207 protein-coding genes, 6 tRNA genes, 3 rRNA genes, 1 pseudogene and 3 riboswitches (2 of these 220 cut by a window edge) are annotated in these 230,686 nt (G+C 40.1%); of the genes and pseudogenes, 151 read left to right on the top strand and 66 right to left on the bottom strand.

Annotated features, from left to right (window positions below; all coding sequences use genetic code 11):
* Positions 1–925, bottom strand: the 5' portion of a protein-coding gene (locus tag MKX97_RS15860) for an MFS transporter (protein ID WP_342536458.1). 254 nt of this gene lie to the left of the window's left edge; 925 of the gene's 1,179 nt are visible here — the first part of the coding sequence; it begins with the start codon at positions 923–925; the stop codon falls past the left edge of the window.
* Positions 926–1,236: 311 nt separating this feature from the next.
* Here MKX97_RS15860 and MKX97_RS15855 point away from each other — a divergent pair, with 311 nt between their 5' ends.
* Positions 1,237–1,377, top strand: a complete 141-nt coding sequence (locus MKX97_RS15855) for an Lmo0850 family protein (RefSeq protein WP_009498880.1) — start codon at positions 1,237–1,239, stop codon at positions 1,375–1,377.
* A gap of 64 nt (positions 1,378–1,441) precedes the next feature.
* On the opposite strand, the gene MKX97_RS15850 is transcribed toward MKX97_RS15855, so the two are convergent.
* Together MKX97_RS15850 and MKX97_RS15845 are read right to left on the bottom strand one after the other, a co-directional pair.
* Positions 1,442–1,783: a zinc ribbon domain-containing protein YjdM gene (locus MKX97_RS15850; protein WP_009498879.1), complete on the bottom strand. Its 342-nt coding sequence runs from the start codon at positions 1,781–1,783 to the stop codon at positions 1,442–1,444.
* A gap of 75 nt (positions 1,784–1,858) precedes the next feature.
* A complete protein-coding gene (locus tag MKX97_RS15845; RefSeq protein WP_340760617.1) occupies positions 1,859–3,043 on the bottom strand; it encodes an FtsW/RodA/SpoVE family cell cycle protein in 1,185 nt (394 codons plus the stop codon).
* Between the two features lie 234 nt (positions 3,044–3,277).
* Between MKX97_RS15845 and MKX97_RS15840 the strand changes: the two genes are divergently transcribed.
* The 6 genes from MKX97_RS15840 (at position 3,278) to MKX97_RS15815 (ending at position 10,467) form a co-directional block, all read left to right on the top strand.
* Positions 3,278–4,342 (top strand): D-alanine--D-alanine ligase, encoded by a 1,065-nt coding sequence (locus MKX97_RS15840; RefSeq protein ID WP_040759897.1) that lies wholly within the window; start codon positions 3,278–3,280, stop codon positions 4,340–4,342.
* Positions 4,343–4,356: 14 nt separating this feature from the next.
* Entirely contained in the window at positions 4,357–5,727 is a 1,371-nt protein-coding gene (gene murF / locus MKX97_RS15835; RefSeq protein ID WP_078818257.1) for a UDP-N-acetylmuramoyl-tripeptide--D-alanyl-D-alanine ligase, read from the top strand.
* On the top strand, positions 5,724–6,416 hold the full coding sequence (locus MKX97_RS15830; protein ID WP_009498874.1) for an alpha/beta fold hydrolase: 693 nt from the start codon (positions 5,724–5,726) through the stop codon (positions 6,414–6,416). Before murF ends, MKX97_RS15830 begins: the two co-directional genes overlap by 4 nt.
* 423 nt (positions 6,417–6,839) lie before the next feature.
* Positions 6,840–8,345, top strand: coding sequence for a DEAD/DEAH box helicase (locus MKX97_RS15825; protein ID WP_040759893.1), 1,506 nt, complete (start codon positions 6,840–6,842; stop codon positions 8,343–8,345).
* Between the two features lie 138 nt (positions 8,346–8,483).
* Positions 8,484–8,963 (top strand): PH domain-containing protein, encoded by a 480-nt coding sequence (locus tag MKX97_RS15820; RefSeq protein ID WP_078818256.1) that lies wholly within the window; start codon positions 8,484–8,486, stop codon positions 8,961–8,963.
* Positions 8,953–10,467, top strand: a complete 1,515-nt coding sequence (locus MKX97_RS15815) for a PH domain-containing protein (RefSeq protein ID WP_342536456.1) — start codon at positions 8,953–8,955, stop codon at positions 10,465–10,467. The genes MKX97_RS15820 and MKX97_RS15815 overlap by 11 nt, the downstream gene beginning before the upstream one ends.
* A 39-nt stretch (positions 10,468–10,506) precedes the next feature.
* Here the strand turns inward: MKX97_RS15815 and MKX97_RS15810 are convergent, their stop codons facing one another.
* Positions 10,507–11,115 (bottom strand): rhomboid family intramembrane serine protease, encoded by a 609-nt coding sequence (locus tag MKX97_RS15810; protein WP_342536455.1) that lies wholly within the window; start codon positions 11,113–11,115, stop codon positions 10,507–10,509.
* Positions 11,116–11,183: 68 nt separating this feature from the next.
* Here MKX97_RS15810 and acpS point away from each other — a divergent pair, with 68 nt between their 5' ends.
* The 28 genes from acpS to tsaD all read left to right on the top strand — a co-directional run bounded on the left by acpS (position 11,184) and on the right by tsaD (position 31,432).
* Entirely contained in the window at positions 11,184–11,540 is a 357-nt protein-coding gene (gene acpS / locus MKX97_RS15805) for a holo-ACP synthase (RefSeq protein ID WP_040759891.1), read from the top strand.
* 95 nt (positions 11,541–11,635) lie between these two features.
* Positions 11,636–12,679 carry an outer membrane lipoprotein carrier protein LolA gene (locus tag MKX97_RS15800; protein ID WP_078818253.1) on the top strand — a complete coding sequence of 348 codons (1,044 nt, stop codon included), beginning with the start codon at positions 11,636–11,638 and terminating at the stop codon, positions 12,677–12,679.
* Between the two features lie 87 nt (positions 12,680–12,766).
* Positions 12,767–13,882 carry an alanine racemase gene (gene alr, locus MKX97_RS15795; protein ID WP_342536454.1) on the top strand — a complete coding sequence of 372 codons (1,116 nt, stop codon included), beginning with the start codon at positions 12,767–12,769 and terminating at the stop codon, positions 13,880–13,882.
* A 180-nt stretch (positions 13,883–14,062) separates the two neighbouring features.
* Positions 14,063–14,344, top strand: coding sequence for a transcriptional regulator (locus MKX97_RS15790; protein ID WP_245799529.1), 282 nt, complete (start codon positions 14,063–14,065; stop codon positions 14,342–14,344).
* Positions 14,345–14,348: 4 nt separating this feature from the next.
* The gene (locus MKX97_RS15785) at positions 14,349–14,699 is read left to right on the top strand and encodes a type II toxin-antitoxin system PemK/MazF family toxin (protein ID WP_009498865.1); all 351 of its coding nucleotides are present in this window, start codon (positions 14,349–14,351) and stop codon (positions 14,697–14,699) included.
* Positions 14,700–14,888: 189 nt separating this feature from the next.
* Entirely contained in the window at positions 14,889–15,713 is an 825-nt protein-coding gene (locus MKX97_RS15780; RefSeq protein WP_078818251.1) for an RsbT co-antagonist protein RsbRA, read from the top strand.
* A gap of 1 nt (position 15,714) precedes the next feature.
* Positions 15,715–16,077 carry an STAS domain-containing protein gene (locus tag MKX97_RS15775; protein WP_009498863.1) on the top strand — a complete coding sequence of 121 codons (363 nt, stop codon included), beginning with the start codon at positions 15,715–15,717 and terminating at the stop codon, positions 16,075–16,077.
* 2 nt (positions 16,078–16,079) lie between these two features.
* A complete protein-coding gene (locus MKX97_RS15770; protein ID WP_078818250.1) occupies positions 16,080–16,481 on the top strand; it encodes an anti-sigma regulatory factor in 402 nt (133 codons plus the stop codon).
* 13 nt (positions 16,482–16,494) lie between these two features.
* Complete coding sequence (locus MKX97_RS15765) at positions 16,495–17,499, top strand: PP2C family protein-serine/threonine phosphatase (RefSeq protein WP_342536453.1); 1,005 nt, start codon at positions 16,495–16,497, stop codon at positions 17,497–17,499.
* Positions 17,500–17,603: 104 nt separating this feature from the next.
* Positions 17,604–17,945, top strand: a complete 342-nt coding sequence (locus MKX97_RS15760) for an STAS domain-containing protein (protein ID WP_040759890.1) — start codon at positions 17,604–17,606, stop codon at positions 17,943–17,945.
* Positions 17,932–18,405, top strand: coding sequence for an anti-sigma B factor RsbW (gene rsbW, locus MKX97_RS15755; protein WP_040759889.1), 474 nt, complete (start codon positions 17,932–17,934; stop codon positions 18,403–18,405). Before MKX97_RS15760 ends, rsbW begins: the two co-directional genes overlap by 14 nt.
* Positions 18,380–19,165, top strand: a complete 786-nt coding sequence (gene sigB / locus MKX97_RS15750; protein WP_009498857.1) for an RNA polymerase sigma factor SigB — start codon at positions 18,380–18,382, stop codon at positions 19,163–19,165. Before rsbW ends, sigB begins: the two co-directional genes overlap by 26 nt.
* Positions 19,165–19,761 carry a PP2C family serine/threonine-protein phosphatase gene (locus MKX97_RS15745; RefSeq protein ID WP_340760610.1) on the top strand — a complete coding sequence of 199 codons (597 nt, stop codon included), beginning with the start codon at positions 19,165–19,167 and terminating at the stop codon, positions 19,759–19,761. The genes sigB and MKX97_RS15745 overlap by 1 nt, the downstream gene beginning before the upstream one ends.
* 113 nt (positions 19,762–19,874) lie before the next feature.
* On the top strand, positions 19,875–22,016 hold the full coding sequence (locus MKX97_RS15740; RefSeq protein WP_342537525.1) for a Tex family protein: 2,142 nt from the start codon (positions 19,875–19,877) through the stop codon (positions 22,014–22,016).
* Between the two features lie 14 nt (positions 22,017–22,030).
* A complete protein-coding gene (locus tag MKX97_RS15735; RefSeq protein WP_342536452.1) occupies positions 22,031–22,483 on the top strand; it encodes a SprT family protein in 453 nt (150 codons plus the stop codon).
* Between the two features lie 428 nt (positions 22,484–22,911).
* Positions 22,912–22,983: transfer RNA gene (locus MKX97_RS15730), tRNA-Glu, on the top strand.
* 53 nt (positions 22,984–23,036) lie between these two features.
* Positions 23,037–23,111: transfer RNA gene (locus MKX97_RS15725), tRNA-Gln, on the top strand.
* 78 nt (positions 23,112–23,189) lie between these two features.
* Positions 23,190–23,265, top strand: a tRNA-Lys gene (locus MKX97_RS15720).
* Positions 23,266–23,331: 66 nt separating this feature from the next.
* Positions 23,332–23,418, top strand: a tRNA-Leu gene (locus MKX97_RS15715).
* Between the two features lie 26 nt (positions 23,419–23,444).
* A tRNA-Gly gene (locus MKX97_RS15710) sits at positions 23,445–23,518 on the top strand.
* A gap of 144 nt (positions 23,519–23,662) precedes the next feature.
* Positions 23,663–25,214: ribosomal RNA gene (locus MKX97_RS15705) — 16S ribosomal RNA — on the top strand.
* 252 nt (positions 25,215–25,466) lie between these two features.
* Positions 25,467–28,392, top strand: a 23S ribosomal RNA gene (locus MKX97_RS15700).
* A gap of 72 nt (positions 28,393–28,464) precedes the next feature.
* Positions 28,465–28,580: ribosomal RNA gene (rrf, locus tag MKX97_RS15695) — 5S ribosomal RNA — on the top strand.
* Together the 16S, 23S and 5S rRNA genes with 6 tRNA genes alongside form the textbook arrangement of a ribosomal RNA operon.
* Before the next feature lie 25 nt (positions 28,581–28,605).
* A tRNA-Asp gene (locus MKX97_RS15690) sits at positions 28,606–28,681 on the top strand.
* Between the two features lie 139 nt (positions 28,682–28,820).
* Positions 28,821–29,270 (top strand): tRNA (adenosine(37)-N6)-threonylcarbamoyltransferase complex ATPase subunit type 1 TsaE, encoded by a 450-nt coding sequence (gene tsaE / locus MKX97_RS15685; protein WP_009498851.1) that lies wholly within the window; start codon positions 28,821–28,823, stop codon positions 29,268–29,270.
* A complete protein-coding gene (gene tsaB, locus MKX97_RS15680; protein WP_009498850.1) occupies positions 29,267–29,968 on the top strand; it encodes a tRNA (adenosine(37)-N6)-threonylcarbamoyltransferase complex dimerization subunit type 1 TsaB in 702 nt (233 codons plus the stop codon). Before tsaE ends, tsaB begins: the two co-directional genes overlap by 4 nt.
* A complete protein-coding gene (gene rimI, locus MKX97_RS15675; RefSeq protein WP_009498849.1) occupies positions 29,961–30,413 on the top strand; it encodes a ribosomal protein S18-alanine N-acetyltransferase in 453 nt (150 codons plus the stop codon). Before tsaB ends, rimI begins: the two co-directional genes overlap by 8 nt.
* Positions 30,410–31,432, top strand: a complete 1,023-nt coding sequence (tsaD, locus tag MKX97_RS15670; RefSeq protein WP_009498847.1) for a tRNA (adenosine(37)-N6)-threonylcarbamoyltransferase complex transferase subunit TsaD — start codon at positions 30,410–30,412, stop codon at positions 31,430–31,432. Before rimI ends, tsaD begins: the two co-directional genes overlap by 4 nt.
* Positions 31,433–31,910: 478 nt before the next feature.
* On the opposite strand, the gene MKX97_RS15665 is transcribed toward tsaD, so the two are convergent.
* Positions 31,911–33,836, bottom strand: a complete 1,926-nt coding sequence (locus MKX97_RS15665) for an ABC-F family ATP-binding cassette domain-containing protein (RefSeq protein ID WP_342536451.1) — start codon at positions 33,834–33,836, stop codon at positions 31,911–31,913.
* 167 nt (positions 33,837–34,003) lie between these two features.
* Between MKX97_RS15665 and MKX97_RS15660 the strand changes: the two genes are divergently transcribed.
* The 4 genes from MKX97_RS15660 to dacB all read left to right on the top strand — a co-directional run bounded on the left by MKX97_RS15660 (position 34,004) and on the right by dacB (position 37,339).
* Entirely contained in the window at positions 34,004–34,651 is a 648-nt protein-coding gene (locus MKX97_RS15660) for a redox-sensing transcriptional repressor Rex (RefSeq protein WP_009498844.1), read from the top strand.
* A 64-nt stretch (positions 34,652–34,715) separates the two neighbouring features.
* A complete protein-coding gene (locus tag MKX97_RS15655) occupies positions 34,716–34,904 on the top strand; it encodes a twin-arginine translocase TatA/TatE family subunit (protein ID WP_009498842.1) in 189 nt (62 codons plus the stop codon).
* A 17-nt stretch (positions 34,905–34,921) separates the two neighbouring features.
* Positions 34,922–35,728 carry a twin-arginine translocase subunit TatC gene (gene tatC / locus MKX97_RS15650; RefSeq protein ID WP_342536450.1) on the top strand — a complete coding sequence of 269 codons (807 nt, stop codon included), beginning with the start codon at positions 34,922–34,924 and terminating at the stop codon, positions 35,726–35,728.
* A 120-nt stretch (positions 35,729–35,848) separates the two neighbouring features.
* Complete coding sequence (gene dacB, locus MKX97_RS15645; RefSeq protein ID WP_009498839.1) at positions 35,849–37,339, top strand: D-alanyl-D-alanine carboxypeptidase/D-alanyl-D-alanine-endopeptidase; 1,491 nt, start codon at positions 35,849–35,851, stop codon at positions 37,337–37,339.
* Positions 37,340–37,380: 41 nt separating this feature from the next.
* On the opposite strand, the gene MKX97_RS15640 is transcribed toward dacB, so the two are convergent.
* Positions 37,381–38,112 carry a CPBP family intramembrane glutamic endopeptidase gene (locus MKX97_RS15640; RefSeq protein WP_342536449.1) on the bottom strand — a complete coding sequence of 244 codons (732 nt, stop codon included), beginning with the start codon at positions 38,110–38,112 and terminating at the stop codon, positions 37,381–37,383.
* A 192-nt stretch (positions 38,113–38,304) separates the two neighbouring features.
* Here MKX97_RS15640 and groES point away from each other — a divergent pair, with 192 nt between their 5' ends.
* A complete protein-coding gene (groES, locus tag MKX97_RS15635; RefSeq protein ID WP_009498837.1) occupies positions 38,305–38,589 on the top strand; it encodes a co-chaperone GroES in 285 nt (94 codons plus the stop codon).
* A 51-nt stretch (positions 38,590–38,640) separates the two neighbouring features.
* Positions 38,641–40,275, top strand: coding sequence for a chaperonin GroEL (groL, locus tag MKX97_RS15630; RefSeq protein WP_009498836.1), 1,635 nt, complete (start codon positions 38,641–38,643; stop codon positions 40,273–40,275).
* Positions 40,276–40,369: 94 nt separating this feature from the next.
* Here groL and MKX97_RS15625 read toward each other — a convergent pair whose 3' ends face one another.
* Together MKX97_RS15625 and MKX97_RS15620 are read right to left on the bottom strand one after the other, a co-directional pair.
* The gene (locus tag MKX97_RS15625) at positions 40,370–41,539 is read right to left on the bottom strand and encodes a site-specific integrase (RefSeq protein WP_342536448.1); all 1,170 of its coding nucleotides are present in this window, start codon (positions 41,537–41,539) and stop codon (positions 40,370–40,372) included.
* A gap of 12 nt (positions 41,540–41,551) precedes the next feature.
* Positions 41,552–42,235: a helix-turn-helix transcriptional regulator gene (locus MKX97_RS15620; protein ID WP_342536447.1), complete on the bottom strand. Its 684-nt coding sequence runs from the start codon at positions 42,233–42,235 to the stop codon at positions 41,552–41,554.
* 305 nt (positions 42,236–42,540) lie between these two features.
* On the opposite strand from MKX97_RS15620, the gene MKX97_RS15615 reads away from it, so the two are divergent.
* The 5 genes from MKX97_RS15615 to pckA all read left to right on the top strand — a co-directional run bounded on the left by MKX97_RS15615 (position 42,541) and on the right by pckA (position 50,492).
* Positions 42,541–42,843 (top strand): hypothetical protein, encoded by a 303-nt coding sequence (locus tag MKX97_RS15615; RefSeq protein WP_342536446.1) that lies wholly within the window; start codon positions 42,541–42,543, stop codon positions 42,841–42,843.
* 48 nt (positions 42,844–42,891) lie between these two features.
* On the top strand, positions 42,892–45,285 hold the full coding sequence (locus tag MKX97_RS15610; protein WP_342536445.1) for a phage/plasmid primase, P4 family: 2,394 nt from the start codon (positions 42,892–42,894) through the stop codon (positions 45,283–45,285).
* A 1,459-nt stretch (positions 45,286–46,744) separates the two neighbouring features.
* Positions 46,745–47,089 (top strand): metalloregulator ArsR/SmtB family transcription factor, encoded by a 345-nt coding sequence (locus MKX97_RS15605; protein ID WP_342536444.1) that lies wholly within the window; start codon positions 46,745–46,747, stop codon positions 47,087–47,089.
* Between the two features lie 105 nt (positions 47,090–47,194).
* Positions 47,195–48,949: a sulfate permease gene (sulP, locus tag MKX97_RS15600; protein WP_342536443.1), complete on the top strand. Its 1,755-nt coding sequence runs from the start codon at positions 47,195–47,197 to the stop codon at positions 48,947–48,949.
* A 34-nt stretch (positions 48,950–48,983) separates the two neighbouring features.
* Complete coding sequence (pckA, locus tag MKX97_RS15595) at positions 48,984–50,492, top strand: phosphoenolpyruvate carboxykinase (ATP) (RefSeq protein WP_342536442.1); 1,509 nt, start codon at positions 48,984–48,986, stop codon at positions 50,490–50,492.
* Positions 50,493–50,985: 493 nt separating this feature from the next.
* Here the strand turns inward: pckA and MKX97_RS15590 are convergent, their stop codons facing one another.
* Positions 50,986–51,609, bottom strand: a complete 624-nt coding sequence (locus MKX97_RS15590; RefSeq protein ID WP_342536441.1) for a hypothetical protein — start codon at positions 51,607–51,609, stop codon at positions 50,986–50,988.
* Between the two features lie 253 nt (positions 51,610–51,862).
* Here MKX97_RS15590 and MKX97_RS15585 point away from each other — a divergent pair, with 253 nt between their 5' ends.
* Both MKX97_RS15585 and MKX97_RS15580 read left to right on the top strand, forming a co-directional pair.
* A complete protein-coding gene (locus tag MKX97_RS15585; protein WP_342536440.1) occupies positions 51,863–52,975 on the top strand; it encodes an SIR2 family protein in 1,113 nt (370 codons plus the stop codon).
* 5 nt (positions 52,976–52,980) lie between these two features.
* Entirely contained in the window at positions 52,981–54,804 is a 1,824-nt protein-coding gene (locus MKX97_RS15580) for an ATP-binding protein (RefSeq protein WP_342536439.1), read from the top strand.
* Between the two features lie 638 nt (positions 54,805–55,442).
* Here MKX97_RS15580 and MKX97_RS15575 read toward each other — a convergent pair.
* From MKX97_RS15575 to MKX97_RS15560, 4 genes are all read right to left on the bottom strand, one after another.
* Positions 55,443–55,799: a GIY-YIG nuclease family protein gene (locus MKX97_RS15575; RefSeq protein ID WP_342536438.1), complete on the bottom strand. Its 357-nt coding sequence runs from the start codon at positions 55,797–55,799 to the stop codon at positions 55,443–55,445.
* A 14-nt stretch (positions 55,800–55,813) separates the two neighbouring features.
* Positions 55,814–56,770, bottom strand: a complete 957-nt coding sequence (locus MKX97_RS15570; RefSeq protein ID WP_342536437.1) for a nitric oxide reductase activation protein NorD — start codon at positions 56,768–56,770, stop codon at positions 55,814–55,816.
* Between the two features lie 137 nt (positions 56,771–56,907).
* Entirely contained in the window at positions 56,908–58,011 is a 1,104-nt protein-coding gene (locus MKX97_RS15565; RefSeq protein WP_342536436.1) for an AAA family ATPase, read from the bottom strand.
* Positions 58,012–58,027: 16 nt separating this feature from the next.
* Positions 58,028–58,501: a DUF6530 family protein gene (locus tag MKX97_RS15560; RefSeq protein ID WP_342536435.1), complete on the bottom strand. Its 474-nt coding sequence runs from the start codon at positions 58,499–58,501 to the stop codon at positions 58,028–58,030.
* Between the two features lie 126 nt (positions 58,502–58,627).
* Between MKX97_RS15560 and MKX97_RS15555 the strand changes: the two genes are divergently transcribed.
* A complete protein-coding gene (locus MKX97_RS15555; protein ID WP_342536434.1) occupies positions 58,628–59,389 on the top strand; it encodes a DUF2087 domain-containing protein in 762 nt (253 codons plus the stop codon).
* Between the two features lie 415 nt (positions 59,390–59,804).
* Here MKX97_RS15555 and MKX97_RS15550 read toward each other — a convergent pair whose 3' ends face one another.
* Complete coding sequence (locus MKX97_RS15550; protein WP_342536433.1) at positions 59,805–60,260, bottom strand: VOC family protein; 456 nt, start codon at positions 60,258–60,260, stop codon at positions 59,805–59,807.
* A gap of 76 nt (positions 60,261–60,336) precedes the next feature.
* Between MKX97_RS15550 and MKX97_RS15545 the strand changes: the two genes are divergently transcribed.
* Positions 60,337–61,245: a YafY family protein gene (locus MKX97_RS15545; RefSeq protein ID WP_342536432.1), complete on the top strand. Its 909-nt coding sequence runs from the start codon at positions 60,337–60,339 to the stop codon at positions 61,243–61,245.
* 55 nt (positions 61,246–61,300) lie between these two features.
* Here the strand turns inward: MKX97_RS15545 and MKX97_RS15540 are convergent, their stop codons facing one another.
* Both MKX97_RS15540 and MKX97_RS15535 read right to left on the bottom strand, forming a co-directional pair.
* Positions 61,301–61,870 carry a YdeI/OmpD-associated family protein gene (locus MKX97_RS15540; protein ID WP_342536431.1) on the bottom strand — a complete coding sequence of 190 codons (570 nt, stop codon included), beginning with the start codon at positions 61,868–61,870 and terminating at the stop codon, positions 61,301–61,303.
* A gap of 390 nt (positions 61,871–62,260) precedes the next feature.
* The gene (locus MKX97_RS15535) at positions 62,261–62,620 is read right to left on the bottom strand and encodes a MerR family transcriptional regulator (protein WP_342536430.1); all 360 of its coding nucleotides are present in this window, start codon (positions 62,618–62,620) and stop codon (positions 62,261–62,263) included.
* Positions 62,621–62,752: 132 nt separating this feature from the next.
* Here MKX97_RS15535 and MKX97_RS15530 point away from each other — a divergent pair, with 132 nt between their 5' ends.
* Both MKX97_RS15530 and MKX97_RS15525 read left to right on the top strand, forming a co-directional pair.
* Positions 62,753–63,595 (top strand): SDR family NAD(P)-dependent oxidoreductase, encoded by an 843-nt coding sequence (locus MKX97_RS15530; protein WP_342536429.1) that lies wholly within the window; start codon positions 62,753–62,755, stop codon positions 63,593–63,595.
* Positions 63,596–63,904: 309 nt separating this feature from the next.
* A complete protein-coding gene (locus MKX97_RS15525) occupies positions 63,905–64,324 on the top strand; it encodes a DUF3888 domain-containing protein (protein WP_342537524.1) in 420 nt (139 codons plus the stop codon).
* Between the two features lie 91 nt (positions 64,325–64,415).
* On the opposite strand, the gene MKX97_RS15520 is transcribed toward MKX97_RS15525, so the two are convergent.
* A complete protein-coding gene (locus MKX97_RS15520; protein WP_342536428.1) occupies positions 64,416–64,895 on the bottom strand; it encodes a hypothetical protein in 480 nt (159 codons plus the stop codon).
* A gap of 302 nt (positions 64,896–65,197) precedes the next feature.
* Here MKX97_RS15520 and MKX97_RS15515 point away from each other — a divergent pair, with 302 nt between their 5' ends.
* A complete protein-coding gene (locus MKX97_RS15515; RefSeq protein WP_342536426.1) occupies positions 65,198–66,097 on the top strand; it encodes a tyrosine-type recombinase/integrase in 900 nt (299 codons plus the stop codon).
* Between the two features lie 127 nt (positions 66,098–66,224).
* On the opposite strand, the gene MKX97_RS15510 is transcribed toward MKX97_RS15515, so the two are convergent.
* Positions 66,225–66,842: a recombinase family protein gene (locus tag MKX97_RS15510; RefSeq protein ID WP_340742655.1), complete on the bottom strand. Its 618-nt coding sequence runs from the start codon at positions 66,840–66,842 to the stop codon at positions 66,225–66,227.
* 360 nt (positions 66,843–67,202) lie between these two features.
* Between MKX97_RS15510 and MKX97_RS15505 the strand changes: the two genes are divergently transcribed.
* Entirely contained in the window at positions 67,203–68,423 is a 1,221-nt protein-coding gene (locus MKX97_RS15505; protein WP_342536425.1) for a hypothetical protein, read from the top strand.
* 947 nt (positions 68,424–69,370) lie between these two features.
* Here MKX97_RS15505 and MKX97_RS15500 read toward each other — a convergent pair.
* From MKX97_RS15500 to MKX97_RS15490, 3 genes are all read right to left on the bottom strand, one after another.
* Positions 69,371–70,468, bottom strand: coding sequence for a Ger(x)C family spore germination protein (locus MKX97_RS15500; RefSeq protein ID WP_342536424.1), 1,098 nt, complete (start codon positions 70,466–70,468; stop codon positions 69,371–69,373).
* Complete coding sequence (locus tag MKX97_RS15495; RefSeq protein WP_342537523.1) at positions 70,443–71,486, bottom strand: GerAB/ArcD/ProY family transporter; 1,044 nt, start codon at positions 71,484–71,486, stop codon at positions 70,443–70,445. Before MKX97_RS15495 ends, MKX97_RS15500 begins: the two co-directional genes overlap by 26 nt.
* A gap of 103 nt (positions 71,487–71,589) precedes the next feature.
* Positions 71,590–73,065 (bottom strand): spore germination protein, encoded by a 1,476-nt coding sequence (locus MKX97_RS15490; protein WP_342536423.1) that lies wholly within the window; start codon positions 73,063–73,065, stop codon positions 71,590–71,592.
* 154 nt (positions 73,066–73,219) lie between these two features.
* On the opposite strand from MKX97_RS15490, the gene MKX97_RS15485 reads away from it, so the two are divergent.
* The 4 genes from MKX97_RS15485 (at position 73,220) to MKX97_RS15470 (ending at position 77,191) form a co-directional block, all read left to right on the top strand.
* Positions 73,220–73,432 carry a hypothetical protein gene (locus MKX97_RS15485; protein ID WP_342536422.1) on the top strand — a complete coding sequence of 71 codons (213 nt, stop codon included), beginning with the start codon at positions 73,220–73,222 and terminating at the stop codon, positions 73,430–73,432.
* Positions 73,433–74,178: 746 nt separating this feature from the next.
* Entirely contained in the window at positions 74,179–75,747 is a 1,569-nt protein-coding gene (locus MKX97_RS15480) for a Vga family ABC-F type ribosomal protection protein (protein WP_342536421.1), read from the top strand.
* 241 nt (positions 75,748–75,988) lie between these two features.
* Positions 75,989–76,456: a DUF523 domain-containing protein gene (locus tag MKX97_RS15475; RefSeq protein ID WP_342536418.1), complete on the top strand. Its 468-nt coding sequence runs from the start codon at positions 75,989–75,991 to the stop codon at positions 76,454–76,456.
* 120 nt (positions 76,457–76,576) lie between these two features.
* Complete coding sequence (locus tag MKX97_RS15470; RefSeq protein ID WP_342537522.1) at positions 76,577–77,191, top strand: Type 1 glutamine amidotransferase-like domain-containing protein; 615 nt, start codon at positions 76,577–76,579, stop codon at positions 77,189–77,191.
* A gap of 167 nt (positions 77,192–77,358) precedes the next feature.
* On the opposite strand, the gene MKX97_RS15465 is transcribed toward MKX97_RS15470, so the two are convergent.
* On the bottom strand, positions 77,359–77,937 hold the full coding sequence (locus MKX97_RS15465; protein WP_342536417.1) for a CGNR zinc finger domain-containing protein: 579 nt from the start codon (positions 77,935–77,937) through the stop codon (positions 77,359–77,361).
* Positions 77,938–78,059: 122 nt separating this feature from the next.
* Between MKX97_RS15465 and MKX97_RS15460 the strand changes: the two genes are divergently transcribed.
* Positions 78,060–79,289, top strand: a complete 1,230-nt coding sequence (locus MKX97_RS15460) for an MFS transporter (protein WP_342536416.1) — start codon at positions 78,060–78,062, stop codon at positions 79,287–79,289.
* Between the two features lie 1,172 nt (positions 79,290–80,461).
* Here the strand turns inward: MKX97_RS15460 and MKX97_RS15455 are convergent.
* The gene (locus tag MKX97_RS15455; RefSeq protein ID WP_342536415.1) at positions 80,462–81,733 is read right to left on the bottom strand and encodes a replication-relaxation family protein; all 1,272 of its coding nucleotides are present in this window, start codon (positions 81,731–81,733) and stop codon (positions 80,462–80,464) included.
* Between the two features lie 678 nt (positions 81,734–82,411).
* Here MKX97_RS15455 and MKX97_RS15450 point away from each other — a divergent pair.
* Positions 82,412–83,662: a hypothetical protein gene (locus MKX97_RS15450; RefSeq protein WP_342536414.1), complete on the top strand. Its 1,251-nt coding sequence runs from the start codon at positions 82,412–82,414 to the stop codon at positions 83,660–83,662.
* Between the two features lie 460 nt (positions 83,663–84,122).
* Here MKX97_RS15450 and MKX97_RS15445 read toward each other — a convergent pair whose 3' ends face one another.
* Positions 84,123–84,359, bottom strand: coding sequence for a tyrosine-type recombinase/integrase (locus MKX97_RS15445; RefSeq protein ID WP_342537520.1), 237 nt, complete (start codon positions 84,357–84,359; stop codon positions 84,123–84,125).
* Positions 84,360–85,091: 732 nt separating this feature from the next.
* Between MKX97_RS15445 and MKX97_RS15440 the strand changes: the two genes are divergently transcribed.
* The 4 genes from MKX97_RS15440 to MKX97_RS15425 all read left to right on the top strand — a co-directional run bounded on the left by MKX97_RS15440 (position 85,092) and on the right by MKX97_RS15425 (position 91,612).
* On the top strand, positions 85,092–86,528 hold the full coding sequence (locus MKX97_RS15440) for a PLP-dependent aminotransferase family protein (protein WP_342536413.1): 1,437 nt from the start codon (positions 85,092–85,094) through the stop codon (positions 86,526–86,528).
* Positions 86,529–87,614: 1,086 nt separating this feature from the next.
* Positions 87,615–89,009 (top strand): PLP-dependent aminotransferase family protein, encoded by a 1,395-nt coding sequence (locus tag MKX97_RS15435; RefSeq protein ID WP_342536411.1) that lies wholly within the window; start codon positions 87,615–87,617, stop codon positions 89,007–89,009.
* Between the two features lie 101 nt (positions 89,010–89,110).
* The gene (locus MKX97_RS15430) at positions 89,111–90,445 is read left to right on the top strand and encodes an MFS transporter (protein ID WP_342536409.1); all 1,335 of its coding nucleotides are present in this window, start codon (positions 89,111–89,113) and stop codon (positions 90,443–90,445) included.
* A gap of 69 nt (positions 90,446–90,514) precedes the next feature.
* Positions 90,515–91,612 (top strand): FAD-dependent oxidoreductase, encoded by a 1,098-nt coding sequence (locus MKX97_RS15425; protein WP_340760602.1) that lies wholly within the window; start codon positions 90,515–90,517, stop codon positions 91,610–91,612.
* Between the two features lie 351 nt (positions 91,613–91,963).
* Here MKX97_RS15425 and MKX97_RS15420 read toward each other — a convergent pair whose 3' ends face one another.
* Positions 91,964–93,661: a hypothetical protein gene (locus MKX97_RS15420; RefSeq protein ID WP_342536408.1), complete on the bottom strand. Its 1,698-nt coding sequence runs from the start codon at positions 93,659–93,661 to the stop codon at positions 91,964–91,966.
* A 904-nt stretch (positions 93,662–94,565) separates the two neighbouring features.
* Positions 94,566–95,297 carry an SH3 domain-containing protein gene (locus tag MKX97_RS15415; protein ID WP_342536407.1) on the bottom strand — a complete coding sequence of 244 codons (732 nt, stop codon included), beginning with the start codon at positions 95,295–95,297 and terminating at the stop codon, positions 94,566–94,568.
* Positions 95,298–95,533: 236 nt separating this feature from the next.
* On the opposite strand from MKX97_RS15415, the gene MKX97_RS15410 reads away from it, so the two are divergent.
* Positions 95,534–96,250: a toast rack family protein gene (locus MKX97_RS15410; protein ID WP_342536406.1), complete on the top strand. Its 717-nt coding sequence runs from the start codon at positions 95,534–95,536 to the stop codon at positions 96,248–96,250.
* A 165-nt stretch (positions 96,251–96,415) separates the two neighbouring features.
* On the opposite strand, the gene MKX97_RS15405 is transcribed toward MKX97_RS15410, so the two are convergent.
* Positions 96,416–97,240 (bottom strand): endonuclease/exonuclease/phosphatase family protein, encoded by an 825-nt coding sequence (locus MKX97_RS15405; RefSeq protein WP_342536405.1) that lies wholly within the window; start codon positions 97,238–97,240, stop codon positions 96,416–96,418.
* Between the two features lie 442 nt (positions 97,241–97,682).
* On the opposite strand from MKX97_RS15405, the gene MKX97_RS15400 reads away from it, so the two are divergent.
* On the top strand, positions 97,683–99,152 hold the full coding sequence (locus tag MKX97_RS15400) for a carbon starvation protein A (protein WP_342536403.1): 1,470 nt from the start codon (positions 97,683–97,685) through the stop codon (positions 99,150–99,152).
* Positions 99,153–99,287: 135 nt separating this feature from the next.
* Here the strand turns inward: MKX97_RS15400 and MKX97_RS15395 are convergent, their stop codons facing one another.
* The gene (locus MKX97_RS15395; RefSeq protein ID WP_342536401.1) at positions 99,288–99,581 is read right to left on the bottom strand and encodes a hypothetical protein; all 294 of its coding nucleotides are present in this window, start codon (positions 99,579–99,581) and stop codon (positions 99,288–99,290) included.
* Between the two features lie 184 nt (positions 99,582–99,765).
* On the opposite strand from MKX97_RS15395, the gene MKX97_RS15390 reads away from it, so the two are divergent.
* The gene (locus MKX97_RS15390; protein WP_342536399.1) at positions 99,766–100,680 is read left to right on the top strand and encodes a hypothetical protein; all 915 of its coding nucleotides are present in this window, start codon (positions 99,766–99,768) and stop codon (positions 100,678–100,680) included.
* An 89-nt stretch (positions 100,681–100,769) separates the two neighbouring features.
* On the top strand, positions 100,770–101,816 hold the full coding sequence (locus tag MKX97_RS15385) for a hypothetical protein (protein WP_342536398.1): 1,047 nt from the start codon (positions 100,770–100,772) through the stop codon (positions 101,814–101,816).
* 337 nt (positions 101,817–102,153) lie between these two features.
* On the opposite strand, the gene MKX97_RS15380 is transcribed toward MKX97_RS15385, so the two are convergent.
* A complete protein-coding gene (locus MKX97_RS15380; RefSeq protein WP_342536397.1) occupies positions 102,154–102,810 on the bottom strand; it encodes a reverse transcriptase-like protein in 657 nt (218 codons plus the stop codon).
* Between the two features lie 341 nt (positions 102,811–103,151).
* On the opposite strand from MKX97_RS15380, the gene MKX97_RS15375 reads away from it, so the two are divergent.
* The 8 genes and pseudogenes from MKX97_RS15375 (at position 103,152) to MKX97_RS15340 (ending at position 111,261) form a co-directional block, all read left to right on the top strand.
* Positions 103,152–103,976, top strand: a complete 825-nt coding sequence (locus MKX97_RS15375) for a methyl-accepting chemotaxis protein (RefSeq protein ID WP_342536396.1) — start codon at positions 103,152–103,154, stop codon at positions 103,974–103,976.
* Between the two features lie 86 nt (positions 103,977–104,062).
* Positions 104,063–104,710 (top strand): 5,6-dimethylbenzimidazole synthase, encoded by a 648-nt coding sequence (gene bluB / locus MKX97_RS15370; protein ID WP_221838092.1) that lies wholly within the window; start codon positions 104,063–104,065, stop codon positions 104,708–104,710.
* A 312-nt stretch (positions 104,711–105,022) separates the two neighbouring features.
* On the top strand, positions 105,023–106,384 hold the full coding sequence (locus tag MKX97_RS15365) for an ethanolamine ammonia-lyase subunit EutB (RefSeq protein ID WP_342536395.1): 1,362 nt from the start codon (positions 105,023–105,025) through the stop codon (positions 106,382–106,384).
* Between the two features lie 16 nt (positions 106,385–106,400).
* Positions 106,401–107,258 carry an ethanolamine ammonia-lyase subunit EutC gene (eutC, locus tag MKX97_RS15360; RefSeq protein ID WP_221838099.1) on the top strand — a complete coding sequence of 286 codons (858 nt, stop codon included), beginning with the start codon at positions 106,401–106,403 and terminating at the stop codon, positions 107,256–107,258.
* A gap of 657 nt (positions 107,259–107,915) precedes the next feature.
* A pseudogene (locus MKX97_RS15355) lies at positions 107,916–108,413 on the top strand (methyltransferase domain-containing protein); the annotation flags it as partial.
* Between the two features lie 264 nt (positions 108,414–108,677).
* The gene (locus tag MKX97_RS15350; RefSeq protein WP_342536394.1) at positions 108,678–109,508 is read left to right on the top strand and encodes an alpha/beta hydrolase; all 831 of its coding nucleotides are present in this window, start codon (positions 108,678–108,680) and stop codon (positions 109,506–109,508) included.
* Positions 109,501–110,484 carry a sensor domain-containing diguanylate cyclase gene (locus MKX97_RS15345; protein WP_342536393.1) on the top strand — a complete coding sequence of 328 codons (984 nt, stop codon included), beginning with the start codon at positions 109,501–109,503 and terminating at the stop codon, positions 110,482–110,484. The genes MKX97_RS15350 and MKX97_RS15345 overlap by 8 nt, the downstream gene beginning before the upstream one ends.
* Before the next feature lie 489 nt (positions 110,485–110,973).
* Positions 110,974–111,261 (top strand): hypothetical protein, encoded by a 288-nt coding sequence (locus MKX97_RS15340; protein WP_009498817.1) that lies wholly within the window; start codon positions 110,974–110,976, stop codon positions 111,259–111,261.
* Between the two features lie 133 nt (positions 111,262–111,394).
* On the opposite strand, the gene MKX97_RS15335 is transcribed toward MKX97_RS15340, so the two are convergent.
* Positions 111,395–112,273 carry a DMT family transporter gene (locus MKX97_RS15335; RefSeq protein ID WP_009498816.1) on the bottom strand — a complete coding sequence of 293 codons (879 nt, stop codon included), beginning with the start codon at positions 112,271–112,273 and terminating at the stop codon, positions 111,395–111,397.
* A gap of 186 nt (positions 112,274–112,459) precedes the next feature.
* Complete coding sequence (locus MKX97_RS15330; protein ID WP_342536392.1) at positions 112,460–113,308, bottom strand: pyridoxamine kinase; 849 nt, start codon at positions 113,306–113,308, stop codon at positions 112,460–112,462.
* Positions 113,309–113,600: 292 nt separating this feature from the next.
* On the opposite strand from MKX97_RS15330, the gene MKX97_RS15325 reads away from it, so the two are divergent.
* The 5 genes from MKX97_RS15325 (at position 113,601) to MKX97_RS15305 (ending at position 119,388) form a co-directional block, all read left to right on the top strand.
* A complete protein-coding gene (locus MKX97_RS15325) occupies positions 113,601–114,239 on the top strand; it encodes a GGDEF domain-containing protein (protein ID WP_342536391.1) in 639 nt (212 codons plus the stop codon).
* A gap of 484 nt (positions 114,240–114,723) precedes the next feature.
* Complete coding sequence (locus tag MKX97_RS15320; protein WP_342536389.1) at positions 114,724–115,419, top strand: GntR family transcriptional regulator; 696 nt, start codon at positions 114,724–114,726, stop codon at positions 115,417–115,419.
* Positions 115,420–115,435: 16 nt separating this feature from the next.
* The gene (locus MKX97_RS15315; RefSeq protein WP_342536388.1) at positions 115,436–116,050 is read left to right on the top strand and encodes a sterol desaturase family protein; all 615 of its coding nucleotides are present in this window, start codon (positions 115,436–115,438) and stop codon (positions 116,048–116,050) included.
* A 334-nt stretch (positions 116,051–116,384) separates the two neighbouring features.
* Positions 116,385–118,508, top strand: a complete 2,124-nt coding sequence (locus tag MKX97_RS15310) for an ATP-dependent Clp protease ATP-binding subunit (RefSeq protein WP_342536387.1) — start codon at positions 116,385–116,387, stop codon at positions 118,506–118,508.
* A 304-nt stretch (positions 118,509–118,812) separates the two neighbouring features.
* Entirely contained in the window at positions 118,813–119,388 is a 576-nt protein-coding gene (locus MKX97_RS15305; RefSeq protein ID WP_342536386.1) for an exonuclease domain-containing protein, read from the top strand.
* A gap of 41 nt (positions 119,389–119,429) precedes the next feature.
* On the opposite strand, the gene MKX97_RS15300 is transcribed toward MKX97_RS15305, so the two are convergent.
* Positions 119,430–119,990: an MEDS domain-containing protein gene (locus MKX97_RS15300; protein ID WP_342536384.1), complete on the bottom strand. Its 561-nt coding sequence runs from the start codon at positions 119,988–119,990 to the stop codon at positions 119,430–119,432.
* A gap of 379 nt (positions 119,991–120,369) precedes the next feature.
* Here MKX97_RS15300 and MKX97_RS15295 point away from each other — a divergent pair, with 379 nt between their 5' ends.
* Positions 120,370–121,509: a zinc-dependent alcohol dehydrogenase gene (locus tag MKX97_RS15295; protein WP_342536383.1), complete on the top strand. Its 1,140-nt coding sequence runs from the start codon at positions 120,370–120,372 to the stop codon at positions 121,507–121,509.
* Between the two features lie 156 nt (positions 121,510–121,665).
* Here the strand turns inward: MKX97_RS15295 and mgtE are convergent, their stop codons facing one another.
* Positions 121,666–122,658 (bottom strand): magnesium transporter, encoded by a 993-nt coding sequence (gene mgtE / locus MKX97_RS15290; RefSeq protein ID WP_342536381.1) that lies wholly within the window; start codon positions 122,656–122,658, stop codon positions 121,666–121,668.
* A gap of 231 nt (positions 122,659–122,889) precedes the next feature.
* Positions 122,890–123,056, bottom strand: a riboswitch (M-box (ykoK) riboswitch).
* 467 nt (positions 123,057–123,523) lie between these two features.
* Here mgtE and ahpC point away from each other — a divergent pair.
* From ahpC to MKX97_RS15270, 4 genes are all read left to right on the top strand, one after another.
* Positions 123,524–124,093, top strand: a complete 570-nt coding sequence (gene ahpC, locus MKX97_RS15285) for an alkyl hydroperoxide reductase subunit C (RefSeq protein WP_221838132.1) — start codon at positions 123,524–123,526, stop codon at positions 124,091–124,093.
* A 12-nt stretch (positions 124,094–124,105) separates the two neighbouring features.
* Complete coding sequence (gene ahpF / locus MKX97_RS15280; RefSeq protein WP_342537519.1) at positions 124,106–125,635, top strand: alkyl hydroperoxide reductase subunit F; 1,530 nt, start codon at positions 124,106–124,108, stop codon at positions 125,633–125,635.
* A 350-nt stretch (positions 125,636–125,985) separates the two neighbouring features.
* Positions 125,986–127,632 carry a catalase gene (locus MKX97_RS15275; protein ID WP_342536380.1) on the top strand — a complete coding sequence of 549 codons (1,647 nt, stop codon included), beginning with the start codon at positions 125,986–125,988 and terminating at the stop codon, positions 127,630–127,632.
* Between the two features lie 237 nt (positions 127,633–127,869).
* A complete protein-coding gene (locus tag MKX97_RS15270) occupies positions 127,870–128,421 on the top strand; it encodes a biotin transporter BioY (protein WP_009498800.1) in 552 nt (183 codons plus the stop codon).
* A gap of 92 nt (positions 128,422–128,513) precedes the next feature.
* On the opposite strand, the gene dapA is transcribed toward MKX97_RS15270, so the two are convergent.
* Complete coding sequence (dapA, locus tag MKX97_RS15265; RefSeq protein WP_040759873.1) at positions 128,514–129,398, bottom strand: 4-hydroxy-tetrahydrodipicolinate synthase; 885 nt, start codon at positions 129,396–129,398, stop codon at positions 128,514–128,516.
* Positions 129,399–129,518: 120 nt separating this feature from the next.
* Positions 129,519–129,697, bottom strand: a riboswitch (Lysine riboswitch).
* 510 nt (positions 129,698–130,207) lie between these two features.
* Between dapA and MKX97_RS15260 the strand changes: the two genes are divergently transcribed.
* The 5 genes from MKX97_RS15260 to MKX97_RS15240 all read left to right on the top strand — a co-directional run bounded on the left by MKX97_RS15260 (position 130,208) and on the right by MKX97_RS15240 (position 135,315).
* A complete protein-coding gene (locus tag MKX97_RS15260) occupies positions 130,208–131,224 on the top strand; it encodes a TRAP transporter substrate-binding protein (RefSeq protein WP_342536379.1) in 1,017 nt (338 codons plus the stop codon).
* A 194-nt stretch (positions 131,225–131,418) separates the two neighbouring features.
* The gene (locus MKX97_RS15255; RefSeq protein WP_009498797.1) at positions 131,419–131,925 is read left to right on the top strand and encodes a TRAP transporter small permease; all 507 of its coding nucleotides are present in this window, start codon (positions 131,419–131,421) and stop codon (positions 131,923–131,925) included.
* Positions 131,922–133,202, top strand: a complete 1,281-nt coding sequence (locus tag MKX97_RS15250) for a TRAP transporter large permease (protein WP_221838136.1) — start codon at positions 131,922–131,924, stop codon at positions 133,200–133,202. Before MKX97_RS15255 ends, MKX97_RS15250 begins: the two co-directional genes overlap by 4 nt.
* Positions 133,203–133,232: 30 nt before the next feature.
* On the top strand, positions 133,233–134,321 hold the full coding sequence (hisC, locus tag MKX97_RS15245; protein WP_342536378.1) for a histidinol-phosphate transaminase: 1,089 nt from the start codon (positions 133,233–133,235) through the stop codon (positions 134,319–134,321).
* 10 nt (positions 134,322–134,331) lie between these two features.
* Positions 134,332–135,315, top strand: coding sequence for a C-terminal binding protein (locus MKX97_RS15240; RefSeq protein ID WP_342536377.1), 984 nt, complete (start codon positions 134,332–134,334; stop codon positions 135,313–135,315).
* 2 nt (positions 135,316–135,317) lie between these two features.
* On the opposite strand, the gene MKX97_RS15235 is transcribed toward MKX97_RS15240, so the two are convergent.
* Complete coding sequence (locus MKX97_RS15235) at positions 135,318–136,205, bottom strand: LysR family transcriptional regulator (protein WP_009498793.1); 888 nt, start codon at positions 136,203–136,205, stop codon at positions 135,318–135,320.
* Positions 136,206–136,351: 146 nt separating this feature from the next.
* Between MKX97_RS15235 and hutU (MKX97_RS15230) the strand changes: the two genes are divergently transcribed.
* From hutU (MKX97_RS15230) to hutU (MKX97_RS15210), 5 genes are all read left to right on the top strand, one after another.
* Complete coding sequence (gene hutU / locus MKX97_RS15230; protein WP_221838141.1) at positions 136,352–137,992, top strand: urocanate hydratase; 1,641 nt, start codon at positions 136,352–136,354, stop codon at positions 137,990–137,992.
* A gap of 7 nt (positions 137,993–137,999) precedes the next feature.
* On the top strand, positions 138,000–139,262 hold the full coding sequence (locus tag MKX97_RS15225) for a helix-turn-helix domain-containing protein (protein ID WP_342536376.1): 1,263 nt from the start codon (positions 138,000–138,002) through the stop codon (positions 139,260–139,262).
* A 225-nt stretch (positions 139,263–139,487) separates the two neighbouring features.
* Positions 139,488–140,633 carry a CoA transferase gene (locus MKX97_RS15220; RefSeq protein WP_342536375.1) on the top strand — a complete coding sequence of 382 codons (1,146 nt, stop codon included), beginning with the start codon at positions 139,488–139,490 and terminating at the stop codon, positions 140,631–140,633.
* Between the two features lie 6 nt (positions 140,634–140,639).
* Positions 140,640–141,776, top strand: a complete 1,137-nt coding sequence (locus MKX97_RS15215; RefSeq protein WP_009498789.1) for an acyl-CoA dehydrogenase family protein — start codon at positions 140,640–140,642, stop codon at positions 141,774–141,776.
* A gap of 17 nt (positions 141,777–141,793) precedes the next feature.
* Positions 141,794–143,458 (top strand): urocanate hydratase, encoded by a 1,665-nt coding sequence (gene hutU / locus MKX97_RS15210; RefSeq protein ID WP_342536374.1) that lies wholly within the window; start codon positions 141,794–141,796, stop codon positions 143,456–143,458.
* Between the two features lie 253 nt (positions 143,459–143,711).
* Here hutU (MKX97_RS15210) and MKX97_RS15205 read toward each other — a convergent pair whose 3' ends face one another.
* The 5 genes from MKX97_RS15205 to MKX97_RS15185 all read right to left on the bottom strand — a co-directional run bounded on the left by MKX97_RS15205 (position 143,712) and on the right by MKX97_RS15185 (position 149,487).
* Positions 143,712–144,533, bottom strand: a complete 822-nt coding sequence (locus tag MKX97_RS15205) for an MBL fold metallo-hydrolase (protein ID WP_342536373.1) — start codon at positions 144,531–144,533, stop codon at positions 143,712–143,714.
* Between the two features lie 93 nt (positions 144,534–144,626).
* On the bottom strand, positions 144,627–145,397 hold the full coding sequence (locus MKX97_RS15200; RefSeq protein ID WP_009498786.1) for an energy-coupling factor transporter transmembrane component T: 771 nt from the start codon (positions 145,395–145,397) through the stop codon (positions 144,627–144,629).
* Positions 145,349–146,791, bottom strand: a complete 1,443-nt coding sequence (locus tag MKX97_RS15195; protein ID WP_342536372.1) for an ATP-binding cassette domain-containing protein — start codon at positions 146,789–146,791, stop codon at positions 145,349–145,351. Before MKX97_RS15195 ends, MKX97_RS15200 begins: the two co-directional genes overlap by 49 nt.
* A gap of 75 nt (positions 146,792–146,866) precedes the next feature.
* Positions 146,867–147,436 (bottom strand): ECF transporter S component, encoded by a 570-nt coding sequence (locus tag MKX97_RS15190; protein ID WP_281250685.1) that lies wholly within the window; start codon positions 147,434–147,436, stop codon positions 146,867–146,869.
* A gap of 84 nt (positions 147,437–147,520) precedes the next feature.
* Positions 147,521–147,632: riboswitch (TPP riboswitch) on the bottom strand.
* Between the two features lie 169 nt (positions 147,633–147,801).
* Positions 147,802–149,487, bottom strand: coding sequence for a methyl-accepting chemotaxis protein (locus MKX97_RS15185; protein WP_078818781.1), 1,686 nt, complete (start codon positions 149,485–149,487; stop codon positions 147,802–147,804).
* 350 nt (positions 149,488–149,837) lie between these two features.
* Here MKX97_RS15185 and MKX97_RS15180 point away from each other — a divergent pair, with 350 nt between their 5' ends.
* Positions 149,838–151,247: a SulP family inorganic anion transporter gene (locus MKX97_RS15180; RefSeq protein WP_342536371.1), complete on the top strand. Its 1,410-nt coding sequence runs from the start codon at positions 149,838–149,840 to the stop codon at positions 151,245–151,247.
* Between the two features lie 12 nt (positions 151,248–151,259).
* Positions 151,260–151,673, top strand: a complete 414-nt coding sequence (locus MKX97_RS15175; protein WP_009498781.1) for a universal stress protein — start codon at positions 151,260–151,262, stop codon at positions 151,671–151,673.
* 79 nt (positions 151,674–151,752) lie between these two features.
* Here the strand turns inward: MKX97_RS15175 and MKX97_RS15170 are convergent, their stop codons facing one another.
* Positions 151,753–152,370, bottom strand: coding sequence for a TetR family transcriptional regulator (locus MKX97_RS15170; protein WP_342536370.1), 618 nt, complete (start codon positions 152,368–152,370; stop codon positions 151,753–151,755).
* A 245-nt stretch (positions 152,371–152,615) separates the two neighbouring features.
* Here MKX97_RS15170 and MKX97_RS15165 point away from each other — a divergent pair, with 245 nt between their 5' ends.
* The 3 genes from MKX97_RS15165 (at position 152,616) to MKX97_RS15155 (ending at position 157,085) form a co-directional block, all read left to right on the top strand.
* Positions 152,616–154,340, top strand: a complete 1,725-nt coding sequence (locus MKX97_RS15165) for an ABC transporter ATP-binding protein (protein ID WP_340760569.1) — start codon at positions 152,616–152,618, stop codon at positions 154,338–154,340.
* Entirely contained in the window at positions 154,337–156,196 is a 1,860-nt protein-coding gene (locus tag MKX97_RS15160) for an ABC transporter ATP-binding protein (protein ID WP_342536369.1), read from the top strand. The genes MKX97_RS15165 and MKX97_RS15160 overlap by 4 nt, the downstream gene beginning before the upstream one ends.
* Before the next feature lie 127 nt (positions 156,197–156,323).
* A complete protein-coding gene (locus MKX97_RS15155; protein ID WP_009498777.1) occupies positions 156,324–157,085 on the top strand; it encodes a GTP pyrophosphokinase family protein in 762 nt (253 codons plus the stop codon).
* Between the two features lie 86 nt (positions 157,086–157,171).
* On the opposite strand, the gene MKX97_RS15150 is transcribed toward MKX97_RS15155, so the two are convergent.
* Together MKX97_RS15150 and MKX97_RS15145 are read right to left on the bottom strand one after the other, a co-directional pair.
* Positions 157,172–158,098 carry a DUF3221 domain-containing protein gene (locus MKX97_RS15150; protein WP_342537518.1) on the bottom strand — a complete coding sequence of 309 codons (927 nt, stop codon included), beginning with the start codon at positions 158,096–158,098 and terminating at the stop codon, positions 157,172–157,174.
* Position 158,099: 1 nt separating this feature from the next.
* Positions 158,100–158,609: a sigma-70 family RNA polymerase sigma factor gene (locus MKX97_RS15145; protein ID WP_342536368.1), complete on the bottom strand. Its 510-nt coding sequence runs from the start codon at positions 158,607–158,609 to the stop codon at positions 158,100–158,102.
* Positions 158,610–158,798: 189 nt separating this feature from the next.
* Between MKX97_RS15145 and nadX the strand changes: the two genes are divergently transcribed.
* On the top strand, positions 158,799–159,581 hold the full coding sequence (gene nadX / locus MKX97_RS15140; protein WP_078818778.1) for an aspartate dehydrogenase: 783 nt from the start codon (positions 158,799–158,801) through the stop codon (positions 159,579–159,581).
* A 154-nt stretch (positions 159,582–159,735) separates the two neighbouring features.
* Here the strand turns inward: nadX and MKX97_RS15135 are convergent, their stop codons facing one another.
* A complete protein-coding gene (locus tag MKX97_RS15135) occupies positions 159,736–160,464 on the bottom strand; it encodes a Bax inhibitor-1/YccA family protein (RefSeq protein WP_009498773.1) in 729 nt (242 codons plus the stop codon).
* Positions 160,465–160,716: 252 nt separating this feature from the next.
* Between MKX97_RS15135 and MKX97_RS15130 the strand changes: the two genes are divergently transcribed.
* The 5 genes from MKX97_RS15130 (at position 160,717) to MKX97_RS15110 (ending at position 168,167) form a co-directional block, all read left to right on the top strand.
* Positions 160,717–161,904, top strand: a complete 1,188-nt coding sequence (locus MKX97_RS15130; RefSeq protein WP_078818777.1) for an AAA family ATPase — start codon at positions 160,717–160,719, stop codon at positions 161,902–161,904.
* Positions 161,905–161,909: 5 nt separating this feature from the next.
* Positions 161,910–163,349 (top strand): VWA domain-containing protein, encoded by a 1,440-nt coding sequence (locus MKX97_RS15125; RefSeq protein WP_078818776.1) that lies wholly within the window; start codon positions 161,910–161,912, stop codon positions 163,347–163,349.
* A 126-nt stretch (positions 163,350–163,475) separates the two neighbouring features.
* A complete protein-coding gene (locus MKX97_RS15120) occupies positions 163,476–165,701 on the top strand; it encodes a YcdB/YcdC domain-containing protein (RefSeq protein ID WP_342536367.1) in 2,226 nt (741 codons plus the stop codon).
* Positions 165,702–165,841: 140 nt separating this feature from the next.
* Positions 165,842–167,428, top strand: coding sequence for an SNF2-related protein (locus tag MKX97_RS15115; RefSeq protein WP_342536366.1), 1,587 nt, complete (start codon positions 165,842–165,844; stop codon positions 167,426–167,428).
* Complete coding sequence (locus MKX97_RS15110) at positions 167,382–168,167, top strand: YqhG family protein (protein WP_009498767.1); 786 nt, start codon at positions 167,382–167,384, stop codon at positions 168,165–168,167. Before MKX97_RS15115 ends, MKX97_RS15110 begins: the two co-directional genes overlap by 47 nt.
* Before the next feature lie 94 nt (positions 168,168–168,261).
* Here the strand turns inward: MKX97_RS15110 and MKX97_RS15105 are convergent, their stop codons facing one another.
* Positions 168,262–168,792 (bottom strand): STM3941 family protein, encoded by a 531-nt coding sequence (locus MKX97_RS15105; protein WP_009498766.1) that lies wholly within the window; start codon positions 168,790–168,792, stop codon positions 168,262–168,264.
* Between the two features lie 190 nt (positions 168,793–168,982).
* Here MKX97_RS15105 and MKX97_RS15100 point away from each other — a divergent pair, with 190 nt between their 5' ends.
* From MKX97_RS15100 to MKX97_RS15080, 5 genes are all read left to right on the top strand, one after another.
* Positions 168,983–170,356: an alkaline phosphatase gene (locus MKX97_RS15100; RefSeq protein WP_281250683.1), complete on the top strand. Its 1,374-nt coding sequence runs from the start codon at positions 168,983–168,985 to the stop codon at positions 170,354–170,356.
* Between the two features lie 207 nt (positions 170,357–170,563).
* Positions 170,564–171,256 (top strand): response regulator transcription factor, encoded by a 693-nt coding sequence (locus MKX97_RS15095; protein ID WP_342537517.1) that lies wholly within the window; start codon positions 170,564–170,566, stop codon positions 171,254–171,256.
* Positions 171,253–172,254, top strand: coding sequence for a sensor histidine kinase (locus tag MKX97_RS15090; RefSeq protein WP_342536365.1), 1,002 nt, complete (start codon positions 171,253–171,255; stop codon positions 172,252–172,254). The genes MKX97_RS15095 and MKX97_RS15090 overlap by 4 nt, the downstream gene beginning before the upstream one ends.
* 95 nt (positions 172,255–172,349) lie before the next feature.
* A complete protein-coding gene (locus tag MKX97_RS15085; RefSeq protein WP_009498759.1) occupies positions 172,350–173,111 on the top strand; it encodes an ABC transporter ATP-binding protein in 762 nt (253 codons plus the stop codon).
* Positions 173,101–175,044 (top strand): ABC transporter permease, encoded by a 1,944-nt coding sequence (locus tag MKX97_RS15080; protein WP_342536363.1) that lies wholly within the window; start codon positions 173,101–173,103, stop codon positions 175,042–175,044. Before MKX97_RS15085 ends, MKX97_RS15080 begins: the two co-directional genes overlap by 11 nt.
* A 78-nt stretch (positions 175,045–175,122) precedes the next feature.
* Here MKX97_RS15080 and MKX97_RS15075 read toward each other — a convergent pair whose 3' ends face one another.
* The 6 genes from MKX97_RS15075 to MKX97_RS15050 form a co-directional block, all read right to left on the bottom strand.
* Entirely contained in the window at positions 175,123–176,460 is a 1,338-nt protein-coding gene (locus MKX97_RS15075) for an MATE family efflux transporter (protein WP_221838175.1), read from the bottom strand.
* Positions 176,457–176,924 (bottom strand): GNAT family N-acetyltransferase, encoded by a 468-nt coding sequence (locus tag MKX97_RS15070; RefSeq protein ID WP_009498755.1) that lies wholly within the window; start codon positions 176,922–176,924, stop codon positions 176,457–176,459. The genes MKX97_RS15075 and MKX97_RS15070 overlap by 4 nt, the downstream gene beginning before the upstream one ends.
* A 94-nt stretch (positions 176,925–177,018) precedes the next feature.
* Positions 177,019–177,579, bottom strand: coding sequence for a TetR/AcrR family transcriptional regulator (locus MKX97_RS15065; protein WP_221838177.1), 561 nt, complete (start codon positions 177,577–177,579; stop codon positions 177,019–177,021).
* A gap of 193 nt (positions 177,580–177,772) precedes the next feature.
* Positions 177,773–179,515, bottom strand: coding sequence for a GMC family oxidoreductase (locus MKX97_RS15060; RefSeq protein ID WP_342536361.1), 1,743 nt, complete (start codon positions 179,513–179,515; stop codon positions 177,773–177,775).
* 17 nt (positions 179,516–179,532) lie between these two features.
* A complete protein-coding gene (locus MKX97_RS15055; protein WP_340760555.1) occupies positions 179,533–180,378 on the bottom strand; it encodes a gluconate 2-dehydrogenase subunit 3 family protein in 846 nt (281 codons plus the stop codon).
* A 273-nt stretch (positions 180,379–180,651) separates the two neighbouring features.
* Positions 180,652–180,933, bottom strand: a complete 282-nt coding sequence (locus MKX97_RS15050) for a hypothetical protein (RefSeq protein ID WP_342536360.1) — start codon at positions 180,931–180,933, stop codon at positions 180,652–180,654.
* 378 nt (positions 180,934–181,311) lie between these two features.
* Here MKX97_RS15050 and MKX97_RS15045 point away from each other — a divergent pair, with 378 nt between their 5' ends.
* On the top strand, positions 181,312–181,515 hold the full coding sequence (locus MKX97_RS15045; RefSeq protein ID WP_009498750.1) for a 2-hydroxymuconate tautomerase family protein: 204 nt from the start codon (positions 181,312–181,314) through the stop codon (positions 181,513–181,515).
* 73 nt (positions 181,516–181,588) lie between these two features.
* Here MKX97_RS15045 and MKX97_RS15040 read toward each other — a convergent pair whose 3' ends face one another.
* A complete protein-coding gene (locus tag MKX97_RS15040; protein ID WP_009498749.1) occupies positions 181,589–182,206 on the bottom strand; it encodes a TetR/AcrR family transcriptional regulator in 618 nt (205 codons plus the stop codon).
* Between the two features lie 168 nt (positions 182,207–182,374).
* On the opposite strand from MKX97_RS15040, the gene kynU reads away from it, so the two are divergent.
* From kynU to MKX97_RS15000, 8 genes are all read left to right on the top strand, one after another.
* Positions 182,375–183,658: a kynureninase gene (kynU, locus tag MKX97_RS15035; RefSeq protein WP_221838183.1), complete on the top strand. Its 1,284-nt coding sequence runs from the start codon at positions 182,375–182,377 to the stop codon at positions 183,656–183,658.
* A gap of 19 nt (positions 183,659–183,677) precedes the next feature.
* Entirely contained in the window at positions 183,678–185,102 is a 1,425-nt protein-coding gene (locus MKX97_RS15030) for an amino acid permease (RefSeq protein ID WP_221838184.1), read from the top strand.
* 409 nt (positions 185,103–185,511) lie between these two features.
* Entirely contained in the window at positions 185,512–186,258 is a 747-nt protein-coding gene (locus MKX97_RS15025) for an IclR family transcriptional regulator (RefSeq protein WP_009498744.1), read from the top strand.
* A 143-nt stretch (positions 186,259–186,401) separates the two neighbouring features.
* Positions 186,402–187,430, top strand: a complete 1,029-nt coding sequence (locus MKX97_RS15020) for a TRAP transporter substrate-binding protein (RefSeq protein ID WP_078818597.1) — start codon at positions 186,402–186,404, stop codon at positions 187,428–187,430.
* A 14-nt stretch (positions 187,431–187,444) separates the two neighbouring features.
* Positions 187,445–187,930 (top strand): TRAP transporter small permease, encoded by a 486-nt coding sequence (locus MKX97_RS15015; protein WP_342536359.1) that lies wholly within the window; start codon positions 187,445–187,447, stop codon positions 187,928–187,930.
* Positions 187,927–189,204 carry a TRAP transporter large permease gene (locus MKX97_RS15010; protein ID WP_078818595.1) on the top strand — a complete coding sequence of 426 codons (1,278 nt, stop codon included), beginning with the start codon at positions 187,927–187,929 and terminating at the stop codon, positions 189,202–189,204. The genes MKX97_RS15015 and MKX97_RS15010 overlap by 4 nt, the downstream gene beginning before the upstream one ends.
* 283 nt (positions 189,205–189,487) lie before the next feature.
* The gene (locus tag MKX97_RS15005) at positions 189,488–190,972 is read left to right on the top strand and encodes a 4-hydroxyphenylacetate 3-hydroxylase N-terminal domain-containing protein (protein ID WP_078818594.1); all 1,485 of its coding nucleotides are present in this window, start codon (positions 189,488–189,490) and stop codon (positions 190,970–190,972) included.
* A gap of 189 nt (positions 190,973–191,161) precedes the next feature.
* On the top strand, positions 191,162–191,665 hold the full coding sequence (locus MKX97_RS15000) for a flavin reductase family protein (protein ID WP_342536356.1): 504 nt from the start codon (positions 191,162–191,164) through the stop codon (positions 191,663–191,665).
* Between the two features lie 170 nt (positions 191,666–191,835).
* Here MKX97_RS15000 and MKX97_RS14995 read toward each other — a convergent pair whose 3' ends face one another.
* From MKX97_RS14995 to MKX97_RS14985, 3 genes are all read right to left on the bottom strand, one after another.
* Positions 191,836–192,375: a chromate transporter gene (locus MKX97_RS14995; RefSeq protein WP_342536354.1), complete on the bottom strand. Its 540-nt coding sequence runs from the start codon at positions 192,373–192,375 to the stop codon at positions 191,836–191,838.
* A gap of 44 nt (positions 192,376–192,419) precedes the next feature.
* The gene (locus MKX97_RS14990; protein ID WP_340760546.1) at positions 192,420–192,989 is read right to left on the bottom strand and encodes a chromate transporter; all 570 of its coding nucleotides are present in this window, start codon (positions 192,987–192,989) and stop codon (positions 192,420–192,422) included.
* Between the two features lie 116 nt (positions 192,990–193,105).
* Entirely contained in the window at positions 193,106–194,323 is a 1,218-nt protein-coding gene (locus MKX97_RS14985; protein WP_342536352.1) for an ROK family protein, read from the bottom strand.
* Between the two features lie 276 nt (positions 194,324–194,599).
* On the opposite strand from MKX97_RS14985, the gene MKX97_RS14980 reads away from it, so the two are divergent.
* From MKX97_RS14980 to MKX97_RS14920, 13 genes are all read left to right on the top strand, one after another.
* Positions 194,600–196,492: a TRAP transporter permease gene (locus MKX97_RS14980; protein ID WP_342536351.1), complete on the top strand. Its 1,893-nt coding sequence runs from the start codon at positions 194,600–194,602 to the stop codon at positions 196,490–196,492.
* 54 nt (positions 196,493–196,546) lie between these two features.
* Positions 196,547–197,560 (top strand): TAXI family TRAP transporter solute-binding subunit, encoded by a 1,014-nt coding sequence (locus MKX97_RS14975; RefSeq protein WP_342536350.1) that lies wholly within the window; start codon positions 196,547–196,549, stop codon positions 197,558–197,560.
* 31 nt (positions 197,561–197,591) lie between these two features.
* On the top strand, positions 197,592–198,494 hold the full coding sequence (locus MKX97_RS14970) for an MBL fold metallo-hydrolase (protein ID WP_342536348.1): 903 nt from the start codon (positions 197,592–197,594) through the stop codon (positions 198,492–198,494).
* 209 nt (positions 198,495–198,703) lie between these two features.
* Positions 198,704–199,249 carry a 3-hydroxyanthranilate 3,4-dioxygenase gene (locus MKX97_RS14965; protein WP_009498737.1) on the top strand — a complete coding sequence of 182 codons (546 nt, stop codon included), beginning with the start codon at positions 198,704–198,706 and terminating at the stop codon, positions 199,247–199,249.
* Complete coding sequence (locus MKX97_RS14960) at positions 199,246–200,256, top strand: amidohydrolase family protein (protein WP_342536346.1); 1,011 nt, start codon at positions 199,246–199,248, stop codon at positions 200,254–200,256. Before MKX97_RS14965 ends, MKX97_RS14960 begins: the two co-directional genes overlap by 4 nt.
* Complete coding sequence (locus tag MKX97_RS14955; RefSeq protein WP_009498735.1) at positions 200,253–200,699, top strand: RidA family protein; 447 nt, start codon at positions 200,253–200,255, stop codon at positions 200,697–200,699. The genes MKX97_RS14960 and MKX97_RS14955 overlap by 4 nt, the downstream gene beginning before the upstream one ends.
* Before the next feature lie 10 nt (positions 200,700–200,709).
* Positions 200,710–202,179, top strand: a complete 1,470-nt coding sequence (locus MKX97_RS14950; RefSeq protein ID WP_340760540.1) for an aldehyde dehydrogenase — start codon at positions 200,710–200,712, stop codon at positions 202,177–202,179.
* Positions 202,180–202,243: 64 nt separating this feature from the next.
* Positions 202,244–203,023: a 2-keto-4-pentenoate hydratase gene (locus tag MKX97_RS14945; protein WP_078818593.1), complete on the top strand. Its 780-nt coding sequence runs from the start codon at positions 202,244–202,246 to the stop codon at positions 203,021–203,023.
* 29 nt (positions 203,024–203,052) lie between these two features.
* Positions 203,053–203,937: an acetaldehyde dehydrogenase (acetylating) gene (locus MKX97_RS14940; RefSeq protein WP_078818592.1), complete on the top strand. Its 885-nt coding sequence runs from the start codon at positions 203,053–203,055 to the stop codon at positions 203,935–203,937.
* A gap of 22 nt (positions 203,938–203,959) precedes the next feature.
* A complete protein-coding gene (dmpG, locus tag MKX97_RS14935) occupies positions 203,960–204,979 on the top strand; it encodes a 4-hydroxy-2-oxovalerate aldolase (protein WP_009498731.1) in 1,020 nt (339 codons plus the stop codon).
* A 2-nt stretch (positions 204,980–204,981) separates the two neighbouring features.
* Positions 204,982–205,773, top strand: a complete 792-nt coding sequence (locus MKX97_RS14930; protein WP_342536341.1) for a fumarylacetoacetate hydrolase family protein — start codon at positions 204,982–204,984, stop codon at positions 205,771–205,773.
* A gap of 65 nt (positions 205,774–205,838) precedes the next feature.
* Positions 205,839–207,098, top strand: a complete 1,260-nt coding sequence (locus MKX97_RS14925; RefSeq protein WP_342537516.1) for an MFS transporter — start codon at positions 205,839–205,841, stop codon at positions 207,096–207,098.
* A complete protein-coding gene (locus MKX97_RS14920) occupies positions 207,088–207,393 on the top strand; it encodes a hypothetical protein (RefSeq protein ID WP_342536340.1) in 306 nt (101 codons plus the stop codon). Before MKX97_RS14925 ends, MKX97_RS14920 begins: the two co-directional genes overlap by 11 nt.
* A gap of 52 nt (positions 207,394–207,445) precedes the next feature.
* On the opposite strand, the gene MKX97_RS14915 is transcribed toward MKX97_RS14920, so the two are convergent.
* Both MKX97_RS14915 and MKX97_RS14910 read right to left on the bottom strand, forming a co-directional pair.
* Positions 207,446–207,667: a hypothetical protein gene (locus tag MKX97_RS14915; protein ID WP_342536339.1), complete on the bottom strand. Its 222-nt coding sequence runs from the start codon at positions 207,665–207,667 to the stop codon at positions 207,446–207,448.
* A 193-nt stretch (positions 207,668–207,860) separates the two neighbouring features.
* The gene (locus tag MKX97_RS14910) at positions 207,861–209,267 is read right to left on the bottom strand and encodes a cytosine permease (protein WP_342536337.1); all 1,407 of its coding nucleotides are present in this window, start codon (positions 209,265–209,267) and stop codon (positions 207,861–207,863) included.
* Positions 209,268–209,681: 414 nt separating this feature from the next.
* Here MKX97_RS14910 and MKX97_RS14905 point away from each other — a divergent pair, with 414 nt between their 5' ends.
* Positions 209,682–210,227 carry a YusW family protein gene (locus MKX97_RS14905; RefSeq protein ID WP_078818589.1) on the top strand — a complete coding sequence of 182 codons (546 nt, stop codon included), beginning with the start codon at positions 209,682–209,684 and terminating at the stop codon, positions 210,225–210,227.
* Positions 210,228–210,274: 47 nt separating this feature from the next.
* Here MKX97_RS14905 and MKX97_RS14900 read toward each other — a convergent pair whose 3' ends face one another.
* Entirely contained in the window at positions 210,275–210,619 is a 345-nt protein-coding gene (locus MKX97_RS14900; RefSeq protein WP_176132609.1) for a DUF3899 domain-containing protein, read from the bottom strand.
* 192 nt (positions 210,620–210,811) lie between these two features.
* Here MKX97_RS14900 and MKX97_RS14895 point away from each other — a divergent pair, with 192 nt between their 5' ends.
* The 5 genes from MKX97_RS14895 to MKX97_RS14875 all read left to right on the top strand — a co-directional run bounded on the left by MKX97_RS14895 (position 210,812) and on the right by MKX97_RS14875 (position 216,668).
* Positions 210,812–212,533 (top strand): peptide ABC transporter substrate-binding protein, encoded by a 1,722-nt coding sequence (locus MKX97_RS14895; RefSeq protein WP_340760529.1) that lies wholly within the window; start codon positions 210,812–210,814, stop codon positions 212,531–212,533.
* A 165-nt stretch (positions 212,534–212,698) separates the two neighbouring features.
* Complete coding sequence (gene opp3b / locus MKX97_RS14890) at positions 212,699–213,631, top strand: oligopeptide ABC transporter permease (protein WP_009498722.1); 933 nt, start codon at positions 212,699–212,701, stop codon at positions 213,629–213,631.
* Positions 213,631–214,656: an oligopeptide ABC transporter permease gene (gene opp3C, locus MKX97_RS14885; protein WP_009498721.1), complete on the top strand. Its 1,026-nt coding sequence runs from the start codon at positions 213,631–213,633 to the stop codon at positions 214,654–214,656. The genes opp3b and opp3C overlap by 1 nt, the downstream gene beginning before the upstream one ends.
* Positions 214,657–214,671: 15 nt before the next feature.
* Positions 214,672–215,736 (top strand): ABC transporter ATP-binding protein, encoded by a 1,065-nt coding sequence (locus tag MKX97_RS14880; protein WP_009498720.1) that lies wholly within the window; start codon positions 214,672–214,674, stop codon positions 215,734–215,736.
* Positions 215,736–216,668 carry an ATP-binding cassette domain-containing protein gene (locus MKX97_RS14875; RefSeq protein ID WP_340760522.1) on the top strand — a complete coding sequence of 311 codons (933 nt, stop codon included), beginning with the start codon at positions 215,736–215,738 and terminating at the stop codon, positions 216,666–216,668. Before MKX97_RS14880 ends, MKX97_RS14875 begins: the two co-directional genes overlap by 1 nt.
* Positions 216,669–216,885: 217 nt before the next feature.
* Here the strand turns inward: MKX97_RS14875 and MKX97_RS14870 are convergent, their stop codons facing one another.
* A complete protein-coding gene (locus tag MKX97_RS14870; protein WP_342536335.1) occupies positions 216,886–217,374 on the bottom strand; it encodes a DinB family protein in 489 nt (162 codons plus the stop codon).
* A 79-nt stretch (positions 217,375–217,453) separates the two neighbouring features.
* On the opposite strand from MKX97_RS14870, the gene MKX97_RS14865 reads away from it, so the two are divergent.
* Positions 217,454–218,092: a pentapeptide repeat-containing protein gene (locus MKX97_RS14865; RefSeq protein WP_342536334.1), complete on the top strand. Its 639-nt coding sequence runs from the start codon at positions 217,454–217,456 to the stop codon at positions 218,090–218,092.
* Between the two features lie 47 nt (positions 218,093–218,139).
* Here the strand turns inward: MKX97_RS14865 and MKX97_RS14860 are convergent, their stop codons facing one another.
* The 4 genes from MKX97_RS14860 to MKX97_RS14845 all read right to left on the bottom strand — a co-directional run bounded on the left by MKX97_RS14860 (position 218,140) and on the right by MKX97_RS14845 (position 221,907).
* On the bottom strand, positions 218,140–219,024 hold the full coding sequence (locus MKX97_RS14860) for a D-alanyl-D-alanine carboxypeptidase family protein (RefSeq protein ID WP_221837611.1): 885 nt from the start codon (positions 219,022–219,024) through the stop codon (positions 218,140–218,142).
* Positions 219,025–219,141: 117 nt separating this feature from the next.
* On the bottom strand, positions 219,142–219,996 hold the full coding sequence (locus MKX97_RS14855) for an ABC transporter permease (protein ID WP_342536332.1): 855 nt from the start codon (positions 219,994–219,996) through the stop codon (positions 219,142–219,144).
* On the bottom strand, positions 219,980–220,918 hold the full coding sequence (locus tag MKX97_RS14850; protein WP_342536330.1) for an ABC transporter ATP-binding protein: 939 nt from the start codon (positions 220,916–220,918) through the stop codon (positions 219,980–219,982). The genes MKX97_RS14855 and MKX97_RS14850 overlap by 17 nt, the downstream gene beginning before the upstream one ends.
* A 413-nt stretch (positions 220,919–221,331) precedes the next feature.
* The gene (locus MKX97_RS14845; protein ID WP_342536329.1) at positions 221,332–221,907 is read right to left on the bottom strand and encodes a LytTR family DNA-binding domain-containing protein; all 576 of its coding nucleotides are present in this window, start codon (positions 221,905–221,907) and stop codon (positions 221,332–221,334) included.
* A gap of 105 nt (positions 221,908–222,012) precedes the next feature.
* Here MKX97_RS14845 and MKX97_RS14840 point away from each other — a divergent pair, with 105 nt between their 5' ends.
* From MKX97_RS14840 to MKX97_RS14820, 5 genes are all read left to right on the top strand, one after another.
* Positions 222,013–222,564 (top strand): GNAT family protein, encoded by a 552-nt coding sequence (locus MKX97_RS14840; protein WP_342536328.1) that lies wholly within the window; start codon positions 222,013–222,015, stop codon positions 222,562–222,564.
* Positions 222,565–222,586: 22 nt separating this feature from the next.
* Positions 222,587–222,781 (top strand): hypothetical protein, encoded by a 195-nt coding sequence (locus tag MKX97_RS14835; RefSeq protein ID WP_342536327.1) that lies wholly within the window; start codon positions 222,587–222,589, stop codon positions 222,779–222,781.
* 211 nt (positions 222,782–222,992) lie between these two features.
* Positions 222,993–224,165 carry an MFS transporter gene (locus MKX97_RS14830; protein WP_009498709.1) on the top strand — a complete coding sequence of 391 codons (1,173 nt, stop codon included), beginning with the start codon at positions 222,993–222,995 and terminating at the stop codon, positions 224,163–224,165.
* Between the two features lie 22 nt (positions 224,166–224,187).
* A complete protein-coding gene (locus tag MKX97_RS14825; protein ID WP_078818628.1) occupies positions 224,188–224,781 on the top strand; it encodes a histidine phosphatase family protein in 594 nt (197 codons plus the stop codon).
* Positions 224,765–225,277: a YcxB family protein gene (locus MKX97_RS14820; protein ID WP_009498707.1), complete on the top strand. Its 513-nt coding sequence runs from the start codon at positions 224,765–224,767 to the stop codon at positions 225,275–225,277. Before MKX97_RS14825 ends, MKX97_RS14820 begins: the two co-directional genes overlap by 17 nt.
* 102 nt (positions 225,278–225,379) lie before the next feature.
* On the opposite strand, the gene MKX97_RS14815 is transcribed toward MKX97_RS14820, so the two are convergent.
* On the bottom strand, positions 225,380–225,568 hold the full coding sequence (locus tag MKX97_RS14815) for a hypothetical protein (protein WP_342536326.1): 189 nt from the start codon (positions 225,566–225,568) through the stop codon (positions 225,380–225,382).
* A gap of 196 nt (positions 225,569–225,764) precedes the next feature.
* On the opposite strand from MKX97_RS14815, the gene MKX97_RS14810 reads away from it, so the two are divergent.
* Positions 225,765–225,923 (top strand): hypothetical protein, encoded by a 159-nt coding sequence (locus MKX97_RS14810; protein ID WP_171805946.1) that lies wholly within the window; start codon positions 225,765–225,767, stop codon positions 225,921–225,923.
* 63 nt (positions 225,924–225,986) lie between these two features.
* Here MKX97_RS14810 and MKX97_RS14805 read toward each other — a convergent pair whose 3' ends face one another.
* The gene (locus tag MKX97_RS14805; RefSeq protein ID WP_009498704.1) at positions 225,987–226,733 is read right to left on the bottom strand and encodes an AAA family ATPase; all 747 of its coding nucleotides are present in this window, start codon (positions 226,731–226,733) and stop codon (positions 225,987–225,989) included.
* Positions 226,734–226,842: 109 nt separating this feature from the next.
* Between MKX97_RS14805 and MKX97_RS14800 the strand changes: the two genes are divergently transcribed.
* The 3 genes from MKX97_RS14800 to MKX97_RS14790 all read left to right on the top strand — a co-directional run bounded on the left by MKX97_RS14800 (position 226,843) and on the right by MKX97_RS14790 (position 229,093).
* A complete protein-coding gene (locus MKX97_RS14800; protein ID WP_009498703.1) occupies positions 226,843–227,553 on the top strand; it encodes an SDR family oxidoreductase in 711 nt (236 codons plus the stop codon).
* Positions 227,554–227,571: 18 nt separating this feature from the next.
* The gene (locus tag MKX97_RS14795) at positions 227,572–228,384 is read left to right on the top strand and encodes a Cof-type HAD-IIB family hydrolase (RefSeq protein WP_009498702.1); all 813 of its coding nucleotides are present in this window, start codon (positions 227,572–227,574) and stop codon (positions 228,382–228,384) included.
* A gap of 172 nt (positions 228,385–228,556) precedes the next feature.
* Positions 228,557–229,093 (top strand): acyl-CoA thioesterase, encoded by a 537-nt coding sequence (locus MKX97_RS14790; protein WP_009498701.1) that lies wholly within the window; start codon positions 228,557–228,559, stop codon positions 229,091–229,093.
* A gap of 161 nt (positions 229,094–229,254) precedes the next feature.
* Here MKX97_RS14790 and MKX97_RS14785 read toward each other — a convergent pair whose 3' ends face one another.
* Positions 229,255–229,866: a GntR family transcriptional regulator gene (locus MKX97_RS14785; protein ID WP_078818576.1), complete on the bottom strand. Its 612-nt coding sequence runs from the start codon at positions 229,864–229,866 to the stop codon at positions 229,255–229,257.
* 151 nt (positions 229,867–230,017) lie between these two features.
* Here MKX97_RS14785 and garR point away from each other — a divergent pair, with 151 nt between their 5' ends.
* Positions 230,018–230,686, top strand: partial view of a 2-hydroxy-3-oxopropionate reductase gene (gene garR, locus MKX97_RS14780; protein ID WP_342536322.1) — the 5' portion only. It continues 225 nt past the right edge of the window; 669 of the gene's 894 nt are visible here — the first part of the coding sequence; the start codon lies at positions 230,018–230,020; the stop codon falls past the right edge of the window.

Raw genomic sequence — 230,686 nt, 5'->3', positions numbered from 1 at the left:
CAAGCGCATTTCCTGCTGTGAAGACACTCATCGCAAAACCTGCCCAAATTAAGTTCATTGAAAACGGAATGAGTGCCAAACCAATAGCCGTGACAATTTGCGCAACGATAATCCAGGAAGTCTCTGTTCCATTTTTTACTCTGCGCACGACTCCGCCTTGAATTGCGGCATCCACCAAACCGCTGACCATAAACAAATAACCGAGCTGCAAAGGCGTAATTTGAATTTTATCGATTTGGAACAACTGGAATGTCGACTCCACGCCTGCCAATAAGAAAGTTATGATGAAAGAAGTGATGAATAAATAGCGAATTCGATACGTCCAAAGTGTAGAGGCTCCTTTTGGTATGATCGCCCGTTTGTTTGCAGAATTATGTCTGTCGGGTTCCTTTAGAATAATGGACGCATAAACGGTTAATAAAAGTGTCAGCGTGCCCGATGCAAGAAAAGGAATTTGCAACTGTATATCACCAAGTATCCCACCAATTGCAGGGCCGAAAATAAAACCAAGTCCGATTGACATACCGAGAAGTCCCATATATTTATTACGGTTCTCCTCTGTAGTTAAGTCCGCTACAAAGCCGGTGACCGCTGTATAAAGAGCTCCAGAAAAGATACCGCCGATAATCCGTGAAACGTATAATAGCGGTAAATGGTGCATGAATGCTGCGAACAAGAAGAAGCTTGCGCTAAAACCAAGCAATCCAATCATGATCAGCTTCTTTCTGCCTGTCCGGTCAGATAGTGAACCCCATAATGGAGCCGTGAAAAAAGAGGAAAGGGCGTAAATGGTCAGCAATCCTCCGACATGTACTTCTGAATAGCCTTCAGCCAGGATGACTTCGGGTAAGATAGGAATAATAATGCCAAATCCCAAATAGACAAAGAATTGGACGGACATCAATAAAAGAATCGTTTTCTTCATAGGTAACCCGCTTTCTGAGTAATTAGTTTCTCTCACATCGTACGATGAATGCGGATAGCGTTCAAGTATCGAGAGAACTAAAATGACATCTACAACCAATCAGTAATGAAGAAGTTCTGTTTTTCCATTGCTTCAGATTTTATATTCCAATGCAAAATACTTGCAAAATAAATGAAACTGTAACAAAAATGAAAGATTTAAAATGCTTTCACAGTGGTATAATAGGGATAATAAGAATTAATCATCAAAATAGAACTTCATAAGCTGGTAATGCGTCTATATAATTAACTAGGAAGGTTGAGGTGGGATGAATGGCTAAAGAAATGGACATAAAGAAAATTATATCCAACTTGGCAAAGCTTGGAGTTTCCGCAACGTTGACGAAATCGAGAAGTGATATGCTTCAATCTCTGACGCCTGCTGTACAAGCACCGCCCGTACAACCCAATTAAATTTGCAATAAGATAAAAAGATCACCTCTGAATCCTCGGAGGTGATCTTTTTATTAGGGATTCTTCAAATTTTCTTGACGAATTCAGACTTCAACTGCATGGCGCCGAATCCATCGATTTTACAGTCGATGTTATGGTCGCCGTCGACCAGGCGAATGCTTTTCACTTTTGTCCCCATCTTCAGTGCAGTGGAACTTCCTTTTACCTTCAAATCCTTGATAACGCTAACCGTGTCTCCGTCCTGCAGGAGATTTCCGTTGGCATCTTTCACTACTAGGCTCTCGTGATCAGACTCTTCCATGGATTCCTCTGTCCACTCATGCGCGCATTCAGGACACACGAGAAGGTTTCCATCCTCGTATGTATATTCAGATTGACACTTTGGACAATTTGGTAATGTTGGCATAAAAAACTCCCCCTTTCCTGTACAGTTTACACAACTTCTACCTGTCAGGAAAGGAGGTCTCTTTTTTACGCATAATCAGTCTTCATCGTCTGAAGCGAACATATACGTTCTATGATGGAATTTCATACTGAAAATCAAACCGATCGCCAGCATATTACTGAACAAGGAACTACCGCCATAGCTTATGAAAGGCAAAGGTATACCGGTAATCGGTAACAGCTGAATATTCATGCCGATGTTCTCGAACACGTGAAAGGCGATCATGGCGATAATACCTGTACACACATAGACACTGAATGGATCGTGAAGTGAAAGCGCCACTTTGGTTAAGTGATAAATCAAAATAAAATATAAAGTGATGACGACACAAGCACCGATAAATCCATATTCTTCACCGATAACGCTGAAAATAAAGTCGGTGTGATTTTCAGGGATGTAGACAATACGACCAAGAAAGCCTTTCCCTGTTAACTCTCCAGAGCCGATAGCAGTCATCGCCGTGATCAAGTTATACCCCTCATCTGTTGGATAGGAATACGGATCAAGCCATGAGTACACTCGTTTGAATTGATAAGGGGAAAATCCGATTTTATCCAAGAAATCCTGCGCATAGATAGCCATCCAGAGCACGCTTGCTGCCAGTGCCGCTCCGATTGAAAACAATGGAGCGAGCAACTTCCAGGAAATACCCGACACAATGACGACCGCAGCTGTAATCGAGACGAAAACGAGAGAAGTTCCTAAGTCGGGCTGCTTCATGATGAAGAACAATGGCACGACCAGCATGAGTGCAATCTTACCAAGTAACTTGAGATCTGATTGATAGGTCCGATGCAACACTTTTTCATTATGTGAGCTGACCATCCGTGCAAGCCCGAGAATGAAAAATGTTTTGATAAACTCGGCAGGCTGGATCGTTCCGATAACCGGTAGGTGAAGCCAGCGCTTCGCACTATAGCGCATCTCTGCGATTTGACCCGGTCCGCCCGGTGCAAGCATAAGGAATAGCAATAAGAAAATCCCGAAGCCATATACATACCAAGCAATTTTCTTATATTGATCTGGTTCAAAGTACATTACCATCGCGACAATGAACGATCCAAGAACGTACCATGTAACTTGTTTGATAACAAAGTTTTGAGTATATTGCTCAGAAGTTTGAGCAGAACCAATGACAACTAAACTAATAACCCCGAATAACATAATGATAAAGGCAAGTGTCCAGTCGAATCGTTCACCTAGCCTGTTTGTTTGTTTCAATTACGAACTCACCTTTTCTATAGCCATCATTTTGCTAGCTTTTATCAATATTCATTACAATCACTTATTATATCGTAAATGTTTTTAAGAAGTACACCTATTAATTGACGCTTTGTGAAATGAATGGTTTCTATAACTTGTAAAAAGAATGTCCAACGTTAGTTTTCCGTTCATGAACAGTCTCGTTTCATGGTAAACTATATGAATGAAATCTACGGATTGCGAGGAGATTGTATGAAAAAACGATTAGGGCTAGTATATGGCGGGAAATCCGCGGAGCATGAAGTTTCACTTTCCACAGCGCGTGCAGTTACACAGGCGCTGGATTTGAATAAATATGAAGTACTGCCGATTTACATTACGCTGCAAGGAGAATGGCTGAAAGGTCAGCCGCTCGAAGGACCGGTCACGGAAATCGACACGTTGCGTCTGAAAAAAGAAGGGGTGTCGCAACCGGATCATATTGAGGAATTTTTAAAAGGGGATATGCCGGATGTGATCCTTCCACTTCTGCATGGAACGAATGGGGAAGACGGTACAGTCCAGGGATTGTTTGAAGTGCTGAATATTCCATATGCAGGAAATGGTGTGCTTGCTTCATCAGCGGGCATGGATAAAGTTGTCATGAAACAATTATTCGCTCAAGCCGGATTGGCTCAAGTAGAATATATTCATTTCATTCGCAATGCATGGCAGGAGGACGCCGCAGCTTTATTAGACCAGGCAGAACAGAAATTGTCCTATCCGATGTTTGTTAAACCGGCAAATCTTGGTTCGAGTGTGGGGATCAGCAAGGCGGATGATCGAAACGAACTTCAACTGGCAATCGAACTGGCACTGAGATTCGATCGTAAAATCATTATAGAACAAGGCATCCAAGCGCGTGAAATCGAGATGGCGGTACTTGGTAACGATCACCCGGAAGTATCAGTTGCAGGTGAAATCCGTCCGGTCGCAGAGTTTTACGATTATGAAGCAAAGTATCAGGATCAAAGCACCGAATTATCAATACCGGCTGAAATTTCTGATCCAACGGCACGGCATATGAAAGACATGGCGTTCCGTGCATTCAAAGTGCTCGATTGTTCTGGGCTTGTTCGTGCAGATTTTTTCGTGACACAAGACGATGAAGTGTTGATCAATGAAGTAAATACTCTGCCGGGCTTTACTCCGACAAGTATGTTCCCATTGCTTTGGCAAAAATCCGGGCTTGCATATCCGGATCTGATCGACCGACTGATAGAGCTGGCATTTGAACGTCATGCTGAAAAGCAGAAATTGCATTACACAATGGATTGAGCGGAGGATATAACGTGAAACGAAATCTATCAACAATACAGCGGTGGTTGAAGGCGGATGGCCAGCATATTGCACAACAACTTGTAACAGGCGTATGTATCGATTCCCGCCAAGTCCAGGCCGGGGATTTGTTTATACCATTTCGTGGGGAACAGGTGAATGGCCACAAATTTGTGGAGGGTGCGATCGAACAAGGCGCCGTCGCCGCACTCTGGCTGAAAGACGAACCCAACCCGCCTGCTCACCTGCCACTTTTATTTGTCGAGGATGCAGAACTGGCACTACAGCAAATTGCACGCAGCTATCGGCAAAAGTTAAACTGTAAGATTATCGGCGTAACAGGTTCCAATGGTAAAACGTCGACAAAAGATTTATTAGCTGGTGTGTTGTCTCCGTATTTTAAAGTGAAGAAGACGGAAGGTAATTTCAACAATGAGTTAGGTCTTCCACTGACGTTATTGTCGGTCGAAGAGGAAACCGAAGTTGCCATACTTGAAATGGGCATGAGTGGGTTTGGGGAAATCTCTTTCTTATCAACGCTTGCGGCTCCTCACTTCGCGGTGATCACCAATATTGGGGAAGCGCATATGCAAGACCTTGGCTCTCGTGAAGGAATTGCGAAAGCGAAATTTGAAATAATCGATGGGCTGAAGAAAGACGGATTGCTGCTTTATGACGGCGACGAACCGTTGTTGCAGAACCTTATTGCGAGTCAGCCTGCAGTGCGCAGTATGTCATTCGGATACGAACGAGCGGATTTGACAGCGGAACAAATTGAGTCTACCGACAAAGGCAGTTCTTTTGCTGTTCGGGGTAAACTGCAAGGACAATTCACGATTCCTGTTTATGGTGCCCATCAAGTGAAAAATACGTTGGCGGCGATACTCATTGCCGATGAACTCGGGCTAACGGATGAGCAAATTAAAAACGCATTGGAGCAGACTGAACTGACTGATATGCGCATGCAACCCGTAGAAGGAATTAATGGTTCCTTGCTGATTAACGATGCATATAATGCAGCACCTACTTCTATGCGGGCGGCGTTCCGTTTTATTAAGGATACATCCGTTCGTCGAGATAAATGGCTTGTTCTTGGAGATATGCTGGAACTTGGGGAAGAAGAGCAAGACTACCACGAAGGGCTTGCAAATGATTTGAACGAGCTTGATCTGCAAGGCATCGCACTATTCGGCAGACGGATGAAATGGCTGGCGGATCAGCTGACGGACTTTCCGGGTGAAATCATGTGGACTGCGAATGATGTCGAACTGATTACGGATGCACTTAGACCAAAATTGACGGAACAGACAGTCGTGCTGTTTAAGGGTTCAAGAGGAATGGAGTTAGAGCGAATCATCCAGGCCCTGGCAGAGGAAACGCCGTGACGACTGGCGTGCTCTTTGTTCACGGATTTACAGGAGGCCCTTTTGAAATCGCTCCCTTGAAGCAGTTTTTGAATGCTCGTACCGATTGGATTGTGAGGTCTCCCGTTTTACCGGGACATGAATTGGAAATCGGTTTACAAGAAGGTTCTGCCGCTTCGTGGATGATGGCGGCAGAGCTTGAGTTACAGAAGTTGCAGAAAGAAGTGGATCATGTGATTGTCATCGGTTTCTCGATGGGTGGTTTAATCGCCATGTACTTGGCTTTGCGTTATCCAATAGCAAAGCTTGTGTTGCTAAGCGCTGCAGCGAAATACATAAGTCCGCGGATATTGATGGAAGATGCACATGTCATGATGATATCTTCCATTCAGCGTCGCTATCCCGCAGATTCTTTCTACCACTTGTACAATTACAAACTCACACATACACCGATGCGGGCGACGCTTGAATTTTTGCGTGTCGTCCGTTTGGTGAAACCGTATTACCATAGGGTGCGGACGCCGGTCTGCATCGTACAAGGTGAACAAGACGGAATCGTACCTGCTTCCACAGCTACTGTGTTATTCAGACAGCTTGGATCAGAGCATAAGAAATTGATTTATTCGGAACGCGGAAAGCATCATATTTGCTATAGCGATGACCGAGATTTGTGGTTTTCTAAGGTGCTGAACTTCTTGACAGAAGACTGATTAATGGAACATAAGCTGATTCGTTGCAGTCCGGGGTGATGCGTGTTAGACTAATGAAAGGAATTGGATACATTTACAACAGCACTCTTCCGTTTTGTGAAGAGTACTTTTTTTTGAATAAAACGGTGGATACTTAGGCAAACTAGCAATGAGTTGCCGATCCAACCGCTCGGCAAGGACTGAGCTTTCCTTGTATGTCACAGGTTTCGCATTGTGCTGCATAATAAATCTGGACACAATTACGCTAGATGTAATTGATATGCCCCCTCTGCATCCGCAGGAATCCTTCCATTAGAGATTTCAAACGCCAGATGGATATATCGGAAAGGCTCCCAACTTTCAAAGTACATGGCTCGAATTGCCGCGCTTTCATTTGCAAATGTAACCAATTGTCAAATGAAGAAACAAAGGAGATTGAATATTTTGACGAAGTTTTCAGAATTGAATATTAGTGAAACAACACAAAACGCTTTGCTACGCATGGGGTTTGAAGAAGCAACACCGATCCAAGAAGGTACGATTACATTTGGTATGGAAGGCCGAGACGTAATCGGTCAAGCTCAGACAGGTACAGGGAAAACAGCGGCTTTTGGTATTCCGATCATCGAGAAACTTGATCCGAAAAATCCGGCAGTCCAAGCATTAGTCATTGCACCTACGCGTGAGTTGGCAATCCAAGTATCCGAAGAAATCTACAAAGTGGGCTACGGCAGCCGTGCGAAAGTTCTTTCCGTTTATGGCGGACAAGAAATCGGGCGTCAAATCCGTGCACTACGCAACAATCCAAACATCGTAGTCGGAACACCGGGACGAATCTTGGACCATATTAACCGTAAAACATTGAAGCTAGACAATGTCCAAACGCTTGTATTGGACGAAGCAGATGAAATGTTGAACATGGGATTCATCGAAGATATCAATACGATTCTTGCGAGCGTTCCGGCTGAGCGTCAGACGCTGTTATTCTCAGCAACTATGCCAGCTCCGATTCGTAAAATCGCAGAAACATTTATGAAAAACCCTGAGATCGTGAAGATTAAATCCAAAGAGATGACTGTCGAAAATATTGAACAGTTTTTCGTTAAAGCACATGAGCGTGAGAAGTTCGATGTTCTTTCCAGATTGTTAAACGTTCACCAACCAGAACTTGCAATTGTCTTTGGTCGTACAAAGCGTCGTGTCGATGAGTTAGCACATGCATTGAGCATCCGCGGATACTTGGCAGAAGGAATCCACGGTGACTTGACACAAGCAAAGCGTATGTCAGTTTTGCGTCAATTTAAAGATAACAAAATTGATGTTCTAGTGGCAACAGACGTAGCGGCACGTGGATTGGATATTTCAGGTGTAACACATGTATACAACTTTGATATTCCACAAGATCCAGAAAGCTATGTTCACCGGATCGGACGTACAGGCCGTGCAGGTAAAAGCGGGATGGCGATTACTTTTGTCACACCACGTGAAATGGGCTACCTTCGTATAGTTGAAGAAACAACTAAGAAGCGTATGACACCTTTACGTCCGCCAACATCTGACGAAGCATTGTTCGAACAGAAGAAGATAGCGGTTGAATCTTTATCAGAAACAATTAAGCAAAATAATTTAGAAGACTACGCAGGACTTGCAGCACAATTGCTTGATCAGTATGATGCAAAAGACATTGTGGCAGCAGCTCTTCGCTCGTTGACTAAAGATGTAGATGAGACACCGGTCACTATTACGGAAGAACGCCCATTGCCTTCACGTAGAACTTCATCCGGCAACCGTGGTGGCTATAAAGGCAACCGTAGCGGCGGCGGACGTTCTCAAGGCGGACGCAGCAGAAGCTTCAGCGGCGGTACTGGTGGTTCACGACGCAGCAGTGGCGGTGGACGCGACGGCGGCAGAAGAGACAGCCGTTCACGCAGCAACCGTACAGAACGATAAAAATAGAGTATTCAAAATCCGAACTTGCTTCCAGCAGTTCGGATTTTTTTTAGATGTTATGATATGATCAATCAGAATGAAACGTTTTCAAGTTTATTTCGTATACATAGTAGGTATTGTGGAAAGGAGTAGATGTGATTGAGACAGCAACCTGCAAATCAAATCTCAAGAAAAGGACTGACCGTCTGGAGATTGTATGGAATTATACAAACTTTAATTTTAATGGCCGTCGCGATCGGCATCGGTTTTCTCATGTATTACTTTGAATGGCCTATTTGGATAGGTATAGTAGCGGCAGTGGTTGTCATGCTGTATGCATTTTTCTCTATTTATCTATTCCCGAAAATTAGATGGGAACGGTGGCGTTATGAAGTGCGTGAAGCAGAGATCGAGCTGCAACATGGCCTTTTTATTGTCAATCGGACGTTAATTCCAATGGTTCGCGTGCAACATGTGGATACAGCGGAAGGGCCGATTTTGCGTAAATATGGTTTGGCTTCGATTACCATCTCCACCGCGGCAACGAACCATTCTATTCCCGCTTTGGTGACGGAGGAAGCGGATGAATTGCGCAATCGGATTTCCACGTTTGCAAGGGTGGCGAAAGATGATGTCTGAACAACGCTATAAATTGCATTGGATCACGGCAGTAGTGGAAACGGTCAAAACATTGAAAGATATGATCGCACCTTTCGTTATCTTGGTCGTTGCCAACGGATTTAAAGGGGAGTCTACACAACCTTGGTTCGTTCAGTATTGGTCCCTAATTTTATTCGGTATTCTACTTGTGTCTACACTAGTAGCGGGTATCGTCAAATGGCGTCGTTTTGACTATTGGTTTGAGGATCAGGAATTGCGGATGGTTTCGGGTTTGTTCGTGCGAAAAAAACGCTATATTCCATTTGACCGTATACAAAGCCTTGATTATACGGAAGGGATTTTTCATCGTCCATTTAATTTGGTGAAAGTGAAAGTAGAAACTGCGGGTTCTGCTTCGGGCAAGGATGCAGAAGCGGAATTGACCGCCATCACGAAGGATGCAGCCGAGCAAATTGAACAGGAAATTCAGCGAGCGAAACGAGTTCAAATAACAGGGCCGATTCCTCGTCGTTATGAAAATGAAGAATTGTTGCTTCACGGAGACCGTGAAATTACGCAAGAAACAGAACGATCAGTACGCGCTGTTTTTTCGATGACAACAGGTGATTTGCTCATGTTGGCAACTACGTCGGGAGGAATTGGGGTCATTTTATCGGGGGCCGTCGTATTTTTGTCGCAAATCGAGGAAATCATCCCGTTTGATTGGCTATTTGGCGAATTGGAATCATTCGTTCGTTTTGGCGTGTTTGTGATCGGCATTCTGATTTTGCTAGGTTTCATACTGGTTTGGTTATTATCCGTTGCGATGACCTTCTTGGCGAATTACGATTTTAAAGTGAAATTGGAAAAAGATGATCTCGTTATCACGCGAGGACTGCTCGAAAAAAAACGTGTGACGGTTCCGCTGAATCGGGTTCAAAATGTCTCGATTGTGGAGAATCCATTTCGTCAGTTATTTGGTTATGCGAGCGTCGTTCTGAGCAGTGCAGGGGGAGTAGGGGAAGGTGCGCGTATCAAGCTTTTTCCATTGGCTAAACGTGATCGGATAATTGAGCCGCTGCAAGAGTTGTTTCCGAATTTGGATTTCGGTGAGCCGACGGAAGTGCTGGATGCGCGGGGGAAACGTTTTTATTATCGCTTTAAGCTCTTCCTGACGCTTGTACTCGTGGCGGCCGCTTCGTACTTTTTATTCCCATACGGTTTATTATCGTTATTGTTGCTCCCATTCGTGTGGGGGCTCGGACTCTGGCAATATAAGACAGCAGCTTATTCAATCTTACCCAAACAGTTGACCGTGCGCTTCCGGTCCATAAGCCGACACACCGTGTTTATGGAAAAGAATCGTATCCAATCAATGGAGGTAGATCAGAACTACTTCCACCGCAGAAGAAAGGTGGCCACTGTCACGGTCAATGTCAAATCGGGCATGACTGTCGATGCTCCTGCGGTCCGACACATGCCGCAAGAACAAGCAGAGCAATTCCTTTTATGGTATGAATATCCCACGGAAAGTAAAGAATGAAAAAGCCAGACAAGATCGCTTGTCTGGCTTTCTGTTCATCTATCGTTCCTTTCTCCAACTGACGATATTCTTTGGATTGAAATAACTGAGTCCGATGAGGAAACCGGTGATCAATCCTGCGATATGTGCAGTGACATTAATATTCGTCCCGACAAATGTCATGACAACGCTTATAACGATGATCGGCAAAATCACTTGCTTCAATTGCGGGAAGACGTGCTTCGTATAATAAACGAGCGCACCGAACGCGCCGAACACTCCGAAAATCGCACCGCTTGCTCCCAAGTGACGATAGTCTCCTGATTGCAAGAAGTACGTGGCGACATCGCCGAACAAGCCTGCCAACATATAGATCGTAATAAAACGAGCCTTCCCTGCGATCTTCTCTAGTTCAGGACCGAAAATGAATAAAGAAAACATATTGAACAGTAAATGCGTCAACCCGCCATGTAAAAACATCGGGGTGACCAGGCGCCAATATTCTCCATTAGCGATTAAAAAGTTATCGCCGATACCGAACAGAAGGAGTTGGTTCCCAATGCCGGGAATCCACGTCAATATAAAAATCCCGATATTCAATGCCAATAAGAATGTCACGATAGGATAAGCGCGAACATATTGCGAAAAGTTTTCTGTACGTATAAACATAGTTTCACCTCAATCTTCTGTACTGATTATACCTGTAAATCACACTGATGGGAAAGGAGATGTCTGTTTTGATACAAGGAATTGGACTGGATATAGTGGAATTAGAGCGTGTTGCGCGCTTGGACAAACGTAACTCTAAATTCCGTGAACGTATTTTGTCTTCATCTGAATTGCAAATCTATGAAAAAATGAGTGGTCATAGGAAAACGGAGTATTTGGCGGGTCGCTTCGCGGCAAAGGAGGCGTTTTCCAAAGCGCGGGGCACAGGCATAGGTCAAGATTGCGGTTTTCTAGATATCGAAGTGATTGCGGAAACAAGCGGCCGACCCGCATTGTACTTCCGTCGACAGCCTGTCAAAGGGTTCATCAGCATCACACATACACAAACTGTTGCGGCAGCACAAGTAATTTTAATGGAAGACTGAAGTGACAATCCAAAACTTTGAAACAAGCTCGCATATTCGATTCATCACTCTCATAAGATAAGCTACCCGAATTGATTGGAGAAAGGATGAATTGAATGCGGAAACGATTTCTGTTGTTAGTTGTCGTAGCAGTCTTGCTAGTCTTAGGGGGATGCGGTAAACCTTCTAAAGAAGATGTGATGAAAAAGCTTAGCAATAAATGGAACGAAACGAAAGGCTATGAATTGAATGCCTCAATGGAAATTAAAACGGGCGCAGAACCTCGGGTATACGATGTGGAGGTATGGCATACAAAGCCCGAATTTTACAAAGTGAATGTCACGCAATCGGGGAATGAAGATTCACAAATGATAGTCCGTAATGAAGAAGGTGTCTTTGTCATTACACCGTCCTTGGGCAAAACCTATAAATTTCAAAGTGACTGGCCTGCTCAAAACAGCCAAGGATATTTGATTGGTACGCTAGCGGAAGACATTAAGGTTGATAAAGCGGCGACAATGGAAGAAAAGGAAAAAGAGTATGTCTTTGAAACGGAAACTCGCAATAATCATAAAAAATTATTGCCTACGCAAAAGATTCATATCGATAAGAAAACACTCTTGCCGACTCATGTAACAATCCATGACGAAACGGGCGAGGAAAAGATTTCGATCAAGTTCTCTAAAATTTCTTTGGGTGTAGAGCATAAGGTTGCGGATTATGCGGTCGAAATGGAGCAACCAAAAGCGGAAAGTGATCAAGCGGGGTCTGATGATGAGGAAGCCGGCGCTGATGAAAAAGCGGATGCTGATGAAAAAACAACAGGCTTTCAAACTTATTATCCAGCAGTGAATTGGGAAGGATCGACGCTATCAGACGAAAAGAGCGTGACGACTGAAAATGGTCAACGTATCTTGATGACGTTCAGCGGAGAGAAAGAATTTGTGGTTATTCAGGAACCTGCAGAAAAGCCGATGAACCAACTGCCTGTCTCAGTAGAGGGTGATCCAGTGGATTTAGGATTTGCTGTAGCAGCGTTAACGGACCAATCCATCCATTGGGAAGTAAATGGAGTGTCCTTCTTTGTCGCTTCTGAAACATTGAGCAAAGAAGAATTGATCACTGTTGCGAATTCCATGACCGTTACAGAAGCGAAATAATCAGCGGTTGAATCAATTGACTTGATCCTGCGTTCGGATAGATAATTAATTAAACAAGACACAGTCTATCCAATGAGGTGAAGCGAGATGTTCAACGAGACCGATTATCGGCCAACAAGAGCGATTATTGATACAACAGCAGTTAAGCATAATGTCCAGCGTGTTATTTCTTATCTTCCTAACAAAACGAAATTAATCGCGGTTGTGAAGTCGGACGGCTATGGTCACGGCGCAGTGCAGATTTCAAATGCTGCGTTGGAGGCCGGAGCCGAGATGCTGGCTGTGGCTACGCCCGACGAAGCAATCACGCTTAGGAAACATCATCATGCAGTCGACATTCTCGTGATGGGTCCTTCACCTATTTCATTTGCGAAAGTAGCGGCAGAACAAGGTATTATGCTGACTATTACAAGCGCTGCATGGGTGAAACAAGTTAACGATCAACCGCAATTCGATAAAAAATGCAAAGTACATGTAAAAATTGATAGCGGAATGGGTAGAATCGGAGTACGGACTGAATCGGAGTTGACTAATCTGACCGAGTTGATTAATCAGTCCGATCACCTGTCGATTGATGGAACGTTTACTCATTTTGCCCGGGCGGATGAAAAGGATGCAGAGCCGACTCGATTGCAATTTAAACGATTTACACAACTGGTCGACTGTTTTCCGAAAAAGCCGCGCCTGGTTCATGCTTCTAATAGTGCTGCGACACTGATGTTCCTTGAATATGCACTAGATGCGGTTCGCTTTGGTGTGAGTCTGTACGGTATCGCACCATCCGCAGCCGTTGAGAAAAAATTACCCTTTGTGCTTGAAAAAGCAATGTCGATTGAAACCGAGTTGGCTTATGTGAAGAAGTTGCCTGCCGGCGAACAAATCAGTTATGGCGGGACCTATGAAACAGAAGAAGATGAATGGATTGGCACGTTACCGATCGGCTATGCAGATGGTTTAAAACGTTCATTAGAAGGGCAAGAAGTATTGATAGGAGGCAGACGTGTCCCGATTGTCGGCACGATCTGCATGGATCAATGTATGATCAAACTCCCGTACGAATATCCAGAAGGTGAAAAAGTGATATTAATCGGCAGGCAAGGAGATGAGGAGATCACGATAGAAGAATGGGCGGGACGGCTAGGTACCATCCCTTATGAAATAGCCGTAACATTTTCAGCGCGTATTCCTAGGGTTTATAGGTAAAATATTTCTCGTACAATTCGATGCAACTTTCACAGCAACGGCCATTTATTTCGACAAACTACTGAATAAATTTGCATTTTTTGTCATAAGAGTTCAAACCTTGTCTTTTCTTATTAGTATTTCGATGGTAAGATAGATTTGATATAGAAATAAGGGATGGGTTTGTCGGAGGTGCTCAAGTTGCGTACGAATAAAAACGAAAAAGAAATAATTAGTATAGCCCCAACAAGATTGCTGCAGCAAAATGAAGACGCAATCTTTCAGCGGGAGCAGATGCAAGATGATTTCGTTTATATGACGACAGAGAGACATATGGAGTATGGTGAAGCTTCCTTATTGCGGGAAGCTATGATCAGAGGTTATGTTGAAATGTCGCAGATTAACCTAAACATAGCGGCAGAGTGTTTATATGCGGAATTTGAAGCTCAGCATACCGTGGAACGTTGCGTCAGCGGAGGATGAAAAGTTGGCAATTAAACGTGGAGACGTCTTTTTTGCAGATTTGTCACCTGTAGTCGGTTCTGAACAGGGAGGGACCCGACCGGTTCTCGTCATACAAAATGACATCGGAAATCGGTTTAGTCCCACAGTAATCGTGGCAGCCATTACTGCACAAATACAAAAAGCAAAATTGCCGACACATGTCGAAATAACGGCGGCACGGCATGGATTCGAGCGGGATTCAGTCATCCTGCTCGAGCAAGTCCGCACAATCGACAAGTCGAGGCTCACAGACAAAATAACACATTTAGACGATGCGTTAATGAAACAAGTCGATGAGTCATTGCAAGTAAGTTTCGGGCTCATTAAATTTTAGCATACATATTCTAACTACAGTTTTTTAAAAAAGCAGTACAAGATGGCTGCTACCCTAAAACACTACTGCCAATAGGCTCTAGTGTTTTTTTGTATAGTTCTTTAATAAAAAAACAGCAAAATACATGTAGTTTGTACAAATTTTCGTTACAATAGAGATAACTGAAGGTATAGGGAGGAACAAGTGGCGATGAATGAAGTAATGAAACAAAGCATATCCGACAATATAGATACCATCACCAAACGCTGGGTGGAGCAAATGAAGGACAACTCCAGTGAGCGATTTTTAGATTTAATGCCGGCGAGTGTTGTAGAAACGACGAGCAGGGAATTTACTACATTAATGACTTCTAACTTATCCCATCGAGAGAAAGTGGATAAAGAAAGATTGGACGAGTTCACGGAGAAGATCATTCATTTTGGTTGGTCCATCAAATTCATTAACCGTGCGATTGATACATTCTCCGCAGTTGTATATGAGTTGTTTTTCGAAACGGGTGTTCTGACGAATTCAAATCTGCGTCAAGGTATGGACATTTTCTCCAGCTGGATTAACCCATTGCGCGAGAGTATTATTGAAGAATACGCTACGAAGTGGGAACAAACAGATAGCTTGCAAAAAATTGCTTTGCAGGAATTATCAGCCTCCTTGATTCCAGTATTTGAAAAAATCTCCGTTATGCCGTTAGTAGGGACGATCGATACAGAGCGCGCCAAACTGATTATGGAAAATTTGTTGGAAGGTGTCGTAAAACAACGTGCCGAAGTGGTGTTGCTTGATATTACAGGCGTACCAGTCGTGGATACAATGGTGGCTCATCATATAATTCAGGCTGCAGATGCAGTGCGGCTTGTCGGAGCGAAATGTATGTTGGTCGGTATTCGTCCTGAAATTGCTCAGACTATCGTGACATTGGGTATTAACTTAACGGACTTTTCAACGACCAGCACACTGAGACGAGGGATGCAAGAGGCGTTGCAGATGACAGGACGTACGATAGTGGAGGAGGAATAGTATGAAGATGCGAATCCCGATTCTAAAGTTAAAAGATACATTAATCGTATCCATTCAAGTAGAGCTAGACGATCAGACCGCTTTGCAATTCCAAGAAGATTTATTGGATCAATTGCATAAGACATCAGCCCGCGGTGTGGTAATCGATCTGACGCCAATTGACTTCATTGATTCATTTATCGCGAAAGTACTTGGTGACGTGATTCACATGACCAGTCTGATGGGAGCGAAAGTGGTCATCACAGGTATTCAACCATCAGTAGCCATCACACTTATTGAACTTGGCATACGCTTGGAAAATGTGAAGACTGCATTAGATCTAGAAAATGGGCTAGAGAAATTGACTAGAGAATTGGAGGCCTGACCATGGAGCACGGGTCTTCTATAGAGATCAATACGGAATGGGACATTGTTGCAGCAAGGCAGCTTGGCCGTAATGAGGCGAAGGAAACTGGTTTTGGAACAGTGGACCAGGCAAGAATTACAACTGCCATCAGCGAATTGGCAAGAAATATATATCTGTATGCAGGAAAAGGTGTAATTAAAATCGAGCCTGTCCGGGCTGGTCAGCGAGCAGGATTGATTATTACGGCTTCAGACGAAGGCCCGGGTATTACTGACTTGCAAAAAGTGATGGAGGATGGATTTACTACTTCTGGAGGGTTGGGTGCCGGTATGCCTGGAGTCAAGCGATTGATGGATGATTTTCGCGTTGAGACGGAAGTAGGTATTGGTACTACCATTACAGCGACGAAATGGTTGCACTAGGAGTTGAAGAACATTGCCACAGGAGACAGGTAAACAGTATAAACAAATGCTGAGGAGTTTTCTGCGCACCCAAGGGGAAGAAGATCTTTATTTAGGTCAGCAATTCAGTCGTAATTTTATAGAAAAGAAAATTGCGCCTGAAGATGTCATCAGCCTTCACAAAACCTCTATTGAAGAGTTGATCGAGGACCTGCCCCCGGAAGTAAGTATTTCTTTTGATTTTTTAATTGAAATGATGATCCATTATGGACTAGCTTTGAAAGAACACCAAAGTCTAATTCGTAAGCAAGAAGCCATTCAAATGGAGATGGATATTGCGGTAAGGATGCAGAATACGCTGTTACAGACCGCGACTCCTGAAGTACAAGGACTGGACATCGGCTGGATCTCAAAGCCTGCTAAACAGATGAATGGGGACTATGTATACTTTTTGAATGAAACTTCAAGTCAAGTGTGCTTAGCGGTGGCGGATATTATTGGCAAAGGGATGTCTGCTGCTATGCATATGTCCATGGTGAAATTCGGCATGGATAGTCTGCGCTACGAAAAGAGAAGTCCATCTGAAGTACTCAGTTTTATTAATAAAATGATTGAAAAAAGCATTTCCGATTCGATGTTCGTTTCCATGTTCTATGGAAAGTATGACACGGATACCGCTACGTTTCGCTATGCTTCAGCGGGACATGAACCAGCCCTTTTTTATTGTGCAGCCGAAAAAGAGTTTAAGCTATTGGAGAGCAAAGGGCTTCTGCTTGGAGTTCAGGAAGAAGCGAAATACGAGGAACGTACAGTTAAGCTCGAAGTGAATGATTTTGTCGTTATAATGACGGATGGTGTAAGTGAAACTCGAACGGAAAATGGATTCATTGAAATGGATTTTATCGAAAACTTACTGTGTCAAGTGAAGTCCGAAAATGCACAAGCGATGGTCGACTATTTATTTAATGAACTTTCTAGAATGCAAGACTACCAGTTGCATGATGACTTTACACTGGTTATTTTGAAAAAAACAAAATAAATGTTTTGAAGTTTGGAAAGCGGGTATATAACAAGATGTGCGCAAAGATCGAAATGATGATGCGCATAAATTGGAAAAATAGAGAAACCGATCGGGGTGGCGAAATGAATTTACAAGTTGAGCAAGTAGACAAGGATTTAGTTCATAAATTTAAGATTATTGGTGAGATTGATATATATACGGCACCAAAGTTGAAGGAACATTTGGCAAAGCTAGAGCAGGCAGAAGGAATGGAAGTTGAGCTGGACTTATCTGAGGTTAATTACATGGATAGTACAGGTTTAGGCGTTTTCGTCGGCTTCTATAAAGAGATTAAAGCACATAACGCTAAATTGGTGATCAAAGGATTGAATCAGCGCCTCTATCGCTTATTCGAAATCACAGGGTTGAATGAAATTATGGAGATAGAACAGATAGAAGGTGGCGAAGATGATGCAAGCGTTTGATTATATTGAAGTGAAAGTTCCGGCGAAACCACAATATGTTGGGGTAGCTCGATTGGCGATTTCAGGCTTGGCGAGCCGTCTAGGATTTACATACGATGAGATCGAGGATTTGAAAATCGCTGCAAGTGAAGCTGTGACGAACGCAGTGCAGCACGCCTACAATGACGAGAAAGTAGGTGAAGTGATTTTAGGCTGTGCCCTCTATGAGGACCGATTGGAAATTGTCGTGACAGATCATGGCAGAAGCTTCGATTTTGAAGAAACGAAGAAGAAGATTGGTCCATACCAAGACTGGAACGAGGAATCACCATTAAGGGAAGGAGGATTAGGCCTTTACTTGATGGAAGCATTAATGGATGAAGTGAAAATTGATCATGGGGAGGGTGTCATCGTCTTCATGACCAAATACTTGGGCAGAGAGCGAGGAGAAGGACATGTCAAACCAACGGTCTTCTCGTGACAATGAGACAAAGGAACAAGTAATTCAGTGGATACATGAATATCAAGAGACACAAGATGACGACGCCCAGACGCAGTTAGTCTTGCATTACGAGCGTTTGGTTCATTCGATTGCCCGGAAATATTCCCGTGGCCAATCACATCACGAAGACATCGTGCAAGCAGGTATGCTCGGGTTATTAGGTGCGATTCGTCGCTATGATCCTGAGCAAGGAAGAAGTTTCGAAGCATTTGCCGTACCAACAATTATAGGCGAAATCAAGCGTTTCCTTCGCGATAAGACATGGGCTGTCCATGTACCGCGACGTATAAAAGAATTGGGCCCTAAAATTAAAGCGGCTGTTGAGACGTTGACAACAGAGTTTCAACGCTCGCCTATGGTATACGAAATAGCAGAGTATCTTGACACTGATGAAGAACTTGTATTGGAAGCAATGGAGATGGGCAGAAGCTATCAAGCGTTATCCATTGACCATACGCTGGATGCGGATTCAGAAGGCGGCACAATTACGCTGCTTGATATTATAGGTGAAACAGACGGTGGATTTGAAAAGACAGACCAACGAATGCTGGTCTTAGATGCATTAAGTGTATTGAGCGAACGTGAGCGCCAAATTATCCAGTATACATATATTGACCAGATGAGTCAGAAAGAAGCTGGAGAATTACTGAATATCTCTCAAATGCATGTATCTAGACTGCAAAGAAAAGCAATTAAGAAACTGCAAGAAGTAATACTAACAAGTGGTGGTGCGAAGTAGTGAAAACTTTCGAGAATGAATATGTAGAGGCATATATATACCAACAGTCGAAAAAGGGAAATAAGGATTCTGGGGATGCATACTACATTCATTCAGAAGAAGATTATTTCATTTGTGCAATCGCAGACGGTTTAGGAAGCGGAACAGACGCTAAGGAATCCGCCGAAGTGATACCGAACGTATTGGAAGAGTACCATCATGAATCACCTGACGATTTGTTGCTACGTTGCAATAAATTAATGTTCCACAAACGTGGCGCAGCGGTCGGTATTGTAAAAGTTTATTTTACCCAGCAAACTTTGGAATACAGTTGTGTTGGTAATATCCGTCTATATATCCTACAGTCAAATGGTCAGATGATTTATCCGTTACCTGTCATGGGCTACCTATCAGGACGTCCGCAATCACTTCGTACGCAACGCTATCCATATCATAAGAATGATCGATTTTTCTTACATTCAGATGGCGTGAGCTTGCGTAGCCCTAAAAAGTATTTACAAGAGAACACCACGCCCTATCAATTGTACAGAAAAATTGAAAGTACAATCGATTCGAATGATGATGCGACATTCATCGCGGCAAGCCTGCTTCATTAATTTGAAGTGGGTTTTTTTGTATGTACTTATCAGATAGGTGGGGCGGGAATCTGAATTCGACCTATGCTATTATATGGAAAGAAGAAGGGGTGGTTGAATTGTCAATAGATCTTATGGAAGCAACCGCGAGCCGAGCAGGCATTGGCAAACGTCAAACTGCAAGTGTTATCGCGCTATTGGAAGAAGGCAACACAGTACCTTTTATTGCGCGTTACCGCAAAGAAGCAACGGGCTCATTAGATGAAGTGCAGATAAAAGAGATTGAAGACTCTTATCACTATGTAAAATCATTGGAACAACGAAAAGAGGAAGTACTTCGTTTGATCGAAGAGCAAGGAAAGCTGAACGATCAATTAAAGGCCGATATTGAGCGGGCGACTGTATTGCAGCGAATTGAAGACTTATATCGTCCATACAAGCAAAAACGTCGAACGAAGGCGATGATCGCTATCGAAAGCGGTTTAGAACCGCTGGCTGATGAGATGATGCAACAAACAAACAGTAGTATCGAAAAGTCAGCTGCTGTGTACGTGAACACGGAAAAAGAGGTTCACACAATCGAAGATGCTCTTGAAGGTGCTAAATTCATTATTGCGGAAAGAGTTTCTGAAGACGCCACAATGCGGGAACGTATCCGTAAAACTACGTGGTCTGCAGGACGCTTGACGGCTGCTTTGAAAAAAGGTGCGGAAGATGAGCGAAAAGTTTTCGAAAATTATTATGATTACGAAGAACCGTTGAATAAAATTGTTCCTCACAGAGTGCTTGCTATCAATCGTGGAGAAAAGGAAGATGTACTGCGTGTCGGTGTAGGTTTTCCGGCTGATCGGATTGTCGGAGATCTGGAGCGGGCGTACCTCAAACAAACAGGTTCGCCATCTGCATCTTATATAAAGGACGCATTGGAAGATTCATTCAAGCGGTTAATCGCTCCTTCTATTGAAAGGGAAGTACGAACAGCGTTGACTGAAAAAGCCGAAGCGCAGGCGATTCATGTGTTTTCCGAAAATCTTCGGAGCCTTTTACTGCAAGCTCCCTTAAAAGGCAGGACAGTTCTCGGTGTGGACCCTGCTTTCCGTACAGGGTGTAAGTTGGCGGTCGTAGATGAGACGGGTAAGCTTCATGATATCTCCGTGATATATCCACATCCGCCCAAACCGCAAAAAGAGGCATCGAAAAAAGTAATAATGGATTTATTGAAGAAATATCCGATTTCGATCATTGCAATCGGCAATGGAACCGCTTCAAGAGAAACCGAGAAATTCATTGTCGAACTAATTAAAGAAGCTGAAGAGCCAGTTTCCTACGTGATAGTAAACGAGGCAGGTGCCAGTGTCTATTCGGCGTCACCGCAAGCAAGGGAAGAGTTCCCTGATCTCCAAGTCGAACAGCGTAGCGCTGTATCGATTGCACGTCGTTTGCAAGATCCGCTGTCAGAACTCGTCAAAATTGATCCCGAGTCAATAGGTGTGGGGCAATATCAGCATGACGTGGCAAAAAAGAATCTGTCGGAGTCCTTGTCCTTTGTCGTAGAAACGGCTGTAAACCAGGTAGGTGTCAATGTCAACACCGCCTCTTCTTCACTTTTGCAATATGTTTCAGGGCTTTCAAAAACTGTAGCTGAAAACATCGTCAAAGCAAGAGAAGAAGCAGGTAAATTCAAAAAGCGAACAGACTTAAAGAAGATTCCAAGATTAGGTGCCAAAACATATGAGCAAGCAATCGGCTTCCTGCGCATACCAGAATCCAAAGAACCTTTTGATACAACAGGGATTCACCCGGAAAGCTATAAAATTGCAGAATCCGTTTTGAAAGAAGTAGCGCTGGATAAAACTCAATTGGGAACGAGTGAAGCGACAGAGGCTTTGGGGAAAGTCGACATTGCACAACTGGCTAGACAGCTAGAGGTTGGAGAGATCACGCTTAAGGACATTATCGAAACGTTGCAACGCCCCAACCGTGACCCTCGTGACGACTATCCACAACCATTACTGAAAGCGGATATTTTGGATATTAAAGATCTGCATGAAGGAATGGAAATGCAAGGGACTGTCCGAAATGTCGTGGATTTTGGTGCCTTTGTTGATATTGGTGTTTCCGAAGACGGTCTGGTTCACATATCGAAGATGAAAAAAGGATTCGTCAAACACCCATTAGACGTCGTAGCCTCCGGTGACATTGTGACAGTGTGGATCGATTCAGTTGATCGACAAAAGGGACGTATTGCTTTATCCATGCTGCCTTTATCTAAGTAAGGGAGAATATGAGTATGTCGGATGAACAACTACAACAACTAGTCGAGCAAATCTCACTCGACGTCTTCTATAAACCTTTCATCCATCAAGCAATCTTTAATAAAAGGTTGCGTACAACAGGAGGACGCTATAAGCTATCCAATCATTATATTGAGATTAATCCACTTGTTGTCCAACTTTACGACGAGGATGAATTGGTTGGAATCATCAAACATGAACTATGCCATTACCATCTTCATTTAGAAGGTAAAGGATATAAACATGGGGATACCGATTTTAAAAAACTGTTACGACAGACAAATTCGCCACGTCATTGTAAGCCGCTTGCAGAGCGAAGAACGAAAAGTACGGTCGTCCACCATTATCGTTGTACTGCCTGTGGGTGCAACTATCAAAGACGAAGACGAATGGATTGCCGTAAATATCGTTGCGGAAAATGTGCGGGGAAGATCGTCAGAGTAGTATAAATAAAGAAAAGGGCTGTCATGAAAGACTGAAATGTCTTTTATATGGCAGCCTTTACTCGTAAATATTGGCAATGAACTCAGTGAGACGCGCTAAAGTCTCGTAGGACCATACCAGTCTTATATTATATATTCTCATCGTAATAGCGTTTTCCAAGAATGAATAAAAAGTTTTTTGACCCACAAGTAAGTATTGTTAAAGTGAAATGTTTTCAGAAGGATCTTAGAATCGGGATAGAGGCTATACAAAATAAAATAAAAAAATTTAAAGTGAAAGCTTGTTAAATCAAGGTTCTAGAAGAATAATGAAAGTTTTTTTAAAAAGATTGATAAAAAAGGTTGACGAATTTGATGACCCTGTCTATAATAGGAAAAGTCGACTGAGACATGCGGAACAAATCGCACATTAGTTTACCGAACAATATAACTAAGGCCCCTTGGTCAAGCGGTTAAGACACCGCCCTTTCACGGCGGTAACACGGGTTCGAATCCCGTAGGGGTCACTTTAGTAAAATGAAACGAATGCCTAGAAGTCTGACGAACAGATTATCAGTAGTGGGGTATAGCCAAGCGGTAAGGCAACGGACTTTGACTCCGTCATTCGTTGGTTCGAATCCAGCTACCCCAGCCATTTTTATAACATCACTTTTTAAAGTGTTATAAGGATCAAGTATGGTATTTGGAACATCTCGTTTTTTACTTTCAAAACGAGCCATTAGCTCAGTTGGTAGAGCATCTGACTTTTAATCAGAGGGTCACAGGTTCGAATCCTGTATGGCTCACCACTTTTTTAAAAAAGTTGTTGACTTATCATTTCAATCATGTATAATAGAGTTTGTCGCTAAAACAGAGCGGTAGTGGCGGAATGGCAGACGCGCTAGGTTGAGGGCCTAGTGGGGGTTAACCCCGTGGAGGTTCAAGTCCTCTTTACCGCACCAAACATGCTATTCATTACAATTTATATGCGGGTGTAGTTTAGTGGTAAAACCTCAGCCTTCCAAGCTGATGATGAGGGTTCGATTCCCTTCACCCGCTCCATATTATTTAACCAAATGAACCTTGAAAACTGAACAGCAAAACGTTAACGAATTATACGTTTGTGCATCGGCTCTGCCGGTGACATAAACAAAATGAGTATCTTAAATGATGCCAGCAAGAAATCGAGCTAACTCGAATTTCTCTTTTATGGAGAGTTTGATCCTGGCTCAGGACGAACGCTGGCGGCGTGCCTAATACATGCAAGTCGAGCGAATCTTTGGGAGCTTGCTCCTAAAGATTAGCGGCGGACGGGTGAGTAACACGTGGGCAACCTACCTTACAGATGGGGATAACTCCGGGAAACCGGGGCTAATACCGAATAATCCATTTCTTCGCATGAAGAGATGTTGAAAGACGGTTTCGGCTGTCACTGTGAGATGGGCCCGCGGCGCATTAGTTAGTTGGTGGGGTAACGGCCTACCAAGACCACGATGCGTAGCCGACCTGAGAGGGTGATCGGCCACACTGGGACTGAGACACGGCCCAGACTCCTACGGGAGGCAGCAGTAGGGAATCTTCCACAATGGACGAAAGTCTGATGGAGCAACGCCGCGTGAGTGAAGAAGGTTTTCGGATCGTAAAGCTCTGTTGTAAGGGAAGAACACGTACAGGAGTAACTGCCTGTACCTTGACGGTACCTTACCAGAAAGCCACGGCTAACTACGTGCCAGCAGCCGCGGTAATACGTAGGTGGCAAGCGTTGTCCGGAATTATTGGGCGTAAAGCGCGCGCAGGCGGTCCTTTAAGTCTGATGTGAAAGCCCACGGCTCAACCGTGGAGGGTCATTGGAAACTGGAGGACTTGAGTACAGAAGAGGAAAGCGGAATTCCACGTGTAGCGGTGAAATGCGTAGAGATGTGGAGGAACACCAGTGGCGAAGGCGGCTTTCTGGTCTGTAACTGACGCTGAGGCGCGAAAGCGTGGGGAGCAAACAGGATTAGATACCCTGGTAGTCCACGCCGTAAACGATGAGTGCTAAGTGTTAGGGGGTTTCCGCCCCTTAGTGCTGCAGCTAACGCATTAAGCACTCCGCCTGGGGAGTACGGCCGCAAGGCTGAAACTCAAAGGAATTGACGGGGACCCGCACAAGCGGTGGAGCATGTGGTTTAATTCGAAGCAACGCGAAGAACCTTACCAGGTCTTGACATCCCGCTGCCCGGCATGGAGACATGCTTTTCCCTTCGGGGACAGCGGTGACAGGTGGTGCATGGTTGTCGTCAGCTCGTGTCGTGAGATGTTGGGTTAAGTCCCGCAACGAGCGCAACCCTTAATCTTAGTTGCCATCATTCAGTTGGGCACTCTAAGGTGACTGCCGGTGACAAACCGGAGGAAGGTGGGGATGACGTCAAATCATCATGCCCCTTATGACCTGGGCTACACACGTGCTACAATGGACGGTACAGAGGGCTGCAAACCCGCGAGGGGGAGCCAATCCCACAAAACCGTTCCCAGTTCGGATTGCAGGCTGCAACTCGCCTGCATGAAGCCGGAATCGCTAGTAATCGTGGATCAGCATGCCACGGTGAATACGTTCCCGGGTCTTGTACACACCGCCCGTCACACCACGAGAGTTTGTAACACCCGAAGTCGGTGGGGTAACCCTTACGGGAGCCAGCCGCCGAAGGTGGGACAGATGATTGGGGTGAAGTCGTAACAAGGTAGCCGTATCGGAAGGTGCGGCTGGATCACCTCCTTTCTAAGGATAGTATGCCATCTTGGCATTCGGAAGATGGATCTTCGATCCGTCACGTTAACGTTTTGCGTTCAGTTTTGAAGGCTCATTTTTTGAGTGTTCAAAGCTTTTTTCTTTAGACTTGTTCATTGAAAACTGGATAAAACGACATTGAAAGTAATCAAGTAATCAACCGAATCGAACATTTTGTTTGATTCATGTAAACTTTTTAACCTTCGTTCTTTCTATCGCTAGAGAGACGTTGGACCTTTTATAGGTTAAGTTAGAAAGGGCGCACGGCGGATGCCTTGGCACTAGGAGCCGATGAAGGACGGCACTAACACCGATATGCTTCGGGGAGCTGTAAGTAAGCTTTGATCCGAAGATTTCCGAATGGGGAAACCCACTGTCCGTAATGGGACAGTACGTTCACGTGAATACATAGCGTGATCGTGGCACACCCGGAGAACTGAAACATCTAAGTACCCGGAGGAAGAGAAAGAAAATCGATTCCCTTAGTAGCGGCGAGCGAAACGGGAAGAGCCCAAACCAGGAAGCTTGCTTCCTGGGGTTGTAGGACACTCTATACGGAGTTACAAAGGAATGCATTAGACGAAGCGATCTGGAAAGATCCGCCGCAGTGGGTAACAGCCCCGTAGTCGAAAGTGCATTCCCTCCAGAGTGGATCCTGAGTACGGCGGAACACGTGAAATTCCGTCGGAATCCGGGAGGACCATCTCCCAAGGCTAAATACTCCCTAGTGACCGATAGTGAACCAGTACCGTGAGGGAAAGGTGAAAAGCACCCCGGAAGGGGAGTGAAATAGAACCTGAAACCGTGTGCCTACAAATTGTCAGAGCCCGTTAATGGGTGATGGCGTGCCTTTTGTAGAATGAACCGGCGAGTTACGATTCCATGCAAGGTTAAGCTGAGAAAGCGGAGCCGCAGCGAAAGCGAGTCTGAATAGGGCGCATGAGTATGGGGTCGTAGACCCGAAACCAGGTGATCTACCCATGTCCAGGGTGAAGGTCAGGTAACACTGACTGGAGGCCCGAACCCACGTATGTTGAAAAATGCGGGGATGAGGTGTGGGTAGCGGTGAAATTCCAATCGAACCTGGAGATAGCTGGTTCTCTCCGAAATAGCTTTAGGGCTAGCCTCAAACGAAAGAATCTCGGAGGTAGAGCACTGTTTGGACGAGGGGCCCATCCCGGGTTACCGAATTCAGACAAACTCCGAATGCCGATGATTTATGTTTGGGAGTCAGACGGTGGGTGATAAGATCCATCGTCGAGAGGGAAACAGCCCAGACCACCAGTTAAGGTCCCCAAGTATCCGTTAAGTGGAAAAGGATGTGGCGCTGCCCAGACAACCAGGATGTTGGCTTAGAAGCAGCCATCATTTAAAGAGTGCGTAATAGCTCACTGGTCGAGTGGCGCTGCGCCGAAAATGTACCGGGGCTAAACGGATCACCGAAACTGTGGATTGACGCAAGTCAATGGTAGGAGAGCGTTCCAAGGGCGTTGAAGCTAGACCGGAAGGACTGGTGGAGCGCTTGGAAGTGAGAATGCCGGTATGAGTAGCGAAAGAAGGGTGAGAATCCCTTCCACCGAATGCCTAAGGTTTCCTGAGGAAGGCTCGTCCGCTCAGGGTTAGTCAGGACCTAAGTCGAGGCCGATAGGCGTAGACGATGGACAACAGGTTGATATTCCTGTACCACCTCCCCGCCGTTTGAGTAATGGGGGGACGCAGTAGGATAGGGTGAGCACGCAGTTGGTTGCGTGTCTAAGCAGTGAGGTGGAGAACGAGGCAAATCCCGTTCTCATATAACACTAGGCTGTGATGGCAAGGAGAATTGTCTCCGGAGTCCCTGATTTCACACTGCCAAGAAAAGCCTCTAGCGAGGCGGGAGGTGCCTGTACCGCAAACCGACACAGGTAGGCGAGGAGAGAATCCTAAGGTGATCGAGAGAACTCTCGTTAAGGAACTCGGCAAAATGACCCCGTAACTTCGGGAGAAGGGGTGCTCTGGTAGGGTGAATAGCCCGAGAGAGCCGCAGTGAATAGGCCCAGGCGACTGTTTAGCAAAAACACAGGTCTCTGCAAAACCGTAAGGTGACGTATAGGGGCTGACGCCTGCCCGGTGCTGGAAGGTTAAGAGGAGGGGTTAGCGCAAGCGAAGCTCTGAATTGAAGCCCCAGTAAACGGCGGCCGTAACTATAACGGTCCTAAGGTAGCGAAATTCCTTGTCGGGTAAGTTCCGACCCGCACGAAAGGCGTAACGATCTGGGCACTGTCTCAACGAGAGACTCGGTGAAATTATAATATGCGTGAAGATGCGCATTACCCGCGACAGGACGGAAAGACCCCGTGGAGCTTTACTGTAGCCTGATATTGAATTCCGGTGCAGCCTGTACAGGATAGGTAGGAGCCTTGGATTCCGGAGCGCCAGCTTCGGAGGAGGCGTTGGTGGGATACTACCCTGGCTGTATTGGACTTCTAACCCATGCCCGTGATCCGGGCAGGAGACAGTGTCAGGTGGGCAGTTTGACTGGGGCGGTCGCCTCCTAAAGAGTAACGGAGGCGCCCAAAGGTTCCCTCAGAATGGTTGGACATCATTCGTAGAGTGCAAAGGCATAAGGGAGCTTGACTGCGAGACCTACAAGTCGAGCAGGGTCGAAAGACGGGCTTAGTGATCCGGTGGTTCCGCATGGAAGGGCCATCGCTCAACGGATAAAAGCTACCCCGGGGATAACAGGCTTATCTCCCCCAAGAGTCCACATCGACGGGGAGGTTTGGCACCTCGATGTCGGCTCGTCGCATCCTGGGGCTGTAGTCGGTCCCAAGGGTTGGGCTGTTCGCCCATTAAAGCGGCACGCGAGCTGGGTTCAGAACGTCGTGAGACAGTTCGGTCCCTATCCGTCGCGGGCGCAGGAAATTTGAGAAGAGCTGTCCTTAGTACGAGAGGACCGGGATGGACATACCGCTGGTGTACCAGTTGTCTTGCCAAAGGCATCGCTGGGTAGCTATGTATGGACGGGATAAATGCTGAAAGCATCTAAGCATGAAGCCCCCTTCAAGATGAGATTTCCCATTACGCAAGTAAGTAAGATCCCTCAAAGATGATGAGGTGGATAGGTCTGGGGTGGAAGCACGGCGACGTGTGCAGCTGACAGATACTAATCGATCGAGGACTTAACCTATTTTTAAGAAGTACTACTTGATGTACACAATGTCTTTTATTCAGTTTTGAGTGAACAAGCTTTACTCATCTGTCTAGTAACGATGGCGAAGAGGTCACACCCGTTCCCATACCGAACACGGAAGTTAAGCTCTTCAGCGCCGATGGTAGTCGGGGGCTTCCCCCTGTGAGAGTAGGACGTTGCTAGGCTTTTTATTTTTTTGAATTTTTTCATGGTCCCGTGGTGTAGCGGTTAACATGCCTGCCTGTCACGCAGGAGATCGCGGGTTCGATTCCCGTCGGGACCGCCATATTTTAACATTCCAAACGATTTCACCTTACCGGTGAAATCGTTTTTTCTTGTAGATGAACTTCCGCTGTCTAAGCTTTTGTTTTACTTTGTTTTTCTGTACACTAGTATTATGATGAAATTAGAAGGGTGCGTTGGCTGTGTGGAGAAAAGAAATAAAGTCAGTTGAAGAGATGGAAAAGTTGGCTGCTGAGATCGGCAGTTACTTGAAGCCGCCTGATGTACTGACACTTGAAGGCGATTTAGGTGCTGGCAAAACAACATTTGCGAAAGCACTTGCGAAGTCTATAGGTATCACCCGGACGGTCAGCAGTCCTACTTTTACGATTATTAAACAGTACGAAGGGAATTATCCCCTTAATCATTTAGACGTGTATCGTTTGGCTACTAGCGATGAAGACTTAGGGTGGGACGAGTTGTTTTATGGAGACGCGATTTCCATCATTGAGTGGGCGCAATTTATTGCAGATGAATTGCCTGAACAGCGCTTGGAGGTTGTTATTCATCATACAGGACCGGAAACACGCACAGTTGAACTAACGGCAAAAGGTGAACGATTTACACGTATTTGTGAGGAGATTTTTATATGATATGGTTAGGTATTGATACAGCGAACTCTCCATTGTCAGTAGCAATCGTCAAAGATGGCGAGTTACTGATTGAAGAGTCGAGTATGATGAAGGTCAATCACTCTTTGCGGGCAATGCCGGCTGTTGAAGAGGTCTGCCGAAAAACATCAATATCCCCTTCGGAAATTGATGCGATTGCAGTTTCTGAAGGACCGGGTTCTTATACAGGTGTGCGGATCGGTGTAACGATTGCAAAAACACTTGCTTGGACATTGGGCAAGCCGCTTTATGGAGTTTCCAGTTTGAAGTCTTTGGCTATGAATGGTCAGCTTTACAACGGGCTCCTATGCCCACTATTTGATGCTAGACGGTCTAATGTCTATTCGGCGATTTATCGTATGGCTGGAGAAGAGCTAGTGAGTGTGATGGAAGATCAGCACTGTGCACTGGCAGAGCTTTTAGAACAACTGAAAGAGATGAAAGAACCCGTTTTATTTATTGGTGAAGATGTGAAGTTGCATGAGCAAAGTATTCGTGAGCAGTTGGGAGATCAAGCGAAATTCACTTCATTTGCTGTGAATGTACCACGCGCTTCCTCTGTTATTTCATTAGCTATGCGGGCTGAACAAGCCGACTCTGTACATTCTTTTACTCCGCAGTATAGACGCATCACAGAAGCGGAAGCCAACTTGGTGAAGAAGGAGCCTACCAATGAGTGAGGATGTAGTATTTCGGAAAATGACGTTAGCAGATATTACTTCGGTGGCGAGTATCGAACGTGAAGCATTTGCTACGCCCTGGACAGAAGAGATCTTTGAGCATGAGCTGGCAGGCAATGAGTACTCTCATTATATTGTAGCGGAACTGGATGGCGAGATTATTGGTCACTGTGGTATGTGGATTGTTTTGGATGAATGTCATATTACGAATGTAGCAGTTCGCTCATCATTGCGCGGAAAAGGAATTGGAGAAGATCTCATGCGAAAGGCAATGGAGTTGTGCAGACTAAATGAAGTACGAACAATGACGTTGGAAGTGCGTGTCAGCAATGAACCAGCGCGGTCTCTTTATCGTAAATTGGGTTTTCAAGAAGGCGGGATCAGGAAAAACTATTATACGGACGACCATGAAGATGGGCTCGTCATGTGGGTGGAATTCGAATGAAGAAAGATCATTATATTTTAGGTATTGAAACAAGTTGTGATGAAACGGCAGCTTCGGTCGTGAAAAATGGTACCGAAATTGTATCATCTATAGTATCTTCGCAAATTCAACAGCAGAAACAATTCGGCGGTGTAGTGCCTGAAATCGCTTCTCGCTTACACGTGGAGCAAATCACACTCGTTATTGAAGAAGCGCTACGGGAAGCTGAAATTGTTCCAAAAGATTTGGAAGCTGTTGCTGTGACGGAGGGTCCTGGACTGGTAGGAGCCTTATTGATTGGGGTAAATGCAGCGAAGGCTTTTGCGTTTGCTAACCAATTGCCGCTGATCGGCGTACATCATATTGCAGGTCATGTGTATGCCAACCAACTAATGCATCCAATGGAGTTTCCGCTGCTAGCATTGATTGTTTCTGGCGGCCATACGGAACTCGTCGTCATGAAGTCCCACGGGTCCTTCGAGTTGATTGGAGAAACACGTGATGATGCAGCAGGAGAGGCTTACGACAAGGTGGCCCGTGTGCTTGGATTGCCTTATCCAGGTGGTCCGCAAGTAGATAGGCTTGCATTGGAAAGTGAGCAAAGCATTGATTTTCCGCGCGCTTGGCTAGAGGCGGATTCGTATGATTTCAGTTTCAGTGGTTTGAAATCAGCGGTCATTAATTATAAGCATAATATCGAGCAAAAAGGCGAACAGATCGATCCTCAGCATGTAGCTGCAGGTTTTCAACAGAGCGTTGTGGATGTGCTGACGGTAAAGACTGTGAAGGCAGCCAAACAATTTGATGTAAAACAAGTAATCGCTGCAGGAGGTGTAGCTGCCAATCAAGGCTTGCGCAAGTCTTTAACAGAGGCACTGCAAAAAGAAGGAATTCCTTTCTATGTTCCACCTATTGCGTTATGCACAGATAACGCGGCCATGATAGCGGCAGCTGGGTATGAGATGTGGAAAAGTGGCGTCCGCAGCGACTCAACGATGAATGGTCGTCCTGGTATGCCATTGAAATCATGGAATTATTAATAATGAACACATATTTTGCTAATATTCAGCAAAATATGTGTTTTTTCATTATGCGCAAGAAGAATTGTCAATAGGGAACATTCGTACTTATACACAATTTGTGGATTAAATGTGGGTAAGTTTAGAAAGTTGTGCACGATGCGGGTGTGTCACTTGGATAACTTTGTGGATGTTTCGCATAAACTCTGTGGATAATGTTCATAACTATGTTCATATGTATTCAAAATGGGATTTCTACTGTGGAAAAGATTGTGGAGAAAAAAGGTGGATAAATCAAGAGAGCTCTTTGTGTATCAGTCATGTTGACGAATTACGTTTGCAATTGTAATGTGTAAGTCGTAATTTGTCAGACTATAAGTTATCATAATTTGTTACGGTGCAAACAATACTTAGTGTTGCCTCTTTGCTTCACTTACCCGGAATATAAGAAAAGACTGTCACTGAAAGAGTATCTCACTTTCAGGACAGCCGACTTTTCTTATAAATTCTCTAATTCATCTTGTAGCATTAACCATTCTTCAGCTTGTTCATCATGCGTCGCTTGAAGCTCGTCAATATGACGTTGAATCTCCATCAACTGGACGTGGTCATTCGCAATGTCAGGATTCAATAACTGGGCTTGTAGTTCGGCGATTTCATCATCAAATGTTTCCATCTTCTTTTCGATTTCAGCAATCGCTCTAGTTAGCCGACGTTCTTGACGCTGAAACTCTTTTCCGGCATTTTCTTTCTTTGCAGCAGGTTCCTTTTCACGTTGCTCAACCTGTGTCACTGCAGCGATTTCTTCCATTTCTGTTTTCTTCTCGACATAGTAATCATAGTCGCCCAAGTATTCAACTGCGCCATGTTCGCTCAGTTCGATAACTTTCGTTGCGAGTCGATTGATGAAGTAGCGGTCATGGGAAACGAAAAGAATCGTTCCTGGAAAGTCATCCAGCGCGTTTTCAAGAATTTCTTTGCTATCGAGATCCAAATGGTTTGTCGGCTCGTCCAAAATAAGTGTGTTGGACTTTTCCAGCATGAGCTGGGCCAATGAAAGCCTGGCTTTTTCTCCGCCTGATAACGACGTCACGTGCTTTTCGATGTCGTCGCCAGTAAACAGGAAGCGACCAAGCAAGGAGCGGATATCCTTTTCGTTCATCATGGGCCAGTCATCCCAGATTTCCTGCAGAACCGTACCAGACCCAATCAATGTTGCCTGGTTTTGGTCATAGTATCCGAACTGGACGTTGGTACCATAGCGAATATCGCCGTCAAGCAACTCATTACGCTTGACGATGGTCTTCAGTAACGTCGACTTGCCGACGCCGTTCGGCCCGACAAAAGCAACGCGGTCTCCTTTATAGACGCGTACGGAAATATGTTCTGACACGGGCTGTGATCCATAGCCAATCTTTACGTCATCGAGGGAAAGGACATCATTGCCGCTCGGCCGATCCAATGAAAATGAAAAGTTTGCGGACTTTTCATCGCCTTCAGGTGAATCCATCCACTCCCTGCGTTCCAGTTGTTTGCGGCGGCTCTTCGCCATTTTGGAAGTCGATGCGCGTGCAATGTTTTTCTGGATGAACTCTTCAAGCTTCGCGCGCTCATCTTGTTCCTGCTCGAAAAGCTTTTGGTCCCTTTCATAATTTTTCGCTTTCTCATCTAAGTAGGTACTGTAATTTCCACTGTATTTCGTCACTTTTCGACGAGATACCTCATAGACTGTTGTCACGACCTTGTCGAGAAAATAACGGTCATGCGAAACAATCAGAATCGCCCCTTCGTAAGCGGATAGATAGCGCTCCAGCCAATTTAAGGTCTCGATGTCCAAATGGTTCGTCGGTTCATCCAGTATTAATAAATCCGGCTTGCTCAGCAGCATCCTAGCCAACGCGAGCCGCGTCTTTTGGCCGCCGGATAATAGATCGACAGGCTTCTCGTAGTCTTCCGGATAAAACCGCATTCCATGAAGGACAGAACGCGCATCGGCCTCAAACTGATAGCCTCCTGCTTCCTTAAATGCAATCTGCAGTTCATCATATTCAGCCATAACACGCGCATAGCGATCTGCGTCTTCGTAGACGGAAGGCTCGGCCATTTGATGCTCGAGAGTGCGTAAACGTTCTTCTTTTTGTCGAAGCGGTGCAAATACTGTCATTACTTCATCCCAAATCGTCAATTCTGAATCAATACCGCTATGTTGCTCCAAATAGCCGACTCGTACGTCTTTCGGGATGATAATATCGCCTTCGTCGGCTGATAATTCGCCTGCTATTATTTTTAATAATGTCGATTTTCCGGCACCATTGCGTCCAACTAATGCAACGCGGTCTCGATGTTGAACTTCGAGACGCACATTTTCCAGCAGATCCGTGCCTGAAAAAGACTTGGTCAGTCCATTTACTTGTAAAATAATCAAGCCTCACACCTCTATTCCCTTCTAAGTTTAATGGAATCGGTATCACCATGCAATAATCGGCTTTACAACTGATGGGTTCTCCTGTACGATAAAAGCGGCTCACCTTCGTTTTCCTTGAGGATTTAAGCGGAGGATGTAATAGGGCAACACTGGGGGTAAGGAAAGCAGTGGGTACAAAAAGAATTCCGCAGGCAACAACGAAACGATTGCCTTTATACTATAGATTTTTACGCAATTACGCAGATGCAGGTGTACAGCGAATTTCGTCTAGTGAATTAAGCGAAGCAATGAAGATTGATGCCGCTACAATTCGCAGGGACTTCTCGCATTTTGGTGCGCTGGGACGTAAAGGATACGGCTATGATGTTGATTCATTATTGCAGTTTTTCCGCGAGACACTAGACCAAGATGAAGAAACAAATGTGGCTTTGATCGGGGTCGGGAGTCTTGGGAATGCATTTCTGAAGTACAACTTCCAAAAGATTCACAACACGAAAATTGTTGTAGCATTTGATCCGAAAGCGCCTTATGACGGCGAAGAACGGAATCATATTCCGATCTATCCGCCTGATCGACTGGAGGAGAAAATCCTTGAACTAGGGATCGAAATGGTTATTTTGACCGTACCGAAGAGAGTGGCACAGGAATTGACGGACCGCCTCGCTCAAACTGGTGTGAAAGGAATTTTGAATTTCACCCCTGAACGGCTGGCTGTACCCGATACGATCCGTATCCAAAGCATCGATCTTTCCGGCGAGTTACAGACATTGATTTATCTCATTAAAAATGACGTAAAAGATTCACAAATGAACTGACCTGGCAATAGTAAATGCGAGGGTTTTCGTGTAGAATAGACATATTATGAGGAGGTGACCAATCATGGCTCCAGGCGTTGGTAGTTTGTTAATTATTGCGGTTATCGCATTGCTTATATTTGGTCCTAAGAAGTTACCTGAAATCGGTAAAGCATTCGGTTCTTCATTGCGTGAGTTTAAAAACGCAACGAAAGGTCTTGCGGATGACGATGAGGTAAAAAAGGTTGAAGACAAGAAAGAAGAAGTGCGCTAAGTTAGGGTGTTAGTCTGATGGCAGATAAAAACTTAACGATCGTTGAACATATAGATGAGATTCGAAAACGGCTGATGGTTATCGTCGTTTTCTTTATTGTTGGCGTGATTGCCAGTTTCTTTTTTGCAAAGCCTTTGATTCACTTTATCCAATATGATACACCGGCAGAAGAAGTAGTGTTGAATGCATTTAATGTCGTCGATCCGGTTGTCATTTATTTAAAGGTAATCATTTTCTTGGCGATCATCATTATTTCACCGGTCCTAATGTATCAATTGTGGGCGTTCATATCCCCAGGTCTTCGTGATTTAGAAAGAAAAGTCACACTGTCGTACATTCCCTTTGCTTTTCTTCTGTTTTTAGCAGGGATCAGTTTCTCGTATTTCGTGTTACTGCCATATATTATGAAATTCATGATTAATTTGTCTGATCAATTAAACATTGAACAGACAATTGGTATTAACGAATACTTCTCTTTTCTTTTTTCTATACTTTTGCCGTTCGGTTTCGTTTTCCAGCTGCCGATCGTCATTTTATTTTTATCCCGTTTAGGAATATTGCAGCCAAAAGTCTTGGTGAAGGTACGGAAATATTCCTACTTTGGCCTGTTCGTATTGGCGGCATTCATCACACCTCCTGACATCGTATCGCATTTGTTCGTCACGGTTCCTTTGTTCATCCTATATGAAATCAGTATCGTGATCTCACGTCTAGGATATAGGAAGTTTGAAAAAGCTGAACAACTGCGGAAACTGGAAGAAGTGAAAGCAGAGCAGCAACGTCAAATCGATAAAGTGATGAATCAAACCGATTCAAACAAATAAAATTCAAGTCCTCTTGCCTATGCAGGAGGATTTTTTGTTTCTGTTATAAATTGGGTTCAGTTGAAGTACGCAATATGGTAAACTAGCAGGGACAACGAGATTGGGAGGAAATGAGATTCAGTGAATAGAAAAAAGACTCAACGTCGATTGAGTAAATGGTTACTAGGTGCAGTTTTAGTCAGTGCGAGTGTCTATACTCCTATAACAGGAGGTCAAGCGGTTGCTGCAGAGCAATCTTATAAAGCTATGGAAGCTGGAATCAATCAGGTTATTACGAGTCAGCGCATGCGCGGTACGAAGAGCAGTATAGTTGTACGTGAGGCGGATTCGAATAAAATCGTATATCAATACCGAGCGGATCAAGGCGTCACGCCGGCGTCCAATGTTAAAGTGTTAACTGCGACGACTGCTCTTGAAGTGTTGGGCGAAGATTATACCTTCCAGACAGATGTATTAGCGAGTGGGCCCGTGAAAAACGGTGTCCTGAACGGCCAGCTTTATTTGCGGGGAACAGGAGATCCGACCTTAATGGAACGGGATTTGCAGCAGCTTGCGAAAGAGGTGCGTCAGTCAGGCATCAAGTCCATCACAGGAAATATTGTGGCGGATGATACATGGTTTGACACAAAGCGTTTATCTCCGGGTATTTATAAATCGGATGAAACGCATTATTACGCTGCACAAATCTCGGCATTGACGTTGTCGCCGAATGAAGATTATGATGCAGGGACAACGATCGTTCAAGCAAAACCAACGAAAAACGGCAAGCCGGCAGCCGTTACGTTAACTCCACACACAAACATTGTTAAAGTTGTCAATCGAACGCGAACGGTTCCTAAAGGTAAGCCGAACACAGTGACAATGGCTCGCCAATATGGAACGAATACGATCATCGTCTCAGGAAACATCCCCGTCAACTCGAGCGGTAAACGTCAATGGGTGACGGTTTCGAATCCGAGTGCATACACAGCTGATGTTTTCAAACGAGCGCTTGCTAAACAAGGCATCAGTTTCAGTAAAACTACGAAAGTAAGTCGATCCAAAACTCCAGCGAATGCCCAATTGCTTGCAACGAAAAAGTCGATGTCCTTGTACTACTTGATGATGCCCTTCATGAAGCTTAGCAACAATGCACATGCTGAAATTTTAGCAAAATCGATGGGACGGGCTGTATATAATGAAGGCAGCTGGGATGCCGGCTTGCGTGTTATGAAAGAAACAGTACAAAAAGATGGCATCAGTTTGAAAGGTATTTATTTAGAAGATGCTTCGGGTATGTCGCATAAAAATAAGATACCTTCTGAGAAAATCTCAGAAGTGTTATTCGAAGCTCAGACAAAGCCGTGGTATCCAACATTTGAACGTTCTTTGCCAGTGGCGGGCATAAACGATCGGATGCTGGGCGGTACATTGCGTAATCGCTTGACGAGCCCTCTGGTCAAAGGAAAAGTGTTGGCGAAAACAGGTTCATTAAACCATACAGATGCCTTATCAGGATATGTGAAAACGAAGAGTGGCGAAGAGCTGATTTTCAGTATTCTGACGGAAGGTGTGAAGAGTACTGCAAAACCTGACATTGATAAAATGGTACAAGTGATGGCGGCTCAATAAAAAATCTCTCCTTGCGTAATAAAATGCGAGGAGAGATTTTTTTATAGTAGGAATGTGATGATGCTTTGCTGCATATCCTGTAGTTGCTGCAATTTTTCTGCATTCCATTGTACGACTGTCACAAAGCCGTTCATCAAAAAGTGAGCGATCATCGGTGTGAGCAGTCTTTTTGTTTTGTAGTAGACAAATGCAAACGCGAGTCCTGGCATCAAATACATGAGTAGATGCTGCAACTCGTTATGCACGGCAGCGAATACGACAGCACTCGCAATCGCAGCAATCCAGAAGTTCGTCTTCCTGTACAAGCCTCCGAATAAAATGCGGCGAAACACGACTTCTTCAAGGAATGGTGCAAAGAGAACCATAGGAAGGATGATGATTGGAGCAGTTTTCGCAATGTTTGAAAGTAATTCAGTATTTTCAGAGCCTGCTTCGACACCGAACATCGACTCGATTGCGGCTCCTAAGATTTGCCCGGCCATCGCTAGGAAAAATCCAAGGATCCCCCAAAGAAGAACATTTCCCATATGTGCAGGCTTTCCTTTAAATACAGGAATGAATTTCTTGTTTTTTAGCAGGATGATGACAAAAATAATCGCGGCAATCGTGTTGACGGTGAAAAGCGTCCAAGCGAAACCGTGTGATAGAGCTTCAACTTGCGGTAATCCTTTTTCCGAGAAATAAAAGACCAGTACTGGCGCGAGAAATATGCTAGCGATTTGCATAAGAACGTAGGTAATAAAAAGTATTAGAGCGACAACCCAGTTTTTCACTGTACACAACCTTTCTTCCATACATATTGACCATTTTAACGCGAAAAAAGACGTTTGGCAAAAAAGAAAATGTCGAAAGCTTTTACTTGCAATTCTAAATGGAATTCTTTATGATAAGAGTTGTGTTAGCACTCATAGTTACTGAGTGCTAAAATTTCAAAACTAAACAATATCTCGAGGAGGTTGTTTCATTTGTTGAAACCACTAGGTGACCGTATCGTAATCGAATTAATCGAAGCAGAAGAAAAAACGTCAAGCGGCATTGTCTTACCAGACTCTGCAAAAGAAAAGCCGCAAGAAGGAAAAGTAATTGCTGTTGGTACAGGCCGTGTTCTTGAGAACGGACAACGTGTGAACTTGGAAGTATCAGAAGGTGACCGTATCATCTTCTCTAAATATGCAGGCACAGAAGTGAAATATGAAGGTACTGAATACTTGATCTTGCGTGAAAGCGATATCTTGGCAACGATCGGTTAATCGACTGTTATAAAAACAAAAGATATGAAAAATCAGGAGGGAATCATTTAAATGGCTAAAGAACTTAAATTTAACGAAGAAGCACGTACTGCAATGCTACGCGGTGTAGATACATTGGCAGATGCTGTTAAAGTAACACTTGGACCAAAAGGACGTAACGTCGTACTTGAGCGTAAATTTGGCTCTCCATTGATCACAAATGATGGTGTTACAATTGCAAAAGAAATCGAATTAGAAAATGCATTCGAAAACATGGGCGCAAAGCTTGTGGCGGAAGTAGCTTCTAAAACGAATGAAATTGCAGGGGACGGAACAACAACAGCTACGGTTCTAGCACAGGCTATGATTCGTGAAGGTTTGAAAAACGTAACAGCTGGCGCAAATCCAGTAGGCATCCGTAAAGGAATCGAAAAAGCAGTAGTAGCAGCAGTAGAAGGGCTACAAGGCGTTTCCGATGAAATCGAAAGCAAGCAAGAAATTGCACAAGTAGCAGCTATTTCTTCAGGCGATGAAGAAGTCGGCGATTTGATTGCACAAGCGATGGAACGCGTTGGAAACGATGGCGTCATCACAATCGAAGAGTCTAAAGGCTTCACAACAGAACTTGACGTAGTTGAAGGTATGCAATTCGACCGCGGATATGCATCTGCTTATATGGCAACAGATACAGATAAGATGGAAGCATCTTTGGACAACCCGTATATCTTGATCACAGACAAGAAGATTACGAATATCCAAGAAATTCTTCCTGTACTTGAGCAGGTTGTTCAGCAAGGTAAGCCACTTCTTATCATTGCAGAAGATGTTGAAGGAGAAGCATTGGCTACTCTAGTCGTCAACAAACTTCGTGGAACATTCAACGCAGTTGCAGTGAAGGCACCTGGCTTTGGTGATCGCCGTAAAGCGATGCTAGAAGACATTGCAGTCTTGACAGGCGGACAAGTCATCACAGAAGATCTAGGACTTGATCTGAAGTCTGCAGACCTTACTTCACTAGGTCGCGCATCGAAAGTCGTTGTTACAAAAGATCACACAACAATCGTTGAAGGCAGCGGAGACGCAGGCGCAATCGAATCACGCGTAGGCCAAATTCGTTCACAACTCGAAGAAACGACTTCTGAATTCGACAAGGAGAAATTGCAAGAGCGTTTAGCTAAACTAGCTGGCGGCGTAGCAGTAATCAAAGTCGGAGCGGCTACAGAAACTGAGTTAAAAGAGCGTAAACTTCGTATCGAAGACGCATTGAACTCTACACGTGCAGCTGTTGAAGAAGGTATTGTATCGGGTGGCGGTACTGCACTTGTGAATGTTTACAAGCAAGTAGAAGCATTACTAGAATCAACAGAAGGCGACGTAGCAACAGGTGTCAAAATCGTTCTACGTGCACTAGAAGAACCAGTACGTCAGATCGCTACAAACGCAGGTCTTGAAGGATCTATCGTAGTGGACCGCTTGAAGCGCGAAGAAGTCGGCATCGGTTTCAACGCAGCAGACGGCGAGTGGGTCAACATGGTAGAAGCAGGTATCGTGGACCCGACTAAAGTTACGCGTTACGCATTGCAGAACGCGGCATCTGTAGCGGCTATGTTCTTGACTACAGAGGCTGTAGTTGCTGATCTACCAGAAGCAGCTGGCCCTGCTATGCCTGATATGGGCGGTATGGGTGGCATGGGCGGCATGATGTAAATAGCACCTCTAAACCTTATATTAATAGGGTTTAGAGGTTTTTTATTTTGTCTTGGGCAATAATCCGGCAACATTGAAAACCGCAAGAGGTTAATTATCGCAGTTTTGCGGTCAAATCGGACAGGTGACTGCTGAATAAATTCGATGCCTGTTCTTTCGTTTTTCTGGTCATATGAGTGTATATATTCATTGTAGTATTAATATCAGTATGGCCCACTCTCCGCTGAATCTCTCCAATAGGTACCTGTGCTTCAATTAAAAGAGAAATATTCGTGTGCCTGAAGCTGTGCGGCGTGATGTGCTTGTTAATATCCATCTTCTTCATTAAACGCTGCAAACGTAGAGCGACCATCTTTATCGGCATAGGGTAGCCTTCTGGATCTACAAATAGGAAGCCTTGGTCATTGTACACTTTGCGATGCTTCATCTTTTCTTCTTTCAGCAGCTTGATCTGCTCTTTGATTAGACTAATTACGAATGGATCTACCTCTACAGTGCGGGTAGATCCAATTGTTTTTGGAGTGAGTAGTGAGAATTCCTTTTTATTGTTCTTAGGGTTGTAGTACGTCTTAGTGACGCTGATTCCGTTTGTTTTGAAATCTATATCCGATTCTTTCAGCGCCAACAATTCCCCGACACGCAAACCTGAGTAAGCAAGGGTTGCAAAAATTACAAGGTCATTCCGCAAACCTTCATTTTTAGCGAGTAACAAGAAATTCGCAAGTTCTTCACGCTCCAGAAAGTTCTCCAGCTCCTCTACTTTTTCAGTCACTTCATCTGTAACCATTCGGGGCATTTCAAAATGATTGGTAGGGTTATGCCTGATGATCTTCCGCTTTTCTGCAAGATTGAATATCATCCGTCCAGTCGAATGTATGCTGTCAATGTAGTTTCTACTGAATTGAGTGCTTAGATCGTCAATATGCTGCTGGTACATTTCCATAGTGATGCTGTTAATCGGGTAATGCTCCCATTCATCTAGTAGGCGCTTGGCTGCTATCCTCCTGGCTCTTACGCTACTCACCTTTGCCCTCTTCTCATAGTGAGAAATCCACTCTTCCGTAAAGTCTCCAAACGTCTTCTTTGATTCACCTATATAAGTTCCTTGTTTCAACTCTTCTTCCACTCGCCTGGCTGCATGCTTTGCTTCTGTTTTGGTTCTGAAACCTGACTTGGTGATCTTCTCATACTTTTTTGTGACTGGATTTTTACCAGCAGAAACAATATATTCCCAAGAACCGTTTTTTTCTCTGAAACTGGCCAATGTAAATCACCCCTAATTTCTAAATATAGTTTCAGCAATTGAAAAGAGTTGCTTCTTTTGTTCACTTGTTAATTTCTTGTTGTGTAAATAGATATCTTCATCTGAATTTAAAAGATATTCTAAAGAGAATAACTTATTGTAAGCTTGATTAAAAGAAAAATCCTTCTCTTTTTCATCGCTAGAAATATGATTTTCATATCGTGGAACATCAGTATTAACTACAGTATTGTTGAATTCCATAACCCCATATTTAGTAAGTGAATTAATTTGCTCTTTTAATTGTTCTATTATAGGTTGACGCTCATCTATAATCTTTTGCAGAACTTCATCATTTTCTTTTAATTGAAATTCCCTTAATTTTTCACCTTCCGGAAGTAATGAAATTACATCTTTAGTTTTACTGAAATACTCTTTATTCACTTCTAATACACGAAGTTCTTCCTCGAGTTTTTTTTGTAGCTTCTCTATTAATAAAGTCTTTTCATCTACCAGTCCAGATAAAAGAGCGAGCTTAGAATATTCAATATCCAAGGCTTGTGCGAGTTTTTTTAGTACCTCCATTGATGGATTTTTCCGCACATTATTCTCTAGATTAGATAAATAGCCATGAGTTAATCCAGTCATGTCACCTAATTGTGTTAACGTGAATTTCTTATCTTTTCTAGCCCTCTTAATAAAATCACCCAAAGTATTCACTTTCTACCTCCTCATAAACAAACAGTTTAATTTGAATTGCTCAGTACAGTAGAAATGTCTGAAAAGCCACCATAAAAAGCAACTATTGTTTAGCTTCCTAATTTTTATTGGTTCCTTCTGTACATACTAGCCACAAGTGAATTTGTAGTGACCCATTTTTATTCAATGATTTATAACATGATTATACACTAAAATGATTCTGTAGAAACATTTTATGTTGCACAGTATCCTATGACATGTTAATGTATCTGTAGAAACATTTTTAAATAATGATGTTACTACAGAATAAAGAAAGGGATGGGGAAATGTTAGAATTCATAATAGACCAAAACCGTATTGAAGAAATGGCACGTGAAGTGATTCATGAGAAATTGAGTGTTTTAGAACAAGAACTCTATTTCATGAATACTAAGCAAGTGCTAAGTTATGTGAATATGAGCTGGAACTCTTTCAACACTCACATTATGAATGATCCTAACTTCAATGCAGCAATTCGTCTGGGCAGTAAATGGCTGTTTGACAAAAAGGAACTGGACAAGTATCTAGATATGTTTTTCATTGCAGTTCTTGATAGCGGTGGAGATATTCAAAAGTATACGAAACGATAGATTAAGAATATTCAAATGAAACACATGTTGCGCCAGGAGGTGTTGGACATGAGAGCTATATCGAATAAAGAGTACCAGGCTTTGCCTCAAGAAATTCTTAATCGTAATCAATGGGTATTATATAAAATTGAACCTGTACTGGAACTGAAAACGGGTAAACAAAAACGTGATAAGAAAACCGCTGATTTAAAGTTTACAAAAGTTCCATATCAAACAAATGGAAAGAGGGCATCATCTACAAATCCAAAAACTTGGACTAGTTACAGCGACGCAATACAGCACTCACAAAACTACAGCGGTGTGGGATATGTACTAACAAACAAAGATCCTTATACAGTTTTCGATCTTGACAATTGCATTGTAAACGATGAAATACAAGGTGAGGCCAAGGAGCTAATTAAAACATTAGACAGCTATACAGAATATAGTCAAAGCGAAACTGGTCTTCACATATGGATAAAGGGAAAGAAATACGGAACACATTCAAAGAATACCGAGAAAAATATTGAGATTTACGACAATGAGCGTTTTATAGTAATGACAGGCAACCATATGGAAGGCACGTCTCGAGAGATAGAAGAGCGACAGTTGATATTGGATTACATATATGATAGTTATTTCCCACAGCCTGTAAACGAGCAACTGGGGAAGATTAAGCAAGCAAAATTAAACCCTTCGCCTGACTTGTCAGATGAAGAAGTCTTGAATATCGCATTTGGAGCAAAAAATGGTGATAAGTGCAAACGACTTTATACAGGAGACTTCGCTACGTACAGCAGTCAAAGCGAAGCGGATCAAGCACTTTGTAATTACATTGCATTCTATACTCAAAAATCAGAACAAATTGATAGGATATTTATTGGCAGCGGCTTATACCGTAAGAAGTGGGACCGGAAAGATTACAAAGCATGGACAATCCAGAACGCGATTGACGGATTAAACGCAACATATCAGAAACAGAAATTTCAGTTAGCCATGGGTGAAAGTATAGAAGGAACGCCGACTATGGATCTTCAGGATGTATTAAAGGCAAGGCACTTTAAAGAATTAAAGAGTATTGCTGCTAAATTAAAAGCTGAATGGGAGGCGAGCGGTGCAAAAGGTAAAATACCTAAAAAACCAACGACTTTAACCCCGAAAAGATGCGCAGAAATTCTCGCAGAATATACAAGCTTCATTCTCTTCGACATTGAAGAAAATACTCGATTAGCAATGTACCTTCCGGAATCTGGAATCTATACTCAAAATACTACACTTATTAAACGTGTAATCTCATGGCTTGAGCCAGAGCTAAACAATTCAAAAGCCGAAGATGTCATTTATCACTTAACGAATACAGCGGAGATAAAAGGGAAAACAGAATCACGATATTTAATTCCAGTAGAAAATGGCGTATTCAACTTGAAGACTAAAAAACTAGAGCCATTCAGTGCAAATTATGTGTTCACCACCAAGATTTCTACACATTACAATCCCAATATAACAAATCCTGTTATTGACGGTTGGAATGTAGAAGATTGGTTATCATCTATAGCGTGTGGAGATAAGGAGATTATTCACCTGCTATGGCAAGTAATGAACGACTCATTAAACGGTAACTATACAAGAAAGAAAGCGATATTCCTAGTAGGTGACGGAAATAACGGTAAAGGTACTTTTCAAGAATTAATCATCAATTTAATCGGCGCTCAGAATATCGCTACTTTGAAAGTTAATGAGTTTGATGAGCGTTTCAAATTAAGCGCACTGGAAGGGAAAACAGCAGTCATCGGTGATGATGTACCAATCAATGTTTACATTGACGATTCTTCAAACTTTAATAGTGTAGTTACTGGTGATAGGGTGCAGGTCGAATTTAAAAACAAGCCTTTATATAATACAGTTTTCAGATGCACTGTTATCCAGTCCACAAATGGCATGCCGAAGTTTAGGAACAAAACGACTGGAACGATCAGAAGAATTATCATTGTTCCATTTAATGCAGATTTTAATGGGAGTGTCGAGAACTTCAAAATCAAAGATGAATACATTCGAAATGAGAGAGTCCTACAATACGTTTTGCATAAATCAATTCATATGGACTTTAAGAGCTTCGATGTCCCGGCATCTTCTAAACGCGAACTAGAAGTTTTTCGTCAGGACAATGACCCAGTATTGGATTTCAAATTGACGGTATTTGATGAATGGAAAATAGATAAAGTGCCTAAATTCGTTGTGTATGAGTTTTATAAAAAGTTTTGCAGTGACAACGGTTATAAATATATGGCAGACAGGCAATTCCACAAACTATTTAAAACATATCTAATTAATGAATGGAACCCAGATTCAAGCGGTAGATTTGTATATACCGATTTAATACACGAACTGGGGGATTTAGATAGAATGGGAATATACTTTCCAGATAAGTCCAAAAAACAAAGAGCCTATGAAAGAATAAAATGATTATTAAGTGGAACGATGGAACGCAAGGTGGAACGATAAAACAATCTGACCGTTCCATAAGAAAGTCAGCGTATTCAACGGTTTAATGGCTATGTGGAACGATGGAACGTTAAATACGTATATTTTTGTATAAAAAGCGTTAATAGTAATTGTAGGTCAAGTAGAGTACGAGAAAAGAACTTGTGTAAATTAGCGTTCCATCGTTCCAAAGGTTGGATAAACATTGCTGTTACTGACTTTGGGTTGGAACGATTTATGGAGCCAGACGTTCCAATAAGCGTTCCAAAACTGTATCCACTTTATAATTACTAGAGAATTTAAAGGATAACACATAGTAACGGATTCTGATAAGGAGCAATTTACAAAACTCTAATTAGTACAATCTACTTGTTAAGTGAGATGCTAAAAAGTTTGCGAATTGGCATGGAATTTTTATATGAAAAGTTGATCTTATGGATAACATTTATTTAAGATAGCTCAAATAGAGTGAAAAGAAATAATACTCTTAAAGGAAATATAGTAATCTATGGTAAAGTTAATTAAAAGGCTGTAAAGGATCTGCGTAAAAGATTTAGAGTATCATAGTACAATAATCGGGCCGGAATTAAGGACATTTAAGAGCGTCAAAATGAGTATGACTATCGCAAACCTATCATTTGCACATCTCAAAAGTCATGTCCGTTTTGATAGGCTTTTTGCTTTCGAAATGTTGGTTAAGACAATAGAGGATTGTCTATATGAATAAATTGTGCCGAATACTACTCGAATAGTTGAAGTATAAAATTTACAAGAAAGTAGTTAATTCACGGTATATTCCCTAAGTACAATGAACTTTGCATACGATGCTATAATATTTAAAGAAGCACATATAAGAAATGAGTAGAAACAGAGGTTTGGGTTGCTGATGCACCTTCTCATTTAATTCACTTTAATGGTGTACGTTTCTTAGGTCCTTATTAAATATCTAACTAAAGTTATAGCAATTAATTAAGGAACCTTTGAGAATTGATACCAAAAAGTGAGTGTTTTATTATCAAGCAACAGCATTAATGATAGAAAAAAAGTGAACCGATTTTTGGTTCACTTTTTTTCGAAATATTATGAAAGCAATCTCTTGGCTTTGACTACATGTCTTCAGAGTTAGCATAACTAAATTATAAAATTTCGTTTACCCCTGTAAATTTAGTTTTCGGTGGGGATCATGTCGTTTTGTCTTTATTAGAACAGGAACTTGTACCAACTGGATGGATAAGCGAAGTCTGGTCGTTCGCTGCGAAGATACTTCGCACTAGGAATTGTTGATTAACTAATTAATTTAGGAATTAACGATAGAAAACTACATTTCTATATTTTTCACTTAAAATGATTTGTAAATCAAAAGAACAGGAGGTATAATTCAATCATACATATTCAAACATCTGAATATGTATGATTGATTTTGTCAAAGGAGGAAAATTGATTGTGGACAGATATGCAACAATTTAAAGCTGATTTTTTTAAAGCCTTGGCACATCCACTAAGAATACGGATTCTTGAATTACTATCAGAAGGAGAAAAGAGCGTTACAGAAATTCAAAGCACTCTTAATAGTGAAGGTTCCGCAGTTTCCCAACAACTAAGTGTATTACGCTCTAAAAATATTGTAGTTGGTATCAAAGATGGTAAAAGAGTTGTTTATTCACTTCGTGACCCATCCATTATAAAACTTTTAATAGTTACACGAGAAATCTTCAATAATCATTTAATTGATACCCTTTCTATGTTAGAAGAATTAGATGAAGAAGATACTCTTTCTAAATCATAGAATCGGAGTAATCAATGGAAATTTAAATAGATATAACTCCCTAAACAATCAATAATATACAATCAATTCACTATTTTAGTAATTTATAGAAAAAGAAGGGGTATAATGAAAAGCTTTTTTACAGGAAGATTTGATGACTATTCAATACGGCATTTCCAAAAAGATCTTCTTTCAGGCGTTATTGTAGGGGTAATTGCTATACCATTAGCTATGGCATTTGCTATTGCATCAGGTGTGAAACCAGAATACGGGATTTACACAGCATGTATTGCTGGTATCTTAATTTCTTTATTTGGTGGATCGAAATATCAAATTGGAGGACCTACTGGTGCTTTCGTACCTATTCTTTTTGGGATTGTCATAGCTTATGGATATACAGATTTATTACTTGCTGGTTTTTTAGCCGGTATTATCTTGTGTTTAATGGCGATTTTTAAAATAGGTTCTTTGATTAAATTCATCCCTCGACCTGTCACAATTGGTTTTACTTCAGGGATTGCCATTATTATTTTCACAGGGCAAATTGAAAATTTCTTTGGACTGACAGGGCTTGAAAAACATGAGAAGTTCATTGACAACATGAAGGAAATTATCTTCCATATTGATACAATGAATTTTTATAGTATAGGAATTTCCATATTATGTCTTTTTGTCATTTTACTCACACCGAAATTATTGCCGAAAGTTCCTGGATCACTAATTGGTTTAATCGTAACAACAATAATAGCAACAGTATTCTTTTCAGGCAATATTTCAACTATAGGCTCCACCTTTGGAGAGATTCCAAGCCAACTCCCTCATTTTCGCTTTCCCGATATAACATGGGAAAGAATACAGCGTTTAATAGTACCTGCATTTGTAATTGCTATATTGGGAGGAATTGAATCTCTCTTATCCGCTGTAGTAGCAGATGGGATGACGAATAGTAAACACAATAGTAATCGTGAATTAATGGGCCAAGGAATTGCAAATATCATTACTCCTTTATTTGGAGGAATTCCAGCTACAGGTGCAATTGCACGAACAGCGACAAATATTAAATCTGGTGCTACTTCTCCTATGTCAGGGATTATTCATGGGATTTTTGTTTTATTAACCCTCTTAATATTAGCACCCTATGCTTCACTTATTCCGTTAGCTAGTATGGCGCCTGTTTTAATGATAGTGGCTTGGAATATGAGTGAAAGAAAACAGTTTCTTCATGTATTGAAAATGAAAAGTGGCGATTCTCTTATTTTATTGGTTACATTTCTTTTAACTGTCTTCACCAGTATTACGATAGCAGTTATGGTTGGTCTCATCTTAGCTGTCGTTTTATTCGCAAAACGCATGAGTAATATGTTGGTTGTTTCCAAAGTGTTACCAGACCACACTCATAAGAATGAAATTGTTCAATCCCATGTAGTTAACGAAGCTCATAATTGCCCACAAATTAGCATTTATACAATTGAAGGACCACTTTTTTTTGGTGCTGCACAAGTGTTTGAACAACGCATAATGGATACAATTCATTATGAACCTACTGTCTTGATTTTACGTATGGGGAAAGTACCATTCATCGATTCGACAGGTGAAGCAAATTTGAAGAATATTGTCAATTATTATAAAAAGCAAGGGGGAATTCTTCTGCTTTCGGGTATAGTTGATGATTTGAAAAAATCATTGAAAAAGTCTGGTCTTTATGATGAAATTGGTGAAAAGTATATATTTAGTCGTACAGGCGAAGCCATTGACTATGCCATCTCAGAAATTAACCATAATAAATGTTTAGGATGTAAGCATTTCGCTTTTCATGAATGCAATCAACTTTCACATACAGGAAATCTCGATAAAAAGGAGTCTAAATTACTGGAAATATAAAAAATAAAAGATAACTAAAAAGGATGGATATAAAATGGAACTAAACAACGCACTCAAATTACATTTTAATATAACTCCTAGTCAACTAATAGAAATCGCTATCAAGCGTAAAGAGGTTCAACTTTCTTCTAGTGGCGCGATAGTAGCGAAAACAGGTAAATATACAGGCCGTTCACCTAAAGATAAATTTATTGTTAAAGAACTTGCCTCTGAACTTGCAATTGATTGGAAAACAAATCAACAAATGACGTCGGCAAATTTTGATCTTCTTTTAAAGGATGTTTCTAATTATCTGGAAGAAAAAGAATTATTTGTATTTGATGGGTTCGCTGGAGCCGATCAAGCATATCGTCTATCTATTCGAATTATTAACGAGTATGCTTGGCATAATTTATTTGCTCATCAATTATTTATTCGTCCAACAAAAGAAGAGTTAGCTGTACACAAAGAAGATTTCACTGTAATCTGCGTTCCTAATTTTGAAGCTACACCTTCCATTCATGGAACAAATTCCGAAACTTTTATAGTGATTAATTTCGATAAAAAAATCGTATTGATTGGAGGAACACAGTACGCAGGAGAGATTAAAAAATCGATTTTTACTATAATGAATTATCTTTTACCAATTAATGATGTTCTTTCTATGCATTGTTCTGCAAATAAAGGATTAAATGAAGATGTTGCTTTATTTTTTGGTTTATCAGGTACTGGAAAGACCACTCTCTCAGCAGATGCTAACCGTATGTTAATTGGTGATGATGAACATGGTTGGTCAGACAAAGGTGTATTTAATATTGAAGGTGGTTGTTATGCAAAATGCATCAACTTATCAGAGGAAAAAGAACCAGAAATATTTCGCGCGATTACTTATGGATCTGTTTTAGAAAATGTCATAATCGATCCTCATACACATTTGGCAGATTATAATGATTGTAGTTTAACAGAAAACACACGAGCAGCTTATCCGATCCATAACATTCCGCATGCTCTTAATCCGAGTACGGCAGGACATCCAAATGTTATTTTCTTTTTAACAGCAGATGCGTTCGGTGTTTTACCACCCATTTCTAAATTATCAAAAGAACATGCCATGTATTATTTTCTTTCAGGTTATACCAGTAAATTAGCTGGAACTGAAAGGGGCATAACAGAACCAGAAGCAACATTTTCAACCTGTTTTGGTGCACCATTCTTGCCATTATCACCTAGAGTTTATGCTGAAATGCTTGGAGAGAAAATCCGGAAACATGACGTGGATGTTTATTTAATTAATACAGGTTGGTCAGGAGGCCCTTATGGAATAGGCGAACGTATTTCCCTTTCCCATACTCGAGCGATGGTTACAGCAGCTATTGAAGGTCAATTAGCATATACAGAATTTGAAATGGAACGGAGTTTTGGTCTTAACATACCTAAAAGTTGTCCTAATGTACCATCTGAAATTCTTAACCCCCGTAATACATGGAAAGATAAAGAGGCTTATGATATCCAAGCAACAAAATTAACAAATCTATTTCGGGAAAATTTCGAGAAGTTTTCATAAAAATCATAAAATAAAAGGTAAGTGGAGAAAAACGAGTCGTTTTTCTCCACTTACTTTTGTATATGTTGATTTTTCCCCAAGGGAATGTTATCTATCCAGTAACATTAGCTGTAGTCTAACCATAGAAGATCTTCGGGAATGCCTTGCTCCATATTTAACAGATTATGAAAAATCACATGAAAATTACGATTTCTTAAATGATCAAAATTTAAAATATGAAAGCGAAATTAAAGAAATAATTGCTGGGCAAGTGAAAAGAAAACCTCGTTCATTCGTTCACTCTTTTTTGTATCATTGGAGTGTACCCATAGGATACATTTTTACTGAAAATAAAACTCTATGGTTTCAAGGTAGTTGGTTTTTCAGGTTAGATGTGCAAAATATTAGTTGAAATAAGTGCAAGTTATCGGTCAAAGTGACACATCACCGTCCACCTCCTCTGTAAACAAAATAAAAGAGCGAGGGGATTAACCTCACTCTATTACTTTATTATTTACTTAAATCTCATTGTCTTAGTTTGAACTACGCTATTCACTGTATCGGGATAAATTTTAGCAACTTTTCCTATGAACCACTTCGCTGCATTTTCAACTGAAGTTTTATTGATTTTCCCTGCATCTAACTGACTTCTTAGTCGGTCTTGGAATTCGATTCTAAGCCTATCAACTTCTTCAGTTCTCGTTACTCCAAAATAAATATCTTGAACATCTGGCAATTTTTTATCGTAAGTCCATGGACCTAACGTCGGGTATTCTCCTTCTGGATTTATGCCACGAAGACCCATTTGCGGATTTCCATTGCTGTCAAATTGAACTAAACCCACGTTCATCTGTTGCAAATCATAGTCTCTTTTGTCTTCATAAAAAATTCTTTGCAAAGCATCCATCTTTTCCTCTATCGTTCCTATCGGACGCTCCCCCAAAACTCTAGCCACATCTTCTCGATATTCATCGGGTACACTGCCACTGGTAGACATGTAGGCGTTTCCCGCTTTGAATATTTTCTTAGCGTTGTTCGCTTGCGTGCCTTCCTCGTCCAATGACCTAGAGTCAGCAGCAATCATAACAAAGGGATTGCCTGTTGGCGGTACAACGCAAATCAATAATGCCACCGTCATTAATTCCACCTCCTGATTGACAATATTATCAGAATGGTAGGCAATCATCTAAACAATCACTCGTATGTATCGGGGCTGGTAAGAGGGGTTATGTCGCTTGCACGCACATTTCCAATTTGTACACCTTCCCGCTTCAATTGTTATACCGTTTAACAGTGTATTCTGTATAGTAAATTCACTTTTGTTAAAATAGAAGGCGAACTAACTTTCGTATTCTATTACTATCATAATGGTTGAAAGGAATGAATCAAAGATGACAAAAGAACAAGACTTTAATCCGACTCTATACCATTATCGATTGGGAGATAACCAACTAGTAGGTTTGTCTCTAAAAGAACAGCTGGAGAAAGTTTCGACCTTTATACAACGGAAATGTAATAGTGAGAACTTGAACTTTTTTATCGGTTCAGGTTGTTCTCTTCCAGCGGTTCCTTTAATGGGATGGACATTTGGTAAGTTAAAGAATGGAATTCTTAGCGAAGCTGAGCTGGGTGAATATGATGGGGAAAGTGTAGACATTGAGAATTATTTAAACTGGTTAAAAACTGCAATTACTTTTTTGGGAGAAGGCACTCCAGAGGGAATTAAGTATAAAGATGCTTTTGATAAAACCAAACAGGGTTTAATAGAATCAATGCCAAAAGGTTATATAAAAAACATTAGTGATGATATTGATAATGCTTTAGATAATTATGAGAAGTTTTACAGCACAATATTTTTACAACGTGAGTTTAAAAAGTTAGCGCCGGTAAATATATTTACGACGAATTATGATTTGTTTAACGAAGTTTCAATGGAGACATTAGGGATTCACTATACAAACGGATTTCGTGGTAGTGTAAATCGCATTTTCGATCCATCGGTATATCGTTTAAGATTAGTTGATGATGAGAACAGATATAAAGATAAATGGAATGTCATTCGTCGATACGTAAAGTTGTATAAAATTCACGGTTCAATTGACTGGAAATACGATAGAACATTAAAATCAATATTGCAATCAAATTCGACAGAGATTGAGGATGTCATGATTTACCCAACAATTAATAAACATTTAGAAACTCAGCAGTCACCCTATTCAGAGTTATTCAGAGAACTGACTATAAATCTACAGAAAAAGAATTCAACCCTGATTGTTATTGGATACGGCTTTCCAGACACTCATATCAATCAACTAATTTCGCAAGCTTTAAATAATGAAGACTTTAACTTAATTGTCTTTGGCAATAAAGAGGAGTTAGCTGCGTCCCAATTTTTCGAACTCCATAAACAGAATAGGAACTTTCATTTTATTGGCGGTGATTTTACTGGCAAAGCAAACGGGCACCATTTTAAAAATGTAATTGGTTTCTTAGCGGGGGAGTGAGAAATATGTTCAATCAAAACAGCATAGGCGTTGTTAGTAAGGTATTTCCAAATAAGATTGTCATTGAAATACCGGACACGACAAAGATCGATCACAATTTTATGGGTGACTTATATATGTGTGAAGGTATTAATACATTTATCACAATATATAAATCGAGGTTTGAAATGTTTATATATCAGATAGTCAGTTTATATGAACAAGAAAAACCATTTATTAATGATGAGGAGGTGTCAAAGTTCTCAGGTAAGGCTTATTTTGAAGCCACGCCAATGGGTGAAATTCACAATGAAAAGTTTGAGTTTGGCCTGTCGAAGTTTCCTATGATTGGAAATGATGTTTTTATGACAATCAATGAAGACATTGAAACCATTTTACAACTTGATAATGAAGATATTTCAATACCATTGGGCACGATGACCACCCATAATAATTATTTACCTAAGTTTTCAATTGATAATTTACTTTCACATCACATGAGCATATTAGGCAACACGGGATCTGGTAAATCTACTACAGCTAGAAAGTTATTACATGAAATCGTTCATTTATCCGAAAGAAATGAGATAGATATTGAAAAGGTCAATTTTGTTATTTTTGATGTACATGATGAATATGAAAGCCTCCCTGAAAGATTTGTAAATAAGGTTATGATGGAGAATATCGCTATCCCTTTAGAAACTTTGGCGATTGAAGATTGGATTAACTTAGTACAACCCTCATCAGCAGTCCAATCACCAATATTAATGCAGGGCCTAAGAATGGCAAATCTCTTGGAAAAGGGTGAAGTTAAAAACAGTTGGATTAAAGCATATTGTGTGCTCGAATTATATAATAATGTGCAAACTGAAGTGGTTGGTAAAAGAGCAAAAATAATAAGTATGTTAAACAAAATAGAGATTGAGGGCATGGAAGAAATTTTAATTGAGTTCAACACATATGGAAGTTTTAATAAAACAAAAGTTGTTAACTATGAGATTCAGTTTAAAGAAACTTTGGAGCGCTTCATAGAAACAGAGTCAACGTACTCTTATATAGAATGTGGGGTTAAGATTGCGGAACTTATGGAGTTATCGGATTGCACTGTAGGAAGTTTAGGAAATCTAGTAGCGGGCATGGAAATCGTCTTTCTTTTTGAGGAAATGAAGGGGAATGCACAGGTTAGATCTTATTGCTCCACTTTGATGACTAGAATTGATAATTTGGTTTCAATCTATTCTAAATCATTATTTGACGATAGCCATGAGAAGAGAGAAAAGTTTCAAAACGCCTTGGATTCTAAAAAAGGTTTTACTATATTTAAATGTTCTAATATGGATGATTCAGACCTTCTATTTTTCACAGGATATATATTGCGGCTTATATACACAAAACAAAAAGAAGTTAGACAAGCAAGTAATGCCCCAGCTGAGTTATTCCATTTTGTTTTTGACGAGGCGCATAAGTATATTAGCGAAAATAATAATGACAACAATATACGTTCCTTGAAAGTCTTTGAACAGATTGCTAAAGAGGGGAGGAAGTTTGGGTTATTTATGATTCTAGTAAGTCAAAGGCCAAGTGAACTCTCCAAAACGGTGCTGTCACAATGTAACAATTTTATACTTCATCGAATTAGAAATAACATTGATATAGAGCAAATGAGAAAAAGTATACCGTATATAAGTGATTCACAACTTCTTAGAATTGCATATTTAAAAACGGGGTCAGCACTGTTAGTTGGAGAGGCTTTTTCAATTCCAATGGAATTAATTATTGATGGCGCCGAGTATGGAGAACATTCTAAGACAGTTAAGCCATCCGATGTCTGGAAAATAGAAGAAAAATGAAGGAGGTGTTTAAATAATAACTATGAAATTTTTTATACCCTTCTACGTTTTTTGGAGGGGAATCAACTTTTAATTTGCAGAGGTATTTTATATAGCCCCTTAATGTGTAAGATGGAGGGGTTATTTCTAATAATGCGATGATAAGTTCTGATTTTGAGACAGATAAGCGCAAATTACCTCTTAAAGTGACAGGCAGCCCTATACTTTTGCTTAACGGGTGTCATAACTCTTAAGTTTTGACACTCTAAAGTGGTAGTGATAGATATAGGGTTATAAAGGTGTCATATATTAGGGTCATAAGTAAAGGAGATTTTTGCTATGAAATATGGCTATGCGAGGGTTTCGACGACTCACCAAGATCTTCAATCCCAATTAGGGGCACAGTCAGGGAAATGCGGAATTACAACGTTAAGTAACTTACAGCCAAAAAACGATTCCCTTACTAATGTTAGGAATCGTTTTTTTAAATTAAGAGATCTTCCGCAATAGCGCCCGATTCTTGAATATTGAAAAGTACGCAAGAGCTACAAATACAGTTACCCTATTTTTTTAAAAGCTCTATTTTATTAATTATGTCTATCTGCGGAGTGGCTCCTATACATCAACTAAATATAATAAATCATACAATTCAATCCGTATTACTTAGGTTTTTTGTTATATCCCTTATCATCATAGGGTTGTAGTTTCTCCAGCCATGCTTTTTCCATTTGCTTCGGTGCCCATTTACGATCAGTATCTTCAGTTAACTCCTTTTGTTCGAGTACTTCATAGTGAAAAGCTTCGGCTCCAAGCACATTCCACTCTTGCTGTAATGCCGCATTCGCAAAGCGATTTATATCGAGCTGCCCCCGCAATGTCAGCCATTTATTTTTTAAATTGGGACAGCTGCCAATAAAGGTTTTTCCATTTACGGTATTCGAAATTTTATAGACACCCATATAGGTTTTAACTTGTTTAAACTGTTCGAGTAATTGTTTTCGTTTATTTCGATCCATAAGAATGCTCCTTTCTATCTAATATAGCGTGCAATCATTCGTACTAATTGTGTAGGGAAACGTTGTAAATCCGTCATATCGAGGAAACGTTCAGCACCATAAATATGTTGAATAATCTCCTTATCCTGTCCAATCGCGGCTGCTAAAAATGTAATGCCTTTTCGTTCATAATAAGTTATCGTATTTTGCATATCAGCTGTTGCCTTGTTTCCGGTGTAATCAGGCATTGCCTTTGGTTGGCCATCGCTAATACTAATAACTAATTTCGTTTGCTGTGGACATGCGACTAAACGCTCACTAAGTACGCGAAGTGCCATACCGTCACGATTATTACTTCTCGCTTGGATATTCATCAAACGATAAGCATCTTCAGGTGATGATTGTTCAAAATCCGTGTAGGAATAGATTGACATTTGCTCTAGCTTAGATACGTCCGCTGTATCTCCATAAATTAGTAATGGAATGTCTAGCAGTAGACAAAATTCATAGACAGCCAATGCCGCACGTTTTGCAGACTCTAATCTACCAAATGCAGCCATAGAGGCCGATTCATCGACACGTAGAGCGACAACGAGCGAAGGGGCTTCAGTAGGTGGCTTCTTTCGGGCAAAATACTTGAAGTCTTGAAAAACTACTGTTTCTGCTTGGAACTTTGTACCGTAATATTTTCGCTTAGCATTGATAATAGACTCCTCGTGCTTCAATAACGGTGCTGTTTTTCTAGCAATTTCATATACAATCTGTTTCATTTCTCGCCTTAATTGTTCATACTCTCTAATCTGATCATTTGTATAATCTGGTCGATGTACAATCTGTTTGATATGCTGATGAATGGAATCTGACACTGCTTGTCTCGCTTGTTGATTTAATTGCTTACGAAAAGCACGGCGCGCATCCACCACTTCCTTTTTCTCGCTTTCGGGATGATAGGAAGGCATAGCATTCTCGCCCATATCAGTGCTTTCCCTCATCGAACCTTCTTCCGAAACATCTGTAGACTGTTGTTCACTATCTGCTGACTTTTTTAAAGAAATGGCATTATCAGAAGGGATGTGTGGTTCGTCAGCCTTCCCGTCAATCTCTCCTTCTGTTTTGATTTCAACACCATTTATTGCTGCTTTTTTACGACCGTCTCTACCTCCTCTAACTGCGCAAACATGCCATGTCCACGTAACGCCTCTTCTAATAGGCGAATTTCTTCTTCATCAGTTGTCATTTTATAAATCACTTTATGATACATGGCATTCTTTGCAGGTATGTCTGCTGCTACTGCATCAATCCAGTAAAGATAAGATCGCATCCCTGCAACCCCTTTAATGGCATTGGCACGTGCCGTTTGATCGAGTATGATAATACAATCTGCTAGCACGCCCAGTACCTCTTGTTTAGAAAAAAGCGTTTTTGCTATTGCACGTTCAATCATTACCTCTTTAGAAGGTAAATCCATCTTTTCAACATGCTGGACTCGGTCACGTAACGCTTCATTAAGATGTTTTGAGCCATTATAATCGCGATTTGTTGTCAGCACAACAATAAAATCAGGATGACGATGAACGACTTTGGTTGGTAAATTAATACTCCCATCTAATTCCAAAGCAGAATTCAGTGCCATTAAAACAGCAGCATCTCGAATAACAGTCGGTTCTTGAATCTCAAGTAGATATCCATGTTCATAGGCACGTACAATTTCTGAAGGGTAAAAGCGATACTCCACGGCTTCTTCCTTCATATCACTCGATACTTTTTTAATGAGATCCTTAAGGTGACTCGTTGCTTGATCCCCTGTCATTTGAAGTGCCTCCATTAAAATAGTTTGGGCACTCTGAAATCCATCGCTTTCATATAAAGCCTTTAATACTTTTTGGTCCGTAGCATCCATTCGATGTAAATGTTCTTCTGAAATAACTGGTAAAATGGCACCGATAATATCGGATTTATCCATATCAGAAAAGCATGTCACTTTCGTATAAGGTAAACCAAAATCAGCAGATAAGGCCTTTGCCAATTGCGTCTTACCCGATCCCGCATCACCCTCTAATAAAATATTTGCTATTTTCATTTCACCACGATGCCAATTTCGCTTCACTTCATGACAGATTCGTAATTCCTCCTCACCTATTATATGAGAAGCTGGCTTTTTCCAAATTAATTGTTGTTCTTCTGCATTGAACTGTCTTGTTGGTGATAAATAATATACTTGTTTGTCTTCCATCTTCTTACACCTCCACTTAATAACCTAATTCCTCTAATAACCGTGCTAATACACGTAGACGTTCTCCTAAAAGCTCCCCATTTTCACTCAACGCCTGATAAAGTTGTTGGATTTGTTCGTCAATCATCGGGTTTTCGGTGCAAACTTCCACACGCATGGCATCACCTTGTAGCCCAATGTTTTCAACTGTAGTATTCTCCGGATCATATAATTTCGGTAAACGATAAGCATCTTGAAAATAAATCTGGCTTTGACAAAGTAAGATTGCCATATCAATCGCACGATGAGCAGGAATAGTTTTTGTGGTATAGTCATCCCCCACACGTTCTAATGTATTAATTGATATATTTTTTACTCGTTGTCCTTCTGTAGTATCTACCCCTAACGATAGGCTCTCTAAGTTTGATTGATACGCATTTCTTCCGTCTATTTTTCTATATTGATTGGCTATGAGAACCGATTGATGAGTAAAAGTAGTTTTCGAATTCATCTGAATACCTCCTAAATAATCAACTTATTACACTTTGTTTTATATTGACTTAACACAAACATAATAATACAATGTTTATTATAAAGCAAACGTTTTTATTATTTGTTTAGAAAAAGGAGCTAACTCATGGGGAAATCTGATTTATTTTGGGATGCGGGTTTAGAGGAATTAAAGCAGGGCTATACGGAAGAAAAAAATACGTACCATTGTTTACTATGTAACGAACGAATTGAAAAAGGTGTTATCTATCCCTATAAAGGAATGTTCTATGAGGCTGAACGCTTTATGCGCATTCATATTGAAGAAGAGCACATTTCCACCCTCCATTATTTACTAGGGGTGGATAAAAAGTTCACAGGTCTTACCGAGCATCAAAGCGCACTATTACAGTTGTTTTATGAAGGAAAGAGTGACAAAGAGGTACAGGAAGCCCTAGCAATTGGGAGTTCCTCAACGATTCGACACCATCGATTTGTGTTAAAAGAAAAAGAACGTCAAGCCAAAGTCTTTTTAGCTATGATGTCCTTATTAAAAGAAAAGGATTCAATGCAGGATGACTTTGTTCCACCTCATAAAACAGCAACAATGGTAGATGAGCGATATGCGATTACAGAGGAAGAAGAACAAGAAGTGATTAAAAATTTTTTTCTAAATGGTGTTCAAGGTAGATTGAAAATTTTTCCTTCAAAAGAAAAACAGAGACTCATTATCATCAGAGAAATTGCACATCGTTTAGAGGACAAATATTATACGGAAAAACAATTAAATGAAAAATTAAGTACTGTACATGAAGATTATGCATTACTACGACGATATTTAGTTGATTATGGTTTTTTAGATCGCAAACAAGATGGTAGCGAGTACTGGTTAAAAACTAATCATAAATGAATAAAGAAGAATAAGAAATGTGAAGTCACATTTCTTACTCTTCCCGTTACAAGTGATATAAATTTTTTTAACTTTTCATCAACTATATTGTCATTAAACACCGGAAAAGTTACGCTAAGTTGCATTCATTCAACAATTTGGCCCTTTTGTTGTAAGGACACAATTCTTTATACCAGAATTGCGCCCGATTACGGTACAACAACAGTTCTATATCCCAACCATTCATCCATTCATCCATTGTTTTATTAAATTTAGCCTTGCATGCTTTGGCAACAAGTACTGTCCTTGTTAAATACCTTCAAAATAGAAAAGGCCCTGAAATCCCTCAATCATATAGGAACCTCAGGGTCTGATATGGAAATACTTTAGTGTGGATGTTCCTTCAAAATGTTGAAGAAACCCCAATAATACAAAATTAATCTACGAAACCATCTAAAAATTTACTAGCATCACTATTAAACTTCCACATTACACCAAATTTATCGACTAACATTCCAAAACTTGCTGACCACGGCACAGAAGATAACGGCATGATCACAGTACCACCTTCCGAAAGCCCTTCAAAAATTTGCTTATTCATTTCTGGATCAGCATCAATAATACTGATTAAGACGGTACTCCCTTTTACAATTTCGCCTGTCGCAGCTTGCATAAAAGGCGGAACATCAGAGATCATTAAAATATTCCCTGAAAACTCAATACGAGATTCCATAATCATGTTTTGTTCTTCTTCCGTTAATGGGGCATTTGGATCTTGACCAAAAGCACCAAATCTCACCATTTGTACATTTGTTGCTTGTAATGCCTTTTCATAAAAGGCCAACACTTCTTCTGCTTTTCCATCGAATTGTAGATAAGATATTGCTTTCATAATTTATTTCCTCCATTTCATATTTGAAGTATAATGGAGCATAGGCGACAACTGTATGTCGTATATAGGAGGAAATATGAAAAAAATTGAACGACTTATCTCGATAGTGATGATTTTGTTACAAAAGGAAACTGTTTCGGCAACAGAATTTAGTCGGCTTTTTCATGTAACTAAACGAACGATTCAGCGTGATATGGAAGCATTAAGTTATGCAAATATCCCTATTTATGCGGAATATGGTGCTGAAGGAGGGTATGCGCTAATGAAAGAGTATAAATTCGATAAACGGCTATTAAATAGCAAAGACATTGAAAATATACTCGTAGCTTTGGGTGGCTTTGAACAATTGATCACCAATCAAGATGTTCAAACAACTATTCAAAAAATTAAAGGTATGACCAGCACAGATATTTCCCCAACACTTGATTTAACTTTCTATGATTGGCCAGGGAGAAGACAAATAAAAGAAGAAATTTTATTTGTCACGCAAGCAATTGAAAATAATTGGTTATTAAGATTTGAATATGTAGATCAAGAAGGAAACAAAACATACAGAGTCGTAGAGCCCTATAAAATTCATGTAAGCGAGATGAATTGGTATCTTTTTGGTTATAGTTTAGAACGGGAGGACTATCGAACATTTAAATTGACGAGGATATTAAATATCCAAAAAGACGGTTCTTTTATTCCTAGACCTGACAAAGAATTTAAAAAAGAGGAACGTCAGAATGAACAACAAAATTTGGTTAATGTACAGTTAATGCTAGACGTTGCTGTCAGAGATCAATTTATCGAAAGATACGGAAAAAATACCGTTATAAAAGAAACTGCAAGAAGTTACCTTGCAACAATTGAATTGCCTGAGAATCAATATGCCTTTCAATTTTTAGCCGGATTTGGTAATAAGGTTAAGATTATACAGCCGAAAGATTTCATTGTGAAATATGTAGATTTTTTGAAGAGGGCAGTGGAGCTCTATAAATAAAGTGTTCATAGGCGGTCCGATGAATTGTACATGATGAACTTTTTCACTGCTATCTTCAATAATTGATTAGCCGGTCATTGTCATTCCACTGACCGTACATTTTATTTTCCTTTGTATTTTCAATAAACTTATTCAATCTCTTATTAAAAGTATCAAGGTCATTTCTGTAACTTTGTATTGTATCAATTCTAATCCTTCTGTATAGTTCAGGAAAGTTAATGTAGTTCAGATATAATTGTTCATCTTTTTTCAGACAAGTTTCAATATCTATATCTATAGTAAAGGATTCGGGTCGCATATCAGGAAGAATTTTCAATCCTTCCTCTTTCATCAAACCTAATTTGTCTAATCTTCTTGCCCTTTCTTTATTTAATTCAGTCCAGTTACTTGTTTTATTCCTTGGGGAAAGCCTTTGTGCTAGTTCAGTATCTGATATTTTCTTCTTTATACCATCAATCCAACCAAAACATAATGCTTCTTCAACTGCATCTAAATACTGTATGACTTCTGATTGCTTAGACATACTTACTATTACCCAACAAAATCTTTTTGTATTTGAATTTTCCTCAAGCCAATTTCTCAATTCCTGTCTTGTCTTAGCTCCAATTAGATTTTTAATTTCCATTTTGAACATATCCTTTCCACACCATTAAGGATGGTCTTTACCCAAAAGTTTTCACCTTCGTGATTGTTAATTTATTCCGTAAAAGGCTCCGTTTGCGATATAGACGCAATCGCTTATAAAACAATCGCGCCCCTGATAGTTGAAGATCGTTATTAAAGTAAAGCACTCGTTAATTCAAGTGCAATTATTCGCAATTTACTACAAGAATGTGCCTTGCAGTAAAAGGGATCTTTACTTCGTGAAAAACCTCCTTGGCTTTAGTTTATTCCAAATAACCGATACTAGATTCATTCTAAGCAATAGGTAGTAGCTAAAACTTGTTTTTTGTTTCCATCCGAACCACCTCATTAGCAAGTAGTACGGCTGGAATAATTATTGACATATCATTTTTTAAGCTTTCTTCTTTAGCCATGTTCCTTCAGCTAATTTTTCATCGATAAAATCCAAAACAGTCTGTAATTGAGCCATTTGACTTTTTACTTTTTCTTTATGTTGGAGCATGCTTGAGATCATTTCAGGTGTCATAGTACTTGTTTCAGCAATATCAAGATATAATTTCACTTCTTCTAAACTAAGACTTGCCTTTTTCATACAGAGGATCAGTTGCAACCGTTCGATATCGGCTGGTAAAAAGAACCGATGTCCATTCGGAAGCCTTTTAATATTTGGAAGCAATCCAGCTTTTTCATAATATCTGATTGTATCAATGCTCAACGCGGTAAGAGTACTAGCCTGTTTGATGGTATACATACGTCCGCCTCCTTCTTATAGATAAATTATAAAACATGAAGTCAACTCCAGGTCAAGCTGATTCTTTACTATTGACCTGGAGTTAGCTCCATGTTTTATACTACAGTTATTCACTAATAGGAGGTAAATAAAATGTTAAAGTCAGAAAGAAAAACAGCACTTGTTACAGGAGCGAACAGCGGAATAGGACTGGAACTTACGAAAAAATTAATCGAGAACGGGTGGGAGGTTGCTGCTTTAATCCGGTCTGAATTTCCAAAGGAAGAGCTAAAGCTCCAACAAAAAATCCGTCAAGGAGATATCCGTATTTATAATGCCGATTTATCTGATTTTACGCAACTTAAATCTACTTTGGCGCAAATAAAGGAGAAAGAAACGAAGTTGGATGCTCTCTTCAATAATGCTGGAGGCAGTTTCTCGCACCTCCGCTATTCACCACAAGGACGTGAACTGCATTATGAAATTCAGACAGTGGTTCCCTTTATAATCACAATGGAACTGCTTGATCTTTTAAAAAGAGGAAATCCGGCTATCGTTATCCAAACTAGTTCAGATGCGTTTAATTTTAAAAAATCTTTCGTGCCGGGAGAATTGGCAAACCCGCCTAAATTTCAGAAACTGATTGGCCCCTATGCATCGACGAAGTTGGCAATCACTTTGTGGACACATGCATTGGCACCAGAACTAAAGCGAGAGGGTGTGACAATTATCAGCATTGATCCAGGCAATAACAATACAATGCGAAAGGGTAGAAATGGAGGTTTGCCATTGATCATGCAGCCGTTCATACGTTTGTTTGGTCCGCATCCTAGTGTAGGGGCAAGCCGGTTGTTTGCGGGGTTAGAGAGGTCCCCGAATGAAGCTGGATTGTATATCTCAAAAGGAAAGCCTGCTGAGTTCAAATTTAAACAGAATGCACCCAAAGTTTTATTACAAGTACAATCTGTATACGAAAAAGAATTTTTGCCACTATAATTGAGACAAGCAGGCTGTCGAAACTTTCTCGACAGCCTTTTTATTATAGTTCATTTCTTTTTAGATTAGAGAAAGCGACCAGGAAGAGTTCAAACATTCGTTTATCACTAGTTAGACACGAAGAATCCTTCTTCCACTAAACTGACTCGTTAGTTTAAGTGTAATTAATTCTTCACAATCTTAGATATTATTCTACATGAATACGTAAGAACGTTACTCCACAATATGGCCCTTTAGCTGAATAAGCACATAATTAATTCAATTAAGGCAACAATACCGATAAAACCCTAAGGATGTGTATTGGAAAAAATGAAAAAGATATTAATCATTTTTATTCTCTCCCTTGTTTTCGTTACTGCTAATCAAACAACAATCGTCTCATCAGTTGGACCAACACAGGACTCTGAAGAGCTTAAATTACAGGATATGCTTATGCTCATGCTTACTCCTTATATTGAAAATGATTTGAGTAATTATTACTATCCGAAGATTGTAAAAGAGGTTTCACCTCATGTTGCTCCTTGGGATATTGAATTGATAAAAACAAAGAGAGTTAATGGCTTTCGTGGCTTTCAATTGCAAATTACATTTGAAATTGAGCCTACCGATGGTGGACAATGGATTCCATTAGGGAAAGACCGAATGACTTATGAAATTTCTCCTGGACCTACCGTTAAATTGATAAATCATACACACCTAAAAACGTATAAATACCCTCAAGATTCATAAACAATCTTTAACTAAATGGCCCGTTTATGAATATTAAGCGCTGATCTTTCACCAAGAAAAGTGCCCAATTGCCACATTATGTTAGACACCGTTACTTTTCAGTTTCATTAATCAAACCATAGATATAATTATAGTCAAACGTAGAATCCACAATTTCATAATAACCATCCTTGAATCCAGTTATAGAAGAACTAATACGAAGGATATTGGAGGTGTCGATAGATATATCTGAGATAAATATCATTTCTGATTCGTTAACCCTTAACGCCCCATTATAATAGGTTGCATTTTCATAATTAAGCATTGCCTGTGCTGCCTTATCTTTTAAAGGTTTTAATTTCAGATTGCTAAGATACTCCAAAATTAAGCCGCAAGTATTGGCATCTTCGCACTTTGCATTGACTCCATCGCCATCAGGGAGATTTTTTGTAATATAAAAATCAACATTAGGTTCGGATGCGTACTGCTTAATAGGGTTAAAAGGGATCTGATAGTAAATGAAGCCTTTGTAAAGGTAAATTGATAACAAAACTAAGACTATCGCAAAGGATGAATACAACAACTTTTTCATCTTGGATCAATTCCTTTCAATTTAAATATTAAGCTAATCCGTTATTCCATTATATGGCCCGATTATGGAATACTGGCTTAATTACGTATTAAACCGAGTTTGTATAACAAGTATAACATTTCCATTTCTGAAAAGTATATTTATTATTCGGAAGGTATGAAGTGGTAGAGGTATTGTCACTCACTGGTATTTTCTATTTTATTTCTCTGCCTCAATTGTATTGCCTCATAATTATTTTCAAAATCAATCTGTCAAAATTGTTGGCGAAGAATGATTTTGAAAAGAAGTGGGGAGGAAAAAGAATGTCAGATTTTAAATTAGCAAAGCACCAGGATACATTTGAGACCCAAAAACGTTACCACAACAGAAAAATTCATATTGAAAAAAAGATGGGGGAGATCCCAAGACAATATGAGGGAGATATTCGAAGGTTCAAAGAATATTGTTCCAATACGGGCCAAATAATTGGAACAGAGGCTTTGCTAGATTATTTATATATCTCATTGACCATACAGAGAGTTAAAAAAACGACATGGGAACGTAGACTGTCAGCTATTAGAAAATACTTAAGTGTAATTCATAGTATAGAATTCAAAGGGGAAGCTAGATTTGCGTACGAGCTTTCAGCGATGCGGAAAATGTATCGTGAAGATGAATATGCCCATTTAATTCAGATTCGAGGAAAGTCAGCTATTGATAAGAGAGAATTGATGCATACTCTTAATAAGCTACCTATAAGAGCAAAAGCAATTTGTTTAGTTAATCTTGTAACCGCTAACCGACCTAATGAAATGGTTCGTTTAAAAATATCAGATTTTGATTTAAAAAACAGATCCGTCCATGTTTATTTGAAGAAGCAAAAAAGATGGCATACTAAACGGCTCACGAAAGACGTAATCAATGCAATAGAGCTTTATATAAACGAATACGGTCTTAGAGCAGACGATTACTTTGTAGGGAGAGTATATAAGAATGGACGCTATGAGAGCACAGCTATTAGTGAAATAGGTTATTGTAAAGCTCTGCAGCGGTGGACTGGGGGACTTACCGGATACAATTTCAGGAAAAGCCAAGTGGTAGCCATGCACGCAGCAGGTGCAGATTTACCAACTATCGCGCAACAAACAGGACATAAATCACTGGAAACTTTAGTTCAGCATTACCTAACTGTGTCTGAGACAACTTTGGATAAATATTTGTAGGTATAGAAGAAAAATTAATTTGTGTATTATAAAACTGTTGAATTCCGAACTTTTAAATCAGTTTTTGTAAGTATATAAAAACCTCTTTTACCATTCTCGGTAAAGGAGGTTATAGGAGCTTCTTCTATTATAATGTGCTAGATGTTTCTTCTTCGAGTGCTTTCACTAATTTATAAAAACTAGTTTTCTTAACCCCGGCTTCCTGCATTGCTTGCACTGCTGTTAATTCTCTAGCTCTCCATTTTCTGTAAACCTCTTTAAACTCTTCTGAAAGCAGAACTTTAGGTCTTCCAAACTGAACCCCATTTTGCAACGCCAAATCAATTCCTTCACGCTGCCGTTTCCGGATGCGTTCTCGTTCCTCTTCAGCCATCCAGGAAAGGATCTGCAAAACCAAATCCGCAATAAACGTTCCCATGCTGTCTTTGTATTGCGTCGTATCGAGTAACGGCATATCCATTACAACAATATCGGCTTCGATGTTCTTCGTCAGGTCATTCCATTCCTGTAGGATTTCTTCTTTGTTCCGACCAAACCGATCCAGCGAATGGATATACAATATGTCGCCTTTTCGGATAATCCGTTTCAGCAATTGATAGTTTACACGTTCAAAGTTCTTTCCGCTTTGCTTATCCAAATAGATATCGCGTTCATTAATATCTAATTTTTTCATAGCTTCCAATTGCCGACCTTCATTTTGATCTTTACTGCTGACGCGTATGTAACCAAATTTACGTTGCTCCATAATTCACCTCGAAAAAAGATTCTTTTCCCTCATTATACCTGAAAATCGTTCGTAAAAGTGTATTCAAATTAATGAACGTTCGGAAAGTTTTTTAATACATTTATGAACAATGTTCCTGTTGTTTTTGAGTCCTTTTTAAACCGTTCGTAAAAGTGTACTTTTACGAACGATTTTTCTTATTGATAATTCAATACAACCATATATCTTTAAAAATTTATAATGGTAAAATAAGTATGTACATTAATGAATGCAAGTAGATAAACAAAATAGGACCCATTATTGTCCTTCTAAGTCTACGAGAATTTTTATTCGGAATTAAAACGCTATTTATTCTATTAAAAGTTTTTAGGGGGAGTTTTTTTGAAAGATAAGACTAATGATAAAGAAGAGTTTATAGAAACATCGGAATATGAGGAATCTGATGACATCAAATCTGATTTATTTAAGAAGGTGAGCTTAGGAATCACGCCTTCTATGATTTCTGGAATTTCAGCATCCTATACTAAATCGGCCATCGACGTAGCTGGCCTTCGCTCAGCGGTACTCAAAGCAACGAATCTGGGCATCACGCCTTCTCAAATGGCTGGACTGTCTGGACTCCCTTCATCTGTTGCTAAATCGGCCATCGATGTAGCTGGCCTTCGCTCGGCGGTACTCAAGGCAACGAATCTGGGCATCACGCCTTCTCAAATGGCTGGACTGTCTGGACTCCCTTCGTCTGTTGCTAAATCGGCCATCGACGTAGCTGGCCTTCGCTCAGCGATACTCAAGGCAACGAATCTGGGCATCACACCTTCTCAAATGGTTGGGGTGTCAGGACTCTCTGCATCGGTTGCCAGATTGGCCATCGATGTAGCTGGTCTTAGGACGGCGATGCTCAAGGCTGCAAACCTCGGTCTCAAAGCTTCTCTATTTGACGACATGATTAATACTTATCAAAGTTCGATTTTAGATTCGGAGATACCAAAAGAAGAATTCACATTATCAGAATCTTTAAAAGTGGTAGATGAATTCGTAAATGAAATTCAAGATGAAGTAGACACTATTGACCAAACAGACTTCGTCACTTATTCAGAAGAAGAAATTCAATTTATTGCACAGAGCTTAGAAAATTGGTTAACGGGTTCAATTAACCTTAAAGATACTATACAAAAAATAAAAGGTAGATTCTGGGCTTCAGCTTTAGTTACGACTATTGTTTTTACCGCATTTACTCATATTGTAAATATCCTGCTTATTCTCGATGACCATCAAATTCAACAAGAACGTAAAACTATGGAGAGTATAGAAACGTATTTAGAGACAAGTGTCTTAACCTACAAACTATATAAAAACCTCAGAAATGTAGAGAAATTGAATACATTTCATCCTATTGGTTTCACCAGAACTAATACTTACTTGCGGGACGGAAAATCTAAGACAGCCCCAGTCGTCACTGATGGTTTTGTAGAACAGAAAACCTTGGTTTTAATGTTAGATAGAAAAAATAATTGGAGAAAAGTAGAAGTGAAAATCAATGAAACATATTTGCAAGGGTGGGTTCCCGAATCTGCAATTATTCGATTGAAAAAATATGATTGAGTTTTTAAAAAGAATTCTTATATAAAATGACCTTTGACGTAGCACATCAGTAATTAAGTTATATTCGAAGAAGAAATGAAAGTAGATTTGCTAGAAAAGATAATACATTCAAAAGTTTGCGCTATAAGGTACTAAAAGTCGAATCTTAAATGGATGACGGTTACAACATATCGCAGCTTATTGGAAACTATTTGAGTAAAAGGGGAAGAAGATAGGCTTTGATCGTAATCTTCTTTCCCTTTCTATCTGTAAAAATGTATCTTCAAATGGGAGTAATTCACATCAGTTTTTATGTTAAAGACAATGATAGAAAAATAGAATATAAAATTGCTTATGCTATAATTATTTATATGAAGTAGTGAATATTCAGTAAGAGGTATCTTACGCAAACGGGCCAGATTGTGGAGCAATGCCTTTAAAGAAAATTGCATTTATAGGTTAAAATTTAGAAGACATAGTGAAATATTGTAATAAAAATTAAAGGTAAGCATCTACTTTTTTATTACAATATAGAAAATTCCTTACTGTTGATACTTTCGGTGTTTGTCAAGATAGTTGTCGCATATTGCTCTTTTCCTAGATTAGATGTTGTTCATCTTTCCTACCGCGCTTCGCTTGCTCTCCTGTAGAGGATTAATCAGAGTTTCACTCTGATCATCCTCTACAGGACAACTAGCAGCTATGATGTATACATAGGTATTTGACGTGACTTATTTGATCGTCATTTCTTTCAACTCTGCCGAATTTAAAATACGTGCAGTAAAAGAGAATCTTATAGTTGAAGGTCCTTCTCAAATCTTTACCGAAAATGATTTTTCATTTATAGTATTTTCTATTGGGTTTTACGGTGGGATTTAAATCGCTTTTTTTATTCTCTAATAAGCAATCTGTAGTTTTTTAAAAAGACTTTACCATACACGTGAGTGCGTTTTTTGCTATTAATGTAATTAACTTTTTGCGTTTGAATCCGTCAAAGGCTTAATATTAATCTGATAATCAATCTTAATGTCCATCTTCTCGAAAAGTTCAATCCATTTTTTTTCATCCATTGGTTTTGAGAATGGTTTTAATGTATGAATGCCTAGCTGTAATGGATCTACATTCAATTCTTGCATCTTTTTTACTAGTTCTTGTGTTTGTTTTTCAAAATAGGATTGGATATCTTTTTTCAAATCTTCTAAATTCTTTGGGTCAAATAATCGCTTTTCTCCCCGGTATTCTTCAATTCTTGAGTCTATCCTCACTGTATAGGTCATTGTAGACAAGCTTTTATTGATATCCACTTTCGTTTTAGACCTAACATGACCTAGAACAACTTTTAATTCTGGGATCGGTAAAACTGCTAAGTAGTGATTGTTGTGTAACAGCTGGAAGATACGATCATCGAAAGTTGTTATTATTTCAACTAATTTATCATTTTGAAACAGGGCTGTACCTTCATAGCTGATAGCGTCATTTTCTATTTTGAATACAGGTAAGAAAGGATCTGAATAAGGAGTATATAACAATTTTTTAAATTCATATAGATTAACGACACTAAATTCCCCCTGATTTTCTTCCTCATAGTGCTTCAGCATTCGGTAAAAAGAGTAATCAAGATTGTCTTGTTCGTCCAATTGATTTTCCAAATATTCCTCAAAATTTCCTTTTACGATAACTAAATAGATTCTCAAAGAAATATCCGGATCAGTCAATAACACATTAATAATGGACATAATCCCCTCGTTTCTTGCGAGGTCTTCATTAATTATCAGCATTCGCATTTGCCCAGTTTTTGTTTCCTGGTAGAAGTTTATATTAAAATTCCTTAATCCCTCCTTTATTAAGCTTACTTCTTCCGTCATTACACTCTTTTTTTCTTTGCTTAGCGAAGGCAAAATCGTACTGATTTTTATTTTACCTTCATCCCCTTTACTAAGTGATAAAAATGTGACTGGACTAAGCTCTTCAATAATATTATTTTCAGTAAAAGGGGCACATCCAGTTAACCATAATGCCATAAATATGATTGACAATTTTTTATCCATCTTCTTTCGTAGTCTCATGTTTATTAACCCCCTTTATCTTCATCATTACGATAATAGTAATTGGAACCACTAAGTAACTTAAGCTTCCTGCTAAAATTTGAAGATTAAGTAAAATGACCTGCTTTTCATCTGACTTCCAAATCCATTCATTCACAAGAATCATTCCAGTTAAAATAATGAATACACTGAATAAAAAGCCTACTCGACTGGATGGTCTCTCCATTTTTCCATTAGCTATTTTAGATGCTCCATAAAACAACAGTAGAAAAATTGAAACCGCAAAGACGATGTTAAATAATTCCAAAGAAAGCATGACCATATCAATACGTTCAATTACTGGATTTTGAAAATAACGGGTCATAGTGACAATTGGAAATTGACTTTTGCTTAAATAATTGGAACCGAAATAGAATAAGGACGCCGTATATAAGAATACATACTCTATAACGGTTAGAGCATTGCCATAAGACAAATAGCGAAATGTCTTATTATTTGTTTTAAACCACGGTCCCAAAAATACCAGAAATTCAGGCCCTGAAAATGAAGATAAAATTAAAAATATTCCTTTCCAGGAATCCCCACTTAATTCCATTGGAATAATCGGATACAAATCACTGAGTTGAGCTATTGGAGGAAAGAAGAAAAAAGCAAAGAATAAGATCATCCAAAATGTAAACAAAAATGAAATCACGACAAAACGTATAGTTTTTTCAACGCCCTTCCATGCTACATACAAACAAGACAACAGAATAAAAAAGATAAGCCAATTTGAATCTGTAGCTGGAAATATAAATATTTGCACCATTTCCGAGAATCCTAACATAATCACGAAAATTTTAAGTAGGATAAAGAACAACCCGATGAATGAGAGGAGACGTACAAGTTTTCTTCCGAATAATCGGACAAATCCGTTGTATCCTTCGCTAGAAATCCGGGTTGAAAACCATTTGGATAAAAGAAGGATGTTTAGTTGAGACAATATGCCGACCGCTATAATCACCCAAATCATATATGGATGGATCAAAAACCTTGGCATAATCAAAAAAAAGTAAAGCATTTGGAAGCGATTTACCATCAACATGACATAGAACCCATTATAGGTTTCATTCTTATTAAATAATTGAAGGGCTTCCATCAGTTCATCTCCTAGTTTGATATCTCTTCATCTTCAGCGGTTTAAGATGTTCTGGACGCTCCTTCATTTTGGTTAAAGGCCCTCGAATGAATAGGTCAAGCCAATCTTTTCCGTAGAAAGGGGCAACAGGGGATAAATATGGCTGCTTGAGTGAAGACAAGCCATTAAGGTGGGCTAAAACGATAATCATTGCCAGAACAATCCCTAATATCCCAAGAAACGAAGAAAATACAAGAAGAATGAATTGAATCAATGAATTCGCCTTTGTCACAAGGTAATTAGGAAAAAGAAAGGATCCGATAGTTGAAATCCCTACCATGACAATTAACACCTGACTTGCCATACCAGCCTCAACTGCAGCTTGACCAATTACGATGCCCCCAATAACCCCAAGCGTTTGACCAGTCTTTGTTGGCATCCTTAAACTTGCTTCTTTTATAATTTCAATAAAAATCAACATGATAAATGCTTCCCAAAAAGGAGTGAACGGAAGCTTGCTCCTTGACTCCACCAAGACGAAAAGTGTTTGCAAAGGAATCATTTGATAGTGATGAGTTGTTAATGCCACGTAGAATGGGATCAATGTGATAGACAGAATAAAACTTACATATCGGATGATGCGCAAAAAACTGGCAACTACCCATCGATTAATATAATCCTCTGGTGATTGGAACAAATGAAAAATAGTAATTGGGGCAACGAGAGCAAAAGGTGTATTGTCTACCAGAATCGTAATTTTTCCTAATCCCAGAGAATTAGCAACATCATCAGGTCGGTCAGTTTGCTGAAACTGAGGAAAAATACTGTTTTTATGTTCCTCCATGAATGCCGCTACTTGAGAAGAATCAACGAAGAGATCATAATTAATTTCCGAGATCTTTTTTTTGGCGGTTGAAACAAATTCTGGATTGGTCAGCCCTTCTATGTACAATAAGACAACATTTGTCTCACCTAAAGAACCAACGGTGAACTTCTCTGTTTTCAGATCAGGTGTTGGAAGTCGTCTACGAATGAGCGTAATATTTTGTTCTAGCTGTTCACTAAAGCTGTCTTTTGCTCCTAAAAGGATGGTTTCAGTATCGGATGGTTCAATTGCACGTCCAAGTGGATTTTCTAAAGGGATAGCGAACCAAAGGTTTGACGAAGAGTCAAATAACAAAACAGATCCTTTAAACAGCTGCTTTTTTGCCTCATTAAAAGTGGAAATGGAGTTTATTGTTGAGTGAACATTGCATTCCTGAATGGATTGTTTGGAACAGTTAGATAAAGGTTTTAGAATGCTTTCATTTAATCTTTCTTGGTCAATCAGAGTTCTTACGTAGATAAGATCAACATTTTGATTTTCAGAAATGTTGATTTCCACAAATTCCGCATCATCCATTTGAACGAGGGCTTTTTTTAGAGTCTCTATTGATATTTCTGATTCTGCGTTTGATTGAGAAACAGGCTTATTTTCATCTGATTGTTTTTTCCAAAACATGTACATTCCTCACTTCTAAATGTTAAAAAGCATTTTTGGAAGAACGGTAAAATTCGATATTAATTCCATTGTTGGCTTTTTAAGTTTAAAATATACGAAACTAAATTAATAAGATGCAGAGGCACACCCTTACCTTCTTAACAGGAGGGATTATATGTTAAAAAGGATATTGATTATTAATGGAATACTTATAGTGGGAATAGCATCATTTAGCCTGTTAAATAAGCATTCAGAAGTTGATACTCCCGTTGCGAATAAGGATGAACCAGAACCGTTATCTACTAAAGAACGAGAATTACAATTTTCTACATTGATTACGGTAACTGAAAAAATTATGAGAAATATAGGAATTTGGAATTTACAGTAATTTCGAACTTGGAGATAGAATTGAAGGTAAAAGTTAAAGAGAATAAAGAATATTTTAATTCAGTAAAAAAGGATATTGAGTCCATTGCGAAAAAATGTAATTAAATCCGTTGTCGACATAGATATAAACATGTATTCGGAAATATAATACTGAGTATCAAAAACCCATTATCATTCAAACTTCAATAAAAGGTTCAGATAAAGATGCACATAGTTAGCAATGGAAATTGAAGAGACAGTGAATGAAATCCTACATTCTAAGGAACTAAATTCTGTATCTAATATTGACTCTTATGAAATTAAAGTATTAAAAGCCAAAGGAAATTAGTAAATTAGTCAATATATTGGCACCCTTGTTCAACTAACGTGCGCGATTCTTGAAGAAGAATTTGTCTCCTTTTCAGTAACGAGCCGATTTGAAAAGTTGGTTCTATTGGCATAACCATTGACAATTATGACTATATAATTGTAATATTGAAGTAATTTATTAAAAGGAAGGGTGACCCAACTACATGAATTACTAATCCTATTTACGAAAACAAACAATTGAGGCCAATTTAGCAGAATATATCTGCTTTATTTTTGTAGCCTTTTATTGTCTATTTTCAGAATAGGATTGGAGTTCTATAGTTGGACCTAAAAGGAAGGTTTCTTTTGGTGTACACCTATATGATTTATGCCTCCTATTCTGAGTGAAGATAGGGGGTATTTTTGTATCCCCTAAATTTAGATAAAGGGGATGTTTATATGTTATTACTAGAAGCAAACCATATAAAACACTACGTACAGGATCGTTTACTATTAAATATAAATGACTTAAGTATTCATCAAAATGATCGAATTGGTTTGGTAGGTCCAAATGGAAGCGGAAAAACAACATTATTAAATATTATATCAAAAAAGATAATACCTGACGAAGGAGATATTATCCTTCATACACAAAGTGAACTATTGCCTCAGTTGAAGTGTACAGATACGACAAAAAGTGGTGGTGAAGTCACCCAAGATTATATTCAACAAATATTAAATAATAATCCGGATCTTTTACTTGCAGACGAACCAACTACCAATCTTGATACAGATCACATTGAATGGGTAGAAAAAAAGTTTGAAAACTGGCAAGGTGCAATTGTAATTGTCTCGCATGACCGTATGTTTTTAGATGCTTTGTGTTCAACTATTTGGGAAATTAATGAGGGAAGCATAACAGAATATAAAGGTAACTATAGCGATTATAGTCAACAGAAGGATATTGAAAACCGTCAAGAACAATTAGCCTATGAACAGTATGAGAAAGAAAAGAAAGATCTAAAAGAAGCTATTAAGTTAAAAGAGGAAAAAGCACATCGAGCCACTAAGAAGCCTAAACATCTGAGTAGTTCTGAAGCTAGAATTAAAGGAGCAAAGCCATACTATGCGAAAAAACAAAAAAAATTACAAAAAACTGCAACAGCACTGGAAACAAGATTGAACAGTCTTAAAAAAGTTGAAAAAGTTAAAGATTCTCCATCCATTAAGATGAATTTACCGAATGAAGATATTTTTAGAAATCGTATTATCCTACGAGGAGAAGATTTAGATGGTTATATCGGGGATCGTATCCTTTGGGATAAGATGAACTTCCATATTTATGGTGGTGATAAATTAGCGGTGATTGGTCCGAATGGTAGTGGGAAAACAACGCTGGTTAAAAAGATTATCAATCAAGAAACAGGTATTACCATTTCACCCTCAGTAAAAATAGGTTACTTTAGTCAAAACTTAAATATATTGAACCCCGATAAATCTATTTTAGAAAATGTCCAAACTTCATCAAAGCAGAATGAAACACTTATTCGAACGGTGCTTGCAAGAATGCAGTTCTTCAATGAGGATGTGTATAAGCCTGTAAGTGTTTTGAGTGGGGGAGAAAGAGTTAAAGTTGCACTAACAAAATTATTTGTGAGTGATATTAATACTCTTATTTTAGATGAGCCTACGAATTTCCTTGACATGGTGGCACTTGAAGCATTAGAGAAACTATTGAAAGAGTATGAAGGTAGCGTCATCTTTGTTTCCCATGATCGTCAATTTATAAAAAGTATTGCAACACGTATTTTAGAAATCCGAGATGAGAACATATATTTATTTGAAGGAACTTATAAACAATACAAATACAGTCAATTACAAAAGGATCGAGATATAGATCAAGATGAGAATTTGCTCCTTGAAACAAAAATTTCTGAGGTGCTTAGTCGTTTAAGTATTGAACCATCGGAAACATTAGAAAAAGAGTTTCAAGAACTTATAAACGAAAAAAGGGAATTGAATAAATAGTCCGTCTATCTACTTTAAATGGGATGCACCAAACAAATACTCTTCTTAAGAGGCTGTCTAGTATACTAGTTTGATTGTTATTGGGGCTGTTCATTTTGAGGACCCAGACAGTATAAAGTGGAACATGTAGCTACCCCGACAGTTCAATAATCGGGCGCTATTCTTTAATAAATGGTGCCCAATTTACTTTTTTAATGCTGGTTAGTCGCTAATGAAAATATGCGGATTTGGGGTGATAGTAATGATATTAGTGAGTTCCTGTTTAGCCGGGTTAAAGGTAAGATATAACGGTACGCATAGTTTAGATCATAAGATTAGTAAATTAATAAAAGAGCATAAAGCAATACCCGTATGTCCAGAATTGCTTGGTGGCTTTTCAACTCCCAGAGAGCCTGCTGAAATTATAGGCGGCAATGGGGAAGATGTATTGGATGGGAAAGCTAAGGTAATTGAGAAATCAGGTAAGGACGTTACGGAACTATATATAAAAGGGGCTTATATTACTTTAGAAAGGGCTAAAGAGGTTAATGCAACAGTAGTTGTATTTAAAGAATATAGTCCATCTTGTGGAAGTTCAATGATTTACAATGGGGAATTTATAGGGGAGAAAATTGCTGGGAATGGAGTTACAAGTGCCCTATTAAAAAGAAACGGTTTACGGGTAATTTCAGAAGAACAGTTTGCCGATAGTTTCGATGGAATAATATAATTTATTTTCAATTAACCGGCGCAATAATCGCACAGCATTATGCAGGAATAGGGCCAGATTATTGCGTTAAAAGGATTTTCATAATTGCATAAAAGCGAAAAGGAAAAAAGGAGAATTAATATGCTTAAAATGTTTTTAGCATCTTCGTTTAAAGATGTCGTTGATCTTTTTAGGGAATTTGTTGATGAGGACTTAAACGGGAAAACTTTAACGTCTATTCCTACTGCGAGTATTCCGGAAGAGGTAGTTCACTATGTTCATACAGCAAAAAAAGAATTCAAAAAGCTGGGCGTGGTTCTTGAAGAACTTGATGTCGCTGCAGCATCGCCAAAAGAGATTAAAGAAAAGTTAGAACGAAATGATTTTATCTACATATCAGGAGGAAATACTTTTTTCTTGTTGCAAGAACTGAGAAGATCAGGAGCAGATAAGATAATAAAAGAACAAGTTAATTCGGGGAAATTGTATATTGGTGAATCAGCAGGAGCTATAGTAACTTCTCCTAATATAGAGTATGTAAGATTTATGGACAATAAAGAAAAAGCTACAAATTTGAAGACATTTGAAGGTTTAAACTTAGTGGAATTTTACCCAGTTCCTCACTATAGTAATGAACCATTTAAGGATTCGGCAACGGCTACAATAACTCAATATAATTCCACGTTAAACCTTTTACCCATCTCAAATACACAAGCAATTAAAGTTAAAGAGAACGATGTAGTTGTTTGTCAATAAACTCAACTAACGGGCTCTATTGCTTTATAAGTGATTGCGTTTATTAAGCAATTGAGTCATTAAGCTTTTTAAAATTGATTTTTATTAGTAATCAACATTAAACACGAGGGAGGGTGGATTATTCACTCCCTCGTGTTTTTATGTTTACGAAGATAGAACTCATTATTTTATTTAATCTTTAGTTGTTGATGACGTGTCACTTTACTTCTATTACCACATATTTTCATTGAACACCATTTGCGTCTTCCGTGTGTATCAATAAATAATAAAACGCATTCAGGATTAGCACACCTATGAATTTTGCTTAATTGGTTAGAAGATAAAATTTTTAAAGCGTCTAATGCAATTATTGAAATTAGAGCGTCGTCGGGTTCCCCTATTGGAATAGGGATTAACTGATCATTCTTCAATTGATACATAAAAGGAGCTCGTTTTATTAGTAATTCCAAATGTGTATTCCAGTCCGGAGTAAGTTCCTTTCCGTCTGCACTCTTTTCGTATCCATCGCGTAGAAATGAACGCAATTCACGTAAAAGAGGTAATGCATCATTCGCCCAAAGTTCTATATCCATATTAAACTGATCCCTAGATATATTGCCCTCCTTCTTTATGGTGTTAAACCAAGCTAGGACATGTTCTTTACTTGTTAATAAATCATGTCGGGTTCCATGACTAACAACTTCTGTGTTAACCAAATCCATTGAAGTATTGCCTGATAGGAGTGGGAAAATTATTTCAGTCGCCATGTAAATCACCTTGAGTTTCATTTTAACCTATCATAACACACTTGACAGGTTAATTTGAAGAGTGTACATTATTAACCATTAGATATGAACTTTAGGGGTTAATAATAAAGGAGGCATATTTTATGAGGAAAAAGTTTTTAGGTCCCAAAGTAATTATGGTAACGTTTTTAACGTTGATGGGTGCGTTTGGATTGAACTTAACAGCAGGACAATTTTTTGCTCCACTAAATGATACGTTCGGATGGGATTTAACAATCCTAAGCTTGGCAGTATCATTGAATATGATTACTTGGGGAGTTTTTCAGCCAGTTATGGGGAAATTAATTGATCAGTTTGGTCCTAAGTATATTATTTCCAGTAGTGCTGCTTTAATGGGGATTGCATTTATTCTTTCAGCTACTATAACGGAGTTATGGCAATTCTTTCTTTACTATGGCGTGCTCACTGCTATTGGTTTTGCTGGCTGTGGTTCCATGGCGAACTCTGTACTTGTATCGAGATGGTATGTGAAGAAAAGGGCTAAAATGCTTTCGAGAAGTTCCATGGGAATGAACATCGGTCAACTTATATTACTTCCGTTAACTGGTTTTTTAATTGCGAGCTCCAGTTTTCGAATTGCATTTGTGGTTCTAGGATTAATCATGCTTTTAATAGTGGTTCCTTTTATTTTAATTGTAGTAAAAGATAATCCTGTAGATGTTGGTCAAATGCCTGATGCTGACACTGTTTCTTCATTTTCAATAGTAAAAAGTGTTTCACTATCCGAGGCACTAAAAAATCGGGAGTTTTGGATTGCCACGCTAGGATTTGCTACATGTGGTTTTACCTTATACTTAGTAGCCATGCATCTTCCCAATTTTGCGGTTGATTTAGGAGGGGGGAAATCCCTTGGTGGTCAACTTTTAGGTATTGCAGCCTTGGCTAGTGCGTGTGCGATGTGGATTACTGGACAATTAACACATGCAATTGGGAAAAAGAACTTGCTTATTATTCTATATATTATTAGGTTGCTCGCTTTTATATGGATTGCTGTATCACCAGGAGTTTGGCAATTGTACTTATTTGCAGTAGTGTATGGTATTTCTTCGATGCCAATCATTCCACTTGTAACGGGAATCATTGGTGATAAATTCGGCAAAAATGCAATGGGAAGTATTCTAGGGTTTAGTTGGTTTATCCATCAAGTGTTTGCAGCGTTGGGTGTATTTCTTGGTGGCTATCTTCGACAACTGACAGGTGATTATTCAATCGCTTTTTGGTTAGGAGCAGGTTTACTAATGGTAGGTGTAATACTTACAACATTAATTAAAGAGCAGCCTGTAACTGTTAATAGTGGAGTGGTGGTGCAATAAGCATGATATAGGGTTTTTCTTGCGGCAATCTTTTATTTGGAATAATAACTTAGCGATTTCTCTAACAGAGCACATTATGCATCGCTTTATTTTAGTATATCGTGAGTACTTTCCTTAGTACTTGGATGCTATAATGTTTGGTACTGGAATCGGTGACGATTTTTGAATAAAAATTATTTGCAGACAATAAGTTGATTGGAGTGCAAAACGGTGACTGTGGGATGATCACTGCACGCCCTCCTGAACGCGTCAGTTCGGAACGTTGGGTATTTTTCACTCGGATGCGATTGTAGAATGAGCGAAATGAAATTCCATATTATAAAATAAAGTAATTGAAAAAACGCACAGACGTAATAATCTGTACGTTTTTTCTTGCTTTTTCTATTGTTAACTCATGTACCTCATGTATAAAAAATGCGTTAAATCGGTTGTTATTTGACTTATTATTGTCGTTTTTCTCCCCATCAACCGAACCCGTTAATAAAAAAATCAGATGGCTTACTTTATTTTATATATATAATTGTGTTTGAATTCATTACTTTCTAAGAACTAATTATAATTAAAAATAAACCGCCTTTGAGCCTCTAAGCAAAAAGCGGTTTACTCTGCCGTAGCTGATCGCCTTTGAATCGATCTATAAATACAATATCAAACTAAATCACACTTGTCTATTTGATTGAATAGAGGGTAATACAGGTGAAACTTTTAATCATTGTTAATTATGCAAAAAGCAAAAAAGCAAAAAGCTGAAAGGGCATGATAGACATATATAATTGGTGACTTTTTAGCCTGCCTATTAACGCCTTGCAAGATGACCGAGAATGATTCCTGAAAATCACTTTAGGATCTATATCTTGAATCGAAATGAGGGGATATTCTCGGGGTGTTTGGCGAAAAAGATGATGACCGTAAAAAAGCAGGCCACTCGGGATTTATCAATGTGTCACTTGTGTAGAAATGTCGGTTACTAAGTAATCATTAGAGTAACTAGCATTTCCATAAGAGTTACTGATAAGTGGGGGGGGTACAAATAATTTGGTTTGCTAATAGAGTCGGTTTTTGTGGTAAGTAGCAGAAGAGATTGTTGAGTTGCTGTGATGAAAAGATTTAATTTTATTTGTAAAAGCTGTCCTGAAAGTGATTTTAACTTTTAGGACAGCCCTAATAGGTATTTAATAGTTAACTGGCATATTGAGCACTGGGTTAAAGCTATGAAAATTGAGATTCCTTGACAACAAGGACAATAAATCTTCGAACTGCGGATTTATTTTATAATTAATAAATGAATCCATGATAACCGGTTTGTATTGTGCATAGAAAATCACATTCAAATGATCAACGTATTTTAAATTATCCCGATTCGGCAAGGGGCTTTTCGTTTTATACGTTGGTAACTGATTTTTTTGAAATTGGATGTATTTTATATAAATAGCACTCTCGAATTCATGTGCTACTTCACAAAACAATAATCTGTATTTAGAATGTGAAATAGGAACGCAAGCTATTAGAGCATCATTAAACGACTGCGGAGAAAGCATATAAGCTTCTTGATTATCTGGAAGGTAATCGCCTAAAAGCTTTTCAATTTGGGTCTTATATGAAGTACGTTGTTGTTCAAAATGAAGAGTGTCTGATACCTGGTCCATAGTAGTCAGAATCAGATTTACTTTATTACTATATGCAAACAAGACTTTAAAAAAAGCAGACAAAATATTATGCCAGCGTCTCCGGATACCTTGATCTCTTCTACGTGATTCTACAACAAATAGGATACCTGCCAATTGATCCTTGCTCGAATCGTTAGCATGACTATCTAAGTAATTTTTATAAGTACGGAACTTTTGTAAAAGTTGCTCATGTGATTCTGTTGCGCGGTCGATTTCTACTGTGAAAAGCTCACCATTTATCAAAATTTCAGCATCAGGTCGATATTGTTGTTCACCTTTTTCAGTCTTATATTTTCTTGCTGCATATAGATTGTGACGATGAGGAAGCACTTCCCACAGCTCATCACTAGAGGCATGAAGTTCAATAAAAAAATCAATTAGCATTAAATGATGAGCCGTCTGTTTTAAAGGAGGCAAATATAGTTCGTATGATAAATCTGCCACATCGTACACTCCATAATCTGGTGGCATCCAACCTGTAGCTTTTTGCCCTTGATGTACATTTAGTAAATCTTTTGTGAAATCATATCCCGATGGAGTTAAATAATATAGCGATCCTTTAGAAACGCTTTGTTGTAAACGCATAGATTTAACTAACCCCTGTTTTTTTAGTTTAGCCAGATCATTATAAATAGATTTTTCCTGTGATAGACTAATTTGGTGTGTTTTATAAAAAATATCAGCTAACTGCCGTGCGGTCATACCACGATACGATAATAAAAGTGTTAATAGTCGTTCTGTTTTTGGACTGAGTGAATAGCCAAATGCATATGCCATGAAAAAGTACCCCCTATGATTTGAAATAAAATAAAAATTAAAACAAAAAAGAGCTTGGCGAAAGTACGCTAAGCTCATAACTCTGAATTACACTATTCATTTGGACACACTTATAGTGGGATGATCTTTATACTCCAACAAGAGTCCTGCAAAGCAGATTAATTGGTTAGGACACTCACAAAATGTGTTTGATCAAAAATACTCTTTGATTTCTATTATACCAGAAGATACTAGTTACTTAAAGCTGAAAAAGGATCTAAAATTTAACAGAAGGACATTCAGTCTATTTCAATAAGGTTTTGTTTCTTTAATTGTTCGTTATTAATACAATACAAGATATATTCTTTATGTTGTTCTTTGAAACAGTCCAAAATATCCTTTTTGAAATTTTCTTCAATGCAACTATTAGAGATAATTTTTAAACTTTTTCATAACTTATTTGGAGTAATCGTTTAAAGTTAAATTCAACAGTACTAGATTGCGTTTTGTTGAATGGTATATAGTTTTATTTAATTAATTTGCTCGACATCAGTGCTGTTGCACATCCGTTTAACTACGCCTGCTACTTTACAATATTCTATTTCACTTGCTATAACAAGGATGATAACCAGTATTTGACAAAGTTATCCATTTAGATGAAGGTAAGTTAATTACAAATTTTTTCTGGAGGATAAAGGAATGAACTTAAATAGGATGAAAATTAATTGCACAAGTCTAAGTGATCAATTGAAACATTTAACAGAAGAGGAACTCAGAAAAATGTTGCTGGACTATTATATCAATAATTTAGATGAAGAAAGCATAAAAGAAGAATTCAAAATTACATCGTTTAGTAAATTATCAGAAGTTCTTCCAAAGGTATCTTTTAATCAATGTTCCATTTGTAATAAAAAAAAATGGATGATCATGCCTGAAAGAGATAAATACGGAGAGAATTTCTACGGTTTGATTGTTACGAATATAATATGTGAACACTGCTTGCATAATGAGGATTATTTAAACTGTAAATGTGAAAATGTTATGTGTTTAGATCGGCGAGAAACTGAAAAAGAGAAGAAGCGTTTACACCAAGAGACAATAAAAAAAGAAGAAGAAAAGGAGTTAATTGAAAAAATACGTCGCAATCAAGAGAGAAAAGAGAAAAAAGAAAGATTGGTTGTTGAACACAGATCTTTAGCAAATAAAATAGAAGAAAAAAAGTTGGATCTGAAGCAGAAATTGTTCTTAGGTTTAATAGTGAAGGTGTGCTATATAGAAGGAACGCGAGAACTAAATTTCAGCTATATAAAACAACGGCCTGCCCCATCCGATATGCTATTTTGGTCTATTGTCAACTATTTAATAGTTGAAAGATTAATCTTGCCAAGTTCGAGTGTTCCTATTGAAAATTTTACTATTATAGAAGGAGATAAAGTTGAATATGATATAACGACGATGAAGTATAAAATAAATATTAATCCATATGATGAAAATTACTATTACTTTATTCAGAGGCTCATTTATCCGAAAGCGGAAGAATTCTTGGAAGATAAAAAATTCTGTCACATGATATGGAAGAACGTGGCGATTGATGAGGTTACGTCTTTATTATATCGTCGCTTAAAAGAAGCTGGCATTAGCTATGAACCAAAGGAAAAGTTTTACCGTGTATTCGACCACTTATTAGATTACTTTTCAATAAGGCAAATTTATAATTTTATATTTAAAGTAACCGCTCGTATAGATAAAAGAAATAAAGATGCATTTAATTTAAGTGAAAAGATTATTTGTGATATCGAAAAGATGGGAGAAAAAGCAATAATAGATAATTGGAGAGTTAAGCCATATATTGTTTCAGAGACAGAATCAGTTTTAACTAGAATGGTATTTAATAATGTTCTTGGAATTGGTGAGTTAGCTTATGAAGTTATTCCCACACCCTATTTATAAATTGTTGAATCACTAAAATGGAATGGCGTTATTTAGACAGTTGGTGTTAAATTAGTATTAAACTACATTGTAGGTTTTAGAACAAATATAAACTGATATATCTAAAGTTTGAAGGGGGCATAATTTAGCCATTCGTGATGAGTAGTAAGGCAGTTTACATGTGTAGTTGCCTTGACAGATTAAAGCTCATAGTCTTTATACTATAGAAACTGTATGATTCAAAATAAATAAGTAGTTTTAGTAGAACTTTTTCTCGATTGTTGGGCAACAATCCGGCAACAATGTTTTGCTATCCGGTTATGAAGTGTGCAATAAAACTCACCAAAATTCTTTTAGGTACGCACTTTTGAAGTTCTGTGAAGATGCTTAATGGTGGCAATTGAATGGGCGGCATGATGTAAGTGAAACAAGCCCTTGATATGACAAGGGTTAGAGCACTGACCATCAAACCGTGGTCATTTTATTGGTCATAATCGCCGATAAAATCACTCCAAATATAGAGGTCTCTCATTAATTCACTGATTTTTTGAGAGGCCTCTTTTTCTAATCCTCTTGTTAGATGTCCGTAAATTTCGTCCGTCGTCGCTACTGAAGAATGTCCGAGCCTATGGGAGATAACTTTCATATTAACACTTGCTTCAATTAACAACGAAGCGTGTATATGCCGGGATGAGTGTGATGTGCTTACATAAGTCAGATATTTTTGCTAGCAGGCGCTGTAGACGGTTGGAAAATTGCTTAATTGTACACGAATAGCCTTCCGGACAAGTGAAAATCAAACCCTGATTTTTGTATAAGTGTTTATTTATCTTGATAAATTCATTTTTCTAGTAACATTTCCAAGTATCTGTCACTGTCTTGTGACAAGCCGTCTGCACTAGTATCATTGTAGTAGGACTACATATTTAGGAAAGTAGACTTTATGCAAAGAGGAGGGCAGATGTATGAACTTTAAGATGGTTAATAACAAGGGAGATAATACGCTGCTGAATCTCTTGAAAACAGAGATTGAGTCTAAATTAAAAGTAGCGTCAGCAGCTGCGTACTTAAGCCTCTACGTCTAAAAACAATTGGTTTCGGTAAATGAATTGCGCTTTCCGATAAGCCAACAGTCGCCAATATTTAAAAGGACAATGCCGCTTGTAATTAAAATTAACCTGGCGATTCTTTTCTTATGTAATTTTTCTTTATAGATAATTGAGTCTATACTTGGTATCGATCGCTTAAATTTTGAGCGCGAATAGCTGTAAAAGTAAAATGATAGAATTGAAACAAAAAATGACTTTGTTAACATAATGGCCGAAGACATCTTTAACACTTCTATAGGGATACTGATGTCAGGAGATGAGATAATAACATTTAATATTTCACTACGGGCATAATACGAAATTTGTTATATTGAAAAACTACAAATAAAGGGTGAAGTTTAATGCGATTTATGCTAGACCGTTCAATAAAAAAGCCAATGTACAGGCAACTTGCAGAACAAATAGAGAATGGGATTATATCGGGAGATTTATCTCAGGACCAGCCATTGCCATCTGAACGTGAGTTGGCAAAAAAGTTACAGATAAATCGGAGTACAGTGGTGACTGCTTATGATGAGTTAGAGGCGATTGGATTAATTGTCAGAAAAAAAGGAAGCGGCACTTATATAAATACGGATATATGGGGACTGACTCATAAAAGAGTCCCCAATTGGGGTAGATATGTAGAGGATGGCTCATTTCATCCGAATCTTCCGTTGGTGCAGAAACTTCGTAATGAAACTGAGCAAGCAGGAATGATTAACCTATCAAGCGGGGAACTTGCAGCAGATTTACTACCTAACGCCCAATTCGCTAGGATTCTTAAAGATCATGCGTTTGATGAGCATTTAGGTTACGATCATCCTTTAGGCGATGCGGGATTACGGGAGACAATTTGTAAACATGTAAAAACCTATAAAAATATGGATGTTGAGCCAAACTCCATACTGATTACGTCCGGTGCACAGCAAGCAATACATCTAATCGTTCAATGCCTGTTAAAACCAGGTGATACAGTAGCTATTGAAGATCCATCCTACGCATACTCTTTACCGATCTTTCAATCGTTTGGTATTAGAACGCTATTACTCCCAGTTGATCAATATGGCGTAAATCCTGATGATATTGTAGCTTTACAAAGAAAACATCGAATTCGTATGCTCTTTTTAAATCCTGATTATCAAAATCCTACTGGTATAAAAATGTCTCTGGAACGTCGAAAGAGAATATTGGAATTATCATCAAAGTACGGTATTCCCATAATAGAGGATGATCCCTATAATTTGACGTCATTCGACGGACGCATTGGACCTACGTTAAAGTCAATGGACGGTAATGAAAATGTTGTATACATTAGTTCCTTATCAAAAATTGTCGCATCAGGATTACGCATTGGTTGGATTATTGGACCAGAAAAAGTGATTCAGCGTTTATCAGATGGCAAACAGCAAATTGATTTTGGTCATAGTGTTTTTCCTCAATGGATAGCGAATCAATTTTTAGATTCCCCTCAATTTGACAAACATATTTCAAATTTAAGGATTCAACTGAGGGAGCGTAGGAATGCGTTAATTTCAGCGTTGGACAGTTTAACTGAAAATGAGGTTACATATTTAGTGCCACAAGGCGGAATTCATTTATGGTGTAAAATAAATCACGAAATTGATGGATATAAGTTACTTGAAGAATCTATGAAAAAAGGCGTTTCATTTGTACCTGGAAGAATAATGGGTTCAACAAATGGATACGTTCGATTTACTTATGGAAAAGGTAACGGAGCCTCAATACAAGAAGGCGTTTCAAGGTTTGTCCACGCGCTGAGAAGTTACGGAGTATAATGGTATTTTATTCTCGGGTGGTGTTTGAAAAAAGTTTAAATTTTAAAGACTCCCAATGATTTTTCGGTGACCTCATTTATTTCCTAGAATTGTGTCATTGTTGTATTATTACGTCAACAACATAATTTAGCGGACGATTGTGAATAATCCACCCCTCGGTCAAAGAGTCTACAGGAAGAATCTAAAGAATGTATCATTGAAATACGAACTTTATCAGTGGACTTAGACGGTTCCTGAGACTCGAAAAAAAACATGTACTTTTTCACTGGTCCCGAACCGTCCTCCGTTGTTAATAAAATATAAATATAGCTATAAGAGTCAATATAACAATAAATGGGATTGATAAAACATAAACCCACAGCAAACTGGAAAAACTTTTTTCACTATTGTAATTTTCATTCCTAGAATTAGCAACAGATATGGTCAAGATTACTCCGATAGCTAAAATAATGACCACGAAAATCATTGATACAATAAGGGCTAACTTCATGCCTTCCTCCTTTTTAGAAATAAATTTCCTCGTTCTATATGTTATAATTCTATAATATAAAGCATTTTTGAGGACCATCCACTTAGGGGTTATTTAAGCCAACCACTTTTTATGTAGCGAGTATCTTGTCGTCGAGTGCAAGTCACTCACACAACTAAGAATGTAAAGAGATTAAATAATCATTTATGACACAGAAAATAATCTGTGTAATTTTTTTATTCTCCAAATCCTTTTAAAAAATTTAATTAATTTAATAAATGAATGACAAAAAGTATTAGACCTAAGACTACTACTGCTTTTATCAGCCTATATATTAGTTTCTTCAAAAGACTTATAAATGGTTAAGGTCTTTAGTGGCTACTTATGGGAGGCATGATGTAATTCTCCTCATCGGTTGTAATAAAGTGAACAAAACCCCTTCCAAGTCTGATTACAGATTCGGAAGGGGTTTTTCCGTTTTACTGCTATCTTTCATATCTTAGACAATTGATTATGTTGATAAAACAACACCTTTTGCTTACAGACAGGTTAATGCGATAATGAATCCAAGGAGTACCAGTAAGTATCACAGTATCGCAGAAAAGGGTGAAGAAAAAATGCCTTCTAATTCATTTAAAGACTATCCGATGAGCTGGAAGCCTTCTATAGATAAAACGAAAAAGCCGATGTATCAAGTCCTTGCGGATCAGCTGAAACAGGATATAGTAAATGAAGTTTTATTGCCTGGTACAAAACTTCCTCCGCAGCGGGAATTGGCGGATTATTTGGAGGTGAATTTGAGTACGATTTCAAAGGCGTTTAAGGTATGCGTGCTCAATGGGTTGATAAGTGCCTCTGTTGGAAGTGGTACCTATGTATCGTACGATGCCTTGTCGAATGCGTATTTACTGGAAGACTCGAAGCCGGAGCATTTGATTGAGATGGGAGCAACTTTGCCGGATCAAGCGTCTTTTGAGCCCCTGTTGCATCAACTGAAAAACATGCTGCAAGAAACAGAGTATGAAAAATGGTTTGGCTATGGGCGGGCAGGGGAAAGCGTTTGGCAAAAAGACGCTGCAGTCAAGCTGATCCGAAGAGGCGGGTTTGACTCTTCGGTTGATCGCATCTTGTTTGCAACGGGCGGCCAAAACGCGATTGCTGCCACATTGGCGAGCCTTTGTAAACCTGGGGATCGCATTGGTGTCGATCGACATACATATCCGGGCTTAAAAACGGTGGCGGCAATGTTGCGCGTGCAGTTGGTTCCGATCAGGCCAGGAGAAAACGGAGAAATGAGTCCAAGTGCTTTGGAAGAGGCTTGTAAAAATGATAATATTAGCGGCATCTACTTGATTCCTGATTATCATAATCCAACAACTATACGCTTGTCTGTTGAGAATCGAAAAGCGATTGCAGAAATCGCCCGAACGTATAATCAGTTCATCATTGAAGATGCAACCTATCATCTCCACAACGAGAAGCCGTTCCCAGCGATCGCATCCTTTGCGCCGGAACAGGTCATCCATATTGCGAGTTTATCAAAATCAATCGCGCCCGGACTGCGACTTGCCTATATCGCGGTGCCGAAGCGATTCAAGGAGCGCCTCGCAAGAGCTTTGTATAATTTAAATATATCGGTGTCTCCGTTATTGGCGGAGCTGAGTGCCCGCTTGATCGTTTCCAATCAATTCGAAGCGTTGATCGAGGGGCATCGTGAGCAAGCCATTCGGAGAAATCAAGTCGTCGATCGATATCTGGCGGATTTTACATGTCTCGGTGATGAGACAGGAATCTTTCGTTGGTTGTTAATACCGGGCGTGATGAAAGGGACTGAATTTGAATCGTTGGCTGCCCGGCACGGAGTACAAGTGTATGCGGCAGAACGTTTTGTCGTTGGTAACAGTTGCCCGGGGCGGGCGGTAAGGATTGCTGTATGTGCACCTGAAACCGTCGAGAAACTAGAACAAGGATTAACAATAATAAAGCGTTTGCTTTATGAAATTTCATTATAAATTGTTCGCCATACAATTAAAGCATTGTATGGCTTTTTTTCTCGTGTTACGATAGTTGAAATCTATAAAAGAATGAAACTTTCAGAAAGGTGTGCTAGCGTATGATGCGTAATCGCATGAAAAAGAGGGATGCCCAATCAGCTTTGATACAGAGCTATATCGGTTCCTCGGAAAAACAACAGCAATTATATAAAAAAACATTAATCGTTGTGATCCTCTCCCAAATATTTGGAGGAGCAGGGCTTGCAGCGGGAATTACGGTAGGGGCACTTCTTGCCCAAGACATGCTGGGTACGGATAGTGTTACGGGAATACCAACAGCATTATTTACATTGGGGTCAGCAGGGGCTGCACTATTCGTGGGGCGTCTTTCCCAGCGATACGGGCGTCGTTTCGGACTTGCCTCAGGATTTTTGGCTGGCGGTCTCGGTGCGATTGGAGTAGTTTTTGCAGCACTGACAAATAACATTTTCCTTCTATTTGGTTCATTGCTAATCTACGGTGCCGGATCGGCAACCAACTTGCAAGCACGCTACGCAGGAGCTGACTTGGCGGGCTCGAGGCAAAGGGCACAGGCTGTCAGTATGGCCATGGTTTCCACCACGTTCGGTGCTGTCGCCGGTCCCAACTTGGTAGGAGTTATGGGCGATTTTGCTACGTCCATTGGAATTCCTGCTCTAGCAGGGCCGTTTCTATTAGCTGCCTCTGCCTACATACTTGCCGGTTTGGTACTCTTGATTTTACTTCGTCCAGATCCTTTGATTGTCGCCAAAGCGATTGCCACTGCACAAAAAACAGACAGTAAGTTACAAGTGGCGGGAAATTCTGATACGTTCTTACTGAATAAACGGGGCGTTTTTGCGGGAGCCGCAGTGATGGTGTTCACTCAATTTGTGATGACGGCCATTATGACGATGACCCCCATCCATATGGGACACTATGGTCATACTTTACAAGCAGTGGGGCTTGTCATTGGATTTCATATAGGGGCCATGTTTTTACCTTCATTAGTGACGGGCTATCTTGTCGATAAAATCGGACGTGCTGTAATGGCAATTGCTTCTGCAGTCACACTGCTTGTATCTGGCATTGTAGCTGCTTTGGGATCAGCTGATTCAATGGTTGCACTTGTGACAGCACTTGTATTGCTGGGGCTTGGTTGGAATTTCGGGTTGATTAGCGGAACAGCGATTCTTGTAGACGCAACATCGACATCTACTCGGGCGAAAACGCAGGGCTCCGTTGATGTGGGAATTGCGTTGTCTGGAGCGATAGGAGGAGGATTATCCGGTCTTGTTGTAGCGCATTTCAGCTATGGAATCCTATCAATTGCCTGTGGGATATTCTCCTTACTGTTAATTCCAATTATTATTTGGGCCCGAATCGGCAAACATAAGGAACCGAGTCAAATCCAAGTGACTGAAAACTCAATTTAATATTAGGGTCCTAAAACAGTTGAAAGATTGGCGCGTGCATAAAATTTATGATTGGAAAGAGGAAGATATATGAAAAACCCGATAGTCATTATTGGAGCCGGATTGAGTGGTCTAAGGGCTGCATCCCTTCTGGCTAGACAAGGTGTCAAATGTAGGCTTTTGGAAGCAAGGGATCGGATTGGTGGCAGGGTTTTAAGTGTTTCTGACACGAGTCGACCCGAATTGGGAGAATTTGATCTTGGACCAACATGGTTTTGGCCGCAGTATGAACAAACAATCGATGATCTCGTAAAAGAGTTGAATATAGCAACGTTTGAACAATATGCCGAAGGGGCTATGCTTTCAGAACAATCTCCGAACGAAACACCAAAGCGTTATATATTACCAAAAAATCCAAGCGCGAGGTCGGTCCGGTTCAAAGGAGGAGTGCAGGCCCTTGTTGATGCGATAACGGAAACCATCCCTTCAGATGTCATCGAGCTGGGTACGAGAGTTACATCAATCAGACAAGAGAAAAACGGTGATGTCAGGGTTGAAGCTGCCCTACCGGATGAAACGATAATAACAATTTCTGCCCGTGCTGTAATTTTGGCGTTGCCGCCCCGGATAATCGGGCATCACATTAAATTTACTCCTGCCCTTCCTTCCGATCTAACAACTAACCTGGTGAACAAACCTACTTGGATGGCTGGCCATGCCAAGGTGGTCGCGATTTATGAACGTCCTTTTTGGAGGGATTCTGGTCTGTCAGGATTCGTATCGAGCCGGGTCGGCCCCTTGCAAGAGATCCACGATGCTTCCCCTGAAACGGGGTCCGGTGCATTGTTTGGCTTCCTAGGCATTCCAGTGGAGGTTCGCCAACAACTCGGCAAGGAAAAAATTCGTGAATTGGCGATTGACCAATTGGTAAGACTTTTTGGGTCGGAGGCACAGAATGTAAGTGCCTTCCTTTCTAAGGACTGGTCCGAAGACTCCGAAACGGCTGTTGAGGAAGACTGGATCCCACTTCGGGAATTTCCGCATTACGGTCAACCGCCAGAGGCAGGAGCTTGGGGTAAAAGCATTGTTTTTGCCGGGACAGAGACAGATCCACGGTTCGGTGGGCACTTGGAAGGTGCACTTCTTACAGCTGAGAAGGCTGTTTTTAAGATTGTGAATGCAGAGTAAGGAGGAAGCTTGGAAGCGGAGTGCAACCTAGACGTTTCGAAAGCTCTATTGTCGAAAGAGAACAGTGTTAAATTAACTGTCTTAAAAGAGCACGGCAGTTTAGGAACAAAGGGTTTCGCCAGGCGTCGATGTGAACAAAGTGTACGACCATTCAGATATATTTATTTGAAAACAAGGTATGGATACTGTTATTTCAATAAAGCACATAGAGCCCTTGAAAACTCCTACTAGAGTTCTCAAGGGCTCAATCGATTATTAATTTGATTAACCGTAAAACATACGGTTTAAGCAGAGAGTAATATTACTGTCTGTTAAGTAGTTTACATATTCAATTGTATAAGAAGATTTAATTTATTTTTTTAATAAGCTAAATAGGGAGTTGTACGATATAACGACTTGTTGGTAATAGCCGACCAACTTGTCCCAAACTGTTGATTGTCTATCATCTTCAACAGATTCTTCCTCTTCATCAGCTGGTTGTTCAGTGGCCTCTTCGTCATTGGCAGGTACTTCAACAGCATCTTCTTCGTCAGCTGGTTGTTCAGTGGCCTCTTCGTCATTGGCAGGTACTTCAACAGCATCTTCTTCATCAGCTGGTTGTTCAGTAGCCTCTTCGTCATTGGCAGGTACTTCAACAGCATCTTCTTCGTCAGCTGGTTGTTCAGTAGCCTCTTCGTCATTGGCAGGTACTTCAACAGCATCTTCTTCATCAGCTGGTTGTTCAGTAGCCTCTTCGCCATCAGCAGGTACTTCAACTTCGTCTTTTTCATCAGCTGGTTGTTCCGAAGTATCGTCGGCATTGCCAGGTTCCTGCAAATCATTATCTTCATCTTCTGGTAAGATCATTTCAAGTTGATCTTGGATTAGGAAATCATAATACTCGATTAAACTTACATAGTTTTGTATGACAGACCTATATTCATTTACTAGCTCATCTGTTATAATAGTGCTATCGGTAGATTGGTCAGTTGTCGTAATATCTTCATTGATATTATCGTCAGCTGGCCTTTCTGTTTTATTAGTTTCATTTGCTGCCTCATCTTCACTAGCAGGCTCATCAGCAGGTTCTTCTTCAATCTCATTTTCGTCAGCTGTCTCATCATCAATGATAGGTGTATCCGTTGCATCGTCTTCCTCAACCGGCACATCTGTTGCCTCATCTTCGATTACTGGTAGATCCGTTGTTTCATCCTCATCAACCGGTGCATCTGTTGCATCGTCTTCCTCAACCGGCACATCTGTTACTTCATCTTCGATTACTGGTAGATCCGTTGTTTCATCCTCATCAACCGGTGTATCCGTTGCATCATCTTCCTCAACCGGCACATCCGTTACTTCATCTTCGATTACTGGTAGATCCGTTGTTTCATCCTCATCAACCGGTGCATCCGTTGCATCATCTTCCTCAACCGGCACATCCGTTACTTCATTTTCGATTACTGGTAGATCCGTTGTTTCATCCTCATCAACCGGTGCATCCGTTGCATCGTCATCCTCAACCGGCACATCCGTTACTTCATTTTCAATTACTGGTAGATCCGTTGTTTCATCCTCATCAACCGGTGCATCCGTTGCATCGTCATCCTCAACCGGCACATCTGTTGCCTCATCTTCGATTACTGGTAGATCCGTTGTTTCATCCTCATCAACCGGTGCATCTGTTGCATCGTCATCCTCAACCGGCACCTCTGTTGCTTCATCATCAATTACTGGTAGATCCGTTGTATCTTCTTCCTCAACCGTTACATCCGTTGCTTCATCTTCATCTGTAAAATCATCCGAATCATCTTCATTTTGTGCTTTTTCCTGCAAATTTTTATTTGCAATTGTACGCATTAATGATCCTTTTTCAGGTGAGCCCGGAGTGCTAGTTGCAAAAGATGAAACTTCTGCACCGTGATTTTTAAATTCTTTTTCCTCGCCTTCTTCAGCTGCAAAAGCTGATCCGCCTGCACCGAAGATAGCAGCTGTTAACATAGAGGTTGACATCACGAATGGCAAGATTTTCTTGTTCGTGCTTTTCTCTTTTTGTGTAGTTTCTTTAACCAAAGTTCATCAAACACCTTTCTGTTTTAAGTTTTTTTGAAGCTCAATTATTAAACTTGTTCTTTTAAATTGCTATGTACAATCTACCTCCTTTTAATCAAGAGCTTAAAATTAGGGCTAGTTTTTTAAAATGTCCATTTTGAATATGAAGCTTTCAATTGGATAATTTAGCAGTGCCCTATCTGCTTACAAACTACAATAACAAAAGAAAACTACGGCCGCGTAACAATCAAATGACAAGTTTCTATGGAAATATTAACCTTTGTCATAATTAAAGAAATACTCCATCAGACCTGTCCAATACTTGACGATAGACCAAAAAGAGGTCTAACCTAATAGATTCCCTTCATATATTCCATCTTATTCCTTTTGCGAAAAACATCGGTAATGTGCTCTGGAACATGTTCGGATTACTTTATTGACACGTTCCCTCAATGGTTCGAACGGTCTAATGTTATTCAATTCAAATATTACGCTTTCAAAATTTTTGTAAAGATTATGCTCTGGAGAAGAGGGTAAAATTAATAATTGTGCTTAAAAGTGCTCATAAGAATCCCTTACAAGTTATTGAATAAATACTAAGTCAGCATAGAAAAAATGTAAGTGTGTTTAAGTGGAAGGGGCAATTTGTGTGGGAATGAGTATCTGGTCATCTTAATTGAGTGGGCAAGAATCGTAGATGGGTTAGCCACCTCAAGCCTCCTGTAATCACGACTGTTTTGTCCATGAATTGTTTGTAGTATGTATTGCACGCGTAGACAACATCGGGCTGAAAGTTACCATCGAAAAGAATGGCAACAACTGTCGCTGTCAAATGTCAATCACGTTATAAAATATACTGATCAATGGTTAGGAGTATCACCAGAAAAACGCCGCCCCAGGAGAGCACGGCGCCGCGATAGATGTACTATTTTTCCTGCTTTACAGATGCCAGTTCTATAGTAATTTTTCCATTTCCATCTGTACTTTTAATAACTCCGTTCCCTTTTGCAAGATATACTCTGGAGCCATCTGGGAAGCGGAGAATAACGACATTCCTGAAAGAGCCTGCTTTCACTGTGATGGTTTTCGTTGTACTCTCTACTAAAACCTTCTCCTCAGCCATAAAGGACTGATTTTTTGTGTATGCTCCTTGTTTCAACGGATAGGAAACATTCAGAAAGATAAAATCCGAACTCGATACCCCCATGAGAAGCCTTTCATTGTCCTCAATGTATGTTAAGTTTGACAAATAAGGGTAAACGGAACTGTTCTTATTATATAAATAAGTGTACTCCTCTTCTTTTTTCGCAAAGAACGTCTCTTTCTGATCGTCGAGGAAAGAAGGCGCATACGTGAGAATCAGACCATCTGCAGGCGTCAAGTTGCCGGTAACAGTTGTTGGGACAGCTTTCTGCTCTTTTTTGGATAAAGCCGAAGTATAAACATACCCTTTATTCTTACCGGTCTGAACCAATGACCATCCATTTGAAGAAGACAAGACAGTCACCTTGGAATGATTTTTAATAGTCCCCAGCTTATCGGCATGTTGATTCGGTTTCGTACGCAGGAAAATGTCATTCTTCGCATATACATACATTTCTGTTGTTGCTGCGGCTGTTTGTGTTGGAAGGAAAAAAGAAAGACCGAGTACCAACAACAGTATTGCTAAGCCTATTTTTCTTATTTGAATCACTCCTTGGAATTAGTTACTCATATACGAAACTATGGAAGGTACGCATTAAGTAGAACTTAAAGGCACCTTATCACAAAATATCCTCACAGAAATCTTCATATACTGGCATGCTCAGCCCTTAGACTGATGTTAAGTTCATGCATTTGATGGATTCAACTTTATGGAAGTTGATTTATGATTGAGAAAAGGGGGAGACTGGTATGAGAAAAATCGTGATTATTTTAGCAGGGGTAGGACTTCTGGCCATCGTCGGATTTTGGGGCTTTGGTTGGGTGAAAAAAGATCGGGTGTCCGGTGATCTGTCGATAGAAAAAGACAGTGCAAAATCATTGGACGTTGAAATTGGCTTTGGTGCTGGCAATCTTTTGATTGAGGGCGGTGCTGAAGGGTGGGTGGATGGTGTCATTGATACAAACGTGAAAAAGTGGGATCCATCGATCTCTTACAAGAAGAAAGGAAAAGTCGGTCATGTGGTGATTCAGCAGAAAACAAAAGGTCTCTTGGCTTTCCGGAACGCACGAAACGATTGGAATCTTCAACTGACAAATGAAATACCCGTAAATCTCGCTGTCGAGATGGGTGTCTCCGATTCAGAATTGAACTTGGCGGGAATCCGTCTCAGTCATTTATCGATTGATGCCGGAGTCAGTGATACCACAATCAATCTAAATGACGATTGGCGGGAAAGCTTTGAGGCGGAAATCAATCTTGGCGTGGGGGATGCGGAAATTCACTTACCGAAGGAGACTGGTGTTAAATTGACCATCTCAAAAGGGCTCGGTAGCTTAGGAACGAAAGGCTTCATCTCTCAGGGAAAAGGCGTCTATGTAAATGAAGCGTACGACCATTCAGATACCACCATTAATTTGAAAATCGATGTAGGGGTCGGTGATTTGAAATTTGTGCTTGGCGAATAGTTCGCAGCACAATAAATGTTAAAAACAAAAAAATATAAAAAATCATGGTTGTTGAAACAACCATGATCGTTTTGAAACAGATACCAGAGTGAAAGGTACCAGATTCCGAAGCAATTATGAATTGCCTCAGGATCTGATACCTTGATTAAGACCTCCTAAGTTTCCCTATATTAAAAGATCCGCAATGATTGGCAGGTGGTCGGCAACCGGAGTGTCAAGTACTTCAGTTCTTTCTATAGTTGTAGTTTGGTCTGTGAAGATATAATCGATCCGGGAGGCAGGCTCAGTGCAGACAGCTGAACTGGCATCCTCATAACGAGCTGGGAATGTATAAGCTGTGCCCATTCCCATGCTTCCGAAAGTGTCAGTATAAGTCTTTCTGAAGTCCTTTAATTGGGGATGCTCGGGGGATAAGTTAAAATCACCAGTTATAATAGTAGGAAACAGTGAAGCATCGGTAATTTCCAGCAGTTGTTTCAAGTTTTCCCGCTGACCCTCTTCTTCCAGTGATAAATGTGTATTGAAGAAACTTAGAAATGTGCCGTCCAAATCAATAATTGATTCAAGCAACCCTCTCGGTTCGGGATCCTCTATTAAACTTGAGGAGCGGGTGTACGCATGATTCTTGGAGTATTTCACCGGAAATCTGCTGAGTAACGCATTACCGTATTGCCTTTCCGGTTGTCCCGACTGCACAGGTGGTTCAATTAGATTTGGTCCAAAGCTATAGTCCATTTCCAGCCATTTTGCCAGGACTGCCGCCTGATTTTCAAATCCGCTGCGTTCTGAAAAATGATTGTCCACTTCCTGCAAACCAATAATGTCAGCTCCAGAATTCCGGATCACCTCTGCCGTACGGCGAAGATCCACTTTCCCATCCATCCCCAATCCATGAGCTATATTGAATGACATTACCCGCAATTTACGAACCTGGGTAGACCCAGCGCTGCCGAATGTTCGAGTCACGGGTTGTGTCATATGTCCTATCATAAAATCTCTCCTTTTTGTATGGTTGTTTCAAAATCTCTTACGATTACTATAACCATACAATATGAAGAAATTGTAATCCTGTCATTAAGAATTGTAAAGAATACTGGCGAAAGGTTCACAATATCGGCACTTAGAACCTGCATTTGATACATATTACTGCTTGCCAAATAGTCTATTTAAAGAATATACAACATAGTATAAGTCAGTCATCTAGGCTTAAAATCATTAGTGATGTCATGTGTGTACAACGAAGTTGGCGTAAAACTCATGTAGAAGCTTGTTGGAGTTATATACAAGACAAGTACCTAAACTTTATTCATCTATCCACTATTTTCAATATTGCATTCTCTCAATGAAAATGATATTTTAGAATGAATAAAGTTTTCTAAATATATCTTTATTTGAAAACGATTACAACTAGAATGGCAAGGGGGGCTATTGTATGATTACTTTTTTGGCATCAATTGTACTGCTCGTGATCGGTTATTTTACTTATGGAAAGTATGTAGAAAAAATATTCGGTCCGAATTCACAAAGAAAAACACCTGCTTATGCAAATCATGATGCAGTGGACTATGTGCCGATGGGCAAGCAGAAGAACGCGTTGATTCAATTGTTGAATATTGCAGGTACAGGTCCGATTTTCGGTCCGATTATGGGCGCACTGTTTGGTCCTGTTGCATTTTTATGGATCGTGCTCGGTTCAATTTTTGCGGGAGCGGTTCATGATTACTTGACGGGGATGATTTCCATTCGAAATCGCGGCGCGCATATTCCAGAGCTTGCAGGAAAGTTTTTAGGTAAATTAGCGAAACACTTTGTTAACTTTTTTGCATTATTGCTTTTGTTATTAGTCGGTACTGTGTTTGTGACGACTCCGGCCTCTTTATTAAACATTTTAACTGACGGGAAAATAGGCATTCTCGTGTTGACTTTGTTGATTTTTGTATACTATTTCCTATCAACTATTCTGCCTATTGATAAGATTATTGGCCGATTCTATCCGATTTTTGGTGCTGTTTTGCTGCTTGGGACAATCGGAGTCGGGGGAGCGCTTCTGTTTTCCGATCATAAAATTCCAGAATTGACGTTTCAAAACATGCATCCAGGTGGCCTTGCCATTTTCCCAATGCTATTTTTGACGATCACATGCGGAGCACTTTCAGGTTTTCACGCTACGCAATCGCCAATCATTTCGAGAACTACTCAGAATGAATCACAAGGACGCTATATTTTCTACGGCATGATGATTACGGAAGCTGTAATCGCTATGATTTGGGCAGCAGCTGCAATGAGTATGTTTGACGGTCAAGGACTTCAAGGGTTAATCAATGCAGGTACGGCTTCTGCAGTCGTCAATGAAGTGTCAATGACGCTACTTGGCGCGGTAGGTGGTACGATTGCTGTCCTTGGTGCGGTTGTACTACCGATTACTTCAGGCGATACAGCATTCCGTGCGGCACGTTCAATTATCGCGGATTACATCCAAATATCGCAGAGCAAAATCGGTAAACGTTTACTCATAGCCATTCCATTGTTCGTTGCTTCTTATCTATTGACGTTAATCGATTTCAATATACTTTGGAGATATTTCTCTTGGGCAAACCAATCAACCGCAGCAATCGCACTTTGGATTGGCGCGATGTATCTGTACGTAAAGAGGAAAAACTATTTTGTCGCGCTCTTGCCGGCAATGTTCATGACCAGCGTCGTGACGGTCTTCATTTTAATGAACGATACGATGGGATTCGGTCTTGAGACTACGGTTGCTTATATAGGAGGATTTACGATTACAGCAATATTCACTGTACTCTTCTTTATGAAGGCAGAAAAAAATGTGAAAGAAAATCTGCAAGTTGATCTTCTTGAAGAAAACCCAGTCGAAGAAGATGGGAAATTGGAAACCGTATAAAAAAGACGAGCGATTGCTCGTCTTTTTTGTGTCATTAATTAATGTTTAAACTATTTGTTGTGGTGATATTTGGCGACCCAAACATCGTATTCCTTAAAGTGATTCAAATTTGAAGCAGGTGGATGTCATCTTACACTAATTCAGACGTTGAATTTCATCGGCAACTGCAAAAGCAAGGTCTTCATTACCGAAAAGTTGGAGTACGTCAAGCATAGTTTCGTTATCGATTTGGAGCTCATCCAACCCGTCATCTTCCTCCATGACACTCAATAATGCAGCATTGTCTGGTTGGTTTGGATAAGCGTTTCGATAGAGCGTTTGCGGATCCAGTTCATGATTCGCACACCATTGTACAAAGAGGCGAATCATAAGCGTTTCGTCCTCTTTGTATTTCTGTACTATTTGTTCATTGATATCTCTGAATTCCATTGTCCGACCCTCCATTGATAAGTTGTGATTCTAAGTATATACGAAATAGGGATTGTTGGTGAATGGGATGAGACCCAATCTTTTGGGGTCGCTACTTTTCCTATTACAAGTTTTAAATATGTTTAAGAATTCGACAACTTATGCTACGTTTATATACACATACAGGACCTAGAGGTGATACGCTTTGAAAAAAACAAGAACGATTTCGTTAGCGCCTGTCGCAGATTTATCGGGGGAAATGCAAGATTTTTCACCTGTTTCAATTGCGATCGGTCCACAAAATGAATGGTGTTTTTTATTGGTGAGAGAATACCCTCCTTTGATAGGAGGAAGTTTTCCTTCCACCGTCACAAAGGAACAATACCATTACAAAGTGATCATCATGAAAGGCAATGAAAAGAAGGTGATAGATCTGCCTGATGAAAAATGGAACTATCATTATGTGCAGACTATTGACGATGATCAAGTGTTATTGGCCGGAGCCCGCTCTTATTATCACGATGCAGATCATATTGAAAAAAATGCACGGGTATATACTAGTGCAGGTCAGTGTATCCGTTCGTTTTGTTTGGGAGATGGCATTCAAGATTTGTATGTGACAGACAGCAATACGATCTGGACGAGTTATTTTGACGAAGGTGTTTTTGGGAATTATGGCTGGGATGAACCGATCGGAAGTAAAGGGTTAATTCATTGGGATGCTTTCGGTCGCCAACTGGAGTGGCACGATCCAAAAGGAGAACATTATATTGATGATTGTTATGCAATGAATATTGTATCCAATGAGGAAGTATGGTTTTACTATTATTCGGATTTTCACATCGGGGTCCGTGTTGAAGGTCATACAGATTATTATGTACCTGACGTAAAAGGAGCTAACTTGTTTGCTGTCAAAGAAGATATGTTGCTGATGGACGGGGGATATGGAAACCACGATGGATTTTATGAATTAAAGCGAAAAGGTTCACGCTATAGAACGCAGAAACATATTCGATTTATAAAACCTAACGGAGTAGCCATTCGGTCCAGTGCAAGAAGTAATCGCGGAAATCAGTTATTGTTTTTAGATGGAACGGAAGTGTATTATTATGAGATTTGATGCGCGATACCAGGTCAACGAGTAATTTGAAATACAAGACGGATCCGGAATCTTTTATTAGTGTTCGCTGGATGAGATGCTAAAGGGGGATGAACATTATTTCTACAGGAATCACCAAATTTTTAACGGGCATTGGCTGCATACTTCCCATACTTGCTGTGGGATTCTTCGTTATATCCTTGTTTAATGGGTTTGGGTTTATTGGATTTGTTATTTCAGTCATTGTATTTTTAGTTGGTCTCTTTATTATCGGACAAGGCCAACTAATGCAGGACGGTTATAAAGAAAAACAAAAAAAAATCTTGCTTTCATTGAACAGTGGTCAACCTCGTTTTGAGAAAATGCCATCCATCATGTCAATTGATTTATTAAAGAGAATTGTAATTGACCATGATAAACAACGTATATACATATGGTACGCTGAAGACGGGAAAGGCAACGTTTTACGAAAACCGAAATTAGGAATGTCCTATAAGTTGTTGAATTATGACTTCACAGATCTTGTGGCTGCCGCGATCGTGGAGGATGATACTATTATTATGTCATCTCCAGAGTTTGCCGATATTTCAACGATCAGCGGAGAAAATAAGAAACATGCATCGACCAATACTATGAACATGCCGATGGACAAAGTGAAGACCATGGAACTAATTCTTCAGATAGACGATGAAATATTTCCTTTCTTTCAATTTAAATTTTATGATGCGTCTTATAAGGATTTGCTTAAGGAATCGATTGAATATAACGCTGTGTTAAAAGAAATGAGAAAGGCATATAACAGGTTTGACTCGATTTTGAACGGGTCAGCGGAAAATCTTGTACCTGTAGCCCCACTTTCTTATCAAGAGGTATCGAGTAAATCGGATGAAGTCCCTGCTGTAATGGAACCGAGTAAGATTCAGCCGATAGAGAGGGAAACAAAACGACATGAAGAGACCGTTGCTCCACCACACGAAATTGATCAACCAACCTACACTTTCTCAGATGACTTGGCGGATCAATCCATCATAGTTGAAAGATCAGAGATAGAGAAGGATTCATTTCCAGATCAAGATATACATGCTGAACAAACTGAACTATCCTATTTCGAAAGAATTATAGCTGAAAATAAAAGGCAATTGACAGAGAGGAAATGATTAACACAAAGTAACGGGTACCGATTCGATTCAGCTAACACCTATCATAATCCAATAGTAATTTTAGTGTGCTCGTGACGCGACATAGAATGTGTCCAGAAGAGTAATTACACTTTAAAGATCCATTTGGAGACTTGGTAATCAGCCAAGTAAAGAGCAGGCAAAAATTTTATTTTTTTTATTTTATTAATAGAGGTGCCGGGTCCCAAGGTATTCTAAAAATCCATTTGGACCCAGTGCATTTCAGTGAATTTGTAACGGACAGATTTCACGAATCTTCACATTGCTTGTTTTTATCCCACATTACTTACACTTACCCGGTCCCTCCTGTATATTCCTATACCATTTCACTAGTTGCGATGATTTCAATCCCAGCCAATGCTTGTGCAGCCAGCCGATCAGCTTCACCATTTGCCTTTCGTGAAACGAGCTCATACTGCGGTTGAAGCCCAAGCGATTTCATCTTCGCCTCAATCTTATCTGCCCAACTGTATAAATCCTGTTCAATAACCGGCCACTCCTCACTCAAATGATTGATGACGACTCGGGAATCTCCGATAATCTGGACAGGTAAACGTTGGATCCCAAGAAACTCAAGCTCTTGCAGGCAAAGATGAAGTGCTGCATATTCAGCCTCATTATTTGAAGTTAGCCCGTCGACAGATGCGTTTTTTCTAAGTCTGTATGACTTTCCGTTTTGGTCATAGTAGATGACACAGCCTAAGCCGGCTGCCTTCGATTCCCAGTTAAATCCTCCATCGAAATAGACAATGATATTATGCGGCTCCGTCTCAATCCCTTTCAAATAGCCCTTCAATTCCTTTACTGTCCATGAACTGTCAAATTGGTCGATAAACACCAACTGTTTTGCACGTCCGGTCTTCTCCAAATCATTAGCAATTAATAATGCCTGCGCTGCTGGCATTTCCTCAGACTTGAAGACAGTTTCTGTCCCCTTCGGTGATCTATACGTCCATTCAATTAGCACCTTCATCAAAATCCCTCCAATATAATCAGTGTGGCTAGTAAAGAATGTTTTTATAGCTTTAATAAGACTAATCTGTACCCAAGTCCTTATAGTGATATGTTTTTTCTCTCATCTTTAAAATTGTATACCCGTTCTACATGTATTTTTATCTTAAGTGGCTCCTGGGCTGTTTTATGCTGCAAGCATGGCTATATAACTCGCTTTCCTGTAGTATTGACTTAGTGATACTAAAGTTTATCCTGTCGGAAAAATAATAGGTCTTATTACTATTTATTAAATAATTTAATATAATTAGAAGAGCTTATTTAAATGAAGTTAAATAAACTAGTGAAAGGGTGTTTTACTACATGCGCGTCTCTTCAAGTATAAATTTAAGTACTCAAGTATTAGATAAAACAAATGTTTTAGCAGCCTTAGAGTTTAATTTAGCGATGATAGAATTCAATCTGAGACAAGAAGTTATTTGGGCAAATGAAAATTTCGCAAAGACTTTAGGATATACTGTAAATGAAGTGAAAAGTAAATTACATAAGCAATTCTGCACCGCAGATTTCGCTAACAGTAAAGAGTATAATGAGTTATGGAGTAATTTGAAAAAAGGGGTAAAGTTTCAGCAGAAGATTCAAAGGGTCGGTAAAAGTGGTACTTTGCTATGGCTGGAAGCTACCTATATTCCTGTGTTGGATGAAGGGGGCAAGGTACAAGCTGTCCTCAAAATTGCTACCGATATTACAGAACGTGAAAACCAAGTGCGGGCCATCGTTTCTCAATTAAAAGACCTGTCTATAAATTTAGGTAATATGGTTAATGAAAATTCTCAGGAAAATATGAAGGCATTTGAGTTATTGAGAGAACAGATTAATTCTATAAGTGACACGGCTAATACAATACGAAATATCTCTTCACAGACAAATATTTTGGCATTGAATGCAGCTATTGAGGCAGCTAGAGCCGGAGAACATGGACGTGGTTTTGCTGTAGTGGCGGAAGAAGTGCGAAAGTTAGCAAGCAATGTAGACGAAGCGATTAAAAAAGTGAATTTAAACGTAGAAACCATTACAAAGGGAGTCGGAGTAGTTCGTAATGTAACCAAAGAATCTCAAAGCGAAGTCATTGAGACCCAATCTGAAATTAGTAATACGATGGAGGAATTTGAGAGTCTGGCTAATTAGTAAGGTTTGTCTGAATCCTGGATAAATGAGGATTTAATGGGACCTGAGCAGCATATAATTTATGAAAATAGAAGGAGAGATGGTTTATGTTTTCTAACGAAGAAAGAGATTCGATTTATAAAGTTATTTATAATAGGAGAGATGTGCGAAGTTTTTTATCCACTCCTATTCCTGAGGACACGATACATAACATATTACAGGCGGCTCATCATGCACCCTCAGTTGGATTTATGCAGCCTTGGAACTTTATTTTAGTTTCATCTGATGAAACTAAAGAAAAATTAGCGTGGGCAGCGGAGAAAGAAAGACGGGCATTGGCTATTCATTATGAAGATGAAGGCGCCAAAGAAACAAAATTTCTTGGTTTAAAAGTTGAGGGGTTAAAAGAAGCTCCGATTACTATTTGTGTAACTTGCGACCCTACGCGAGGAGGCTCGCATGTACTGGGACGTAATTCCATTCCTGAAACGGATGTTTTATCGACAGCTTGCGCTATTCAAAACATGTGGTTAGCTGCTTGTGCAGAAGGTCTTGCAATGGGCTGGGTGAGTTTTTATAAAAAGAACGATGTACGAGATATTTTGGAAATACCACCTCATATCGATCCTATTGCGCTCTTATCTATTGGTTATACTGAAAATTATCCCGATAAGCCTATTTTGGAATCAGCTAATTGGGAGAAAAGACGATCATTAGAAAATCTTATCTTTGAAAATAAATGGGGTAAAAACTAATAAAAAGCATTGCTTTAAAAGAGATCTTTTATTTTTGACAAACGCCAGATCCTGACATAATTAAGATTTTAAAATGAAGCCATCATAATGTACTCCTAATATCATTAAACTGCAGATGCTTCTATAATATTATGTCGTTTTTGAATAGTAAAATTACTCTTTGCAAATTAATATTAGTAGTGTAAGATAGTGATGAATTAACAAAATGATATTCAAGGCAAAGGCGCCTTTCCTCCTCTGAAGAGTATTTTCAGGGGATGAAGGCGTTTTTTCGTTTTGTTGTAAGCGTTATCAAAAAAGGAGTGTTATACGTTGAAATTATCCTGTGTGATAAAAGGAACTCATTATTCGTTTTCGTCGGTAAGAGACGTCTTGGCAAAAGCAAGTGAACCAAAATCAGGTGATGTGATGGCGCAGGTCGCAGCTGAATCATCACTTGAGCGCATGGCATCAAAGGTAGTACTCAGCGAGATGCTACTGAAAGATATTTTTGAGAATCCAGTTATTCCTTATGAGACAGACGAAGTAACGCGACTGATTTACGATGACATTAGTGAGACGATTTATAAAGATATACAAAACTGGACAGTTGGTGAATTAAGAAATTATATTCTTTCGTATGAAACAGGTCCGGATCAATTAATAAAAATTTCAAGAGGATTAACAAGTGAAATGATTGCGGCAGTCAGCAAACTCATGTCAAGTATGGACCTTGTACTTGCTTCACAGAAAATGAAATATCAAGCCCATTGCAATACGACGATAGGGGAGCCGGGCCGACTAGCATTTCGGTGCCAGCCCAATCATCCAAATGATGTGCCGGAAGGAATTTTGTATTCAATAAAAGAGGGGCTGTCTTACGGAGCGGGAGATGCGGTTATTGGTATTAATCCGAATGTGGATACGGTTGAATCACTAAAAAGACTTTATACATTGTCGCATGACTTTATGGAAAAATGGAAAATCCCAACGCAAAACTGTGTGTTGGCTCATATCACGACACAAATGGAGGCTTTAAAACAGGGTGCACCTGTTGCACTGATGTTTCAAAGTTTAGCCGGTACACAAAAGGGCAACGAAGCATTTGGTATTTCTAAAGGAATTGTGGATGAAGGGTACGAGATGATGGCTCGATATGGCACATCGACAGGACCGAACTATATGTATTTTGAAACGGGGCAAGGCTCGGAAGTTTCGTTAAATGCAGCTCATGGTGTCGACATGCAGACCCTTGAAGCGAGAACTTATGGATATGCACGTCACTGGAAGCCTTTCATGGTGAATAACGTTTCAGGTTTTATTGGTCCGGAAACACTTTTTGACGGACACCAGTTAATCAGGGCAGACCTTGAAGATCTATTTATGGGGAAATTGCACGGACTGCCGATGGGCATAGCACCAACTTACACGAATCATATGGATGCAAACCAAAATGATCAGGAAATAGCCGGTATGCTCACTGCACTTGGAGGCGCCAACTTTTACATGGGAGTACCAGGCGGAGATGATGTCATGCTGAACTATCAAGATACAAGCTACCATGACGATGCCAGCTTACGCGAGATGTTTGGGTTACGACCACTTCGCGAATTTGAAAAATGGATGGAGAATATGGGGTTGATGGAGGACGGAAAGCTAACAAGTCGTGCTGGAGATTTATCAATTTTTGATTAAAGGAAGGAGGGGCAAGATGGATATTCAGGAGATTGTACGAAAAGTAGTAGAAGAATTGTCGAAGGAAAAGAAAGTGATAAAAGAATACGTCGAACCAATAAAAGAGGACAGTATACGTTTTCCGGAGAAACAAATAAAAGGGGTGAAAGAGCCGCATAATGCTGCATCCATTGATCGAGCGCAAAGTATTACGCCTGCCCGAATTGGTATTGGAAGAACTGGAACACGTATGCAAACAACAAGCTATTTACAATTTTTAATTGACCATGCAGCTGCCCAAGATGCGGTTTTAAAAGATGTAAGTGATGAATTCCTTCAAAAAATAGAACTGAAAAAACTAGAGACGAAAGCAAAGGATATGAAGACTTACTTAATGGATCTAGACTCTGGACGAAAGTTGTCTGATGAATCTGTTGCATGGTTAAAGGAGAATGGAGATAAGGATAAAGATGTCCAAATTATTGTCTGTGATGGGTTAAGCTCTTCTTCTATAGAGGCAAATATAGAGGACTTGCTTCCTGCCTTGATGCAGGGCTTGCAATTGAAAAACATTAGCACCGCAAAGCCAATTTTTATTAAGCGAGGGCGTGTATGGGTACAGGACGAAGTAGCAGCCATCATCAATTGCAATCTTGTCATTTCATTGATAGGTGAGCGCCCTGGCTTAAATACAGATGAAAGCTTGAGCGCCTACATGATCTATCGACCAGATGAAAAATCAGTAGAAGCCGATCGGACAGTGATTTCTAATATTCATAAAGAGGGACTTGCCCCGGTTGAAGCTGGTGCCCATTTGTCTGAGCTGATTGAGCAAATGCTTCGAGCTGAGTGTACAGGAATTTCATTTGCCCGAAAAAGCAATATTAACTTATAGAGAAATACTAAACTGGAATAGGAGTAATCACGGCGGAGCGTTTAGAGCTGATAAGTTCTTTCTTTTAAAGAATAAAAATTAGAGTACAGTTCCTATTGATGAAAAAATACTTTTATAAAGTAGTTGACGCATCAGCTCTTAGCAGTGAGTGAACACTCAAGAGACAACAATGTTGGTAAATGCAGTCGAAATGAAGTAATGGGTTTTAGGCGTGAGCTGCGGAAGTGGCACACATTAATGCAGAAGGTATGGTGCAACGCGAAACACGAAACACAACTGTAGGAAGGTCATTTGAATGGCTACAGTTATGTATTCTCCGGTATGGGAAAAAATGTAGAACAAGTGACTGATCCTCCATACAAATCGAGCGCGACCCTGAAGTGAAAAAACACTAACAGTCAGCTGTCGGTATTATACCGGTGGCTGGCTGTTTAGTTTAATTCTACTCTGAGGAAAGATAGAATAATCGAACCATCTACTATTTGCTTCAATAAGTGGTAAGTATAACAGTATTTATATAGACTTTTCGTGACCAATGGAGATCATCCTTAAAGTTAGTGGGGCAGAATAATGCTTTACAGTACTGGTTTTTGCTATAATAACTACTAATATCGCTATTAAATTTTAATAAACAGGGGACTGAAATATGGAGAATAACGTAATAGTGAATCAAAATCTTTAATAGACTATGGGAGCGGTACTGGTCTAATTAGTTTAGAATTAACAGATTTAGTAGAGTCTATTTTGTTGGTAGATTCCTCACAACAAATGTTGGAGGTCGCGAAAGCCAAAATTTCCCGCAAAGGAATTACCAACACAAATGTGTTGTATTCAGACTTTATTGAAGAAACACCTGACCTTAAAGCGGATATTGTGTTGATGTCACTAGTCCTTCTCCACATACCGGACACCGAAAAAATTTCACAAGAATTATTTAGCGTTTTGAATAATGGCGGAAAGTTAATTATCATTGATTTTGATAAAAATGATAAAATAAATCATCCAAAAGTTCATAACGGTTTTTCGCATGACGAACTGAAAAAAAGATTAACCGAAGTTGGATTTCAGCAGACTGAAATCAGGACATTTCATCATGGAAGTCGCATTTTTGTAAAACAAGATGCCTCAATGTTTATTTCCAGTAGCATAAAGTAATGAGTATCATATCTCCAAACTTTTAGATGAGCAGAAATGTTAAAAATGTATTGTGCAAAATGAAAATTTTTTTCCACAATCACATTAGAATATTAGGCTGATCCGGTATCTTACTTCTAGAATAACTTAACTTGCAGGGAATGCAGCTGTCATTGAAAGTATATACGATTTAAGATACAATTAGTATCAATAGACTATAGTTATTTATGTGAAATTATAACTACTAAACTGAATTTATACTTTTGAATCAATGGGGGTTCTTTTATGAATCAAAACATCCTTATTCGTAATAACGTAAATGTTGCGGGGAGAGGCACAAAGGCAATGTTATTTGCGCCGGGATTCGGGTGTGATCAGAATATGTGGAGGTTAGTGGCACCTTTTTTTGAAGAACATTTTCGTGTCATTCTATTCGACTATGTTGGTTCGGGAAAATCCGATTATAATGCCTACAGTCCTAGTAAGTATAGGGATCTTAAAGGATATGCGCAAGATATACTCGACATATGTGCTGCACTGGAATTGAAAGATGTAATTTTCGTTGGACATTCGGTTGGCGCTGTTATTGGTATGTTGGCGTCTATTCAAGAGCCCGATCGATTTGAACAACTTATTATGATTGGTCCTTCACCTTGTTACCTGAATGACCCTCCGAATTATAGTGGTGGTTTTGAAAGAGAAGATCTTGAGGCTCTAATTGATATGATGGAGATGAATTACATCGGTTGGGCAAATTATCTTTCTCAAGTTATCATGAAAAACCCTGAACGGCCGGAGCTGTCGAAAGAATTAGAGGAGAGCTTTTGCTCGACGGATCCAACTGTCGCCCGGCAATTTGCGATAGCGACATTTTTCTCTGACAACCGGGAAGACGTACTAAAAGTTACGGTACCCTCACTCATTCTTCAATGTTCCGATGATGCAATTGCTCCGATTGAAGTTGGAAGGTATATGCATCGGACGCTTTCAGAAAGCACGCTTTACTTAATGGAAGCAACAGGACATTGTCCTCATGTGAGCCATCCTGAGGAAACTGTCCGTTTGATAAATAAATATTTGACAACTACTTTTGCGGGCTACACTTCAAATGGATGAACAATTAAACGTTGCACCATGCGGATATTTATCGCTTGATGACGAAGGTGCAATTCTGGAAATTAATGAGACGTTGCTCGGTTTACTAGGGTATAATTTTCACGAGGTACAGGGCCGGCATATCAATCTGATTTTACCTATTGCTAGCCGATCATTTTATCAACTTTACTTTTATCCGATGATCCGGCTTCAGAATAAAGTGGAAGAAATGTACATTTCACTTGAATCAAAGACTGAACAGGACATTCCCATACTCCTTAATGCTTTCAGAAATGAGCGTGACGGGAAGATGTTCAATGATTGTGTATGTGTACCGATGAAGCGGCGATATGAGTATGAGCAGGCGCTTCTTGCAGTCAAGAGGGAAACGGACACGCGTAATAAGATGAAGAAAAAGCAAATAGCTGAGTTGGATCTTCTGCGACATGAATTGGAGTCCAAGCAAAATGAGTTGCTGGAGTTAAATAAAAAGCTTCAAAAATTAGCTGTTACAGATGAACTAACTGATCTCAAGAACAGACGCAGCTTACAGGAAAATTTAAGTTTAAACGTCACCTTACACTCAGAACGGTTCCAAACACTTTCACTTCTACTGATTGATATAGATTATTTCAAGAACATAAACGATAATTTTGGGCACATGATGGGCGACAATGTTCTTCGTGAGTTGGGGAAAATACTGAAAGACGAATCCAGAAAAGATGATATTGCCGCTCGATATGGAGGAGAAGAATTTGCATTAATTCTGCCGAACACTAATAAATCAGAAGCCTTGAAAATCGCGGAGAGGATTCGTTCCCGGGTTGAAAAAGCAAATTGGGACATGCCCAACATCACGATAAGTATAGGAGTAGCAACAAGCTTATCAGGAGATACTGAAAATACTTTGCAATCAAGAGCAGATCGTGCACTCTATGTTTCAAAGAACCGCGGCCGCAATCAAGTCACCCATGCTAATGATTTGGTACACAAATAAGGAGCCCGTGTTTCACTGGTGCCATTTTAATTGGTTCGGATATACCGTTACGTTTAGTCAGGTATAAACCTGACAATCGACTGAAGACAAGAAATACTAAACAGCCAGCTGGCGGCATTGCACCGTCGACTTGCTGTTTTATTTTGTTTGAGACTATTCTGATATGCCGCTATAGTGGATGTGAATGTAAGTATGGAAAACGTGTGTAATAAAGTTAGCCCGAAATAAAAAGGTATACATCCTATCGAATACATTCTGAAACATCGCATATTCAAGACTCTGGTAAAACACGAGTAATTTGATTTGAATAAAAACGAATTGATAGAAAGAGTGTTTGTGTTTAAATCATTTGGCGACGGCAACTATTTTTTCACTGGTGGACTGGGTATTGAGGCTGTTTACAATGTTAGTAGAGGCTGATATTTTTTCTTCATTGAGGACACTAGTTTTTAAGAAAGACGCATTTCTTAAAGAAGGAGAGGCATTCTTATGACGAATACGATAAAAGAGGAAGTTAAAGAGATTCTTGAACAGATGATTGTTGGAAGGAAAAATGTCGTTAAAGGCTGTGCTGAATTATGTACCTTGCGACAAGAAGGTTATGAATTTATTTATTATGATTTTGATGAGTTTTATAGTCAGTTGCAACATCATCCTTTACCAGAACAGTATTATCAATGGGATAAAGAGGCATTAGATAAAAAGCTAAAAGAACTGGAACAGTTAAAAGTTAAAGTCATTGCTTTATCATTTGAATTATTAGAGGAGCTAAAATGATAACGCCTTATTAAAGTATCGAGCACAACGCCATACATCTTCGCTATTGTTCATTAAAGAATTGAATTAATTGGACAAAAAAGCGGATCAGACACTGTTCTTCTTGTTGAAAGGTATCTAACCCGCAAAGATTTTATTTTTTCGCCAAATCTGCAGAAACTTCTTCTCCGCCTTTATTTTTCAAGAACATATAGAACGAAGCTCCAAAAATAATCACATAGCCAATAATGCTATAAAAATCTGGTACTTGTCCAAGGAAAGTAAAGCCCAATAGTGCCGTGAATACGACTGTAAAGTAGTTGAAAACAGAGACCTCTTTTGCAGGAGCGTATTTATATGCGAGTGTGATGCCGAATTGTCCAACTGTCGCAAAGACACCGCCAATCAGTAAGTAGATCGTCTGCTGCATTGTCATAGGTTGGTATGCATAAATGACAAATGGCAGCAGGATAACTGTCGTGAAAGTCGAAAAATAAAATACGATTGTGTAGAACTGTTCGCGTCTGCCGAGCGCCCGCAGTGCCGTATAAGCCCCCCCGGCAAAAATAGCAGACAAAATTCCGGCAGCATACGGAACAATATCGAGTGAGAATGACGGCTTGATAATGAACAGAGTTCCTAAAAAGGCGACGAGTATACTATAGATCTGAAATGGTTTAACATGCTCTTTCAAAAAAATAGCTGCAAAAATAATGGTGAAAAACGGACTCATTTTGTTAAGCATATCGGCATCTGCCAGAACTAGATGGTCAATTGCATAAAATAGCAAAATGATGCCGAGTGCCCCAAGTCCGGAGCGCAATAGGAGGAGTGGTTGATTTTCCCGCTTGCCAAACAGACTTTCTTTGAAATGAATGACAAAGAAAAATGAGATGATCATCGACACGCCATTGCGGAAAATAGTTTTTTGCAAGGTCGGCACGTCGCCAGATAGTTTCACAAAAAGCGTCATGAGTGAAAAACCTAATGCTGATGCTATTAATAATAAAATACTTTTATTTAGATTGGTCATAATACCCTCCGATTAAAAATGAGTGCCATTAAGCATGGTATCATAACCTGAGAAAGCATGCCGGTTTTCAGATTTAGCGATGGGACCCTAAACAATCGCGTACCTACCAAGAACTCTAATCAGATATATTAGACACTGGTTCCAATTATAAGTCATTAAGCCCTTAAAACACTCTTTTGAGCAACTTCACAATAACAATCTCAAAAACTTTTCAAAATTAACCCCCGCCACAGCAGGAGTTTTTTCCGAGTCTGTGTCCTGAATGGCTGCCGTTAAAAATGTCTCTGCAAGCTGAATTGCGTGTGCTAAATCTTCTCCGCGCATCAGACTGCCCATCAATACCGATGAAAATAAATCCCCGGTGCCGGAATAACTTCTTCCGTTGTACGGAACGGAGCTATAGACGGATTTTGCATCGCTGATATACATATTTCCAATCGATTGCGTAACCGTTTGAGCAGTTGGCGGATTGATTCCGGTGATAATGATGTGGGCATCGGTTTCTCGCTCGAGTTGCTGACCTGCTTCTTGAATCGCTTGTAAAAAGTCTTTTTCATTTGTATAACGATGTAGGGACTCATACGATAATCCAGTCAGCAGGCAGCACTCTGTTACGTTCGGTGTAATAACATCTGCCTGTCTGACGAGTTCCTTCATTTGCTTCAGTAAGCCATCATCAAAGTTTTTATAAGCTTCTCCTATATCTCCCATCACGGGATCTACAAGCAAAATAGTATTGTCTTTATAAAATATATCCAAAAAATTGATAATATGGGCAATTTGCTCTTTTCCTGTAATGAAGCCGGTGTGGATTCCATCAAAAGTTTCATGCAGCTTACTCCACTCCTCCGCAAAACGTGGCATGTTAGCTGTTAAATCCTCACAGAAGAAACTCGGGTATTCCGTTTGTGCAGAAAAGATGGCCGTCGGCAAAGGACACGCTTGGGCTCCCATCACCGAAAGAACAGGAATCGCAGCTGTCAGAGAGCATTTGCCGAGCGATGACAGATCTTGTATAACAGCGACTTTTTTCATAACTTCCTCCATGAATGTGTGTAGTGAATTTATTCCATCATACCATACCCGTTTTCATATTGAATTTTAAAACTTCCAGCACGTCAGGTAGTTTTTTTCGCTGATCAATAATGGAGAAACCTTCCAATAAAATTGTGTGAAGGATGGGTATCGGTAGGTGAATGATAAAGGCTTGGATGCTTCCCATAAAAAACATTCTATTATAATCTTCAAGACAGTAGTGTCCGAGGTGTTTTTACTATATGATGTAGGATAATAATAGATAGGAGTGTTTGAAGTTGGGAAGTGAGGTATGAGTTACAGAGGAAGGTTCATTGCTGTTGGAATTGTCATTCTGTTTAATTTGATACGGTACTTCTACTATCATCAATACATGGGGTTACCCTTTGAAGCAAGCTTCTTTATTTTAACAGCTATTTTCTTTGCTGTTGCATGGGTTGGAGGGAAGCAATACGATTTAGTTAAGTTCTACGCGGAAAAAGATCCCCTGACGAATACATATAATAGACGTACAGTTGATATAGTATTTAAAAAGCAGGCCGGCATTTGTAAAATGAAAAATAAAAAGCTTGGGATTGTACTTATAGATCTGGATGATTTTAAAGAAGTAAACGATAAATTAGGCCACCAAAAAGGAGACGAACTGTTACGATGCATTGCCGATATTATTAAAATGAATGCAAAGAAAGAAGACTTCCTAGTTCGCTGGGGAGGTGACGAATTCGTGCATATAATTCCTGATAGTAAAGAAGATTTTCATTTAGATTATATTCTAAAGTTAAAAGAGGATTTGTCTCATGCAGGAATACATTTGAACATTTCCATCAAAGCTTCGATCGGCATTGCTGTCTATCCCGATGACGGTGAGAGTTTTGACGTGTTGATTCGGAAAGCCGATACGTCGATGTATGATATGAAAAGAGAGAAATAGTATATGCGGTTCAGCAGGCATTTCTACAATATATTAAATTCGGTTGAGTAAATAGTGAAAAGGAGCTTCTCATGAGTCATTAGACTTTTGAGAGGCTTCTTTTGCTATTAGTGAAGAATACCGGATCTCAAACAATTCAGCGACTACTATATAACTATATAAACTGAAATAAATAACTCACACTCAAAGTAAAACGTAGAACCCGTTGATCTACGTACCAGGCGGACGCTTTCCGGGGGGCGCAGGCGAGCCTCCTCGTCGCTTCGCTCCTGCGAGCATAAGCAAAGCGTTGGGAGCATATTTTTCCTTTTCGCCGCCTTCCACTCCAATCAACTGAGTGTCCATTTCTGAACAAACTCATGTAAAAACTATAATTCAACATATATAGTTCAAATAAAATTATCATATTGACTATCTTTTCAGAATATTATACAGTGTTGGTAATACCAAAGAAAACTTTTGGTCTTACCAAGAGGGGGATTCAATGAGTCGAACAAAAAATATTGAAAAAGAGATAATCAAAGCAATTATTCAGGGAGAATTTTCAGCAGGAAGCCAGATGGAGACAGAAAGAGAGCTGGCAATAACTTATCAGGTGGGACGGCCTGCAATTAGGGAGATTCTACAACGTTTAAATTATGGGGGTTGGTTAACATTAAGAAAAGGCCAACCGGCAATTGTGAATGATTATTGGCATGATGGAAACATTACGACAATTATAGATATTGTACAGCATTTTGATCATATACCAGATACTTTCGTTCTGTACTTTTTGGAATTACGAATTGCATTGACACCGCAATATGTCAAAAAAGCTGTCATGCTAAACCATCCAAAAGTCGTCTCCATACTATCTCAAGTGGATGAATTGATAGATTGTAAGGAGCAGTTTGCGCTCTATGATTGGAAGATGCAGAAAGAATTAGCAAGATTATCGAAAAATCCAATTTTTTCTTTAACACTAAATAGCTTTGAACCTGTCTATGTTAAAATGGCTATGAAATACTTCTCCCTTTCTTTTTGTCGAAAAGCTTCATTAAATTACTATAAAAAATTGATGGAGGTAGCACTAAAAGGGGACTATCAACAAGCAGAAGAACTTGCACATTCGATGATGCGAAAAAGTTATGCTTTGTGGGATCGCCATATTTCTACTGAAAAAAACAGGATGAGAATATGATTTTGGGGGAAATTAAATGAATGCAAAGTATTATAAAGAGTTTGCTGCCTTTCCCGATATTTTGATAATGCTTTTGCTGTTTTTTCCGCTCGTTATCTACACCATTTTAAATATGTTGCAAGTTGGAACTTGGATTGCTTTCATAATTGGGATGACGGCATATGCGTTAAGTGAGTATTTAATTCACAGATTTCTATTTCATATGAAAACACCGACAAACCCTTTTTTGCTGAAAACGATCAAGCGCTTACATTTCGATCATCATGTAGATCCTAATAATTTGAAGTTATTATTCTTACCAGTTTGGTTCAGTCTACCCAATTTTATCATTGCTTCAATTATCTTTTATTCAATAACAGCGAATCTGCAGCTGACGATGGCTTTTCTTGCTGGGATCATGGCTTATTTTTTGTATTATGAATGGAAGCATTATATCGCGCATAAGCCAATTCAACCACGCACAAAAATAGGAAAGAAAATAAAGAAAGCGCATCTCTGGCACCATTTTAAAAATGAAAACTACTGGTTCGGTGTAACGCATACATCTGTAGACAAAGCCTTTGGTACGTATAAGAAGCAGAATCAAGTTGAGAAAAGTGCGACAGCCAAAAATTTAGAGGGGCGAAGTTGAATACAATAAGGTTTATCTGTTATTGATTAACGTAACAAATGAAGAATAATTATAACGAAATGTACCCTTTTCTCTCTAATTAGAAGAAAGAAAAGGGTATTTTCATGGCATATTTAAGCATGAAAAGGATGGAAAGTAATAAAAGGGTGTAAGGTGTCGCTAGTGTGTCTATACAAAATCTATAAGTGCATATCTACAATACTGATAAGCGATGAAAACGAGCAAATTTCTTGAAAGTCAAAGAAGGTCAGTGTAAAATAAAAACTAGGTCAAATATAGTCAAAGTCAACATCCGTTGTCTTATATAAAAGAAAATCATAAGGAGGAACTAATTATGAGATGCCAACACTGTGGAAACAACGAAGCAACGATGAGTTTGAGACTCCAAGTGAATCACCAAGCGATGCAAATGCATATTTGCCATATGTGCTTTCAAGAAATGCAAGGTCAATTGACAGCAGGGAAAGTGCCGACATTCAATACTGAAGCAAATAACTTCTTCCAAGCGAGTGGCGGGAAAAAAGCACAGACCAAAGTGAGACAAACAGAAGAAAATCAAACCCCGGGTTTGTTGGACCAACTTGGTAAAAACTTATCAAATGTCGCAAGGGACGGATTAATTGACCCCATCATTGGAAGAGATCAGGAAGTAAAACGTGTTATTGAAACATTAAACCGAAGAAACAAAAATAATCCTGTGCTGATTGGGGAACCAGGTGTCGGTAAAACAGCAATTGCCGAAGGGCTTGCCTTAAAGATTTATGAGGGCGATGTGCCGGTGAAATTGATGAACAAAGAAGTGTATGTGCTGGATGTTGCGTCTCTCGTCACCAATACTGGAATCCGTGGTCAATTTGAGGAACGGATGAAACAGCTAATTGAAGAGCTGGAAACACGAGAAGATGTCATTTTGTTCGTGGATGAAATTCACTTGCTCGTAGGAGCAGGAACTGCAGAAGGATCGCAGATGGATGCGGGTAATATTCTAAAACCGGCACTGGCACGAGGCAGTTTACAGCTCATTGGGGCTACAACCTTGAAAGAATACCGTCAAATTGAAAAAGATGCAGCACTTGAGCGACGATTCCAACCGATTCTCGTAAAGGAGCCATCCGCTGAAGATACGATTAAAATTCTAAACGGAATTAAGGACCGTTACGAAGATTTTCATGAAGTGCACTATCCAGACGAAGCAGTGCATGCTTTTGTGAACTTATCGCAACGCTATATTCAAGATCGTTTTTTACCGGATAAAGCGATTGATTTGATGGATGAAGTGGGTGCTCGTTTAAACCTTACACTGATGTCCTCAAATTCGGATTCTCTTACAACTCGCCTTCAGGAAGTGATCCAACAAAAAGAGCGAGCGGCTGAGCAGGAGAATTATGAAAAAGCGGCGAGTTTACGTCAGGAAGAGATGCAGCTGCAGGAAAAATTGGAAGCTTCAAAACAGAATGGTGAAATGAAATATGCAGAAGTTTCTGTCGCGGATATCGAGCTAATTATTGAAGAGAAAACGGGAATCCCTGTAACGAAGCTACAGGCGGCAGAACAAGCAAAAATGAAAGGACTTGCGGATAACCTTGGCAAACAAGTTATCGGTCAAGCAGAAGCAGTCGATAAAATTGCAAAAGCGATTCGCCGTAGCCGAGCTGGTCTCAAATCAAAAGACCGTCCGATTGGATCCTTCCTATTTGTTGGTCCTACGGGTGTCGGTAAAACAGAAATTACGAAAGTCTTGGCAGAAGAATTATTTGGTTCGCGCGATGCGTTAATTCGTCTCGACATGAGTGAGTACATGGAAAAACATGCGGTGTCTAAAATTATTGGCTCACCTCCAGGGTATGTCGGTCATGAGGAAGCTGGTCAATTGACCGAACAAATCCGACGAAATCCTTATTCCATTCTATTGCTCGATGAAATTGAAAAAGCACATCCTGATGTGCAAAATATGTTCTTGCAAATTATGGAGGATGGCCGATTGACCGATTCACATGGTCGCACTGTCAGCTTTAAAGATACGGTCATTATTATGACGAGCAATGCCGGTACAGGCGTGAAAAAAGTAAGTGTAGGATTCAACCGAACAGAACATGAATCCGTAACTATGCTTGAAACTTTAGGCGATTATTTCAAACCAGAGTTTCTTAATCGTTTCGATGCGATTATTGCGTTCAACGAGTTAACAGAAGAGGATCTCCTGAAAATAGTGGACTTGATGCTGATGGATTTACAAGCCGCCATCCAGGAAAAGCAAATCGATATTACGATCACTCAAGAAGCAAAACAAGCGTTAGTTAAATTAGGCTATGACAAGCGTTTCGGTGCCCGTCCATTACGCAGAGTGATCCAAGACAAAATCGAAGACCCACTAACAGACCTTCTTTTAGAAGAAGAAAATGTAGAAAAAGTTAACGTGGATGTTGTGGAAGAAGAAGTTGAAGTACAGAAAGTGTAATGAATGCTGTTTCAGTAAAGAGGCGAGGTGCGTCAACAACTGTTCAACTGACATACGTAAGCAGTTGAACAGTTAAAAAAGGTACTTAAAGTAATCATTCTGCTATTACGGCGGGTGATTACTTTTTTAAAACTGTAAGGTGCAAGTGATACAAATCTTTGTCACTATTGCTTTACATAAAAGCATCACACTTTCTCTGCCTGTGTTCTCGCTGATATAATAGTAGATAGGATTTCGTTGGCGGATAACTTCAAGTTAACGAAAATGAGCAAATAGAACAACATAGTCTAAAAGGAGTTTTCCTATGAGTAAACATATAGCGTTCATCGATGTGGAGACAACAGGTATGAGTTCGGATAATAGTGAAGTGATTGAATTAGGGGTTATGTTAGGTGAATTTGAAAACAATCGGATCAGCAGGGTAACGGAAGAGTACTGTGAATTTCAAGAACCGTTCTTTTCTATTCCTTCAATCATCACAAATATCACAGGAATTACGGATCGAATGGTACGTGGAAGAGCGCTTGATGTGGATAAAATTCTTTCTATATTGCGAAAAGCAGATGGCATTGTAGCGCACAACGCTACTTTTGATAGAGGTTTTGTCAGCAAATTATTGCCTGAAACTTTGGATATGAATTGGTATTGTTCCGTCAGGCAAATCAGATGGAAAGATTACGGTTTTGAAAATGGCAAATTGCAACAACTATTGAAAGTGCATCAAATTGAAGCCGATCATGCGCATAGGGCACTTGACGACGCCAAAAATTTAGCCAAATTACTAAATTTCTCTCATCCAACTTTAGCTGAGGATGCTACGTATATTTCCTACTTAATGAATAAAAATCCGTTGAAAAAACCTATGAAATTGCGAAATTAAATAGATCAAAATAGCCTCCTGAAATCTCCCATGTGAAAAAGTTACATGGGAGATTTTCGATGACAGAGGGATAGTTCATTTTCCCTCAATATATAGGAATGGGTTTCTAGCAATAACTTGGTAAGATTGGCTGGAGTTCTATTCTTCGCATATGCGCACACTTGGGGAAACGCATGCTCTTTGATCAGGTTGTCACCTGCCATCTCGCAATCTCTGACCAGGTGGTGAGGCTCATTTGCGCTAGGCCATTCAACGTGGGCCCATGATCTGAATAGTATATCTTTGTCAACATAGGGCTGAATAGTTTCTTGATAGTACTTAAAAATAGCTGAAGGGTTATAACTGCCGGTAGAACTGTAGAAGTACAAGCTATTGACGAAGTGGACGGCACCCAGTTCTATACTTGAAAGGTGACTATTCAGCACCTTGAGCAGCTCGACGGTAAATTTGTCATTTTCTATTACAATAACCTGTTCGCCGGCTGCAATACCTTCTTCAATGAAAGTGAGAATTTGGCGTTTATATTCTTCGTCATCCATGTATAAGTACAAAATATGTAAATCTCTTTTTTCTGAAATTAACTGTTCTAAAGAAATTTTCAAGCCACTACCCCCTCTTTATTATCAATAGTTCCATTATACGTAAAACTTACAAATGGCACTATAGGGGGTTTGACTCCTATTAGGCCATATAAAAATCTGAAAACACTCAGAATAGCCTACGATCATCTATAGGTACTCACCGCTTGTTTGAAAGTTATTCAATAGCTATGAAAACCTTTTTCCTAAAGAAGCGGTAGAATAAAATTGATTTTCTTAACCTAAATGTGGGTATACCTCTTACTAGGGCACGTCAAACCGCTATTCAGGCTGGCATTCAAACCACCTGAGTTGAATACTGACGCGGGGAAAGTATGCAGGTGCTTGGTACGTATAGATCTTTAATGAAAGGGAAGCTTAAATTGAATGGAGGCGAGACAGTATGAGGGCAGTGACATTTCAAGGAGCGAAAGATATTCAAGTGAAAAAAGTGGAGGCTCCTAAAATTGAAAAGCCGGATGATATTATCGTTCGGATTACTTCTACAGCAATTTGTGGATCGGATTTGCACATCTACCTGGGCGCAATGCCGGCACATAAAGATTATGTCATAGGGCACGAACCTATGGGAGTCGTCGAAGAAATTGGGCCAGGCGTGGTGAAGGTGAAGAAGGGAGATCGTGTCATTATTCCTTTCAACTTGTCCTGCGGGGAGTGTTTCTTTTGCCAACATGACATGGAGAGTCAATGTGACAATTCCAATCCGAATCCTCACGTGGACACAGGTGGTTTTCTAGGATTCACAGAGCGTTATGGAAATTATCCGGGCGGGCAGGCGGAGTATTTGCGTGTACCGTACGGAAACTTTATTCCTTTCGTTGTTCCTGAGAGCTGCGAGTTGCCGGATGAATCACTCTTATTCCTATCTGACATCATGCCAACTGCGTATTGGAGTGTGGAGCATGCCGGAGTGAAAAAAGGAGACACTGTCATTATTCTTGGTTGCGGACCGGTTGGACTTCTTACTCAAAAGTTTGCGTGGCAAAAAGGCGCAGAGCGGGTCATTGCGATTGATCATGAGTCCTACCGACTCGAGCACGCCGTTCGAACAAATAAAGTGGAAGCGTTTAACTTTGATGAGATGGATGAAATCGGCAATCATATGAAGGAATTGACACGTGGTGGAGCAGATATCGTCATCGATTGCGTCGGTATGGATGGCAAGAAAAACGTCCTAGAGAAGGTGGGACAAAAGATGAAACTGCAAGGCGGTACGACGAGTGCGATCGAAATCGGACTGGAATCTGTCCGTAAGTTTGGAACCATTCAGCTGACAGGTGTGTATGGATCTCTGTATAATGCTTTTCCGCTCGGTAAGATTTGGGAACGAAACGTAACATTGAAAATGGGTCAAGCTCCAGTCGTTCATACAATGCCGTTGCTTTTTGAGCAAATTACTTCAGGTAAATTTGATCCGACGGACATCATAACTCATGTTGTACCACTTGACGATGCGGCGGATGCCTACCAAAAGTTTCACGATCACGAAGATAATTGTATAAAAGTGATATTAAAACCGTAATATTTTGAGTGGCTTAATGAAAACCCTTCATGAGTGTGTAAACGAACAATTGATTTACAGATAAGCAGAATGATTTTTTAGACATCAGTGAGAGGCAACAGATCCCTAAACAATTTAGAACCTTTAATGGATCTGGTGCCTCTCACTAAGTTTTTTTCACATTAGTTTCGAAATGAACATGGTCGCGATGCCAAAGTAGATGAGAAGCGACAAAATATCATTAATGGTTGTGATAAGCGGACCTGATGCTACGGCAGGATCGACTTTGAATTTGTAAAGAAGGAGCGGGATAACCGTTCCTGCAAGTGTCCCGATTATAAGTGTGGCAAGAAGTGATGAGCCGACGACAAGACCAAGCGTCAAACTCCCCCGCCATACAAAGGCAATGATTGCGATAACAATCGCACATGTAATGCCTATAATAATCCCAACAATCAATTCTCGAAATAAAAGCTTCATCGACTTATTAAACGTAATATCCTCTGAAACAAGACCGCGGACAACAACAGCGAGTGACTGTGTTCCTGTATTTCCGGTCATCCCGGCAATCATCGGCATGAAAAATGCCAGTGCAACAACCGCCTCTAATGTAGCTTCAAACCTTTCAATAATACCACCTGATATAAGACCGATGAATAGTAATAAAACAAGCCAGGGCAATCTTCTCCAAGCGGCAACGAAAGGATTCGTCCGAAAATCGATTTCTTTCCCGGAAGCAGAAAGCTTGCGGATATCTTCATCAGCTTCCTGCTGAATTACATCTAAAATCTCTTCAACGTGGATAACACCGATTAGTTGGTTTGCACGATTGACGACAGGAATCGATACGAGGTCTTTATCACGGAAAACTTTTGCCGCCTCCTCTTGGTCTAAATCGGTTGGAAACGAAATGATATCTGTCTCCATAATGTTTGTTATCCATTCATCATCTGAAGCGCCAAGTAGTTCGCGGATGGATAATACACCTATCAGTTGACTGTCCGAATTAAGGATATACAAGTAGTGGATATTTGTTCTTCCTTGTACGTTTTTCCGAAGATGGGAAATAGCATTCTCAGCTGTATACGTATCTTGAAGGGCGATAAACCCTTCTTTCATAAGTGTGCCGGTCGTTTCGTGTTTGAAAACGCCATTCGTCATGTTGTTCATGATGTGGGCCTCCTTAGTCCGTCCACTTCCGCACGAGATGAGGGGGAGTGGACGTATTCTCTTTAATTTTCAATTCTTTGGATCTTAACCAACTGGGGGGTTCTGAGCTCGTCGGACTACACATCCCCATCACCTCCTTTCATGAATAGCGTCTAGCTGTTGATTCCTCGAAAAATGAAAAAACACCCCTCTACGAAAGAAGGGTGTTCAATAGAAAAACAATATCATCAAATAAACCCTCTTCGTAGAGCTTTAGCACTATATGGCATAGGATGATATCATCCAGCTACATTAAAAACTACCTTAGGTCGATAGTTCCTGTTGACCCATTGGTGTCTTTCGACATTTCTGGGCAGTAGCGTATCTCCATATAGGAGCCTCACCTAACGAGGAATCCTAACTTCAATTATCAATTGCAAACCCACTATACAGGCCATTCAATGCTTTGTCAAACCAAGGCGGGCTTTTACTCAATATGGTACTAGGTTACTGCTTAGTTAAAAAATTAATATAGACCTTTCATTAGGGGAAGGGAATATTCCCCGAACAATAATTCAGCATGTTAATTGAGAAATCGAAGGTTGAAATAAATACATTCCTTTCAGTTTAGAGATCTTGAATAATGGATTATTATGTAGTCCGATGTAACATTGTGTCTCATTATTGGCGTATTAACACAGTTTTCCGAATTGCCGAGAGTATTATTATTGACAATGAATAGAGTTTATATAATAATGAGTATGTAATTAGAATTATTATAGTTAAGCAGTGATAGTTGGAATTTAATTATTACTGTAGTTTAGGGCGCGATGAAATGTCCTAAACTAACTATACAAAAAAACACAACACATAGGAGGAATTTTTCATGTCTTTAATTGGAAAAGAAATACTTTCATTCAATGCATCAGCGTACAATAGTGGTACTGGCGAGTTCATCGAGGTCTCTGAACAAAATCTTAAGGGTCAGTGGAGTGTCGTTTGCTTTTACCCAGCAGACTTTACATTCGTTTGCCCAACTGAATTAGGAGATCTTCAAGATCAATATGCGACACTTAAAGAACTTGGTGCTGAAGTATATTCTGTTTCAACAGATACGCATTTCACACATAAAGCATGGCATGATCACTCAGATGCGATTAGCAAACTTGAATATATTATGATCGGTGATCCTTCTCAAACAATTTCACGCAACTTTGATGTGTTGGATGAAGCAGCAGGTCTAGCACAACGCGGTACATTCATTATTGATCCAGATGGCATTGTCCAAGCAGCTGAAATCAATGCAGACGGAATCGGTCGGGATGCAAGCATTCTTGTTAATAAAATCAAAGCAGCACAATATGTTCGCAACAATCCAGGTGAAGTTTGCCCGGCTAAATGGAAAGAAGGCGAAGAAACACTTAAGCCTAGCCTAGACCTTGTAGGTAAAATTTAAGGAGTAGATTTAATAATGCTTGATGCAGATATTAAAGCACAATTAGCCCAATATCTTGAAATGATGGAGGGAGATGTGCTGCTAAAAGTTAGTGTGGGAGAAGACAAGGTTTCGCGTGAAATGGCGTCATTAGTGGATGAATTAGCCACTATGTCCTCCCGCATTAAAGTAGAAATGGTGGATTTGGAAAGAACACCAAGCTTTAGCGTCAATCGGATCGGTGAAGATACGGGCATTACGTTTGCCGGTATCCCACTGGGACACGAATTCACTTCATTAGTTCTTGCTCTATTGCAAGTGAGCGGCAGAGCTCCGAAAGTAGACGAGAAAGTAATCGAACAAGTGAAAAATATCGAGGGCGAGTATCACTTTGAATCATATATCAGTTTGAGCTGTCAAAACTGTCCAGAAGTTGTACAAGCACTTAATGTTATGAGTGTGTTAAACCCGAATATTACTCATACGATGATTGATGGCGCAGTGTTTAAAGAGGAAGTCGAAAGTAAAAACATTCTGGCTGTCCCAACGGTATACTTGAACGGAGAACCGTTCTCGAGCGGCCGTAAATCACTAGAAGAGATTCTAGCGGAGATGGGAAGCGGGCCAGATGCATCAGAATTCGCTGACAAAGATCCATTTGATGTACTAGTTGTTGGTGGTGGACCTGCTGGCGCAAGTGCTGCAATTTATGCGGCGCGTAAAGGTATTCGTACGGGTATTGTTGCCGATCGTTTCGGTGGTCAGATTCTTGACACGGCTGCGATCGAAAACTTCATTAGTGTGAATCGCACGGAAGGTCCTAAGCTTGCCGCAAGTCTTGAAGAGCACGTCAAAGATTATAATATTGATGTGATGAATTTACAGACTGCAAAACGCTTGGAAAAGAAGGACCTCATCGAAATCGAGCTAGAAAACGGTGCTGTTCTAAAAAGTAAATCCGTTATTCTTTCAACAGGAGCCCGTTGGCGTAATGTCGGCGTCCCTGGCGAAGCTGAATTCAGAAATAAAGGGGTCGCATACTGTCCACACTGTGATGGACCTTTGTTTGAAGGCAAAGACGTTGCTGTCATCGGCGGAGGGAACTCCGGTATCGAGGCCGCAATTGACCTAGCCGGAATTGTGAACAAAGTAACCGTTCTTGAATTCGCATCTGAGTTGAAGGCTGATTCTGTTCTGCAAGAGCGTCTGTATAGTCTTCCGAATGTAACGGTTCACAAGAATGTTCAAACGAAAGAGATTACAGGAACCGACAGTGTGAATGGTATTACGTATATTGAACGTGACTCAGGTGAGGAGAAGCACATCGAACTAGCGGGTGTATTTGTTCAAATCGGTCTTGTACCGAATACAGATTGGCTAGGCGATGCAGTTGAACGCAATAAATTCGGCGAAATCGTTGTCGATAAGCGTGGGGCTACGAATGTGCCTGGAGTATTTGCTGCAGGAGACTGTACGGATAGTGCGTACAAACAAATCATTATTTCAATGGGATCGGGAGCGACGGCATCTTTAAGTGCGTTCGACTATCTAGTCCGGAATTAATGAATGGGTATGAACCATCGTATGGTTTGAAACGATACAAAGAGGAACAGGTCGAAATTGACCTGTTCCTTTTTGGTTTGTTTTTTATCAGTGAACCCACTGTCAAAAGCAAAAGAGAGTAGACACACTAAAAAAGTCCATATAAGAGTGAAAAATGCAAGTGAGAGAATTATAGACTTGTATGCAGGAGGGATAGTTGTCAAGATAATCCACGGTAAATAGGTATCCTGAAAATGCTTTCTCAGTGTTTGTAATCTTTGCAGATAGGGTAACATAGTACTAATACTGGTTACTAACGGTATGTTGCTTTTGTGCGCTTGATTTACAACATTTACAGAGGAGGTATTCTGTTGGGAAAAGGTAAAGACAATGAGAAGCAGAATGGGCAAGAGGTAAAGCGCGAAACCCTTACGACGCGGCAAGGGCATCCAGTTGTAGATAATCAAAATATACGTACGATTGGAGACCGTGGTCCAGCTACATTGGAGAATTACCACTACATCGAGAAGATCTCTCACTTTGATCGTGAAGAAATCCCTGAACGTGTCGTACATGCTCGGGGCAGTGGCGCGTTCGGTTATTTTGAGACATATGGAAAAGCTGGAGATGAACCGGTAGAGAACTATACACGTGCCAAAGTATTTTCGGGAGCCGGTAAACGGACCCCGGTTCTCGCGCGCTTTTCAACGGTCGCTGGTGCAAAGGATTCCCCTGAAACGGCTCGGGATCCACGAGGTTTTGCGGTAAAGATGTATACCGAAGACGGTAACTGGGACTTGGTCGGCAATAATTTAAAGATTTTCTTCGTCCGCGATGCGATGAAATTCCCAGATATGATCCATGCATTTAAAGCGGATCCTGTTTCCAATGTGCCACACCCGCAACGAATGTTTGACTTCGTTTCACGCTCGCCGGAATCGATTCATATGATTACCTTCTTGTTCTCGCCGTGGGGTATTCCAGCAACATATCGTCACATGCAAGGCTCCGGAGTCAACACGTATAAGTGGGTCAATGATAAAGGAGAAGCTGTTCTTGTGAAATATCACTGGGAGCCGAAACAGGGAATCCGCAACTTGACACAGGAAGATGCGAATGCCATTCAAGCAAAAAATGTTGGACATGCGACACAGGATTTGCATGAAGCGATAGAGCGCGGAGACTATCCTGAATGGGAAATGTTTGTACAGATTATGGAGGATGGCTATCATCCTGAACTTGACTTCGACCCGCTCGATGATACAAAACTTTGGCCTGAAGATAAATTTCCATGGCTGCCAGTTGGGCGTATGGTACTCGATCGTAATCCGGAAGACTTCCATACGGATATTGAACAAGCTGCATTTGGCACAGGAGTATTAGTAGATGGCATGGATTTTTCGGATGACAAGATGCTGCAGGGCCGTACATTTTCCTACTCCGATACACAGCGTTACCGGGTAGGAACCAATTACTTGCAGCTACCTGTGAACGCGCCTAAAACAGCAGTCCGAACTAATCAGCAACGCGGTCAAATGGATCACCGCGACCCGCGTGAATCAGGTGAAAATCCACATATCAATTACGAACCATCTATGCTTGGCGGATTTAAGGAAAATGGTGCAGAACGACCTCCGCATCGACCAACATATAACGCAGCTGCAATGAGCGCACCGATTGACCGTCCGAATAATTATGGCCAGGCAGGCGAAACGTTTCGTAGCTTTGAAGAGTGGGAACGAGAAGAATTAATTAAAAACCTATCGGACGCACTCGCTGTTTGTGATCCAAGCATTCAAGACGCAATGGTGGAGCATTTTACGAAGGCAGACGAGAACTATGGCCGTCTTGTAAAAGAAGGCATTGACCAGAAAATGAAGGAACTGAAGGAAATGTTGGCAGAGCAAACCATTCCAGGACGTGAATCCGGACAGTCGAAATTTGGACAAGGCACGCCTGAAGCAAAAGAGGCTGTTGAAGACGCAGTAGAAAAAGGACATGAGGCAGACCCTTATTAAGCTGCCAAACCAGTATCGCCCTTATCTCTCTTCCCCTGAGAGATAAGGGTTTTTTAAATTCAGGAAAATTCAAATGTCAATGTTTGTAGGCATTGCCGCAAATCTTAAAACAAAAAAGAATAGCCTTACAACCGGTATTTTATTAATGAAAAACAATTGACATACAAATTTATGTAATATAAAATAATTGTCAACCGAGTGGTTTTATTAGTTGACTAAAGTAGGGGGATACTGGGAATGACAGATTCAAGATCTAAACTTCAAATGATGATTGTCACTGCATTATTTGCGGCAATTATTGGGGTAATGGCACAGCTGACCATTCCGCTGCCGTTGGTTCCGATTACCGGGCAAACATTGGCAATTGGTTTGGCTGCAACGATTTTAGGTTCTCGTTATGGAACTATTTCAGTGCTTGTTTATTTAGCGATGGGTGCGGTAGGAATTCCTGTGTTTTCAGGGATGTCTGCAGGATTAGGTGTCGTTTTTGGTCCGACAGGTGGATTCCTCGTTGGCTTTATTCCGGCTACATTCATTATGGGGTATTATATGGAACGCACTAGTTTTTCTTTTGGACAGGCCATGATTGCAAATGTTATTGGAATGTTCATCACGTTGTTCTTCGGAACAGTTTGGCTGAAATTTATAGCTGAACTTTCTTGGACTGCTGCATTTATGGCAGGATTTGTACCGTTCTTAATTGGCGGGTTCATCAAAGCGTTTCTTGCTGCATGGGCAGGGATATTGATACGTGGTCGATTAATGGCTAATCGGTTATTGCTTGCTTAAAGTGAATAAGGTACCAAGTTCGCAGAAGGATCTGGATACATTGCGAACTTGGTACCTTTTATTGGGTTTCAGCATAATTGCAGAATTTACTTTTAGAAAGTTATTTCCTCATGGATAGCTAAAACTTGCTTTAAAGATTTTAGCTGTGAGTCAGGTAAAGGGAGTATAGGCAAACGTACGCCCCCGACAGGTACCCCTTTTAAGTTTAATGCCGCTTTAACAGATGATGGGTTCGGTGCGGCAAAGAGTTCTTTCATGATTGGCAGAAGACAGCGGTGTTCGTTGGCTGCTTCCTGGACGTTGCCATTTTTGAAATGGTTGATCATCGTTTGCATTTCATTGCCGATCACGTGTGCAGACACGGAAACGACTCCTGTTCCGCCGATTGCTAGTACGGGAAGTGTTAGTCCATCATCACCGCTATATAAGGAGAAGTCCTTAGGCGTATGGTCAATGATCTCAGCCATCGTATCTAAATTTCCGCTCGCTTCTTTGACAGCAACGATGTTCGGAATTTCGGCTAGTCTGATGATCGTCTCTGCACTCATGTTGACAGCACTGCGTCCAGGAATATTGTACAGCATAACTGGCAGTGAAGTAGCTTCTGCAATTGTCTTGAAGTGCTGATACATGCCTTCTTGACAAGGCTTATTGTAATAAGGCGCAACGAGCATGATCGCATCGACTCCGGCGTCCTCCGCTTGTCTTGTCAGTTCAATTGATTCTCTCGTGTTGTTTGTACCTGTTCCAGCAATGACTGGTGCTCTTCCACCGGTCACTTCCACGGTGAACTTGAATAGCTCCACTTTTTCTTCGTTCGTCAACGTAGGCGATTCTCCCGTTGTACCTGAAACGACCAGACCATCCGATCCATTGGCAAGTAAATGATTGATCAAGTTTTTGGTAGCGGCAAAGTCAATTTCTCCTCGTCCATCAAACGGAGTTACCATAGCAGTTACAATTTGTCCAAAATTCATCTTTTCTCCACATCCTATCTTTTTATTAAAAAACATAGAGGGTGGAGGGCGGGTAAGTCATTGAACGCAAAAAGCAGCAACGAGGGGCTCGTTACTGCTTTGAAATAATGAATTATTTCTTTGCAAGATAGCCCTCCATATAGTCGCCTATATGACAATTCTGCACTTGTTCAGCCCAGAACCAGCTTCGAGACAATGAGAATCCCTTCCGCTTCGGCAAATTCCCCTTTCCACAATCTTCATAGGATCTCATCATCCTCGAATTGTGTACTGATGGTTTTTGCGCCTCTATCCTTACTTCGAAGGTTTCGAAATAAGTGAATGTTTAATTACTACCACTCTACCTGTTATCTAATGCAATTGCAACTTAAACTTATTGAAACTATAAATGCTGAATCTTATAGAGATTTTTGATGTTCTTTTTTGTCTTTATAAATGCTAAAGATTTATTTTCGTGAATAACTTTTTATCAAAAATCAACGATGCTTAAGTTGGTAGTGATGGTATAGCTTTCCTATATATAATCTAAAAAGTTAGATAACGCATAGTTAAATGCTATAACCTTATATACAAAAGTTATTTGTAATGTTTAGACTATTAAAATATACTTACAATAAGATGATGATGTGGTAATAAAAGTTTTTTAGTGTATAAAAATAAATAGGGGGTTAAGGGACTAAGGTTGAACTTCATTATCTTGAGGCCGAAAATGTAAGCGGTTAAATTGTCTGAATCGACATCTCGTATTAATTTTTCGTTTTATTTTTTTAAAAGTTTAGTAGTTTTAAAAACTATTAGGGGGTAATTACATGATGAAGAAAATCTTGATGTTTGCAATAATGGCATTCGCTCTTATTATTGCTGGTTGCGGAGATTCTGGCGACACAGCCGAGGGTGCTGAAAATGGATCCTCAGATAAAAAGTACAAGATGACTATTTCTAACTCAGTTGAAGAAGATTCTGCACTTCATAAAGGGCTGATGGAGTTTAAAAAAGTAGCAGAAGAAAAATCTGACGGAAGATTGCAAGTTGAAGTGTTTTCTAACGGAGAGCTTTACGCATCTGAAAGAGAAGCCATCGAAGCTGTGCAGGCTGGTAATATTCAAGCAGCGAGTCCAGCCACTGCACCTCTTACAAACTTCGTAAAAGAATTTATGGCTCTTGATTTCTTATTCGTATTCGATGATGTAGAAGATGCGAATAGCAAATTGGATGGTGAGTTAGGCGATCTCCTAAAAGAAAAGTTGGAGGAGAATCAGCTGAAAGGTATAGGTTGGGGCAGTGCAGGTATGACTCAGATGACTAACAACATAAAACCTATTGAGAAGATTGAAGATTTTAAAGGAATGAAACTTCGTACGATGGAAAATAACATTCACTTGGATAGCTTGAAAGAGTTGGGAGCTAATCCACAACCGTATGCATTCGGTGAATTATATTCTGCACTCCAGCAAAATATTTTTGACGGCATGCAAACGACGGCCCAATTGATCGATAGTTCGAAAATTTATGAAGTTCAGGAATATATGACAGTGATGAATCATTCATTTACAGCGGAATCACTTGTTATGAATAAAGCTTTTTACGATTCATTGCCTGAAGATCTTCAGTCTGTTGTTGATGAAGCAGGAGATGCATTTACAAAGCATGAGAGAGAAGTATCCGTAGAGTATGATGAAAAAGCAATGGAACTTTTAGAAAAAGAGCTTAAAGTAAATGTTTTACCTGATGAGACAAAAAAGGCGATTATCGAAAAGTTAAAGCCTGTTTATGACAAGTATGAAAAGGAACTTGGCCACGACATCATGGAATTAGTAAGAAACTAATATATTAATTATGCAAATTCATCCCGATTGTCAATTCTATATCGATAATCGGGAGAAATTTTAAACTAAAACATTTCGGCTGTCGTAATAGTAAGAACGCAATAATGCGTCAAGCGTATAGTAGTAAACACTCTATATAAATGCATCTAAGAGCAAGAAAGTCATGCTATATATCGAATGAGTGGAGAGGGTAAATGGTGAAGAAATTTCTACATTTCATAAAGAAATTCGAAGAGATATTTTTAATACTTACAATGGTTGCTATTTTACTTATGATTTTTAGTCAGGCTCTATTCCGTTATTTCCTAGGAAGTGGTCTGATTTGGGGTGAAGAGTTTGCAAGGTATATCCACGTTGCCCAAGTTTGGATTGGTGCAAGTTTAGCCATCAAAACAGGCGGCCATATCCGAGTAACTGTTTTTAGAGATTTACTTAACGAGAAATGGAAAAAACTATTAGATCTTTTGGCTACATTTTTATTTTTCTCGTTCATGGTATTCATCACCTTTAAAGGAACACAGTTTATTTTACAGCTGGTAGAAACAGGTCAAAAAGCGCCTTCTATGGGGATTCTTATGGCGATACCATACACGGTGATCCCTCTTGGTGCATTTTTAATGGTTCTTCGATTAATCCAGCAATTTAGAAACATTATAAAAGGCGATTTATTGGAAGAAGATATAGAGGGGGTAGAACAATGACGATAGCGGTTTTATTTATCAGTTTTTTTGTTCTCATGTTAATTGGCGTCCCCATCGCTATATCTCTTGGTGCATCCGCTTTATTTACTATGATAGTTGCTACTGATCTACCATTAGGTTCCATCGTGCAACAAGCATTTACTTCTCTCGATTCATTTTCTTTACTGGCGATTCCATTATTCATTTTAGCGGGAGTTCTAATGAGTCAAGGCGGCGTCTCAAAGCGTTTACTGCGCTTGGCGGATGTTTTGGTAGGCTACTTAACTGGTGGATTAGCTATCGGTACCGTCCTTGCAAGTATGTTCTTTGCCGCTATCTCAGGATCTGGACCTGCTACAGTAGCGGCAATCGGTTCATTTATGATCCCTTCTATGGATAAAAAAGGATACGACAAACCGTTTGCTGCAGCAGTAACAGCTACTGCTGGTTCCATCGGAGTTATTTTACCGCCGAGCATTCCGTTCATTATGTTTGGAATCGTAGGTGGAGTATCCATTGGAGGCCTATTTTTAGCAGGGATTATTCCTGGAATCTTGGTTGGGCTCGCTTTAATGTTCGTTTCATATCGGACTGCTAAGAAAAGAAATTTTCCAACAGAGGGTAAGTTCCCTACTTTCATGGAAGTTCTAAAAGCGATTAACTATGCGAAATGGGCTCTGTTGATTCCAGTAATTATTCTTGGAGGAATTTATAGTGGCTTTTTCTCTCCAACTGAATCAGCGGCTGTCGCTTGTATGTATGCACTGTTTATCGGGCTTTTTGTATACAAAGAGTTGACTTTTAAGAAATTATACAGTGTTTTCCTTGAAGCAACTCTATTAAATATTCCGGTTATTATCATAATCAGTTTCTCTATTTCTTTTGCTTATTTATTAAGTATCGAGCGGATTCCGGCAACGATTGCACAGTTCATTACCGGCATATCGGAAAATATGATCATCACCATGTTATTGGTCAGTGCATTTTTATTCGTAGTCGGGATGTTTATCGATACGATTTCGGCAGTGGTCATATTAACACCAATCCTATTGCCTGTCGCTGTGGCTGTAGGTATCGATCCGATTCATTTTGGCGTCATCATGGTATGTAACTTGGCAGTCGGCTATGTTACACCGCCACTTGGAGTCAATTTGTTTGTAGCTTCACATATTAGTAAGGTTTCAATTGAGCGGATCAGCCGCGCATTGGTACCGTTTATTATAGCGATGCTTGTTGTTATCGTAATTATTATTATGATTCCTCAACTATCAACTTTTATTCCTAATTTAGCTAAGTAACATCACAGAAGACAGGAGCTGTATTTGCACATGAGATGGAGAAATACTGTAAAAGAGATTGCCCCTTATATTCCGGGAAAATCAATCGAAGCGGTGAAAAAAGAATTACAACTGGAGCATGTGCATAGACTTGCATCGAATGAAAACCCGCTCGGCCCATCCCCGAAAGCAAAAGAAGCAATGGAGCGGGCGATCCAAGAAGTTCATTTGTATCCAGATGCATCTGCAACAAAGTTACGGGAACGGCTCGCCCAGTTGTATGCAATCCGGCCTGGACAAGTGATAACTGGCAATGGAGCAGATAATATTATTTCATTAGTAATCAGCGCCTATATCGATGAAGATGATGAAGTCGTGTACTGTAGTCCGACTTTCCCGGCGTACCGTTCCTCCACCCTATTAATGGGTGGAAAGCCGGTGGAAGTACCACTAACAGAAGAGTGGGCATATGATTTAAATGCTATACGAGAAAAAATTACTGACAAGACAAAGCTGATTTTTATATGTAATCCGAATAATCCTACAGGAACAATCGTAGAGGATTCAGCTCTTCTGCAGTTTATCCAAGAAGTTCCTGAACATGTGACCGTCGTGCTGGATGAGGCATATATCGAATATATTCGAAAAGATCAATATAAGACAGGAATCGATTACTTTAAGGCTGGCCACCCCATCATCACAATTCGAACATTTTCAAAGTTTTATGGCTTGGCGGGGTTGAGGATTGGGTATGCCATTGCATCAGAAGAACTTCTGGAACCGATTCTGCGTCTGCGCGAACCATTTGCTTGTAATCGAGTTGCGATCGAAGCAGCAGTAGCTACATTGGATGATCAAGAATTCACTGAAGAACATTATGAAATGAATGAGGCAGGAAAAGAATACTTAACTCAAAAGTTTTCAGAATTAGGATTTTCCGTGTTTCCTTCCTATACAAATTTCTTATTTGTTCATGTGAAATCGGATGCACAAAAACTATTTAATAAGCTGCAAGAAAAAGGATTGATCGTTCGCCCATGTACTCCATGGGGATTAGAACAATATGTGCGTGTGTCGATTGGGACGCAAGAGCAAAATGAACTGCTAGTGGAGATATTAAATCAATACGATAGGGAGTGAAGTTAAGCATATGACAAAGAAAAAAGTATGGATACTGGATGACGAATGGTTTTCACACGATGTAGAGATGGGGATTTACAGTGACCATGATATTGAATATAAAGTGACAAGAAGTGAAACGGTTAAAGAAGATTTGGAGTCGTTTGGAAAATATGCGGATGGAATTGTAGCACAAATCGGTTTTCCTTGTGGTAGGGACATTATCTCGGAATTGAAAAAATGTAAAATAATTGCTGCTTCTGGGGTGGGATTCAATCATATTGACATGGATGCAGCTACAGAAAAAAGAATCTATGTAACGAATATGGCTGATTATTGTATCGATGAAGTGTCTGATCACACAATTGCATTGGCATTGGGCGTAGCGAGAAGACTTCGTGCTTATAACGAACAAGTAAGAAACTTGGGATGGAATCCGCTTGATACATTACCGATCAAGCGGTTAAGAGGAAGAACAGTCGGTTTGCTTGGTTTTGGAAGAATCGCAAAGGAGGTAGCGAGGAAGTTTCAAGTATTCGGTGTTCACGTGATTGCTCATGATAAATTTGTACCGGAGGAAGCATTTGCTGAGCTTGGAGTCGAATCCGTTACACTGGATGGGCTTCTGGAACGGTCAGACATTTTAAGTTTGCACGTCCCGCTTACGGAACAAACGAAAGGTTTACTTGATTACGATCGTATGAAACAAATGCAGGAAGGTTCAATTATAATTAATACATGCCGCGGTGCAATAATCCAAGAAGAAGCATTGTCCAAAGTTATTAAAGAAGGCCATATTGCTGGCGCAGGGTTAGACGTACTGGCAGAAGAGCCGCCGAGTAAAACTCTTGATCTTCTTTATATGGATGAAGTTTTTGTGACACCGCATTCATCTTATGTATCCGTTGAATCAGAGTATGAGTTGCGTTCTCGAACTAGTTTGAATGTCATCCGGGCACTTGAAGGGGAGAGGCCGGAATTTGTACTAAATACTATTAAAGAGAAAACTGTCTAAATCTATGATTCTTTGAAGAATGTTTTTGTTATATCGACGAATTCTTCAATAACCGGAGGAAGATACCGGTTTTTAATAAAAGCAATATAGACAGTTCTTGAAAGACTTGTATCCGTCAGTTTTTTTATGGTCAATGAGGGATGGTCTGGCGTTCTAAGATAGTTTTCAGGGACAATCGTGATGCCAAGACCTTCCTCTACTAAGGCGCAAGCAGTTTCAAATCGTTCTATTTCAAAATGGATATTCGGTCTTATCCCTGACTTGCGATACTCATTTAAGATATCATCGCGCGTCTGGAAACCTTCCTTACATATGATGAATTCTTCATCTTGTAAATCGTGTATGGAAAGATTGGTTGCATCCTGCAGAGCATGTCCTTTTGGCAATAAAGCAACCAGTTTTTCATTATAAATAGGGATCATTTCAATCTCATCACTTTCAAAAAGCTGGTTCGTAATTGCGAGATGTATCTTATAATTTTTTAACGCAGTTTCTACTTGTTTTAATCCAAGTACTTCCAACAATCTGATGTGTATGTCTGGATGTGTTTTGGTGTATGAGGCAAGTACTTTCGGCAGCCAAAATCGTACTGATTCAATCAGACCAATATGTAATTCAAGTGGTCCATCCTGTTTCAATCGTATTGTTTCTTTTTGAAAGTAATTAAAGTGGTTTAGCAATTTCTTCGCTTCTTCGTATACAATCTCTCCCTCTTTCGTCAGAGAGATATTCCTCGTGTTGCGTTCGATTAATTTAATTCCGACTTGCTCTTCAATCTTTTTAATTGCAGAACTTAAAGATGGTTGTGAGATATACAGTGCTTTGGCGGCTTGTGTAAAACTTCCCTCTTCTATTAAAGTCGTGAAATATAGTAATGAACGATGATCCATCTGACAACCTCCTCACAGAACAATCTTAATCTTCTTTCTAATTATACCACATTCCCTTAAGCTATTATTGTATAGCGTAAAGTTATATATCGGGTAGGGGACAACTTCTATATAAATCAGTATTTTAAGGAAAAGGAGTGTCATTGATGTCAAACATCTTAATTTCTCCGACAGGGCATGAAATGAGCTGTAAGAGCTGGGAAATTGAAGGCTTGTTACGTCTTTTTTTAAATAGTATAGATCCACGAGTCGCAGAAAGTGGAAAAGATTTAATCGTATATGGCGGCAGAGGAAAGGCCGCACGTAATCATGAGGCGGCAAATGCGATAATTCATGAACTGAGACAGCTGAATCCTGACGAAACATTGCTAATTCAATCTGGTAAACCAGTAGGTAAATTTAAATCTTTTCCCAACTCCCCGCGAATCGTTAATGCATCTTCAGTTTTGGTTCCTCATTGGTCTACAGATGAAGAATTTAGTAAGTTAAACGAAAAAGGATTAACGATGTATGGACAATCTACAGCTGCATCGTGGGCTTATATTGGTGTTCAAGGGGTGTTGCAAGGAACATTTGAGACAATGGGCGAAATTGCGAAAAGACATTTTGACAACACATTACAAGGGAAGATTTTGTTGACTTCAGGACTTGGCGGGATGGGTGCGGCACAGCCTTTGTCTGTCACCATGCATGGCGGAGTGTGTATCATTGTGGAAATTTCTGAAGAGAAGATTAATCAGCGATTAAAGAATAATTATTGTGATATCAAAGCAGATACACTGGAAGAAGCGATCCGTTTGGCGCAAGAGGCTGTTGAAGCGAAAAAGCCATTGGCCATCGCATTGATGGGGAATGTAGCAGATCGTTATCGAGAAGCATTGAATTTAAATTTCCTGCCGGATATCGTGACGGATCAGACATCTGTCCATGATCTTCAAATGGGCTATATTCCGAGTGGATTGGATATTGAACAGGCGAAAACTCTGCGCAAAAAGAATCCAGCACTCTATTACGATTTGATTAAAGAATCATTGATTCAGCACGTAGGTGCAATGGTTACTTTTAAGGAGCGTGGGGCCATTGCTTTTGAATATGGAAATAATCTTCGCAAGCAAGCCTATCAGGCGGGTTTTGATAGGGCATTCGAGTTGCCTGGCTTCGCATCGGAATATTTACGCGCACACTATTGCGAAGGAAGAGGGCCTTGTCGCTGGATCGCCTTATCGGGTAATCCAAATGATATCTATAAAATCGATGAAGTGATTCTGGAAGAGTTTGAGGATGACAAACGTGTCTCTCGTTGGATCGAGTTTGTACAGGAGAAGATTTATTTTTATGGATTGCCTGCTCGTACCTGTTGGCTTGACTATAAGGAAAGAGAGCGCATCGGTGTGATTATTAATGAAATGGTACGTTCGGGAGAATTGTCTGCTCCCATCGCGATAACAAGAGATCACTCGGAAGGCAGTACGATGGCTGCTCCATTCAGAGAGACGGAAAATATGGCTGATGGAAGTGACATGGTTGCGGATTGGCCGATCTTAAATGCGATGTTGAATGCGAGTGCAGGGGCTTCGATGGTCAGTATCCAAAACGGCGGCGGCGTCGGCATCGGCAATTCGGTCCATTCGGGGATGACAGTCATTGCTGACGGCAGCGAAGAAGCATCCGAACGCTTGAGAAAAGTTCTGGTTGTTGATCCGGGTATGAGTATTATTCGCCATGCAGATGCAGGATATGAAGACGCCATTACCTCATTGGATAGAATAAAAATGAGCAAGAGGTGAGGTTGTTTTGCAAAATACTACGACGGTATTGAAAAGAGAATTAAGAAAGCAAAAGAGGGAAGAAGCTTACATATTACGTTCGGTTCGAGAGAGCTTGGCATACGATCTATTGCATGGGAATATAAAGAATGCGAAAGAAATTTGGGAGCGGAGTCAATTAGCCGAACTCCCACTGATCCCGAATACCGTACTCTTTCTAAGTATCGATCATTTTTCAAGGCTTGTTGAGAATAAAGGGGAGATGTGGAAGAATGCCTTGCGGGAAGAGGTTCTTCAGGCAATCCGCGAATGTAATTTACAATACGAATCCTTAAAGGTGTTGGTTACACAAGAGAAATATGCCATATTACTTGCTCTACCTGTGCAAATAGAAGAAAAAAACTATAAAGCCCTTTCAGTCGAATATGCGGAAAAAATCCGTGCAGAAATTAACCAGAAAACGGAATACACTGTAACGATTGGGATTGGAAATTATTATGAAGATGCGCGTAATTTACATCTCTCTTTTCGAGAAGGTGAGCAAGCACAAACATATCGACTTTTTTCAACAGAGAACTCTATTATCCATATTGATGACTTGGACATTTTCGAGACAACGGAATACTATGATTTTAAAGTGCGCATCCAATCGATAACGGAGAAGTTTTCATTAGGAGATATAAAAGCTGTTCTTCACAGGTGGGAAGAGATTTATGACTCAATCGTTAAACACGTCCATATCAAGCCCGAAGAATTCCGACTGCAAGTGCTAGATCTTTTATTTTCGTTGTCTAAATCTGCTATACAAAATGGGGCCAGTCCGAAAAATATGATGCCTTTACAGATCAAGCACGCAAAGGAACTGCATGATTTAGAAACATTGGCTGAAATCGATAAATGGGTCAGGACCATCATCAATGAATATAACCTGCAAGTGAACGAAGGACATAATGAACAGTCATTAAAGTCTGTTCAAGAAATACTACAATATATTGAAGAGCATTTCCAAGAAGAAATCGGACTTGAGACTGTGGCTGCACAGGTCAATTTGAGTCCGAACTATGTGAGTGCTATTTTCAAACAAACAACCGGAAGTTCGTTTAGCTATTATGTAACTGATCGCAGGATGAAAAAAGCAAAACATTTATTGGAAGATTTTAATATGACGGTATATGAAATTGCAGAGACGATCGGCTATAGTTCTTCCCAGTATTTCAGCAGGGTGTTCAAAAATCATGTTGGGATGACGCCGAGTGCGTATAGAAATAGTTTACATTCAACTAAATATTGAGGCATAGCCATTCGAGGTGTCAGGAGACCCTTTCGAATGGCTATGCCTTGTTACTCAACCTATTTCCGTTTAAAATATTGGACTTTTCATTCAGTATAGAATATTACAATAAGAAAGTGTACTATATCGTATAAATTTCTACTGTTAATAAATACACCTTTTGTTAAAGTAGAAATAAGGAAATGTAAGCGTTTTATATTTGCACTGGAAGTGAGCGTGATTTAAATGAAACAACCATTAGAAGGCATTAAGGTATTAGATTTTTCAAGAGTCTTGGCAGGACCTTATTGTACAATGCTGCTAGCCGATATGGGAGCAGAAGTTATAAAAATCGAACGTCCGGAATCGGGCGATGATACACGTCATTTCGGTCCTTTCCAAAATGGGGAAAGTGGTTATTTTATGTTTTTGAACCGAGGAAAGAAAAGTATTGAGATGAATTTAAAAGATCCTTCCGATCGTGAAAGTTTAATGAGATTAATTAAGGAAGCAGACGTCATTGTAGAAAACTTCCGCCCAGGCGTTATGAAAAGCTTGGGACTTGATTATGAATCTCTTAAAGAAGTGAATAAGGGTTTGGTCTATTGCTCCATTTCAGGATTCGGTCAATATGGTCCGCTAACAAAACGTCCAGCGTATGACCTTGTTGCACAGGCAATGGGCGGGATTGCGAGCATTACAGGCCATCCTGACAATCCGCCTACTCGGTCGGGGGCTTCCATAGGTGATATGAGTGCAGCATTATATGCAGCATACGGTGTGATGGTCGCACTATTCCACCGGGAAAGAACAGGTATTGGTCAAGCAATTGATGTTGCTATGGTGGACACGATTTTCTCTTTGCTTGAGCATAACGTCATGCGCTATACATCTGAGGGAGTAGTTCCTGAGCGTATCGGAAGCCGTCACCCGATTAGTGCACCGTTTGATGTATATGAAAGTAAGGAAGGTAGCATTGTTATTGCGACAGCAAATGATCCGTTATTCGTCAAACTGTGTAAAGTGATGAATACAGAACATCTACTGGACGATGAGCGGTTCGAGACAGATATTTTACGCGGTGAAAATGAAGCCGAATTAAAAGTGTTCATTGAAGAATGGCTTTCCAACTATACAGCAGACGAAGCAGTGGAATTGATCAGTGAAGCAGGTGTCCCTTGCTCCACCATTTTAAACATTGCTGAAATTAGTGAGAGTGACCATATTAAAGAACGAGAGATGCTACTGGAGGTTGAACACCCTGTAGCAGGAAAAACGAGAATTCCTGGAAACCCTGTGAAGTTGTCGGCAACACCTGTAAAAGTGACATCACCGAGTCCAGCTTTAGGCGAGCATAACGATATGATCAAAAATCTGATGAAAAGTGAGTGATTGTAGATGGATTTCAATTTGACAGATGAACAGAAAAGTATTCGAGATATGGTACGAGATTTTACTAGAGAAGTTATTTCCCCGAAAGCAGAAGAAATTGATCAAGAAAACCGCTTTCCAGAAGAACATATTCCCAAAATGGCAGAACTGGGTCTTCTCGGGATTGCTTATCCGGAAGAAGACGGAGGAGTAGGTGCGGATGCCATTGCGGAAGCGATCGCTGTAGAAGAAATTACGTACGGCTGTGCCGCGACAGGTTCTATTTTAACGGCGCATTACTTAGGGATTGACGGACTCTACCTTGCTGCCAACAAAGAGCAGAGAGAAAAGTATCTAGTCCCCGGTTGTCAAGGTGAAAAGCTATTCGCTTTTTGTCTGACTGAACCAAACGGTGGGACGGATGTAGGTTCCATGAAAACAAATGCTCGTCTGGATGGGGACAATTACGTTATTAACGGCTCGAAAATCTTTATCACAAACGGAGCGTATGCAGATACGCTGGTAGTGTATGCGAAAACGGATACTTCAAAAGGTACAAAAGGAATCAGCGCATTCATCGTTGAGAAAGGAACGCCTGGTCTATCCTTTGGTGCTGGTGATGATAAAATGGGGATCCGCGGCGCGAAGACCGATGAAGTGATTTTCGAAAACTGTGTTATTCCGAAAGAAAATCGTGTGGGAGAAGAAGGAGAAGGCTTCAAAATTGCCATGACAGTCGTCGACCGCGGGCGAATTGGAATTGCGGCGATGGCAGTAGGACTTTCTCAAGCTGCGTTAGACGAGGCAGTCAACTATTCGAAAGAACGTGAGGCATTTGGAAAACCGATTTCGAATTTCCAAGGTTTACAGTGGATGTTGGCGGAAATGGAAGCAGATGTTGCGGTGAGCCGCTTGTACACATATTTCTCGGCAAGTTTAAAGGATAAGGAAAATTACCGTTTGTCCAAAGAGGCTTCAATTGCAAAGTTAATTACCTCAGAAGCATCCAACCGTGTTGTCAACAAAGCAGTGCAAATTCATGGGGGCTATGGTTACATGAAAGAATACAAGGTAGAGAGACTATATCGGGATCAGCGGATATTAGAAATATTTGAAGGGACATCACAAGTTCAAAAAATGGTTATTTCCAGTTACTTAGTATAATAAAGGGAGTGTTTTTCTTGAGTAGTTTGAAGGTCGAAAATATCCGTGCGCCGCGTGGCAATGAATTGACATGTAAAGGTTGGACACAGGAAGCTGCCATGCGGATGCTGATGAATAATCTGGATCCCGAAGTGGCGGAAAACCCTGCTGAACTTGTCGTTTATGGTGGTATCGGAAAGGCTGCACGAAACTGGGAAAGTTATCATGCAATCATTAATGAATTAAAAGAATTGGAGAATGATGAAACGTTATTAATTCAATCGGGTAAACCGGTTGGCAAATTTCGAACATATGAGAACTCTCCAAGAGTGCTGATTGCAAATTCCAATCTAGTTCCTGCTTATGCAAACTGGAAAAACTTCAATAAGTTAGACAAAGAAGGTCTCATGATGTATGGGCAAATGACAGCAGGCAGCTGGATTTATATTGGTGCTCAAGGGATTCTCCAAGGGACATACTTAAGTTTCGTCGAAGCCGGAAAGAAAGTATTCGGCAGCCCGGATTTGACAGGAAAGTTTATACTGACCGGTGGTATGGGTGGAATGAGCGGGGCGCAGCCGCTTGCAGGTAAAATGGCAAAAGCGGTTATTTTAGTAGTAGAAGTCGACAAGAAGCGTATTGAAAGAAAAATTAACGAACGTTACTGTGATTATATCTATGAAGATTTGGATGAAGCATTGAAAAAAGTGAAGGAGCTCACTGAGAAAGGTGAAGCGGCTTCAATTGGGCTAGTAGGAAACTGTGCGGATGTCTACCAAGAGATTCATGATCGCGGAATTGTACCTGACATTGTGACGGATCAAACGAGTGCCCATGATCCTAGGAATGGCTATATACCGAATGGAATGACGTATGAAGAAGCACTGACATTAAGAGACGAAGATCCCGAAAAATATGAAAAGCTTTCTCTTGAAACGATTGCGAAGCATGTAAGAGCGATGCTGGCTTTACAAAAAGCGGGAGCCGAGACATTTGATTATGGAAATAATATTCGTCACTACGCAAAGGAACAAGGAGTAGAAAATGCGTTTGACTTCCCTGGTTTTGTTCCGGCATACTTACGTCCGTTGTTCTGTGAAGGAAATGGGCCGTTCCGCTGGGTGGCGCTTTCAGGTGATCCAGAAGATATTTATAAGACAGACAAATTGGCCAAAAAAATGTTCAGTGAAAATAAAGTCCTGACCAATTGGATTGATATGGCGCAGAAAATGGTCGAATGGCAAGGTCTTCCGTCAAGAATTTGTTGGCTAGGCTACGGCGAACGTCATAAATTTGCATTAAAAGTCAATGAAATGGTCGCAAGTGGTGAGATAAGCGCTCCGATTGTATTTGGCCGAGATCACTTAGACAGCGGATCGGTAGCTTCTCCGAATCGTGAAACAGAATCGATGAAAGATGGCAGTGATGCAGTGGCGGACTGGCCGATTTTGAATGCGCTTGTGAATACAAGTGGTGGAGCAAGCTGGGTAAGCCTTCATCACGGCGGTGGCGTGGGAATGGGGTACTCCATCCATGCCGGTCAAGTATTAGTGGCGGATGGAACAAAAGAAGCAGCTGAGAAAATTGAACGTGTGCTCGTTTCCGATCCAGGCATGGGCGTGATACGACATGCGGATGCAGGATACTCAAGAGCGATTGAAGTTGCGGAAGAGCGCGAAGTTCATATTCCCATGAAAAAGTAAAAGGTTGTAATGTGTAGAAACATGTTATCTGTTTACCTGATAAACAGGGCTGCTTAAGAAGTCATTTTCAGCTGACTTTTTGGACGGTCCTTCTTTTTGTCAAAGAAAAGCTCTTTGGGCATTTTGACGCTTGGTACGGAGTGGAATATACAGTGTGTGGGAGTAGCGTCTGCTTTTTTAAAAAAAGAAAAAGACTGTCGTCAACCCGACAGCCTTAGTGGCCACCATTGCAACTATTTATACCTGCAAGCTGCTACTTTTGATCAGCTAAAATAGAATGAATTATGTGTATTGAATCCCATTCACCCGATGAAAATTTGGTAATCGGATAATTTTTAGGAAATAGTTGTGTGTGGATTTCTTTCTCCCCATAGCCTTGCTTATGTAAGGCTAGTGTGCGTTCACGAAGTTTCTCAAGATATTCAAGTTTTTCTGTCAATGCTTTTCGCCCATCTTTTACATAACCTGCATGACAACAGAACATCTCTCCAAAATTATAAGACAGCGTTTTTTCAATGGATCGGATGATGATTGGGATGCTTTCATCGCGCAATACGACTTTCGTTTTCGGATGGACGTATAAATCTCCTGAAAATAGTTGGCCTGTTTCTTCATTTAAGAATGCTAGATGATCTGAAGCGTGGCCGGGGGTGGGGATAACTTTCCAATTCGCGTTACGTGATGTGAAAGTTTCGCCGATCGGCTCTGCCTCAAAAGGACGTCTTTTACCCCAAAAAAATTTTCGATACATTGGATATTTCGCTCTATCCGCACATTCTCCGATGGTCATTTTATTCATATAAATCGGCAGACCATGGTCAGTCTGCAGAAATCTTGCCCCGCCTGTATGATCTTCGTGTGAATGAGTAACGACGGCATAGTCGACGTCCGCTTTTGCAAAGAAAGGTTTGAATTTATTCAGCACCGACTGTGAACCTGTGTCAATCAGCACCCCATCTGTTTCAAAACAATGGACATTTAGCTTAACGCCTTTTAACGAGACCATCCCATTGATAAATCGTACACCGCTTACTTCCCCTTCACCTGCACTCTTTTTTATGAACACTTGCCCCACCTCTTTCTTGAAGCTTTAAAACAAGAGTACCATAAAATGAATGAGTATTCATCTGAGGTGTATTTAGTTCTGATTATTTCAACTTTATATAAATCACCGCCAGAACGCTAACATTAAAGCAAAGCCAAGTCCAATTGCCATTACGGTAAGAAATATGCCATCCATTAAACTATAGCGAGTCGGATAATAATATGTTCTGGCAGCCCCCATTTGATACTGTTTAGCTTCCATCGCAACGGCAATACGCTGAGCGCGGCGAATACTCTCTGCAAATAAGGGAACTGTATACATTTGCAGACGTTCATACATACCTTTAAGTCCCCGAGAAAACTGGATATTCCGTACCTTAAGAGCATTTCTGCGTATTTGAAGTTCTTCCGTTACGGCAGGAATCAAGCGAAAGGAAGCGATGAAGCTATAGGCATACTTGGAAGGTAGGCGAAATTGCTGCATCATCGCATAGAAAAATAGAATAGGTTGTATAGTCAGCAAAAAAGTAAATCCGACAAAGCCGAATGACAGCGATTTACTGCCGAGTAATAGTGCATGTTGAATACTTTCCTCGGAAATCTTAATGAGCCCCCATTGCCAAAGCACGGACTCGCCTTTACCGAAGAGCACGATGGTGAGAGCAGAAGAAAAGAAAGAAATGGCTAAGGGAATGGACAGCAAAGCAAGTTTTTTCATTGAATAACCGCTGAATCCGTAAAACAGAATGCCGTACAGCACTGCTTGCCAAACTGCAAACGACAAGTTCTGATTAAATAAGGTGATGAGCAGAAAAGCAAAGAAGATGATGAATTTGAGTGCAGGGTTTACTTTGAATAGCCATGTTTCTCGTCTAGGTGTGAACCATGCAAGCATTCAAATACACCTCCAACCATTTCATTGTTTGTATACAATACGCCGTCTTCCACTGTCCATACTGAAGTCGCAAAGTTTTTCACGATCTCCATGTCATGGGTCACCATGAGAATCGTAATTCCTTGAACGCGTAGCTGTTCAAGCTTCTCTAAAATCGCGAATGTATTGCGTGCATCTTGACCAAAAGTAGGTTCATCCAAAAGCAAAATATCCGTTTGCGGAGTCAAGGCAGTGGCCACACTTAAACGACGCTTTTGGCCCGTGGAAAGCTGATAAGGATGCCGTGTGCCTGAATTCGGTAAATTAAAGAGTTGCATTAAATCTGCCGCATAGTTCACTGCTTGAGGTTTGCTCATTTTATGCAGAGAGACCGTTAATTCTTCAGCTATCGAATTCGTCACAAATTGCAGTTCTGGATTTTGAAAGACGAGCGAGAGTCCTTTAGGCAACTGCTTTTTCCTTTTCTTCTGAATAACGCGTTCACCATTCACTTTATAGATGCCTTCAGTGCGTAATAATTGCATAAGAGAAAGAAGCAGCGTACTTTTTCCTGAACCATTTTCACCCGTGATCGCAATCCAGTCACCTGTTTTAGCCACTGCTTTCTTTGCAAAGATTTTCGGGGCAGTGCCACGAAAACCATGAAAGTCGTTGAGAAGGATCTTTTCAAATGAGGAAACTTGTTCACGTTCATGCATCATCGATTTAAAAGACTCAGATTCCTTATACTCATCCCACACACTTGGATACCAAATACCGTAGCGTTTCAATTCTTCTTGATAGTGCTTGAAAATGGTGGAAGGAGAGTCGTCCGCTAGAATAATTCCATGGTCATTAAACAAGACAACACGGTCTACCCAGTCTGCAATCAAGTCAATTTTATGCTCAACAATAATTACGGTCTTATCCGCAGTTGCTTGTTTAATAGATGACCAGATTTGTTCGGTGCCTTCGGGATCAAGTAATGCGGAAGGTTCGTCGAGAAACAGAACATCGGGCTTTAGTAGAAGTACGGAAGCAAGTGCAAGCCGTTGTTTCATACCTTGAGATAGTTCAAGGATCGGTGTGTGTAAGTTTTCCAAATGTAGATCGACGCGTTTTAGCGCCTCTTCTATCAAAGGTGCCATATCGCTGCGCGGTATGTTCAGGTTTTCCAGTACAAATGCGAGCTCTTCATCGACATATGACATACAGAACTGCGTATCGGGATCTTGAAAGACGAAGCCCCATGAGTCGGGCAGATTGATTTTATCGGCTTTCATTGGCAACTCAATGGAGTTCGGAACGATTCCGCTGAGCACTTGCAGTAACGTCGATTTTCCACAGCCGCTTGGTCCGAGCATGAGTACTTTTTCACCTGGCTGAACCGAAAAGGAGAGATCCTTGAAGATCAAGGAATCCTCTCCAGGAAATTTCAAACGCAGATTGGTTAGATTGATGGCATATCTATTCGAATAATTCATCAAAATTTACCGATCCAGCATCGTATATTCTTTTTTATCAACTGGACGAATTAAAGACGTCACACCAGTTGCTTCGAGTGCCCGGACGATCAGCACGGCGAAAATCCCAGTGAAGATGAATGCACTGATGGCACGTAGTCCATATTTCACGATAAGTGCCCACGTTTCAAGTGCTGCATAACCATAGAACAAGTCGAGCGTAAAGCTGGCCAGGCATGAAGCGACGCCCGCTAATCCAGCAACTACCATTGAGAAGCGTTTATAACGGAACGCTGCAAACAGCAATTCTGCTGCAAGTCCCTGAACGAAACCATACATTAGAACTTCGATGCCATGCCCGGCAAATGCGGATAAACTAGCCCCTGCAATACTTGCGATCAGCGCTGTACCGGGTTTACGGATGAGCAGATAAGCAAATGGACCGACCATGAACCACATTCCATAAATCAGCTGACGTGCAACTGGCAGGATCGGCTTTACAACGGTATACAGATCATCCCAGAACTTCATCAGGATTCCGAAAACGACCCCGATCATAATCGTGATCAATAAATCTGTGAATTTCAATCTTTTCAATAGATCCCACTCCTTCTTTTTTTGCCTATACAAAAAAGCCGTCTGAAAGAGCAGACAGCCGAGGAGGGGACATGCAGGTCCCGGATATTCCCTTCGAACGCTCTCTACGCTGGCATTACCCAGATCAGATTAACGGTCAGCAGTGGTTTTATCTGCTATCTCAGCCTGATTCACTCAAGCACCCGTACGGACAATTATGTAAGCAGTCATAGTATACAACAGTCTAATTTATCTGGCAACCTGAGGCGCAATAGACTACATGTGAAAAAGTAAGAATTTGTGGCTGTGTTATTGTCGTTCAAAAAGCGTCTACTCTGTAATTAGAGAAGACGCTATTATCGGTGCATTTGAAAAGATATGCGATTTTAGAGTTTGAATCGTTGCATCAGTAGATTCAATTCCTCTGCTAGTTTTGCTAAATCATTGGAGTTATTAGCTACTTCCTCCATGGAGCTGCTTGCTTGTTCGGATGAGGCAGAAGTTTCTTCGACCCCTGCTGCAGATTGCTCGGTAATTGCTGCAATTTCTTCTATAGAGCTGCGCATTTCCTGGCCATTTGCTGAAATGTCGTTTAAGTCTTCAGCTATACTGCGAATTCGATTCGCCATTTCTGTAACAGCTGTACTGATTTTATCGAATGTTTCACCCGTTTGTTTAATTTGGCTTGTTCCTTCTTCGACTTCTTTATACCCGTCCTGCAGTGAATCTGTTACTGTTCTGGATTCATTTTGAATGCGGTTGACGATATCTGTAATGTTTGTGACAGATGAAGAAGATTGCTCTGCAAGTTTTCTCACTTCATCCGCTACGACTGCGAAGCCTTTCCCATGCTCGCCAGCTCGCGCAGCCTCAATTGCGGCATTCAATGCCAATAAATTCGTCTGGCCCGCAATGTCTTGAATGACAGAAACTAGTTCAGAGATTTCTTGCGTGTGCTGATCCAATCCTTCTACTTTAACAACGGCATCGTGAACGATTTGATCAATCACAGCCATTTGCTTGGAAGAAGAAGTCATCAATTCACTTCCTTGGTTCGTCATCTCAAGAACCGAAGTGGAAGATTTTTGTACATGCATACCATTTTCATTGGCTTCCATCACTTTTGCTACGAAAGTTTCCATGGAGGATGACAAAATCGTGGCGTTATCGGCTTGAGACTCTGTGCCGTTTGCTAAGTCTTCCATCGTTATGGCAATTTGGGCCGTGCCTGCTTTTACTTCATTTGCTGATTGAGTCAATTCTTCACTTTGTGTAGACACAGTTTCGGCCACATGATTGATTTCATCTAATAAATGACGAGTGCTGGCACTCATTTCATTCGTCGATGCGATTAATTGGCCGATTTCATCTTTAAGATGTGTTTCCATAGGCTCGCTACTTAAATCTCCGCTCGTAATGAGTTTCATTCGATTCATGACGATTCGGAGTGGTCTTGAAATCGAGTTAGCTGTAATTATAGCCGTGGCTATGCTTAAAAGAATGACTAGAACAATTACTCCAGTGACAATAAGTAATGTCGTTTTCCCGTTTGCTAGCATATTTTTCTCTAAATCAATAATAAAATTTTCTCGGTTTTTAGCTGCTTCTTCGTAAGACGACATTAAACTACGAGCTTCATCAGTCATCGACATAACATTACGAAGAGCTTCCTCTTCATTTCCTCTTTCATATTCAGCGAATACTTGTTCAGTAACAAAATTACGCCATTCAACCGTTCTTTCGAATAGGTTAATACTTTCTTGGGTTCCCCCTAGTTTTTTTAAAGATGATTGACGATTTTCACTTTTTTCGGTGTAGCTATTAAACAACTCTTTAAAACTGTCGTCACCTGTTAGAATGAAACCACGAGACGCTGCGAGTTGATTCGCCATATCCAGAGATAGCTGTTCATCTATAATTAAAAGTGGCAGTTCTTTATCTAAAACCGCTTTCGTTAAGTTATTAGAATGATTTAATGTGTAAACGATATAAACACCTAATAAAACAATTAAAATGACTACAGTAGAAAATCCAAACAACATTTTTCCCCGTATGCTTTTGAATGTGCCCATTATTATCCTTATTCCCTTCTTATTTCATAGAGTTTCTTTTACCTATAAAACTGAAGAACTATTGATGTTTAAATAGAACTAAAAGTAATAAGTAAGTAATTCAATTATACCATTTATTTCTGTTGTTATCTATAGAGTGGTAGGAAAGACTAAAAATATAGTTAATAAAAGGCTGAGCAAAGTAATGGTAAAGGTGAGGGTGAGATCACCCAAGTAACGATATAATGAAGAAGTATGCATGCAATTAGATAGCTTGCAGTGTACTATTTATTTATGGAATTGTAGATGATAAGCTAATACCATTCAATTATGGAGTTAAATTAGTTGGAACATCATGAGAGGAGAACAATATGCATACTTTTAAACAGCAATGGCTTGGGAATGTCCGTGCTGATCTTTTGGCAGGCATTGTTGTAGGACTGGCACTTATTCCGGAAGCTCTGGCTTTTGCGTTTATCGTCGGTGTCGATCCGCGTGTCGCGCTCTATGCTTCCTTCACCATTGCGGTCATCACATCATTTGTTGGCGGCCGTCCCGGTCTAATTTCAGCTGCGACTGGTGCGATGGCTTTGGTTCTTGTCAGTTTGATGGCGAATCACGGCTTACAATATGTACTTGCAGCCACTATTTTAACAGGGATTATTCAATTAATCTTAGGGAGTCTGGGTGTTGCGAATTTAATGCGCTTCATTCCAAACTCCGTCATGCTCGGATTCGTCAATGCCTTGGGAATTATGATTTTTATTACGCAAATGCCCTATTTGCTTGGGTCGAGCATGATGACCTATATATTCGCAGTGGTTACTTTAATTTTAGTGTATGCAGTTCCGCGGTTTTTCACGGCAATTCCTGCACCGTTGATTGCGATTGTCGTTATGACGACAGTAGCCCTTTTAAGTGGAGTGAAATTGCAGACGATCGGGGATTTGGGAACAATGCCAAGTTCATTGCCTATGTTTTTTCTGCCGGATATCCCGCTGAACCTCGAAACGCTGAAAATAATTCTGCCGTATTCCTTGGCTTTATCGGTTGTCGGTTTACTGGAATCATTACTGACATCTCAGGTGTTGGACGATATGACGGCTACACCGAGTAATAAAAATAGAGAAGCGCGCGGACAAGGGATCGCCAACTTCATCACTGGTTTTTTTGGCGGCATGGCAGGCTGTGCGTTGATTGGTCAGTCGGTCATCAATATTAAATCAGGAGGCATGGGACGTTTATCCACATTGACTGCAGGCGTGTTCCTGATTTTTTTAATTATTGTTTTGGGAGATGTGGTTGTCAAAATTCCAATGCCTGTTCTTGCCGGAGTCATGATTATGGTAAGTATGACAACGTTTAATTGGGGATCATTCAAGTTTTTGAGACAAGCACCGAAATCGGAATCAATTGTAATGCTGATTACCGTTGCGATTATTTTATATACACATAATTTAGCGATTGGCGTGGTGATTGGTGTGATTTTAAGCGCACTGTTCTTTGTCGCTAAAATATCTCGTGTGACAGTGACGAAAAATGCAGGGGTATACCGGATTAAAGGGCCATTGTTTTTTGCCTCCACTACAAAATTCATTCAATCATTTGATGATACGGCAGAAAAGGAAATCATCATCGATTTTGGAGATAGCCAGCTTTGGGATGAATCTGCAGTCGGGGCAATATTCAAGGTGAAGCAGAAGCTGGAGGCGAAAGGTACGGATGTTACTATTCGAGGATTGAATGCTTCCAGTGAAATTTTATATAAAAAATTACTCTGAGGGGGAATTTATATGAAGATAGCTGTAGCGGTCGATGGTTCTGAAAATGCTCTGCGTGCCGCAAAACATGCTGTTATGCTTGCTCAATACTTGCCTGGAGCAAATTTAGAGATTATCTATGTACAGGATTATAGTAAGGCAAAAGATGAGCGGCTGCTGTCGCAGAGTCCGGAAAGCCTATCGCTAAAACGTGAGCAAAAAGTGCAACCGATTTTAGAGTATGCACGAGAGGCAGGCGTAAATGCAAGAAGCACGATGCTGAAAGGGAATCCGAGCCTGGAAATCATCAAGTATGTGAACGCGGAGAAAATAGACAAACTCGTCATCGGCAGCCGTGGTTTGAATGCGTTCCAAGAGATGGTGCTTGGAAGTGTCAGTCACAAAGTATTGAAGCATGTGGACTGTCCTGTTACGGTAGTGAAATGAAAATTATTATTATACGTTAGGTACTTGCAAATTTATTTTGCATGTACCTTTTTTTCATTGTGCAGTGTAAAGAAATAGATTAATCGTTTTGGTATAGACCTCTTTTCAACATATTAATTTCTAGTGTGTATCTTTTTAACGCTTCATCAGGAGTTAGTTGCATAGCAAAGCTTTGAACTATATTTTGGAATGTCACAGCTTTGATTATATTCATCAGGTGAAGTAATTCTCGTTCATTCTCGATAGCCATTTTTTTGGTGTCAACTAATTCCAAAAGCTCTGATCGCCGAGCCATAAAGTTTTCCAAGTCGGTATGGTTTGTAAATGCCTTTCCCACTTTATGATTCATATTTAAAAACGCGTTTTTAAAGAAGATACGGTGCTCTTCACTTTGGAAATCATGTAGCATCGATTTAAAGACACTAATAAAAGTATCTAGCAAGTCCCCATTGTTCAGTTTTAGTTGCAAGGTAAACCTCTCATTATTTCGCTTTACATATTCCTCTAAAATATAGAAAAATAAGTCCTCTAAATCCTCGAAATATTGATAAAAACTTCCCCTCGGTATTTTTGCGCTTTTAATAATATTGGAAATGACTGCTTCATGTAATGGAACTCTGGAAAATTCTTTCTTCGCTGCATTCAGTAAGTTATCTTGTTTTTCAGCAGGTAAATTAAAAAAAGTTTGCTTTGGCATGATTGGCCTCCCACTCAAATTGGTAAGCGATAATACGTCATAAATCTATGATAAATCGCGGCGTGGGACGTGTCAATATAAAAAGTGACAGCATGTCATCTATTCGTTGACATGCTGTCTTGCGTCATTTATTATAAATTAGTAGTAACGAGTGACACGTTGTCACATGTAAGTGATTACTCATGGTCAGCTTCTTCTAAAATCGCTGTGCTTCTAAATCTCTAAAGAATTGAGGAATCCATAGAATGATTAAAATCCTGAAAAATTTATCCGTCTATAAATGGATGGTCGCTGCAATCTTTGGACTTGTTTTCATTCAGGCAATGTCCGAATTGTATTTGCCGACGCTGATGGCGGATATTATCGATAAAGGTGTTGTGGTAGGAGACATCCCCTACATATGGAAGATCGGCGGACTGATGCTCGTAGTCTCTGCACTTAGTGCTATAGCATCCATTGCCGTCAGCTTTTACTCATCAAAAACTGCGATGGGACTGGGCAGGGACATTCGTCGCAAAGTATTTACTCATGTTGAGAATTTTTCACAGCAAGACTTTGATAAATTAGGCACGGCCTCCCTTATCACGAGGACGACCAATGACATTACACAAGTGCAGCAAGTGGTCATTATGATTCTTCGTATGGTGTTAACCGCACCGATTATGTTTGTTGGCGGTTTGATCATGGCGTTATCCAAGGACATGAAATTATCGCTTGTCATCGTAGCGACCATGCCGTTGTTAGTCGGGTTAATTTTATTTATACTGCACAAAGGGATTCCACTCTTCAAAGCTGTTCAAAAAAGAATCGATCGTTTGAATCTAGTATTACGTGAGAATCTAACGGGTGTGCGGGTCGTTCGCGCGTTTAACCGTGAAAAAGATGAGCAAGTTCGATTGCGCGGAGCAAATGAGGATTTACGAGACGTTTCGATTAAAGTAAACAAAGTGATGGCGTTTATGATGCCGGTTATGATGCTCGTAATGAATTTGACTGTTGTAGGAATCATTTGGTTCGGTGGAATCCGAATTGATAATGGGGCCATGCAGATAGGAGATTTAATGGCATATATTCAATATGTAATGCTGATTATGTCGTCGCTTGTCATGGCTTCAATGATGTTTATCATGATTCCACGTGCTGCAGTTTCCGCGAACCGGATTAATGAAGTGCTTGAAATGGAACCGACATTTTTGGATGAAGGGACAGAAAAGGCGGACAGGGAACGCGCGACACTTCAGTTTGATCAAGTATCATTTAGCTATCCAGGCGCTGAAGAGCAAGCATTATCGAATATTAGTTTTAAATCAAAAGCTGGAGAAGTGACTGCAATTATCGGCGGTACGGGAGCCGGAAAAACAACATTGGTTAATTTAATTCCGCGATTCTATGAAGTGGCGAGCGGAACGATCCGAGTTAACGGTGTGGAAATTAAAGATTCCTCACAGGAAGAAATCCGTTCGAAAATTGGCTTTGTCCCTCAAAAAGCTTTGCTCTTTTCAGGGACGATTGCAGAAAATATCCGTTTTGGTAAAGAAGATGCAACACAAAGTGAAATTGAACATGCGGCTGAGATTGCACAAGCAACCAGTTTCATTGAGCAATTGAAAGATGGATATGAATCCGTTATTTCACAAGGCGGTTCGAATTTATCCGGTGGACAAAAGCAGCGTCTTGCGATTGCACGTGCGCTCGTTCGCAAACCAGATATATATGTATTTGATGATAGCTTTTCAGCACTCGACTACAAGACCGATGCCAATTTACGTGCGGCATTAAAAGAAGAAACGAAAGATGCAACTGTCGTAATCGTTGCACAGCGCGTAAGTTCAGTGATGGATGCGGATCGAATCATCGTCCTCGATCATGGAAAAGTTGCAGGGATTGGGACGCATGAAGAACTACTTCAAACAAATGAAGTGTACCAAGAAATCGTCGAATCTCAGCTGACAGAGGAGGATATCGCATGAGCGAACATAAACAGCGACCATCTCACGGCGGACCGGGCGGTGGTCCTGGCGGCGGAAATATGATGATGGCGGGTCAGAAGCCAAAAGATTTTAAAGGAACTTTTCGTAGACTATTAGGCTATTTGAAACCTCATCGCGGCAAGTTAATCACCGTGTTTTTTGCAGCAGTTTTGAGTACGGTTTTTATGGTTCTGGGTCCGAAGGTGATGGGGAATGCCATTACTGAGCTATTTGAAGGTGCGTATGGAAAGTTTAATGGAATTCCTGATGCGTCTATCGATTTCGGAGCAATTGGCAAATTGCTATTATTGCTAGCAGGCTTGTACGTTACGAGCAGCGTATTCAGCTACATTCAACAGTTCATTATGGCCAGTGTATCTCAAAAGACGGTCTTCGATTTACGTGAAGATGTCAATCATAAGCTGGAGAAACTTCCGCTTAAGTATTACGATGGGCATCCTTTTGGTGATACATTAAGCCGTATGACGAATGATATCGATACAATCGGCAGTACTTTGCAGCAAACAATTACGCAGTTTATCACATCGGTCGTGACGATTGTCGGTATTCTTGCGATGATGTTATGGATCAGTCCGATGCTGACGATTATTGCGCTCGTGACACTACCGTTATCCATCTTTGTAATTCGTCCGTTTTTGAAACGTTCTCAAAAGCACTTCGCGGATCAGCAAAGGACGCTAGGAAATTTGAACGGCCATATTGAAGAAATGTACACAGGTCATCAAGTTGTTAAAGTATTTGGTCACGAGAAAAAGGCTATTGCTGAATTTGAAGATGTTAATGAACAGCTATACGACGCAGGACGGCGTGCCCAATTTATTTCAGGTATTATCATGCCGGCGATGACGCTGATCGGGAACTTAAGCTATGTACTGATTTGTGTAATCGGTGGGATATTAGTTACGCAGCGTGCGATTTCAATTGGTGATATTCAAGCGTTCATTACGTATATGAAGCAATTTACACAGCCGATTACGCAAACGGCGAACATCGCGAATATTATTCAATCCACGATCGCAGCAGCAGAGCGGGTATTTGAGTTGTTGGATGAGGAAGAGGAAATTAGCGAAGTGACCACAGTGCGTTTGCAACATGCAAAAGGTGAAGTGGACTTTGAGCATGTAGACTTCGGTTACGCAGACGAATTATTGATTAAAGATATGAATGTTCATGTGGCTCCCGGTCAGACCGTCGCCATTGTCGGGCCAACAGGTGCAGGGAAGACGACGATCATTAACTTGCTCATGCGCTTCTACGAGCTAAATAACGGGACAATCAAAATTGATGGTATGGATACGCGAAAGATGTCACGCGAAGATTTGCGGACGACTTTTGGAATGGTATTGCAAGACACGTGGCTGTTTAATGGCACGATCAAAGACAATATCGCCTATGGGAATAAACATGCGACTGATGAACAAATCTACGAAGCGGCACAAGTCACACGTGCGGATCAATTCATTCGGACGCTTCCAGAAGGCTATGATACCGTCTTAAATGAAGATGCATCGAATGTTTCACAAGGACAGAAACAGCTGATTACAATTGCACGCGCTGTTCTCGCTAATCCAACAATTATGATTCTGGATGAAGCAACGTCGAGTGTCGATACCCGAACGGAGTTGCTAATTCAGCAAGCAATGAACCAGTTAATGAAAGGCAGAACCAGCTTCGTCATCGCACACCGCCTGTCTACAATACAAGGCGCAGATTTAATTTTAGTGATGGACCAAGGAAAAGTCATTGAGCAGGGAACGCATGAAGAATTATTGGATCAACAAGGATTTTATGCGGATCTCTACAACAGTCAGTTTTCTGATAAACCAGCTGTCTAACCAAAAGTGGAAAGCGCCGTCTAGCCTCGACAGGCGTTGGAGGCTCTACCACAAAGGCGTTCTTTGCCTTTTTGGCAGAGTCGAAACGACCCAAGAGGCTGGCGCTTGGAACTGGAGCGATAATAGGATGGATCAATATCAGGTAGAACAATTGAAAAGTATGAGAAATGAATTATCAAGATTTATGTTGATGTATAAATTTGCACTGAATGAATTAGAAACAAAAATAGATATATTGAAAGAAGAATTTCGTATTTTACACGATTACAATCCAATTGAAAATACGAAGTCGCGAGTAAAGTCACCTGAAAGTATACTGAATAAACTTCAAAGAAAAGGACACGACATTACTTTTTCAAACATAAAAAGAAATGTGAAGGATATAGCGGGCTTACGAATTACCTGCTCTTTCATTTCAGACATTTATCAGATAAGTGATATGTTACAGCGCCAAAGAGATCTTAAAGTCTTAGAGATCAAGGATTATATTAAAAACCCGAAATCAAATGGTTATCGCAGTCTGCATATTTTAGTAGAAATACCAGTCTTTATGTCAGATCGAGAAGAACATGTTGCTGTGGAAATCCAAATCCGTACAATCGCCATGGATTTCTGGGCAAGTTTGGAACATAAAATATATTATAAACACAACAAATCAGTTCCACCTCATCTGTTAAGAGAATTAAAGGAAGCTGCCGAATCTGCAATTGCACTAGATCATAAGATGGAGCGTCTTCATCTTGAAATGGCAGCAATGAATGTGAAGGATGAAGAAGAAAGTGCAACACAGCTTACTATTAACGATCAACAGTTTTCGATTCCTAAAGTCTTATTGGATCTTTTAGGTAATGACCGTAGCAAATCGGATACTGTCAGTCTGTCTAACTAGGATACGGATTGAGAAAAAATAGGATATTTCATATAAAAAGCGTTAACTCCTCATTAGCGGAGTTAACGCTTTTGTAAGTTGTTCACTTATTCCCACCCACTCACATCTTCAAACACTTTTTCTTGTTCTGCTTGAGAGACTGGATACGACAATGGATCAAATGTTACGTTAATCTGCCTATATAGTGCAAGTTGCTCAATCGTTTCATCAAACTCAAACCAAGCGGAATCATACGCTGCATCTTGAATTTCTTCAGCCGACATTCCTTCGATTTGATCTTTCTCCACTCCTTGGACAACCAATACTCGACGGTTTTCGATAGCTGCGACTAATCCCTCAAACTCTACGTATACAGAAGAAGGATCGGCAGGAGGGATTTGTTTCTTCTCCATAAATTCAGTGATCACATCCGCATGTGTTCCTAGAAAGGCATCTAGCACTTCACGCTGTGTTGTGTGTTCTGCGGGAGGATTATGATCTAGCCATTCCACGGCCGCAGTAAATTGAATAGTATGCTTATGAATCGTTTGAAAATATTGTTCATAAGTATAGCCGAAATTTTCGAGCTGTGTTTGTTCGACTGAATTCAGTTCCTCTTCATTGAAACCCTCGAAAAAGGTTTGCTGCTCTTTCGCTAATTCTTCTTTCATTGCTTGCTCATCTGCTTCGTAGCCAAGTGACTTTGCATATTCGATTAAGGAATCTGATTCTACTAATCTTTGCATAACAACAGTGCGCAATTCATCTGGGTCTTCAATTTCGTGTTGTTCGCTTTTCAGAAGAAGATCATAGAGCTCCTCATTCACTTCATATTCACTGCCATCCTTTTTCAAATACTCTCCTTGGAACACATTGAATGTAAAGAAAAGAACAGCGGTCATAACAATAACAGTAGCAACTAAAGGAAAAGGATTTTTTCTTTTAGACTTTCTTTTTCCAGAAAGAACTCTTTGTTTCAATTCTTCTTTATCAGTAGTAACATCTCCAACAATCCTATCCAAGCTTCTTTTCACTTCATTCAATGGAAAGCACCTCCCAGTAATCAGATGACAACGTGTTCTTAAGTAATTTGCGTGCTTTAATCATTCTCGTTTTCACCGTGTTTTCCGATAGATTGAGGAATTGAGCAACCTCTCTCATGTTGTATTCTTCATAATAATAAAAGAGTATAATTTCCCGATACTTAATGGGGAGCTTCAATACTGCGATTGCAATCTCTGCTTTCTCTTCTTGCAAAATTAATGGATCACGTTCGTTATGTATAGTTTCGATCCAGTCCTTACCAAATTGCAGATGACGAAATGACCAGCTTCGCAAATAATCTTTACAGCGATTGACCGTCAGTTTCGTTAAATATGCGCGAATCTTTCCTAGTTCCTCGTAGTTTGCTGTGCCATAAAAAGAAATGAATACTTCCTGTACGATATCTTTCGCCGTTTCCCGATCTCGTAAATAAAAACAAGCCATTTTCAGTAGATGTTCCCCGTATTCATCCATGACTTTTTCCAAATCTACTGAATCCATTTGCCATCACCGCCTTTCTACTACTATAACGAAGCTCGAGTTGGAATAGTTTTAAAACAGGGGGAACTAGACGCTAAACGATAGTGTGAACGCCTGTCGTACAAGTCGTTTCAGAAGTATGCACTTTTTGCTGTCTTTCATTAGAGGAACAGAGAAGGTTCTGTATAATAGAGAAAGAGGTGTTGTGAAATGAAAATCGGAGTAATTGGAACCGGCAACATAGCGCAGTATTTATTGGAAAGTATAAATGCCGGTGGAAAACTGGAAGGCGAGATTACTTCACTATTTGGCCGGAATCAAGAAGTGGGTTCCCGGTTGGAAACAAAATATGGTATAAAGTTTTATACGGATTTTCAGGAATTTATTAATTCCCCAGTCGATATTGTAATAGAAGCTGCTACGATTGAAGTGGCCATTCAGCATATGGAAGATGTCTTAAGAAGTAACAAAGATCTCATTTTGAGTAGTATTGGGGTCTTTAAAGACGTGAAGTTTTTTCGGGAAATGAGTGACCTGGCACGCGTTTGTGGTCAGCATATTTATCTTCCTTCAGGCGCAATTGGCGGTTTGGATCTTTTGCAATCGGCCAATTCGATTGGCGGATTGAAGGAAGTCGGCATTACGACAAGGAAATCATACGAATCATTGGGCTTGGAATTAAAAAATGAAGAAGAATGTTTATTTGACGGCATGGCGCTTAATGCTATCGAAAAATTCCCTAAAAACGTCAATGTTGCCTTGTTGCTGTCGATTGCAGGGCTAGGAGCCGATCAAACGAAAGTACGTGTCATCGCAGATCCTTTGGTCAAAAGAAATACGCATACAATCGAAGCAATAGGTGATTTCGGCAAGATGAGTTTGACGATCGAGAATGAACCCATGCCCAACAATCCGAAAACAAGCTATCTCGCTGCGTTGAGCATTTTATCGACCTTAAGAAATAAAGGGAATTCGGTTATTGTGGGGAGTTGATAGGTTTTTCTGAATGTATACTACAAGAAAAATCTGATTAAAATTGATTTGGAAACTCGAATCTATATACAATTAATAAAGATGAGCTCTTTAACTAGTTTTAGGCATTCGCCTACATAGTAAAGAGCTCATCTTTTTAAAGTTTAAAATATACTTATTTACTTCGAATTTTGGAAAGCAACCGCAATATTTCAAGATACAGCCATACCAACGTTACCATCAATCCAAATGCGCCATACCATTCCATATACTTCGGTGCCTGTTGTTTGACACCTTCTTCAATGAAATCAAAATCCAGAACTAAGTTCAATGCAGCAACGATGACAATGACGACAGAAATTATAATACCGATAGGGCCCGTTTCATGTATGAAAGGGACGCCCATCCCGAAAAAGCGAAGAATGAGGTCGGCAATGTAAACGAAGAAGATGGCGCCCGTTGCAGCAAATACCCCTAGCTTGAAGTTTTCAGTCACTTTGATCCATCCTGAGCGATAAGCAAACAGGAGGGAAAGCAAAGTACCGAGTGTTAGCAAGATAGCCTGGGTTGTTATTCCTTCAAATTGTGTTTCGAACATAGCAGAAATCCCGCCAATAACAAGCCCTTCCAACAATGCATACAAGGGAGCGGTATAAGGAGCTGCTTTTTTAACGAAAATTGTAATGAGAGCAACTACAAAACCGCCCAATAGACCGATCCAAAGCAGGCTTTGGATATCCTTGCCTGCAAAGTATTGCGTCCATGTGAAGAATGCAGTTGCGCTCAATAGCAAGAACAGAATGAATGTCTTATTCACAGTTCCTTGAATGGTCATGGTAGAACCGCTATCAACCTCTAGTCCACGAAACGTGTCTTTCCCTAAACTCGGGTTGGATGATCTCATACAACACATTCCTTTCTAAGTAATAGTTTAATTATTTAGTATACGACTAACATCTCTTATAGTTTCATTTGAATTTGATAAGTGTAATAGAAGTGGGAGATATCGTACATTGCATCAAGTTTAACCAGATAAATGATAGACGCTAAATATATTGCAGCTATGAGGTTAAATCGGTGAAGTTTCCACCAAACTGTTATATAGAACGATTCAACAGGACGAATTGCATACCAAACAAATCGAGGAGTTATAAAAATGATGAACACAAATATACTAAAGTTGGAAGAAATCAGACAGTCATTGAATGCAAAGTTTTATGAACGCGAAAGTGAAGTGGAAGGAATTCTTGTGGCACTTCTCGCGAGGCAACATGTGCTTCTGATCGGACCTGCGGGAACAGCTAAATCTGCTTTGTCTGCTGAACTTGCGAAAATCGTGGAAGGATCAAAATACTTTCAATGGTTACTGACTAGATTCAGCACGCCGGAAGAAGTCTTCGGCCCATTATCATTAAAAGACCTCGAAAAAGGCATATATAAACGGAATACAGCGACTAAAATGCCTGAAGCTCATTTGGTGTTTTTGGATGAAATCTTTAAGGCTAATTCTGCAATCTTAAATAGTTTGCTGACCTTGATTAATGAGCGGCTTTTCTATAATGACAGCGCACCTACCGAAGTTCCTTTGATGTCCGTCATCGGTGCTTCCAATGAATACCCAGAAGACGGCGAAGGTCTTGAAGCATTATTCGACCGTTTCCTTCTGCGTTTCGAGATCAATTTCATTACTGATGAATTGAATTTTCTCTCGATGATGAAAGATGCAGGACAGAATAAAGAAATGCCGGCAATGACGTTGGAAGATTTAGTGCAGCTTCAAGAATTGACGGATCGTGTTGTAATTCCTGATGAAATATACGGGATCTTAGCGAAACTCAGGAGAGAGCTGCAAGACGAGGGAATTCAGCCTTCCGACCGAAGATTCAAGCAATCATTATGCATTTTGCAAGCAAAAGCGTTGATCAATCAAAGAAGAACGGTGCAGGTTGACGATGTGTTAATACTTGAACACGCTCTCTGGGAAACGCTCGATCAAAAAGAAACCGTCTCGATTATTGTTCGCAGACATGCACAGGACGCTGTGGTCCGAATGCTCGATTCCATACAAAATGAGGCTGAAGAAGTGCTAGATGCTACATTTCGGGATCATTCAACAGAAGTAGGAATGGAAGCGACTCAAAAAATGAATAATTTACTGTCTACTCTAAATCAACTTAAAGAAGCTAACCAAAGCAGGAAGTCGGAAATTGACGAAGTACTCGATAAAGTAAAATCAATGTACCAGGAGATCCAAAATAACACACTGGATCCGGCATATTTTTATCATACTGGTCGGAAAAAGGATAAGAATGTTAAGTCGAGTGGTATCTTTTTCAGGATGTAAGGAGGATGAAGTTCTTGCAAAGAAGCAAAGTAATTAAAGATCAACGTTCCGTACTGAATACAGATGCTTTTGACAAACGACGGTTCAAGGAACTATTTGAGATGTCTGATGAACTTCAAAAGGTGAGAGCGGAAGGGATTCTGCCGACGATGGAGCCTTTATTGAGCGATGTTTGGGCTTCTTTGTATAAGATGAAGCCCCGAATCCTTATTGGAGAGATTGACGCGGTATTGAAGTCCAATCAAACACTAATAAAGAGGGTCATGTCCGATGAACAGTTCGAAAACTTTCGTCGCTTTACACGATTAGATGACTTATCAGCTGCAATTTGTACCGTGAAGTTCGGTGAAAAAATAAATGAGTGGTTGGACGATTCACAACAGCAGGACGAGGAGCTTGGGATGCTGTTGAATGCAATACGGGAACAATTACCGGGTAAACAATCAGAAGAAATAGAGGAGGTAGAGAATGGGCCCTTACAGGAACTTGAAAGAGCTGCACTTGAGTTAGATGAGAAATTACAGCTGACATTTGAAACGAATGGCGACCGGTTCTTACAGGCATTAGACGAAGCAAAGGAAGAAACAATACGGATAAAAGAGAGTTTGATATCTTTAATGGGAGGCTTAAGTGCGGGCAAAGGTGCTGCAGACTTAAAGAATATTCCATTACGTAATCAGTTGTCTTTGGCAGAGAAAATTGCGACGGATCCCAAAATGCAGCAGATTGCAGAATGGGCAGGCCGATTCAAACAGATTGCCCAGAATAAACAAAAGCTGAATTATACGGCTGCGATGGAAAGAAGGGACGTAACGCTGGGGAATGAATTGGAAAGGTTGCTTCCGATGGAACTTGCCTTGTATACGCATCCTGCGGTAAGGAATGAGTTTCTACGTCGCTATGCAGAAGGAGAGATCATGCAATACGAACAGAAAAAGCGTGAGCAGTTGGGAAAAGGTCCGATTGTAATTTGTTTGGACCAGTCCGGTAGCATGAAGCTACTGGACAACCAATCAAAAGGCTTCGTATTAGCGCTACTAGCCATCGCAAAAAAGCAACGCAGAGATCTTTGTGTAGTGTTATTTTCCACGAGCATACAAAGCTTTACATATGAAAAAGGAAAAATAACAGCGCCTGAATTGATTCGTCTGGTGCGTACCTATCTGGGCGGTGGTACAGACTTCAAGTTGCCGTTGAATGAGACGTTGAAAGTAATCAACAAAAGCCGTTTCAAACAAGCGGATGTAATTTTCATCACCGATGGAGAAGATGAACTCAGCGAAGCTTTTCTTAATGAATTTAATCAAAAGAAAAGAGAAAAGAAATTTAATGTTCTTTCACTCGTGATTGGAAATCATACAGATGTAACAGAATACTTTTCAGACAAAGTGTTACATGTGACAAACTTTGATGAAGAAGGAAGCTTTGCTGCTTTTGAAATTTAAGGAATGTTCTCCCCCTGATAAACATAAACATCTTTAAGTATTGTCCAATTACATAAAAATGTAGATTTCATCTTGTGTAACTAATTGTTTAATTGGAAAAAAACATTTTTTCCTAGGGGGATTATATTGATTAATAGTAAAAAAGTTAGCGCGCTAGTGGCTTCCTCAGTTTTATCTATTGGCATGTTTACACCGATTGCCGATGCATCATCCACTGTGTATGGACAACCAGAAAAGGTGCGAATCCAATTAGCTTCCGTAGAAACTGCTTATAAGAAAGAGGATTTGATCCAGAAATTTCGGCAGCTATTCCCAAATCAATTTGAATTTCTGACAGCTAGTGATTTTCAAATGAGCAGCGCACATATTTTTCCGGATGATGAAACCATACGCTATGATCTCCAATTCACGAAAGTTTTGAACGGCAAGCGGTTGTATGGATACGTAGGATTTATTGGAGAAGAGTTGGAAGTAGAGTACTTCTCGTATCAGCCTGCCAATATCGCAGATGCACTGTTCCCGGCAAAGGTTACAAAGGAAGAGGCCGGCAAAGTTGCAGAAGGATTTATGAAGAAATTTCTTGATGGAAAAGACTATCAATTAGAATCGGACACATCTAATTATTTTTCGAATCAGTTATTGACGGAACCAATCCGTTATTCGTTTACTTTCACGCGAACTAAAAACCAAGTACCTATTGCGGATCAGATGATTGAAGTATACGTTCTAGGAAATGGAGAAATCGGCGGTTTCTACAAAACTCAACAGAATCAGGGGTCTTCCACTTTTGCGGATGTCAGTAAAGTTAAAGCTAATGAAGAGATGTTAAAGAAAGTAAAAGATCATTTGTCTGTGGATTTGAACTACCAAATTAATTATAACTACGAAACGGGTGACCGCAATGTGCAGCTCGTTTATCAACCGACGAACAGGCTGCAAGGGGTACATGCGCTTTCAGGGGATTGGCTGACTCAAAACGGATATACAGCAAATTTCCCAGCGAAGAAGAAAATTGAAAAGCTGACGGCGAAGCCGCTTTCTCCACGACAAGAAGGGGTGACGGTAGCAGAAGCTAAGAAGATTGCCGAACAACTTCTTGCTGTCACTTCAGACAAAGTAAAATTAACGATCGAATCTATTCAAGAGACACAGAATTATAATGGTCAAGACGTCATCAGTGTTGAGTATATGTACCATTATGCGAATGGAGGACACGGATCAAATTTAGAAATTAATAAACAGACAGGGGAAGTCGTTCAATACTATAATTTTGAAGAAGAGTTGCTTAGAGAAATGGAGAAGAATGCAACAACGGAGAACTCACTTACCGAACAAGAGGCGTTGAAAAAAGCGATTGCATACGCAAAAAAATGGGCTCCTTCTAATTTGCATAACTATGGGATGCCGGTTGAGGACCCTTCCTTTGATGAACGAACGGGAACCTATCAATTTTCATTCCCGAGACTTGTCAATGGAATAGTCGTAATCGGTGATCAAATTAGCATTGGTGTCGGAGCAGATGGTTCTCTCAATAGTCTCAATATCGATTATCAGGAGATAGAGAATTGGCCGTCAAGCGATAAAGTGATTAGCGACGAACAGGCGAAAACGCTGTTGAAGGATGCACTTAGCCTAAAGCTTATGTACATGAATCCAACACAAAATGAAAAAGGGAACCAGTATGATCTAATCTATGTGCCTGTATTTAAAGGAGATATGTATAGTTATCTGGATGCCAATACAGGAAAATGGAATAACCTATTTGATGCGGATCAATCAATTGCAATTTCGCATCCTTGGGCAGAAGCAGAGCTGAATTATCTACTGAATTCGAAAGTGCTGGATGTAAAAGATGTGGAAAAGTTTAATGCAGATGCGTCTGTTTCAAAAGGAGAAGCATTGAAGGTACTTGTGAATTCGCTTACCTACTTCCATCATGGAGACTATTTCTTTGGTCAAGAGGAACCTACTCAAACATTCGATAATATAGGCGTTAAGCACCCATTGTATTCTGTAGTTGAACATGCAGTCGAAGCGGGGATTATTAAACCGGATAAGAAGTTTGATGTGGACTCATCGATAACGAGAGAAGAACTGGCAGTTTGGTACGTACGGGTTCTTGGACTTGAGCAAGCGGCTAAGGATAGTAGTATGTATAAACTAAGCTTTGACGATACTGAAAAAATTGAAACTGACAAAAAAGGGTATGTGGCGGTCGCCAACTCAATGGGATTATTGAAAACGGAGAAAAATTTATTCAATCCAAAACAGGAAGTATCATACGCAGAATTAGCAGTCTCAACAATTCGTCTTGCTCATGCAATGGTCGATTTAGGAAGAGATTTACACTAAGCTGTTTGAGTGATGCTGTCCAATCAATCCTTAAAATAAAACAAGTGACAAAAGCAATTTGGCTTTTGTCACTTGTTTTCATAAGAATTTCTTTTTTGGACACCCTAACAAAAATGAAAATTTAGTTTGGGGTGAACAAAATGCTGATTGAAAGATCATCTGCTTGGCAAGAAGCCTTCATTGAACGACTGGAAAACCGTGAGCAATGGGATAGTTGGACATTGTATAAGATGAGTTATGATATTTCCAAAAACAATTTAATTACCGATTTTAAAGGGCTGCAGTCACTTAAATACTTACCGAATGTAACACCGCTTGCTCATCAATTGGAAGTGGCAGAACGAGTCATTGAGGAAATGAATGGGAAAGCAATTTTAGCTGACGAGGTAGGACTAGGGAAAACAATCGAAGCGGGATTAATCTTAAAAGAGTACCTCATTCGCGGTCTTGTGAAAAAAGCACTTATCTTGGTTCCGGCATCGCTTGCCAATCAATGGGTAGAGGAGCTGCAGCTGAAATTTCATATCCCAGCGATGCTTTATAAAAAGAATTTTGATTTAGATTATCTGGATGTTGTAGTTATGAGCATGGATACTGCTAAACGAAGTCCTCATAAAGAGAAAATTTATGCGCAGGATTATGATTTAATCATTGTGGATGAGGCACATAAATTAAAGAATCATAAAACAATCAGTTATACGTTTGTGCAGAATCTAAAGAAGAAGTTTTGTTTGCTATTGACGGCAACGCCTATTCAAAATGATGTTTTTGAATTGTTCTACCTCATCACTTTATTGAAGCAAGGGCATCTGGGATCCTACGAGACCTTTAAATCTACGTTTTCCGCAAATAAACGAGATGTGGAGCAGGATAGTTTCTTGAATGAATTGGTTAACCAAGTAATGGTTAGAAATAGACGGCAGGATACAGGGATTGAATGGACAAATCGTCAAGTTCAAGTAATCCCGGTTGAGTTTACAGACAAAGAACGAGAAGCCTACGAACTTATTTCGGGGTTAAAAGATGTGTCTTCCGTATTTTCTGGTGCTTTTTCAACCATTACTCTGCAGAGGGAAATGTGTAGCAGTCAGGAAGCTACTCTTGGTACTTTGAAGAAACTCAGCGCGGATTGCAGAAGTACGGACGAAATAGCATATGTGAATGAAGTAATTCAGCAACTGGGGAATCTATCGGTTCATTCGAAAGCGGAAAAAGCAGTGGATCTTATTATAAAGGCGAATGACAAGGTCATCCTTTTCACTGAATATCGGGCTACCCAAATGTACTTGTGTGAGTATTTTCATTCGAAAGGCATTTCGAGTGTCTTATTTAATGGTAAATTAAGCAAAAACAGCCGAGAGTGGATTAAGCACCTATTCAAGCAAAATGCCCAAGTGTTAATTGCGACTGAGTCGGGAGCAGAAGGAATTAACCTTCAGTTTTGCCATCATGTCATTAATTATGACTTACCTTGGAATCCGATGAAGTTAGAGCAAAGGATCGGACGTGTTCATCGTCTGGGACAAGAGCATGATGTGCACATATATAATTTAGCGATTCAAGATACGATCGAGGATCATATATTGGGAGTGCTTCAAGGGAAAATAGAGGTTTTTGAAAAGGTCGTTGGGCAGCTCGACGATATTTTAAAGACCACTAAGAAATCAGAGGAGGATGTACATGTATCCGCAACAAATCCACGGATATCTAAGACAATTCTTCAATGAAAATAATTGCCCGATTGTCAATGGAAATGAACACTATATGACTGTCCAGTTAACGGTGGAGATGGATAAAAAGATTATGAACCGTCCATTTTATTGGAGATATATAGAAAGTGTTAATGAGACGCCTAATCCGGCACAAATTACGCTTATCACGAATATTCAACAGCTAAATGAAGGAGTTAAAGGTGAAGTGGTGCATTTAGGTTCACCTCGCCTTCATCAATTATTTCAAGTAACGAAGGATATGGGTTCATATGTGAAGATGTATGAGCAGCTCCAAACAAGACAAGGCGAACAAGCAGTTTTGACGCCATGGTTGAGTGTAAATTATAAAATTTCATTTAGAAGTCAACAAACGAAAGAGGCTCTTCATTCGTTAGGCATCAACTTGATGACAGGAGCTGTTTTCCAGGAATTCCAGGGGAAACTGAACAATTTGAACTTGGCAATGGAGCCGCCTGAAAATGTTTTTAACTTACCGTATATCATTACTCCTGTCCGAGCTTTGGATCGGTTAGATGCTGTAATCGATAGGATTGTTGGAGAAGAAGATCGAAACTGGGCAGTGGAATCGAAGAAGAGATGGCAAAAGGATCAAGCGGTATTGGATTATTTTTATGAAGGACAAGATGTTAAACCAGAATGTTATGAGATTGAAAAACAGGCGATGGAAGAACGATTTAAACCTCGTATTACAATTGAGATAGTCAATGGAGGATTGTTTTATCTACGTAATTAATTCGTTTGGAATTAGAGTTTCAGGAGTATGAAAATAGCGGGGACATGAAAGGCGGTACGCGCTTTTTATGTCCCCGCTGTTATGTAGTCTACAATCATTCACTCGGCAGCGTCACTGAAGAATCCATAACCCATCGGTGCTCAATTTCTTCAAAGATTGTTTCTATTGAACAGGCAAGGTTTTTTACAGGAATATTCACTTGGGCATCGACTAAGCCTCTGTTAGCCCCATTCAACAATCTTTTTGCCCCGCTCGTTCGATTAATGATCAACTTAGGATCGTATGTAACAATGCCGAGAAATGTTTGTCCGGAAAAAGTGTATAGGTTGAATTCTTTTATGTCCTCCCACTTCACCAATCCGGCAGCTAAGTAACTAGAGCGATCAATAATACCTTCAACCGAAATAATTAACGCTGGTCTTCTGTTTAGGAGTTCTTTTAAATAAAATATGCCACACCAGCCAAAGAACAGCAATGTTATGACACCGACGATTCCTATCCAAATTGGAGCTTCGCCATATATGAAAAGAAGTGTGAAAATAGTGCCGAGTAATACAAATACAATAGATAAGAAACTTAACATTAGCATTCTAGAACGCTTCGGATAGATAATAAATTCCTCCATATGCAACCCTCCTCAGTTAAAGATTATCACTTTGTATTCTAAGTTGCACGGATGATAGTAGGGTACAGCATCCCAGAATATTGGGGAGCCAGGTTCTCAAACCTTTACATATCTTAACATGTTGTTTAAACGACCTTAACAATCTCTCATTATACTTGTCCTTGGAAGTACAAAAACAGGAGGTCGTGTAATCGTGAGAAAAAAGTTTTTGAAGAGAGCTCTACCGATTGCTGTTGTTTCTAGTATCTTGATTGGAGGAATGGTTGGAGAAATTTCTAATCCTAGCGTTCAAGCCGTAGAAATAGCCGAAAAAGATCCGGAAATCAAAAATGTGATCTTCTTGATTGGTGACGGAATGGGTACCTCTTATACGTCTGCATATCGCTACTTTAAGGATGATCCTAGTACGCCGTATGTGGAGCGAACGGAATTTGACAAATACCTAGTAGGTCAGCAAATGACTTATCCAGACGATCCGAAGCAAACTATTACCGATTCTGCCGCTGCTGCGACTGCTATGTCGGCAGGGATTAAAACATATAATAACGCAATTGCTGTCGATAAAGATAAGAAAAGAGTGAAAACAGTTCTTGAAGCAGCAAAAGAAGCTGGAAAGTCTACTGGACTAGTAGCCACTTCTGAACTTGCCCATGCGACACCTGCTGCATTCGGTGCGCATAATGAGAGTCGTAAAAACATGGATGCGATTGCAGATGACTATTATAATGAAATGATCAACGGTGAGCACACAGTAGATGTACTTCTAGGTGGCGGTAAAACAAACTTTGTTCGTTCGGATATTGATTTGACAAAGTCTTTTCAAAAGGACGGCTATAGTTATGTTACGAATACATCAGAATTACGAGCGGATGATAACGAGCAAGTTCTTGGTTTATTTGCGGATGGCGGGCTTGATAAAATGATTGACCGCAGAGAAACTACACCGTCTTTGGAAGAAATGACACAAGCGGCGATTGATCGATTAAGTAAAAACGAGAATGGATTTTTCATGATGGTCGAAGGAAGTCAGATTGACTGGGCGGGTCATGCAAATGATGTCGTAGGAGCAATGAGTGAAATGGAAGACTTCGAAAAGGCATTTAAAGCAGCAATTGATTTTGCTAAAGAGGATAAGCATACTCTGGTCGTTGCCACTGCAGACCATTCAACAGGTGGTTTTTCTATTGGAGCAGACGGAGCATCTAACTGGCTGGTTGACACTGTAGCTTCAGTCAAACGAACGCCTGCCTTCATTGCGGATCAAATCTTGAAAAGTGGAAAAGTAGAGGAAAGTCTCAAGCTGTATATTGATCAAGAATTGTTTCCATTAACAGATGACGAAGTCAAGTCCGTTGAAAACGCAGAAAAGAACAGCGAGGACATCGAGATCGCGATTAAAAAGGTTATCGACAAGCGCTCCTATACTGGCTGGACGACTGGCGGTCATACTGGGGAAGACGTTCCAGTCTATGCATACGGTCCATCAAGCGAAAACTTTGCAGGCCTCTTAGATAATACAGATCATGCCAAACTGATTTTTGATATAATTGAAGGGAAAAACTAGTAGATTGATCACTCTATAAACTAACCAAAAGAAGTGAAAATAACCCATCCAATTTGAGGAGATATCTCAAGGATGGGTTATTTTGTTTGAAAATCTCCTTTAAGGGACACCGACTTGCCAGGAAATTTTGATTATATCTCCATATAGGATAAAATAGGATCTTAATTGAAATTGAATATCTGTATGATGAAAAATGAGGTGGGTTCCGTGTTCACGATTATGCTGATCGAAGATGATCAAACATTATTTCAAGAAGTAAAAGAACGCCTAACACAATGGTCTTATAAGGTGGCAGGGGTGACCAACTTTTCGAATGTTTTCCAGGAATTTACGGAAATTAAACCGGATTTAGTTATCATCGATATCCAGCTGCCAAAGTTTGATGGTTTTCATTGGTGCCGAATGATCCGCTCGCATTCAAATGTGCCTATTATATTTTTATCGTCAAGAGACCACCCGACGGATATGGTGATGTCCATGCAGCTTGGTGCGGATGATTTTGTGCAAAAGCCTTTTCATTTTGATGTCCTGATTGCGAAAATCCAAGCTACTTTGCGCCGTGTTTATAATTATAATACCGAGCAACCGCTTGAATTAAAGACTTGGTGCGGCGCGACGATTGATTTTATTAAAGGGACTGTCTCAAATGAAACCGGATTAATCGAACTCACGAAAAATGAACTCTTTATTTTGAAATTACTTGTTGAACGAAAGAATGAAATTGTAACGCGCGACGAATTAATCACGAGTTTATGGGATGATGAACGATTTGTAAGTGATAATACGTTAACGGTCAATATTAACCGATTGCGAAAAAGGCTTGCTGAAATCGGTTTGGGTGAAGTAATTGAAACAAAAGTTGGTCAAGGTTATATGGCAAAGGAAGAATCATCGATATGATACGATATTTCATAAAAGAAAGGGTCAGCTGGATTCTGTTCTTTTTGTTTTTTCAGCTCCTGGTTTTATTGATGGGCTTCTTAGATGTGAGTATCCCTTTTCAATCTGTGGGATACATTGTATTTTTATCTTGTTTGTTCTTCTTCATATTTCTCATCGTGCGCTACTATAAAGAAACTCGGTTTTATCATGAATTAAAACGTCATAACCAATCATTCGATTTGACGACAGTGCCTCACGCCAACAGTCCTTTTGAAGAGATCGTTTCTGAAATGATTTCCGAGCAAAATACCACATATAAAAGTCAGCTGAATGAATTGCGAGTTAGCGTGGAGCAAGAGAAGGATGAGATACTCAACTGGATCCACGAAGTGAAGACACCATTAACGACGATGCAGTTAATGATTGATCGTATAACGGATCAACCACTCCGTTCTCAAATAATGTATGAGTGGCTTAGAGTCCATTTGTTGCTTGATCAGCAATTACATCAAAAACGCATTCCCTTCATTCAAAATGATTTATATATAGAGAAGACGGATTTACAAATATTGATCTTTCAGGAGATAAAGTCATTAAAATTATGGTGTGTGCAGAAGGGTATCGGTTTTGATGTGAACTTAGAAATAAAAGAAGTTCTTATGGATGCTAAATGGCTTGGTTTTATCGTCCGACAGCTTTTAACAAACGCTGTGAAGTACAGCGAGGCTTCTGATATCCGAATCCACAGCTTCGTTGAAAACGGCAACAAGAAACTCTCTATACAAGATTTTGGACGCGGCATTGATGCAAGAGATCTTCCTCGGATATTCGATAAAGGTTTTACTAGCACGCTGAACCATCACGATCACGCCGCGACGGGGATGGGATTGTATTTAACAAAGTTAGTGGCAGAGTCACTACATCTTGATCTTCAAGTCCAATCCAAAATAGGAGAAGGCACTGTGATTACGTTAACGTTTCCACAAGAAAATGAATTCGTGCGTTTAAGCATGTGACGAGAATGTCACATGCTTTTTATGATTGTCATGTCAAACACAGGAGAAAGATGGATGGAATGATTAGAATATAAAGTATAGAAGGAGTGAGGAATATGGTAATTCTCGAAGCAACAAAAATCCATAAAACATATGGCAATAAATTTAATAAGCAAGAAGTATTGCGGGCGTTAGACTTACAAGTGCATAAAGGTGAATTCGTCAGTATTATGGGGGCATCCGGCTCAGGCAAAACCACGTTACTCAACGTACTATCATCTATTGACCGGGTCAGCCAAGGGACAATTACAATTGAAGGCCAAAACTTCAATCAAATGAAAGAGAAGCAACTTGCAGAATTTCGAAAACATCATTTAGGTTTCATTTTTCAAGACTATAACTTACTGGATACACTAACCGTTAAAGAAAATATTCTTCTTCCGTTATCCATTAAAAAGGTCTCGAAAAAATTGGCGAACGATAAATTTCGTGCAGTCGCTCAGGATCTAGGTATTTTAGAAATCGAAAATAAATATCCAAATGAAATTTCGGGAGGTCAGAAACAACGAACTTCTGCAGCCCGTGCATTTATTCATGATCCAAGTATTATTTTTGCGGATGAACCAACGGGCGCGCTGGATTCAAAAGCGGCTTCCGATCTGCTGAACAAGTTGAGTGACTTAAATGCAAAACGAAACACATCCATCGTTATGGTGACACATGATCCTGTTGCTGCGAGCTTTAGTGAACGAGTGATTTTTATAAAGGATGGGCAGGTCTATACCCAACTAAATAAGGGCGAGCAAAATAGAAGTGACTTTTTTAATGATATTATTAAAACCCAAGGCGTTTTAGGTGGGGTTAAACATGAAGCTTAACCAACTCATTTACCGTAATACAAAGAAAAATTTAAAGCATTATTACTTGTACATCTTTGCGCTCGTTTTTAGTGTTGGTTTATACTTTGCATTTGTAACGTTACAATACGATCCTGCGTTAAATGAAACAAAAGGAACGATTAAAGGGGCGGCAGCCATTAAAGCGGGCTCTGTTTTATTGGTTGGTATCGTTTCGGTTTTTCTGTTATACGCGAACAATTTGTTTATCAAAAGACGCAGTAAAGAGATCGGATTATTCCAATTGGTTGGGATGACGAAGGGTATGATCTTCCGTATTCTTAGTGTGGAAAACTTATTCCTATATGTAGGATCGCTTATACTCGGTGTATTGCTCGGATTCTCAATGTCTCGTTTGTTAATGATCATTCTTTTTAAAGTAACGGGTGTGGAAGATGTCGCGACATTACACTTTTCGCAAGAAGCATTATTCCAAACATTGGTTATATTTTCAGTGATCTATGTATTAATTTTGATCATGAATTATATTTTTATAAGAAGACAGAGTATACTATCGTTGTTTCGGGTTGCATCTGTTACACAGCAACGCGTACAAAAGATGACGCCATTCCAAGCAATTATCGGAATTTTTGGGATCGCACTCATTTTATTTGGGTATTATTTATCATCCAAAATGTTCAGCAGTACGTTTTTAGGTAGTCAATTGTATATGGTTATGATTACCATCCTAGCTTCAGTTATTTTAGGAACCTATCTATTTTATAAGGGATCCGTCAGTTTTATTTTTAATTTAATTCGCAAACAAAAAGGCGGCTATTTGAATGTGAAGGATGTCTTGTCACTTTCCTCCATTATGTTCAGAATGAAATCCAATTCCTTTTTGCTGACTGTCATTACGACATTATCTGCACTTGCGATTTCATTGCTGTCTTTAAGTTATATTTCGTATTATTCAGCCGAGAAATCGGCAAAAGAAAACATTCCGCATGATTTTTCCATTCCGAATGCAAAGCATGCAGAGCAATTTACAAATGCACTTGCAGAAGAGGGAATTGACTATACCGAGACCTATATCGATTTAGTAAGGGTTAACACGGATTTATCCGACATTTTATCCATGCCGGAAGATTCAGAGTTTGGCTTTCAAGCCAGCAACACGGATATGATTGTCATAAGCGATCAGGCGGTACCTGAATTACATGTTGAAGAAGCAGAGGTATTTTTCGTCAATCAACAGGATTTTACGAAGAAATTGCTGAACTTCCAAGAAAGTGGGCAAGTCGGGTTTTCAAATGCGGAGACCGTGTATGATCTAACATTCAAAGGGTTTAAAGATGTATCGATATTATCTTCTAGACTTTCCTACGCTTTTCCGGTCGCTGTAGTAAACCAAAAAATATTTGAAAAAATGAAGGCTGAACAGGATCCGGCATTGAAATCTGAGTTTCCTGAGTATGTCGGAATAAACATTGTGGACAAAAAAGAAATCGAGAAGGCAGATTCGATTTTCAATGAGTTGGAATTGAATATATGGGCTGGTTATGAATCGAGATATGAGGCTAGCATTAGCCAGAAACAAAACATGGGGTTAATTATGTTCATTGTTGGCTTTCTAGGGCTGGCGTTTCTCGTTACATCTGGTTGCATTCTTTACTTTAAACAAATGGACGAAAGTGAAGATGAAAAGGCTAACTATACGATTCTTCGGAAGTTGGGCTTTACGCAAGCAGATTTAATCAAAGGGATACAAAGAAAACAACTTTTCAATTTCGGCATTCCGCTTATTGTAGGCTTGTGTCATAGCTATTTTGCTGTGAAATCTGGTTGGTTCTTCTTTGGGACAGAGCTGGCAACACCGACAGTTATTGTCATGCTGATCTACACAGGATTGTATTCGATCTTTGGTATCCTCTCCGTGTTGAATTATAAACGTATTATTAAAGATGCTTTATAGAAACGTGCAATTTCAGCAAAACAACAAGCTATCGTAGCGAATCCCAAAAAGGATTTTCCTCGATAGCTTGTTTTCAATTTAGAGCAATTTCGTCGACTTCTTCTGGTATAGGAATACCCCGATAAATACAAGGAATTCAGATGCTGGAATAGCTAACCAAATGCCATTTAAACCAAAAATTCTTGGTAAAATCAACAAGAAAATCAGCATTACGATAATTTCCCTAGAAGCTGTTATCCATGTTGCCATCCGAACATTGCCAACTGATTGGTAATACGTCATCATGACGAAGTTCGTTCCCGTAAATAAGTACGCGATAAAGAATAGATTAATTCCTGTACTTGCTAACTCTCTTACGCTTTGCGGAAAATCACCAAAGATGGAAACGATAGGGCCCGCAGCGAATTGTCCGATAAGGAAAAAGACAGCTCCTGCTAATACCACAGTCATCGTCGCTTTTTTTATCGTTTCCTTTTGTCGTTCAAGATTGCCGGCTCCGTGATAATAACTGATGAGCGGCTGGATGGCGCCACCCATTCCGAGGAACAGCATCAACATGACACTGTGAACATAATTTAGAATGGAAAAAGCGGCGACGCCATCTGTGCCAGCTGTTCGTTCAAATGCGATATTATGCGAAATCGTAAAAACAGAGATCCCTAATTCGGATAAGAAGCTTGGAAAACCAATGACTATAATGGCTGCGAATAATTTTCTATTAAATGAAAAACGAATGAGCTTTAAATTATTCGTTTTCTTAAAAAAATGGCTGGACAGTACGAGCATTCCTAAGAATGAAGCAATAATCGTAGCGAAAGCAGCGCCGGATACACCAAAGTCAAAAATAAAGAGAAAAATGTAATTTAGCACAATGTTGACGACAGACGTTACAATTAAACCCGCCATAGAAAGATTTGGTGCACCGTCATTTCGAACGAATATACTAAACGTATTTTCTACTGTAAAAATAAAGCCGAATAACAAAATGACAAATAAATAATCCGATACATAAGGAAATGTAGTAGAATTGGCACCCAGTACATAGGCAAGTGGATTACGGAAAATAAAGGCCGCCAGTCCAATCAGCAATGTAAATACGAAAATAGATAAAATGGCGTGCGTGAAGATTGTGCGGGCCTCATCAATCTTTTTTGCTCCCATTGCCATGGAATATTTCGTTGCTGCACCGATACCTATCCAAAGTGAAATCGCGAAGAAGATCGTATAAACGGGAGCCGCAATGCCGACTCCCGCTAACGCTTCCGCTCCTAATCGATTACCGACCATGATTCCATCCGCGACGATATTAATCGCCATCAACAACATTCCGATTGTAGATGGAATTAAATAACGTAGAAAGATACGTCCAACTGACTCGGTATCCAATTGATTCAGTTTAGGTGAAGGTGAACTCATTTTAAAGGACTCCTTTTTAAGTCAAGTTCCATTATGAGGCAGGGAAATTCACCAAGGTTGTCTATCTTTCCGTTTAATACAAAACCGAATTTTTCATATAACCGCTGTGCTTTCGTATTGTCCGGATAGATACTCAAATAGATCATTTCACAATCATATTTTTTCTGCATTTCTATCAGCAGATGTTTGAGAAATCGACTGGCATACCCCTTACCTTGATGGTTGTGATCGATCATGAAACGATCCAGCCATACATCATTTGTCGTTTTGTCCCGGCCGTGCATCGCATAACCGATTAATTCTTCTTCATCATATAGTCCAACTGATTTCCATTCAGGTTCAAATTTGGATTGAGCTAAGGAAAAAGCATTGCTCTCAATAAAGTTCTTTTGGTCGTCATTTACTGATAAATAGGCGATATCCTCCCAATTTTCAGTAGTTACCTCACGTATGTGGAGGCTCATAATTCCATCTCGCTTTCAAAGTTGTTGTAAAACATTAAAACTATTTTTGTTTTATTAGTTTATTTTGGCATAAAAAATCCGTGTGTGTACAATCTCACTTAGGATTTTTTGTAATGAAGCCGAATAGCAGAATATCTACTATTGAGTCCAATGCTTCTGTGACTGTTATGCTGTTTTCATAGAAAAATTGTCGATCCATTGTAGAGTTTGTAGCGTCAATAATCAATTTCATCAGTAATGAAACATTTTGTTCCACAATGAGTCCTTCCCGAATGCCTTGTTCAATCAATTTGCGCAAATCATCCCACTCATTCAGTGCAGCGTTGACGCGTTCCCATTGCGTAGGGTGTGACTTCCTCATCTGATCAAGAATTTGCCAGTTGTAAAAGTCATTATATTTCGGAATCACAGTGATCACTTTCTTAATCTTTTCTAAAAGTGATAATTCTGGATCTTGTATAATCATCTCAGTCTTTTCATCAAATTCGTTTAAAGTAGAATCAATGATAGCATCCAAAATATCGGTTTTAGAAGAAAAGTGTTCATACAATGTGCGCTTGCTAATCCCGAGTCGTTTCGCCAGGTCATCCATCGTAAACTTCATGCTTTTCTCATGAACTTCCTCGAGAAATCCTTTCATAATCCGAGCTCTCATTTATCCTCCTCCTGTCTTTATCTGTAAGTTTTAAAACTTTAAAAACAAATATAGTTTTATTGGTACTCTCAGTATAAAGCGTATTTAGGAGGAAATCAAGGGATATAGTTTGTAAACTTTATCCTGTGAATTATAAAATCTGAAACTAAACATCAAAAAACAGCTAGAGTAAAAAACTCCAGCCGTTTAATTATCAAGCATTCATGCTAGCTTGTTTCGCTTCAACAAGCTGACCACCATTCTTCAAATATTTCTCTACACCTTCAGCCGCACGATATCCAAGCGCTCCAATCGTAGCAGTCGGGTGATGTCCTGCGAATTGAGGAAATGCTGAGCCACCAACGACAAACAGGTTTTCCATTTCCCACATTTGTAAGTAGTTATTTACCGCGGAAGTTGCTGGATCAGCTCCCATAATAACACCGCCCGCGTAGTGGCCTCCGTCGTAGATATGGTCGAATTCATCGGGTATAGAATCTGGGTTGACGATGTCTGCGCCCATTTCTTTTACGATTTCCGTACATTTTTCAACACCAAACTTCGCAATATTGCGATCTTGATCTGTGTATCGGTTCGTGACACGCAATAATGGATCGCCAAATTCGTCTTTATACGTCGGATCTAAGTCAAGATAATTATGCCACCAAGACATAATTGCTGGTGTGTACCAGACTCTCATGTAGCGATTTGTATAGAAAACGGAATTTTTCTTGAACTCTGGGCCCCAGCTTGGCGTATCATCTGGGACATTATTGGTTGCGATCGCTCCGTGTCCGTATTGACGGAATTCGATTCCACCGCCATTAATGAAATCTAAATTGGTATGATCAAAATTGTCCCCTGCGAAGTCACTCATCGTGCCGCCTAAAGCACCTGCTCCCATGTAGAGGTTGAATTTCTTTTCCTTAAAAAATCCTCTTGCACCTTGGAATGTTATATTCATTTGACCGTTAAAATTCCGTCCAATAGTTCCTTTGCGCGTCTTCGGGTCATATTGTTGACCGATTTTCGATAGCATCAGCAGTCGATTGTTTGTAAAGGAGAATGCTCCAAGCACCACGACATCAGCTGGTTGCTCAAATTCTTCACCAGTGAGTGTATCCGTATACATAACTCCTGTAGCTTTCCCACCACTATGTAGGACGCGGCGTACAAGCGAATTTGTTCTGAATTCACAATTGTTTTTGATGGCGGTTGGAATAACAGTGGCTAAAGGATCTGACTTGGCTGAGAAGTCACAACCATATTGTGTACAGAAGGAACAGAACATACAAGCATTCAATGTTTCTCCGTCAGGATTCGTATACGCCTGAGACAAGTTTGCGGATGCGACTTGGTAAGGGCGATAACCCATTTTTTTTGTAGTTTCCTTAAACAATCGTACAGCAGGTGATTCTTTCATTGGAGGATTGGGATAGTCGCTTGAGCGTTTGTCGCCGAGCGGATCTGGTTCTCCGGAAATACCGGCTGTCTTTTCCCAGCGGTCATAATAAGGTTCCATTTCATCATAGGTAATGCCCCAATCCTGAATGGTCATACCTTCAGGGATTTTATCCTTACCATACCGTTCAATTGTCTTAGAACGAATTTCAAAGTCGTATGCTCTCCAGCGATAGGTAGCCCCTGCCCAGTGGACACTTCCGCCCCCTAAGTCTGTACCCGCCATCATTTCTTTTCGCGTGCGGACGGGAAGTGCTGTATCTTCCATTGTAACGCGCGATGTAATGGTTTCAGGAGCTAAATTTTGCATCATTTCATAGCGGTTTGTATAGCGTAGTTCATCTTTCACTCCAATATAGTCTGCGCGATCTACTTTTTTACCGCGTTCTAATGTAACCACTTTATATCCGGCTTTCGCCAGTTCAGCAGATACGATACCGCCAGCCCAACCACTGCCGACGACTACAACATCTACTTTTTCTAATTTCTTCGCCATATGCTTCCCTCCAATTATCAGTGTCCGTGTTCGTCTTCGTTTCCTTGGTAACTACGTAAGCTTTCAGGCTTCATCACAATGAATTCGTCTTTATCAATGTCGGCAGTATAGCTCATGCGGGGGCCAGGGTACTCCTTCATCCGCCAACCGTCCATATTGCGATTACCGCCATAGACCGGGTCTGCATATGCGCCTTCTATTGTTGTTTGAAGTAAGAGGTTAAAGAATGTATTGGAATTAACGCCATTCATTTTCGCTTTACCTTCGTCGAAAAGTTGAAGTATTTCATCTTGTTGATCAGGTTCTAAATCTTTGAATTTTGTTTTGAATTTTTCTTGAGAAGTCTGCTCGATGGCACGGATACCTTCTGTAAAAATTTCTGCCCTAGTCATCTTCGTTTGATATCTTGGTGTAGGAGCCGGAACTTGTGTATCCGCATTCGGACCTTGTTTGTTTTGGTCCCGATCTTTATTTTCATAGTTCTCTACAGCTGCTGTTTGAGGGAAAGGACCATGCATGTATTCTTTTGCATTTGTTCCCCACTCGCTCGTCAGTTGTCGATCAATAAAATAAGGAATGCCAAGTTCAATTGCGCCGGGGCCTAAATCATCTTTAGGAAAGATTCGTTCCGTTGCTGCGGATAAGATATCAAAGTCTTCACCGCGACTAAAAAATGTCCGAGCTTCCGTTACAATGTGGGTCGCGTTCTTGGTTCCAGTTTCGGGTTTTTGTAACTGGTTGGTCAATAACCCTCCGAATAATGAACCGCCGACTAGACCACCTGCTAAGAATCCGGTATTCTTCATGAAATTTCGGCGACTAATTCCTTTTTGAGTAGTCTCAGGTTGTTGTGGTTCTGTCACATTTCTCTCCTCCTCTTATATGTGGACTTCACAATTTTTCCAACCCACTATTTGTCATCTTGTGGTGATGTGCTAGAAATTATACACATTTGCATAAAGAATGCTTATTAATTTCGAGATAAAACTATTTATTATACTTCGAATTATTTAAAGCTCTTGATGTACTGGTAGTAATGTATGTACAAATTAAAAATTACTGAAATCACTAGGCGGGACCTAGTGATTTCAGGATAGTAATTTTTATTGTTGTGAAAAATACGTAGAACGTTTCAATTAATTCGTTGCTTTGTCGTCCCCATCTTCTTCGTCTTTCACATCCACATCCGTATCGATGTCAGCGTCTGGTTCCATATCTACATCAGTGTCAGGGTTATCTTCCGGCACTACGACAGGTTCATCTACGTTTCCGTCGCCGTCTTCTGGCACGACGACAGGCTCATCTACGTTTACATCATTGTCGTTAACGTCAGGTTCGTCATCACCGCAGGCACTTAAGATTCCGACAGATAATAAAGCGGCTGCTCCAACTTTAATAAAGTTTTTATTTAAATTCATAATTAATTTCCTCCTCTAGTTTGGTTGATTCGCTTACCTATCTAATGGATAACCGATTTTTATTTTTGTAAACATGCAACGTTGAAAATTAGTTCAATCCGATTATGGAATTGGCTTCTTGAAACAAGTCGAGGGAATAATAAAGGAGATGAAGAGTAAGTGATCTTTAGGTATAAAAAAGTTACGTGTGACGCGGCTAAGAGCGAGTTGAAAAGTTCATGGATATCAAAATGTTCCTATATTTGAAGACTGACAAATTAGTACTCAAAAGGGATTTAGTATAGGCTGAAGAATTTATTGAAAACTTATTTTTAATAATTGATATAGACGAATAGGTGGTATAGCATGGTATGTAAAAATACAAAAACGAGGTGTAATATGCCAATTATTCAAGTGCAAGTTTTGGAAGGAAGAAGCGATGAACAAATTAAAGGGTTAATTGAAGATATTACGGGAGCAGCTGTAGACAATCTTGAAGTGAGACCAGAACAAGTACGGGTTATTGTGACAGAGGTGGCGGATACGAAATGGGGGGCAGGTGGTTTGACAATGAAAGAAATTAAACAGAAGCGAGAATTATAAGGAGAAGGTTGACGATCAATCTGAAGCCGTATGATAGAAAAGCGAACTTGCCTAATTGTGGCGGTTCGCTTTTTTACATGATATATAATCCATCCACATACATATCAGTTAAGGTTTTCGCGATTTCTTCAATAGAAGCCGTGTTCTTTTTATGTACTACTTCCCACTGATAGTTTTCATTGGCGAAAAACCAAAAGCGAGCAACCAAGTTAGCTTGCAAATCTGTACGAGCTAAACCTTGTGATTGGGAGTATGTAATATCCCTCGTAATATAATGAATATTCGTTTCGCGTATTTCATTCCACTTCGAGTCCACAGTCGAAGACAGACCGATTGCTTCCGAGAAAACTTTCATAATTTGGTGATTTTCATTTGCCATATTTAAAAATAGAAGGACTTGCTTATGAATCAAAGTTTTCGCTTCCTGTTTGGTGGCAGGAGCGAACGGAGTATTTGCCATGTCAAGGAACTCTTGCATCACGTCTTCAATCAGACTAGTTAAAATTTCATCTTTTCCTTTAAAGTAAACGTAAGCGGTGCCGTATCCTGTGCCGGCCCTCTTGATAATTTGTGTGATAGTCGTTTTTTCAAAGCCATTCTCATAGAAAAGTTCTTTAGATGCTTCGAGCAAACGCTTTTTTGTTGCAATGGACCTCAAATTTCGCCCATCTGTGATTTCTTCTCGTGTCATCAGCCTTTCTCCTTTCGTGTTTAATTGTACTCATTGTAACGTACAGTACGCTTTCCTACAATGAAGTGTGTTTTAATTTCACCTACTGAAATTCACACAAAAAGATATTGACACTGTGTCAACTAAACAATAGTATTAAGTAAATTCAGATAATTGGAGGCGTATAAGATGAGTAAAACAGAAGTGATTTCGAAAGAAAAAGCTAGAGAATTCGACAAACAAGATGAATTTCAGCAATACCGAGATGAATTCTTTTTACAGCAAGAACAAATTTATATGGATGGTAACTCGCTTGGACTAATGTCAAAACGAGCGGAGACCAAAGTAAATGAACTAATGGAATCATGGAAGGTATTAGCTATCCAAGGCTGGACAAAAGGAAATTACCCTTGGTTCTACTTACCAGAAAAATTGAGTGAAATGTGTGCCCCTCTCATTGGAGCGGAAAGCAAGGAAGTTATGATATGTGGTTCGACAACGAGTAATATACATCAGTTAGTTTCTACTTTCTATAAACCAAACGGCAAAAAAACAAAAATTTTGGCAGATGAACTTACATTCCCATCAGATATTTATGCGCTCCAAAGTCAGATTAAACTACAGGGCTACAATCCCGATGAACACTTGATTCGTATAAAGAGTCGGGATGGAAGGATGATAGAAGAGGATGACATAATTTCAAAAATGACTGATGAGGTAGCTTTGATTTTCTTGCCGACAGTACTATATCGAAGCGGACAATTATTGGATATTGAACGATTGACGAAGGAAGCCCATAAACGAGGTATTAAGATTGGATTCGATGCATGTCATTCAATTGGCGCAGTACCTCACAAATTTAGTGATTGGGGAGTGGATTTTGCTGTCTGGTGTAATTATAAATATTTGAACGGCGGACCAGGCTCTGTAGCAGGTTTGTATGTAAATAAGAAACATTTTGGTATTGAGCCAGGGTTAACAGGTTGGTATAGCTCAAAAAAAGATAAGCAATTTGACATGAGCCACACATTGGAAGTAGAAGAATCAGCTGGAGCTTTCCAGGTTGGAACATCTCACATCCTCAGTTTAGCTCCAATTATTGCTTCCTTGGAACTCTTTGCCGAAGCAAATATTGAAAAAGTACGTGAGAAGTCTCTTCAGATAACTCGCTTTATGATGGAATTAGTCGAACAAGAGTTGGAAGGACTGGGCTATTATATTGGAAATCCAATGGAGGATGGACGACGTGGCGGGCATGTTTGTCTAGAGCACGATGAGGCTATTCGGATTTGTAAGGCTCTCGTTGAAGAGGGAGTCATCCCTGATAATCGCCCCCCGAATATTATCCGACTAGCACCAATTGCTTTTTACACCTCCTATGAAGAAGTTTTCGACACGGTGCAAACACTCAAAAGGATTGTTCTTGAAAAACGATATGAACAGTATGGTAAAGAACGTAATGTAGTGTCTTAAAAAATAAGGGGGAAAAGCGATGGGGAAGAAGGAAACAGATTTCCAAGATATTATTGAAAGAGAAAAAGGGTTAAATCGCAGTCTGACAACTGGACAGCTTACAATGATCGCAATAGGCGGAGCGATTGGGACAGGTTTGTTTCTCGGTAGCGGGTTGGCTATTGGCTTAGCCGGACCAAGTGTTATTGTGAGTTATGCAATTGGTGCGTTAATTGCTTTACTGCTGATGGGATGTCTTTCGGAAATGACAGTGGCCCATCCTGTGACAGGTTCATTTGGAGCCTATGCGGAAAAGTATATTAATCCTTGGGCGGGGTTCACGGTCCGTTATTCTTATTGGTTTAGCCTGGTGTGTGCGATTGGGACAGAAGTTACCGCTGTAGCTGTGTATATGAAATATTGGTTTCCCACAGTTCCTGCCATCGTCTGGATCGTATTGTTTGCTGCAATATTGATGTATGTAAATGCAACAACCGTAAAGCTGTTTGGAATTGTGGAATATTGGTTTTCTTTAATTAAGGTTGTTGCGATAACTGGATTTATTATATTAGCTGTCTACGTCATAGTTGGAGCGGATCAAACTTCATCTATTGGAATCCATAACTACGTGGCAGAGGGTGGCTTTTTTCCAAATGGTTTTTATGGTATGTGGATTGCTGTTTTCATATCACTATTTAGCTATCTAAGTATTGAAATGATCGCAGTAAGTGCTGGAGAAGCAAAAGACCCTGAAAAAGCAGTTCCAATCGCTTTACGATCGGCTGTTGTTCGTTTGATCGTTTTTTATTTAATTACATTGTCTTTAATGCTAATGATCGTGCCGTGGAATATGGCCGGTGCAGATAAAAGTCCTTTTGTAAAGGTAATGGAGATTGTTAACATACCGGGTGCTGCCGCCATTATGAATTTTGTTGTGTTGATTGCTGCACTTTCTGCTATGAATAGCCAATTATATATATCAACACGAATGATGTTCTCCTTATCACGCGGTGGGTACGCTCCAAAAATACTAGGAAAGCTAAATAAAAAGTCGGTACCATCTATAGCTTTATTTGTTTCTGTTATTGGAATTGTATTTGCTACATTTTTTACCATAGTAAAACCTGACACGGCATTCGTTACAATGATTTCATTATCAAGCTTTGGAGCTATGTTTGCATGGTTTATGATTTTTATTACACACTTATTTTTCCGGAAAAATTGGAATGAAACCAAAGGAAGGAAATTACCAGTTAGAATGATAGGTTATCCATACCTGACTATATTTGGGGCTGGATTATTAGCTAGTGTTGTATTGTCAACGTGGTTCTCGCCTGACTTTAAAGCGACCCTTTTATTAGGTTTTCCATGGTTGCTTTTCATTACAATTTGTTATTTTATCTGGAAACGAACAATCGGGAAGCGAGTTATTGTTCAGACTGAATTGGATGAAAAAGCAGATTAATAGAAGGGCTGTTAGACTGGTTGTTTTCTTTGTATAGATATATCAATAAGTAAAATAACACTCGATGTTACGAATGAACATCGAGTGTTATTTTGCGGGAGATTAATTATTAAAATTCTTATGTTTAAAAAAAGCTTTTTTGTGAACTGATATTCTGGCAATTTGTAAATTTGTTAAACAAGTTTCATATTATGAAATTTATAACTTGTTAACTTGCTTTAAGATTCGTATAATTTAGATTACTACATACACGAAGTTCACTCCTAAGGATAAGCAAAAAAGTGTATGTTACTTAGCAGACTCTCAGCGGATATGGGGATAATTACAATTTCTTTTCACTTTATATGAAAGCGTTTACAACCGTAGATTGTCAAACAGCTATAAATTTAGTAAGAGAGGAGAACATAACGTGATAGAATCTGTTAAAAAGGCTTGTTATATTATCAGTTGTTTTTCTAGTGAGGAACCGGTTTTAGGAAATGCCGAGATAGCCGGTAAACTTGGCATGAGCCCTAGTACGACACATCATTTAATCAGTACACTGTGCAATGAAGGTGTATTGATGAGGGACAAGGATAGACGATATCGTTTGGGGTGGAAATTGCTGGAGTGGAATAACAACGTCATGTTTCAACAAGACATTTATGATAAGGCTATTCCGCTTGTAAAAGACTTGATAAGCAGATTCATAGGCACTGCTCATATCGGAATGTTTGACAAAGGGGAAGTTGTATTTGTCTTGAAAATATCATCTCAAGAAGCTTCGCCTATCCACACATACATTGGGTCTCGAAAGCCTGCTTATGCTACGAGTACAGGAAAAGTGTTGTTGGCCTATAACAATGACTACTTGAAAGAAACCATTGAACGAGGGCTTTCTCAACAAGCTCCAAATACGATTACAAATATCGAAAAGCTGAAAGAGGATTTGAAGAAAGTAAGAGACGTGGGCTATTCAATTAGTAATAATGAAAATTCAACAGGTACGTACGCTATTGCGGCGCCTATTTTATCATATTCAGGTAAAACGATTGCTGCAGTTAATCTAGCTGGGCCGGTATCTTACATGCAAGGAAGCAACCAACACATGATTAGACAGAGTGTAATTAAGACGGCCGATTCTATATCTAAAGAACTAGGTTATATTGAAGTTTAATTATTACCATAGAATCCTTTAAAGGGGTGATGAACACCAGAACAATTTATCTATTCCAGCCACACAGAAAAGGGTATAGTTTTCGAGTCAATTTACCGAATAGTCTGATTAATAATCAGGAAAGAGAAAAGGGGAGTTAATACATGACAAGAAAAAGAGGTATGTATTTTTTTATTATGACAATTGTTGCAGCGTTGTTTCTAAGTGCATGTGGTAAAGACAGTGATGAGGCGAAAGCAGATAACCCAGGTAAGGAAGGAGAAGCTGGGCAGACATACAACTTTAAACTCGCTCATATTGCACCACCCGATCATATTTGGAATGAGACGGCTCAAAAGTTTGCCGAGGAACTAGAAGAACGTTCAGATGGTCGAATGAAAATGGAGTTATATCCAGGTGGACAACTCGGTGGAGAGCCGGATATGGTACAACAGCTTGAAACGGGTTCATTGGATTTCGGATTTATTACGACTGCTTTTTTAACATCTAGATCAGATGCTTTCAGTGGTTGGTTTGCACCTTATTTATTTGATTCCTACGAAGCAGCTTACGAGGCAAAGGATTCTGATATTGCAAAGAAGATTTTAGCAACACTTGATGATCAAGGCTTACGCGCAAAAGATTATTTCTTCTCCGGAAACCGTACGATGATGTTCAGAGAGAAAGTTGAAACACCTGCAGATATTAAAGGCCTTACTTTACGTGTCACACCAAGTCCCGCGTTACAAGATTGGTATCGTCTATTAGACGCTAATCCAGAGTCTATCTCATTGCCAGATGTATACCAAGCTGCACAAACAGGTGTCATTGATGGAATGGAAATGGATTTGGATGCAGCAGTTACATCTAATTTTAATGAAGTAACCGGGTTTGGCGCATTGACGAACCATATGGTATGGCCTTCTGTAATGATTGCGAGCGGAAAGGTATTTGATGCGATGCCGGAAGAAGATCAAAAAATTATTGAAGAAGCAATGGCTGCGGCTTCTGAATTTGGAACGATGAAGCGTTCTTCTTTAGAAGAAGAGTATATGAATACTTTAAAAGACAGAGGAATGGAATTATATGAAATGGATGAGTCTTTGTTCGACCCATTCAAAGAAGAGTATGATGAACAATACAAAGCAAAGGATCCATTGATTAAAGAATTTATCGAAACGTTCCGTAAATAGGAGGAATGCGCAGTATGAACAAGCTGAGCAGCTGGGTAGAAACGCTTGAAAAGTTTATGGCGATGATCTTAATTGCTGCAATGACGATTATTATTGCAGTCGCTGTATTATTTCGCTACTTTCTAAACGCCCCTATATTTTGGGCAAGTGAGGCAAGTATCTTCATCATGGCATGGGTCACATTTCTTGGAGGGAGTTTGGGACTTAAATATAGGTCCCAAGCTTCTGTTACCTTTTTGGTCGATCGGTTTTCGGAGAAGGGAAGAAGATATTTAGAGATGGTTTCTTATATAATTATTCTCGTTTTTATTGGGATTTTACTATATTTAAGTTATCAATGGCTATTCTCCGTTACTCATCAAACCTCATCTTCCATGCGAATTCCTATGTGGATTCCATATGCATCGGTTCCAGTAGGCCTAAGTTTTGCATTCATTCATTTATTAACCCATCTTGTGAATTTGTTTAAGACAAAGGAACAAGGGGGGCAAACGACATGATGATCATTGTTATTGCGCTATTTTTATTATTTCTAGTGATCGGCATTCCGATATCTCTAGTGCTAGCAATTACTTCTATTAGTTATTTACTTCTTTCAAATTTAACTACGCTGATGAGTTCAGCCCCACAGAAAATGTTTTCGGGCATCGATAATTTTGGTCTGTTAGCCATCCCGCTATTTATGTTGGCGGGAGAATTAATGAATGGCGGAGGAATCACGACACGCCTCGTGTCTTTTGCCAGAGTGTTGATCGGTCATTATCGTGGTGGATTGGCGTATGTCACGGTTATTGCGAATATGTTTTTAGCTTCTATACTAGGGTCTGCCAATGCACAGGCTGCGATGATGAGTAAAGTTATGGTGCCTGAAATGGAAAAAGAAGGATATCGACGTGATTTCTCTGCAGCAATCACATTAGCCTCTTCTATAGTGGCGCCGGTTATTCCACCTAGTATGTTGTTTATCATTTATGGAACATTAACAGGTGCGTCTATTGCCGATTTGTTTATGGCTGGAGTGATTCCAGGTATATTGCTCGGGGTTGGTTTCATTATCGTAATTGGGATCATGAATCAAAAACAGCAATTTCCTAAAAGTGAAAAAGCAACTTTTCAAATGATTGTGAAGTCGCTTTTGCGAGTGCTACCCGCAATGTTAATTCCTTTTACAATAATTTTTGGGATACTCGGCGGTGTATTTACGCCTACTGAATCAGCTGCCATCGCATGCGTAATCGCATTTGTTATTGGGCTGGCTTATCGGGAGCTAAAGTTGAAAGATATGCCGGAAATTTTGGTGAATACGGTTGTAAATACAGCAACGATCTCATTCTTAATCGTGACAGCTAATTTATTTGGTTTTATAATTGCATATGAACAAATTCCTCAATTGGTAGCTAATTCAATGCTTGGTTTGTCAGAAAACCCATTAATCTTTTTGCTTTTAGTTAATATCTTTTTGTTATTGATTGGTACTGTATTAGATGGAATTGCGGCGTTGATTATTTTAATACCTGTCATGCTTCCGCTACTTGCTACATACCAGATTGATCCCGTGCATTTCGGAGTCATCGTATGTATTAACTTAACAATCGGTCTTCTTACTCCGCCAGTAGGCACAGGACTTTTCATCGTGTCGTCCATCGCCAAGGTGAAATTTGAAGATCTTATTAAATCGATTATGCCGTTCTTGGCTATGGCGATCCTTGTGTTGCTCATTTTGACTTATTGGGAAGATGCTGCGTTATGGATACCTAGTTTGTATAAAGAATAAAACGTTTAGAGAACTCTCTAAACGTTTTTTTAATTTTTTTTATTAAATATTCTCGCTATTTCATACCGTGAAATATGAATATTGTGACAAGGAGTTGTATTCGGTATATTACAAGTACGTTAAGTGAAGTGAAAGCTTCTGGAGTGAGGAAAGATCCCTTGGGATTCGTAGTAGGCTTCTTTAATAAGTCGGAATGAAAGGGCTTACAATCATTACTCTTGCGGTCTTCATGCATCAATGAATTAGTCATTATCATACTATCACCATATAGGAGGAATACAAAATGGGTATTAGAACAGGCGCAGATTATATGAAAGCGGTAAAGTCACGGCAACCAGAAGTATACTTGGGAGGTCGACGTATTACAAACCTGGCTGATGAACCAGTCTTCAAGCAACCTATCAAAGAAATGGCCAGACTTTATGATATGCAACACGACCCAAAGTACCAAAATGATATTACGCATGTTTGTGAAGAAACGGGTGAGAGAGTAAACAATGCATTTATCATTCCTAGAAATGGAGAAGATTTACAAGCCCGTAGACGAGTTTTTGAAGTATGGGCAGAAGCCACATTTGGTTTGATGGGGCGAACTCCAGACTTCTTGGCAACTGTGGTAACAGGGATGGCAACGAATGATTGGTTCTTTAGACAGTATGGAGATCGTTGGGGTGATAACATTGTGAACTATTATAAATATATCCGTGATAACGATTTGTTCTTGACACATGCAATTATCAATCCGCAGAATGACCGCAGCAAGGCTTCAAATGAACAAGAAGATGAATTTACCCATTTAGGAGTCGTACGTGAAACGGAGGAAGGTTTAATCGTTCGCGGGTCCAAGATGCTGGCTACTCTTGCACCTGTCACTGACGAGGTAATCATTTATTCGTACCCAAGTTTCAAACCTGGGGATGAAAAGTATGCGATTTCGTTTGCACTCCCTATTGATACCCCAGGGCTTCGTATGTATTGCCGGGAAGAAACTCAAAACGGTGAGCGTTCTACATGGGATCATCCACTAGCCAGCCGGTTCGAAGAGATGGATGCAGTGCTAGTGTTCCATGATGTGCTTGTACCATGGGAACGTGTATTCATCAACCAAAACGTAGAAGCTGGTAACTTATTGTATCCTAAAACAGGCATCAACTTGCAGCCTTCTCATCAGTCAGCTGTGCGCGGCTTAACAAAGATTTCATTTGCAACAGAGGTTGCTTGTTCAGTTGCTGATGCAGTAGGAGTCGACGGATTCTTGAATGTACAAAACCAATTATCCGAGCTGATTCAAGGGGCAGAAACAATCCGTGCATTAGTGCGGGTGGCGGAGTATGAGTATGTTATGACCCCGCATGGTGAGGCCGTTCCTGCTATTGTGCCATTAGAAACGATTCGAGGTATTCTACCGACACTCTACCCACGTGCTATGGAAATACTGCAGACTATCGGTGCGGGCGGATTGCTAATGTCTCCAACAGGAGCTGATTTTGCTAATCCGGAAACAGCAGAAGATATGGAGAAATACTACGGTGGACGCTCAGGAGTATCAGCTGAGCAACGTGTACGACTCTTTAAGTTAGCTTGGGATCTATGTGGCGAAGCATTCGGTCAACGTCTCGTTCAATATGAGCGCTACTATTCTGGCGATCCGGTTCGCAAATTGGGTATGTTCTATAATACGCATAAGCGTAATAACCCATCCTATGAAATGGTAGACAAAGCATTGAGAGATTCTTTGGAAATGGCAAAGGATACAGTTGCCAATTAATGAGGATATAAGTGAGAAAAGCATTATCAGGTAAGAGGTTTTACTTTGATAATGCTTTTTCGTTTATTATTATGGTAATATGAATACTTAGAAAAGTGAATCTAGTAGTTAGATACAATGAAGTAGAAGTGTGCTTATGCTATAATTTTTATGGATTGATATAAAAAGAAAAATTTTTAGGGAGAGATCATGATGAATAAAGAAGAAAAACAGCAAGTCTTTAAAGATATTATGGGGAATTACCCAACAGGGGTAACAGTTGTTACCACTACTACAGGAGATGGAGTACCTGTCGGTTTGACAGTTAACTCATTTGCATCTGTTTCCCTTGATCCACTTATGTTACTTTGGTCCATTGATCATAGAGTTTCTTCGTTGAAAGAGTTCACGGAAGGTGGAAAGTTTGCAGTACATGTATTGGCTGGCGAACAATCTGAACTTTGTAAAACATTTGCAAGCAGACACGAAGATCGTTTCAGTACATGTAATTGGCATCAATCAGAAAATGGGCTACCTATTATCGAAGGTGCTTTCGGCGTGTTTGAGTGTAAAACGTTCAAAGCGATTGAGGCTGGCGATCATACCGTCTTGATTGGCGAAGTAGTAGACCTGAAAGTCGATAGCTCAAAAGATCCGATGCTGTATCACCGAAGAGTATTTGGTTCTATACCGGCAGAGTTTTACAAAGCATAAAAGGTGATGCAGACATATCAATTAGTAGGTGAATCTGTCGAGATTTTATAGACTGGTTTACGAATTTACGTCGAGGGAAAATGACAAATCATGAAAGAGATGAAATTCTAATTAGGTGATCAACACCTTTTTAGTTTACATCTCTTTTATAATGTCTGAAATAAGAAATCTCAACGATAAATGAACATTCCGAATATACCAGCTGTGATAATCACTAATGCTGGATGAACACGAAATTTTATTAATGAAATAAAGGAGACAATAAATATGGCTAATAGCGTTAGAGAGTGAAGTGAAAAAGATCCTATTAATTGATTCGAAATAGCAAATTTAATTGCAGCAAATATTATTAACCCAACAATTATCGGACGTAATCCGTAAAATGCGGATTGTACAATTGGGTGCTTATTAGCCTTTGTGAAAAATATTGAAACCAATAAAATTATTATCAATGAAGGTAAGACCATTCCTGCTGTAGATACTATTGCCCCGCTTAGCCCGGCAGTATGATAACCGACAAAAACAGCGCTATTCGTTGCAATAGGTCCGGGGGACATCCCTGCGATTGCGATAATATCTGTAAACTCCTGAGTGGTCATCCAATTGTGCGAAGTGACTTCCATTTCAATCACAGGAATCATCGCATATCCCCCTCCGAAAGAGATAAGCCCAACCATGAAAAACGTTCTAAATAAGTCTAAAAAAATCATTAGAATTACACCAGCCTTTTCTATTGAGTAGTTGTACTAATTAATCATAGCCCCATTTCATAGCCTAGTTTTACTTTGGTCTTCACTAAAACAACACCGAGTAATGCCCCAGATATAATTACAACAGCTGGATGAATTGAATAGATTAAAAGTATTAGAATAGCAAGTATAGTAGTAATTAATGTAGTTTTATCTATAATTGCCATCTGTCCTATTTTATAAGCTGCAAATGAAATTAAGGCGACAATGGCTGGACGAATACCTTCGAATGCAGCTGCCATCAATGGATTGTTTTGCAGATATAAATATGAGATGCTGAGAATTATAACAATAAAAAATGTTGGTAGTAATACTCCAATCATTGCGCAAATTGCGCCGGGTATTCGTGCTACACGATACCCAATAAACGTGGCGGAGTTGATAGCAATTGCGCCAGGAATCGATTCGGCAATTGCAAATATATCTCCTACATCACTTGTTTCTAACCATTTTTTTCGATATACAACTTCGCGTTCAATTAATGGTATCATGGCATAGCCTCCACCAAACGTAACAGGTCCTATTTTGAGAAATGTAATAAAAATCTCCCAAAGTAATTTCTTTGTTATATTCATATTTATTTGCTCCTTTACAGTTTTAGTATATAAATCCTTCTCTTTAAACCGAAATGGTATAAAGTGTAGAAAAATAGGTCGGACAGTCACAAAATAACTGTCCGACAATATCCTTTTTATAAACTACTTAAATATTTTGTAACTAGAAGTCTCCCAGCTCCGATAGCTGTAGCGTTTTCTCCTAGCTGACCCCGGCTAAAAGATAGTACATGATCGGGAAAGATAATATTGCTTCGTTCGGTAGCTATCTTTACTACAGTGTCATAGAAAATCTTCATATTATATGTGGCTCCATTAACAATAATCAAATCTGGATGTAAAACATTGATGAGGTTTGAAATGCCGATACCTGTGTAATATGCCGCATTTTTTACTATATCACTGGATACTGGGTCATTATTGTTAACAGCTTTACATATATCATCAAAACTAATGCTCTCTATGTCCGTAACTGATTCTGTCAATATAGATTCTTTTCCTTGCTTTAGAGCGTTTATTACGTCGTTTGTAATTGCTCGCATTGACGAATAAGCTTGAACGCAACCATAGCTTCCGCAATAGCATTTCCGACCATGTATATCCACTATCATATGCCCCTGACCATGTATACCGAGCTTATCCGTACCTGGTTTTAACTGACCATCGATTATCATACCTGTTCGACTACCAACTCCTTTTAGCATATATACTACATTGCTGTATATATCCTTGTAATGGTTGTTGTATTCCGCTAATAATGCAGTATTCACTCCATAGTCAATTGTTACTTCTATATCTAACTTTTCTTCAAGAATATCCTTTATCGGTATATCCCTCCATCCATCTGAAGGGAACTGGTAGGGATTTAAGATAATGCCACGTTTACTATCTAAGGGTCCAATAGAGCCAATGCCAATACCTAAGATTTTGTCCTTATTAAGTTTGCTTTCCACTAGCATCCGAATAATAGTTTGCTCAATAAATTTAATTGTTGCATGTGGGGTACTTGATTTATCCATTTTTAATCTAGCTTCACTCTTTACATTTAATTTCAGATCCATTAATAAAACTTTGGTATAAGACCTAGATATATCAATGCCGATTAAAAAGTAATAATCTGCATTAATTTCGTATAAGAATGGTTTTCTTCCTCCACTTGATTCACCAAAGCCGCTCTCAGTTATTACTCCCTCCATTAGTAGATCATCCAATAGCCTTGTACAAGTAGTAGTTGTCAATTTTGTTTTAGCAATTAGATCGTTTTTTGAAATCGGTCCAAATTCGTAGATTAGTGAGAGCAGGTCTTTAAGTCGCTTATCTTTTATTGAATTCTTTTCATAAAGTTCTTTTATCACGCTAAACAACCTCCTATAGTGAATGCCATTTTAGTTTTACTTAGTACCATAAAAGTTTAAAGATTATATTTTATGTTTGAATTATCTTTCATTTTACACATAATTAACTTATAAAACAATGAAATAAAGATAATTTAAAAAACATTTGACTAAAATGGATTTAAGATATATAATTCAGACTATTAAGAAATGAAAGCGCTTTTATGTTGGTTCAATAAGTTTTATATTTTTTATCGCTAGGCATTTTTACTTCCATTAAAGAAAGGATTTGAAAAGATGAGGAAATGGCTTACAGGTATAGTTGCTACGCTTGCTATTTCAATGGCGCTTTTTCACTTATACTCCGGCGGGATTCAATTATTTCCTGCGACACAGCAACGCGCTATTCATTTGGCCTTAGCATTTGCACTAGTATTCCTATTACACCCGTTCTTCAAAAGTAAAGATTCAATTGAAAAAGAACGGAATGGTTTTGGGTTATTGATTAATAGTATTCTAGCTATTCTTTCCTTAGTGGCAGGTGGATATCTAACACTACGATATTTAGATCTCCCATTGGAAATGAGCTCCCCTACATTAACAACAATTGTTATAGGAGTTCTAGTAATTTTATTAACGCTCGAAGTTGCGAGAAGAATGCTAGGTATGGCTTTACCGATTATTGCAATTATATTTTTGGTATATGCATTTATCGGTGATAGACTCCCTTTGATGATACAGCATTCTGGATATTCATTTGAACAGATAGTTACTCAAATCGGTTTGTCAAACCAAGGAGTATTTGGTATACCACTAGGTGTTTCAGCAAGCTATATCGTCTTATTCGTTATTTTCGGTGCAATGTTAGAAAAGTCTGGAGCAGGGAATATGTTCTTAGATTTAGCGATGGGATTAGTTGGTAGATACCGAGGTGGCGCAGCTAAAGTGTCAGTGGTAGCCAGTGCTTTATTTGGGTCCATAAGTGGTAGCCAAGTAGCTAACGTAGTTACAACCGGTGTACTAACCATACCATTAATGAAAAGGGGAGGGTATAAACCTACCTATGCAGCGGCAGTTGAGTCTGTAGCTTCAACTGGTGGGATGATTTTACCTCCAATTATGGGCGCTGTTGCGTTTTTAATGGCAGATTTTTTACAAATCAGTTATGCCCAAGTTGCTTTTGCAGCCTTAATTCCGGCAATCATCTACTTCGTAGCTATCTTTATTATGGTTGACCTTAGAGCAGCTAAAGAAGGATTACAAGCCACAGAAGTTGAGAATAAAGTAAATTTGAAAGAATTGATGTTTAAAAAAGGGCATTTGATGCTTCCATTAGTAATACTTGTTGTTCTATTGATGGTTTTCCAAATGACAGCAAATAATGCTGCCTTCTGGGCCATTATCTCAGTTCCTATTGCTTGTTTGTTTAGGAAGGAAACTAGGATGTCAATGGGACAAATATACTCCGCTCTGCAAGAAGGTGTAAAACTATCTTTAATGGTAGTAGCAGCTTGTAGTGCTGCTGGGATTGTCATAGGCGTTATTGATATGACTGGAATGGGTCTTCGTTTTTCCAGCGTTCTCTTGGAGTTGTCAGGTGGGAGTTTATTATTGCTTTGTATTTTAACAATGTTTGCCTCAATTATTATGGGCATGGGATTACCGCCCGTAGCCTCCTATTTGGTATTGGCAATTCTTGCAGCGCCTGCCATGGTGGACTTAGGTGTTCCTCCTATCGCCGCACATTTATTCATCTTCTATTATGGAACTCTATCGGCGATTACACCACCAGTTGCGTTGGCAGCTTATGCGGCCGCAGGTCTATCCAAAACTAGTCCGATGAAAGTATCTTTGGTTGCATGTAGGCTCGCATTAGTAGCGTTCATTGTTCCATATATGTTTATTTTCGGACCCGAATTGATCTTAATCGGTTCTACAGGATCTATTATATTCGCGACGGTCACAGCTTTAATGGGTGTATATGCTATTGCAGTTTCACTTGAAGGTTATTTTACAGCCAAATTAAATTTCTTTAGTAGAGTAATTTTGTTTGCTGGATCAATTATGCTTATCAGGGTAGATGTTCTATCTTCCGTAATAGGGCTCGTAGTAATAGTGCTTGTGCTTTTATATGAGGGGAAATTTGCAAATAAGACCAATAAAGCTATTTTATTAGACAAGTCTCTATAAGCAATAATAGTGGATAAGTGTAAGAAAAAAGTAAAGGAAAACAGGAGGAATGACATGAAAAAGAATTTAATGTCTATTGTGGTATTACTATCGATACTTTTGGTATTGGCTGCCTGCGGATCGACCGAAACAAGTGACAAGAAGGACGCTGAAGGCAAAACAGCTGGAGTGGTTCCTCTCTATACACCAGGCTCAGGAGGAACTAACTATGTAATAGGAGCAGGAATAAGTCAGTTATTCAATAGCTCTAAAGAGATGCCAGACGTAGTACTTTCAACTGAATCTGTTAATGGATCAGCTGAAATATTGAAGAATTTAATCGCTCGCAAAGATAAGGGGAAAGCAGCCTTTGGGGTACCGGCGTCAGACATTGCAACTAATATTTATGAAGGTAAAGATCCTATTATCACAGGTGAACACCAAGAGTTAAGAGCGGTTACATGGTTTAGTTATGCGGCTATTCATATCGTAGTTCCCGAAAATTCTAAAGTGAAATCTATTGCTGACTTGAAAGGTAAAAAAGTTGGTGTCGCTCCTAAAGGAAGTTCGCCATACAACTTTATGCAAACTCTATTGGAAGATGAGTATGACATGTCGTTCGAAGAGGATGTAAAAGTAATTCCGCTCGGAAACGCCGAAATTAGTGAAGGTCTTCAAAATGGGAGTATTGATGTTGGTATTTTAACTGGATTTATTCCAGCACCATTGATAACGGAAGTAGCCCAGTTAACGGATGTAAAAGTAATTCCTTTTGATGAAAGTGAATTGGATTCTTTTACGGAAAACCATCCATACTATTCATCTATGGAAGTTAAGGCAAACACGTATAAAGATCAAAAAGAAGATATTACAATTGGTGCATTTGAAACAATGCTGTTAACACATGAAGATGTAGACGATGAAATGGTTTATAACTTAACAAAATTCATTATGGAAAATGAAGAGAAAATAAAAAAGGTTCACAGCTCATTTGATATTTCACCAGAAAATGTTTCAAAGGGGGTTGTGATTCCTTTCCATCCAGGCGCGGTTAAGTACTTTGAAGAAAACGATATACAGTATGAGTGATTAGAAAAATAGAACTTTAAAGGGAGGAACAATGATGACCAAATTAAAAGTTACAATGCTTGGTACTGGAAGTCCGTGGCCTGACGTAGAAAGATCAGGTCCGGCACAAATTTTATGGATTGATGATCAGCCTATTTTAATAGACTGCGGTGAAAAGGTTTCCTATCAACTCAGTAAAGCGAATATAGACCTAGCTTCAATAGATTATGTTTTTTTAACGCATCTTCATGCTGATCATATTTTAGGGTATGGACAATTCTTGTTAGGAAGATGGTTCAGTAGTAGAAAAAAGCTGACTCTAATAGGTCCCAAAGGCACTAAACAGTTTCATCAACAGATTTTAAAAATGTATGAAGAGGATATCGCGTATAAATTATCTCTTGGCAGACCTTCTGAAGGGTTGTTAGATACAAATATAATTGAAATTGAGAGCTCTGGCGAGATAGAAATTGATTTGCCCAAACAAGTCAAGTTGAGAACTGCTGAAATGATTCATAGTATTTTGACATATGCTTACCGTTTCGACACAGGTGAGCAATCCGTTGTCTTTTCTGGTGATACGGCTCCAGTTGATGAGTTGGTTAAATTATCTTTGAATGCCGATACCATGGTGGTCGATTGTTGCTTGGCACCGAACAAAATATACTCAGAAAATATTAGCGAGGAAAGAAAAAGAATCTGGAAAGAATTACAGAAAGAACATTGTGATCCTGAACAAGCAGCCAAGATGGCGAGCCAAGCTGAAGCGAAGCAATTAATACTTACACATTTTCTTCCAGGTACACTTACTGACATCACTCATTTGCTGGCAACAAAGCACTTTGCGGGAGAAGTTATAGTACCTGCTGATTTAGATGAAATACTTGTGCCAGGTCGTAAGTCTAGAGAATCTCTCTCAAATGGTCAACTCGGAAAAAAGTATAGTAGAGCGTAAAAAAACAAGAAAATTTATTGAAAAGATTCTTACTATTCCACATGGTGAAATAATTGCGTGGAATGATGTATGCGGTTTCATTATAGTAAAGATACAGTTACTAGAGTAAGAGAGGGTGTTGTATTTGCCGTGATTCTGCACTAGTGAAGTACAAAACATGTTCATCCGTTTTGCGAAAAATAACAAATTAAAATAATGGAGGGTTTCAAATGACAAATTCTACAATTAAAAAACTTAAGGCGTTTAATCTGTTACAGTGGATCGAAGATAATAAAAATGAGTTAAAGCCACCTGTCAACAACAAAGTATTATGGGAAGATTCAGAGTTTATTTGTATGATTTTAGGCGGACCGAACAGACGACGTGATTTTCATGTGGACCCTTCTGAAGAATTCTTCTACCAAATTAAAGGTAGTTGCTATGTAGAGGTTATTAATTTCGAAGGAAAGCGCGAAGTAGTAGAAGTAAAAGAAGGGGAAGTATTTATGCTCCCAGCTATGATGCCACACTCTCCTCATCGCGTAGCGGATACTTATGGACTAGTGATCGAGCGTAAACGAGACGAGGGAGAACTCGAAGATTTCGTTTGGTTCTGTGAAAACTGTGATCAGCAAATGCATAAAAAGACGGTTCAGCTGACAAATATTGAAACACAGGTTAAAGGTGCAATCGAGGAGTTTAATAGTAGCGAAGAGCTTCGTACATGTGATAATTGCGGTCACGTAATGTCTGAAGAAGTAGGTTTGTGGAAATGAGAGTAGACTTTCATACACATATCATTCCTGAAGATATCCCTAATTTCGTTGAGAAATTCGGCGGAGGTCGTTGGCCTACTTTAGAAAAAACTTGCTCTTGCGGCGCGAATATTATGGTCGAAAGCAAGGTGTTTCGAGAAGTGACGGATCAAGTTTGGAGTCCTGAAAAGCGCATTGAGGATATGGATGCGGAAGGTGTAGATATTCAAGTTCTCTCTCCTATTCCTGTAACATTTTCTTATTGGGCAGATGGGCAACAAGCAGAAGAAATGTCTAAAATACAAAATGATTTTATTGCTGAAACTGTAAAGAAGTATCCAGATCGTTTTATCGGGCTGGGCACGGTTCCTTTACAAGACGTTGAAGTTTCAATCCGTGAAATGGAAAGATGTGTCAAAGACCTTGGTTTAAAAGGCATAGAAATCGGTACGAATATCAATGGGAAGAATTTGGATGATCCAGATTTTACAAAGTTCTTTGAAATGGCAGAGAAGTGGGAAGTTCCGTTGTTTGTTCATCCGTGGGAAACGCTCGGTAAAGAAAGAATGCCACGACATAATTTTATGTACACAGTCGGCATGCCAAGTGAAACAGCCTTAGCTGCTGCCAGCTTGATTAATGGAGGCGTAATGGAAAAGTTCCCTCGATTGAAAGTGTGTTTTGCACACGGAGGAGGCTCTTTCCCATATATCTTGCCACGTCTGGATCAGGGGTGGAAAGTTTGGCCTCATTTGAGACAAACAACTGAACTGCCTAGTTACTATGCAAAGAACTTCTATTTCGATTCTTTGAACTACGATCCTTTAAATCTTAATTATTTAATTGATCGTTTCGGTTATGAAAAAATTGTAATGGGTTCAGATTATCCCTTCTTATTACGCGAAATTCCTCCAGGGAAAGTTGTCGACGAAACGGTTAATTTAACTGATGAACAAAGAGAAGCGATTCTAGGGAGAAACGCATTGGAGTTCTTAAACATATCAGTAAAGGAAGAGATGAAAAAATGACACCTGAAGAAAAACTAAAAGAGTTAGGGTTGGAGTTACCTCCATTACGTCCCTCACTTGGAGATTATGTCCGGTGCGTTCGCACGGGAAATCTATTGTTCACTGCTGGGCAAGGAGTAGATCAGTACCACGGTAAACTGGGAAGAGATTTGACTGTCGAAGAAGGTTACCTGGCAGCTCAGCAATCTATGCTGAATTTGATAAGTGTAGTCAAAGAAGAAATTGGAGAACTAAGTAAGGTAAAGCAATTTGTAAAAGTTCTGGGCATGGTCAATAGTACAGAAGATTTTACAGATCAGCCTAAAGTGATGAACGGTGCTTCCGATTTAATTGGAAAAGTATTTGGTGAAAAGGGTAAGCATGGGCGGTCGGCAGTTGGAATGTCACAGCTCCCTAACAATACAGCAATAGAAATTGAGATGATCATCGAGATCGAAGAGTAGGAGGAAGATCATGGCTAACGAATTAGTAGCAGACAATACGACTGTCCAAGATGCAAAGCTATTTATTGATGGACAGTATGTAGACGCAATTTCAGGAGAAACTTTCGATACAATCAACCCTGCAACCAACCAAAAGCTTGCTACGGTGGCGAAAGGCGGAGAGGAAGACGCCAACCGTGCGATTGAAGCTGCGCATAAAGCGTTCGCAAGCGGCGTTTGGAGCAATATGCCGGTTGAAAAACGTTCCGAAATATTGTGCCGGATGGCTGATTTGATTCTGGAAAAAGTCGAACAACTTGCTTATGTAGAGACGTTGGACGTCGGAAAACCAATTCGCGAAAGCCGCGAATTTGATATCCCGCGTGCTGCATCAAACTTCCGCTTCTTTGCTGAGATGGCGAAGTATATGGTACACGAACATTATGACATGGCTAACCACATGTCCTACGTACAATACGCTCCGGCGGGTGTTACTAGCTTGATCATTCCTTGGAATCTTCCGTTCATGCAAATGACATGGAAAGCATCAGCTGCATTGGCGGCAGGAAATACTGTCGTTATTAAACCGGCTTCCGACACACCTTTAAGTGCAGTTTTGCTTGGTGAAATTGCAAATGAAGCGGGCTTGCCTCCAGGCGTTTTGAATATTATAACAGGTCCTGGAAGTACAGTCGGAACGGTGATGGCGAAGCATCCCTATGTCCAGCGTATCTCGTTTGTAGGTGAATCGGAAACCGGAAAGACTGTTATGCGAAATGCAGCAGAAAACCTAACACCGGTTTCATTGGAGTTAGGTGGAAAGTCAGCAAATATCGTATTCGAAGATGCTGATTTAGACGAAGCGGTAGAAGGATCTATTGAAGCGATCTTCCGCAATCAAGGAGAAATTTGTTTGGCAGGTTCTCGAATTCTCGTACAGGAAGGCATTTATGAGAAGTTTCTTGAAAAGTTTGTTGCCGCAGTAAAAAACATTAAGGTTGGCGATCCAACAGATGAATCCACAGACATGGGTGCTCTGGTGTCAAAAAGTCATTTAAAAGAAGTGGCGGACTATGTACAAATTGGTCTTGATGAAGGAGCTAAACTTGCTTATGGCGGTAAGATGGTAGAGAGCCTGCCAGAAGGAAACTTCTATGAACCGACTGTCCTGTATGATGTGCATAATAAAATGCGTGTGGCACAGGAGGAAATATTCGGACCAGTGCCTGTGATCATTCCTTTCAAAACGGAAGAAGAAGCAATAGAAATCGCAAACGACTCTATCTATGGTCTGGCGGGAGTTGTCTGGACGAACGATCTACGACGCGGTCAGCGCGTGACATCTCAAGTACACTCCGGTCTACTGTGGGTAAACTGCTGGTACGTCCGTGACTTACGCACTCCATTCGGAGGGGCAAAAGCGAGCGGGATAGGAAGAGAAGGCGGCCGTCACAGTTTTGATTTCTATACCGAAGCGAAGACTATTACGATAAAAAAATAAACGAACAGCGAAAGGTGGCATTGCGCCCGCCTTTTGTTGTTTTAACGCAGGAGGATGGAGTACCGTGTCTACTAAAATTGAAAGTTATGCATCAGAACTATTGGAAGCAGAGAAAAAATGTAAAGGGATTGCACCTTTAACGGAAAGAGATAGTTCACTGACAGTAGAAGATGCTTACCATATACAACTCGAAATGGTTAAACAGAAATTGGCCGAGGGAAAGAAGATTATTGGAAAAAAAGTTGGTCTCACAAGTGTAGCAATGCAAAAAATGTTAAATGTTGATGAGCCGGACTATGGCCATTTATATGATGATATGGAATTAAAAAATGAAACTTCTATAAAAGTAAGTACGATGGTGGCACCGAAAGTCGAAGCCGAAATTGGTTTTGTGTTGTCAGAAGATCTGGTAGGTCCCAATGTGACCTATTTAGACGTCATGATGGCAACGAAATATGTGGTCCCTACTATTGAGGTCATCGATAGCCGTGTTGCAGACTGGAATATTAAATTGATTGATACAGTAGCTGACAATGGATCAAGTGCAAAAGTTGTAGTAGGAGACAAACAGACTACGTTGGAAACATTGGATTTGAGAACAAATAGTATGGTGCTTTACAAAAACGATGAGTTAATCGCGACCGGAGCAGGAGCTGCCGCACTTGGTCATCCGGCACACGCTGTTGCTTGGTTGGCGAATAAGCTGCATGATTTTGGCATCACGTTGAAAAAAGACGAATTGATCTTACCGGGGGCGCTATCTGGGGCTGTCGTTGTAGAAGTGGGAGATACGATTAAGGCAGATTTTGGTCCGGTTGGCTCTGTCACCGTGCACTTTGAATAAAGGATAGATGAGAAGAAGGGAGCATGACAATGGAGAAAATTAAAGCAGCCATCATCGGTTCTGGAAATATCGGAACAGATTTAATGTATAAACTAGAACGCAGTGATGTCATTGAGTTAACAGCTGTAATTGGGATCGAACCGGAGTCTGATGGACTAAAACGGGCAAAAGAGAGAGGCTACCAAGCTTTCTCTACTGGTATTCAAGCGATCATCGATCATCCTGAACTTGCGGATATTGTGTTTGATGCTACCTCTGCAAAAGCGCATATTCATCATGCCGAAGTTTTAAAAAAGTTAGGGAAGCTTGCAATTGATTTAACTCCAGCTGCCATAGGACCGTTTTTCTCCCCGGCTGTAAGCTCTGATGAGAAATCACGAGAGTTGGATAATGTCAATATGATTACTTGTGGCGGACAGGCGACGATTCCGATCGTACATGCAATCAATAAAGTGGCGGACGTTACATATGGAGAAATCGTTGCGACTATTTCAAGTTTAAGTGCAGGTCCGGGTACACGAGCAAATATCGATGAATTTACGATTACAACTCGTCGTGGAATTGAAGAAGTAGGCGGTGCGGATCAAGGAAAAGCACTTATCATTTTAAACCCTGCTGATCCTCCAATCTTAATGCGTGATACGATTTATTGTGAAGTGAAGAATATGGATGAAAAGGCTATACAGGAATCCATCGAAAATATGGTAGAGACTGTCAAGGAGTATGTACCTGGGTACCGGTTAAAGCAAGCACCATTGTTTGAAGGGAACGTTGTCACGGTCTTTGTGGAAGTGGAAGGGGCTGGCGACTATTTCCCTGAGTATGCCGGGAATCTTGATATTATGACGGCAGCTGCGACGCGGGTTGCGGAGGATTTTGCACGGTCGATGCTAGAGAAAAAATCTCTCATCTAATGAGTCGGAAGGAGCAACGTACATGACGAAGAAGCCAATTCAAATTACAGAAGTATGTTTACGAGACGGAAGTCATACGGTAGCGCATCAATTTACGGTAGAACAAGTACGAAATGTTACCCGTGCGTTAGATGATGCAGGCATGCATTATATAGAAGTCAGTCACGGAGATGGACTAGGCGGTTCCACTGTCCAATATGGAAAGTCATTGGTCAATGAAATGGAATTGATCGAAGCAGCCGTAGATGAATGTACGAATTCAAAGGTAGCGGTACTTCTGATTCCGGGTATTGGTACAATGAGTGAACTAAAGCAAGCGCATAAATTAGGCGCGAAACTCGTACGAGTGGCAACTCACTCAACAGAGGCAGACGTTTCTGCACAACATATTAGCCAAGCGCGTGAACTTGGAATGGAAGCATTAGGTTTTCTGATGATGGCGCATTCTGTGCCTGTGGATAAATTGGTCGAACAAGCGAAACTTATGGAGAGTTACGGCGCACAAGCCGTCTATGTAACCGATTCAGCGGGCGCACTTTTACCTCATCAGGTAAGCGAGCGTATTAAGGCACTGCGCGGTTCATTGGATATTGAAGTCGGATTCCATGCGCACAATAATTTATCTCTAGCTGTTGCAAATACGCTTGCTGCAATCGAAGAGGGTGCTACTCGTATAGATGGAGCGGTACGTTGTTTAGGAGCAGGAGCGGGCAATACACAAACGGAAGTATTGCTGGCAGTAATGGATCGCATGGGTATGGATGTCGGAATTGATCTTTATAAAATGATGGATCTTGCGGAAGATATTGTAGGCCCGTTAATCCCTGGCACGCAAGAAATTAAAAAAGGGAGTCTCGCGCTTGGCTATGCTGGCGTTTACTCGAGCTTCCTATTGCACTCGGAACGGGCGGCTGCAAGATTTGGTTTAGACCCGCGCGATATCTTAATGGAACTTGGAAAAATGAAAGTGGTAGGCGGGCAAGAGGATATGATTCTGGACGTGGCCGCTGAATTGGCGAAGAAGGAGAAAGTGAGGGTATAAACATGACAGTACTTACAGATCGTGAAAAAGAAATTGTTGATTATTTATTTACAGCAGAACGTGATGCACGAGAGGTTGTCAAAGTAACCGACAAATATCCGGAGCTGACGATTGAGGAAGCATACGAATTGCAAGATCGTTTATTGGAACGTCGATTGCTGGAAAATAAGACGAAAAATGTAGGCGTGAAACTAGGTCTGACTAGTAAAGCCAAGCAAGTCATGATGGGGGTTGACGAAGCAATTTACGGTTACTTACACGCCGATATGCTGTCAACAGAATGGGAGCCTATCAACTATTCAGATTTGATTCATCCAAAAGTGGAACCTGAAATTGCCTTTTTATTGGGAGCGGACTTAGAGGGTGAGGATGTTACGGCAGAAGATGTAATTAAAGCTACAAAATACGTAGCGCCCGCTTTGGAAGTGATCGATAGCCGATATAAAGATTTTAAATTCACGTTGGTCGATGTGATAGCAGATAACTGTTCATCCATAAAGTTTGTTGTAGGTAGTAAGTGGATTTCTCCAGACTCTATCAATTTAGGGACGATCGGAATGGTCATGTCTAAAAACGGAAAAGTAGAACAAACCGGATCGAGTGCTGCGGTGTTAGGGCATCCAGCAGAAGCGATTGCTTGGTCGGTAAAAGAGTTAAGCAAAAGAGGCAAAGGATTGAAAAAGGGAGATATCATTCTTAGCGGGGCGATGTCAGAAGCGATTGCATTTGAATCGGGTGACTCCGTTGTCGCACAATTCGATGGCTTAGGCAGTGTTTCAATGTATTGTAAGTGATCAATAAAAAGAGAGTGTGCTGATTACCAGCCCTCTCTTTTTCATTATAGATGATAAAAGAGATGATGCGCACAGTGAATGTGAAATCTAAAGAACATACATTGCAAATAGCTTGGAAGATGCTGATTTGGCTATTACTGGCTCAAATCATGGTGTCTTTTGTAGGTAGAAGTTTAGCACCTTTGACAATCTTAATCGGTGAAGATTTATCTTTATCTAATACACAAATTGGTTTGCTTCCAGCTGCTCTTTTTCTCGGTCAATCTTTGGCTGCTATTCCTTCTGGTCTGTTAGTGGATCGTTTAGGATCAAAAAAGCAGTTATTCGGTACAATAGCCTTGCTGGGGGTTAGCTTTATCCTCATATCCCTCACTACACAATTCTACTTGTTGTTGATAGTTGTGGTGATCGGGGGCGGGGCGTATGCCGCGATGCATCCAACGACAAATAGGGGAATCTTATATTGGTTTCCCCAGCGCAGTAGAGGGACGGCAATGGGAATAAAACAAATGGGGATTACAGCGGGCTCCGCGTTAGCTGCACTGTTTTTACTGCCATTGGCCAAAGAGCTTGGCTGGCGTCCTGCCTTGTTTATCAGTTGCCTTGTGCTGTTAGCTGTAGGAGTGTTGGTATCCTACCGATATCAAGATCCAGCTGATTCTATGGCAAAAAAAGATGCGCTTTTAACTAAAGGTAAATTTCAAGAAGACTTGCGAAAAATACTGCAAAATAAACAAGTTCTTTTATTGAGTATTAGTGCGATGGGTTTACAAGGCGCACAGCTATGCCTCACTACGTACATTATTTTGTTTGCTTTTGAAAAGCTTGAGATGACACTTATTCTGGCAGGCCTATTACTCGTATTGGCTGAAATAGGCGGCTCTGTTGGCAGGGTGGCTTGGGGAACAATCAGTGATAAGTACTTTGCGGGGAACCGGATGATCATTATGTTCATTGTAACGGTTCTGACAGGGATGTGTGCACTGGTATGTGCTGTGTTATTACCTGCAACTCCACTTATAGTTGTCTTGTGCACAGTCTTCATCTTCGGTTTTTCCATTTCAGGTTATAACGGAGTCTGGATGACAATTATAGTAGAGTTGGTGCGGAAGGAAAATTCGGGTATCGCTACAGGAGTCACTATCACAATCAGCTCTTGGGGTGTGTTAATCATACCTCCACTTTTTGGCTATATTGTAGATATAAGCGGATCCTTTTCAAAAGGTTGGCTATTCATAGCCTCTTTAATGGCAGTTGTCGTTCTGTTACTCAAACAAACAACCAATCATAAAGAAGTGAAAGGAGTGGATGAAGTTGTCGACTGAAGAGGTAGTTCAATTACCGGACTTCGCATTCGTTCATCATTGTCATAAAACATACAGAGTTACCAATGAATTGTACCGCTGCATCGATCAGTTCTTTTCTACATACGGCATCGAGAATAGAACTGAAAGACGAAAACATCTTCTATCATTTTTGGAATATAGCAGCATCAAACAACCGGAAAATAAGGAACTGATAAATTGGGGAGGCAAAAGGTTGAAGAGTGAAATGGAGTCGTATTTAGAAGACTCCTTTGTTGTCTTATATATGAGAGAAAAAGCGGGATCTCCCAATTAAACAAAAGCCGCCCGAAAAGTCAGATGAAATGACTTCTCAGACGGCCTTCACATCAAAACTTCAAATGAAAAAACAAGCGCGAAAGTCCCTTTAGGATAATCGCCAAAGCAAACAATACAACGACGATTACTACGATGACTACCGCGATGGTCAGCAACAAGTTACCTGAAATAGCTGTTAGTAAGCCAGGCACAATTAAAACCAGGCCCAACACAGCATATGCAGCTAAAACCCCGGCTAGGAAAAGCCCCACATTACCTTCGTATTTCGACATACTTCTGCACCTCCTTACTGTAAGGTATGTTCCTTACAATAAGACGATGTAATGCAATGTACACGACTGCGCCAAAAACCTATTTCTGTTTCATCCTAATTTAAGCGAATGAATAAATTGCCCATCGTAAAGCTTGGAGCGATTAGCCACAGCTCTCACTCTAAAATTCTGTTTTATAGAGGAGTTGGGGAAGTTAAGCTAGTTTATCATCTGGCGTAATATCATTCGGTTCGTGTTCCAAATAATACTTGCCTTTTGTATAGACCGCTATGATAACAGTCAGCAAGGCAGCCAGCAAGGCAGCGAAGAAAGCAGCTGTAGATTGTAGGAAGATGCCCATGTAGCCAGATGCGGCAATCGTGCTGAATGCGCTGGCGGCTATCAATGAAACTACGCCAACAGGATTCCACTTATACAAAAACTCTTGACGTGCTACGTAGTAGGTCGGACCGATTTTTAATAACTTTTTAACAATGAGCGCGTCTGTTACCAAAATAGCAGCCCAAGAGAACAAGAAAACGCCTTGAAATGTCATTACGGTATCTAAGTGATTCACAATTCCGCCAAGCATTAATAAAATGGCTGAAAATGCAGAGACGACAACCCAAAACCGTCGGCCTGGGGTGAAACGGAAAATGTTCTCAAAGAAGTTGGATAGGGAGAGGGAACTACTGTAAATATTTGTGACGTTGATTCGCAATTGCGTCAGCATCGTGAACAATGCACCGCCGATCCCGAGCAATAGAACAATATAGACACCTGGATCTTTCTCTAAGAAGCGAACACCAAACCAAATACCCAGTCCACCCATTACGCCATAACAGAAAATCTGTGGAATAAAGCCTATCGCGATGGAACCGAACTTTCGATCCTCTGGGCGTAAAAAGCGAGCATAATCGGAAGCAAGCAATGCGGTCAGTCCCATAATTCCATTATGCATTCCGATGCAAAATAAAAGTGCTGTCCCACCGAACTGCACACCTTCAGGCATATAAGAGAAAACTGAACCAGTATACAAGGCGGGTTTCATAAATGAAACGACAATCGCGGTGATCAAGAACACGAGGAAAATAGGCATTGACCATTTTTGAAGTTTATCAAGCTGTTCTATTCCAAACCAATTTAGGGGGATAATAATGGTTCCAAACACGACGATTAAGATCCATTTTGGAAAGTCAGGCATGAAATGATGTACGGCCGAGACGAGGATTAATCCTTCGAGTGCACAGTACATAATGAAGTTGGAGGCGTAAATTAAAGAAGTCAGAGACGAACCGATATAGCCAAATCCGCCACCGCGTGATAATAAATTAACATTCATGCCGGACTTGGCCGACAAATAGGCAATGACCGTACCGAGAAGTCCCGCCACGATGATGGCATAGATGGCAGAAACAATGGCATTCGGAGCACCGAATTGCAAAGCCATGACGCTTCCCATTTGAAAATAAAAAATGGCAGTTGCAATTCCGAACGTGATGTTCGTTATGCTCAGCCAACTTTTTGTACGATCTTCCAGAGGTACTCGATCCAATGAATAATCGCGGACCGCTTCATCTTCTACCAAATCATTACGCAACGTTTTTTGTTCCGTTGTCATACACATCAGCTCCTTCTAGTAGTAGTCAACCCCTTCTGCCAGTATTTCTGGCGAATACTCATTCACATACATATGGAATGGTTAACCCGTTCATCAGATGAATTGACACTTTTTAATATTAACAATTACATAATGAAAAAATCAAGTGTATTATGCGTTTTATAATTAATGTGAGTATAAATGTCTATAAATTAATGTTTTAATACGAAAAAGAAGGTGAGTTTTAGAGAAAGATAGGTAATAAAAAATAAATTTTGTTACTGAATTTATGAAAATAGTGGAAACCCACATAGTTTTCATTCGCAGGGGACTCCATCATTCCCTTTTCATAACCCAACGCAAGAAAAGTAAATGATTAGAACGTAGAGAATGGGGAATGACTAAGTGAAAGGATATAATGAGGAGGAATACTTAATGAAACGTTTACTGATCACAACTGTATCTATTATGGCCATCGGTCTTGCAGCATGCGGAAATGATACAAATGAGCCGGTCGTCGATGAAGGAGCTACAACAACTCCGACTGAACAACCTGCAGACACGAATACTGATGGTACGGGAACAACAGATACGACTACAAACGGAACAAAAGATGAAACAGCGAGCGGAACAACTGACGATATGAAAGCTGATATGGACAAGCTTTCTTTCAGAGAGATAGAAGTAGAAATTTCTTATGGTAACGATATTGAATATGAAGCGGAAATTGAGCAGGATAGAAACGAACCCATCAAAGCGAAAGTAGAAGATGAGGTCAATCAAGTCTATTTAAAGGGGCAAGAAGCGTTTGATGATCTTTATCCTAAAGTCGAGCAACTACAGTTGACAAAAGATAGTACGAATGAAGAAACAATCAATCAAGTATTGAAAGCATTTGGGCTGAAATCGGACTATCAAAAGTTTGATGTAGAAATCAAATTTAATGATGGCAGTAAATTAGACATAGAAGAACGTAAATAATAAAAAAGAAGTGTCTCCATATAGTATGGAGACGCTTTTTTGTCGGTTTATAAATAGTAAAGTACCAAGGCTAGAAGCATTAATACAAAAGAGGGAAGTCCTGCCATGAAAAACCAAGCAGAACGAACTGACATGGCTTCGGATGGAACACGCATCGATTCAAGCGCCTCTCGCTGTCCTTTTCGTGCTAGAACCTTCTGCATGCTTTTCATGAAAAAGTCAAAGGATCCTGTACGGATAATAAAAACTATCCCACCTATTAACAACAATAATCCACTTACAAAAAATGAAACATTAATATAGCCTAGTAAAGACCACTGACCATAAATGAGCCATATAAAAATGAGTATTACAACTTGAGAAATAGAAAAAATAATAATATTTGATTTCATATAAATCCTTCTTTTCATAATAGAATTAATGACTACCATCTATCATACTAGAAGCAGGACTGGAAGTGTACAGACAACATGCAGTACTATTAAAATTAAAAAAATTTAGTTGATAGCGTTTACATCTATAAATTTTTCTTGTATAATGAATAAGCTAGTTCTTCAAACTATTTCAAAGGGGAGGTCAATGATTTGAAGAGTAAAAAGTGGCTTTTACTTATGGCGCTGACGTTAGTGCTCAGTATGTTCCTAGCTGCATGCGGCGGTTCGAAAGAAGAAGACAAGCCTGCGGCAGATAAGGACAAGGAGGATGATCAGGCAACTGAAAATCCAGCAGAAGAAGACGGAGAGCCGGATGCTGAACAAGTATTATACTTGGAGGAACGAAATGCGATTCCTTCTGTTGATTCTGCGATCGTTGAAGACCAAGTAGGCTTCAATGTGTTGAACAACGTCAATGAAGGTCTATACCGTTTGAACCAAGAAAACATTGCGGAACCGGCAATGGCTGCTGAAGAGGCGGAGGTAAGTGAAGATGGATTAACTTACACATTCAAGCTTCGCGATGCGAAATGGTCAGATGACACTCCTGTTACAGCAGAAGACTTCGTATTTGCATGGCAGCGTGCGATCGATCCTGCGACTGGTTCACCTTACGGACCATTCATGATGTCTGGCGTAATCAAAAATGCGACAGAAATCTCTGAAGAAAAGATGGAAGTGTCTGAGCTGGGGGTAAAAGCTATAGACGAAAAGACGTTTGAAGTAACACTTGAACGTCCGGTACCTTATTTCTTATCCCTTATGTCTTTTGGAACTTTTTATCCACAAAAAGAAGAATTCGTAACGTCTAAAGGCGATGCTTATGCAACAAATTCAGACGGTCTCCTATATAACGGTCCATTCATTTTAACTGATTGGGATGGAACGGGCGATAGCTGGACGTACAAGAAAAACGAACACTATTGGGATGCAGAAAACGTAAAGCTTGATGAAATTCATGTAAACGTTGTAAAAGATTCTGCTACTGCAGTTAAGCTTTATCAAGATAACAAGTTGGATTGGGCTAGAGTTACCGGTGATTTGGCTATGCAATACCGTGATGATAAAGAAGCGGTAATCGAACCTGAAACTTCTGTTTTCTACTTCAAGTTTAACCAAGAACGTGGTGGAGAAAAAACGCCACTTGCGAACGAAAATATCCGTAAAGCCATTGCGAAAGCTTTTGAAAAAAATGACATGGCGGATATAGTTATAGCTGATGGTTCAACACCTGCAAACTTCTTAGTACCTACTGATTTTGCATTTGATGAAAATGAAAAAGATTTCCGTGATTTGAGCGGAGACCACTTGGTATATAATGTGGAAGAAGCACAAGAACACTGGAAAAAAGGATTGGAAGAGCTAGGCGTGGATTCTCTTAAATTAGAAATCCTAGGTGGAGACACTGAGCTTTCTAAGAAAATGGATGAGTACTTCAAGTCTCAATTGGAAGGTAACCTAGAAGGTCTTTCGATTTCATTGAAAGAAGTTCCTTTCTCTGTACGTCTAGATTTGGATACGAACCAAGATTACGACATCCAAGTATCTGGATGGGGCCCTGATTTCCAAGACCCGATTTCGTTCCTAGATCTTTTTGTAACTGACGGACCAAACAACTTAATGTCTTATTCGAACCCTGAATACGATAAGTTGATTGAGGATACAAAAGGCGAATTGGCAGTGAAGCCGGCTGAACGTTATGAAGCGTTCGCAAAAGCTGAGAAAATCTTACTTGAAGATGACGCAGCCATTGCTCCAATTTACCAACGGAGTTTGGTTATTTTACAAAAGCCATACTATAAAGGTGTAGTAAGACATCCATTTGGAGCGGATTATAGCTATAAATGGGCTTATGTTTCAGGCAAGAAATAAGTTGTGTTAATTTCATAGGGGAGAGTATATGGGAGAATTTTTATACCATATACTCTCTTTTTAGTAAGGTCAAATAATTTCAAAATTTCTAAGGCACTTTTTATTGCGAATACACCGAATATTTTGTTGCCTATATTGTATCAAACCCTGGAGGTGTAACGTAAAGTGGTTAAATATATTGGAAAGCGCATTGTATATATGTTCATTACCCTGTTTTTGATTGCGACAGTCTCTTTTTTCCTGATGCAATCATTACCAGGTTCCCCGATTGCTTCGTATAGTAAGTTGAACGAAACACAAAGAGCAATAGTTGAAAAAAAATATGGGATCGATAAGCCGAAGCCTGTACAATACGCAATTTATATGAAAAATCTAGCGAAAGGTGATTTGGGAACTTCTTTTGCGTTTAAAGGAAAAAGTGTCAATGATTTATTGGCATCACGAATCAAACCTTCATTAATCTTGGGAGCGCAAGCGATGGTCTTTGGGACTCTCGTCGGAATCCTGTTAGGTATGCTTGCTGCATTGAAGCAAAATACATTTTGGGATTACGGAAGCACCTTTTTTGCGATACTCGGTATCTCCATTCCATCATTTGTTTTCGCGTCTTTGTTGCAGTATTGGATTGCTTCTCAATGGCATCTATTACCGGTCGGTCTGTGGAATGACGGTTGGAAATCAAGTGTCCTGCCATCGCTTGCACTCGCTATGGGGCCTCTTGCCCTATCCGCGCGTTTCATTCGGACTGAGATGATTGAAGTGTTAAGTTCGGACTATATTACATTGGCCAAAGCAAAAGGAGCAAATGGTTTCGAGATTGCATTTAAGCATGCATTCCGTAATGCGCTGATCCCTTTGATTACGGTTCTTGGACCATTGGCTGCAGGATTGGTTACCGGTTCGCTTGTCGTAGAACAAATTTTTGCAATTCCGGGAATCGGAGAACAATTTGTATCCTCCATCATGGTAAATGACCATGCCACAATCATGGGTACGACTTTGCTATTCTCAGCATTCCTCATCTTTATCATTTTTATCGTGGATATTTTATATGGTGTCATTGACCCTCGTATCCGCTTGTCTGGAGGTAAGGGATAATGCGCAATGAATTCGAACACGAACAACTGCCTCAAGAAGAATTTGAACGGATTACAATCGATAGTGATCAAGCAGAACGTATAGAAAAACCGAGTTTAAGCTTTTGGCAAGATGCCTGGCTGCGTCTTCGGAAAAATAAAGCGGCGGTCGTCAGTGTAGTAGTGCTTTTACTGTTCCTCATTTTGGCGCTGATTGGCCCGCATTTGAATGGACATGCCGGGGATGCGCAAAACTTGCGGCACGCCAATTTACCTCCTAAGATACCTGGTATTGAAAAAATGGGTATTTTCGATGGCGTCGGGAATTTAGCTGGAAAAAAGGTTGATTTGTATGAGATGAAGAAAGTCGATGAATATTATTGGTTTGGCACCGATGGACTTGGCCGTGATTTGTTTACACGTCTCTGGTTAGGTACTCAAGTATCCTTGTTCATCGCATTTGTTGCAGCAGCCATTGATATGGTGATTGGTGTAGCATATGGTGGGATCTCCGGATACTACGGCGGTCGGACGGATGATATTATGCAGCGGATTGTCGAGATATTGATTGGTATACCTACTCTAGTCGTTGTCATTTTAATGATTATGATTATGGATCCGGGGATTATGGCGATTATTATCGCGATTTCCATAACCGGATGGATTGGGATGTCTCGTATTGTACGAGCTCAAACCTTGAAATATAAATCACAGGAATTCGTACTCGCATCACGAACACTAGGTTCAAAAGACGGTAAGATTATTACGAAGCACCTGTTACCGAATATGCTAGGGATCATCATCATCAATACAATGTTCACGATTCCGAATGCAATTTTCTTTGAAGCTTTCCTAAGTTTCATTGGGATCGGTCTTCAGGCGCCAGATGCTTCATTAGGTACGTTGATCAATGATGGCTATAAAGTGATGGAACACCAACCGTATATGTTATTATTCCCAGCACTTGTCATCAGTATTTTAATGATTGCCTTTAACTTGATTGGTGACGGATTGCGTGATGCACTAGATCCGAAGATGAAAGATTAAGAGGAGGAGAGCAAGTTGACTAAGATTCTACAAGTGAAAGACCTCGAGCTTTCCTTCCATACATTTGCAGGTGAAGTGAAAGCAATCCGGGGCGTGAATTTTGATTTGATTAAAGGGGAGACGCTTGCGATAGTGGGCGAGTCGGGATCGGGAAAATCTGTCACGACAAAGTCTATTATGCGTTTGCTACCTCAGTCGAGTGCTGAATATAAAAATGGGGAAATCTTGTTTGAAGGAAAAGATTTGACCAAGGTTTCAGAAAAAACGATGCAAAAGATTCGCGGGAAAGATATCTCGATGATTTTCCAAGACCCGATGACATCGTTGAATCCAACGATGACGATCGGAAAGCAAATCATGGAGCCTATATTGAAGCACCAGAAATTGAGTAAATCTAAAGCATTGGAGCAAACCATTAATTTATTGAACCTTGTTGGGATTCCGAATGCTGAAAGTCGCTATAAAATGTATCCACACCAATTTTCAGGAGGGCAGCGTCAGCGTATCGTCATTGCGATTGCGCTCGCCTGTAACCCGAAGATATTAATTGCCGATGAACCAACGACAGCTCTGGATGTTACGATTCAAGCACAAATTCTAGAACTGATGAAAGAAATCCAGAAGAAAATCGATACATCCATCATTTTCATTACCCATGATTTAGGTGTTGTGGCGAACGTGGCAGATCGGGTGGCAGTCATGTACGGAGGAAAGATTGTGGAGATCGGAACCGTAGATGAAATATTCTATAATCCACAGCATCCATACACATGGGGATTGCTCAGTTCAATGCCATCCATGGATTTGGCGGATCAAAAGCTTTATGCCATTCCAGGTACCCCTCCAGATTTATTAAATCCTCCAAAAGGGGATGCTTTCGCGTTGCGTAGCGAGTATGCAATGAAGATTGACATGGAACGCCAGCCGCCATTTTTTAAAGTGAGTGACACGCATTACGCGGCAACATGGCTTTTACATCCGCAAGCACCTGAAGTGGAACCGCCAGCTGTCATTATCGAGCGGATGAAAACTTTCCCGGGTAGCCGATACTATGTCGAACAGACAGGGGGGAACGCATAATGGCGGAGCATTTAATTGAAGTGAAAAATTTAAAGCAATATTTCAATGTGGGCAAGTCATCCGAAGTCCGGGCGATCGATGATATTAGTTTCTCTATCAAACGCGGGGAAACTTTCGGGCTGGTAGGAGAGTCAGGCTGTGGTAAATCGACAACAGGCCGTACGATGATACGGTTGTACGATGCAACTGCAGGTCAAGTGCTTTATGATGGCCTGGATGTTCATGCGCCAAAAAGTCAGTCTGAAAACCAAACATTAAACCGAAAAATGCAGATGATTTTCCAAGATCCATACGCATCATTGAATCCACGGATGAAAGTATTGGATATCATTGCAGAAGGTTTGGATATACACGGTTTAGTGAAATCAAAAAAAGAACGTAAAGAACGAGTTATCGAACTTCTGGAAACGGTCGGATTGAATCGGGAACACGCCGAACGCTATCCCCATGAATTCTCGGGGGGGCAACGGCAACGGATCGGGATTGCACGTGCACTGGCAGTGGATCCGGAATTCATCATTGCCGATGAGCCCATCTCTGCTCTAGATGTGTCCATTCAAGCGCAAGTAGTCAACTTGCTGAAGGAACTTCAGGAAGAAAAAGGCTTGACGTATTTGTTTATTGCCCATGATTTGTCGATGGTTAAATACATTTCAGATCGAATTGGCGTCATGTATTTCGGTAAGTTAGTGGAAATGGCGCCAGCAGATGAGTTGTATCGCAATCCGATGCACGCTTATACGAAATCATTACTGTCTGCGATTCCTCTTCCTGACCCAATCTATGAGCGTTCTCGTGTACGCCATCCTTATAATCCGAAAGATCATCAGTATGGCCCGGATGAAAAGGTAGAATTCCGCGAAATTGCTCCTGAACATTTTGTGTTGTGTTCGGAGAAGGAATTTAAGGAAATGCAAGCTGCACGAATGTGAATAATGATTAGCAAGTCCTCTGGCGAAACATCGCTAGAGGACTTTTTTTATTAAGTGAGGTGTAGGATACGCATGAGCGCACCAAAGTCATGTCGAAGCGAACCAAAGCCGCGTCGGCCCGCACCAAACCATCGTTAGACCGAACGAAACCCAATCCCAATCCCCTCCAATGAAAAACGGAGCGGCAGATGGTATTTGATCTGCCGCTCCGTTTTATTTATAACCCTAATTTTTGTTTTACTTCTTTAATTTGATCAATATGACGCAATTCGTGATAGCCGATGAACGGAATCCATTGTTTTAGATTCATCTCACCGAATACAGGGTGAGGGTAGGATTTTTCCTCTAATTGCGCATCAGATGTACTCTCAGCAAATTCCCGTAAGGTCGAGTGAGTTGCGTTGAGTTTGGCTTTTAATTCTTCCAGTGTTGCGGATTCTTCTGTAGGAGTTGCAAATTCCGGAGCTTGTACTTTCGTCGATCGATTGACTGTCAGCTCAATCGGTTTGTCGGCTACGTCCTTTTGCTCGCCTGAGGTAAGCTGTGCTTGTATAGTTTTGATGACGCCGCCTTCCATAAGATAAAGATGTTCAAGCACTTGTTTTATGGACCACTCGTTATCTGAAGGTTTTCGATTAATGTCTTCATCTGTTAAATGGCCGACTTGCGTCCATAATTCCTCGCGTGCTTGGTCATTGATCTTCATATACTTCACTCCTTTTTTTATGGTACCATTTCATAGAGGGCAATGCTTCTTAGGGCTCTCAAGGAGAGGTGGAATTCAAATGAAACTTAACCAACCGAAAGTGTCGGGACAATTAACTCCGGCAACGTTTCAAGATGTATGGCTAGAAGAGGATCCTTACCTTCAAAATTGCGTCGTACTTGATTCGAGGTTTGATGGAGAGATGGTGGAACGAGCTCAATTAACAAATATGCTCGTTAAAAACTCAAGTTTTCAACATGCGTCCCTACCGGATTTATTCATTACCGATGTCCGATTTGAGAACTGTGACTTTTCCAATGCGGATTTAAGAGGGGTTAGTATACACCGTGCCAGTTTCCACAATTGCAAGATGCTTGGCGTAAACTTTGCGGATGCTCGCTTTACTGACGTTTTATTCGAGCAATGTATCGGTAATCTCTCTGCGTTCGTCCATGCGAAGTGGGAACGCGTGCTTTTTGAACAGTGCCAACTTAAAGACGCGGATTTTTTCGATTGCAAACTGAAGCAAACGAAGTTTTCAATGTGTAATCTTGACAGTGCAAGTTTTGATGAAACCTCTTTAAAAGGAGTGGAACTGAGAAGCTCAGAATTCGAAAGTATGACCGTGTCGATGAAAGACTTGGAAGGATGCATCGTTTCTGTCCGGCAAGCCGTACAGTTTGCAGCGATGATGGGGTTGGATATTCGAGATGAATAAAGATAAAGCAGACCTGAGTTGAAAGGTCTGCTTTATTTTTGAATTAGTTAGTTTGTAAAACGTTCAATCAGCTCACGAGTCAAGGTGAACCGGGGTTCTGAGCTGTCACCATCTACATCCTCCACACCTATCACTACGGAAATGACACGCTTTCCATTAAACACACCAGTGCCTGCAAAACAAGAACCAGCAGCGTCGGTATAACCCGTCTTTAAACCATCTATTCCTGCCATTTGAAGTGGCATACCAGACAGCAGTAAGTTCGTGTTCCACATTTTCACATTTTGTTTTGAGGTAAAGCTTTGCATCTTGGTAAACTCTAATATTTCCGGATGTTTCTTAATCAATTTTTGCGCTAGCAATGCCACATCATAAGCAGACGCTAAATTGGTTTCGTCTTCACTGCGGCCTAAATAGCTGCCGTCTAGTCCAGATGAATTATAAAAAGACGTGTTTTTTAGTTTCAAGGCGTTAGCTTGCTTATTCATAATAGATACAAATTGATCTTCTGTTCCGCCCACCAGCTCGGCTAATGCGATGGCGGCATCGTTCGCGGAAATGACACTCATCGCTGTGAATAGCTCACGGACAGTATAGGTCTGATCAGCCGTCATACCGATTTTAGATGCACTCGTTAATGCATTCATATTCAGTACAGATGCGCTCGGTTGATATACAGTATCCCAAGACAGTGCACCACTTTTTATTGAATTTAAGACAATGTATTGCGTCATAAGCTTCGTCATGCTGGCAATAGGTAAAGGTTCGGAACTATTATTCTTATATAAGACCTTATCTGTCTCTGCGTCCAGCAAAATCATTGCTTTAGCGGACACACTCCAATTTTCCTGCACTAGTTGATGGTCGTCCCATTTCGAAAAGGTGAAATAAATTCCACCTATTAAAATGAAGACCAACAGTAATTTTTTCACATGGACCCCGTCCTATTCAGTAAAGTAACTGACTTCAATTATGCATGATCAACCTGAAGAAAAGGTAAAGGTTTTTATGAAGAATTTATGAAGATGATTATAACGATAGTAAAAGGGCTAGGTTCTTTTCCACCTCATGACGGTCAGGAATAGAAAGGAGAATACGAATGCCGTTCCCAGTAAATAAAGTACACTGAATAAGAGTGAACTAGAACTTCCATTTATTTCGAAAAAAACGCCCATATTCAATTGAAAGTCTTCTATGACTGCGATCGGTGCGTTTGAGAAGGCTTCCTGAAGCGGCCGGTCCATTAGCAATTGACGAAATAAGGCCGCTGAATGGGAAGTAGGAAAAAATTTTATGATGGTTTGCAAGTAAGCAGGCAAATTTCCAATAGGTATATAAATTCCAGCCAGAAATCCAAGTAATGTCCCGATTACCGTACTTGCAGCGGCAAACGCATTGGATGTTGTAAAGAAAGAAACTAGAAGTAAAATCATAGAACCGCTCGCCAATACGGATAATAGGCTGACCCCGATGATTTTTAGAAGCTGAGTGAAAGCTAATAATTCTCCACCTGAGAAAAATAGAAAAACATTTGCTGTAAAGAGTACGACCAAACACATAAGGAAACCAATGAAGATGGAACTCATGACATAGCCGGCAAATAGAGAGGACCGTTTGATCGGAGAAGCGTAAAAGTCTAAGTAAGTGTGTGTCGAGCGATCCTCCACCATAACACCAAACGCGCCTAGCGTCGTGGTCACTGAAGTTACTGCTAAAATTCCGGCCAGAATCCATGATGTGAGAAGCCAACTTTTAGCCGGGAAATCGGGCAAACCTTCTGCCATTAAATCGCCAAGAAAGAATACATACAGAGCAATCAGGATGAAAACGGCAAGCAGTGAAAAAAACAATGCAGCCTTATCGCGGAAATAAACTAGTAAGTTACGTCTAGCAAATGCCAGCATCAGACGACCCATCCTTTCCGTTATGAATTTGGATGAATACATCGTCTAGACTAGATTTCATTACTTCAAAGGAAGTAATGTCATCTTGGTACTTTGCTAAAAGTGGAATTGCATCGGTCGTTCTTTGCAAGTTCAGAATGTATGAGGCATTTTCTTCACGAAATTCCAGTTGATCTGCCTGTAGTTGATTGCGAAACTGCGAATGGTTTGCAGCTGTGATAACCAGTCTATCAGCAGAATAGTCAGTTTTCAGTTGATTTGGCGTTCCTCTCGCGATAATCCTTCCTTCTTTCATTACAACAACAAAATCAGAATTAGCGGCTTCTTCAATATAATGAGTCGTTAAAAAAACTGTCATTCCTGTATCGCGTTGCAGTTGTAAGATCGTATTCCAAATCTGTTTTCGATTCTGGGGGTCCTGACCGGTAGTAGGTTCATCGAGCAATAAGATCTTTGGCTGATGGAGAAGGGCTCTGGCAATATCCACTCTTCTTTTTTGTCCGCCAGATAATTTACCGTACCGGCGTTCCAAAATAGCAGTTATATCAACAATCTCCGCTACTCTCCCAATAGCTGCTCCTCTTTCGTATTTTGACATTCTGTAAAATCGAGCTCGAAGGTCTAAATTCTCTCGCACTGTCAGAAGTGGATCCAATAAACTGTCTTGAAAAACAACACCAATCTCTTTGCGTATTGATTCATCATCTTTCCCAACTGTTAAGCCATTTACTTTCACATCTCCTGTATCATGTTGTAAGAGTGTTAAAATTATTGAAATGGTAGTGGATTTACCTGCACCGTTTGTTCCTAAAAATGAAAAGAGACTTCCTTTCTCTACATAGAAACTAATATCTTGGACAGCATGGACAGAACCATAAGATTTTTGTAACCCGTTAACTTCTATAATTTTAAGCATTTGCATCACTCCTCGTATTCGAAATCACTTTATTGATCACTCGCTCTGCTCCCTTATTATTCATATAAATCATGGTGTTGACGAAGGCATATGCTAATAGACCGCATACGGTAACCGTTACAATATAGAACGAGTGAAAAGGGTACACCTTAAATGCAGCTCCTGCTATAAGTAGAACGACTATGACGCAGCCTAGTTCAATTAAATGAATAAGCCAGGGCTGCTCTACCGGTAATTGATGGGATAAGAAAATTAACAAGGTGATCATGGTGGAGATTATAAATAGATAGGCGGTCATCCTTTCAGTTAATGGCGGGAAAATATTGAACATCCGAAATAGGTAATAAAATATAGAGCTAAAAGTAAATGCAAAGCAGGTAGCACTAATATAGATAATTGTACGATTCAAGTTATTCACCTCACCCTAGAAAATGTTTTCGAAATGATTTTACATAATGACGATTGACAATCACTTTTTCACCGTTCGATAAGGAGGTCTCAAACCGTCCATTTATGAGAGCTTTCACGTTTTCAATCTTGGAAGTATTCACGATAAAGTTTTTGCTGATTCTTAAGAAACGGGTATTTACTAGCTGTTCCTCGAACTCATATAATTTTTTGTCACTTTCAAAGACCTCACGGTCGGTGTATAGGAAAGTCGTATCATTTACTGACTCGATATAAAGCAGTTCATCTGAAATTATTGGGTACGTATTGCCATCCTTTTTGCCATGAATCGAGAACATCATTTGATTAATCTGTTGAATCAAGCGGGAAAGACGCTCATCAACTTCGGGGCAATTAATCATAATTTCAACATCTCTAAATTCGTGTGATTTATTTATTTTTAGCCGTATGGTTACCACCTCTTCGTTATCATCTTGGATGAATCGTACCATTTCATTAGAGACGGAACAATGCAATATAGGTGTCTTGCATGAAACGACAGGTGACTTGCATTTTGGATTGGTGTCCGACTCTTCAAAATAATCCATATTGACTTTCTTTTTATTCAAACGTACCATTAGAACCATACAAGTTACATAGGAGCCTTCACAATCCTGCCGTGAGTTCAATACAGATGAATGGAGAGATATAATATGTTTATGCTTAAAGTGACGGATCAAATTTCATTGAAATTGCTAGGGCAACGAGATGCGAATGAGCTATATGATCTCGTGGACGATTCCAGAAGGAACTTACGTCAATGGCTGCCATGGGTAGATTTCATGATAGAACCTGAACAGTACGGCCCAATTATTTCAGCATGGCTGGAACAATTTGCTGCGGAGGATGGCTTCCAGGCAGGCATTCTATTTAACGGAAATCTGGCTGGGATGGCAGGGTTTCATTCGGTGAGCCAAGCTAATAAACAGACGAGTATCGGCTATTGGCTGGCAGAACCTTATCAAGGGAACGGCATCATGACAGAGGTCGTCAGGTCGTTGCTGGACTATGCATTTGACGAGTACGAATTGCACCGCGTGGAAATCAGATGCGGTACGGGAAATGAAAAGAGTAGGGCAATCCCCGAACGTCTTGGATTTATTGAAGAAGGAGTTCTTCGTGATGCTGAATTTCTCTATGATCATTATCATGATATAATTGTCTATAGTATGCTTAATGAAGATTGGAAGAAGAGTAGAGAGTAAGCGTAATGAAAGGATGAAGAATATGAAATTCGAATTTCAGCAAATTGTCCAATGGATTTTGCTAGTTGCTTTTCTCATCCTGCTCATTTCATTTGCAGTAATATCTTTAGACAGCTATACATTCGACGCTTACTTCATGAGGGCAATGCCAATCGCTGTCCTTACGGGATGTACGGCGATTGGACTGGGTCTTGCAGTGAGCTGGAAGAATCGTTAGAGTTGCCTTGAAAATAAGCGGTGTCCTTTGAAATCGGACTCCGCTTTTTTTGTTTCGATAATAATGTGTACTTTTACAATTACTCGTCAGTCAAGGTGTGCAAACTAAGTAGAGAGATAATTGGGAATGCACTTCTCTTCTTCTTGTAAGTTTCCTCACGGCTTGCTATGATGAAGAAATATCAACTTAGACTGATTGCGGGTGAGAGAACATGAAGAAGGAATCCATTACATTAATACTGTTGTTGTCCAATTTGCTAATTGCTTTTTTAGGGATTGGTCTCGTAATACCAGTTATGCCGACATTGATGAATGAACTGCATATATCGGGTACAGTGGTCGGATACATGGTCGCCATTTTTGCGATGGCCCAGTTGCTCGTGTCGCCTTTTTCAGGAAGATGGGTTGATACAGTCGGAAGAAAAAAGATGATTGTCATCGGCTTGGTCATTTTTAGTGCATCTGAATTTTTATTTGGGATCGGACAAACTTTGCCGGTATTATTCATATCACGGATTTTAGGTGGAGTGAGTGCCGCGTTTATTATGCCGGCAGTTACAGCCTTCATCGCGGATATCACGACGATGGAAACACGGTCAAAGGCGTTAGGTTTTATGTCTGCTGCCATCTCTACAGGTTTTATCATCGGACCTGGAATAGGTGGTTTTTTGGCAGGATTCGGTACTCGGGTTCCTTTCTTTTTCGCAGGAGGTCTTGCATTGTTCGCGGCTGTATTTTCATTGATCATGCTGCGTGAGCCTGCTCGTTATCAAGAAGCTGTGGCGGAAGATGAAAGCAAGCCAGGATTGAAGCGGATATTTGCGCGCCAGTACTTTATCGTGTTTGTAATTATCTTTATTTTGTCATTTGGACTGGCTTCATTTGAATCGATTTTCAGTTTGTTTGTCGATCATAAATTTGGTTTTACACCAACAGATATAGCGATTATTATTACGGGCAGTGGTATCGTAGGGGCACTTGCACAAGTATTGCTGTTCGATAAGCTTTCCAGAATGATAGGGGAAAAACGGCTGATTTTCTTCTGTCTTGTTTTTTCGGCATTGCTCGTGTTTTTAGCTACATTCGTTAGGGGTTATTTTATGGTGTTGCTTGTGACGATTATCATTTTTGTAGGATTTGATTTGATTCGTCCGGCTGCAACCTCGTATTTATCAAAAATTGCCGGGAATGAGCAAGGCTTTGTCGGTGGGATGAATTCGATGTTTACCAGCATCGGTAATGTATTTGGACCTATTATTGGTGGTGCATTATTTGATGTTAATGTCGATTATCCTTTTTACTTTGGCGCGTTTGTATTGTTCCTCGGTGTTGTACTGAATTATCTATGGATCAAGCGAACGCCTGCTTTTAAGGCGAATGTATGACGATGTGTTGGGGGAGATTGCATTGACGATTATTGGATTTGTACGTCATGGACAGACAGCTTGGAATAAGGAAGGCCGTGTTCAGGGGAGCTCGAATATTCCGTTGAATGATGAAGGTGTCCAGGCCGCTGAAAAATTGGCGACTCGACTTGAAGGAGAACACTGGGATGTTATTGTCACGAGTCCTATGAATCGTGCAAAACATACAGCAGAGATTCTCGCTGCTCGTATGCCGAATGTGAAAGTGGTGGAAGATGACCGTGTGCGAGAAAGAAGCAGTGGTCTAATCGAAGGTACGACAGAACAAGAACGTGTGCGGAAATGGGGTCCCGATTGGCGTGAACTGAATATGCAGTTCGAAACTGCGGATAGTGTAGTTGCTAGAGGTATGGAGTTTGTAGAAGAGCAGATTCATATGAACCCGGATAAACGAATTCTCGTTGTAAGTCACGGAAGTTTTATTAAACGGATGATTGTCACTTTGCTTGAGGATGACCGATATGCGGTAACGATCGACAATACGTCACTGACTATCATTGATGTTGAAGGGAAAAGTTGTTCGCTGTTGAATTGTACAGCACACTTGGCAGGAGGAACAAATGGAGATTCAGTATGAGTTAACAGAAGAAGATGTCGTTGCTTTTAATTTATATCATGTTAAGAATTCTAAAGTGGGAAAAAATTCATTGCAGTGGCAACGCTACATATCGCCTTTGATTTTTCTACTCTTCGCCTATTTTTTATCCGTATTTACAGATATGGCACGGGGACCGCTATTTGCTACATTTACGGTAACGGCTATTGCCTGGGTGATCGTATATCCGAAGTATTTTTACTTTCACATCACAAGGCAAGTTCGGAAAATGTTGAAAGAGGGGAAGAATGAGGGCCTTGTCGGTAAGCATTTTATGAAGATGAATAAATCAGGAATGACGGATACTACATCTACAGGTGAAACGAATGTCCAGTGGGCAGGTGTGAAGAGCATCATAGAAGATGCGAATTACTTTTATATTTACACGAGTACGGTCAGCGCGTACATATTACCCAAACGAGATTTGTATTCAGCGGATGCTGTGAAATCTTACGTAGAGAAACGGCTTGTTATCTAGCAATAGAGCCGAGTTGCGGAAACTAATAGGGGCGTCTTGTTCGTTGCATTCGTATGCGATGAACAGGACGCCTTTATAATTGAAAAGATTATATCCAGCGCATTATTTAGTAGGTTTCATTTCTCTTAAGCCAATTTTCATTGCAGCAATCGCACTTGTTACATTCAAGACGACCGCAATACCTAAAAATAGCCACTTTACCTTTTCAGGAAAATCGAGAATGATCGCTAAAATTAGAAATGTAAAGCCAACTGCGAGCATGATCAAATAGGTCAACAATTTTTTAGACAAGACTAATCCGCCTTTCTTATTTTCTACCTTTATTGTAGCACGAAACTCGCTGTCATTTTATGTGAGATTTTTAGGAGAGCTTGTCGAACAAATCCCCAAAAATCGGAAACAATTACGTCGGGACATAACTGATATAAGGTTTGATTCCGGCCGATAGGGGAATAATACATTCAAAATAGGAATGGGAGTGCAGATAATGACGAAAAGTTATGCGGATCAACCCGGTAATCAAGATGAAAACAATAAAAAACCATCTGAAGTGGCAAATGATGCAGCAAAAGAAGCTGAAAAACAAGTTGAGGAAATAAAGAAAGAGGCAAGAGAGCAAGTAAAGGCAGACCGAGATAAAGAATAAAGACAACAAGCGATTATTTCCCCGGAAATAATCGCTTGTTTTACATATTTCATACGGTAACTGTCATTTTAGCAAATGATGCAACATACGGTCTTTATCATCAAAGAACTGCTTCATGATTCGATAATGGCTAGTTTCTTCAAGAGTCGTTTCCTGAGCACCTTCATCAGTGAATTCTACAATTTTTGCATCGGGGTAGGATAACAGGATAGGTGAGTGTGTGGCGATGATGAATTGGGAGCCTTCTCCGACCAAGTCATGAATTCGACTTAGCATGGAAAGTTGTCGCAACGGTGAAAGTGCAGCTTCCGGCTCGTCCAATAAGTAAATACCATTTCCTCTGAAGCGATGAATGAACGTAGACCAAAAAGATTCGCCGTGAGATTGTTCATGCAAAGATACGCCTCCGTAGCCATCTATAATCCGAGGGCTGTTTCCTGGTGCGTTATCCAATTCTTCAATCGTTGTTGCGAGGTTATAAAACGTTTCGGCACGCAGAAAAAAACCATCAGTTGGACGGATTACGCCTTTAATCAATGTTATATATTCCTCTAATACAGAATGTGAATCATAGGTGGAAAAGTTGAAGTTTAAAGATCCGCCTTCAGGATTAAACCCTGCAGCTACAGCCGCTGCTTCTAGTAACGTTGATTTTCCCATGCCATTCTCTCCGACAAAAAATGTCACGTTCCGATGAAAATCCAGTTCATCCAGCGTCCGAATACTTGGTAAATCAAAAGGATATGAGTTAAACGAGGGAACAATGTCCCGTTTTAACCGCATCGCTTTCATAAATTGTGTATTCAGCATAAATTCACTCCCTATTCTAAAATTTATAATCAGTTGGCAAGCAACTTCAAAGCATATCTACCAGCAAATTGTTAGACTAATTGTAGCATGGCGAAGGGAGAGAGTCTAAATGGCAAAAGATATCCATTCATTAGCAGGTAAAACAGCAATCGTTACAGGAGCGAGTGGAGGGATTGGTGCTGCAATCGCCAAAGAGTTGGCAAAAGAAGGAGCGAATGTAGTATTAGCTGCACGTCGCGAGGAGCAATTGAAAGCTGTGGCGAAAGAGATAAATAGTACGAATCAAGGTCAGGCACTGGCCGTTCCGACAGACATCGCGAATGAATCAGAGGTAAAGGAACTGGCAAAGCGTGCGAACGAAGCATTTGGTTCCATAGATATTTATGTCAATAATGCTGGTCAGATGCTATCTGCTACCGTACGTGACAGAGAAGTAGAGCAATGGGAGCGTATGATTGATGTCAATATTAAGGGTGTGCTGTATGGAATTGACTCTGTTTTGCCAGGCATGGTAGAGCGGTCAAGTGGCCATATTATCAATATTGCATCCGTTTCGGGCTTTGAAGCGACGAAGAAAAGTACTGTATATAGTGCTACGAAATTTGCAGTGAGAGCAATTTCAACAGGGCTTGAAAAAGAACTTGCACGGACAGGAGTACGTGTGACGAATATTTCCCCGGGCATGGTCGATACCCGTCTAAGCTCTAGTATGACGGATAGAAAAAAATTAGAAGCAGAAGATATTGCCAAAGCAGTCGTTTATGCAGTGAAACAACCTGAGTACGTCAATGTGAATGAAATTACTGTTCGGCCTGTATAAGAAAGGAGACAAGTACAAGTGAATAATAAAATTGTGTTTTTTGATTTAGACGGAACTTTGATGAGTCATGATAAAACGATTTTAGACTCAACAAAGGTAGCGTTGAAAGCTTTGCAGAATAAAGGGATACACACGGTCATTTGTACGGGGAGAGCGCCGTTGATGTTCGAATGGCTGCTAGATGAGCTTTCATTTGATTCATATGTATCGATGAATGGGCAGCATGTTGTGTTTGGTGGAAAAGAAATCTTTTCTAACCCGATGAAGCGCGAAGATATGCAGAAGTTGACGGAGCTTGCCAATGAAAAAGGACATGGACTGACATACTCTACATTTGATAATTTTGTCACGAATGCGTCTGAACATCCACTGATCACTGCAGGTACGACTCGATTAAAAATCCCGTACCCTCCAGTAGATAAGGAAATTTGTTCGCATTCCGACATCAACCAAGTTCAGATCTATTGCGAGCCTGAAGAAACTGAGCAGTATATGCAACTATTTAATGATTATTCTTTTGTTCGATGGGATGAATGCTCGGTGGATATGCTCCCAAATGGTGCGTCTAAAGCGATCGGGATTCAAAAAATGCTGGAACATTTGAATATTCCAATCGAGAACAGCTACGCATTTGGCGATGGACTGAATGATATGCAAATGATCGAGACAGTCGGCACAGGCATTGCGATGGAGAATGCGATTCCAGAGCTTAAAGAAGTGGCAGACCACGTGACAGCATCTTGTTCGGAAGACGGAATTTTGAAGGGATTACTTGAAGTCGGTCTGTTAGAAGAAAAAGACGTTCCGTTGTTACAGGGAATTCAGAAATAAGATAAAGCTCCGATACGAACAACTGTAGATGCAAGTAGATTCACAAATCAACCTTGACAATTTTGTGAACATTAGGTATATTTATTTGATACACAAATATAAAAATGTTTATGAATGTATTCTAATTTAGATTTAATAGGTTGGCGTATTTCAAGGGGAGGCTTCATTTGGAATGAAACGTGAAAAGCAGTGCCGGGAATCAAGAGTCGTTCGAACGAGCAGAATCTTTCCCAATGATGTCAACAATCATAATACATTGTTCGGTGGTCGTTTAATGAGTGATATTGATCAAATCGCATCGATTTCAGCAGCTCGGCATAGTAGGGCCGACTGCGTAACGGCCTCCATGGATTCCGTGGATTTTCTGCATCCGATTCGTCCTTCAGATTCCGTTTGTTTTGAATCCTATGTGACGTGGACAGGGAAATCGTCGATGGAGATTTTTGTGAAGGTCATCGCAGAAGACTTGGCAAGTGGTGATTGTAAAATAGCTGCTACCTCTCTATTAACCTTCGTTGCATTGGATGAGGATAAAAAACCATTGGCCGTTCCACAAGTCATCCCAGAGACAGAAGAGGAAAAATACTTGCATGAGACAGCGCCGCAAAGAGCTGAAATTCGTAAAATGAGAAAGCAACAAAGTAAAGACTTAGCAACTGTTTTGACGAATAACTACCCTTGGCATGATCCTGTACAAGTAAAAGTATAACGAAGCTCAGTCAACAATAAATGTTGACTGAGCTTTTTAGTGAGGACGTATAAAATGCTGCACAGCTGTCCACACTATTATCAGATAGGATGTTCTCTAATCAATTTCAGTAGAGGATACCTATCTTTTTTTGTTATAAATGACGTTGAACGAAATGCAATTCACTCCACGATGTTAAGTGTAAACTCCAGATCGGCTTTCAAATGCTCTTCCATTAAACTGCTCGCTAATTCAGGTTTGCGCTGCTCAATTGCATCGCAAATTTTCATATGCTCTTCAAGTAATAATGGGCGTTCATGCACTACTACAGTTTTGCTAAATAGGTAAATAATCGATTGCATTTTATCGACCGTTTCAATCATAATCGGATTTCTGCATTCCTGAACAATCAGATCGTGGAATTCTTTATTAGCTTTCACCGTGCCTTCTGTATTGCTCCTTTGTGCCAAATGGATGCTTGACCGCAATTGAACAATGCGTTTTTCAGACATATACGTGGCAGCCATTTTTGCAGCATGACTTTCAATTAATGTACGCATCTGGAACATATGACGCAAGTCTTTTTCGCTTGGCTTGATCACTTTTTTTCGCTTAATTAAACCTTCCTGTTCTAAACGACGGATCGCTTCTCGAATGGGTGTCCGGCTCACTCCGATTTCTTCAGCCAGTTGGACTTCTACTAATTTCATCCCGCCAGGAAAAGCTCCATTTATAATCTTTTCCCGGATTGTTTCATATGCTATTAGTTGCGCGCTACGTGAAGTGATTTCCATTGTACTTCTCCTCCGTTCGTTACTAAACAGTATACAAGAGAATCTATCAAATTAGGTAACTGTATTCATTGAGTTAAATAATGTATACAAGTCAGAAAACTTATTGTATAATGAAATCGCTAATTGTCAAATAAAGAGGAGGCAACATAAGATGAAGATTGGTTTTATTGGGCTTGGTATCATGGGGCGTCCTATGGTCTTTAATATTATAAAAGCAGGATTTGAAGTGAAGGCATTTGATTTGAATGAAGATGCCAGAAAAGTTGTAGCAAATGCGGGGGCCATGGAAGCGGTTTCACCTGAGATGGCAGCTGAAGGAAGCGATATTGTCATCACAATGCTGCCGAATGCTTTTATCGTCCAAAACGTTTTATTCGGTGAAAATGGAATTGTAAATCATCTTAAGCCTGGATCGATCGTAATCGATATGAGTTCTGTATCGCCGGCAGATTCGATCCTTTGTGCAGAGGAATTAAAAAAAGTGAATGTCCGGTTTATGGACGCACCAGTGAGTGGCGGAGAGCCGAAAGCAATTGATGGAACCCTGTCCATCATGATAGGTGGCGAAGAGCAAGCTTTAAATGAAGCCCTTCCCGTACTCCAAGCTATGGCAGCAGATGTTACGCATGTAGGAGGTCACGGCAGTGGATCGACTGCCAAACTTGCCAATCAAATTTTGGTTAATGTCACGATTGCTGCGATGTCTGAGGCAGTAGTTCTGGCATCGAAATCCGGAGTGGATATCGAAAAAATGTACCAAGCCATCCGAGGCGGATTGGCAGGAAGTACTGTTTTAGACGCGAAAATCCCTTTAGTCTTG

The sequence above is a fragment of the Sporosarcina sp. FSL K6-3508 genome, assembly GCF_038615825.1.
Lineage (GTDB): Bacteria > Bacillota > Bacilli > Bacillales_A > Planococcaceae > Sporosarcina > Sporosarcina newyorkensis.
Note: the sequence above shows the minus strand (reverse complement) of the source record. Positions and strands in the feature narration are given on the sequence as shown.

Bases quoted from the DNA above. Each gene is read 5' to 3' on its own strand.
- MKX97_RS15855 (WP_009498880.1), top strand. From the start codon at position 1,237: ATGGCTAAAGAAATGGACATAAAGAAAATTATATCCAACTTGGCAAAG.
- MKX97_RS15850 (WP_009498879.1), bottom strand. From the start codon at position 1,783: ATGCCAACATTACCAAATTGTCCAAAGTGTCAATCTGAATATACATAC.
- MKX97_RS15840 (WP_040759897.1), top strand. From the start codon at position 3,278: ATGAAAAAACGATTAGGGCTAGTATATGGCGGGAAATCCGCGGAGCAT.
- MKX97_RS15815 (WP_342536456.1), top strand. From the start codon at position 8,953: ATGATGTCTGAACAACGCTATAAATTGCATTGGATCACGGCAGTAGTG.
- MKX97_RS15810 (WP_342536455.1), bottom strand. From the start codon at position 11,115: ATGTTTATACGTACAGAAAACTTTTCGCAATATGTTCGCGCTTATCCT.
- MKX97_RS15800 (WP_078818253.1), top strand. From the start codon at position 11,636: ATGCGGAAACGATTTCTGTTGTTAGTTGTCGTAGCAGTCTTGCTAGTC.
- alr (WP_342536454.1), top strand. From the start codon at position 12,767: ATGTTCAACGAGACCGATTATCGGCCAACAAGAGCGATTATTGATACA.
- MKX97_RS15780 (WP_078818251.1), top strand. From the start codon at position 14,889: ATGAATGAAGTAATGAAACAAAGCATATCCGACAATATAGATACCATC.
- MKX97_RS15775 (WP_009498863.1), top strand. From the start codon at position 15,715: ATGAAGATGCGAATCCCGATTCTAAAGTTAAAAGATACATTAATCGTA.
- MKX97_RS15770 (WP_078818250.1), top strand. From the start codon at position 16,080: ATGGAGCACGGGTCTTCTATAGAGATCAATACGGAATGGGACATTGTT.
- MKX97_RS15760 (WP_040759890.1), top strand. From the start codon at position 17,604: ATGAATTTACAAGTTGAGCAAGTAGACAAGGATTTAGTTCATAAATTT.
- rsbW (WP_040759889.1), top strand. From the start codon at position 17,932: ATGCAAGCGTTTGATTATATTGAAGTGAAAGTTCCGGCGAAACCACAA.
- sigB (WP_009498857.1), top strand. From the start codon at position 18,380: ATGTCAAACCAACGGTCTTCTCGTGACAATGAGACAAAGGAACAAGTA.
- MKX97_RS15740 (WP_342537525.1), top strand. From the start codon at position 19,875: ATGGAAGCAACCGCGAGCCGAGCAGGCATTGGCAAACGTCAAACTGCA.
- MKX97_RS15735 (WP_342536452.1), top strand. From the start codon at position 22,031: ATGTCGGATGAACAACTACAACAACTAGTCGAGCAAATCTCACTCGAC.
- tsaB (WP_009498850.1), top strand. From the start codon at position 29,267: ATGATATGGTTAGGTATTGATACAGCGAACTCTCCATTGTCAGTAGCA.
- rimI (WP_009498849.1), top strand. From the start codon at position 29,961: ATGAGTGAGGATGTAGTATTTCGGAAAATGACGTTAGCAGATATTACT.
- tsaD (WP_009498847.1), top strand. From the start codon at position 30,410: ATGAAGAAAGATCATTATATTTTAGGTATTGAAACAAGTTGTGATGAA.
- MKX97_RS15655 (WP_009498842.1), top strand. From the start codon at position 34,716: ATGGCTCCAGGCGTTGGTAGTTTGTTAATTATTGCGGTTATCGCATTG.
- tatC (WP_342536450.1), top strand. From the start codon at position 34,922: ATGGCAGATAAAAACTTAACGATCGTTGAACATATAGATGAGATTCGA.
- groL (WP_009498836.1), top strand. From the start codon at position 38,641: ATGGCTAAAGAACTTAAATTTAACGAAGAAGCACGTACTGCAATGCTA.
- MKX97_RS15615 (WP_342536446.1), top strand. From the start codon at position 42,541: ATGTTAGAATTCATAATAGACCAAAACCGTATTGAAGAAATGGCACGT.
- MKX97_RS15610 (WP_342536445.1), top strand. From the start codon at position 42,892: ATGAGAGCTATATCGAATAAAGAGTACCAGGCTTTGCCTCAAGAAATT.
- sulP (WP_342536443.1), top strand. From the start codon at position 47,195: ATGAAAAGCTTTTTTACAGGAAGATTTGATGACTATTCAATACGGCAT.
- pckA (WP_342536442.1), top strand. From the start codon at position 48,984: ATGGAACTAAACAACGCACTCAAATTACATTTTAATATAACTCCTAGT.
- MKX97_RS15590 (WP_342536441.1), bottom strand. From the start codon at position 51,609: ATGACGGTGGCATTATTGATTTGCGTTGTACCGCCAACAGGCAATCCC.
- MKX97_RS15585 (WP_342536440.1), top strand. From the start codon at position 51,863: ATGACAAAAGAACAAGACTTTAATCCGACTCTATACCATTATCGATTG.
- MKX97_RS15580 (WP_342536439.1), top strand. From the start codon at position 52,981: ATGTTCAATCAAAACAGCATAGGCGTTGTTAGTAAGGTATTTCCAAAT.
- MKX97_RS15575 (WP_342536438.1), bottom strand. From the start codon at position 55,799: ATGGATCGAAATAAACGAAAACAATTACTCGAACAGTTTAAACAAGTT.
- MKX97_RS15570 (WP_342536437.1), bottom strand. From the start codon at position 56,770: ATGAGGGAAAGCACTGATATGGGCGAGAATGCTATGCCTTCCTATCAT.
- MKX97_RS15565 (WP_342536436.1), bottom strand. From the start codon at position 58,011: ATGGAAGACAAACAAGTATATTATTTATCACCAACAAGACAGTTCAAT.
- MKX97_RS15560 (WP_342536435.1), bottom strand. From the start codon at position 58,501: ATGAATTCGAAAACTACTTTTACTCATCAATCGGTTCTCATAGCCAAT.
- MKX97_RS15555 (WP_342536434.1), top strand. From the start codon at position 58,628: ATGGGGAAATCTGATTTATTTTGGGATGCGGGTTTAGAGGAATTAAAG.
- MKX97_RS15550 (WP_342536433.1), bottom strand. From the start codon at position 60,260: ATGAAAGCAATATCTTATCTACAATTCGATGGAAAAGCAGAAGAAGTG.
- MKX97_RS15545 (WP_342536432.1), top strand. From the start codon at position 60,337: ATGAAAAAAATTGAACGACTTATCTCGATAGTGATGATTTTGTTACAA.
- MKX97_RS15540 (WP_342536431.1), bottom strand. From the start codon at position 61,870: ATGGAAATTAAAAATCTAATTGGAGCTAAGACAAGACAGGAATTGAGA.
- MKX97_RS15535 (WP_342536430.1), bottom strand. From the start codon at position 62,620: ATGTATACCATCAAACAGGCTAGTACTCTTACCGCGTTGAGCATTGAT.
- MKX97_RS15530 (WP_342536429.1), top strand. From the start codon at position 62,753: ATGTTAAAGTCAGAAAGAAAAACAGCACTTGTTACAGGAGCGAACAGC.
- MKX97_RS15525 (WP_342537524.1), top strand. From the start codon at position 63,905: ATGAAAAAGATATTAATCATTTTTATTCTCTCCCTTGTTTTCGTTACT.
- MKX97_RS15520 (WP_342536428.1), bottom strand. From the start codon at position 64,895: ATGAAAAAGTTGTTGTATTCATCCTTTGCGATAGTCTTAGTTTTGTTA.
- MKX97_RS15515 (WP_342536426.1), top strand. From the start codon at position 65,198: ATGTCAGATTTTAAATTAGCAAAGCACCAGGATACATTTGAGACCCAA.
- MKX97_RS15510 (WP_340742655.1), bottom strand. From the start codon at position 66,842: ATGGAGCAACGTAAATTTGGTTACATACGCGTCAGCAGTAAAGATCAA.
- MKX97_RS15500 (WP_342536424.1), bottom strand. From the start codon at position 70,468: ATGAGACTACGAAAGAAGATGGATAAAAAATTGTCAATCATATTTATG.
- MKX97_RS15495 (WP_342537523.1), bottom strand. From the start codon at position 71,486: ATGCCAAGGTTTTTGATCCATCCATATATGATTTGGGTGATTATAGCG.
- MKX97_RS15490 (WP_342536423.1), bottom strand. From the start codon at position 73,065: ATGTTTTGGAAAAAACAATCAGATGAAAATAAGCCTGTTTCTCAATCA.
- MKX97_RS15485 (WP_342536422.1), top strand. From the start codon at position 73,220: ATGTTAAAAAGGATATTGATTATTAATGGAATACTTATAGTGGGAATA.
- MKX97_RS15480 (WP_342536421.1), top strand. From the start codon at position 74,179: ATGTTATTACTAGAAGCAAACCATATAAAACACTACGTACAGGATCGT.
- MKX97_RS15475 (WP_342536418.1), top strand. From the start codon at position 75,989: ATGATATTAGTGAGTTCCTGTTTAGCCGGGTTAAAGGTAAGATATAAC.
- MKX97_RS15470 (WP_342537522.1), top strand. From the start codon at position 76,577: ATGCTTAAAATGTTTTTAGCATCTTCGTTTAAAGATGTCGTTGATCTT.
- MKX97_RS15465 (WP_342536417.1), bottom strand. From the start codon at position 77,937: ATGGCGACTGAAATAATTTTCCCACTCCTATCAGGCAATACTTCAATG.
- MKX97_RS15460 (WP_342536416.1), top strand. From the start codon at position 78,060: ATGAGGAAAAAGTTTTTAGGTCCCAAAGTAATTATGGTAACGTTTTTA.
- MKX97_RS15455 (WP_342536415.1), bottom strand. From the start codon at position 81,733: ATGGCATATGCATTTGGCTATTCACTCAGTCCAAAAACAGAACGACTA.
- MKX97_RS15450 (WP_342536414.1), top strand. From the start codon at position 82,412: ATGAACTTAAATAGGATGAAAATTAATTGCACAAGTCTAAGTGATCAA.
- MKX97_RS15440 (WP_342536413.1), top strand. From the start codon at position 85,092: ATGCGATTTATGCTAGACCGTTCAATAAAAAAGCCAATGTACAGGCAA.
- MKX97_RS15435 (WP_342536411.1), top strand. From the start codon at position 87,615: ATGCCTTCTAATTCATTTAAAGACTATCCGATGAGCTGGAAGCCTTCT.
- MKX97_RS15430 (WP_342536409.1), top strand. From the start codon at position 89,111: ATGATGCGTAATCGCATGAAAAAGAGGGATGCCCAATCAGCTTTGATA.
- MKX97_RS15425 (WP_340760602.1), top strand. From the start codon at position 90,515: ATGAAAAACCCGATAGTCATTATTGGAGCCGGATTGAGTGGTCTAAGG.
- MKX97_RS15410 (WP_342536406.1), top strand. From the start codon at position 95,534: ATGAGAAAAATCGTGATTATTTTAGCAGGGGTAGGACTTCTGGCCATC.
- MKX97_RS15405 (WP_342536405.1), bottom strand. From the start codon at position 97,240: ATGATAGGACATATGACACAACCCGTGACTCGAACATTCGGCAGCGCT.
- MKX97_RS15400 (WP_342536403.1), top strand. From the start codon at position 97,683: ATGATTACTTTTTTGGCATCAATTGTACTGCTCGTGATCGGTTATTTT.
- MKX97_RS15395 (WP_342536401.1), bottom strand. From the start codon at position 99,581: ATGGAATTCAGAGATATCAATGAACAAATAGTACAGAAATACAAAGAG.
- MKX97_RS15385 (WP_342536398.1), top strand. From the start codon at position 100,770: ATGAACATTATTTCTACAGGAATCACCAAATTTTTAACGGGCATTGGC.
- MKX97_RS15380 (WP_342536397.1), bottom strand. From the start codon at position 102,810: ATGAAGGTGCTAATTGAATGGACGTATAGATCACCGAAGGGGACAGAA.
- MKX97_RS15375 (WP_342536396.1), top strand. From the start codon at position 103,152: ATGCGCGTCTCTTCAAGTATAAATTTAAGTACTCAAGTATTAGATAAA.
- bluB (WP_221838092.1), top strand. From the start codon at position 104,063: ATGTTTTCTAACGAAGAAAGAGATTCGATTTATAAAGTTATTTATAAT.
- eutC (WP_221838099.1), top strand. From the start codon at position 106,401: ATGGATATTCAGGAGATTGTACGAAAAGTAGTAGAAGAATTGTCGAAG.
- MKX97_RS15350 (WP_342536394.1), top strand. From the start codon at position 108,678: ATGAATCAAAACATCCTTATTCGTAATAACGTAAATGTTGCGGGGAGA.
- MKX97_RS15345 (WP_342536393.1), top strand. From the start codon at position 109,501: ATGGATGAACAATTAAACGTTGCACCATGCGGATATTTATCGCTTGAT.
- MKX97_RS15340 (WP_009498817.1), top strand. From the start codon at position 110,974: ATGACGAATACGATAAAAGAGGAAGTTAAAGAGATTCTTGAACAGATG.
- MKX97_RS15335 (WP_009498816.1), bottom strand. From the start codon at position 112,273: ATGACCAATCTAAATAAAAGTATTTTATTATTAATAGCATCAGCATTA.
- MKX97_RS15330 (WP_342536392.1), bottom strand. From the start codon at position 113,308: ATGAAAAAAGTCGCTGTTATACAAGATCTGTCATCGCTCGGCAAATGC.
- MKX97_RS15325 (WP_342536391.1), top strand. From the start codon at position 113,601: ATGAGTTACAGAGGAAGGTTCATTGCTGTTGGAATTGTCATTCTGTTT.
- MKX97_RS15320 (WP_342536389.1), top strand. From the start codon at position 114,724: ATGAGTCGAACAAAAAATATTGAAAAAGAGATAATCAAAGCAATTATT.
- MKX97_RS15315 (WP_342536388.1), top strand. From the start codon at position 115,436: ATGAATGCAAAGTATTATAAAGAGTTTGCTGCCTTTCCCGATATTTTG.
- MKX97_RS15310 (WP_342536387.1), top strand. From the start codon at position 116,385: ATGAGATGCCAACACTGTGGAAACAACGAAGCAACGATGAGTTTGAGA.
- MKX97_RS15305 (WP_342536386.1), top strand. From the start codon at position 118,813: ATGAGTAAACATATAGCGTTCATCGATGTGGAGACAACAGGTATGAGT.
- MKX97_RS15295 (WP_342536383.1), top strand. From the start codon at position 120,370: ATGAGGGCAGTGACATTTCAAGGAGCGAAAGATATTCAAGTGAAAAAA.
- mgtE (WP_342536381.1), bottom strand. From the start codon at position 122,658: ATGAACAACATGACGAATGGCGTTTTCAAACACGAAACGACCGGCACA.
- ahpC (WP_221838132.1), top strand. From the start codon at position 123,524: ATGTCTTTAATTGGAAAAGAAATACTTTCATTCAATGCATCAGCGTAC.
- MKX97_RS15270 (WP_009498800.1), top strand. From the start codon at position 127,870: ATGACAGATTCAAGATCTAAACTTCAAATGATGATTGTCACTGCATTA.
- dapA (WP_040759873.1), bottom strand. From the start codon at position 129,398: ATGAATTTTGGACAAATTGTAACTGCTATGGTAACTCCGTTTGATGGA.
- MKX97_RS15260 (WP_342536379.1), top strand. From the start codon at position 130,208: ATGATGAAGAAAATCTTGATGTTTGCAATAATGGCATTCGCTCTTATT.
- MKX97_RS15255 (WP_009498797.1), top strand. From the start codon at position 131,419: ATGGTGAAGAAATTTCTACATTTCATAAAGAAATTCGAAGAGATATTT.
- MKX97_RS15250 (WP_221838136.1), top strand. From the start codon at position 131,922: ATGACGATAGCGGTTTTATTTATCAGTTTTTTTGTTCTCATGTTAATT.
- hisC (WP_342536378.1), top strand. From the start codon at position 133,233: ATGAGATGGAGAAATACTGTAAAAGAGATTGCCCCTTATATTCCGGGA.
- MKX97_RS15240 (WP_342536377.1), top strand. From the start codon at position 134,332: ATGACAAAGAAAAAAGTATGGATACTGGATGACGAATGGTTTTCACAC.
- MKX97_RS15235 (WP_009498793.1), bottom strand. From the start codon at position 136,205: ATGGATCATCGTTCATTACTATATTTCACGACTTTAATAGAAGAGGGA.
- hutU (WP_221838141.1), top strand. From the start codon at position 136,352: ATGTCAAACATCTTAATTTCTCCGACAGGGCATGAAATGAGCTGTAAG.
- MKX97_RS15220 (WP_342536375.1), top strand. From the start codon at position 139,488: ATGAAACAACCATTAGAAGGCATTAAGGTATTAGATTTTTCAAGAGTC.
- MKX97_RS15215 (WP_009498789.1), top strand. From the start codon at position 140,640: ATGGATTTCAATTTGACAGATGAACAGAAAAGTATTCGAGATATGGTA.
- MKX97_RS15200 (WP_009498786.1), bottom strand. From the start codon at position 145,397: ATGCTTGCATGGTTCACACCTAGACGAGAAACATGGCTATTCAAAGTA.
- MKX97_RS15185 (WP_078818781.1), bottom strand. From the start codon at position 149,487: ATGGGCACATTCAAAAGCATACGGGGAAAAATGTTGTTTGGATTTTCT.
- MKX97_RS15180 (WP_342536371.1), top strand. From the start codon at position 149,838: ATGCATACTTTTAAACAGCAATGGCTTGGGAATGTCCGTGCTGATCTT.
- MKX97_RS15175 (WP_009498781.1), top strand. From the start codon at position 151,260: ATGAAGATAGCTGTAGCGGTCGATGGTTCTGAAAATGCTCTGCGTGCC.
- MKX97_RS15170 (WP_342536370.1), bottom strand. From the start codon at position 152,370: ATGCCAAAGCAAACTTTTTTTAATTTACCTGCTGAAAAACAAGATAAC.
- MKX97_RS15165 (WP_340760569.1), top strand. From the start codon at position 152,616: ATGATTAAAATCCTGAAAAATTTATCCGTCTATAAATGGATGGTCGCT.
- MKX97_RS15160 (WP_342536369.1), top strand. From the start codon at position 154,337: ATGAGCGAACATAAACAGCGACCATCTCACGGCGGACCGGGCGGTGGT.
- MKX97_RS15155 (WP_009498777.1), top strand. From the start codon at position 156,324: ATGGATCAATATCAGGTAGAACAATTGAAAAGTATGAGAAATGAATTA.
- MKX97_RS15145 (WP_342536368.1), bottom strand. From the start codon at position 158,609: ATGGATTCAGTAGATTTGGAAAAAGTCATGGATGAATACGGGGAACAT.
- nadX (WP_078818778.1), top strand. From the start codon at position 158,799: ATGAAAATCGGAGTAATTGGAACCGGCAACATAGCGCAGTATTTATTG.
- MKX97_RS15135 (WP_009498773.1), bottom strand. From the start codon at position 160,464: ATGAGATCATCCAACCCGAGTTTAGGGAAAGACACGTTTCGTGGACTA.
- MKX97_RS15130 (WP_078818777.1), top strand. From the start codon at position 160,717: ATGATGAACACAAATATACTAAAGTTGGAAGAAATCAGACAGTCATTG.
- MKX97_RS15125 (WP_078818776.1), top strand. From the start codon at position 161,910: ATGAAGTTCTTGCAAAGAAGCAAAGTAATTAAAGATCAACGTTCCGTA.
- MKX97_RS15115 (WP_342536366.1), top strand. From the start codon at position 165,842: ATGCTGATTGAAAGATCATCTGCTTGGCAAGAAGCCTTCATTGAACGA.
- MKX97_RS15110 (WP_009498767.1), top strand. From the start codon at position 167,382: ATGTATCCGCAACAAATCCACGGATATCTAAGACAATTCTTCAATGAA.
- MKX97_RS15105 (WP_009498766.1), bottom strand. From the start codon at position 168,792: ATGGAGGAATTTATTATCTATCCGAAGCGTTCTAGAATGCTAATGTTA.
- MKX97_RS15090 (WP_342536365.1), top strand. From the start codon at position 171,253: ATGATACGATATTTCATAAAAGAAAGGGTCAGCTGGATTCTGTTCTTT.
- MKX97_RS15085 (WP_009498759.1), top strand. From the start codon at position 172,350: ATGGTAATTCTCGAAGCAACAAAAATCCATAAAACATATGGCAATAAA.
- MKX97_RS15080 (WP_342536363.1), top strand. From the start codon at position 173,101: ATGAAGCTTAACCAACTCATTTACCGTAATACAAAGAAAAATTTAAAG.
- MKX97_RS15075 (WP_221838175.1), bottom strand. From the start codon at position 176,460: ATGAGTTCACCTTCACCTAAACTGAATCAATTGGATACCGAGTCAGTT.
- MKX97_RS15070 (WP_009498755.1), bottom strand. From the start codon at position 176,924: ATGAGCCTCCACATACGTGAGGTAACTACTGAAAATTGGGAGGATATC.
- MKX97_RS15065 (WP_221838177.1), bottom strand. From the start codon at position 177,579: ATGAGAGCTCGGATTATGAAAGGATTTCTCGAGGAAGTTCATGAGAAA.
- MKX97_RS15060 (WP_342536361.1), bottom strand. From the start codon at position 179,515: ATGGCGAAGAAATTAGAAAAAGTAGATGTTGTAGTCGTCGGCAGTGGT.
- MKX97_RS15050 (WP_342536360.1), bottom strand. From the start codon at position 180,933: ATGAATTTAAATAAAAACTTTATTAAAGTTGGAGCAGCCGCTTTATTA.
- MKX97_RS15045 (WP_009498750.1), top strand. From the start codon at position 181,312: ATGCCAATTATTCAAGTGCAAGTTTTGGAAGGAAGAAGCGATGAACAA.
- MKX97_RS15040 (WP_009498749.1), bottom strand. From the start codon at position 182,206: ATGACACGAGAAGAAATCACAGATGGGCGAAATTTGAGGTCCATTGCA.
- kynU (WP_221838183.1), top strand. From the start codon at position 182,375: ATGAGTAAAACAGAAGTGATTTCGAAAGAAAAAGCTAGAGAATTCGAC.
- MKX97_RS15030 (WP_221838184.1), top strand. From the start codon at position 183,678: ATGGGGAAGAAGGAAACAGATTTCCAAGATATTATTGAAAGAGAAAAA.
- MKX97_RS15020 (WP_078818597.1), top strand. From the start codon at position 186,402: ATGACAAGAAAAAGAGGTATGTATTTTTTTATTATGACAATTGTTGCA.
- MKX97_RS15015 (WP_342536359.1), top strand. From the start codon at position 187,445: ATGAACAAGCTGAGCAGCTGGGTAGAAACGCTTGAAAAGTTTATGGCG.
- MKX97_RS15010 (WP_078818595.1), top strand. From the start codon at position 187,927: ATGATGATCATTGTTATTGCGCTATTTTTATTATTTCTAGTGATCGGC.
- MKX97_RS15005 (WP_078818594.1), top strand. From the start codon at position 189,488: ATGGGTATTAGAACAGGCGCAGATTATATGAAAGCGGTAAAGTCACGG.
- MKX97_RS15000 (WP_342536356.1), top strand. From the start codon at position 191,162: ATGATGAATAAAGAAGAAAAACAGCAAGTCTTTAAAGATATTATGGGG.
- MKX97_RS14995 (WP_342536354.1), bottom strand. From the start codon at position 192,375: ATGATTTTTTTAGACTTATTTAGAACGTTTTTCATGGTTGGGCTTATC.
- MKX97_RS14990 (WP_340760546.1), bottom strand. From the start codon at position 192,989: ATGAATATAACAAAGAAATTACTTTGGGAGATTTTTATTACATTTCTC.
- MKX97_RS14980 (WP_342536351.1), top strand. From the start codon at position 194,600: ATGAGGAAATGGCTTACAGGTATAGTTGCTACGCTTGCTATTTCAATG.
- MKX97_RS14975 (WP_342536350.1), top strand. From the start codon at position 196,547: ATGAAAAAGAATTTAATGTCTATTGTGGTATTACTATCGATACTTTTG.
- MKX97_RS14970 (WP_342536348.1), top strand. From the start codon at position 197,592: ATGATGACCAAATTAAAAGTTACAATGCTTGGTACTGGAAGTCCGTGG.
- MKX97_RS14965 (WP_009498737.1), top strand. From the start codon at position 198,704: ATGACAAATTCTACAATTAAAAAACTTAAGGCGTTTAATCTGTTACAG.
- MKX97_RS14960 (WP_342536346.1), top strand. From the start codon at position 199,246: ATGAGAGTAGACTTTCATACACATATCATTCCTGAAGATATCCCTAAT.
- MKX97_RS14955 (WP_009498735.1), top strand. From the start codon at position 200,253: ATGACACCTGAAGAAAAACTAAAAGAGTTAGGGTTGGAGTTACCTCCA.
- MKX97_RS14950 (WP_340760540.1), top strand. From the start codon at position 200,710: ATGGCTAACGAATTAGTAGCAGACAATACGACTGTCCAAGATGCAAAG.
- MKX97_RS14940 (WP_078818592.1), top strand. From the start codon at position 203,053: ATGGAGAAAATTAAAGCAGCCATCATCGGTTCTGGAAATATCGGAACA.
- dmpG (WP_009498731.1), top strand. From the start codon at position 203,960: ATGACGAAGAAGCCAATTCAAATTACAGAAGTATGTTTACGAGACGGA.
- MKX97_RS14930 (WP_342536341.1), top strand. From the start codon at position 204,982: ATGACAGTACTTACAGATCGTGAAAAAGAAATTGTTGATTATTTATTT.
- MKX97_RS14925 (WP_342537516.1), top strand. From the start codon at position 205,839: ATGCGCACAGTGAATGTGAAATCTAAAGAACATACATTGCAAATAGCT.
- MKX97_RS14915 (WP_342536339.1), bottom strand. From the start codon at position 207,667: ATGTCGAAATACGAAGGTAATGTGGGGCTTTTCCTAGCCGGGGTTTTA.
- MKX97_RS14910 (WP_342536337.1), bottom strand. From the start codon at position 209,267: ATGACAACGGAACAAAAAACGTTGCGTAATGATTTGGTAGAAGATGAA.
- MKX97_RS14905 (WP_078818589.1), top strand. From the start codon at position 209,682: ATGAAACGTTTACTGATCACAACTGTATCTATTATGGCCATCGGTCTT.
- MKX97_RS14900 (WP_176132609.1), bottom strand. From the start codon at position 210,619: ATGAAATCAAATATTATTATTTTTTCTATTTCTCAAGTTGTAATACTC.
- opp3C (WP_009498721.1), top strand. From the start codon at position 213,631: ATGCGCAATGAATTCGAACACGAACAACTGCCTCAAGAAGAATTTGAA.
- MKX97_RS14875 (WP_340760522.1), top strand. From the start codon at position 215,736: ATGGCGGAGCATTTAATTGAAGTGAAAAATTTAAAGCAATATTTCAAT.
- MKX97_RS14870 (WP_342536335.1), bottom strand. From the start codon at position 217,374: ATGAAGATCAATGACCAAGCACGCGAGGAATTATGGACGCAAGTCGGC.
- MKX97_RS14865 (WP_342536334.1), top strand. From the start codon at position 217,454: ATGAAACTTAACCAACCGAAAGTGTCGGGACAATTAACTCCGGCAACG.
- MKX97_RS14855 (WP_342536332.1), bottom strand. From the start codon at position 219,996: ATGCTGGCATTTGCTAGACGTAACTTACTAGTTTATTTCCGCGATAAG.
- MKX97_RS14850 (WP_342536330.1), bottom strand. From the start codon at position 220,918: ATGCAAATGCTTAAAATTATAGAAGTTAACGGGTTACAAAAATCTTAT.
- MKX97_RS14845 (WP_342536329.1), bottom strand. From the start codon at position 221,907: ATGGATTATTTTGAAGAGTCGGACACCAATCCAAAATGCAAGTCACCT.
- MKX97_RS14840 (WP_342536328.1), top strand. From the start codon at position 222,013: ATGTTTATGCTTAAAGTGACGGATCAAATTTCATTGAAATTGCTAGGG.
- MKX97_RS14835 (WP_342536327.1), top strand. From the start codon at position 222,587: ATGAAATTCGAATTTCAGCAAATTGTCCAATGGATTTTGCTAGTTGCT.
- MKX97_RS14830 (WP_009498709.1), top strand. From the start codon at position 222,993: ATGAAGAAGGAATCCATTACATTAATACTGTTGTTGTCCAATTTGCTA.
- MKX97_RS14820 (WP_009498707.1), top strand. From the start codon at position 224,765: ATGGAGATTCAGTATGAGTTAACAGAAGAAGATGTCGTTGCTTTTAAT.
- MKX97_RS14810 (WP_171805946.1), top strand. From the start codon at position 225,765: ATGACGAAAAGTTATGCGGATCAACCCGGTAATCAAGATGAAAACAAT.
- MKX97_RS14805 (WP_009498704.1), bottom strand. From the start codon at position 226,733: ATGCTGAATACACAATTTATGAAAGCGATGCGGTTAAAACGGGACATT.
- MKX97_RS14800 (WP_009498703.1), top strand. From the start codon at position 226,843: ATGGCAAAAGATATCCATTCATTAGCAGGTAAAACAGCAATCGTTACA.
- MKX97_RS14790 (WP_009498701.1), top strand. From the start codon at position 228,557: ATGAAACGTGAAAAGCAGTGCCGGGAATCAAGAGTCGTTCGAACGAGC.
- MKX97_RS14785 (WP_078818576.1), bottom strand. From the start codon at position 229,866: ATGGAAATCACTTCACGTAGCGCGCAACTAATAGCATATGAAACAATC.